This window comes from Pseudomonas sp. Pseu.R1 (assembly GCF_045764065.1).
Classification (GTDB): domain Bacteria; phylum Pseudomonadota; class Gammaproteobacteria; order Pseudomonadales; family Pseudomonadaceae; genus Aquipseudomonas.
This window is the reverse complement of the sequence record NZ_JBJGEE020000001.1, coordinates 2,737,075-2,964,531: the sequence shown is the minus strand read 5'-3', so window position 1 is coordinate 2,964,531 and position 227,457 is coordinate 2,737,075. Positions and strand designations below refer to the sequence as shown.

215 protein-coding genes, 6 tRNA genes, 3 rRNA genes and 2 pseudogenes (2 of these 226 cut by a window edge) are annotated in these 227,457 nt (G+C 59.1%); 128 read left to right on the top strand and 98 right to left on the bottom strand.

The genetic code is table 11. The features are described 5' to 3' along the window. The 3 genes in view from ACI5GA_RS13780 to hemJ are tightly spaced (at most 57 nt apart) and all read right to left on the bottom strand, a layout consistent with a single transcriptional unit that may run on beyond the window. On the bottom strand, positions 1-440 hold the 5' portion of the coding sequence (locus ACI5GA_RS13780) for an SDR family NAD(P)-dependent oxidoreductase (protein ID WP_404640143.1). It extends 346 nt beyond the left edge of the window; 440 of the gene's 786 nt are visible here — the first part of the coding sequence; it begins with the start codon at positions 438-440; its stop codon lies off the left edge, out of view. 57 nt (positions 441-497) lie between these two features. After that, positions 498-1,415 carry a DUF805 domain-containing protein gene (locus tag ACI5GA_RS13775; RefSeq protein WP_421423003.1) on the bottom strand — a complete coding sequence of 306 codons (918 nt, stop codon included), beginning with the start codon at positions 1,413-1,415 and terminating at the stop codon, positions 498-500. 44 nt (positions 1,416-1,459) lie between these two features. Further along, positions 1,460-1,885, bottom strand: a complete 426-nt coding sequence (hemJ, locus tag ACI5GA_RS13770; protein ID WP_421423002.1) for a protoporphyrinogen oxidase HemJ — start codon at positions 1,883-1,885, stop codon at positions 1,460-1,462. A gap of 133 nt (positions 1,886-2,018) precedes the next feature. Here hemJ and argC point away from each other — a divergent pair, with 133 nt between their 5' ends. Together argC and erpA are read left to right on the top strand one after the other, a co-directional pair. Beyond that, the gene (argC, locus tag ACI5GA_RS13765; protein WP_421423001.1) at positions 2,019-3,053 is read left to right on the top strand and encodes an N-acetyl-gamma-glutamyl-phosphate reductase; all 1,035 of its coding nucleotides are present in this window, start codon (positions 2,019-2,021) and stop codon (positions 3,051-3,053) included. A 179-nt stretch (positions 3,054-3,232) separates the two neighbouring features. Next, positions 3,233-3,583 (top strand): iron-sulfur cluster insertion protein ErpA, encoded by a 351-nt coding sequence (gene erpA, locus ACI5GA_RS13760; RefSeq protein WP_074752191.1) that lies wholly within the window; start codon positions 3,233-3,235, stop codon positions 3,581-3,583. A 59-nt stretch (positions 3,584-3,642) separates the two neighbouring features. On the opposite strand, the gene ACI5GA_RS13755 is transcribed toward erpA, so the two are convergent. Next, a complete protein-coding gene (locus tag ACI5GA_RS13755) occupies positions 3,643-4,734 on the bottom strand; it encodes an anhydro-N-acetylmuramic acid kinase (protein WP_404640135.1) in 1,092 nt (363 codons plus the stop codon). A gap of 3 nt (positions 4,735-4,737) precedes the next feature. After that, the gene (locus tag ACI5GA_RS13750) at positions 4,738-6,171 is read right to left on the bottom strand and encodes a peptidoglycan DD-metalloendopeptidase family protein (protein ID WP_421423000.1); all 1,434 of its coding nucleotides are present in this window, start codon (positions 6,169-6,171) and stop codon (positions 4,738-4,740) included. A 212-nt stretch (positions 6,172-6,383) separates the two neighbouring features. On the opposite strand from ACI5GA_RS13750, the gene tyrS reads away from it, so the two are divergent. From tyrS to bfr, 53 genes are all read left to right on the top strand, one after another. After that, on the top strand, positions 6,384-7,577 hold the full coding sequence (gene tyrS / locus ACI5GA_RS13745) for a tyrosine--tRNA ligase (RefSeq protein WP_421422999.1): 1,194 nt from the start codon (positions 6,384-6,386) through the stop codon (positions 7,575-7,577). 610 nt (positions 7,578-8,187) lie between these two features. After that, a 16S ribosomal RNA gene (locus ACI5GA_RS13740) occupies positions 8,188-9,723 on the top strand. A 79-nt stretch (positions 9,724-9,802) separates the two neighbouring features. After that, positions 9,803-9,879 (top strand) — tRNA-Ile (locus ACI5GA_RS13735). Between the two features lie 7 nt (positions 9,880-9,886). Beyond that, positions 9,887-9,962: transfer RNA gene (locus tag ACI5GA_RS13730), tRNA-Ala, on the top strand. Between the two features lie 242 nt (positions 9,963-10,204). Continuing rightward, positions 10,205-13,095 (top strand): 23S ribosomal RNA (locus ACI5GA_RS13725). Between the two features lie 138 nt (positions 13,096-13,233). Continuing rightward, positions 13,234-13,349 (top strand): 5S ribosomal RNA (gene rrf / locus ACI5GA_RS13720). Together the 16S, 23S and 5S rRNA genes with 2 tRNA genes alongside form the textbook arrangement of a ribosomal RNA operon. A 151-nt stretch (positions 13,350-13,500) precedes the next feature. After that, a complete protein-coding gene (gene birA / locus ACI5GA_RS13715) occupies positions 13,501-14,478 on the top strand; it encodes a bifunctional biotin--[acetyl-CoA-carboxylase] ligase/biotin operon repressor BirA (RefSeq protein ID WP_421422998.1) in 978 nt (325 codons plus the stop codon). A 1-nt stretch (position 14,479) separates the two neighbouring features. Next, positions 14,480-14,911, top strand: coding sequence for a hypothetical protein (locus ACI5GA_RS13710; protein ID WP_404640522.1), 432 nt, complete (start codon positions 14,480-14,482; stop codon positions 14,909-14,911). A gap of 141 nt (positions 14,912-15,052) precedes the next feature. Further along, positions 15,053-15,137 (top strand) — tRNA-Tyr (locus ACI5GA_RS13705). 25 nt (positions 15,138-15,162) lie between these two features. Next, positions 15,163-15,236 (top strand) — tRNA-Gly (locus tag ACI5GA_RS13700). Positions 15,237-15,262: 26 nt separating this feature from the next. Next, positions 15,263-15,338: transfer RNA gene (locus ACI5GA_RS13695), tRNA-Thr, on the top strand. 179 nt (positions 15,339-15,517) lie between these two features. Beyond that, positions 15,518-15,593: transfer RNA gene (locus ACI5GA_RS13690), tRNA-Trp, on the top strand. A gap of 45 nt (positions 15,594-15,638) precedes the next feature. After that, positions 15,639-16,007 carry a preprotein translocase subunit SecE gene (secE, locus tag ACI5GA_RS13685; RefSeq protein ID WP_404640524.1) on the top strand — a complete coding sequence of 123 codons (369 nt, stop codon included), beginning with the start codon at positions 15,639-15,641 and terminating at the stop codon, positions 16,005-16,007. A 9-nt stretch (positions 16,008-16,016) separates the two neighbouring features. Continuing rightward, positions 16,017-16,550, top strand: coding sequence for a transcription termination/antitermination protein NusG (gene nusG, locus ACI5GA_RS13680; protein WP_108240418.1), 534 nt, complete (start codon positions 16,017-16,019; stop codon positions 16,548-16,550). A 119-nt stretch (positions 16,551-16,669) separates the two neighbouring features. Further along, the gene (rplK, locus tag ACI5GA_RS13675) at positions 16,670-17,101 is read left to right on the top strand and encodes a 50S ribosomal protein L11 (protein ID WP_108240417.1); all 432 of its coding nucleotides are present in this window, start codon (positions 16,670-16,672) and stop codon (positions 17,099-17,101) included. Further along, positions 17,101-17,796 carry a 50S ribosomal protein L1 gene (gene rplA, locus ACI5GA_RS13670; RefSeq protein ID WP_421422997.1) on the top strand — a complete coding sequence of 232 codons (696 nt, stop codon included), beginning with the start codon at positions 17,101-17,103 and terminating at the stop codon, positions 17,794-17,796. Before rplK ends, rplA begins: the two co-directional genes overlap by 1 nt. Before the next feature lie 198 nt (positions 17,797-17,994). Beyond that, entirely contained in the window at positions 17,995-18,495 is a 501-nt protein-coding gene (gene rplJ, locus ACI5GA_RS13665) for a 50S ribosomal protein L10 (RefSeq protein WP_108240415.1), read from the top strand. Positions 18,496-18,575: 80 nt separating this feature from the next. Continuing rightward, entirely contained in the window at positions 18,576-18,941 is a 366-nt protein-coding gene (gene rplL, locus ACI5GA_RS13660; protein WP_108240414.1) for a 50S ribosomal protein L7/L12, read from the top strand. A gap of 218 nt (positions 18,942-19,159) precedes the next feature. Continuing rightward, positions 19,160-23,233 (top strand): DNA-directed RNA polymerase subunit beta, encoded by a 4,074-nt coding sequence (gene rpoB / locus ACI5GA_RS13655; protein WP_421422996.1) that lies wholly within the window; start codon positions 19,160-19,162, stop codon positions 23,231-23,233. A 62-nt stretch (positions 23,234-23,295) separates the two neighbouring features. After that, positions 23,296-27,495, top strand: a complete 4,200-nt coding sequence (rpoC, locus tag ACI5GA_RS13650; RefSeq protein WP_421422995.1) for a DNA-directed RNA polymerase subunit beta' — start codon at positions 23,296-23,298, stop codon at positions 27,493-27,495. Between the two features lie 203 nt (positions 27,496-27,698). Beyond that, the gene (gene rpsL, locus ACI5GA_RS13645; RefSeq protein WP_003186084.1) at positions 27,699-28,070 is read left to right on the top strand and encodes a 30S ribosomal protein S12; all 372 of its coding nucleotides are present in this window, start codon (positions 27,699-27,701) and stop codon (positions 28,068-28,070) included. A 115-nt stretch (positions 28,071-28,185) separates the two neighbouring features. Continuing rightward, the gene (gene rpsG, locus ACI5GA_RS13640; RefSeq protein WP_007970418.1) at positions 28,186-28,659 is read left to right on the top strand and encodes a 30S ribosomal protein S7; all 474 of its coding nucleotides are present in this window, start codon (positions 28,186-28,188) and stop codon (positions 28,657-28,659) included. A gap of 30 nt (positions 28,660-28,689) precedes the next feature. Further along, on the top strand, positions 28,690-30,819 hold the full coding sequence (gene fusA, locus ACI5GA_RS13635; protein WP_421422994.1) for an elongation factor G: 2,130 nt from the start codon (positions 28,690-28,692) through the stop codon (positions 30,817-30,819). Between the two features lie 31 nt (positions 30,820-30,850). Continuing rightward, positions 30,851-32,044: an elongation factor Tu gene (gene tuf / locus ACI5GA_RS13630; RefSeq protein WP_108240410.1), complete on the top strand. Its 1,194-nt coding sequence runs from the start codon at positions 30,851-30,853 to the stop codon at positions 32,042-32,044. Positions 32,045-32,201: 157 nt separating this feature from the next. Beyond that, a complete protein-coding gene (gene rpsJ / locus ACI5GA_RS13625) occupies positions 32,202-32,513 on the top strand; it encodes a 30S ribosomal protein S10 (RefSeq protein ID WP_003186070.1) in 312 nt (103 codons plus the stop codon). An 81-nt stretch (positions 32,514-32,594) separates the two neighbouring features. Continuing rightward, complete coding sequence (gene rplC, locus ACI5GA_RS13620) at positions 32,595-33,230, top strand: 50S ribosomal protein L3 (RefSeq protein ID WP_108240409.1); 636 nt, start codon at positions 32,595-32,597, stop codon at positions 33,228-33,230. Between the two features lie 12 nt (positions 33,231-33,242). Beyond that, on the top strand, positions 33,243-33,845 hold the full coding sequence (gene rplD / locus ACI5GA_RS13615) for a 50S ribosomal protein L4 (protein ID WP_421422993.1): 603 nt from the start codon (positions 33,243-33,245) through the stop codon (positions 33,843-33,845). Continuing rightward, positions 33,842-34,141: a 50S ribosomal protein L23 gene (gene rplW / locus ACI5GA_RS13610; protein WP_002555488.1), complete on the top strand. Its 300-nt coding sequence runs from the start codon at positions 33,842-33,844 to the stop codon at positions 34,139-34,141. The genes rplD and rplW overlap by 4 nt, the downstream gene beginning before the upstream one ends. 14 nt (positions 34,142-34,155) lie before the next feature. Then, the gene (gene rplB, locus ACI5GA_RS13605) at positions 34,156-34,980 is read left to right on the top strand and encodes a 50S ribosomal protein L2 (RefSeq protein WP_421422992.1); all 825 of its coding nucleotides are present in this window, start codon (positions 34,156-34,158) and stop codon (positions 34,978-34,980) included. A gap of 16 nt (positions 34,981-34,996) precedes the next feature. Then, positions 34,997-35,272, top strand: a complete 276-nt coding sequence (gene rpsS / locus ACI5GA_RS13600; RefSeq protein ID WP_002555486.1) for a 30S ribosomal protein S19 — start codon at positions 34,997-34,999, stop codon at positions 35,270-35,272. Positions 35,273-35,283: 11 nt separating this feature from the next. Beyond that, positions 35,284-35,616 carry a 50S ribosomal protein L22 gene (gene rplV / locus ACI5GA_RS13595; RefSeq protein ID WP_003103908.1) on the top strand — a complete coding sequence of 111 codons (333 nt, stop codon included), beginning with the start codon at positions 35,284-35,286 and terminating at the stop codon, positions 35,614-35,616. Positions 35,617-35,629: 13 nt separating this feature from the next. Then, the gene (rpsC, locus tag ACI5GA_RS13590) at positions 35,630-36,316 is read left to right on the top strand and encodes a 30S ribosomal protein S3 (protein ID WP_007924192.1); all 687 of its coding nucleotides are present in this window, start codon (positions 35,630-35,632) and stop codon (positions 36,314-36,316) included. Positions 36,317-36,328: 12 nt separating this feature from the next. After that, a complete protein-coding gene (gene rplP / locus ACI5GA_RS13585) occupies positions 36,329-36,742 on the top strand; it encodes a 50S ribosomal protein L16 (RefSeq protein WP_003228729.1) in 414 nt (137 codons plus the stop codon). Beyond that, positions 36,742-36,933, top strand: coding sequence for a 50S ribosomal protein L29 (gene rpmC / locus ACI5GA_RS13580; RefSeq protein WP_002555481.1), 192 nt, complete (start codon positions 36,742-36,744; stop codon positions 36,931-36,933). The genes rplP and rpmC overlap by 1 nt, the downstream gene beginning before the upstream one ends. A 2-nt stretch (positions 36,934-36,935) precedes the next feature. Continuing rightward, a complete protein-coding gene (rpsQ, locus tag ACI5GA_RS13575; RefSeq protein WP_108240406.1) occupies positions 36,936-37,202 on the top strand; it encodes a 30S ribosomal protein S17 in 267 nt (88 codons plus the stop codon). Between the two features lie 23 nt (positions 37,203-37,225). Further along, positions 37,226-37,594, top strand: coding sequence for a 50S ribosomal protein L14 (gene rplN / locus ACI5GA_RS13570; RefSeq protein WP_003243907.1), 369 nt, complete (start codon positions 37,226-37,228; stop codon positions 37,592-37,594). 11 nt (positions 37,595-37,605) lie between these two features. Then, positions 37,606-37,920 (top strand): 50S ribosomal protein L24, encoded by a 315-nt coding sequence (rplX, locus tag ACI5GA_RS13565; protein WP_108240405.1) that lies wholly within the window; start codon positions 37,606-37,608, stop codon positions 37,918-37,920. Positions 37,921-37,940: 20 nt separating this feature from the next. Next, entirely contained in the window at positions 37,941-38,480 is a 540-nt protein-coding gene (gene rplE / locus ACI5GA_RS13560) for a 50S ribosomal protein L5 (protein WP_404640511.1), read from the top strand. Positions 38,481-38,493: 13 nt separating this feature from the next. Beyond that, positions 38,494-38,799 carry a 30S ribosomal protein S14 gene (gene rpsN, locus ACI5GA_RS13555; protein WP_108240403.1) on the top strand — a complete coding sequence of 102 codons (306 nt, stop codon included), beginning with the start codon at positions 38,494-38,496 and terminating at the stop codon, positions 38,797-38,799. A gap of 212 nt (positions 38,800-39,011) precedes the next feature. Next, entirely contained in the window at positions 39,012-39,404 is a 393-nt protein-coding gene (gene rpsH, locus ACI5GA_RS13550) for a 30S ribosomal protein S8 (RefSeq protein ID WP_108240402.1), read from the top strand. Positions 39,405-39,416: 12 nt separating this feature from the next. Beyond that, positions 39,417-39,950, top strand: a complete 534-nt coding sequence (rplF, locus tag ACI5GA_RS13545; protein ID WP_108240401.1) for a 50S ribosomal protein L6 — start codon at positions 39,417-39,419, stop codon at positions 39,948-39,950. Between the two features lie 10 nt (positions 39,951-39,960). Then, positions 39,961-40,311 carry a 50S ribosomal protein L18 gene (gene rplR, locus ACI5GA_RS13540; protein ID WP_037017727.1) on the top strand — a complete coding sequence of 117 codons (351 nt, stop codon included), beginning with the start codon at positions 39,961-39,963 and terminating at the stop codon, positions 40,309-40,311. A gap of 3 nt (positions 40,312-40,314) precedes the next feature. Further along, positions 40,315-40,815 (top strand): 30S ribosomal protein S5, encoded by a 501-nt coding sequence (gene rpsE / locus ACI5GA_RS13535; protein WP_108240400.1) that lies wholly within the window; start codon positions 40,315-40,317, stop codon positions 40,813-40,815. A gap of 2 nt (positions 40,816-40,817) precedes the next feature. After that, positions 40,818-40,994, top strand: coding sequence for a 50S ribosomal protein L30 (gene rpmD, locus ACI5GA_RS13530; protein WP_108240399.1), 177 nt, complete (start codon positions 40,818-40,820; stop codon positions 40,992-40,994). 3 nt (positions 40,995-40,997) lie between these two features. After that, positions 40,998-41,429, top strand: coding sequence for a 50S ribosomal protein L15 (gene rplO, locus ACI5GA_RS13525; RefSeq protein WP_404640517.1), 432 nt, complete (start codon positions 40,998-41,000; stop codon positions 41,427-41,429). Then, entirely contained in the window at positions 41,430-42,761 is a 1,332-nt protein-coding gene (secY, locus tag ACI5GA_RS13520; protein WP_062384496.1) for a preprotein translocase subunit SecY, read from the top strand. A 28-nt stretch (positions 42,762-42,789) separates the two neighbouring features. After that, positions 42,790-42,906, top strand: coding sequence for a 50S ribosomal protein L36 (gene rpmJ / locus ACI5GA_RS13515; protein WP_002555468.1), 117 nt, complete (start codon positions 42,790-42,792; stop codon positions 42,904-42,906). A 131-nt stretch (positions 42,907-43,037) separates the two neighbouring features. Then, positions 43,038-43,394 (top strand): 30S ribosomal protein S13, encoded by a 357-nt coding sequence (rpsM, locus tag ACI5GA_RS13510; protein ID WP_003186020.1) that lies wholly within the window; start codon positions 43,038-43,040, stop codon positions 43,392-43,394. Between the two features lie 30 nt (positions 43,395-43,424). Further along, positions 43,425-43,814 carry a 30S ribosomal protein S11 gene (gene rpsK / locus ACI5GA_RS13505; RefSeq protein WP_002555466.1) on the top strand — a complete coding sequence of 130 codons (390 nt, stop codon included), beginning with the start codon at positions 43,425-43,427 and terminating at the stop codon, positions 43,812-43,814. An 18-nt stretch (positions 43,815-43,832) separates the two neighbouring features. After that, a complete protein-coding gene (rpsD, locus tag ACI5GA_RS13500) occupies positions 43,833-44,453 on the top strand; it encodes a 30S ribosomal protein S4 (protein WP_421422990.1) in 621 nt (206 codons plus the stop codon). Between the two features lie 22 nt (positions 44,454-44,475). Continuing rightward, positions 44,476-45,477, top strand: a complete 1,002-nt coding sequence (locus tag ACI5GA_RS13495; protein WP_007970428.1) for a DNA-directed RNA polymerase subunit alpha — start codon at positions 44,476-44,478, stop codon at positions 45,475-45,477. Between the two features lie 42 nt (positions 45,478-45,519). Next, positions 45,520-45,906, top strand: coding sequence for a 50S ribosomal protein L17 (gene rplQ, locus ACI5GA_RS13490; RefSeq protein ID WP_404634332.1), 387 nt, complete (start codon positions 45,520-45,522; stop codon positions 45,904-45,906). Between the two features lie 260 nt (positions 45,907-46,166). After that, positions 46,167-46,631, top strand: coding sequence for a bacterioferritin (gene bfr, locus ACI5GA_RS13485; RefSeq protein ID WP_404634331.1), 465 nt, complete (start codon positions 46,167-46,169; stop codon positions 46,629-46,631). Between the two features lie 75 nt (positions 46,632-46,706). Here the strand turns inward: bfr and uvrA are convergent, their stop codons facing one another. Beyond that, positions 46,707-49,541 (bottom strand): excinuclease ABC subunit UvrA, encoded by a 2,835-nt coding sequence (gene uvrA, locus ACI5GA_RS13480; RefSeq protein WP_421422989.1) that lies wholly within the window; start codon positions 49,539-49,541, stop codon positions 46,707-46,709. Positions 49,542-49,728: 187 nt separating this feature from the next. Between uvrA and ACI5GA_RS13475 the strand changes: the two genes are divergently transcribed. Further along, positions 49,729-51,123, top strand: coding sequence for an MFS transporter (locus ACI5GA_RS13475; protein ID WP_404634329.1), 1,395 nt, complete (start codon positions 49,729-49,731; stop codon positions 51,121-51,123). 9 nt (positions 51,124-51,132) lie between these two features. Then, positions 51,133-51,654: a single-stranded DNA-binding protein gene (locus ACI5GA_RS13470; RefSeq protein WP_421422988.1), complete on the top strand. Its 522-nt coding sequence runs from the start codon at positions 51,133-51,135 to the stop codon at positions 51,652-51,654. A 515-nt stretch (positions 51,655-52,169) separates the two neighbouring features. On the opposite strand, the gene ACI5GA_RS13465 is transcribed toward ACI5GA_RS13470, so the two are convergent. After that, positions 52,170-52,646, bottom strand: coding sequence for a DUF1348 family protein (locus tag ACI5GA_RS13465; protein ID WP_404634327.1), 477 nt, complete (start codon positions 52,644-52,646; stop codon positions 52,170-52,172). Positions 52,647-52,707: 61 nt separating this feature from the next. Next, positions 52,708-53,280, bottom strand: coding sequence for a TetR/AcrR family transcriptional regulator (locus ACI5GA_RS13460; RefSeq protein ID WP_404634375.1), 573 nt, complete (start codon positions 53,278-53,280; stop codon positions 52,708-52,710). A 226-nt stretch (positions 53,281-53,506) separates the two neighbouring features. Here ACI5GA_RS13460 and ACI5GA_RS13455 point away from each other — a divergent pair, with 226 nt between their 5' ends. Continuing rightward, positions 53,507-55,627: a mechanosensitive ion channel family protein gene (locus tag ACI5GA_RS13455; RefSeq protein WP_421425478.1), complete on the top strand. Its 2,121-nt coding sequence runs from the start codon at positions 53,507-53,509 to the stop codon at positions 55,625-55,627. Positions 55,628-55,740: 113 nt separating this feature from the next. Here ACI5GA_RS13455 and ACI5GA_RS13450 read toward each other — a convergent pair whose 3' ends face one another. Then, on the bottom strand, positions 55,741-60,045 hold the full coding sequence (locus ACI5GA_RS13450) for a DNA glycosylase AlkZ-like family protein (RefSeq protein WP_421422987.1): 4,305 nt from the start codon (positions 60,043-60,045) through the stop codon (positions 55,741-55,743). Between the two features lie 158 nt (positions 60,046-60,203). Between ACI5GA_RS13450 and ACI5GA_RS13445 the strand changes: the two genes are divergently transcribed. Next, a complete protein-coding gene (locus ACI5GA_RS13445; protein ID WP_404634323.1) occupies positions 60,204-61,088 on the top strand; it encodes a sugar nucleotide-binding protein in 885 nt (294 codons plus the stop codon). Beyond that, positions 61,081-62,010: an NAD-dependent epimerase/dehydratase family protein gene (locus ACI5GA_RS13440; protein WP_404634321.1), complete on the top strand. Its 930-nt coding sequence runs from the start codon at positions 61,081-61,083 to the stop codon at positions 62,008-62,010. Before ACI5GA_RS13445 ends, ACI5GA_RS13440 begins: the two co-directional genes overlap by 8 nt. A 151-nt stretch (positions 62,011-62,161) precedes the next feature. Here ACI5GA_RS13440 and ACI5GA_RS13435 read toward each other — a convergent pair whose 3' ends face one another. The 5 genes and pseudogenes from ACI5GA_RS13435 to ACI5GA_RS13415 form a co-directional block, all read right to left on the bottom strand. After that, on the bottom strand, positions 62,162-62,848 hold the full coding sequence (locus tag ACI5GA_RS13435; protein WP_404634319.1) for an OmpW family outer membrane protein: 687 nt from the start codon (positions 62,846-62,848) through the stop codon (positions 62,162-62,164). A gap of 225 nt (positions 62,849-63,073) precedes the next feature. Then, positions 63,074-63,595 (bottom strand): DUF3299 domain-containing protein, encoded by a 522-nt coding sequence (locus tag ACI5GA_RS13430; protein ID WP_404634317.1) that lies wholly within the window; start codon positions 63,593-63,595, stop codon positions 63,074-63,076. An 11-nt stretch (positions 63,596-63,606) separates the two neighbouring features. Next, entirely contained in the window at positions 63,607-64,872 is a 1,266-nt protein-coding gene (locus tag ACI5GA_RS13425) for an ABC transporter permease (RefSeq protein ID WP_421422986.1), read from the bottom strand. Positions 64,873-64,874: 2 nt separating this feature from the next. After that, positions 64,875-65,584 (bottom strand): annotated as a pseudogene (locus tag ACI5GA_RS13420) (ABC transporter ATP-binding protein); the annotation flags it as partial. Positions 65,585-65,586: 2 nt separating this feature from the next. Continuing rightward, a complete protein-coding gene (locus ACI5GA_RS13415; protein WP_404634313.1) occupies positions 65,587-66,162 on the bottom strand; it encodes a DUF2796 domain-containing protein in 576 nt (191 codons plus the stop codon). Between the two features lie 149 nt (positions 66,163-66,311). On the opposite strand from ACI5GA_RS13415, the gene ACI5GA_RS13410 reads away from it, so the two are divergent. After that, entirely contained in the window at positions 66,312-66,665 is a 354-nt protein-coding gene (locus ACI5GA_RS13410; protein WP_404634311.1) for a hypothetical protein, read from the top strand. A 144-nt stretch (positions 66,666-66,809) separates the two neighbouring features. Here ACI5GA_RS13410 and trxA read toward each other — a convergent pair whose 3' ends face one another. The 3 genes from trxA to ACI5GA_RS13395 form a co-directional block, all read right to left on the bottom strand. Beyond that, positions 66,810-67,682, bottom strand: coding sequence for a thioredoxin (gene trxA, locus ACI5GA_RS13405; protein WP_421422985.1), 873 nt, complete (start codon positions 67,680-67,682; stop codon positions 66,810-66,812). 112 nt (positions 67,683-67,794) lie between these two features. Continuing rightward, positions 67,795-68,448: a class I SAM-dependent methyltransferase gene (locus ACI5GA_RS13400; RefSeq protein ID WP_421422983.1), complete on the bottom strand. Its 654-nt coding sequence runs from the start codon at positions 68,446-68,448 to the stop codon at positions 67,795-67,797. After that, positions 68,445-68,897, bottom strand: a complete 453-nt coding sequence (locus tag ACI5GA_RS13395) for a YbaY family lipoprotein (protein ID WP_404634305.1) — start codon at positions 68,895-68,897, stop codon at positions 68,445-68,447. The genes ACI5GA_RS13400 and ACI5GA_RS13395 overlap by 4 nt, the downstream gene beginning before the upstream one ends. 160 nt (positions 68,898-69,057) lie before the next feature. On the opposite strand from ACI5GA_RS13395, the gene nrdR reads away from it, so the two are divergent. From nrdR to ACI5GA_RS13335, 12 genes are all read left to right on the top strand, one after another. After that, the gene (gene nrdR / locus ACI5GA_RS13390) at positions 69,058-69,522 is read left to right on the top strand and encodes a transcriptional regulator NrdR (RefSeq protein WP_167362104.1); all 465 of its coding nucleotides are present in this window, start codon (positions 69,058-69,060) and stop codon (positions 69,520-69,522) included. 2 nt (positions 69,523-69,524) lie between these two features. Beyond that, positions 69,525-70,664, top strand: a complete 1,140-nt coding sequence (ribD, locus tag ACI5GA_RS13385) for a bifunctional diaminohydroxyphosphoribosylaminopyrimidine deaminase/5-amino-6-(5-phosphoribosylamino)uracil reductase RibD (RefSeq protein ID WP_404634303.1) — start codon at positions 69,525-69,527, stop codon at positions 70,662-70,664. Positions 70,665-70,710: 46 nt separating this feature from the next. Further along, positions 70,711-71,382 carry a riboflavin synthase gene (locus tag ACI5GA_RS13380; RefSeq protein WP_062384719.1) on the top strand — a complete coding sequence of 224 codons (672 nt, stop codon included), beginning with the start codon at positions 70,711-70,713 and terminating at the stop codon, positions 71,380-71,382. A 17-nt stretch (positions 71,383-71,399) separates the two neighbouring features. Continuing rightward, positions 71,400-72,491 (top strand): bifunctional 3,4-dihydroxy-2-butanone-4-phosphate synthase/GTP cyclohydrolase II, encoded by a 1,092-nt coding sequence (gene ribBA / locus ACI5GA_RS13375; protein WP_404634301.1) that lies wholly within the window; start codon positions 71,400-71,402, stop codon positions 72,489-72,491. 135 nt (positions 72,492-72,626) lie between these two features. Then, positions 72,627-73,103 (top strand): 6,7-dimethyl-8-ribityllumazine synthase, encoded by a 477-nt coding sequence (gene ribE / locus ACI5GA_RS13370; protein ID WP_108239524.1) that lies wholly within the window; start codon positions 72,627-72,629, stop codon positions 73,101-73,103. Next, on the top strand, positions 73,100-73,600 hold the full coding sequence (gene nusB / locus ACI5GA_RS13365) for a transcription antitermination factor NusB (RefSeq protein WP_404634299.1): 501 nt from the start codon (positions 73,100-73,102) through the stop codon (positions 73,598-73,600). Before ribE ends, nusB begins: the two co-directional genes overlap by 4 nt. 37 nt (positions 73,601-73,637) lie before the next feature. Further along, on the top strand, positions 73,638-74,603 hold the full coding sequence (gene thiL / locus ACI5GA_RS13360) for a thiamine-phosphate kinase (RefSeq protein ID WP_421425477.1): 966 nt from the start codon (positions 73,638-73,640) through the stop codon (positions 74,601-74,603). After that, complete coding sequence (locus ACI5GA_RS13355; RefSeq protein WP_404634297.1) at positions 74,600-75,109, top strand: phosphatidylglycerophosphatase A family protein; 510 nt, start codon at positions 74,600-74,602, stop codon at positions 75,107-75,109. Before thiL ends, ACI5GA_RS13355 begins: the two co-directional genes overlap by 4 nt. Positions 75,110-75,134: 25 nt before the next feature. Further along, entirely contained in the window at positions 75,135-75,911 is a 777-nt protein-coding gene (locus ACI5GA_RS13350; RefSeq protein WP_421422982.1) for a substrate-binding periplasmic protein, read from the top strand. A 111-nt stretch (positions 75,912-76,022) separates the two neighbouring features. Next, a complete protein-coding gene (gene ribA / locus ACI5GA_RS13345; RefSeq protein WP_404634293.1) occupies positions 76,023-76,640 on the top strand; it encodes a GTP cyclohydrolase II in 618 nt (205 codons plus the stop codon). Continuing rightward, positions 76,637-77,059 (top strand): MFS transporter, encoded by a 423-nt coding sequence (locus tag ACI5GA_RS13340; protein ID WP_421422981.1) that lies wholly within the window; start codon positions 76,637-76,639, stop codon positions 77,057-77,059. Before ribA ends, ACI5GA_RS13340 begins: the two co-directional genes overlap by 4 nt. Continuing rightward, positions 77,059-77,844, top strand: coding sequence for a cobalamin-binding protein (locus tag ACI5GA_RS13335; RefSeq protein ID WP_421422980.1), 786 nt, complete (start codon positions 77,059-77,061; stop codon positions 77,842-77,844). Before ACI5GA_RS13340 ends, ACI5GA_RS13335 begins: the two co-directional genes overlap by 1 nt. A gap of 146 nt (positions 77,845-77,990) precedes the next feature. On the opposite strand, the gene ACI5GA_RS13330 is transcribed toward ACI5GA_RS13335, so the two are convergent. From ACI5GA_RS13330 to ACI5GA_RS13295, 8 genes are all read right to left on the bottom strand, one after another. Beyond that, the gene (locus tag ACI5GA_RS13330; protein WP_404634287.1) at positions 77,991-79,874 is read right to left on the bottom strand and encodes a TonB-dependent receptor domain-containing protein; all 1,884 of its coding nucleotides are present in this window, start codon (positions 79,872-79,874) and stop codon (positions 77,991-77,993) included. Between the two features lie 54 nt (positions 79,875-79,928). After that, positions 79,929-81,818 (bottom strand): 1-deoxy-D-xylulose-5-phosphate synthase, encoded by a 1,890-nt coding sequence (gene dxs / locus ACI5GA_RS13325; RefSeq protein ID WP_421422979.1) that lies wholly within the window; start codon positions 81,816-81,818, stop codon positions 79,929-79,931. Between the two features lie 196 nt (positions 81,819-82,014). Continuing rightward, positions 82,015-82,902 carry a (2E,6E)-farnesyl diphosphate synthase gene (ispA, locus tag ACI5GA_RS13320; RefSeq protein WP_404634283.1) on the bottom strand — a complete coding sequence of 296 codons (888 nt, stop codon included), beginning with the start codon at positions 82,900-82,902 and terminating at the stop codon, positions 82,015-82,017. Further along, positions 82,899-83,141 carry an exodeoxyribonuclease VII small subunit gene (locus ACI5GA_RS13315; RefSeq protein WP_062384761.1) on the bottom strand — a complete coding sequence of 81 codons (243 nt, stop codon included), beginning with the start codon at positions 83,139-83,141 and terminating at the stop codon, positions 82,899-82,901. The genes ispA and ACI5GA_RS13315 overlap by 4 nt, the downstream gene beginning before the upstream one ends. A gap of 332 nt (positions 83,142-83,473) precedes the next feature. After that, positions 83,474-84,127, bottom strand: coding sequence for an oxygen-insensitive NAD(P)H nitroreductase (nfsB, locus tag ACI5GA_RS13310; RefSeq protein ID WP_421422977.1), 654 nt, complete (start codon positions 84,125-84,127; stop codon positions 83,474-83,476). Positions 84,128-84,223: 96 nt separating this feature from the next. After that, positions 84,224-85,231 (bottom strand): zinc-binding alcohol dehydrogenase family protein, encoded by a 1,008-nt coding sequence (locus ACI5GA_RS13305; protein ID WP_404634279.1) that lies wholly within the window; start codon positions 85,229-85,231, stop codon positions 84,224-84,226. A gap of 159 nt (positions 85,232-85,390) precedes the next feature. Continuing rightward, a complete protein-coding gene (locus ACI5GA_RS13300) occupies positions 85,391-87,175 on the bottom strand; it encodes an IlvD/Edd family dehydratase (protein ID WP_404634277.1) in 1,785 nt (594 codons plus the stop codon). A 91-nt stretch (positions 87,176-87,266) separates the two neighbouring features. Next, positions 87,267-88,451, bottom strand: a complete 1,185-nt coding sequence (locus tag ACI5GA_RS13295; protein ID WP_421422976.1) for a fumarylacetoacetate hydrolase family protein — start codon at positions 88,449-88,451, stop codon at positions 87,267-87,269. A gap of 123 nt (positions 88,452-88,574) precedes the next feature. Between ACI5GA_RS13295 and ACI5GA_RS13290 the strand changes: the two genes are divergently transcribed. The 4 genes from ACI5GA_RS13290 (at position 88,575) to ACI5GA_RS13275 (ending at position 92,899) form a co-directional block, all read left to right on the top strand. Then, positions 88,575-89,516, top strand: a complete 942-nt coding sequence (locus ACI5GA_RS13290) for a LysR family transcriptional regulator (RefSeq protein WP_404634273.1) — start codon at positions 88,575-88,577, stop codon at positions 89,514-89,516. Between the two features lie 131 nt (positions 89,517-89,647). Further along, positions 89,648-91,033: an MFS transporter gene (locus ACI5GA_RS13285; RefSeq protein ID WP_279894261.1), complete on the top strand. Its 1,386-nt coding sequence runs from the start codon at positions 89,648-89,650 to the stop codon at positions 91,031-91,033. A gap of 146 nt (positions 91,034-91,179) precedes the next feature. Next, on the top strand, positions 91,180-91,932 hold the full coding sequence (locus ACI5GA_RS13280; RefSeq protein WP_108239539.1) for a maleate cis-trans isomerase family protein: 753 nt from the start codon (positions 91,180-91,182) through the stop codon (positions 91,930-91,932). 58 nt (positions 91,933-91,990) lie between these two features. Further along, positions 91,991-92,899, top strand: a complete 909-nt coding sequence (locus ACI5GA_RS13275) for a LysR family transcriptional regulator (protein ID WP_421422975.1) — start codon at positions 91,991-91,993, stop codon at positions 92,897-92,899. A 58-nt stretch (positions 92,900-92,957) separates the two neighbouring features. Here ACI5GA_RS13275 and yiaY read toward each other — a convergent pair whose 3' ends face one another. The 7 genes from yiaY to exaC all read right to left on the bottom strand — a co-directional run bounded on the left by yiaY (position 92,958) and on the right by exaC (position 100,424). Further along, a complete protein-coding gene (gene yiaY, locus ACI5GA_RS13270; protein ID WP_404634267.1) occupies positions 92,958-94,106 on the bottom strand; it encodes an L-threonine dehydrogenase in 1,149 nt (382 codons plus the stop codon). 455 nt (positions 94,107-94,561) lie between these two features. Further along, complete coding sequence (locus tag ACI5GA_RS13265) at positions 94,562-95,287, bottom strand: LexA family transcriptional regulator (protein ID WP_404634265.1); 726 nt, start codon at positions 95,285-95,287, stop codon at positions 94,562-94,564. Between the two features lie 401 nt (positions 95,288-95,688). After that, positions 95,689-96,216, bottom strand: coding sequence for an inorganic diphosphatase (gene ppa, locus ACI5GA_RS13260; RefSeq protein ID WP_404634263.1), 528 nt, complete (start codon positions 96,214-96,216; stop codon positions 95,689-95,691). A 101-nt stretch (positions 96,217-96,317) separates the two neighbouring features. Beyond that, on the bottom strand, positions 96,318-97,154 hold the full coding sequence (locus ACI5GA_RS13255) for a zinc-dependent peptidase (protein ID WP_421422974.1): 837 nt from the start codon (positions 97,152-97,154) through the stop codon (positions 96,318-96,320). Positions 97,155-97,157: 3 nt separating this feature from the next. Beyond that, the gene (locus ACI5GA_RS13250; RefSeq protein WP_404634259.1) at positions 97,158-97,805 is read right to left on the bottom strand and encodes a DedA family protein; all 648 of its coding nucleotides are present in this window, start codon (positions 97,803-97,805) and stop codon (positions 97,158-97,160) included. A 258-nt stretch (positions 97,806-98,063) separates the two neighbouring features. After that, positions 98,064-98,516 (bottom strand): GNAT family N-acetyltransferase, encoded by a 453-nt coding sequence (locus tag ACI5GA_RS13245; protein WP_404634257.1) that lies wholly within the window; start codon positions 98,514-98,516, stop codon positions 98,064-98,066. A 387-nt stretch (positions 98,517-98,903) separates the two neighbouring features. Next, a complete protein-coding gene (gene exaC / locus ACI5GA_RS13240; protein WP_421422972.1) occupies positions 98,904-100,424 on the bottom strand; it encodes an acetaldehyde dehydrogenase ExaC in 1,521 nt (506 codons plus the stop codon). A 285-nt stretch (positions 100,425-100,709) separates the two neighbouring features. On the opposite strand from exaC, the gene ACI5GA_RS13235 reads away from it, so the two are divergent. The 4 genes from ACI5GA_RS13235 (at position 100,710) to ACI5GA_RS13220 (ending at position 105,070) form a co-directional block, all read left to right on the top strand. Continuing rightward, a complete protein-coding gene (locus ACI5GA_RS13235) occupies positions 100,710-102,620 on the top strand; it encodes a sigma-54-dependent Fis family transcriptional regulator (RefSeq protein WP_421422971.1) in 1,911 nt (636 codons plus the stop codon). A 191-nt stretch (positions 102,621-102,811) separates the two neighbouring features. Beyond that, entirely contained in the window at positions 102,812-104,161 is a 1,350-nt protein-coding gene (gene mpl / locus ACI5GA_RS13230; RefSeq protein WP_404634251.1) for a UDP-N-acetylmuramate:L-alanyl-gamma-D-glutamyl-meso-diaminopimelate ligase, read from the top strand. After that, on the top strand, positions 104,158-104,787 hold the full coding sequence (gene ubiX / locus ACI5GA_RS13225) for a flavin prenyltransferase UbiX (RefSeq protein WP_404634249.1): 630 nt from the start codon (positions 104,158-104,160) through the stop codon (positions 104,785-104,787). The genes mpl and ubiX overlap by 4 nt, the downstream gene beginning before the upstream one ends. Then, the gene (locus ACI5GA_RS13220; protein ID WP_404634247.1) at positions 104,780-105,070 is read left to right on the top strand and encodes a YceK/YidQ family lipoprotein; all 291 of its coding nucleotides are present in this window, start codon (positions 104,780-104,782) and stop codon (positions 105,068-105,070) included. The genes ubiX and ACI5GA_RS13220 overlap by 8 nt, the downstream gene beginning before the upstream one ends. Positions 105,071-105,222: 152 nt before the next feature. Here ACI5GA_RS13220 and ACI5GA_RS13215 read toward each other — a convergent pair whose 3' ends face one another. From ACI5GA_RS13215 to ACI5GA_RS13205, 3 genes are all read right to left on the bottom strand, one after another. After that, positions 105,223-105,864: an oxidoreductase gene (locus tag ACI5GA_RS13215; RefSeq protein WP_404634245.1), complete on the bottom strand. Its 642-nt coding sequence runs from the start codon at positions 105,862-105,864 to the stop codon at positions 105,223-105,225. Between the two features lie 124 nt (positions 105,865-105,988). Continuing rightward, complete coding sequence (locus tag ACI5GA_RS13210; protein WP_421422970.1) at positions 105,989-107,683, bottom strand: C13 family peptidase; 1,695 nt, start codon at positions 107,681-107,683, stop codon at positions 105,989-105,991. Between the two features lie 140 nt (positions 107,684-107,823). Further along, positions 107,824-108,279 (bottom strand): MaoC family dehydratase, encoded by a 456-nt coding sequence (locus ACI5GA_RS13205; RefSeq protein WP_421422969.1) that lies wholly within the window; start codon positions 108,277-108,279, stop codon positions 107,824-107,826. A gap of 234 nt (positions 108,280-108,513) precedes the next feature. On the opposite strand from ACI5GA_RS13205, the gene ACI5GA_RS13200 reads away from it, so the two are divergent. Genes ACI5GA_RS13200 through ACI5GA_RS13190 form a run of 3 tightly spaced genes read left to right on the top strand, consistent with a single transcriptional unit; the run spans position 108,514 to position 110,204 of the window. Next, the gene (locus ACI5GA_RS13200; protein ID WP_404634239.1) at positions 108,514-108,876 is read left to right on the top strand and encodes a CidA/LrgA family protein; all 363 of its coding nucleotides are present in this window, start codon (positions 108,514-108,516) and stop codon (positions 108,874-108,876) included. After that, positions 108,873-109,589, top strand: a complete 717-nt coding sequence (locus ACI5GA_RS13195) for an LrgB family protein (protein WP_421422968.1) — start codon at positions 108,873-108,875, stop codon at positions 109,587-109,589. Before ACI5GA_RS13200 ends, ACI5GA_RS13195 begins: the two co-directional genes overlap by 4 nt. A gap of 24 nt (positions 109,590-109,613) precedes the next feature. Further along, a complete protein-coding gene (locus ACI5GA_RS13190) occupies positions 109,614-110,204 on the top strand; it encodes an LON peptidase substrate-binding domain-containing protein (RefSeq protein WP_404634235.1) in 591 nt (196 codons plus the stop codon). Positions 110,205-110,305: 101 nt separating this feature from the next. On the opposite strand, the gene ACI5GA_RS13185 is transcribed toward ACI5GA_RS13190, so the two are convergent. Both ACI5GA_RS13185 and ACI5GA_RS13180 read right to left on the bottom strand, forming a co-directional pair. Next, positions 110,306-111,622 carry a bifunctional DedA family/phosphatase PAP2 family protein gene (locus tag ACI5GA_RS13185; RefSeq protein ID WP_421422967.1) on the bottom strand — a complete coding sequence of 439 codons (1,317 nt, stop codon included), beginning with the start codon at positions 111,620-111,622 and terminating at the stop codon, positions 110,306-110,308. 3 nt (positions 111,623-111,625) lie between these two features. Beyond that, entirely contained in the window at positions 111,626-112,309 is a 684-nt protein-coding gene (locus ACI5GA_RS13180) for a DNA-3-methyladenine glycosylase (protein WP_421422966.1), read from the bottom strand. Between the two features lie 263 nt (positions 112,310-112,572). Between ACI5GA_RS13180 and ACI5GA_RS13175 the strand changes: the two genes are divergently transcribed. The 12 genes from ACI5GA_RS13175 (at position 112,573) to lipA (ending at position 124,012) form a co-directional block, all read left to right on the top strand. Continuing rightward, positions 112,573-113,847 (top strand): glutamate-5-semialdehyde dehydrogenase, encoded by a 1,275-nt coding sequence (locus ACI5GA_RS13175; protein ID WP_404634229.1) that lies wholly within the window; start codon positions 112,573-112,575, stop codon positions 113,845-113,847. Continuing rightward, a complete protein-coding gene (nadD, locus tag ACI5GA_RS13170; protein ID WP_421425476.1) occupies positions 113,813-114,556 on the top strand; it encodes a nicotinate-nucleotide adenylyltransferase in 744 nt (247 codons plus the stop codon). The genes ACI5GA_RS13175 and nadD overlap by 35 nt, the downstream gene beginning before the upstream one ends. A 16-nt stretch (positions 114,557-114,572) precedes the next feature. Then, on the top strand, positions 114,573-114,965 hold the full coding sequence (gene rsfS, locus ACI5GA_RS13165; protein ID WP_108239560.1) for a ribosome silencing factor: 393 nt from the start codon (positions 114,573-114,575) through the stop codon (positions 114,963-114,965). Between the two features lie 9 nt (positions 114,966-114,974). Further along, positions 114,975-115,442, top strand: coding sequence for a 23S rRNA (pseudouridine(1915)-N(3))-methyltransferase RlmH (gene rlmH, locus ACI5GA_RS13160; RefSeq protein WP_400597531.1), 468 nt, complete (start codon positions 114,975-114,977; stop codon positions 115,440-115,442). A gap of 31 nt (positions 115,443-115,473) precedes the next feature. Next, entirely contained in the window at positions 115,474-117,375 is a 1,902-nt protein-coding gene (gene mrdA, locus ACI5GA_RS13155) for a penicillin-binding protein 2 (protein ID WP_404634227.1), read from the top strand. Positions 117,376-117,406: 31 nt separating this feature from the next. After that, positions 117,407-118,510, top strand: coding sequence for a rod shape-determining protein RodA (gene rodA, locus ACI5GA_RS13150; protein WP_404634367.1), 1,104 nt, complete (start codon positions 117,407-117,409; stop codon positions 118,508-118,510). A 17-nt stretch (positions 118,511-118,527) separates the two neighbouring features. Then, positions 118,528-119,538 carry a lytic murein transglycosylase B gene (gene mltB, locus ACI5GA_RS13145; RefSeq protein WP_404634225.1) on the top strand — a complete coding sequence of 337 codons (1,011 nt, stop codon included), beginning with the start codon at positions 118,528-118,530 and terminating at the stop codon, positions 119,536-119,538. Then, positions 119,538-120,569, top strand: a complete 1,032-nt coding sequence (locus tag ACI5GA_RS13140) for a septal ring lytic transglycosylase RlpA family protein (protein ID WP_404634223.1) — start codon at positions 119,538-119,540, stop codon at positions 120,567-120,569. Before mltB ends, ACI5GA_RS13140 begins: the two co-directional genes overlap by 1 nt. Positions 120,570-120,777: 208 nt before the next feature. Continuing rightward, positions 120,778-121,938 (top strand): serine hydrolase, encoded by a 1,161-nt coding sequence (locus ACI5GA_RS13135; RefSeq protein ID WP_421422965.1) that lies wholly within the window; start codon positions 120,778-120,780, stop codon positions 121,936-121,938. Between the two features lie 109 nt (positions 121,939-122,047). After that, the gene (locus ACI5GA_RS13130) at positions 122,048-122,323 is read left to right on the top strand and encodes a DUF493 domain-containing protein (RefSeq protein WP_404634219.1); all 276 of its coding nucleotides are present in this window, start codon (positions 122,048-122,050) and stop codon (positions 122,321-122,323) included. Then, entirely contained in the window at positions 122,323-122,970 is a 648-nt protein-coding gene (gene lipB, locus ACI5GA_RS13125; protein WP_404634217.1) for a lipoyl(octanoyl) transferase LipB, read from the top strand. The genes ACI5GA_RS13130 and lipB overlap by 1 nt, the downstream gene beginning before the upstream one ends. Before the next feature lies 1 nt (position 122,971). Next, positions 122,972-124,012 carry a lipoyl synthase gene (lipA, locus tag ACI5GA_RS13120; RefSeq protein ID WP_404634215.1) on the top strand — a complete coding sequence of 347 codons (1,041 nt, stop codon included), beginning with the start codon at positions 122,972-122,974 and terminating at the stop codon, positions 124,010-124,012. Between the two features lie 234 nt (positions 124,013-124,246). On the opposite strand, the pseudogene ACI5GA_RS13115 reads toward lipA, so the two are convergent. The 5 genes and pseudogenes from ACI5GA_RS13115 to leuS all read right to left on the bottom strand — a co-directional run. Further along, a pseudogene (locus tag ACI5GA_RS13115) lies at positions 124,247-125,392 on the bottom strand (lytic murein transglycosylase); the annotation flags it as partial. Positions 125,393-125,669: 277 nt separating this feature from the next. Then, a complete protein-coding gene (gene arfA / locus ACI5GA_RS13110) occupies positions 125,670-125,828 on the bottom strand; it encodes an alternative ribosome rescue factor ArfA (RefSeq protein ID WP_404634213.1) in 159 nt (52 codons plus the stop codon). A 224-nt stretch (positions 125,829-126,052) separates the two neighbouring features. Further along, positions 126,053-127,090, bottom strand: coding sequence for a DNA polymerase III subunit delta (gene holA, locus ACI5GA_RS13105; RefSeq protein ID WP_421422964.1), 1,038 nt, complete (start codon positions 127,088-127,090; stop codon positions 126,053-126,055). A 42-nt stretch (positions 127,091-127,132) separates the two neighbouring features. Continuing rightward, positions 127,133-127,738: an LPS assembly lipoprotein LptE gene (lptE, locus tag ACI5GA_RS13100; RefSeq protein WP_421422963.1), complete on the bottom strand. Its 606-nt coding sequence runs from the start codon at positions 127,736-127,738 to the stop codon at positions 127,133-127,135. A gap of 89 nt (positions 127,739-127,827) precedes the next feature. Then, entirely contained in the window at positions 127,828-130,434 is a 2,607-nt protein-coding gene (leuS, locus tag ACI5GA_RS13095; RefSeq protein WP_404634207.1) for a leucine--tRNA ligase, read from the bottom strand. A gap of 292 nt (positions 130,435-130,726) precedes the next feature. Here leuS and ACI5GA_RS13090 point away from each other — a divergent pair, with 292 nt between their 5' ends. Together ACI5GA_RS13090 and ACI5GA_RS13085 are read left to right on the top strand one after the other, a co-directional pair. Further along, positions 130,727-131,110, top strand: a complete 384-nt coding sequence (locus ACI5GA_RS13090) for a hypothetical protein (protein ID WP_404634205.1) — start codon at positions 130,727-130,729, stop codon at positions 131,108-131,110. 86 nt (positions 131,111-131,196) lie between these two features. Then, positions 131,197-131,958 carry a YdcF family protein gene (locus tag ACI5GA_RS13085; protein ID WP_404634203.1) on the top strand — a complete coding sequence of 254 codons (762 nt, stop codon included), beginning with the start codon at positions 131,197-131,199 and terminating at the stop codon, positions 131,956-131,958. A gap of 236 nt (positions 131,959-132,194) precedes the next feature. Here the strand turns inward: ACI5GA_RS13085 and lnt are convergent, their stop codons facing one another. From lnt to miaB, 5 genes are all read right to left on the bottom strand, one after another. Next, positions 132,195-133,715 (bottom strand): apolipoprotein N-acyltransferase, encoded by a 1,521-nt coding sequence (gene lnt, locus ACI5GA_RS13080; RefSeq protein ID WP_421422962.1) that lies wholly within the window; start codon positions 133,713-133,715, stop codon positions 132,195-132,197. 28 nt (positions 133,716-133,743) lie between these two features. Next, entirely contained in the window at positions 133,744-134,586 is an 843-nt protein-coding gene (locus ACI5GA_RS13075) for an HlyC/CorC family transporter (protein ID WP_421422961.1), read from the bottom strand. Between the two features lie 5 nt (positions 134,587-134,591). Then, a complete protein-coding gene (gene ybeY, locus ACI5GA_RS13070) occupies positions 134,592-135,092 on the bottom strand; it encodes an rRNA maturation RNase YbeY (protein ID WP_404634199.1) in 501 nt (166 codons plus the stop codon). Continuing rightward, positions 135,085-136,092: a PhoH family protein gene (locus tag ACI5GA_RS13065; protein WP_421422960.1), complete on the bottom strand. Its 1,008-nt coding sequence runs from the start codon at positions 136,090-136,092 to the stop codon at positions 135,085-135,087. The genes ybeY and ACI5GA_RS13065 overlap by 8 nt, the downstream gene beginning before the upstream one ends. Before the next feature lie 247 nt (positions 136,093-136,339). After that, positions 136,340-137,668 carry a tRNA (N6-isopentenyl adenosine(37)-C2)-methylthiotransferase MiaB gene (miaB, locus tag ACI5GA_RS13060; RefSeq protein ID WP_421422959.1) on the bottom strand — a complete coding sequence of 443 codons (1,329 nt, stop codon included), beginning with the start codon at positions 137,666-137,668 and terminating at the stop codon, positions 136,340-136,342. Positions 137,669-137,801: 133 nt separating this feature from the next. Here miaB and ACI5GA_RS13055 point away from each other — a divergent pair, with 133 nt between their 5' ends. After that, positions 137,802-138,128: a DUF1820 family protein gene (locus ACI5GA_RS13055; protein ID WP_404634193.1), complete on the top strand. Its 327-nt coding sequence runs from the start codon at positions 137,802-137,804 to the stop codon at positions 138,126-138,128. Positions 138,129-138,137: 9 nt separating this feature from the next. Here the strand turns inward: ACI5GA_RS13055 and ACI5GA_RS13050 are convergent, their stop codons facing one another. The 4 genes from ACI5GA_RS13050 to ACI5GA_RS13035 form a co-directional block, all read right to left on the bottom strand. Further along, on the bottom strand, positions 138,138-138,701 hold the full coding sequence (locus tag ACI5GA_RS13050) for a tetratricopeptide repeat protein (protein ID WP_404634191.1): 564 nt from the start codon (positions 138,699-138,701) through the stop codon (positions 138,138-138,140). Between the two features lie 341 nt (positions 138,702-139,042). Then, complete coding sequence (hemL, locus tag ACI5GA_RS13045) at positions 139,043-140,326, bottom strand: glutamate-1-semialdehyde 2,1-aminomutase (protein ID WP_421422958.1); 1,284 nt, start codon at positions 140,324-140,326, stop codon at positions 139,043-139,045. A gap of 50 nt (positions 140,327-140,376) precedes the next feature. Then, on the bottom strand, positions 140,377-141,003 hold the full coding sequence (gene thiE / locus ACI5GA_RS13040; RefSeq protein WP_404634187.1) for a thiamine phosphate synthase: 627 nt from the start codon (positions 141,001-141,003) through the stop codon (positions 140,377-140,379). Positions 141,004-141,027: 24 nt separating this feature from the next. Beyond that, on the bottom strand, positions 141,028-141,825 hold the full coding sequence (locus ACI5GA_RS13035) for a hydroxymethylpyrimidine/phosphomethylpyrimidine kinase (RefSeq protein ID WP_404634185.1): 798 nt from the start codon (positions 141,823-141,825) through the stop codon (positions 141,028-141,030). 334 nt (positions 141,826-142,159) lie between these two features. Here ACI5GA_RS13035 and ACI5GA_RS13030 point away from each other — a divergent pair, with 334 nt between their 5' ends. The 4 genes from ACI5GA_RS13030 (at position 142,160) to ACI5GA_RS13015 (ending at position 148,120) form a co-directional block, all read left to right on the top strand. After that, a complete protein-coding gene (locus ACI5GA_RS13030; protein WP_404634183.1) occupies positions 142,160-144,127 on the top strand; it encodes a sensor histidine kinase in 1,968 nt (655 codons plus the stop codon). A 75-nt stretch (positions 144,128-144,202) separates the two neighbouring features. After that, positions 144,203-145,855 (top strand): acyl-CoA dehydrogenase family protein, encoded by a 1,653-nt coding sequence (locus ACI5GA_RS13025; protein ID WP_421422957.1) that lies wholly within the window; start codon positions 144,203-144,205, stop codon positions 145,853-145,855. A gap of 70 nt (positions 145,856-145,925) precedes the next feature. After that, positions 145,926-147,422, top strand: coding sequence for an AMP nucleosidase (gene amn, locus ACI5GA_RS13020; protein WP_404634365.1), 1,497 nt, complete (start codon positions 145,926-145,928; stop codon positions 147,420-147,422). Between the two features lie 131 nt (positions 147,423-147,553). Further along, the gene (locus ACI5GA_RS13015; RefSeq protein ID WP_421425475.1) at positions 147,554-148,120 is read left to right on the top strand and encodes a pseudouridine synthase; all 567 of its coding nucleotides are present in this window, start codon (positions 147,554-147,556) and stop codon (positions 148,118-148,120) included. 112 nt (positions 148,121-148,232) lie between these two features. On the opposite strand, the gene ACI5GA_RS13010 is transcribed toward ACI5GA_RS13015, so the two are convergent. Then, the gene (locus tag ACI5GA_RS13010; RefSeq protein WP_404634177.1) at positions 148,233-148,439 is read right to left on the bottom strand and encodes a DUF2788 domain-containing protein; all 207 of its coding nucleotides are present in this window, start codon (positions 148,437-148,439) and stop codon (positions 148,233-148,235) included. Positions 148,440-148,488: 49 nt separating this feature from the next. Further along, complete coding sequence (locus tag ACI5GA_RS13005; protein ID WP_404634175.1) at positions 148,489-148,968, bottom strand: Lrp/AsnC family transcriptional regulator; 480 nt, start codon at positions 148,966-148,968, stop codon at positions 148,489-148,491. 527 nt (positions 148,969-149,495) lie between these two features. Between ACI5GA_RS13005 and ACI5GA_RS13000 the strand changes: the two genes are divergently transcribed. Continuing rightward, positions 149,496-150,662 (top strand): DUF6515 family protein, encoded by a 1,167-nt coding sequence (locus ACI5GA_RS13000; protein WP_404634173.1) that lies wholly within the window; start codon positions 149,496-149,498, stop codon positions 150,660-150,662. 224 nt (positions 150,663-150,886) lie between these two features. Here the strand turns inward: ACI5GA_RS13000 and ACI5GA_RS12995 are convergent, their stop codons facing one another. Together ACI5GA_RS12995 and ACI5GA_RS12990 are read right to left on the bottom strand one after the other, a co-directional pair. Beyond that, positions 150,887-151,792, bottom strand: a complete 906-nt coding sequence (locus tag ACI5GA_RS12995) for a cation diffusion facilitator family transporter (RefSeq protein ID WP_404634171.1) — start codon at positions 151,790-151,792, stop codon at positions 150,887-150,889. A 31-nt stretch (positions 151,793-151,823) separates the two neighbouring features. Continuing rightward, positions 151,824-152,249 (bottom strand): polyribonucleotide nucleotidyltransferase, encoded by a 426-nt coding sequence (locus tag ACI5GA_RS12990; RefSeq protein WP_404634169.1) that lies wholly within the window; start codon positions 152,247-152,249, stop codon positions 151,824-151,826. A gap of 143 nt (positions 152,250-152,392) precedes the next feature. Here ACI5GA_RS12990 and hrpB point away from each other — a divergent pair, with 143 nt between their 5' ends. Then, positions 152,393-154,924, top strand: a complete 2,532-nt coding sequence (gene hrpB, locus ACI5GA_RS12985; RefSeq protein WP_421422956.1) for an ATP-dependent helicase HrpB — start codon at positions 152,393-152,395, stop codon at positions 154,922-154,924. Between the two features lie 166 nt (positions 154,925-155,090). Here the strand turns inward: hrpB and ACI5GA_RS12980 are convergent, their stop codons facing one another. Next, entirely contained in the window at positions 155,091-156,185 is a 1,095-nt protein-coding gene (locus ACI5GA_RS12980) for an endonuclease/exonuclease/phosphatase family protein (RefSeq protein WP_421422955.1), read from the bottom strand. Between the two features lie 9 nt (positions 156,186-156,194). Next, positions 156,195-156,857, bottom strand: coding sequence for a YciC family protein (locus tag ACI5GA_RS12975; RefSeq protein WP_421422954.1), 663 nt, complete (start codon positions 156,855-156,857; stop codon positions 156,195-156,197). A gap of 190 nt (positions 156,858-157,047) precedes the next feature. Between ACI5GA_RS12975 and ACI5GA_RS12970 the strand changes: the two genes are divergently transcribed. Beyond that, positions 157,048-157,848 (top strand): DUF2076 domain-containing protein, encoded by an 801-nt coding sequence (locus ACI5GA_RS12970; RefSeq protein ID WP_404634161.1) that lies wholly within the window; start codon positions 157,048-157,050, stop codon positions 157,846-157,848. Positions 157,849-157,915: 67 nt separating this feature from the next. On the opposite strand, the gene ACI5GA_RS12965 is transcribed toward ACI5GA_RS12970, so the two are convergent. The 24 genes from ACI5GA_RS12965 to ACI5GA_RS12850 form a co-directional block, all read right to left on the bottom strand. Next, entirely contained in the window at positions 157,916-159,049 is a 1,134-nt protein-coding gene (locus ACI5GA_RS12965; protein WP_421422953.1) for a sensor histidine kinase, read from the bottom strand. Positions 159,050-159,251: 202 nt separating this feature from the next. Then, positions 159,252-160,952, bottom strand: coding sequence for an urease subunit alpha (ureC, locus tag ACI5GA_RS12960; RefSeq protein WP_404634157.1), 1,701 nt, complete (start codon positions 160,950-160,952; stop codon positions 159,252-159,254). 143 nt (positions 160,953-161,095) lie between these two features. Continuing rightward, entirely contained in the window at positions 161,096-161,401 is a 306-nt protein-coding gene (locus ACI5GA_RS12955; protein WP_108239485.1) for an urease subunit beta, read from the bottom strand. Further along, positions 161,398-161,934 carry a GNAT family N-acetyltransferase gene (locus ACI5GA_RS12950; RefSeq protein WP_421422952.1) on the bottom strand — a complete coding sequence of 179 codons (537 nt, stop codon included), beginning with the start codon at positions 161,932-161,934 and terminating at the stop codon, positions 161,398-161,400. The genes ACI5GA_RS12955 and ACI5GA_RS12950 overlap by 4 nt, the downstream gene beginning before the upstream one ends. A 48-nt stretch (positions 161,935-161,982) precedes the next feature. Further along, entirely contained in the window at positions 161,983-162,522 is a 540-nt protein-coding gene (locus ACI5GA_RS12945; protein WP_421422951.1) for a GNAT family N-acetyltransferase, read from the bottom strand. A gap of 29 nt (positions 162,523-162,551) precedes the next feature. Further along, on the bottom strand, positions 162,552-162,854 hold the full coding sequence (locus tag ACI5GA_RS12940) for an urease subunit gamma (protein ID WP_404634151.1): 303 nt from the start codon (positions 162,852-162,854) through the stop codon (positions 162,552-162,554). 90 nt (positions 162,855-162,944) lie between these two features. Then, a complete protein-coding gene (locus ACI5GA_RS12935; RefSeq protein WP_404634149.1) occupies positions 162,945-163,790 on the bottom strand; it encodes an urease accessory protein UreD in 846 nt (281 codons plus the stop codon). A 48-nt stretch (positions 163,791-163,838) separates the two neighbouring features. After that, a complete protein-coding gene (gene urtE / locus ACI5GA_RS12930) occupies positions 163,839-164,537 on the bottom strand; it encodes an urea ABC transporter ATP-binding subunit UrtE (RefSeq protein ID WP_404634147.1) in 699 nt (232 codons plus the stop codon). 133 nt (positions 164,538-164,670) lie between these two features. Next, positions 164,671-165,525, bottom strand: coding sequence for an urea ABC transporter ATP-binding protein UrtD (urtD, locus tag ACI5GA_RS12925; RefSeq protein WP_404634146.1), 855 nt, complete (start codon positions 165,523-165,525; stop codon positions 164,671-164,673). After that, a complete protein-coding gene (urtC, locus tag ACI5GA_RS12920; protein ID WP_404634144.1) occupies positions 165,522-166,601 on the bottom strand; it encodes an urea ABC transporter permease subunit UrtC in 1,080 nt (359 codons plus the stop codon). Before urtC ends, urtD begins: the two co-directional genes overlap by 4 nt. Then, positions 166,601-168,193: an urea ABC transporter permease subunit UrtB gene (urtB, locus tag ACI5GA_RS12915; RefSeq protein WP_421422950.1), complete on the bottom strand. Its 1,593-nt coding sequence runs from the start codon at positions 168,191-168,193 to the stop codon at positions 166,601-166,603. The genes urtC and urtB overlap by 1 nt, the downstream gene beginning before the upstream one ends. A gap of 184 nt (positions 168,194-168,377) precedes the next feature. Beyond that, on the bottom strand, positions 168,378-169,643 hold the full coding sequence (gene urtA / locus ACI5GA_RS12910) for an urea ABC transporter substrate-binding protein (protein WP_404634140.1): 1,266 nt from the start codon (positions 169,641-169,643) through the stop codon (positions 168,378-168,380). 481 nt (positions 169,644-170,124) lie between these two features. After that, positions 170,125-171,498: a PepSY-associated TM helix domain-containing protein gene (locus ACI5GA_RS12905; protein WP_421422949.1), complete on the bottom strand. Its 1,374-nt coding sequence runs from the start codon at positions 171,496-171,498 to the stop codon at positions 170,125-170,127. Positions 171,499-171,584: 86 nt separating this feature from the next. After that, the gene (locus tag ACI5GA_RS12900) at positions 171,585-172,043 is read right to left on the bottom strand and encodes a DUF2946 domain-containing protein (protein WP_404634136.1); all 459 of its coding nucleotides are present in this window, start codon (positions 172,041-172,043) and stop codon (positions 171,585-171,587) included. Between the two features lie 39 nt (positions 172,044-172,082). Further along, positions 172,083-172,556, bottom strand: a complete 474-nt coding sequence (locus tag ACI5GA_RS12895; protein ID WP_421422948.1) for a copper chaperone PCu(A)C — start codon at positions 172,554-172,556, stop codon at positions 172,083-172,085. 53 nt (positions 172,557-172,609) lie between these two features. Beyond that, positions 172,610-173,026, bottom strand: a complete 417-nt coding sequence (locus ACI5GA_RS12890) for a DUF2946 domain-containing protein (RefSeq protein ID WP_421422947.1) — start codon at positions 173,024-173,026, stop codon at positions 172,610-172,612. Between the two features lie 286 nt (positions 173,027-173,312). Then, complete coding sequence (locus ACI5GA_RS12885; protein ID WP_404634128.1) at positions 173,313-173,609, bottom strand: addiction module antidote protein; 297 nt, start codon at positions 173,607-173,609, stop codon at positions 173,313-173,315. A gap of 2 nt (positions 173,610-173,611) precedes the next feature. After that, positions 173,612-173,914, bottom strand: coding sequence for a type II toxin-antitoxin system RelE/ParE family toxin (locus ACI5GA_RS12880; protein ID WP_404634126.1), 303 nt, complete (start codon positions 173,912-173,914; stop codon positions 173,612-173,614). A 105-nt stretch (positions 173,915-174,019) separates the two neighbouring features. Further along, positions 174,020-174,745 (bottom strand): cobalt-precorrin-6A reductase, encoded by a 726-nt coding sequence (locus tag ACI5GA_RS12875; RefSeq protein ID WP_421422946.1) that lies wholly within the window; start codon positions 174,743-174,745, stop codon positions 174,020-174,022. Next, entirely contained in the window at positions 174,742-175,839 is a 1,098-nt protein-coding gene (locus ACI5GA_RS12870; RefSeq protein ID WP_421422945.1) for a cobalt-precorrin-5B (C(1))-methyltransferase, read from the bottom strand. The genes ACI5GA_RS12875 and ACI5GA_RS12870 overlap by 4 nt, the downstream gene beginning before the upstream one ends. Next, a complete protein-coding gene (cbiE, locus tag ACI5GA_RS12865) occupies positions 175,839-177,041 on the bottom strand; it encodes a precorrin-6y C5,15-methyltransferase (decarboxylating) subunit CbiE (RefSeq protein ID WP_421422944.1) in 1,203 nt (400 codons plus the stop codon). Before cbiE ends, ACI5GA_RS12870 begins: the two co-directional genes overlap by 1 nt. Positions 177,042-177,184: 143 nt before the next feature. Continuing rightward, positions 177,185-177,748, bottom strand: coding sequence for a hypothetical protein (locus ACI5GA_RS12860; RefSeq protein ID WP_421422943.1), 564 nt, complete (start codon positions 177,746-177,748; stop codon positions 177,185-177,187). Further along, positions 177,748-178,191, bottom strand: a complete 444-nt coding sequence (locus ACI5GA_RS12855) for a DUF2778 domain-containing protein (RefSeq protein WP_421422942.1) — start codon at positions 178,189-178,191, stop codon at positions 177,748-177,750. Before ACI5GA_RS12855 ends, ACI5GA_RS12860 begins: the two co-directional genes overlap by 1 nt. Positions 178,192-178,223: 32 nt before the next feature. Further along, the gene (locus tag ACI5GA_RS12850; protein ID WP_421422941.1) at positions 178,224-178,706 is read right to left on the bottom strand and encodes an Hcp family type VI secretion system effector; all 483 of its coding nucleotides are present in this window, start codon (positions 178,704-178,706) and stop codon (positions 178,224-178,226) included. Between the two features lie 300 nt (positions 178,707-179,006). Here ACI5GA_RS12850 and cobG point away from each other — a divergent pair, with 300 nt between their 5' ends. The 7 genes from cobG to ACI5GA_RS12815 all read left to right on the top strand — a co-directional run bounded on the left by cobG (position 179,007) and on the right by ACI5GA_RS12815 (position 185,922). Further along, positions 179,007-180,359 carry a precorrin-3B synthase gene (cobG, locus tag ACI5GA_RS12845; protein ID WP_421422940.1) on the top strand — a complete coding sequence of 451 codons (1,353 nt, stop codon included), beginning with the start codon at positions 179,007-179,009 and terminating at the stop codon, positions 180,357-180,359. Beyond that, positions 180,352-180,978: a precorrin-8X methylmutase gene (locus ACI5GA_RS12840; RefSeq protein ID WP_404634112.1), complete on the top strand. Its 627-nt coding sequence runs from the start codon at positions 180,352-180,354 to the stop codon at positions 180,976-180,978. Before cobG ends, ACI5GA_RS12840 begins: the two co-directional genes overlap by 8 nt. Continuing rightward, positions 180,975-181,709 (top strand): precorrin-2 C(20)-methyltransferase, encoded by a 735-nt coding sequence (locus ACI5GA_RS12835; protein WP_404634110.1) that lies wholly within the window; start codon positions 180,975-180,977, stop codon positions 181,707-181,709. Before ACI5GA_RS12840 ends, ACI5GA_RS12835 begins: the two co-directional genes overlap by 4 nt. Beyond that, positions 181,709-183,421, top strand: a complete 1,713-nt coding sequence (gene cobJ / locus ACI5GA_RS12830; protein ID WP_421422939.1) for a precorrin-3B C(17)-methyltransferase — start codon at positions 181,709-181,711, stop codon at positions 183,419-183,421. The genes ACI5GA_RS12835 and cobJ overlap by 1 nt, the downstream gene beginning before the upstream one ends. Positions 183,422-183,761: 340 nt before the next feature. Further along, positions 183,762-184,541: a hypothetical protein gene (locus ACI5GA_RS12825; RefSeq protein WP_421422938.1), complete on the top strand. Its 780-nt coding sequence runs from the start codon at positions 183,762-183,764 to the stop codon at positions 184,539-184,541. Between the two features lie 50 nt (positions 184,542-184,591). Beyond that, a complete protein-coding gene (locus ACI5GA_RS12820) occupies positions 184,592-185,278 on the top strand; it encodes a hypothetical protein (protein ID WP_404634104.1) in 687 nt (228 codons plus the stop codon). Beyond that, on the top strand, positions 185,275-185,922 hold the full coding sequence (locus ACI5GA_RS12815; RefSeq protein ID WP_421422937.1) for a hypothetical protein: 648 nt from the start codon (positions 185,275-185,277) through the stop codon (positions 185,920-185,922). Before ACI5GA_RS12820 ends, ACI5GA_RS12815 begins: the two co-directional genes overlap by 4 nt. A gap of 31 nt (positions 185,923-185,953) precedes the next feature. Here ACI5GA_RS12815 and ACI5GA_RS12810 read toward each other — a convergent pair whose 3' ends face one another. From ACI5GA_RS12810 to ACI5GA_RS12750, 13 genes are all read right to left on the bottom strand, one after another. Next, the gene (locus tag ACI5GA_RS12810) at positions 185,954-186,547 is read right to left on the bottom strand and encodes a MarC family protein (RefSeq protein WP_404634363.1); all 594 of its coding nucleotides are present in this window, start codon (positions 186,545-186,547) and stop codon (positions 185,954-185,956) included. A gap of 67 nt (positions 186,548-186,614) precedes the next feature. Next, a complete protein-coding gene (locus ACI5GA_RS12805) occupies positions 186,615-189,410 on the bottom strand; it encodes a response regulator (RefSeq protein ID WP_421422936.1) in 2,796 nt (931 codons plus the stop codon). A 94-nt stretch (positions 189,411-189,504) separates the two neighbouring features. Next, positions 189,505-190,800, bottom strand: coding sequence for a phosphoribosylamine--glycine ligase (gene purD / locus ACI5GA_RS12800; RefSeq protein WP_421422935.1), 1,296 nt, complete (start codon positions 190,798-190,800; stop codon positions 189,505-189,507). 203 nt (positions 190,801-191,003) lie between these two features. Next, a complete protein-coding gene (gene purH / locus ACI5GA_RS12795) occupies positions 191,004-192,605 on the bottom strand; it encodes a bifunctional phosphoribosylaminoimidazolecarboxamide formyltransferase/IMP cyclohydrolase (protein ID WP_404634096.1) in 1,602 nt (533 codons plus the stop codon). A gap of 72 nt (positions 192,606-192,677) precedes the next feature. Beyond that, positions 192,678-192,998: a DNA-binding transcriptional regulator Fis gene (gene fis / locus ACI5GA_RS12790; protein ID WP_007907419.1), complete on the bottom strand. Its 321-nt coding sequence runs from the start codon at positions 192,996-192,998 to the stop codon at positions 192,678-192,680. Then, positions 192,995-194,008 carry a tRNA dihydrouridine synthase DusB gene (dusB, locus tag ACI5GA_RS12785; RefSeq protein ID WP_421422933.1) on the bottom strand — a complete coding sequence of 338 codons (1,014 nt, stop codon included), beginning with the start codon at positions 194,006-194,008 and terminating at the stop codon, positions 192,995-192,997. Before dusB ends, fis begins: the two co-directional genes overlap by 4 nt. A 280-nt stretch (positions 194,009-194,288) precedes the next feature. Next, positions 194,289-195,647 carry a DUF3426 domain-containing protein gene (locus tag ACI5GA_RS12780; RefSeq protein ID WP_421422932.1) on the bottom strand — a complete coding sequence of 453 codons (1,359 nt, stop codon included), beginning with the start codon at positions 195,645-195,647 and terminating at the stop codon, positions 194,289-194,291. Between the two features lie 49 nt (positions 195,648-195,696). Then, positions 195,697-196,575, bottom strand: a complete 879-nt coding sequence (gene prmA, locus ACI5GA_RS12775) for a 50S ribosomal protein L11 methyltransferase (protein WP_404634090.1) — start codon at positions 196,573-196,575, stop codon at positions 195,697-195,699. Positions 196,576-196,958: 383 nt separating this feature from the next. Further along, positions 196,959-198,323 (bottom strand): acetyl-CoA carboxylase biotin carboxylase subunit, encoded by a 1,365-nt coding sequence (gene accC, locus ACI5GA_RS12770; RefSeq protein ID WP_404634088.1) that lies wholly within the window; start codon positions 198,321-198,323, stop codon positions 196,959-196,961. A 17-nt stretch (positions 198,324-198,340) separates the two neighbouring features. After that, entirely contained in the window at positions 198,341-198,805 is a 465-nt protein-coding gene (gene accB, locus ACI5GA_RS12765; RefSeq protein ID WP_404634086.1) for an acetyl-CoA carboxylase biotin carboxyl carrier protein, read from the bottom strand. A gap of 78 nt (positions 198,806-198,883) precedes the next feature. Then, positions 198,884-199,336, bottom strand: coding sequence for a type II 3-dehydroquinate dehydratase (gene aroQ / locus ACI5GA_RS12760; RefSeq protein ID WP_404634084.1), 453 nt, complete (start codon positions 199,334-199,336; stop codon positions 198,884-198,886). 165 nt (positions 199,337-199,501) lie between these two features. Continuing rightward, the gene (locus ACI5GA_RS12755) at positions 199,502-201,295 is read right to left on the bottom strand and encodes a protein-disulfide reductase DsbD (RefSeq protein WP_421422931.1); all 1,794 of its coding nucleotides are present in this window, start codon (positions 201,293-201,295) and stop codon (positions 199,502-199,504) included. Positions 201,296-201,483: 188 nt separating this feature from the next. Further along, positions 201,484-203,142: a diguanylate cyclase gene (locus ACI5GA_RS12750; RefSeq protein WP_404634080.1), complete on the bottom strand. Its 1,659-nt coding sequence runs from the start codon at positions 203,140-203,142 to the stop codon at positions 201,484-201,486. Positions 203,143-203,593: 451 nt separating this feature from the next. On the opposite strand from ACI5GA_RS12750, the gene ACI5GA_RS12745 reads away from it, so the two are divergent. The 5 genes from ACI5GA_RS12745 (at position 203,594) to ACI5GA_RS12725 (ending at position 209,286) form a co-directional block, all read left to right on the top strand. Continuing rightward, on the top strand, positions 203,594-204,688 hold the full coding sequence (locus ACI5GA_RS12745; RefSeq protein ID WP_404634078.1) for a DUF2333 family protein: 1,095 nt from the start codon (positions 203,594-203,596) through the stop codon (positions 204,686-204,688). Between the two features lie 3 nt (positions 204,689-204,691). Next, complete coding sequence (locus ACI5GA_RS12740) at positions 204,692-205,237, top strand: NUDIX hydrolase (protein ID WP_421422930.1); 546 nt, start codon at positions 204,692-204,694, stop codon at positions 205,235-205,237. Positions 205,238-205,400: 163 nt separating this feature from the next. Then, positions 205,401-205,772 carry a translation initiation factor Sui1 gene (locus ACI5GA_RS12735; RefSeq protein WP_404634074.1) on the top strand — a complete coding sequence of 124 codons (372 nt, stop codon included), beginning with the start codon at positions 205,401-205,403 and terminating at the stop codon, positions 205,770-205,772. A 194-nt stretch (positions 205,773-205,966) separates the two neighbouring features. Further along, on the top strand, positions 205,967-207,880 hold the full coding sequence (gene speA, locus ACI5GA_RS12730) for an arginine decarboxylase (protein WP_404634072.1): 1,914 nt from the start codon (positions 205,967-205,969) through the stop codon (positions 207,878-207,880). A gap of 266 nt (positions 207,881-208,146) precedes the next feature. Further along, complete coding sequence (locus tag ACI5GA_RS12725) at positions 208,147-209,286, top strand: contractile injection system protein, VgrG/Pvc8 family (protein WP_421422929.1); 1,140 nt, start codon at positions 208,147-208,149, stop codon at positions 209,284-209,286. 18 nt (positions 209,287-209,304) lie between these two features. Here ACI5GA_RS12725 and ACI5GA_RS12720 read toward each other — a convergent pair whose 3' ends face one another. Next, complete coding sequence (locus ACI5GA_RS12720) at positions 209,305-210,642, bottom strand: MATE family efflux transporter (RefSeq protein WP_421422928.1); 1,338 nt, start codon at positions 210,640-210,642, stop codon at positions 209,305-209,307. A 181-nt stretch (positions 210,643-210,823) separates the two neighbouring features. On the opposite strand from ACI5GA_RS12720, the gene ACI5GA_RS12715 reads away from it, so the two are divergent. Further along, on the top strand, positions 210,824-215,746 hold the full coding sequence (locus ACI5GA_RS12715; protein ID WP_421422927.1) for an alpha-2-macroglobulin family protein: 4,923 nt from the start codon (positions 210,824-210,826) through the stop codon (positions 215,744-215,746). 148 nt (positions 215,747-215,894) lie between these two features. Here the strand turns inward: ACI5GA_RS12715 and ACI5GA_RS12710 are convergent, their stop codons facing one another. After that, positions 215,895-216,188, bottom strand: a complete 294-nt coding sequence (locus ACI5GA_RS12710; protein ID WP_404634064.1) for a hypothetical protein — start codon at positions 216,186-216,188, stop codon at positions 215,895-215,897. Between the two features lie 131 nt (positions 216,189-216,319). On the opposite strand from ACI5GA_RS12710, the gene pbpC reads away from it, so the two are divergent. After that, positions 216,320-218,635 (top strand): peptidoglycan glycosyltransferase PbpC, encoded by a 2,316-nt coding sequence (pbpC, locus tag ACI5GA_RS12705; protein ID WP_421422925.1) that lies wholly within the window; start codon positions 216,320-216,322, stop codon positions 218,633-218,635. Positions 218,636-219,110: 475 nt separating this feature from the next. Here the strand turns inward: pbpC and ACI5GA_RS12700 are convergent, their stop codons facing one another. Together ACI5GA_RS12700 and ACI5GA_RS12695 are read right to left on the bottom strand one after the other, a co-directional pair. Next, complete coding sequence (locus ACI5GA_RS12700; protein ID WP_404634060.1) at positions 219,111-219,521, bottom strand: response regulator; 411 nt, start codon at positions 219,519-219,521, stop codon at positions 219,111-219,113. A gap of 54 nt (positions 219,522-219,575) precedes the next feature. After that, a complete protein-coding gene (locus ACI5GA_RS12695) occupies positions 219,576-219,767 on the bottom strand; it encodes a Flp family type IVb pilin (RefSeq protein ID WP_421422924.1) in 192 nt (63 codons plus the stop codon). Between the two features lie 316 nt (positions 219,768-220,083). On the opposite strand from ACI5GA_RS12695, the gene cpaB reads away from it, so the two are divergent. The 8 genes in view from cpaB to ACI5GA_RS12655 are tightly spaced (at most 55 nt apart) and all read left to right on the top strand, a layout consistent with a single transcriptional unit that may run on beyond the window. Next, positions 220,084-221,031 (top strand): Flp pilus assembly protein CpaB, encoded by a 948-nt coding sequence (cpaB, locus tag ACI5GA_RS12690; RefSeq protein WP_404634056.1) that lies wholly within the window; start codon positions 220,084-220,086, stop codon positions 221,029-221,031. Positions 221,032-221,053: 22 nt separating this feature from the next. Beyond that, entirely contained in the window at positions 221,054-222,307 is a 1,254-nt protein-coding gene (locus tag ACI5GA_RS12685) for a type II and III secretion system protein family protein (protein WP_421422923.1), read from the top strand. After that, positions 222,304-223,503 carry a pilus assembly protein gene (locus tag ACI5GA_RS12680; RefSeq protein ID WP_421422921.1) on the top strand — a complete coding sequence of 400 codons (1,200 nt, stop codon included), beginning with the start codon at positions 222,304-222,306 and terminating at the stop codon, positions 223,501-223,503. Before ACI5GA_RS12685 ends, ACI5GA_RS12680 begins: the two co-directional genes overlap by 4 nt. After that, on the top strand, positions 223,500-224,762 hold the full coding sequence (locus ACI5GA_RS12675) for a CpaF family protein (protein WP_404634050.1): 1,263 nt from the start codon (positions 223,500-223,502) through the stop codon (positions 224,760-224,762). Before ACI5GA_RS12680 ends, ACI5GA_RS12675 begins: the two co-directional genes overlap by 4 nt. A 55-nt stretch (positions 224,763-224,817) precedes the next feature. After that, on the top strand, positions 224,818-225,702 hold the full coding sequence (locus ACI5GA_RS12670; RefSeq protein WP_404634048.1) for a type II secretion system F family protein: 885 nt from the start codon (positions 224,818-224,820) through the stop codon (positions 225,700-225,702). A 1-nt stretch (position 225,703) separates the two neighbouring features. Beyond that, positions 225,704-226,588, top strand: a complete 885-nt coding sequence (locus tag ACI5GA_RS12665; protein WP_421422920.1) for a type II secretion system F family protein — start codon at positions 225,704-225,706, stop codon at positions 226,586-226,588. A gap of 9 nt (positions 226,589-226,597) precedes the next feature. After that, a complete protein-coding gene (locus ACI5GA_RS12660; protein ID WP_404634044.1) occupies positions 226,598-227,326 on the top strand; it encodes a tetratricopeptide repeat protein in 729 nt (242 codons plus the stop codon). Then, positions 227,323-227,457 carry the start of a DUF3613 domain-containing protein gene (locus ACI5GA_RS12655; protein WP_421422919.1) on the top strand. Its footprint extends 141 nt past the window's final position, so only the first 135 of its 276 coding nucleotides appear in the window; its start codon is at positions 227,323-227,325; its stop codon lies off the right edge, out of view. The genes ACI5GA_RS12660 and ACI5GA_RS12655 overlap by 4 nt, the downstream gene beginning before the upstream one ends.

Here is a 227,457-nt window from a genome sequence, read left to right as displayed (position 1 = left end):
GGGCCGGGTTGAAAACCCATGATTGAGGCAACGTTGAGGATTTGTCCGCCACCCTGCACTGCCATCAGGTTGCCGACGGTGTGACACAGACGAGTCAGCGCCAGCACGTTCAAGTCGAGCAAATCCTGTTCTTGCGCCCATTCCTGAGCCAGAAACGGTCCGCTGTTGCCGATGCCTGCGCAGTTCACCAGCAGGTCGATTTGCCGTTCGCCATCCTCCAGCTCCAACAAGAAACCGGACAGCCGCAGCGGCTCCCCCAGATCGCAGGCACGAAACAGCACCTCCACGCCAAAGCGTTGGGTGAATTCGATCGCGATGCTTTCCAGCATGTCCCGGTGGCGGGAAACCAGAATCAAAGGGCGACCACGACGGGCCAAGGCTTCGGCAATGGCCAGGCCAATGCCGCTGGATGCGCCTGTGACCAAGGCGTAACGGGTCATGCAGTTCTCCAATGAGCGTGTTGCGAGTGTCGAAACAGCATCCTTGCTGCCAGGCAGTTATTGATTATCGTCGGTGTCGGATGGGTCGTCGGCCGGGTCTACCGGAACGACCGGCTGTGCAGCGCTGTCGGCGTCATCGTCATACGGCAACGATTGTTCGTATTCGCCGGTGGTGATTTCGACTTCGTCTTTGACTTTCTGTAAGCCGCCTGTCAATCCACCGATAAACACCAGCACCAGGAAGATCAGCCAGAGCGCGGCGAGGCACTTTACGCCTTTATTATTGGGTGGCGGCGGTGGGCCGTAGCGGTTCGGGCCACTATTGCCGGGAATGACCATCATCAGAAACGGAAAGAAGCTGCCCACGAAGGGCACGAGGTTGAGCAAGAGCAGCCACGCCGACCAACCGGCATCGTGCAGCCGTTGTGCGCCCATCTGGATGCTGACGACGATCAGCGCAACGAGCAGCACTGCGCCTAATAGGCCTCCCGCCACCAGTGACAGGCTCATGATGCCGAAGCACAGAGCGGCGAGCAGCAGACCCACGAACGTCAGTACCATGGTCCAGGCCAGGTAGCGTAGCCGACCAATTCGACCCTGAACGGTGAACACCTTGAGTTCACCCTCGGTTGGCCAATCCGGGGTGACAGATGACCGGGGTGGTGCGTAAGGCGATGCGGCAGGTTCGAGGGACGGCTTCACTGGCGCGGGTTCTTCGATTTCTTCAAGGGTCCAGGCGACAGGCTGCTCGGACTCGATCCGCGCGTCCACGCCCGCGTCGTTCAACGCCTTCAGGTAGCGCTGCGCATCATCGTGAGTCAGGCCACGTTTGACAATAATCGGCTTGCCCGTGAACAACCGGTCTACGCCGGAAACGTCGCTTTTGAACAGTTGCGCCAGATTCAGGCGCGCGGTTTCCAAATCGACACCCGTTCGCAGTTGTCCCTCGAAAACGATCTTGAAGTGCTCGGCCATGCTTGGCTTCCTTGTCAGGGGTTAAATGCGTCTCTTGTCTGAGATCAGAACGGCTTGACGACTACCAGAATGACGATCGCCAGCAGAATCAGTACAGGGATTTCATTGAACCAACGGTAAAAAACGTGACTGCGGCCGTTTTCGCCCCGAGCGAAGCGCTTCACTTGGGCGCCGCACATGTGGTGATAGCCGATCAGGATCACCACCAATGTCAGCTTGGCGTGCAGCCAGCCCTGCTGGAGATAGCCGGGGATGAGTGTAATCAGCCAGATACCAAACACCAGCGTGGCGATCATCGCCGGTCCCATGATGCCGCGATACAGCTTGCGCTCCATGGTGCAGAAACGTTCACGGCTGACCGCGTCCTCGCTCATGGCGTGGTAAACGAACAGGCGGGGGAGATAGAAGAGGCCGGCGAACCAGCAGACGATGGAAACGATGTGCAGTGCTTTTATCCACAGATAGAGCATTTTGGTTTTTTCCAGGATCACGGTGGCGCAAATAGTAGTGGCTCGTGTGCCCGTACGTCACGTTCACGGTTGTCCCAAGGGCGTCTGGCTCATATTATCAGCGGCTTTCCAGTGGTTTCGTTGAGGGCAGGTTATGGTCAAGGTCGGTATCGTCGGTGGCACGGGTTACACCGGCGTCGAGTTGCTGCGTCTTCTGGCACAACATCCAGAAGCTGAAGTGGTTGCGATCACTTCGCGCTCCGAAGCAGGTCTGCCAGTGGCCGACATGTATCCAAACCTGCGCGGTCATTACGACGGGCTGGCGTTCAGTGTTCCTGATGTAAAGGTGCTGGGCGCTTGCGACGTGGTGTTCTTCGCCACGCCTCACGGTGTCGCCCACGCGCTGGCGGGCGAACTGCTGGCGGCGGGCACCAAGGTCATCGACCTGTCCGCCGACTTCCGTCTGCAAGATCCGATCGAATGGGCCAAATGGTACAACCAGCCTCACGGCGCGCCAGAGTTGCTGCCTGAGGCGGTGTACGGCCTGCCTGAAGTCAATCGCGAAAAAATCAAGGGTGCTCGCCTGATCGCCGTTCCGGGTTGCTACCCGACGGCGACTCAACTGGGCTTCCTGCCGTTGCTCGAAGCGGGGCTGGCCGATCCGACACGCCTGATCGCTGACTGCAAGTCCGGCATCAGCGGCGCAGGTCGTGGTGCCAGCGTTGGTTCGCTCTATTCCGAGACCAGCGAAAGCTTCAAGGCCTATGCTGTGAAGGGGCATCGCCATCTGCCGGAAATCAGCCAGGGTCTGCGCCGCGCAGCGGGTGGGGATATTGGCCTGACTTTCGTGCCGCACCTGACTCCGATGATTCGTGGTATTCACGCGACACTGTATTCGACCGTGGTCGACAAGTCCGTCGATTTGCAGGCGCTGTTTGAAAAGCGCTATGCCAATGAGCCGTTCGTCGACGTGATGCCTGCGGGCAGCCACCCGGAGACGCGTAGCGTTCGTGGCGCAAACGTCTGCCGTATTGCCGTTCACCGTCCACAGGATGGCGACCTGGTGGTTGTGCTGTCGGTCATCGACAATCTGGTCAAAGGTGCGTCGGGGCAAGCGGTGCAGAACATGAACATCATGTTCGAACTGGATGAGCGCCTGGGCTTGTCTCATGCGGGCATGCTGCCCTGACGGCAGCTTCAAGTCGTAAGCGGCAAGCTTCAGGAGAACGTCAGGTCGTATGCATTTCGCTTGCAGCTTGTCGTTTGAAGCTTCCAGCTGTACTCGGAATAGTTGACCGGTTTTCTAGGACAAGCGGATAATGGCCGTCATTACGCATTATGACGGCTTACCGCCGGGAGATATCGAGCATGAGTGTTGAATCCTTCACACCTACGGCTCTGGAATTCACGCAAGGTGCAGCGCACAAAGTGAAAACCCTGGTCGATGAAGAGGGCAATGACCGCCTCAAGTTGCGTGTATTCGTGACCGGTGGTGGCTGTTCCGGTTTCCAGTACGGCTTCACCTTCGATGAAGATGTGGCCGATGATGACACCATCGTTGAGCGTGAAGGCGTCAGCCTGGTGGTCGACCCGATGAGCTTCCAGTACTTGGCAGGCGCAGAGGTGGATTATCAGGAAGGGCTGGAAGGCTCGCGTTTCGTGATCAAAAACCCAAATGCTGCCACAACCTGTGGTTGCGGGTCGTCGTTCTCGATCTGAATCGTGTCTGCGCAAAAAAAGCCCGCATCGCTGCGGGCTTTTTGCATTTTGCACTGAGGTCAGGCGGGATAGATCGCACCCAGTACCCGCAGGCCTTTGGCGCCAGTCACGCTTGGGCGGTTGGCAGGGACGCTTTCCAGCGCGCAATGCGCCAGCCAGGCGAAGGCCATTGCTTCGACCCAGTCAGGATCAACACCGAACTCGGCAGTGCTGGACACTTTGGTGTTTGGCAGCAGCGCAGCCAGTCGAGCCATCAGTGCCTTGTTGTGAGCGCCGCCACCACAGACCAGCAACTCTTTGGTCTGAGCCTGAGCCGACTGTAGCGACTCGGTGATGCTGAGTGCCGTCACTTCCAACAGCGTGGCCTGCACGTCTTCAGGCTTCAATGTCGGTAACTGGAACATGTGGTGATGAACCCAGCCAAGGTTGAAAACCTCACGACCGGTGCTTTTCGGACCACGGGTCTGGAAGAATTGATCGCTCAGCATCGACTTCAACAGGTCAGCGTTGACCGACCCGCTCGCACCCCAAGCCCCATCCTTGTCATAACTCAATCCGCGTTGGGCCTGAATCCAGGCATCGAGCAACACGTTGCCCGGGCCTGAATCGAAACCGGATACGGGTTTGTCGATCTCGATCAGACTGAGATTGCTGAAACCGCCGACGTTCAGGACCGCACGATAGTCTTTGTTGTCATCGAACAGTGCTTCATGGAACGCGGGCACCAAAGGCGCGCCCTGGCCACCCGCCGCGATGTCACGCTTGCGGAAGTCGCTGACGACGGTAATGCCCGTTAGTTCAGCAAGCAGGGCAGGGTTACCAATCTGAATGGTGAAGCCGCGCGCCGGTTCGTGACGAATAGTCTGACCATGGCTGCCGATGGCGCGAATCTCTCCGGCGGAAACATTCTGTTTGTCCAGTAGCGCAAGCACGCCCTGGGCCGCGAGATGCACCCATTTCTGTTCGGCGATACCCGCGCGGGCCAGTTCGTCCGGGCCACTGGCGCACAACCCGAGCAGTTCGGCGCGCAGATCATCCGGCATGGGAATGTAATGAGTGCCGAGCAAGCGTGGGCGGTCACTCTGTTCTACGAGCGCGAAGTCCAGTCCATCAAGACTGCTTCCGGACATTACACCTACATATAAAGTCATGGGTCAGCGCTTACTCGAGGCCAGCATGGTGGCCTTTTCCTGGTCCATGCGTGCCATCAATGGCTGGCTCTCTTGCATGAACCGCTGTTTTTCGGACTTGGCGATCGGGTCTGCCATGGGCAGCTTCTGACCCAGCGGGTCAACGTGAACGCCGTTTACCTGAAACTCGTAATGTACATGCGGACCTGTCGACAGGCCGGTCGTTCCAATATAGCCGATGACCTGACCTTGCTTGACCACTGAGCCATTCTGAATGCCTTTGGCGAAGCCCTGCATGTGCCCATAAAGGGTGCGATAGGTTTCGCCGTGCTGAATGATCACCGTGTTGCCGTAGCCGCCGCGACGTCCCGCCAGAATGACCTTGCCGTCGCCAGTCGCCTTGATCGGTGTGCCGCGAGGTGCAGCATAGTCGATCCCTTTGTGGGCGCGGATCTTGTTCAGAATCGGGTGTTTGCGGCCCATCGAGAACAGCGAACTGATGCGCGCGTATTCAACCGGCGTGCGGATGAACGCTTTACGCATGCTGTTGCCGTCCGCGGTGTAGTAGTTGGTGTTGCCTTGCTTGTTGGTATAGCGCACGGCGGTGTAGGTCTTGCCGCGGTTAGTGAAGCGGGCGGACAGAATGTTGCCGGTGCCGACAGTCTTGCCGTTGATGACTTTCTGCTCGTAGATCACATCGAATTCGTCACCCTTGCGGATGTCCTGCGCGAAGTCCACGTCATAGCCGAAGATGTTGGCCATATCCATGGTCATGCTGTGACTCAGGCCAGCGCGCTGGGCCGATTGCGACAACGAATTGTTGATCACGCCATGAACGTAGGCTGTGCGCACGTTAGGTTTGCTGACATCGCGAGTAAACGTGTAGCCCTTTTCCGTTCTGGAGAGGCTGATGCTTTCCAGATCATTCAGCTTGCTGTGCAGTTGCTTGAGATTGCCGTCTGGCGTCAGCTCGAACTGCAGGACCTGGCCATTTTTCAACTGGCTAAACTGTTTGGCCTGTTTGTCGCTGGCCATGACTTCATGGACAGCCGCAGGCGGCAAACCCACTTTCTCGAACAGGGTCGAGAGCGTGTCACCTTTGGCGACGACGACTTCCTTATGGTTGGGGCCTTTTGCGGCGGCGACAGCCTTTTTGGCGGGCACAGTTTCAGGTTCCGTCTTGGCTGTGTCGTCAGTCGCGTCGTCGCCATTGTCGATTTGTGCAAATGGAGATTCAGCGGGGAGTTCTGTGGCCTGAGACTGATCTTGAGCGTCTTGTTCTTGCTTCAACTGCTCAATCGGGGTTTCTGGTTCGAGACTGAGGCTGGTTTTCTTGGCTTCGACATCGCTGGATGGGAAAACCAGAAGGGCCAGGCTCAGCAGGGCCGCGATACCGCTGGCTGCGAGCAGGTGGCTCTTCGGATAAAGCGGGGGCGCTTTAGGCGGAGTGTCGTTCATAAGTGATTTTGACTTTGAAAAAAGATGAAATGGAAAAGATGAATGACATGATGAAGATGAAATAACTGTATAAAATATAACCAAATCATGCCTGAGGCAAGCTCGCGTGCGGATCGCTCCCCGATTCGTCGCATGGCTGTTTCCGGAACTTGTATTTGGGCGGTGATCTTGTATGGTTGTTTCCCTTTGAAATAGGGCATTACGGGGCGGTTATGAAGTCGGTTGAAGAGCAGTTGGCGCTGATCAAGCGCGGCGCGGATGAACTCCTGGTCGAGTCCGAACTGGTCGCGAAACTCAAACGTGGTCAGCCTCTGCGCATCAAGGCCGGTTTCGACCCTACGGCGCCGGATTTGCACCTCGGGCATACGGTGCTTATTAATAAGCTGCGCCAGTTCCAGGACCTGGGGCATCAGGTCATCTTTCTGATTGGCGACTTCACCGGCATGATCGGTGACCCAAGCGGCAAGAGCGCGACCCGTCCTCCGCTGACTCGCGAGCAAGTGCTCGACTTCGCCGAAACGTACAAGTCGCAGGTCTTCAAGATTCTCGATCCAGCCAAGACCGAGGTGGCGTTCAACTCCACGTGGATGGATCAAATGAGTCCGGCCGACTTCATTCGCTTGTCCTCCCAATACACCGTTGCGCGCATGCTTGAGCGCGATGACTTCGACAAGCGATACAAGTCGAACCAGTCCATCGCTATCCACGAATTCCTTTACCCATTGGTGCAGGGCTATGACTCTGTTGCCTTGCGCGCTGATGTGGAGCTGGGTGGTACTGATCAGAAGTTCAACCTTCTAATGGGGCGTGAGCTTCAGCGCGCTTACGGTCAGGAAGCGCAGTGCGTATTGACCATGCCGCTGCTCGAAGGTCTGGATGGTGTGAAGAAGATGTCCAAGTCCTTGGGCAACTATGTCGGTATTCAGGAAGCGCCGGGCGTCATGTACAGCAAGCTGGTCTCCATTCCGGATGCGTTGATGTGGCGCTACTTCGAGCTGTTGAGCTTCCGCTCAATGGAAGAGATCAATGCCTTCAAGGCCGATTGCGAGGCGGGTGCGAATCCGCGGGACGTCAAGATCAAGCTGGCGGAAGAGATCGTTGCTCGTTTCCATGGTGAAGAAGCGGCCGCTTCGGCGCATCGCTCGGCGGGCAACCGAATGAAAGATGGTGAGCTGCCGGAAGATTTGCCGGAGATTGCTGTGGAGGCTGCTGAGGATATGCCAATTGCTGCTGTTCTTAATAAGGCCGGGTTGGTGAAGAATTCTGCGATTGCTCGCGATTTGCTAGCGTCTGGCGGTGTGCGTGTCGATGGCGAGGTGGTTGATCGTGGCTTTATCTTCAAAGTGGGTGCGACCCATGTTTGCCAGGCTGGCAAGAAGGCATTCGGGCGCGTCACGTTGAAGTGAGAAAGGCATTGGCTATATAGATGCAAGAAAGGGGCGAGCCGCAAGGCTCGCCCCTTTGCTTTTGGGCTGTTTCCGACCGATATAACAAATAAGTAAAAATAAGGGTTGACGCCCCTGCAGATGTCTCTATAATTCGCCCCACTTCCGGCGCAGTCGGAACCGAAAACTCCTTGTAGATCAACGAGTTAACGGTTTCTAGATAGGGTTGGAAGTGCTTCGGTTTTCCGGCTTGTGGCTCGAATCGAAAGCGGTGAAAAAAGGGTGTTGACAGCAGCGAGTAACGCTGTAGAATTCGCCTCCCGCTAACGTGAGATGCCAAATCGAACGAAGCGCAAGTGGTTGAAGTTGAAAAAGAAATTTTGAAAACTTCTGAAAATAACCGCTTGACAAGATGAGACGCTGCTGTAGAATGCGCGCCTCGGTTGAGACGAAAGATTCTTGACCAACCGCTCTTTAACAACTGAATCAAGCAATTCGTGTGGGTGCTTGCGCTGTAAGACTGAAGTCAACAGATTATCAGCATCGCAAATTACTCCACGAGAAATCATGGTTTAACCAACGATTGCTGAGCCAAGTTTATAGGGTTTTCTCAAAACCCGATTGCAGTATTGAACTGAAGAGTTTGATCATGGCTCAGATTGAACGCTGGCGGCAGGCCTAACACATGCAAGTCGAGCGGATGAAGGGAGCTTGCTCTCTGATTCAGCGGCGGACGGGTGAGTAATGCCTAGGGATCTGCCTGGTAGTGGGGGACAACGTCTCGAAAGGGACGCTAATACCGCATACGTCCTACGGGAGAAAGTGGGGGCTCTTCGGACCTCACGCTATCAGATGAGCCTAGGTCGGATTAGCTAGTTGGTGAGGTAATGGCTCACCAAGGCGACGATCCGTAACTGGTCTGAGAGGATGATCAGTCACACTGGAACTGAGACACGGTCCAGACTCCTACGGGAGGCAGCAGTGGGGAATATTGGACAATGGGCGAAAGCCTGATCCAGCCATGCCGCGTGTGTGAAGAAGGTCTTCGGATTGTAAAGCACTTTAAGTTGGGAGGAAGGGCAGTAAGTTAATACCTTGCTGTTTTGACGTTACCGACAGAATAAGCACCGGCTAACTCTGTGCCAGCAGCCGCGGTAATACAGAGGGTGCAAGCGTTAATCGGAATTACTGGGCGTAAAGCGCGCGTAGGTGGTTTGTTAAGTTGGATGTGAAAGCCCGGGCTCAACCTGGGAACTGCATCCAAAACTGGCAAGCTAGAGTAGGGCAGAGGGTGGTGGAATTTCCTGTGTAGCGGTGAAATGCGTAGATATAGGAAGGAACACCAGTGGCGAAGGCGACCACCTGGGCTCATACTGACACTGAGGTGCGAAAGCGTGGGGAGCAAACAGGATTAGATACCCTGGTAGTCCACGCCGTAAACGATGTCAACTAGCCGTTGGAATCCTTGAGATTTTAGTGGCGCAGCTAACGCATTAAGTTGACCGCCTGGGGAGTACGGCCGCAAGGTTAAAACTCAAATGAATTGACGGGGGCCCGCACAAGCGGTGGAGCATGTGGTTTAATTCGAAGCAACGCGAAGAACCTTACCAGGCCTTGACATCCAGTGAACTTACCAGAGATGGTTTGGTGCCTTCGGGAACACTGAGACAGGTGCTGCATGGCTGTCGTCAGCTCGTGTCGTGAGATGTTGGGTTAAGTCCCGTAACGAGCGCAACCCTTGTCCTTAGTTACCAGCACGTTATGGTGGGCACTCTAAGGAGACTGCCGGTGACAAACCGGAGGAAGGTGGGGATGACGTCAAGTCATCATGGCCCTTACGGCCTGGGCTACACACGTGCTACAATGGTCGGTACAAAGGGTTGCCAAGCCGCGAGGTGGAGCTAATCCCATAAAACCGATCGTAGTCCGGATCGCAGTCTGCAACTCGACTGCGTGAAGTCGGAATCGCTAGTAATCGCGAATCAGAATGTCGCGGTGAATACGTTCCCGGGCCTTGTACACACCGCCCGTCACACCATGGGAGTGGGTTGCACCAGAAGTAGCTAGTCTAACCTTCGGGAGGACGGTTACCACGGTGTGATTCATGACTGGGGTGAAGTCGTAACAAGGTAGCCGTAGGGGAACCTGCGGCTGGATCACCTCCTTAATCGAAGACTCGGCTGCTTCGCAAGTTCCCACACGAATTGCTTGATTCATTGAAGAAGACGATAAGCAGAGCCTTTAATAGGTCTGTAGCTCAGTTGGTTAGAGCGCACCCCTGATAAGGGTGAGGTCGGCAGTTCAAATCTGCCCAGACCTACCAGTTCCCTGGGGCCATAGCTCAGCTGGGAGAGCGCCTGCCTTGCACGCAGGAGGTCAGCGGTTCGATCCCGCTTGGCTCCACCATTTACTGGTTTGCCGCTGCTTGTGTTGCTTAAAGCTTAGAAATGAGCATTCCATCAGGCTGATGATGAATGTTGATTTCTGGTCTTTGATCAGATCGTTCTTTAAAAATTCGGGTATGTGATAGAAAGATAGACTGAAGGCCACTTTCACTGGTGGAACTTCAGGCTAAGGTAAAGTTTGTGAATAGCAAACTTTCGGCGAATGTCGTCTTCACAGTATAACCAGATTGCTTGGGGTTATATGGTCAAGTGAAGAAGCGCATACGGTGGATGCCTTGGCAGTCAGAGGCGATGAAAGACGTGGTAGCCTGCGAAAAGCTTCGGGGAGTCGGCAAACAGACTGTGATCCGGAGATGTCTGAATGGGGGAACCCAGCGGTCACAAGACCGTTATCTTGCACTGAATACATAGGTGCAAGAGGCGAACCAGGGGAACTGAAACATCTAAGTACCCTGAGGAAAAGAAATCAACCGAGATTCCCTTAGTAGTGGCGAGCGAACGGGGACCAGCCCTTAAGTTGATTTGAGGTTAGCGGAACGCTCTGGAAAGTGCGGCCATAGTGGGTGATAGCCCTGTACGCGAAAACCTCTTGTCAATGAAATCGAGTAGGACGGGGCACGAGAAACCTTGTCTGAACATGGGGGGACCATCCTCCAAGGCTAAATACTACTGACTGACCGATAGTGAACCAGTACCGTGAGGGAAAGGCGAAAAGAACCGCGGAGAGCGGAGTGAAATAGATCCTGAAACCGTATGTGTACAAGCAGTGGGAGCCTACTTTGTTAGGTGACTGCGTACCTTTTGTATAATGGGTCAGCGACTTATTTTCAGTGGCGAGCTTAACCGAATAGGGGAGGCGTAGCGAAAGCGAGTCTTAATAGGGCGTCTAGTCGCTGGGAATAGACCCGAAACCGGGCGATCTATCCATGGGCAGGTTGAAGGTTAGGTAACACTGACTGGAGGACCGAACCGACTACCGTTGAAAAGTTAGCGGATGACCTGTGGATCGGAGTGAAAGGCTAATCAAGCTCGGAGATAGCTGGTTCTCCTCGAAAGCTATTTAGGTAGCGCCTCATGTATCACTGTAGGGGGTAGAGCACTGTTTCGGCTAGGGGGTCATCCCGACTTACCAAACCGATGCAAACTCCGAATACCTACAAGTGCCGAGCATGGGAGACACACGGCGGGTGCTAACGTCCGTCGTGAAAAGGGAAACAACCCAGACCGTCAGCTAAGGTCCCAAAGTCATGGTTAAGTGGGAAACGATGTGGGAAGGCTTAGACAGCTAGGAGGTTGGCTTAGAAGCAGCCACCCTTTAAAGAAAGCGTAATAGCTCACTAGTCGAGTCGGCCTGCGCGGAAGATGTAACGGGGCTCAAACCATGCACCGAAGCTACGGGTATCACTTAGGTGATGCGGTAGAGGAGCGTTCTGTAAGCCTGTGAAGGTGAGTTGAGAAGCTTGCTGGAGGTATCAGAAGTGCGAATGCTGACATGAGTAACGACAATGGGTGTGAAAAACACCCACGCCGAAAGACCAAGGTTTCCTGCGCAACGTTAATCGACGCAGGGTTAGTCGGTCCCTAAGGCGAGGCTGAAAAGCGTAGTCGATGGAAAACAGGTTAATATTCCTGTACTTCCGGTTATTGCGATGGAGGGACGGAGAAGGCTAGGCCAGCCTGGCGTTGGTTGTCCAGGTTTAAGGTGGTAGGCTGAAATCTTAGGTAAATCCGGGGTTTCAAGGCCGAGAGCTGATGACGAGTGTTCTTTCGAACACGAAGTGGTTGATGCCATGCTTCCAAGAAAAGCTTCTAAGCTTCAGATAATCGGGAACCGTACCCCAAACCGACACAGGTGGTTAGGTAGAGAATACCAAGGCGCTTGAGAGAACTCGGGTGAAGGAACTAGGCAAAATGGCACCGTAACTTCGGGAGAAGGTGCGCCGGTGAGGGTGAAGGACTTGCTCCGTAAGCCCATGCCGGTCGAAGATACCAGGCCGCTGCGACTGTTTATTAAAAACACAGCACTCTGCAAACACGAAAGTGGACGTATAGGGTGTGACGCCTGCCCGGTGCCGGAAGGTTAATTGATGGGGTTAGCGAAAGCGAAGCTCTTGATCGAAGCCCCGGTAAACGGCGGCCGTAACTATAACGGTCCTAAGGTAGCGAAATTCCTTGTCGGGTAAGTTCCGACCTGCACGAATGGCGTAACGATGGCGGCGCTGTCTCCACCCGAGACTCAGTGAAATTGAAATCGCTGTGAAGATGCAGTGTATCCGCGGCTAGACGGAAAGACCCCGTGAACCTTTACTATAGCTTTGCACTGGACTTTGAATTTGCTTGTGTAGGATAGGTGGGAGGCTTTGAAGCGTGAACGCCAGTTTGCGTGGAGCCATCCTTGAAATACCACCCTGGCAACTTTGAGGTTCTAACTCAGGTCCGTCATCCGGATCGAGGACAGTGTATGGTGGGTAGTTTGACTGGGGCGGTCTCCTCCTAAAGAGTAACGGAGGAGTACGAAGGTGCGCTCAGACCGGTCGGAAATCGGTCGCAGAGTATAAAGGCAAAAGCGCGCTTGACTGCGAGACAGACACGTCGAGCAGGTACGAAAGTAGGTCTTAGTGATCCGGTGGTTCTGTATGGAAGGGCCATCGCTCAACGGATAAAAGGTACTCCGGGGATAACAGGCTGATACCGCCCAAGAGTTCATATCGACGGCGGTGTTTGGCACCTCGATGTCGGCTCATCACATCCTGGGGCTGAAGCCGGTCCCAAGGGTATGGCTGTTCGCCATTTAAAGTGGTACGCGAGCTGGGTTTAGAACGTCGTGAGACAGTTCGGTCCCTATCTGCCGTGGACGTTTGAGATTTGAGAGGGGCTGCTCCTAGTACGAGAGGACCGGAGTGGACGAACCTCTGGTGTTCCGGTTGTCACGCCAGTGGCATTGCCGGGTAGCTATGTTCGGAAAAGATAACCGCTGAAAGCATCTAAGCGGGAAACTTGCCTCAAGATGAGATCTCACTGGAACCTTGAGTTCCCTGAAGGGCCGTCGAAGACTACGACGTTGATAGGTGGGGTGTGTAAGCGCTGTGAGGCGTTGAGCTAACCCATACTAATTGCCCGTGAGGCTTGACCATATAACACCCAAGCAATTTGAGCCAAGGGCCGGATTGCGGTGACTGTGGAGACGACACGAACCGAGAGTTTGCGTCACGAACGGATATCACATACCTGATTTGCTGAAGCGTCGGAAGACGAGTCGGCACACCGAATTTCTTGACGACCATAGAGTGTTGGAACCACCTGATCCCATCCCGAACTCAGAAGTGAAACGATACATCGCCGATGGTAGTGTGGGGTTTCCCCATGTGAGAGTAGGTCATCGTCAAGATTCAATTGCAGAACCCCGTTTGCGAAAGCAGACGGGGTTTTGTGTTATTGGCGAAAAAAGCGGGCTGCTCGCTCAGTCCTTATGCTCCCTCTTCTTTGCATTGGCCTTGTGCGTGGCTATTATGCGTCCCTCATCCGTAGGTGGACTGCTAATGCATTCGTTGTTAAGGCTTTTAAGTGATGGGGCTTTTCACTCCGGTGAGGACCTGGGAAATGCTCTGGGGGTTAGCCGTAGCGCTGTCTGGAAAAAGCTCCAGCAATTGCAGGCCGAAACCGGCATAGAAATACATAAGGTTCGCGGTCGTGGCTATCGGCTGGCCCAGCCTCTTCACCTCCTTGATCGTCCATGGCTTGTGGAGCGTCACAAAGCGCTCGGTTGGGCTGTGCAGGTTCATGACTCGATTGACTCAACAAATGCCGAAGCCATGCGCCTGGCGGTTGTGGGTGAGCACATTCCCGCCTTGATTGTCGCAGAGCAACAACTAGCAGGAAGGGGGCGGCGTGGTCGTCGATGGGTCAGTCCTTTTGCCGAGAACCTTTATTACAGCCTTGTGCTGCGTATAGAGGGTGGCATGCGTCAGCTTGAGGGCTTGAGTCTTCTTGTCGGGCTTGCTGTAGTCAAAACCTTGCGCGCGATGGGCGTCCCGAATGCCGGTCTCAAATGGCCGAATGACATATTGTCGGGGGAGCGAAAGCTCGCGGGTGTCTTGTTGGAGTTGACTGGAGATCCTGCTGACGTATGCCACGTTGTGATTGGTGTTGGCATTAATGTGAATATGCGTGTGGCTCAGGATGTCGATCAGGCGTGGACCTCTATGAGGCTGGAGAGTGGGGGAGATGTTGATCGGAATCAGGTCGCGGCTCTACTGAGCTCTGAATTGGCGCGTCATCTCGCTGCGCATCGCCAAGGGGGGTTCGAGGCGTTCCAAGATGAGTGGGAGCGCCTCCATTTGTGGCAGGGGGAGGAAGTGACCCTCTTGGCGGGTTCGACGGCGCTGGAAGGCGTTGTTGTGGGGGTGGATGCTGTAGGTGCGCTTCGTCTCAGGGTTGGGCGGGAGATTCGTACTTTTAGCGGTGGGGAGCTGAGCTTGAGACTGCGCAAGCGCCTTGATCCAGAATCGCGAGGCTGATATGCGTTGGTTGTTTTTGCTGTTGGTCATGCTGAATGCCTTTTACTACGTATGGCATCAGCAAGATGTGCCGTTGAGGCCAAAAGAGGTGGCCCCGCTGTCCGTCTACAAGGGGGCGCAACAAAACATCCAGCTTTTAAGCGAATCTGGCGATGGGCGCTCTTCAGCTGATCGCGCGGAGGTTCAGTGCTTATACCTTGGAGGAGATATCTCCCAAGGTGTGGCGAAGACGATTGAGCAGCGCTTGGTTAGTCTGGATATACAAGCGCAAGTGGTTGCTCAGGCGGGGGAGTCAAGTGGGGCACTTTGGGTACGAATCGCTCCGGAAAGTCGGCGCCTTGTTGATGATGCATTGGTAGGAAGGTTGCGTCAGGACTTCCCTCAAATAAAAAACAAAATAATGTCATGCGAAAGCATTGCAACTGCCGAATAGTTTGCATAGAATGGCGCCCGCTTCGCAGTGCAAGGCAAATTGAAATGCAAGCAAAGCAAGAGTCAACGTATGTAACCTCAAGATTTTATTGAGAAAAAGGTTGACAGAAGGGTGGCATGAGTTAGACTGTCGCCTCGCTTAGGAGGGGTTCCCGAGCGGCCAAAGGGATCAGACTGTAAATCTGACGTCTACGACTTCGAAGGTTCGAATCCTTCCCCCTCCACCATATTTGAGCGTAAGCAGCGTGCTCTGCGGGTATAGTTTAGTGGTAGAACCTCAGCCTTCCAAGCTGATGATGCGGGTTCGATTCCCGCTACCCGCTCCAAGTTTGCTGGTTGTGCAATGTGTTTTGCTCTTGTAGCTCAGTTGGTAGAGCACACCCTTGGTAAGGGTGAGGTCAGCGGTTCAAATCCGCTCAAGAGCTCCATTACTAAGGCAGATATGAAAGTATCTGCCTTTGTTTTAGGTGTTGCGGGTAGTCCGGCCTGTCGATTTTCGGGTTTGGGTGAGAGTGGTTCCTTGCAGCGTTCGATTGCAGAAGTCTTTCGAATGGCTGTTGAAATCTTTCTGTTGGGTCCGCATAATGGTCGGCCTGATATAGCTTTTAGGTCAGTAGCTCAATTGGCAGAGCGACGGTCTCCAAAACCGTAGGTTGGGGGTTCGATTCCCTCCTGACCTGCCAGATTCGCGTAATGCATCTGGCTTTCTTTTCGCAGGATTTTAGTAGATGAATCCAAAGGCTGAAGCCCCAGACTCCCGTTTTGATCTTTTCAAGTGGCTAGCGGTAGTCCTTCTGATTGTCGTGGGTGTCGTCGGAAATCAATACTACTCGGCGCAGCCAATCCTGTATCGCGTGCTTGCCTTGCTTGTGATTGCGGCAGTTGCAGCCTATGTGTCGCTGCAGACTGGCAAGGGTAAGGCTTTCTTTGTGCTGGCCAAAGAAGCTCGCGCTGAGATTCGCAAGGTCGTATGGCCTACTCGTCAAGAAACCACCCAGACAACCCTCATCGTGGTTGCTGTGGTTTTGGTCATGGCGCTGCTGCTGTGGGGGCTCGATTCCCTGCTCGGCTGGCTTGTTTCCCTGATTGTTGGCTAAGGGTGTCCTGTGGCTAAGCGTTGGTACGTAGTGCATGCCTACTCGGGTTACGAGAAGCATGTCATGCGCTCTCTGATTGAGCGTGTAAAGCTGGCAGGCATGGAAGACGGCTTTGGTGAAATTCTGGTCCCTACCGAAGAAGTGGTAGAAATGCGCAACGGCCAGAAGCGCAAAAGCGAGCGTAAGTTCTTCCCAGGTTACGTGCTTGTTCAGATGGAAATGAACGAAGGGACTTGGCACTTGGTCAAGGATACCCCTCGTGTTATGGGTTTCATTGGTGGTACCGCTGACAAGCCAGCGCCTATCACAGATAAAGAGGCAGAGGCTATTCTGCGTCGCGTTGCCGATGGTAGCGACAAGCCGAAGCCGAAGACGTTGTTCGAGCCTGGTGAAGTGGTTCGCGTTACCGATGGTCCATTTGCGGATTTCAACGGTACGGTTGAAGAGGTTAACTACGAGAAGAGCCGGATTCAGGTCGCAGTGCTCATTTTCGGACGCTCTACTCCGGTAGAGCTTGAGTTCAGTCAGGTCGAAAAGGTCTAGCTGGGCTGAAAATCCCATACCCCACAGTCTAAGGCTGTGGGGTTTTGTCGTCACTGGGATAAACGCGCAAGTAACCGGGGAGCCTCTCGAGGCGTTTGAACCCGTAATTGGAGTGCCTCATGGCCAAGAAGATTACCGCTTACATCAAGCTTCAAGTGAAAGCCGCTCAAGCTAACCCAAGCCCGCCCGTCGGTCCTGCGTTGGGTCAGCACGGCGTCAACATCATGGAGTTCTGCAAGGCTTTCAACGCCCGTACCCAGGGTATGGAGCCAGGTCTGCCGACTCCAGTGATCATCACTGTATACAGTGACCGTAGCTTCACTTTTGAAACCAAAAGTACCCCGGCTTCGGTTCTGCTGAAAAAGGCTGCTGGTCTGACCAGTGGTTCGGCTCGTCCTAACACCGTCAAAGTTGGCACTGTTACCCGTGCTCAGCTGGAAGAAATCGCTAAGACCAAAAAAGCGGATCTTACTGCAGCTGATATGGATGCAGCCGTGCGTACCATCGCCGGTTCTGCTCGTAGCATGGGCCTTAACGTGGAGGGTGTGTAATGGCTAAGCTGACTAAGCGCCAGAAAGCTATCGCTTCGAAAGTTGAAGCAGGCAAGTCTTACAGCTTCAACGATGCAGCTGTGTTGCTGGCTGAACTGTCGACTGTGAAATTCAGCGAGTCGTTTGACGTTGCTGTAAACCTTGGCGTCGACCCGCGTAAATCTGACCAGGTTGTTCGCAGCGCCACTGTGCTGCCGCATGGCACTGGCAAGACTGTTCGCGTTGCTGTGTTCACCCAAGGCCCGGCTGCTGAAGCTGCTCTGGCTGCAGGTGCTGATCGCGTTGGTATGGACGACCTGGCTGCTGAAATGAAAGGCGGCGATCTGAACTATGACGTCGTAATTGCCTCTCCAGATGCAATGCGTGTCGTTGGTCAGTTGGGCCAGGTTCTGGGTCCGCGTGGCCTGATGCCTAACCCGAAGGTTGGTACTGTAACTCCGGACGTGGCGGGCGCGGTTAAAAACGCCAAGGCCGGTCAGGTTCGCTACCGCACTGACAAGAACGGCATCATTCACACCTCCGTAGGTAAAGTCGGCTTCGACGCAGACAAGCTGCGTGAGAACGTTGAAGCCTTGATCGCTGACCTGAAGCGCATCAAGCCAGCTTCTTCGAAAGGTATCTACGTCAAGCGCGTTACCCTGAGCACCACTATGGGCCCAGGTCTGGTCATTGATCAGGGCTCGCTGAACGCGTAAGACACGCTTGGCGCGATTTTTCGTGCCAATGCAAAAATTGGGGTCCCTGCCTGGCGGGGGCTATCCAAGACCGTAGGCGGCGAAAGCCTTAAAACGCAAGCCTACGCAGATGGTGCTCCCGGTTCTTTACCGAATCAGACACCAAAACGACATCAGGCCTTTGGCCAGATGAAACGGTAACAAGCAGGAGTTAAACCCGTGGCAATTAAACTCGAAGACAAGAAGGCCATCGTCGCTGAAGTCAACGAGGCTGCCAAAGTCGCTCTGTCTGCTGTCGTGGCTGATGCCCGTGGCGTGACTGTGGGCGCGATGACCGGACTCCGTAAAGAGGCTCGTGAGGCTGGCGTTTACGTACGTGTCGTACGTAACACCCTGCTCAAGCGTGCAGTTGCTGACACTGAATTCAGTGTTCTCAACGACGCCTTCACTGGCCCGACCTTGATCGCTTTCTCCAACGAACACCCCGGCGCTGCTGCCCGTCTGTTCAAAGAGTTCGCGAAGGGTCAGGACAAGTTCGAGATCAAGGCAGCTGCGTTTGACGGCAAGTTCCTTGCCGCCAACCAGATCGACGTGTTGGCTACCTTGCCAACTCGCGACGAGGCTATTGCGAAGCTGATGAGCGTAATCCAAGGCGCTACCAGCAAGCTGGCTCGCACTTTGGCAGCTATTCGCGACCAGAAAGAAGCTTCGGCTGCCTAAGGCACCACAAGCTCTTTCGAAATCATATGTTTAATTTGATGGTCGCGTAGGCCGTCACCCCCAATACAGGATATATAGTCATGTCTCTGACTAACGAGCAAATCATCGAAGCGATCGGCCAGAAAACCGTTCTGGAAGTTGTTGAGCTGATCAAAGCCATGGAAGAAACCTTCGGCGTAACCGCCGCTGTTGCTGCTGCTGGTCCAGCTGCTGCTGCCGCTGTGGTTGAAGAGCAAACCGAGTTCAACGTTGTTCTGGCCGAAGCTGGCGAGAAGAAAGTCAACGTGATCAAGGCTGTTCGTGAGCTGACCGGTCTGGGCCTGAAAGAAGCCAAAGAGAAAGTCGACGGTGCTCCTCAGGTCATCGCTGAAGGCGTTTCGAAAGAAGCCGCTGAAGACGCTAAGAAGAAGCTGGAAGAAGCTGGCGCCAAAGTCGAAATCAAGTAATTTCGACCTTGCGTCTCCAGCCCAAGCGTTGAGCAGAAGGCTGATGGCTGGTGGCTTTTGCCACCGGCCTTTTTCCGTTATTGGCAGTTGATCAAGTCGACGCCATAACGTGCTTCAACCACCGCGAATGGTGGTGCAAACCAAGGGGTTTGCAAGATTTTCTGGCCGCTCCCGCCGGGGGAGGCCAAACAAGCAGGTGACCAAGCTGGGGAACGCTGATGGCTTACTCATACACTGAGAAAAAACGTATCCGCAAGGACTTTAGCAAGTTGCCGGACGTCATGGATGTGCCTTACCTCCTGGCCATCCAGCTGGATTCGTATCGTGAATTCTTGCAAGCGGGAGCGACTAAAGATCAGTTCCGCGACGTGGGCCTGCATGCGGCCTTCAAATCCGTTTTCCCGATCATCAGCTACTCCGGCAATGCTGCCTTGGAGTACGTCGGTTATCGTCTGGGCGAACCGGCTTTTGATGTCAAGGAATGCGTGCTGCGCGGTGTCACGTACGCCGTACCTTTGCGGGTTAAAGTCCGCCTGATCATTTTCGACAAAGAATCGTCGAACAAAGCGATCAAGGACATCAAAGAGCAAGAAGTCTACATGGGTGAAATCCCCCTGATGACTGAAAACGGTACCTTCGTTATCAACGGTACCGAGCGTGTTATCGTTTCCCAACTGCACCGTTCCCCGGGCGTGTTCTTCGACCATGACCGTGGCAAGACGCACAGCTCCGGCAAATTGCTGTACTCCGCTCGCGTCATTCCTTACCGTGGCTCATGGCTGGACTTCGAATTCGATCCGAAGGACTGTGTATTCGTCCGTATCGACCGTCGTCGCAAGTTGCCTGCGTCGGTACTTTTGCGCGCGCTAGGCTATACCACTGAAGAAGTGCTGGACGCTTTCTACACCACCAACGTTTTCCATGTGCAGGGCGAAACCCTGAGCCTGGAGCTCGTACCTCAACGTCTGCGCGGTGAAGTTGCTGTTCTGGACATTCAGGACGACAAAGGCAAAGTCATCGTAGAGCAGGGCCGTCGTATTACTGCCCGCCACATTAACCAGCTGGAGAAGGCTGGTATCAAGGCGCTCGATGTACCGCTGGACTACGTGATTGGTCGCACAACCGCCAAGGCGATCGTCCATCCTGCCACTGGCGAAATCATTGCTGAATGCAACACTGAGCTGAACACCGAACTGTTGGCGAAAATTGCCAAGGCGCAGGTGGTTCGTATCGAAACGTTGTACACCAACGATATCGATTGCGGCCCGTTCATCTCTGACACGCTGAAGATCGATTCGACCGGCAACCAGTTGGAAGCTTTGGTCGAAATCTATCGCATGATGCGCCCAGGCGAGCCGCCAACCAAGGACGCAGCTGAGACCCTGTTCAATAACCTGTTCTTTAGCCCAGAGCGTTATGATCTGTCGGCTGTAGGTCGAATGAAGTTCAACCGTCGTATCGGTCGTACCGAGATCGAAGGTTCGGGCGTGCTGTGCAAGGAAGATATCGTCGCGGTCCTCAAGACCCTGGTCGACATCCGTAACGGCAAAGGCATCGTCGACGACATCGACCATTTGGGTAACCGCCGCGTGCGTTGCGTCGGCGAGATGGCTGAGAACCAGTTCCGCGTAGGTCTGGTGCGTGTTGAGCGTGCAGTCAAAGAGCGTCTGTCCATGGCGGAAAGTGAAGGCCTGATGCCTCAGGACCTGATCAACGCCAAGCCGGTCGCTGCTGCGGTCAAGGAATTCTTTGGCTCCAGCCAGTTGTCCCAGTTCATGGACCAGAACAACCCGCTGTCGGAGATTACGCACAAGCGCCGCGTTTCCGCACTTGGCCCAGGCGGTCTGACCCGTGAGCGCGCAGGCTTTGAAGTTCGCGACGTACACCCGACGCACTACGGTCGTGTTTGCCCGATCGAAACACCGGAAGGTCCGAACATCGGTCTGATCAACTCGTTGGCGGCCTATGCTCGCACTAACCAGTACGGCTTCCTGGAAAGCCCGTACCGTGTGGTAAAAGAAGGCTTGGTTACCGACGAAATCGTGTTCCTGTCCGCCATTGAAGAAGCTGATCACGTGATCGCTCAGGCTTCGGCGACCATGAACGAAAAAGGTCACCTGATCGATGAGCTGGTCGCGGTACGTCACCTGAACGAATTCACCGTCAAGGCGCCGGAAGACGTCACCTTGATGGATGTTTCGCCGAAGCAGGTCGTTTCTGTTGCAGCGTCGCTGATTCCGTTCCTTGAGCATGACGACGCCAACCGTGCGTTGATGGGTTCCAACATGCAGCGTCAGGCTGTACCAACCCTGCGCGCCGACAAGCCGCTGGTAGGTACCGGCATGGAGCGCAACGTTGCTCGTGACTCGGGTGTTTGTGTCGTGGCACGTCGTGGCGGCGTGATCGATTCCGTTGATGCCAGCCGTATTGTTGTCCGCGTAGCGGATGATGAGGTCGAGCCAGGCGAAGCCGGTGTTGATATCTACAACCTGACCAAGTACACCCGTTCGAACCAGAACACCTGCATCAACCAGCGTCCGCTGGTGAGCAAGGGTGATCGCGTTCAGCGCAGTGACATCATGGCTGACGGCCCGTCCACCGACATGGGTGAACTGGCGCTGGGTCAGAACATGCGCATTGCGTTCATGGCATGGAACGGCTTCAACTTCGAAGACTCCATCTGCCTGTCCGAGCGTGTTGTTCAGGAAGATCGCTTCACCACGATCCACATTCAGGAACTGACCTGTGTGGCCCGTGATACCAAGCTTGGCCCAGAGGAAATCACCGCCGACATCCCTAACGTGGGTGAAGCGGCTCTGAACAAGCTGGACGAGGCCGGCATCGTTTATGTGGGTGCTGAAGTCGGTCCAGGAGACATTCTGGTCGGTAAGGTCACTCCGAAGGGCGAGACCCAGTTGACGCCGGAAGAGAAACTGCTGCGGGCGATCTTCGGTGAAAAGGCGAGCGACGTTAAAGACACCTCCCTGCGCGTACCGACCGGTACCAAAGGTACTGTCATTGACGTACAGGTCTTCACCCGCGACGGCGTTGAGCGTGATTCCCGTGCGCTGTCGATCGAGAAGAGCCAGCTGGACGAGATTCGCAAAGATCTGAACGAAGAGTTCCGTATCGTTGAAGGTGCAACCTTCGAGCGTCTGCGCAGCGCGCTGGTTGGCCAGATCGTTGAAGGTGGTGCTGGCCTCAAAAAAGGTCAGGAAATCACCAGCGAAGTTCTCGACGGCCTTGAGCATGGTCAGTGGTTCAAGCTGCGCATGGTTGAAGATGCGTTGAACGAGCAGCTGGAAAAAGCTCAGGCTTACATCGTTGATCGCCGTCGTCTGCTGGACGACAAATTCGAAGACAAGAAGCGCAAGCTGCAGCAAGGCGATGACCTGGCTCCAGGTGTGCTTAAAATCGTCAAGGTTTACCTTGCCATCCGTCGCCGCATCCAGCCGGGCGACAAAATGGCCGGTCGCCACGGTAACAAGGGTGTGGTCTCCGTGATCATGCCAGTTGAAGACATGCCACACGATGCCAATGGCACCCCTGTGGATATCGTCCTCAACCCGTTGGGTGTACCTTCGCGTATGAACGTTGGTCAGATTCTGGAAACCCACTTGGGCCTCGCGGCCAAAGGTCTGGGCGAGAAGATCAACCGTATGCTCGAAGAGCAGCGTAAAGTCGTTGAGCTGCGTAAGTTCCTCAGCGAGATCTATAACGAGATTGGCGGCCGTCAGGAAAGTCTGGACGACCTGTCTGATCAGGAAGTTCTGGATCTTGCGAAGAACCTGCGTGGTGGCGTTCCAATGGCAACTCCGGTTTTTGACGGTGCCAAGGAAAGTGAAATCAAGGCGATGCTGCGCTTGGCGGACATGCCGGACAGTGGTCAGATGCAACTGTTCGACGGTCGTACCGGTAACAAATTTGAGCGTCCGGTCACTGTTGGCTACATGTACATGCTGAAGCTGAACCACTTGGTGGACGACAAGATGCACGCACGTTCCACTGGTTCTTACAGCCTGGTTACCCAGCAGCCGCTGGGTGGTAAGGCGCAGTTCGGTGGTCAGCGTTTCGGGGAGATGGAGGTCTGGGCACTGGAGGCCTACGGCGCTGCATATACCCTGCAAGAAATGCTCACAGTGAAGTCGGACGACGTGAACGGTCGTACCAAGATGTACAAAAACATCGTGGACGGCGATCACCGTATGGAGCCGGGCATGCCCGAGTCCTTCAACGTGTTGATCAAAGAAATCCGTTCGCTCGGTATCGATATCGATCTGGAAACCGAATAACACGTGACGCGATCGAGAGTGGGTCGGTATGACCACTCTCTGCTCCGCCAGGAGGAAAGGCCTTGAAAGACCTACTGAATTTGCTGAAAAACCAGGGTCAAGTCGAAGAGTTCGACGCCATCCGTATCGGATTGGCCTCGCCTGAGATGATCCGTTCGTGGTCGTTCGGTGAAGTTAAAAAGCCGGAAACCATCAACTACCGTACGTTCAAGCCTGAGCGTGACGGCCTGTTCTGCGCTAAGATCTTTGGCCCGGTCAAGGATTACGAGTGCCTGTGCGGTAAGTACAAGCGCTTGAAACATCGTGGCGTGATCTGCGAGAAGTGCGGCGTTGAAGTTGCACTGGCCAAGGTCCGTCGTGAGCGCATGGCTCACATCGAACTGGCTTCGCCGGTTGCTCACATCTGGTTCCTGAAATCGCTGCCGTCCCGTATCGGCCTGCTGATGGACATGACCCTGCGTGATATCGAGCGCGTTCTCTATTTTGAGAGCTATGTCGTTATCGATCCGGGCATGACCACGCTTGAGAAAGGTCAGCTGCTGAACGACGAGCAGTATTTCGAAGCTCTCGAAGAGTTCGGTGACGACTTTGATGCCCGCATGGGTGCCGAGGCTGTCCGCGAGCTGCTGCACGCTATCGATTTGGAGCACGAGATTGGCCGTCTGCGCGAAGAAATTCCGCAAACCAACTCCGAAACCAAGATCAAGAAGCTGTCCAAACGCCTGAAACTGATGGAAGCGTTCCAGGGTTCTGGCAACCTGCCTGAGTGGATGGTGTTGACCGTTCTGCCGGTTCTGCCGCCAGATCTGCGTCCACTGGTTCCCCTGGATGGTGGCCGTTTCGCGACGTCTGACCTCAACGATCTGTATCGTCGAGTGATCAACCGTAACAACCGTTTGAAGCGCCTGCTGGATCTGTCCGCTCCGGACATCATCGTGCGCAACGAAAAGCGCATGCTGCAGGAAGCTGTGGACGCGCTTCTCGACAACGGTCGTCGTGGTCGCGCCATTACCGGCTCGAACAAGCGCCCTCTGAAATCCTTGGCTGACATGATCAAGGGTAAGCAAGGTCGTTTCCGTCAGAACTTGCTTGGTAAGCGTGTTGACTACTCGGGTCGTTCGGTTATTACCGTAGGTCCCACCCTGCGTCTGCACCAATGCGGTCTGCCGAAGAAAATGGCACTTGAGCTGTTCAAGCCGTTCATTTTTGGCAAGCTGGAAATGCGTGGTCTGGCGACCACCATCAAGGCTGCCAAGAAGATGGTCGAGCGTGAGCTGCCAGAAGTTTGGGACGTTCTCGCTGAAGTGATTCGTGAACACCCGGTACTGCTTAACCGTGCACCGACTCTTCACCGTCTGGGTATTCAGGCGTTTGAACCGGTGTTGATCGAAGGTAAGGCAATCCAGCTGCACCCGCTGGTTTGTGCGGCATACAACGCCGACTTCGACGGTGACCAAATGGCCGTTCACGTACCGCTGACACTGGAAGCCCAGTTGGAAGCGCGTGCGTTGATGATGTCGACCAACAACATTCTGTCGCCAGCCAACGGTGAGCCAATCATCGTTCCTTCGCAGGACGTTGTACTGGGTCTGTACTACATGACTCGTGAGGCGATCAACGCCAAGGGCGAAGGTCGTGTGTTCGCGGACCTGCAGGAAGTCGATCGCGTGTTCCGCGCCGGCGAAGCAGCGCTGCACGCCAAGATCAAGGTTCGTATCAACGAAACCGTGAACGATCGTGATGGCGGTAGCGTGACCAATACCCGCATTGTCGACACCACTGTCGGCCGTGCATTGCTGTTCCAGGTGGTTCCGGCGGGGCTGTCCTTCGACGTGGTCAACACGCCGATGAAGAAGAAAGCGATCTCCAAGCTGATCAACCAGTGCTACCGCGTGGTTGGTCTGAAAGAGACTGTGATCTTTGCTGACCAGTTGATGTACACCGGTTTCGCGTACTCGACGATCTCGGGTGTTTCCATTGGCGTTAACGACTTCGTTATCCCTGATGAGAAAGCTCGCATCATCGATACTGCTACCGAAGAAGTTAAAGAAATTGAAAGCCAGTACGCGTCCGGCCTGGTCACTCAGGGCGAGAAGTACAACAAGGTGATCGACCTTTGGTCGAAGGCGAACGACGAAGTTTCCAAGGCGATGATGGCCAACCTCTCGAAAGAGAAGGTCGTTGACCGTCACGGCGAGACCGTGGACCAGGAATCGTTCAACTCGATGTACATGATGGCTGACTCGGGTGCGCGGGGTTCCGCTGCACAGATTCGTCAGTTGGCGGGTATGCGGGGCCTGATGGCCAAGCCGGACGGCTCAATCATTGAGACGCCGATCACGGCGAACTTCCGTGAAGGTCTGAGCGTACTTCAGTACTTCATCTCGACTCACGGTGCTCGTAAAGGTCTGGCGGATACCGCGTTGAAAACCGCGAACTCCGGTTATCTGACTCGCCGTCTGGTAGACGTGGCGCAAGACCTGGTCGTGACCGAAGTCGACTGCGGCACCGAACAGGGCCTGCTGATGACTCCGCACATCGAAGGCGGTGACGTCGTCGAGCCGCTGGGTGAGCGCGTACTGGGTCGTGTGATCGCACGTGACGTATTCAAGCCGGGCACCGAGGACGTTATCGTTCCTGCAGGCACTCTGGTAGATGAGAAGTGGGTCGAGTTCATCGAGCTGAACAGCATCGACGAAGTCGTCGTGCGCTCGCCGATCAGCTGTGAAACCCGCTACGGCATCTGCGCCAAGTGCTACGGCCGTGATCTGGCTCGTGGTCATCTGGTGAACATTGGTGAAGCGGTTGGCGTTATCGCTGCACAGTCCATCGGTGAGCCGGGTACCCAACTGACCATGCGCACGTTCCACATCGGTGGTGCGGCAAGCCGTACTTCCGCTGCCGACAGTGTTCAGGTCAAGAATGGCGGTGTTGTACGCCTGCACAACCTGAAGCACGTCGAGCGTGCTGACGGCAACTTGGTTGCTGTTTCTCGTTCCGGCGAGTTGGCGATTGCCGATGAATTCGGTCGTGAACGCGAGCGTTACAAGCTGCCATACGGCGCTGTGATTTCGGTTAAAGAAGGTGACAAGGTCGACGCTGGCGCCATCGTGGCCAAGTGGGACCCGCACACCCACCCAATCGTTACCGAGCTGAAAGGTACTGTGACCTACGTGGGCATGGAAGAGGGTATTACGATCAAGCGCCAGACCGACGAATTGACCGGTCTGACCAACATCGAAGTGCTCGATCCGAAGGATCGTCCTGCTGCTGGCAAGGACATTCGTCCAGCGGTCAAGATGGTCGGTGTGGATGGCAAGGATCTGTTGCTGCCTGGTACCGACGTACCGGCGCAATACTTCCTGCCGGCGAACGCGCTGGTTGGTATCGCGGACGGCGCACAAGTGGGTGTGGGTGATGTACTCGCTCGTATTCCGCAAGAAACGTCGAAAACCCGTGACATCACCGGTGGTCTGCCGCGCGTTGCCGACTTGTTCGAAGCGCGTCGTCCGAAAGAAGCGTCGATCCTCGCAGAAGTCAGCGGTACGATCGCCTTCGGTAAAGAGACTAAGGGCAAGCGTCGTCTGGTGATTACGCCGAACGATGGTAGCGATCCGTACGAAGAGCTGATTCCGAAGTGGCGTCACCTGAACGTGTTCGAGGGTGAGCAGGTAAACCGTGGTGAGGTTATCTCCGACGGTCCTAGCGATCCGCATGACATTCTGCGTTTGCTGGGTGTCAGCGCACTGGCGAAATACATCGTCAACGAGATTCAGGACGTTTACCGTCTGCAAGGCGTGAAGATCAACGACAAGCACATCGAAACGATTCTTCGCCAGATGCTGCGCAAGGTCGAGATCAGCGAGTCGGGCGATTCGAGCTTCATCAAGGGCGACCAGATGGAGTTGACGCATGTCTTGGTAGAGAACGAGCGACTGGTACAAGAGGAGAAGTTCATTGCGAAGTTCACCCGCGTACTGCTCGGCATCACCAAAGCATCGTTGTCTACCGAATCGTTCATCTCGGCGGCTTCCTTCCAGGAAACCACTCGCGTTCTGACCGAGGCGGCCGTAACCGGCAAGCGCGATTATCTGCGTGGCCTGAAGGAGAACGTCGTCGTGGGTCGTTTGATCCCGGCGGGCACTGGTCTGGCTTATCACAGCGAACGTAAGCGTCGTCGTGATTCCGAAAAACCGCTGCGCGTTAGCGCGAGCGAAGTGGAAGCAGCGCTGACCGAAGCGCTGAATTCCAGCAACAATTGAGTGTACTGCCCTGTTGTTCTGTGGCCTTCCTGTTCGACAGCTGTCTGTTGCCTCGGGTTGGTTGCGGAGGGCAGGGCATTGCCTTGACTGGGGGCAGGATCCTCTTTAGACTCTTGTACCCCAAAATCTGGCGGGACTTTCGTCCTGCCATTTTGCTTTTCTTGCAAGACAATAGCGTCGCAAGACAACAGTGGAGCTAGTAGATGGCAACTATCAACCAGCTGGTACGTCAGCCGCGCAAGCGTATCGTCGAGAAATCCGACGTTCCTGCGCTGCAGAACTGCCCGCAACGTCGTGGCGTGTGCACCCGTGTGTACACCACTACGCCGAAAAAACCTAACTCGGCACTGCGTAAAGTGTGCCGCGTGCGTCTGACCAACGGTTTCGAGGTTTCCTCGTATATCGGTGGTGAAGGCCACAACCTGCAAGAGCACAGCGTCGTTCTGATTCGTGGCGGCCGTGTAAAAGACTTGCCAGGTGTTCGTTACCACACCGTTCGCGGCTCTCTGGATACCTCCGGCGTCAAAGGTCGTAACCAGGGTCGTTCGAAGTACGGTACCAAGCGTCCGAAGTGATTCGGTCGTTTTGCAGTCGTTTTTTAAATTTATTGAGTCGATAAGAGTAAGGTCGGGCATTGCATTTCAATGTGTGCTGTCCCGAGCGAACCTGAAGACCGTTTGAGGGCTTATCATGCCAAGACGTCGCGTAGCAGCAAAGCGTGAGATTCTTGACGATCCGAAGTACGGATCCCAGATTCTCGCCAAGTTCATGAACCACGTAATGGAGAGCGGCAAGAAAGCCGTTGCCGAGCGTATCGTTTACGGTGCACTGGATACCGTTAAGGCGCGCAAGGCGGGTACTGACCCCCTGGAACTCTTCGAAAAAGCACTCGACGCCATCGCTCCGCTGGTCGAAGTGAAGTCGCGCCGCGTTGGTGGTGCTACTTACCAGGTTCCGGTTGAAGTACGTCCTTCTCGTCGTAATGCTCTGGCAATGCGTTGGTTGGTAGACTTCGCGCGCAAGCGCGGTGAGAAGTCCATGGCTCTGCGCTTGGCTGGCGAACTGCTGGATGCCGCCGAAGGTAAAGGTGCTGCGGTCAAGAAGCGTGAAGACGTGCACCGTATGGCTGAGGCCAACAAGGCTTTCTCGCACTACCGCTTCTAATTTCAGCGTCACTCAATTTGCGAGGGCTTTATGGCTCGTACTACTCCGATTAACCGCTACCGTAACATTGGTATCGTTGCTCACGTGGATGCTGGTAAAACCACCACCACCGAGCGCGTCCTTTTTTACACGGGCGTAAACCACAAAATGGGCGAGGTGCATGATGGCGCCGCGACCATGGACTGGATGGTGCAGGAGCAGGAGCGTGGTATTACCATTACTTCTGCTGCGACCACAGCTTTTTGGCAGGGCTCTGTCAAACAGCATAAAGACCGCTATCGCTTCAACATCATCGATACCCCTGGTCACGTTGACTTCACCATTGAAGTAGAGCGCTCGCTGCGCGTACTCGACGGCGCTGTTGTAGTGTTCTGTGGTACTTCGGGTGTTGAACCTCAGTCGGAAACCGTATGGCGTCAAGCCAACAAATACGGTGTTCCGCGTCTTGTTTATGTAAACAAGATGGATCGTGCTGGTGCGAACTTCCTGCGCGTTGTTGATCAGATCAAAAAGCGCTTGGGGCATACCCCGGTTCCAATTCAGCTGGCAATCGGCTCGGAAGATAACTTCCAAGGCCAGATTGACCTGATGACCATGGAAGCTGTGTACTGGAACGATGCTGACAAAGGCATGGAACCACGTCGCGAAGCCATTCCTGCAGAAATGCAAGAGCTGGCTGAAGAGTGGCGCAGCAACATGGTAGAAGCGGCGGCTGAAGCTAACGAAGAGCTGATGAACAAGTACCTGGAAGGTGAAGAGCTGTCGATCGAAGAGATCAAGGCTGCACTGCGTCAGCGTACTATTGCCGGCGAAATCGTTCTGGCTGTCTGCGGTTCGTCGTTCAAGAACAAGGGTGTGCCTCTCGTTCTTGACGCCGTTATCGACTACCTGCCAGCGCCTGTCGAGATTCCTGCGATCAAGGGTATCAACCCTGATGACAAGGAGCTGGACAAGGACGATCCTGCTGTTCGTCACGACGAGCGTCATGCTGACGACAATGAGCCGTTCTCTGCTCTGGCATTCAAGATCGCGACCGACCCGTTTGTGGGCTCGATCACCTTTGTTCGCGTCTATTCGGGCGCTCTGAACTCGGGTGACTCGGTTCTGAACTCGGTTAAAGGCAAGAAAGAGCGTGTGGGCCGTATGGTTCAGATGCATGCCAACAGCCGCGAAGAAATCAAGGAAGTACTGGCGGGTGACATCGCTGCCCTGATCGGCATGAAGGATGTGACCACTGGTGAAACGCTCTGCGCACTGGATAAGCCAATTATCCTTGAGCGGATGGACTTCCCTGAGCCGGTGATTTCGGTTGCTGTTGAGCCGAAAACCAAAGATGACCAGGAAAAAATGGGTATCGCTCTGAGCAAGCTGGCTCAGGAAGACCCGTCTTTCCGCGTCAAGACCGATGAAGAGACTGGTCAGACGATCATCTCGGGCATGGGCGAATTGCACTTGGACATCCTGGTTGACCGGATGCGCCGTGAGTTCAACGTCGAAGCCAACATCGGTAAGCCGCAAGTTTCTTATCGTGAGAAGATCACCAAGAACTGCGAAATCGAAGGCAAGTTTGTTCGTCAGTCCGGCGGTCGTGGCCAGTTCGGTCATTGCTGGATTCGCTTTGCTCCTGCTGACGAAGGTCAGGAAGGTCTGCAATTCGTGAACGAAGTAGTGGGTGGTGTTGTTCCTAAGGAATACATCCCGGCTATCCAGAAGGGTATTGAAGAGCAGATGAAAAACGGCGTTGTTGCCGGTTATCCGCTCATCGGCCTAAAGGCAACCGTGTTCGATGGCTCTTACCACGACGTCGACTCCAACGAGATGGCGTTCAAGGTGGCTGCTTCCATGGCGACCAAGCAACTCGCGTCGAAAGGCGGTGGTGTTGTGCTTGAGCCGATCATGAAAGTAGAAGTTGTAACACCTGAGGACTACATGGGTGACGTGATGGGTGACCTGAACCGTCGTCGTGGTCTGATCCAGGGTATGGAAGATACGGTCTCTGGCAAGGTTATCCGTGCCGAAGTGCCGTTGGGTGAGATGTTCGGTTATGCGACCGACGTTCGCTCCATGTCTCAGGGTCGCGCGAGCTACTCTATGGAATTCTCCAAATACTCCGAAGCTCCGTCGAACATCGTCGAAGCTCTCGTTAAAAAACAAGGCTGATTCAGCCCTTTTAGGCTAGGAGTTCACTGTCGTGGCTAAAGAAAAATTTGAACGTAACAAACCGCACGTCAACGTTGGCACCATCGGTCACGTCGACCACGGTAAAACCACTCTGACCGCTGCTCTGACTCGCGTTTGCTCCGAAGTTTTCGGTTCGGCTAAAGTCGACTTCGACAAAATCGACAGCGCACCAGAAGAGAAAGCTCGTGGTATCACCATCAACACTGCGCACGTTGAGTACGACTCGTCTGTACGTCACTACGCGCACGTTGACTGCCCAGGTCACGCCGACTACGTCAAGAACATGATCACTGGTGCTGCCCAGATGGACGGCGCGATCCTGGTTTGCTCGGCTGCCGATGGTCCGATGCCACAAACTCGTGAGCACATCCTGCTGTCCCGTCAGGTTGGCGTTCCATACATCGTTGTCTTCCTGAACAAGGCTGACATGGTTGATGACGCTGAGCTGCTGGAACTGGTCGAAATGGAAGTTCGCGACCTGCTGAGCACCTACGACTTCCCGGGTGATGACACTCCGATCATCATCGGTTCGGCTCTGATGGCTCTGAACGGTCAAGACGACAACGAGATGGGCACCAGTGCTGTCAAGAAGCTGGTTGAAACTCTGGACAGCTACATCCCAGAGCCAGAGCGTGCTATCGACAAACCGTTCCTGATGCCAATCGAAGACGTATTCTCGATCTCGGGTCGCGGTACTGTTGTGACTGGTCGTGTTGAGCGTGGCATCGTTCGCATTCAGGAAGAAGTTGAGATCGTTGGTCTGCGTCCAACCACCAAAACTACCTGCACCGGCGTTGAAATGTTCCGCAAGCTGCTGGACGAAGGTCGTGCTGGTGAGAACTGTGGCGTTCTGCTGCGTGGCACCAAGCGTGACGACGTTGAGCGTGGTCAGGTTCTGGCCAAGCCGGGTTCGGTTAAGCCGCACACCAAGTTCACCGCAGAAGTCTACGTTCTGTCGAAGGAAGAAGGCGGTCGTCACACTCCTTTCTTCAAAGGCTACCGTCCACAGTTCTACTTCCGTACTACTGACGTGACTGGTTCTTGCGAACTGCCAGAAGGCGTTGAAATGGTAATGCCAGGTGACAACATCCAGATGGAAGTCACTCTGATCAAGACCATCGCAATGGAAGATGGCCTGCGTTTCGCTATCCGTGAAGGCGGTCGTACCGTCGGCGCTGGCGTCGTAGCCAAAATCATCGAGTAATTCTCTTTTGTAGAATTTGCTTGATGGATGAAAAAGCCCCCGCTTAGCGGGGGCTTTTTTATTGGGTTGACACCTATCAGGGGCGTCTATAGAATTGCGCCTCCTTTTAACGGGCGTATTGCGCTCGGTGGGAATAGCAGCCGGAGTCTGAAATCCAATGCAAAATCAGCAAATCCGTATCAGGTTGAAGGCTTTTGACCATCGCCTGATCGACCAATCCACCCAGGAAATCGTGGAAACCGCGAAACGTACTGGTGCTCAAGTGCGTGGTCCAATTCCACTGCCTACCCGTAAAGAGCGGTTCACCGTTCTGGTCTCTCCGCACGTCAACAAAGATGCGCGCGACCAGTACGAGATCCGTACTCATAAGCGTGTTCTGGACATCGTCCAGCCAACGGATAAAACCGTTGACGCGCTGATGAAGCTTGATCTTGCGGCAGGTGTGGAAGTGCAGATCAGCCTCGGCTAAGACTCGGGTCTTGGTCGTGTAACGCTCTGAAATGGGCGGCCATAGCGGGTGAAAGCCCCGTACACTCATGAGGTTTATAACATGACTATTGGTGTAGTCGGTCGAAAAGCGGGTATGACCCGTATTTTCACCGAAGAAGGTGTCTCCATTCCGGTCACGGTCATTGAGATCGAGCCGAATCGCGTCACCCAGTTCAAAACCGAAGAAAGCGATGGCTATCGTGCAGTTCAGGTTACTGTCGGTGAGCGTCGTGCATCGCGCGTGACTGCAGCTCAAGCAGGTCACTTCGCTAAAGCGAACGTTGCCGCTGGTCGTACCGTCCTGGAATTCCGTCTTGAAGAAGGCGAATACAAGGCTGGTGACCTGATCAACGCAGAAATTTTCGCCGCTGGCCAACTGGTAGATGTTACCGGTCAGTCGAAAGGTAAAGGCTTCGCCGGTACCATCAAGCGCTGGAATTTCCGTGGTCAGGACAACACCCACGGTAACTCCGTTTCCCACCGCGTCCCGGGCTCTATCGGCCAGTGCCAGACTCCTGGTCGTGTATTCAAGGGCAAGAAAATGTCCGGTCATATGGGCGCTGAGCGCGTGACCGTACAGTCCCTGGAAGTAGTGCGCGTGGACGCTGAACGCAATCTGTTGTTGGTCAAGGGCGCTGTTCCTGGCGCTACTGGCGGCAACGTGGTTGTACGTCCAGCAGCCAAGGCTCGCGGTTAAGGGGAAGCTGACATGCAATTAAATGTAAATGGCGCTCAAGCGATCGAAGTTTCCGAACTGACTTTCGGTGGCGAATTCAACGAGACGCTGGTACACCAAGCAGTCGTGGCCTACATGGCCGGCGGCCGTCAGGGCACCAAGCAGCAGAAGACCCGTTCCGACGTGGCTGGTGGCGGTAAGCGCCCATGGCGTCAGAAGGGTACTGGCCGTGCTCGTGCTGGTACTATCCGTAGCCCAATCTGGCGTGGCGGCGGTACCACTTTCGCAGCTCGTCCTCAGGACCACTCGCAAAAGCTCAACAAGAAGATGTATCGCGCAGCTCTGCGTTCCATCCTCGCTGAGCTGGTTCGCAGTGATCGTCTGGTCGTGGTTCAGGATTTCGCTGTTGAAACTCCAAAAACCAAAGATCTGCTGGGCAAACTGAACGGCATGAGCCTGACTGATGTTCTCATCGTGTCGGACGCTGTTGACCAGAACCTGTACCTGGCTGCTCGCAACCTGCCGCACGTCGACGTTCGTGATGTGCAAGGTTCCGATCCGGTCAGTCTGATCGCATACGACAAAGTGTTGATCACTGTGTCGGCCGTGAAGAAATTCGAGGAGCTGCTGGGATGAACCAGGAACGCGTATTTAAAGTTCTGCTTGGCCCGCACGTTTCCGAGAAGGCTACGGTTCTGGCAGACAAAAAAGGTCAGTTCGTTTTCAAGGTTGCTACCGATGCAACCAAGCTTGAAATCAAGAAGGCCGTCGAAAGCCTGTTCAGCGTGAAGGTTGAGCGCGTGACCACCCTGAATGTTCTGGGTAAGTCCAAGCGCACAGCTCGCGGTCTGGGCAAGCGTAATGACTGGAAGAAGGCAGTTATCTCCCTTCAGCCAGGCCAAGATCTCGATTTCAGCAGCAGTGCTGAGTAAGGAAGGGGTGCATCATGGCAATCGTTAAATGCAAACCGACCTCCGCAGGCCGCCGTTTTGTGGTCAAGGTGGTCAACCAGGAGCTGCACAAAGGCGCTCCTCACGCACCGCTGCTCGAGAAAAAATCGAAGTCTGGTGGTCGTAACAACAATGGCCGCATCACTACTCGTCACGTAGGTGGTGGTCATAAGCAGCATTATCGTTTGGTCGACTTCCGTCGCAACGACAAGGATGGCATCGCTGCCACCGTCGAGCGTATTGAATACGATCCGAACCGTACTGCTCACATCGCACTGCTGCTGTACGTAGACGGCGAGCGTCGTTACATCATCGCGCCAAAAGGCGTGAGTGCTGGCGATCAACTGATCTCTGGTGCGTTGGCTCCAATCAAGCCCGGTAACTCGCTGCAACTGCGCAACATTCCAGTGGGTAGCACCGTTCATGGTATCGAACTGAAGCCTGGTAAAGGTGCTCAGATCGCACGTTCCGCTGGCGCTTCGGCTCAGTTGGTCGCTCGTGATGGTGTGTACGTAACTCTGCGTCTTCGCTCCGGTGAAATGCGTAAAGTTCTGGCTGAATGCCGTGCAACGCTGGGTGAAGTCTCGAACTCCGAGCACAGCCTGCGTTCCCTGGGTAAAGCTGGTGCCAAACGCTGGCGTGGCGTTCGCCCAACCGTTCGTGGTGTTGCCATGAACCCGGTTGACCACCCACATGGTGGTGGTGAAGGTCGTACCTCCGGTGGTCGTCATCCGGTATCGCCGTGGGGCTTCCCGACTAAGGGCGCGAAGACTCGTGGTAATAAGCGTACCGACAAAATGATCGTCCGTCGTCGCAAGTAAATAGAGGGATACGACAGTGCCACGTTCTCTGAAAAAAGGTCCTTTTATTGATCTTCACCTACTGAAGAAGATCGAAGTGGCGGCGGAAAAGAACGATCGCAAACCAGTTAAAACCTGGTCGCGCCGTTCGATGATCCTGCCACAGATGGTCGGTCTGACCATCGCTGTGCATAACGGTCGTCAGCATGTTCCTGTTCTCGTGAACGAAGACATGGTCGGCCACAAACTGGGCGAGTTCGCCGGTACCCGCACCTACCGCGGGCACGTGGCTGACAAGAAAGCCAAGCGTTAAGGGGTAAGGAAATGGAAGTAGCCGCTAAGTTGTCGGGCGCTCGAATCTCCGCCCAGAAAGCCCGCTTGGTCGCCGACCAGATCCGCGGGAAGAAGGTGGGCGAAGCGCTCAACCTGCTGGCTTTCAGCAGTAAGAAAGCCGCCGAGATCATGAAAAAAGTGCTGGAGTCGGCCGTAGCCAACGCCGAGCACAACGAAGGCGCAGACGTAGATGACCTGAAAGTCTCTACTGTTTTCGTCAACGAAGGGCGTTCGCTGAAGCGCATCATGCCACGTGCCAAAGGCCGTGCTGATCGCATCGTCAAGCGGTCTTGCCATATCACTGTCAAGGTTGCTGACAAGTAACGGAGTCGAAGAGATGGGTCAGAAAGTACATCCCATTGGCATTCGCCTGGGAATCGTCAAGGAGCACACCTCCGTCTGGTACGCAGACGGTCGGACTTATGCGGACTATTTGCTCGCAGATCTGAATGTGCGTGAGTATCTCCAAGACAAACTAAAAAGCGCGTCCGTTAGCCGTATCGATATCCATCGTCCGGCTCAAACTGCACGCATCACCATCCACACCGCTCGTCCTGGTATTGTTATCGGGAAGAAAGGTGAAGATGTTGAAAAACTGCGTCAGGACCTGACCAAGCAAATGGGTGTGCCTGTGCACATCAATATCGAAGAGATCCGCAAGCCGGAGCTTGACGGTATGCTGGTTGCTCAGAGCGTAGCTCAGCAGCTGGAGCGTCGTGTGATGTTCCGTCGCGCCATGAAGCGCGCAGTACAGAACGCCATGCGCATTGGTGCCAAAGGCATCAAGATCCAAGTGAGCGGTCGTCTCGGCGGTGCTGAAATCGCACGTACTGAATGGTATCGCGAAGGTCGTGTGCCACTGCACACCCTGCGTGCCGATATCGACTATGCCACCTACGAAGCACACACCACCTATGGTGTGATCGGTGTCAAGGTTTGGATCTTCAAGGGCGAAGTAATTGGTGGTCGCCAAGAAGAGCTGAAACCTCAAGCGCCTGCGCCTCGTAAAAAAGCTGCCAAGTAAGGGGTACGCCAAATGTTGCAACCAAAGCGTACGAAGTTCCGCAAGCAGATGACTGGCCACAACCGTGGCTTGGCACTGCGCGGTAGCAAAGTCAGCTTCGGCGAGTTCGCGCTGAAGTCTGTTGCTCGTGGTCGTCTCACCGCTCGTCAGATTGAGTCAGCGCGTCGTGCTCTGACCCGTCACGTAAAACGTGGCGGCAAGATCTGGATCCGTGTATTCCCGGACAAGCCTATTTCCAAAAAGCCACTCGAAGTTCGGATGGGTAAAGGTAAGGGTAACGTCGAGTACTGGGTTGCCCAGATTCAGCCAGGCAAAGTCCTGTATGAAATCGAGGGTGTTTCCGAAGAGCTGGCGCGTGAGGCTTTCGCCCTGGCTGCTGCAAAGCTGCCGCTCGCCACCTCCTTTGTTAAGCGGACGGTGATGTGATGAAAGCGAATGAACTTCGTGAAAAATCAGCACAGCAACTGAACGAGCAACTGCTCGGCTTGCTGCGCGACCAGTTCAATCTGCGTATGCAGAAAGCAACTGGCCAGTTGGGGCAGTCTCACCTGCTCTCGCAAGTTAAGCGTGACATCGCTCGCGTGAAGACTGTGCTCAACCAGCAGGCAGGTAAGTAATCATGGCTGAAGCCGAAAAAACCGTCCGTACGCTGACTGGCCGTGTCGTCAGCGACAAGATGGACAAGACCATCACCGTATTGATCGAGCGTCGCGTTAAGCACCCTATCTACGGTAAATATGTTAAGCGTTCGACTAAGCTGCACGCGCACGACGAAACCAATCAGTGCCACATCGGCGACAAGGTCACTATTCGTGAAACTCGTCCGATGGCCAAGACCAAGTCTTGGGCGCTGGTTGATGTTATCGAACGCGCTGTGGAAGTCTAAGGGCTAGGGGTCGGAGAAATTATATGATTCAGACTCAATCCATGCTCGATGTGGCCGATAACAGCGGCGCTCGCCGCGTTATGTGCATCAAGGTGCTTGGTGGCTCTCATCGTCGTTACGCTGGTATCGGTGACATCATCAAAGTGACCGTCAAGGAAGCGATTCCGCGCGGTAAGGTGAAAAAAGGCCAAGTGATGACTGCTGTTGTAGTCCGCACTCGCCACGGTGTCCGTCGTGCAGACGGTTCCATCATCCGCTTTGACGGCAACGCTGCTGTTCTGTTGAACAACAAGCAAGAGCCGATCGGCACCCGTATCTTTGGGCCAGTGACCCGTGAACTTCGCTCTGAGAAGTTCATGAAGATCGTCTCGCTCGCCCCAGAAGTGCTGTAAGGAGATCCGACATGCAAAAGATTCGTCGTGACGACGAGATCATCGTGATCGCCGGCAAAGACAAAGGTAAGCGCGGTAAGGTGCTCAAGGTTCTCGCTGACGACCGTCTGGTCGTTGGTGGGATCAACCTGGTGAAGCGTCATACCAAGCCTAACCCGATGTCGGGCGTACAGGGCGGTATCGTCGAGAAAGAAGCGCCACTGCACGCTTCCAACGTCGCCATTTTCAACAGCGCAACCAACAAGGCTGATCGCGTTGGTTTCAAAGTTGAAGACGGCAAAAAAATTCGTGTCTTCAAGTCGACCCAAAAAGCGGTTGATGCTTGAACACTGCTAGGTAGAAGACCATGGCACGACTGAAAGAGCTGTACTGGAAGGAAATCGCACCGAAGCTTAAGGAAGAACTTAAGCTGTCGAACGTGATGGAAGTTCCACGCATTACCAAGATCACCCTGAACATGGGTCTGGGCGAAGCGATCGGTGACAAGAAAGTCATCGAGCACGCTGTTGCTGACCTGGAAAAGATCACCGGCCAGAAAGTCGTTGTGACTCACGCTCGCAAATCCATCGCAGGCTTCAAAGTCCGCGAAGGTTGGCCGATCGGTGTCAAAGTGACCCTGCGTCGCGACCGTATGTACGAATTCCTGGATCGTCTGCTGTCGATCTCCCTGCCGCGGGTTCGCGACTTCCGCGGCCTGAATGCCAAGTCCTTCGACGGTCGTGGCAACTACAGCATGGGCGTGAAAGAGCAGATCATTTTCCCGGAAATCGATTACGACAAGATCGATGCCCTGCGCGGTCTGGACATTACCCTGACCACCACTGCTCGTTCGGACGACGAAGGTCGCGCACTGCTGCGTGCTTTCAAGTTCCCGTTCCGCAACTGATTGGAGTAGGACCATGGCCAAGAAGAGCATGAAAAACCGTGAGCTGAAGCGTCAGCTCACCGTTGCCAAGTACGCCACCAAGCGTGCAGCACTGAAAGCAATCATCGTGGATCTGAACGCGAGTCCAGAAGCACGTTGGGAAGCTACCGTTGCGCTGCAGAAGCAACCACGTGACGCCAGCGCTTCGCGCATGCGTAACCGTTGCCGCCTGACCGGCCGTCCGCACGGCGTTTACCGCAAGTTCGGCCTCGCCCGTAACAAGCTGCGTGAAGCTGCCATGCGTGGTGACGTACCAGGTCTGGTTAAAGCCAGCTGGTAATTCGCATTTCTCGTTTCGTGCTGCGAGGGGCTTCGGTTTCCGACCAGCGCGACACTTGAAGCTGATCAAGCCCCTTTTGGGGCTTGATTCGTTTCTGGGGTACGTCTAGAATTGCCGGCTCGCCAGAGCCCGTGTTTTCACGTGCCCGGAACATTAAGGCGATAAGCTGTAGCCGCAAGGCTCATTTTTTTTGTATCAGGAGCGTCTAGCCCATGAGTATGCAGGACCCGTTAGCGGACATGCTAACTCGTATCCGTAATGCCCAGATGGCTGAAAAGTCCGTCGTAAGCATGCCATCCTCCTCGTTGAAGGTGGCTGTGGCCAAAGTCTTGAAAGACGAAGGTTACATTGCGGGTTATCAGATCAGCAGCGAAACCAAGCCACTGCTGTCCATCGAGCTGAAATACTTCGAAGGTCGTCCGGTCATCGAAGAAGTCAAGCGCGTCAGCCGTCCAGGCCTGCGCCAGTACAAGTCCGTCGATGATCTGCCAAAGGTTCGTGGCGGTCTCGGTGTGTCTATCGTCTCCACTAACAAAGGTGTGATGACTGATCGTGCTGCGCGCGCTGCCGGTGTTGGCGGCGAAGTGCTTTGCACTGTGTTCTAAGGGGGGATAAGCATGTCACGCGTAGCTAAGAACCCCGTTAAGTTGCCAGCAGGCGTCGAAGTTAAGCTCGTCGGCCAGCAACTGTCGGTGAAGGGTGCCAAGGGTACTCTCGACCTGAACGTTCATTCGTCCGTCGAAATCGTTGAAGAATCCGGTGAGCTGCGTTTCGCTGCTCGCAATGGCGATCAACAGACTCGCGCAATGGCCGGTACCACTCGTGCATTGGTCAACAACATGGTCCAGGGCGTAAGCCAAGGCTTTGAGCGCAAGCTCCAGCTGGTCGGTGTTGGTTACAAGGCCCAGGCTAAAGGCAAAATCCTGAACCTGGCTCTCGGCTTCTCGCACCCAGTGGATTACGAACTGCCGGAAGGCGTTACCGCTGAGACCCCAAGCCAGACCGATATCCTGATCAAGGGCATCGACAAGCAACTGGTTGGTCAAGTGGCCGCGGAAATCCGCGACTTCCGTCGTCCAGAGCCGTACAAAGGCAAAGGCGTGCGTTACGCGGACGAAGTTGTCCGTCGTAAAGAAGCCAAGAAGAAGTAGGGCATAGCAAATGACCGTCAAAAAAGTTACCCGACTGCGTCGCGCTCGCAAAGCACGCCTGAAAATGCACGAACTCGAAGTCGTGCGTCTCTGCGTGTACCGCTCTTCGCAGCACATCTACGCCCAGGTCATTTCGGCCGACGGCAGCAAAGTCCTGGCAAACGCTTCGACTTTGGACAAAGAACTGCGTGATGGCGCCACTGGCAACATCGACGCGGCCACTAAAGTTGGCCAGCTGATCGCTGAGCGTGCGAAAGCCGCTGGTGTATCTCAAGTGGCTTTTGATCGTTCTGGCTTCAAGTACCACGGTCGCGTCAAGGCGCTGGCTGATGCTGCTCGTGAAGGCGGGCTGGAGTTCTAAGTTATGGCAAATAACGACCAAAAACGCGACGAAGGCTACATCGAGAAGCTGGTTCAGGTTAATCGCGTAGCAAAAACCGTAAAAGGCGGCCGTATCTTCACCTTCACCGCGTTGACCGTGGTTGGTGATGGTAAGGGTCGTGTTGGCTTCGGCCGCGGCAAATCCCGTGAAGTGCCTGCTGCAATCCAGAAGGCCATGGAAGCTGCCCGTCGCAACATGATCCAAGTCGATCTGAACGGTACCACTCTGCAGTACGCCATGAAGTCCGCTCACGGCGCTTCGAAGGTCTACATGCAGCCTGCTTCTGAAGGTACTGGCATCATCGCCGGCGGCGCAATGCGTGCTGTCCTGGAAGTTGCTGGCGTTCAGAACGTTTTGGCTAAGTGCTACGGTTCGACCAACCCTGTCAACGTTGTTCATGCAACGTTCAAGGGTCTGAAGTCGATGCAATCTCCTGAGTCCATCGCTGCCAAGCGTGGCCTGAACGTTGAGGAGATCATCTGATCATGGCTACCGTAAAAGTAACGCTGGTCAAGAGCGTCAGCGGCCGTATCCCTAGCCACAAACTGTGCGTTAAGGGTCTGGGTCTGCGTCGCATCGGTCACACTGTAGAAGTCGCTGACACCCCGGAAAATCGTGGGATGATCAACAAGGCTTACTACATGCTGCGCGTCGAGGGTTAATCGATGAAACTCAATGATCTGAGTCCAGCGCCGGGTTCCCGTCGCGAGAAGCATCGTCCGGGTCGTGGTATCGGTAGCGGTTTGGGTAAGACTGGTGGCCGTGGTCACAAAGGTCAAACTTCCCGTTCCGGTGGCACCATTGCTCCGGGCTTCGAAGGCGGCCAACAGCCGTTGCATCGTCGTCTGCCTAAGTTCGGCTTCGTCTCCTTGAAAGCTATGGATCGTGCAGAAGTACGCACCTCCGAGCTGGCCAAGGTTGAAGGCGTCGTAACTGTGCAGTCCCTGAAGGATGCCAACGTGATCAACCAAAACGTACAGCGCGTGAAAGTCATGCTGTCCGGTGAGGTTACTCGCGCGGTCACCCTTAAAGGTATCGCAGCCACCAAAGGTGCGCGTGCGGCTATCGAAGCAGCTGGCGGCAAGTTCGAGGAATAAATGGCTAAGCAAGGTGCTCTCTCAGCGCTCAGCAAAAGCGGCGGGTTGTCCGAACTCTGGGCTCGTCTGCGTTTCCTGTTCCTGGCGATTATCGTCTATCGGATCGGTGCGCATATCCCAGTTCCAGGTATCAACCCTGACCGGCTGGCGGACCTGTTTCGACAGAATGAGGGGACCATTCTTAGCTTGTTCAACATGTTTTCCGGCGGTGCGCTGGAGCGCATGAGCATTTTTGCATTGGGGATCATGCCGTACATTTCGGCCTCGATCATCATGCAGCTCATGACCGCTGTCAGCCCACAGCTGGAGCAGTTGAAGAAGGAAGGTGAGGCTGGTCGTCGCAAGATCAGCCAATACACCCGCTATGGCACCGTCGTCTTGGCCTTGGTTCAAGCTATTGGCATGTCCATTGGTTTGGCTGGTCAAGGCGTTGCTTTCTCTGCAGATATAGGCTTCCACTTCGTGGCGGTTACCACCTTCGTGGCTGGTGCACTGTTCATGATGTGGCTTGGCGAACAGATCACAGAGCGCGGTGTTGGTAACGGTATCTCGATGTTGATTTTTTCGGGTATCGTCGCCGGTCTTCCGAGAGCGATTGGGCAGTCTTTCGAGTCTGCGCGTCAGGGTGATATCAACATTTTCGCTTTGGTCGCCATCGGTTTGCTGGCAGTAGCGATCATCGGTTTCGTGGTGTTCATTGAGCGTGGTCAGCGTCGTATTGCTGTTCATTACGCCAAGCGTCAGCAAGGCCGCAAGGTCTTCGCTGCGCAGACCAGCCACTTGCCGTTGAAAGTGAACATGGCCGGTGTTATTCCAGCCATTTTTGCGAGCAGCATTTTGCTGTTCCCGGCTTCGCTGGGTGCCTGGTTCGGTCAGTCTGAAGGTATGGGCTGGCTTCAAGACATCTCGCAGTCGATCGCTCCTGGTCAGCCGTTGAATATTCTGCTGTTTAGTGCAGGGATTATTTTCTTCTGCTTCTTCTATACGGCGTTGATGTTCAATCCGAAAGACGTAGCGGAAAACCTGAAGAAGTCCGGTGCCTTTATTCCGGGCATTCGTCCTGGTGAGCAGTCTGCGCGCTATATCGATGGCGTTTTGACTCGTCTGACCATGTTCGGTGCTCTCTATATGATGGCCGTATGCTTGCTGCCCCAGTTCCTGGTCGTGGCTGCAAACGTGCCGTTCTACCTTGGCGGGACCTCGTTGCTGATCGTGGTCGTGGTTGTCATGGACTTTATGTCCCAAGTGCAATCTCACCTCGTTTCGCACCAGTATGAATCCCTGATGAAGAAAGCCAACCTGAAGGGCTACGGCAGCGGCATGCTGCGCTGAAGCACCCATAAGGTTCGAGGAGTTGGTGATGAAAGTTCGTGCATCGGTGAAAAAACTGTGCCGTAACTGCAAGATTATTCGCCGCGAAGGTGTCGTTCGAGTAATTTGCAGCGCGGAACCACGTCACAAGCAGCGCCAAGGCTGAGTGTGATCTGTGCTAAAAGCCCAGCAGCTAGTGCGCTGCTGGGTTGATTATTTGTTATTACAGCGATATTATCTCGCGCCCTATTTCTTGGCTTCCGGGGCGTAGGTAGCTGTCAATTGGAGTCCCACTGAATGGCCCGTATTGCAGGCGTTAACATTCCAGATAACAAGCACACTGTTATCTCGCTGACCTACATCTATGGTGTTGGTCGCACGACTGCACAGAAAATCTGTGCTGTCACCGGGGTAAACCCGGCCGCAAAGATCAAAGATCTGAGCGATGAGCAGATTGAACAGCTGCGTGGCGAAGTCGCGAAGTTCACCACTGAAGGTGACCTGCGTCGCGAAATCAACATGAAAATCAAGCGCTTGATGGACCTCGGTTGCTACCGCGGTCTGCGTCATCGTCGTGGTCTGCCAGTACGCGGTCAGCGTACTAAGACCAACGCGCGTACCCGTAAAGGTCCGCGTAAGCCGATCCGCAAGTAATCGCCCCAGCGAATCGACAGGAATTAAATCATGGCAAAACCTGCTGCTCGTCCTCGTAAAAAAGTTAAAAAGACAGTGGTTGATGGCATCGCCCACATCCATGCATCTTTTAACAACACCATCGTGACCATTACCGACCGTCAAGGTAACGCTCTTTCCTGGGCAACCTCCGGTGGTTCGGGTTTCCGCGGTTCCCGCAAGTCCACCCCGTTCGCTGCTCAGGTAGCTGCTGAGCGTGCTGGTCAAGCTGCGCTGGAATACGGCCTGAAAAACCTCGACGTCAACGTCAAGGGCCCAGGTCCAGGTCGTGAATCCGCTGTCCGTGCTCTGAACGGCTGTGGCTACAAGATCGCCAGCATCACCGACGTGACGCCTATCCCGCACAACGGGTGCCGTCCGCCGAAGAAGCGCCGCGTGTAATCCAGGAGATTGTAAAGAATGGCTCGTTACATTGGTCCAAAATGCAAACTCGCTCGTCGCGAAGGCACCGATCTCTTCCTGAAGAGCGGCGTGCGCGCTATCGAATCGAAGTGCAACATTGAAGCAGCACCTGGTATCCACGGTCAGCGCCGCGGCCGCCAGTCCGACTACGGTACTCAATTGCGTGAAAAGCAAAAGGTCCGTCGTATTTATGGTGTTCTTGAGCGTCAGTTCAGCGGTTACTACAAGCAAGCTGCCAGCAAGAAAGGCGCTACTGGTGAGAACCTGCTGCAATTGCTCGAATGCCGTCTGGACAACGTTGTATACCGCATGGGCTTTGGTTCGACTCGTGCCGAATCGCGCCAGCTGGTATCGCACAAGTCGGTTAGCGTGAACGGCAAAACCGTTAACGTTCCGTCTTACCAGGTTCGTGCTGGTGACGTCGTTGCTATTCGCGAAAAAGCGAAGAACCAACTGCGTATTGTCCAGGCACTCGATCTGTGTGCCCAACGTGGCCGCGTAGAATGGGTAGAAGTAGACACTGAGAAAAAATCTGGCGTGTTCAAAAGCGTTCCAGCTCGCAGTGATCTGTCCGCCGACATCAACGAAAGCCTGATTGTCGAGCTCTACTCCAAGTAAGGGCTAGAAAATAGGTGCATCCATGCAGATTTCGGTAAATGAGTTTCTGACACCTCGTCACATTGATGTGCAGGTAGTCAGTCCAACCCGCGCCAAGATCACTCTCGAGCCTCTCGAGCGTGGTTTTGGCCATACCCTGGGCAACGCGCTGCGCCGCATCCTGTTGTCCTCCATGCCTGGCTGTGCAGTAGTCGAGGCCGAGATTGACGGTGTACTCCATGAGTACAGTGCAATCGAAGGTGTACAGGAAGACGTCATTGAAATCCTGTTGAACCTGAAAGGCCTGGCTATCAAACTGCACGGTCGAGACGAAGTTACGCTGACCTTGTCGAAGAAGGGTTCGGGGGTGGTTACCGCTGCCGATATTCAGCTGGATCATGATGTCGAGATCGTTAACCCCGATCACGTAATCGCTAACCTGGCGTCGAATGGCGCCCTGAACATGAAGCTCGTTGTAGCTCGTGGTCGCGGTTATGAACCAGCAGACTCGCGTCAAAGCGATGAAGATGAAAGCCGCAGCATTGGTCGCTTGCAGCTGGATTCTTCGTTCAGCCCGGTTCGCCGTATCGCCTACGTGGTGGAAAACGCCCGTGTCGAACAGCGTACCAACCTGGACAAACTGGTTATCGATCTGGAAACCAACGGTACTCTGGATCCTGAAGAGGCTATCCGCCGCGCTGCAACCATCCTGCAACAGCAGTTGGCTGCGTTCGTCGACCTCAAAGGTGATAGCGAACCTGTGGTGGTCGAGCAGGAAGACGAGATTGATCCAATCCTGCTTCGTCCGGTTGACGATTTGGAACTGACCGTACGTTCGGCCAACTGCCTTAAGGCGGAGAACATTTACTACATCGGTGATCTGATTCAGCGCACTGAAGTGGAACTGTTGAAGACTCCGAACCTGGGCAAGAAATCCTTGACTGAAATCAAGGACGTTCTGGCTTCTCGTGGTCTCTCCCTCGGCATGCGCCTCGACAACTGGCCGCCTGCAAGTCTTAAGAAGGACGACAAGGCGACTGCCTGATCGTCGTAATCACCGAACGTTGTGTTTGGTAAGGAATGAACCATGCGTCATCGTAAAAGTGGACGTCACCTGAGCCGTACCAGCTCTCACCGTAAGGCCATGTTCCAAAACATGGCGGTGTCGCTGTTCGAGCACGAGCTGATCAAAACTACTCTGCCGAAAGCCAAAGAACTGCGCCGCGTCGCCGAGCCGCTGATCACTCTGGCTAAAAACGACAGCGTTGCTAACCGCCGTCTGGCTTTCGACCGTACTCGTTCGAAAGAAGCCGTTGGTAAGCTGTTCAACGATCTGGGCAAGCGCTATGCAACCCGTGAAGGTGGCTACTTGCGTATCCTTAAGTGCGGTTTCCGCGCTGGCGACAACGCGCCAATGGCGTACGTCGAACTGGTTGATCGTCCAGTCGGTGGCTCGGTAGAAGCTGCTGAATAAGACGTCAGTCTTTACAAAAAACCGGGCCTAGTGCCCGGTTTTTTGTTTTTGGCATTTTGCTGAATACAACACGTTATCAATTGAACTACGTGAACATTGCGCTGATCGCAAGTGATAAACAGAACTCTCCTCATTTAGCAGCATTTTCGATATAAGATGTCAGAAAATAGCGGTTTTTCTTCGTTTTTCTGCCTCTGAGAAGATGACCTCAAGCAGATGTTGGTTCAAACTATTGTCTTTCACGAAGGAGATTCACGGCGATGCAAGGCCACCCGGACGTCATCGATTACCTCAACACGCTGCTGACCGGCGAGCTGGCTGCGCGCGACCAATATTTCATCCACTCTCGGATGTATGAAGATTGGGGTTTCAGCAAACTGTATGAGCGTATCAACCACGAGATGGAAGAAGAGGCGCAGCACGCCGATGCACTGATGCGCCGGATTCTGATGCTTGAGGGCACGCCCCGTATGCGTCCGGACGATCTGGATGTGGGCACAACGGTTCCCGAGATGCTTGCCAGTGATCTTCGCCTTGAATACAAGGTTCGCGCAGCGCTCTGTAAAGGCATCGCGCTTTGCGAGCAGCACAAGGATTACATCAGTCGCGACATTCTGCGCCTGCAGTTGGCCGACACCGAGGAAGATCACACCTATTGGCTCGAAAAGCAGATGGGTCTGATCAAGTCCGTTGGCCTGGAAAACTACCTGCAATCGCAGTTCTGATTTCGACTTAATAAAAAGCCCCTGTCATTTCCGTTATGGCAGGGGCTTTTTATTATCTAAGTCATGATCACGCCATTAGGCTCGATCACGCTTCAGCAGCGGTTTAAGGTAATGCCCAGTGTAGGACTGTTTCATTTCCGCGACCTGCTCTGGCGTCCCAGTGGCGATGATCTGACCGCCCTTTGAGCCGCCTTCCGGCCCTAGGTCTACCAGCCAGTCAGCCGTCTTGATCACGTCTAGATTGTGCTCGATGACGACCACGGTATTGCCGTGATCACGCAAGCGATGCAACACGTCCAGCAATTGCTGAATATCGGCAAAGTGCAAACCGGTGGTGGGTTCATCGAGAATATACAGCGTCTTGCCAGTATCCCGTTTCGAGAGTTCACGGGAGAGTTTTACCCGTTGAGCCTCGCCGCCTGACAGTGTTGTCGCCGATTGCCCCAGCTTGATGTAGGAAAGCCCTACATCCATGAGTGTCTGAAGCTTACGTGCCAAAGCTGGTACTGCATCGAAGAAGGCGCGCGCCTCTTCAATCGTCATCTCCAGCACCTCATGGATGCTCTTGCCTTTGTATTTGATCTCCAGAGTTTCCCGGTTATAGCGTTTGCTCTTGCACACGTCGCAAGGCACGTAAATGTCTGGCAGGAAGTGCATTTCGACCTTGATCAGACCGTCGCCTTGGCATGCTTCGCAGCGCCCGCCCTTTACGTTGAACGAGAACCGACCTGGGCCGTAACCCCGAGATCGCGATTCAGGCACACCTGAGAACAGCTCGCGGATAGGCGTGAACAGTCCGGTATAGGTCGCTGGGTTCGAGCGGGGTGTGCGGCCAATTGGGCTTTGGTCGATATCAACGACTTTGTCCAGGTGCTGCAGGCCGTCGATGCTGTCGTGAGTTGCGGCTTCAAGTGTCGTTGCGCCGTTCAGTGCCGTTGCGCTGAGCGGGAACAACGTGTTGTTGATCAGTGTCGATTTGCCAGAGCCCGAGACGCCTGTAACGCACGTCAACAGGCCAATTGGAATTTCCAAATCTACATTGCGCAGGTTGTTTCCGCGGGCGCCTTTGAGTTTTAGCGAGAGTTTCTTATTGCGTGGAGTGCGTTTGGCAGGCACCTCAATCTTCACGCGACCAGACAGGTATTTGCCCGTCAGTGACTCTGGATGTGCCATGACTTCCTGCGGTGTCCCCTCGGCAACGATGCTGCCCCCATGGACGCCAGCGCCTGGCCCGATGTCGACCACGTAGTCCGCCAGACGAATTGCATCCTCGTCGTGCTCGACCACGATTACCGTGTTGCCGATGTCGCGCAGGTGACGAAGGGTGTCGAGCAGTCGGTCGTTGTCGCGCTGGTGCAGGCCGATGGAGGGTTCGTCGAGAATGTACATCACACCGACCAGACCAGCACCGATCTGGCTGGCCAGGCGGATGCGTTGCGCTTCACCGCCGGACAGCGTGTCCGCGCTGCGATCCAGCGTCAGGTAATCCAGGCCCACATTGACCAGGAACTGCAAGCGCTCGCGGATTTCCTTGAGGATCTTGTCGGCAATCTCACCGCGTCGACCGGTGAGCTTGAGATCACCGAAATAATCCGTGGCATCGCCAATGGGCAGGCTGGTTACGGCGGGTAGCGTCTTGTCGCCGACCCACACGTGGCGTGCCTCGCGCCGCAGGCGAGTGCCGCGGCAATCAGGGCATGGCTGGGTGCTGAGGAATTTGGCCAATTCTTCACGAACGGTCGCTGACTCGGTTTCGCGATAACGGCGCTCCAGATTCGGCACGATGCCTTCGAAGGGGTGAGCCCGCTTCACGATATCGCCACGATCGTTCAGGTAGCGGAAGTCGACGTTCTGATTGCCGCTGCCGTTGAGCAGAATTTTCTGCTGCTCGGCTGGTAGCTCCTTGAACGGTACTTCCAGGCTGAAGCCATAATGCTGGGCCAGCGAGCCCAACATCTGAAAGTAGTACACGTTGCGCCGATCCCAGCCACGTATTGCGCCTTCAGCCAGCGTCAGATCCGCATTGACGAGCCGTTTGGCGTCGAAGAACTGCTTCACACCCAAGCCGTCGCACGTCGGGCAGGCACCTGCCGGGTTGTTGAACGAGAACAGCTTCGGCTCCAACTCACTGATCGCGTGGCCGCAGATCGGGCACGCGAAGCGCGCCGAGAAAATCATCTCTTCGCCCGGTTCGTCGTCCATCGGCGCGACCAGCGCAATGCCATCGGCCAGTTTCAGGGCAGTTTCGAAGGACTCGGCCAGACGCTGCTGCAAATCGCCACGCACCTTGAAACGGTCGACCACAACGTCGATCGAGTGCTTCTTCTGTTTATCGAGTTTTGGCAGCTCGTCCAGTTCGCAGAGTGTCCCGTCGACCCGTGCGCGGACGAAGCCTTGAGCGCGCAGTTCCTCAAACACGGCCAGATGTTCACCTTTGCGTTCGCGCACCACGGGCGCCAGCAGCATCAGTTTGCGACCTTCGGGTTCGGCCAGCACCAGATCGACCATCTGACTGACGGTCTGAGCCTCCAACGGGATGTCATGATCCGGGCAGCGGGGTGTACCCACGCGGGCATACAGCAGACGCAGGTAGTCATAGATTTCAGTGATCGTTCCGACCGTCGAGCGAGGGTTGTGCGATGTCGATTTCTGCTCGATGGAGATAGCAGGCGACAAGCCTTCGATGGTGTCGACGTCCGGCTTTTCCATCATCGACAGAAACTGCCGGGCGTACGCCGAAAGAGATTCGACATAGCGGCGCTGACCTTCGGCGTACAGAGTGTCGAACGCCAGCGAGGATTTGCCGGACCCGGAAAGCCCGGTAATCACGATCAGCTTGTCGCGTGGCAGGGTAAGGTCAATGTTCTTAAGGTTGTGGGTTCGAGCCCCACGAATCAGGATCTTGTCCAAGGTGGCCTCGCACGGCGGGCGTAAAACGCAGGAGTATACGGCCAAATACTGGATGGATGCACACTATTGAGATGTACGATGCCTCACCGGGGAAAAAGAAAATTCCTGCGATACGCGGCAAAGCGTCGTATGTGCTGTACATCGATGGGACTGGTAGAATCGCCGCCGGTTCACATGAGGTTCTTCCATGCACGATTCTCACAGCGAGCGCATGAGTGGCAGCGAAACCCGCGCGGCGGGCGGTCTGGCGCTGGTGTTCGCGTTCCGTATGCTGGGCATGTTCATGGTGCTGCCGGTTCTGGCCACCTACGGCATGGACCTGGCTGGCGCAAGCCCTGCACTGATTGGCCTGGCCATTGGCGCATACGGCCTGACTCAAGCCGTTCTGCAAATTCCGTTCGGCATCATTTCCGATCGTATCGGCCGTCGACCGGTGATTTACCTTGGGCTGGTGATATTCGCTTTGGGCAGTGTGTTGGCCGCGCAGTCGACCTCGATCTGGGGTGTCATAGCGGGGCGCATTCTGCAAGGCGCTGGTGCGATTTCCGCAGCGGTGATGGCGTTGTTGTCTGACTTGACCCGCGAACAGCACCGGACGAAAGCGATGGCCATGATCGGTATGACCATTGGCGTGTCTTTCGCCGTTGCGATGGTTGTCGGTCCAATCCTGACCAGCGCGTTCGGTCTGTCCGGTCTGTTCCTCGCCACCGGTGGCATGGCACTGATCGGCATCCTGATCATCGCGTTCGTCGTGCCCAAATCCACCGTGACGTTGCAGCACCGCGAATCCGGCCTGGCAAAGCAGGCGTTGGGGGCGACGCTTCGTCATCCAGACCTGTTGCGTCTGGATCTGGGCATTTTCGCGTTGCACGCCATGCTCATGTCCAGCTTCGTTGCGTTGCCACTGGCACTGGTCGAAAAGGCTGGCCTGCCAAAAGAACAGCATTGGTGGGTCTATCTGACTGCTTTGCTGATCTCTTTCTTCGCGATGATTCCGTTCATCATTTATGGCGAAAAGAAACGCCAGATGAAGCGTATCCTGCTCGGCGCTGTGCTGGTGTTGATGCTCACCGAGCTGTTTTTCTGGGAGTTCGGTAATACGCTTCGGGCACTCGTTATCGGTACGGTCGTCTTCTTTACGGCCTTCAACCTGCTGGAAGCGTCGTTGCCTTCATTGATCAGCAAGGTGTCCCCGGCGGGCGGCAAGGGCACGGCGATGGGGATCTACTCCACTAGCCAGTTCCTCGGCTCCGCGGCGGGTGGCATCCTCGGCGGCTGGCTGTTTCAGCACGGCGGGCTGGATGTGGTGTTCCTCGGCGGTGCGGCACTGGCCGCCATCTGGCTGGCATTTGCTGTTACCATGCGCGAACCTCCGTACGTGACCAGCCTTCGCCTGCCGTTGTCGCCCGAGGCTCAACGCGACACTGGCCTGGCCGATCGTGTGTTGGCCGTACGTGGAGTAACAGATGCAGTGGTGGTGGCCGATGAGGGCGCCATCTATATCAAATTTGACAAAGAACTGTTGGATCGGGCGTCTTTCGACGAAGTGGTCAATCCAGCGTCGGAAACGTGTGAAGCCTAGGAGAACGTTATGGCCCGTGGGGTTAACAAAGTCATATTGGTCGGTACTTGCGGCCAGGATCCCGAAGTTCGCTACCTGCCTAACGGTAATGCCGTGACCAATCTGAGTCTGGCAACTAGCGAACAGTGGACCGACAAGCAGACGGGCCAGAAGGTCGAGAAGACCGAGTGGCACCGCGTTTCGATGTTCGGCAAGGTCGCTGAGATCGCTGGCGAATACCTGCGTAAAGGCTCGCAAGTCTACATCGAAGGTAAATTGCAGACGCGTGAGTGGGAAAAGGACGGCATCAAGCGTTACACCACCGAGATCGTCGTCGACATGCAAGGCACCATGCAATTGCTGGGCGGCCGTCCACAGGGTGACGCTCAACAAGGTCAAGGTGGTGGCGGTTATCAGAATTCCGCACCTCGCCCACAACAGTCGCGCCCTCAGCCTGCGCCGCAGCCTCAGCGTGATTCGCGTCCGGCTCCGCAACAGGCGCCACAACCGGCTCCTGATTTCGACAGCTTTGATGACGATATCCCGTTCTGATAAGAACCAGGCGTCATAAGTGTTGAACTAAGCCCTCGGCAGCCTGACTGTCGAGGGCTTTCTTGTTTGGGCGAAGCCTTATGCAAAACGATCCGCGCCATCCGCCAGGCGTTTGTCGATGTACGCTTTTTGGATTTTTCCAGCCAACACCTCAAGGCGCAGCCTTCAACTACTCCTCTCCGTCCCGAAGAAAATGCTGTGCTTTCGCGGATTGGCTGTCTGTATTTCCAAGCGTTGGCCGGTTTCCAGTAGAGCGCTTACGCGCTATCGAGGAAGCGACCTATGCACGGTGGGGGCTCAGACTGGAGGAGCCCGGTCAGTCGAGTCACGTGCGGCTGAATCTGGGGGGGCTATGGTGCGCGGATGTAGACTGACGAGTGATTGAGTGAGGGTGTTTGAAAAAACGAATACCTGAATGGGATCTGTAACAGTCCGGCTTTTTTCGGCGGTGGAGATTTCGAGTCAGCCACCGTCGACAGGCCGGATTGTTACAAGGTCAGGTGCGACGGGGACGATTACAACCCCAACTCCGTCAGCCCCGGGTGATCATCAGGACGACGTCCCAGCGGCCAGTGAAATTTGCGCTCCGATTCTTTGATCGGCATGTCGTTGATGCAGGCGAAGCGACGGTGCATCAGGCCGTCTTCGTTGAATTCCCAGTTTTCGTTGCCGTAGGAGCGGAACCAGTTGCCTGAGTCATCGTGCCATTCGTAGGCATAACGCACGGCGATACGGTTGTCGGTGAAGGCCCACAATTCTTTGATCAAGCGGTAATCGAGTTCTTTCTTCCATTTGCGGGTCAGGAAGTCTTTCGCTTCTTCGCGATTAGTGGCGAACTCGGCGCGGTTGCGCCATTTCGTATCGAGGGTGTAGGCCAGCGATACCTTCTCTGCGTCGCGACTGTTCCAGCCATCTTCCGCCAGGCGGACTTTTTCGATGGCCGATTCACGGGTAAACGGGGGAAGTGGCGGGCGAGTCTGAGCGTTGGACATGGCGAGGCCTCCAGGACAATTGGATACGGCAGTGAATAGAGCGTTCTTGAAGCGCAGGCCGTTACGGTGAGGTGGCCTGTTTCAGCAGCAGCTGCGCAACATCCCTTGCGCTGTCGGCGGCACTGTAATCGCCCATGACGCGGGCGGTGGTGATAGCGCCTTCCATGAGAATCAGCAACTGTCTGGCCAACGCCGACGGTTGCTCGATGTTCAGTTGTTCGGTCAATCCCTGCGTGTAGTCGAGCAACTTCTGTTTGTGCAGCTTGGCGATCAAGCGAATTGGGTCATTCGGATCGCCTACTTCCCCGGCGGTGTTGATGAACGCACAGCCGTGAAATCCATCGGATTCGAACCAGCCTTTGAGTACCGAAAACATATTGAGAATGCGCGCTTCGGGCGTTTCTGCCTTGTCGGATTCGGTTCTGAACCAATTCATCCAGCGCACATCGCGAGCGTTAAGCGCGGCGGCGGCCACTTCATCCTTGGTGGCGAAGTAACGGTAGATGCTTTTTCGGGCGACGCCGGAAGTCTTCACCAGAAGGTCCATGCCGGTGGCATGAATTCCGTTCTGATAGATGAGTTGCTCGGCGGTTGCGAGAATTTTCTCGCGTGTATCGGTTGTCGGTATGTTCATGGGATTTAAGGTAGAACGATCGTTCTCCGTAGTCAAGGCGCTTTTCAAAAAAACGTCTTTTCTGGGTTCGGTGCAGGGGGCGCGCTTATGACGTCTGCCGAAAGGGCCGAACTTGCGCGGCAAATTTCGATCAGTTCAGTTGGGCCTTGATTTCGCCGTCCTTCATGACTGAAAGGGAGTGACCTGCGTTTTGTCGAATTTCAAAACCGTCTTGCTGCTGTATCTGATGCTCGGTGTCGGCAGCTTTAACGCTCAGGCAGCCGATGCGCCTGCCGCGAGTACCGCTCAGTCAAGCGCACCTGCCAATTCTGATTCAACAGGAGAGCCCGCCAAGCCAGAGATTCTGGTCAAAGGCGGTTTGCTCGGCGCTATCAGTTCCAGCATCGACAGCGTGCAGGACAAGCTGGATCTGGACGACCACCTGCTCGACTCTTGGCGTTTGCGCGCCGACCGAGCGGCCGATGAGTTGGGGGCGCTGGTCAACAAGCCATCCACTCGTTCGCCTTGGGCGATGGTGGGTGACTTCCTGATTCTGTCGGTGGTGTGGATCGGATCTTTTCTACTGTTGAACCGAATCGGCCGCTTTATCGCCAACCGGATCACACGGCACAGGCTGATGAAAAAGCGCGAACGCGTAGAGGGCGTGCTGAGCTACGTTTTGCCCTTCACCGTTCCCGCGCTGATCTGCCTGCCGCTGACGCTCTACGTCAGCCATTTCATGCCGCTGTCCATTGGCCGGGCGCTGGCGCTGTGTCTGGCGTATTCCACCAGCAGCGGTATCTTTTCGACGTCGGTGCTGATGTCGGTGATCGTGCTGTTCAACTCCGGGCATAAACGCCCGGCGGTTCGGATCATTCGCGAATATGCGCCGCATCCGCTGTTCATCGTCGGTTTTTTTGCGGCCCTGAGCGACGCGTTGACCAGCCCGCAGATTTCCCGACAATTCGGCGGCAACGTGACGACCAGCGTCGCGGCGTTCACCGGGCTGATGGCGTCGGTGATGTTCTGCATTGTGGTGATTCGCATGCGTCGTCCTGTGGCGCACTTGATCCGAAATCGCCCTTTGAACGCGCGCCTTTCGCAACCGGCCTTGCAACAGACGCTGAAGATATTTTCCAGTCTGTGGCATTTGCCCATTCTGTTGATGATTCTGGTTTCGGCGGTCAACCTGATCGGCGCGGGCGAGGACAGCCAGGAAGCGTTGCGCTGTGCCGTGCTGACCACGGTGCTGTTGATCGGGACGGTGTTTCTCAGCACGCTGTTCCAGCACATGTTCAAACCTGCTGAGGCGCGCACAGGCCGGGTCTACAAAGAGCGTTTGTTGAGCCTTTTGCATGCCGTGCTGCGTATCGCATTGGCGGGAGGATTTATCGAGCTGCTGGGGCGGATCTGGGGCTTTTCGTTATTTGAATTCGCCCAGCGCAACGCGCTCGGCAAGGTGATCAGCGATTCGTTGAGCAGCATTGGCCTGATCTTCCTGGTGACCTGGTTACTTTGGGTCGTGATGGACACGGCAATTCAGGAAGCCCTAAAACCGCCTACCAATTCCCGCTCATCCCGCCAGCCCAGTACGCGGGTGAAAACCATCCTGCCGCTGTTGCGCAACGCGATCAAAATCATTCTGGTGGTCATCTGCACGATCACGACGATGGCCAATCTGGGGATCAACGTCGCGCCGTTGCTGGCGGGGGCCGGGGTGGTGGGGCTGGCCATCGGTTTCGGTTCGCAGCAACTGGTGCAGGACGTGATCACTGGCCTGTTCATCATCATCGAAGACACCATTTCCATCGGCGACTGGGTAGTGCTGGATTCTGGCCACGCGGGAACGGTCGAGAGCCTGACCATCCGCACGTTGCGCCTGCGCGACGGCAAGGGGTTTGTGCATTCGGTGCCGTTCGGCCAGATCAAGGCCGTCACCAACCAATCGCGCCAGTTCGCCTATGCGTTCTTCTCGTTCCAGTTCACTTACGACTCGGACGTGGATTCAGCGACCTCGCTGATTCGCGAAGCCGGGCAGGCCATCACCGACGACTTTCTGCTGGCGAGCAAGCTGCAAGGGCCGCTGGAGGTGTTCGGTCTGGATCGCATGGACATGAACGGCATCGTCATCACGGCGCAGTTCCGCACGTCGTCAGGTGGTCAGTACGCGGTAAGCCGTGCGTTCAACGACAAACTCAAGCGACTTGTGGATAAGTCCACGGACGTACGCTTTGCGCAAACTTATCCACAACTGGTGATGAGTCCGCACAGTGGACAGTTTTCGCAGATGGAGGAGGGGGACGAGCAGCATTCGTTGTCGGGCAAGACGACGGTGGTGAACAAGGACGGCTCGGAAAGCCCGGTTTAGGTAATCCCTTTGTAGGAGCGCGCTTGCCCGCGATGACGGCGCATCAGACGCCAACGATGCAGGATGTGCCGACGTATTCGCGGGCAAGCGCGTTCCTACAAATTCGATCAGTGTCATCTGAATAATCGGTCGCGCACCTGCAACATCACACCGGCCTCCAGCTCACCCCAGTACTGCGGTTTTCCCGCAATGATGGCTGCGATGGGCACACCGTCGCGATATACCAACCGATTGCCGACCACTGCCGGGACCTTTGCGCCGGGAAGCAATGTGCCTGCCAGGTTCAGGGGATCGACGCCGCTGACCCCTGTCAGACTCCCGTCCAGCGGCCGTTTGCGAACTTCACGCAGCAACGGGATCGCCTCCGGCAAGGCGAATTGCTCGCCCGCCAACCCTGCAATGAATCTTCCTCCTCGAATGTCCCCACGCGCTTCCAGCCGATGGAACGTTCGCAGCAATTCGCGCCAGTTTGGCAGCCAGTCCGCTTCGCGCTCCAGCAGGCGCCAGAACACTACGCCGTAACGACGCAACAGGGCCATCGCGACATGCTCCAGGGTATCGCTATCGGGTCTTGAAGAGGGATTGGCAGGGGCGCGACGCAGCAAGGCCCAACGTCCCGCATCGTCCATTCCGCCGATGAACGCCCCTCGGTTGCGTCGACTGGTGTGAGCGGCGCGCTTGCTGGCCGGAGTGATCAACGCACGTAATCCCGCAAAACTGTCGGCATTCACCAGACCGGCGCCGACCAGTTCCTGTAGTGCGTTTTCCAGTTCGGTGCGCAACAGGTGCGCTTCGCTGGTCAGTTCATCGAAGAACATCGCGCCCTGAGTCGACAGCACCTCATGCACCCGCTGTGCACGCAACGACAGCTCGGTCGGCGCAGGCTGTTCAGTCAGGCCGCTCCATCTTTTTACCTGCGGACGAGGCAACAGCACGATGGGTGTGCTCTTCAGCGCGGCATTGCTGACTTTGTTGCGGCTGGTCAGGCGCATCCACACGACTTTGCCAGACCGACACAGCTCATCCAGCCAGTGTGAGGAATAGTCCTTCAATCGCGCCGGAAGAATCTCGCTGTCCCACGCGCTCGCAGCCGCGGAGTAGCCTTCCAGTTGATCGACCACTTCGGGCAATGCGGCCTTGCCCTGACTTTGTGTCGACGCAGACAGGTGTTGCCAATCGAACAAGAAGCGCACGAAGTCCTGCAGCGATACCGGCTCGATTTCCCTGCGCAGCCGTTTGACGGTGTAGCGATGAATGCGTGACAGCAAATGTCGTTCGCACCATTGCTCTTCGCTGGCGCCGGGGCTGAAGCGGCCACGGAGCACGTAGCCTTCGCTTTCCAGCTGTGCCAGCGCTTGTGCAATGTCGGTTGGCGACAAGGCCAACGGCTCAGCGACAGCCGAGACCGTCAACGGGCCAAAGCCGCTCAGACGCGCACGCACCAGTTCGACTCGCGCTTCTTCTTCATTCCATTGTTCGTCGAAGCCTGGAAGCGCCGTCAGCGGTGGATGCATTTCCGCGCTGGGATAAATTGCCTGTAGACAGGACAAGCGCTCAAGGGCGATCCAGATTGCCTGATCTGGCGAGACCTGCAACCGCGTGGCGCGGCCCGAGCGGGCCAGGCTTTCCAGCCATTGCATCCAGCCTTTCTGATCGCGCGCTTCAAATCCGCTGACGCAGCCCAGACTCATCAACGCTTCGTGCATTTCGTCCAGGCTCTGTGGTTGCGGCCAGGCCTCTTCGGCGACCGCAAGAATGGCTTCGGCATCCAATGCGCCCAAATCATCGGACGACTCCGGGTCGCTCCAACGACGGTTGAGGACCGCTTGTGTGCGTCGTTCCTCCAAAGGTGCATCGTCTAGAAAACTGTGGGGCTTGGCGTTGAGAATCTCGGCGGCCAGAGGCGAGGGTGCAGGCAAATCGCGGCTGATCAGGCGTACCTCGCCTTTTTCCATGCGCCGCAGCAAGGTCAGCCAACCTTCGGCGTCCATGGCTTCGTGCAGGCAATCGTCAAGGGTCTGCTCGACGAGGGGATGGTCGGGAACTTCTCGCTCGCCGACCAGATTTTCCAGGCACGCGATTTGGTCCGGGAACACCGTGGCGATCAAGTCTTCGCTCTTCATGCGCTGCAATTGGGGCGCGACTTTGCGGCCTCCGGCATAACGCGGCAGGGCAAGCGCCACGCCTGCGTTCCAGCGCCAGCGCACGCCGAACAATGGGGCATCGAGCACCGCCTGAATCAAAATGTGCTCAGCGCTGTTGGCGTGCAGATAACGCCAGACCTCCTCCAGTGCGAAGCTGTGGGTGGTGGACAGCGACAGGACGATGGCATCTTCACTGGCCGCCGCCTGCAATTCGAAGTTAAAGGTACGGCAGAAGCGTTTGCGCAGCGCCAAGCCCCAGGCGCGATTGATACGGCTGCCGAACGGGGTGTGGATGACCAGTTGTGTGCCGCCGGATTCGTCAAAAAAGCGCTCCATGACGAGCGTGTCTTGAGAGGGCAAAGCCCCCAGAGCCGAGTGCGCCCGCGCCAAGTATTCCACCAGCTGTTCCGCGCTATCGGCCCCCAATCCCAGTGTGTCCATCAGCCAATCAATACAGGGCCTGAGCTGGGCGGGGTGCTCGTCTAAACGCTGACTGATGTCAGCCTGCAAGCGCGCCACCGCGAACGACAACTCGTTGCTGCGCCCGGGTGCTTCGCCGAGCCAGAACGGGATATTTGGCGGCGCGCCTTGGGCGTCTTCCACGCGCACGCGGCCGGATTCGATGCGCAGAATTCGATACGACGTATTGCCCAATTGAAAGATATCCCCCGCGATGCTTTCCACCGCAAAGTCTTCGTTCACTGTCCCGATGTTCAGCGCTTGAGGTTCGAGGATCACGCTGTAGTCGGCGTTGTCGGGAATCGTCCCGCCGCTGGTAACCGCTGTGAGCTTGCTGCCTCGTCGCCCGCGCAGGGTGCGCGTGACTGCATCGCGGTGTAGATACGCGGCGCGCACGCCCTGTCGTCCGCTGTAGCCTTCGGCGAGCATGGCCAGCAAGGCGTGATAGTGCTTTTCGTCCACGTCAGCGTAGGGCGAAGCTTTGCGAAACATGTCCAGCAGCGCCTGCTCTTCCCACTCCTGGCAACTGACCTCTGCGATGATCTGCTGGGCGAGTACGTCCAGCGGAGCCTTGGGGATCAGCAACGTGTCAAGTTCGCCCCGGCGCACGCAATCCAGCAGCGCGGCGCACTCGATCAGGTCGTCCCGGGAGGTGGCAAACAACCGGCCTTTCGGGGTGCCGCCCACGTAGTGGCCTGAGCGTCCGACACGTTGCAGAAAAGCGGCGATAGAGCGTGGGGAACTGATCTGACACACCAGGTCGACATCGCCGATATCAATCCCCAGTTCCAGCGACGCAGTGGCAATCAGCACCTGCAATTCGCCCCGCTTGAGCCGTTGCTCGGCGTCCAGTCGCTGTTCCTTGGCCAGACTGCCGTGATGGGCAGCGACCGCCTCTTTGCCCAGTCGCTCACTCAGGTGCCGCGCCATGCGTTCGGCCAAGCGGCGCGTGTTGACAAAAATCAGCGTGGTCCGATGTTCCCGCGCCAGTTCAGCGAGGCGGTCGTAGACCAATTGCCAGACGTCATTGGCCATCACGGCGGTCAGCGGCACGGGCGGCACTTCAATCGTCAGATCGCGAGGGCGAGCATGGCCGATGTCGACGATGGCGCAGGGCCGACTGACCGGATCGCTGCCTGCCAGAAAGCGTGAAACCTGCTCGATGGGTTTCTGCGTTGCCGAAAGGCCAATCCGCAGTAGCGGCTGACCACACAATGCCTGCAGGCGCTCCAGACTCAAGGCCAGATGGCTGCCGCGTTTGCTGGCGGCGATGGCGTGGATTTCATCCACGATGACGGTGTGCGTGCTCGACAGCATGCGTCGGCCTGAGTCAGAACCCAGCAGCACGTACAGCGATTCGGGCGTGGTGACCAGAATATGCGGCGCGGTTTTGCGCATCGCGTTACGGTCTTTCTGCAGGGTGTCGCCGGTGCGCACGGCGGTGGTGATGTGCAGCCCTGGCAGGCCGCGGTTTTCAAGCTGTTCCGTAATCCCGGTCAGCGGGTTTTGAAGGTTGATCTGGATGTCATTGGACAGCGCCTTGAGAGGCGAAACGTAGACCACAAAGGTCTGATCGGGGAGTTGCCCACCCATTTCCAGGCCTTGGTGCACCAAGTCGTCGATCACTGCCAGAAACGCTGTGAGGGTCTTGCCCGAACCGGTGGGGGCAGCGATCAGCGTGGATTGACGCTGCTTGATCAGCGGCCACGCTTGAGCTTGAGCGGTGGTCACAGCCGGGAACGTGGCGTTGAACCAGGCGCTGACGGCTGGGTGAAAGGCGTCAAGCACCGGGTCTGGAGTCTGGGGAAGGTTCATGACTGAATTTATGCGGGCGCTGCGCAGCAGATGCAAGGCCCGGTGATCGGCAAGCCGTACCCGTACACCCCTTGGGGCTTATCCACAGGACGTGTTATGTTTGCGACCGTTTTTCACCTGTTTTTCTAATTGAATCCAAGACCGAGCCTGCTGACTCTATGCGAATGCGCCTTATGCTGTTGGGCGGCGGGAATGCCCTTGGGCAGGCGTTGATCCGTCTGGGTGCCGAGGAGGACATTGGTTTCCTCGCACCGCGTCCACCGCAAGACGGTTGGGATGCGGCAAGCCTGACGCAACTGCTCGATGACACCCGCCCGGATGCTTTGATCAACCTTGCTTATTACTACGACTGGTTTCAGTCGCAGAGCGTGAGCGCAGAGCGGCTGGATGCCCAGGAACGCTCTGTCGAGCGTCTGGCCGAACTGTGCCAGCACCACAACATCATTCTGGTTCAACCTTCCAGCTATCGCGTGTTCGATGGCTCGCGGGCCACTGCGTACAGTGAAAAAGACGAGCCTGTGCCGCTGGGCGTACGTGGTCAGGCGCTGTGGCGCATCGAGCAAAGCGTGCGTGCAACGTGCCCGCAGCATGTGCTGGTGCGCTTCGGCTGGCTGCTCGATGACAGCGCCGATGGCGTGCTCGGGCGTTTCCTCACTCGTGCTGAAACAGCGGGAGAGCTGTTTCTGGCGGATGACCGCCGTGGCAATCCGACGCCGGTCGATGACGCGGCGCGGGTGATCATTTCGGTACTCAAACAGCTCGATTGCGCCGCTCCGCTGTGGGGCACGTATCATTACGCCGGTCACGAAGCCACCACGCCGCTGGCGCTGGGGCAGGCGGTGTTGACCGAAGCACGGCTGATGCGGCAACTGGCGATCGAAGCGCCCACCGCTCAGGCCCATGCCGCGAGCCCTGATGCTGCCGATGAGCCACAGAACGCCGTGCTCACGTGCAAGAAAATCCTTCACACCTTTGGTATCAAGCCCCGCGCATGGCGTGCCGGTTTGCCCAGCTTATTGGACCGCTATTACCGTCATGTCTGATGCTCCTGTCCTCATCACCGGCGGTGCCGGTTTCATCGGCTCGCACCTGGTCGACGCACTGCTCGCCAAGGGTTACGCGGTGCGCGTACTCGATGATCTGTCCGCCGGTAAACGCAGCAACCTGCCTCTGGACAATCCTCGGGTCGAGTTGATCGTGGGTGACGTTGCGGACGCTGCGCTGGTGGCGCATGCGGCAGCGGGATGTCAGGCGGTCGCGCATCTGGCGGCTGTGGCCTCGGTGCAGGCGTCGGTGGACGACCCGGTCAAGACGCATCAGAGCAATTTCATCGGCACGTTGAATGTCTGTGAAGCGATGCGTCAGGCGGGGATCAAACGCGTGGTGTTTGCGTCCAGCGCAGCGGTGTATGGCAATAACGGCGAAGGCCAGGCCATCACCGAAGACACCCCGAAAGCGCCGTTGACCCCCTACGCTTCGGACAAGTTGGCCAGCGAGTACTACCTGGATTTCTACCGCCGTCAGCACGCGCTGGAGCCGGTGATCTTTCGTTTCTTCAATATTTTCGGGCCGCGGCAAGACCCGTCGTCGCCCTACTCAGGCGTGATCAGCATTTTTGCCGAGCGTGCCGAGAAGGGCCTGCCGATTTCGGTGTTTGGCGACGGCGAGCAGACGCGGGACTTCTTCTACGTTGAAGACCTGGTCGACATCGTGGTGCAAGGGCTGGAAAAGCCTGCGGTTGAAGAGGGGGCGATCAACGTGGGCCTCAATGCCACTACATCGTTGAATGAACTGCTGACTGCGTTCGGTCAGGTGGTGGGTAAATTACCGCCTGTGAGTTATTTGCCTGCGCGCTCGGGGGATATCAAACACTCTCGAGCAGACAATCAACGCTTGCTGGCGCGGTTCAACGTGCCGCAACCGACGCCGTTGAATCTTGGGTTGGCGCGTCTGCTGGGGCGCTGATCACTGAAACGCAAAAAGGCCCCGATGATCGGGGCCTTTTCATGCGTGTTGTTTCTGGCGCGGTATTTGTTGCTGGTAACGCTTTCCCTGTGGGAGCCGCCCGCAGCCAGCCGACTCCCACAGTAATCGCGTCCGTTTGGTGGTGAGGCGATCAGAATTTGTAACCGAAACCGACCATGTACACCCACGGATCGACATCGACGTTGACTTTGGTGCGGCCCACGCCCAGTGCTGAAGGGCCGTCCAGTGTGGCTTGGGTATCGATGTCCACGTACCACACGGCGGCGTTGACCATGATCTTGTCGGTCAGCATGTAATCCATACCCACCTGACCGGCCCAGCCCCACGAGTTTTTCAGGCTCAGATTGCTCATACCCTGGCCTTTGCGATTGCTGCTCAGGTCTTCGTCGTAGAACCAGGTGTAGTTGACGCCCAGACCCGCGTACGGCTGGAACTTGGAGTTGGCGTCCATCGGGTAATACTGCAACGACAGCGTCGGCGGCAGTTGCTTGACGTCTGCCAGCTTTCCATCCAGACCGGCGCCCAGGCCCTTCAACGCGACGGTGTGCTGGAACGGGGTCGCAGCCAGCAGTTCGACGCCGACGTGGTCGGTCAGCATGTAGGCGAAGGTCAGGCCCAGTTGGGTGTCACTGTCCAACGTTGCCTTGGTGCCTGGCGCTTTGACGCCGTCGAACTTCAGATTGCCGCTGTCTTCATTCGGAGCGGTGGTCGCGGCCCCGGCGCGAACGATGATGTCACCGGCCTGGTGAGCTTGAGCGGCAACGGGAATGCCAAAGGCGAGTGCAAGGCACGATGCGCCGAGCAGGTACTTGTTCATGGGGGGCTCCGTAAGGGCGTTTAAAAGGGATGCCCCCATGTTACGAACAGTGCAGATGCGGTTATTTGATGCAGCTCAATGAAAAGCTGATCGACGAGTCGAAACGCTGAACTTCTTTGCCTGGAATATCGTCATCGCGAGCAGGCTCACTCCTACAGGGGAATGCGATCACTGTAGGAGTGAGCTTGCTCGCGATGAGGGAGGACGGCTGAGGAACATCTCTAGCTATTGATCGGGAAGCTCATAAATCAGAATTTTGTCCGCCTCCATCTGATACCCGGCGTCGGCCAGGTCCGTGGTGGTGGATTTGACCTGCATCGGCCCTTCGATCCAGTACGGCTGATACAGTTCGTCGACCTTGACGCCCAGCTCGCTGGTGACGTGGACGATTTGGTTCGGCGGGGGCGGTGGGACGTGGATACAGGCGCCGAAATACGGCACCAGCAGGAAGTCGGTCACGCGGCCTTCTTCGCTGACTTCCAGCGGCACGATGTAACCCGGCAGACGCACCATCTGCCCATCCAGCGACTTCACCACCGGGGCATGGGGGGCGAGTTGATGCGCGGCGGGTGCGGACTCCATCGACAAGGTGTCCGCCATTTTCGACAGGTCGTGAATCGGTGCTGTCACCAGCTTCACAGGCGGCGCATCAGGCGGGATCATTTCCTGCCACGTCAGTACGCGCAGGTCCTGCGCCCACGACGCACTTGCGAACAACACCGCCAACACCAGCCACCACCTGCGCATCACCCCACCCCTCACAAACGAATCGACAGGCCATCGGCCAGCGACTGACGGTACGCGCGCCAGGCGGGCACTGTGCCCATCAGCAGCGCGGCGCCGAGAATGCCCCCCAGCAGTGTCCATTCATAAGCGCTCGGCAGCGACAGCGGCAAGTACAGCCCGTAATTGGCCTGCACGTAACCCTGAGCCGACGCGATGCCGATGTACAGCAGCGCCAGACCGGTGACTGCGCCCGCGAACGCCAGGGCGAAGGCTTCGAGGATCAGCAGGCTCGCGACGTGCCAAGGCCGTGCGCCCACCGAGCGCAGAATGGCCATCTCCCGGCGGCGCTCGTTGAGGCTGGTCAGAATCGCCGTCAACATGCCGATCAGGCCGGTCAGGACCACGAACAGCGAAATCACGAACAGCGCTTTTTCCGCCGTACCCATCAGGCTCCACAGTTCCTGCAAGGCCACGCCCGGCAGAATCGCCAGCATCGGCTCGCCGCGGAATTCGTTGATCTCCCGTTGCAGCGCGAAGGTGGAAATCTTGCTGTTAAGGCCCAGCATGAAGGCGGTGATCTGCGTGGGCGTCAGGTCCATGTTGCGTGCCTGATCCGCGCTGATGCGGCCTGCACCTTGCGCCGGAACGCCGTTGTGCCAGTCGATGTGAATCGCTTCCATACCGCCTAGGCTGATGTGCAGCGTGCGGTCCACCGGGGTGCCGGTACGCTTGAGAATACCGACGACGGTGAATGGCTTGTCATCGTGCTTGACCAGGCTCACCGTTGCCACGCCGTGGGCCAGTACCAGCTTGTCGCCGAGTTTGTAATGCAGCGCTTCGGCCACTTCGGCGCCGAGCACCACTTCGAACGGGTCTGTGGCGAACGGACGACCATCGGCGATTTCCAGATGCTGCTGGCGGCCGTACTGGTAATGCTCGAAATACGATTCGTTGGTGCCCATCACCCGATAACCGCGATGGCTGTCGCCCAACGAAATCGGGATCGCCCACTTCACCTGTTTGCTGTTGGCGAAATGTTCGAAGCTGTCCCAGCGAATGTTGTTGGTGGCGTTGCCGATACGGAACACCGAATACAGCAGCAGGTTCACCGAGCCGGAGCGGGCGCCGACGATCAGGTCGGTGCCGCTGATGGTGCTGGCGAAACTGGCGCGCGCTTCGGTGCGCACCCGTTCCACGGCCAGCAACAGGCAGACGGAGAGGGCGATGGCGAAGGCCGTGAGAAACGCGGTGAAGCGGCGGTTGGCGAGGCTGGCCAGCGCCAGGCGAAGAAGATACATCTCAAACCTCGGGGGCGATGGCGGCGCGGTTGAGTTCGGCCAGCGACAGATTGCGGTCGAACAGCGGCGCCAGGCTTTGATCGTGGCTGACGAACAACAAGCTGGCACCGGCCTCGCGGCACTCAGCGAACAGCAGATGGATGAAGGCTTCCCGCGCATCGGCATCCAGCGCCGAGGTCGGTTCGTCAGCGATCACCAGCTCGGGCTGACCAATTAGCGCACGTGCAGCGGCAACCCGTTGTTGCTGGCCGATGGAAAGCGAATCGGCACGGCGTTCCAGCAGTTGCTGGTCTTTCAAACCCAAGTGGGCGAGCAGCGTTACGGCGGCCTGATCGACACTGCCGTGACGTTGTGTGGCCCGTTCAGCACGCAGCTTCGAGAAGTGACAGGGCAGTTCGACGTTTTCCTGCACCGAAAGAAACGGCAGCAAGTTGAACTGCTGGAAGATGTAACCCGTGTGGTCAACGCGAAAGCGATCCCGGGCGCTAGCCGAGAGCTGGGTCAGCTCCTGGCCGAGCAACCGAATGCTGCCGCGATTGGGCTTCTGCACCCCACCCAACAAGCCCAGCAACGTGGTTTTGCCACTCCCGCTGGGGCCTTTGAGAAACAGCGTCTCGCCCGGCTCCAGGCGAAACGCCGGAATATCCAGCAACGGCGCATGACCCGGCCAGGCGAAGCCCAATTCGGAGAGTTCGATCAGAGCGTGAGCCATGTTCAGAACTTGACGACCGGATTGCTAGGACGCACTTCAGCGCCCATCTGGCGCTTCGGCGTCACCAACTGGACCTGGATGGTCTGAGTGGCCGGAAACGTGGTGAACAGTTGGGTCAGGTCCAGTTTGTTCAGGACAGCGGGCGTGGTGCAGTTGAACTGGTAGTGACCGTGGATCTCGCTGTGCTCGTGTTCATGCTCGTCGGCATCGCCGTCGTCGTGGTCATCGTCCTTGTCACCGAACAGCGGGCTTTCCAGCTTGGCTTTGGTGACCGAGCAACCCGCGGCCTCAGGGATGCTGAACAGGCCGTGCGGCTTGAGCAGGCTTTCGCGGGCCAGCGCCAGCTTCATTTTGTCGGCGTCGGTGGTGGCGGCGTGTTCGAAGCCGACGATGTTCATGGCCGGGCTGTCCAGCTCGAACTCCAGCGTACGGCCGTCCAGCGCCATGTCCAGACGCGCAACCCCGTGCACATGCGCACCCAGGCTGCCGTGTTCATGATCGTGATCATGTTCGTCGGCGGCATGGGCGATGGCGAGGGGAAGCAGAGCGAAAGGCAAGGCGAGTAGCAGACGACGCATGGGGGAGCTCCGGGAGGGATTAGAAGTTGTTATGTGATCTTATAACAATGTCTCGCTGCGTTTCTTAAATTTTTGCCACGCACTTCGCTGTAGGAGTGGGCACAGGGGTTGTGGGAGCATGTCACATCGCCAAACAGAGGACAGACATCATGTTGCGAATTCGTGGAACCGTCGGCGATCTGCCGGTGGATCTGACTGTGGAAATGGATGACAGCGACTGGGCGAAGCTGGGTATGCATTTAAACGTTCAGCCACAGAGCAGCCAGCCAGAAACCGGGGCAGTGGCGAAACCAGCCGCCGCTCGCAACGACGCAGCGTGGGATATCGCGCAGGATTTGCTGCGCAAAGCCGGGCACATGAGCGGGCCGGACCTGCTGGGGCAACTGGAAGGGCTGGCAGGGAGTACAGCGGCAGGCAAGCGCCTGATGGTGCGCATGCGCCATAGCGCCAACGTCAGGGTCGAAAGCCATGGCGATGCGCCGGAGTATTACTGGGTGGAGTGATTTTCAGGGCAGAAACGCAATCTTCTGTGGGAGCGAATTCATTCGCGAGGCGGTGGCACATCCGAAATATCTCTATCGGCTGTACGATTTTCGCGAGTGAATTCGCTCCCACAGAGGGATGTGGTTAGGCGTCCAATCGTGGCGTTAGTACAACGCCGCAAACAACTTGCGACGGTACGTCGTCACCAGCGGATGGTCGTTACCCAGCAGGTCAAAAACCTGCAGCAGCGTCTTGTGCGGCTGGCCTTCGTTGTAGCTGCGATTACGGCTGAACAACTTGAGCAAGCCCTCCAGCGCCGCATCATATTGCTGGCGGGACAACTGCTGGATCGCCAGTTGATAGGCCGCTTCATCGTCTTGCGGATTTTGCGCCAGACGGGATTTCAGTTCGGCAGCATCCGGCAAGGCTTTCGCCTCACCGAGGAACGTCAGTTGGGCCTTCGCGCCCGCCAATGCGGCTTTGTGTTCGTCACCTTTGACTGCGTCCAGCACTGTGCGGGCTTCTATCAATTCGCCACGCTCAGCCAGGCAGCGTGCGTACAGAATCAGCGCAGCGGCGTTAGTGTTGTCCTCGCTCAGAATCGTTTGCAGAACGGCTTCGGCTTCGGCGAAGTGGCTCTCGGCGAACATTGCCTGAGCCGTCTTCAACGGATCGGCTTCGGCAGGCGGTGGCATTTGCACATGGGGTTCGAGCAGCTTGCGGATTTCGGACTCGGGCTGAGCACCGGCGAAACCGTCCACTGGCTGGCCATCCTTGAACAGCACTACGGTTGGCAGGCTGCGAATACCGAATCGCCCGACGATTTCCTGCTCGGCATCGCAATCGACCTTGGCCAGCAACAACTCACCCTGGTAGCTCTCGGCGATTTGCTTGAGCAACGGCATCAGCACCTTGCACGGCGCGCACCATTCTGCCCAGAAGTCCACCAGCACGGGTTTGTGAAAGGAATTCTCGATGACCAACTGATCGAAAGTGGCAGTGGTCACATCGAAGATGTACGGCGTTTCCTGGCTCATCACACGTCTCGAAAAAAGGCTCAATGGCGCCAACTATAAAGGGCGGCGGCCATTGCCGGAAGCGGGTGTGGTAATGACCTGTCGCAATACGGCCGGCTGAGAAGTGCGCGTTCTATCGCATCGCGTGATACAGGCTGACTTTGCGAAACTCCCACGGCTCCGCCAGATCCGGCAGGGTGAGCGCTTCGAGAATCCCCAATCGCTGATAATCCGGGTGCTGGAAATCGCGAACCCGGGAGTCAGCCACCAATGCCTCTTTCCCGCGTGTCAGAAACTGATCCAGCAGCGGCAGGTTGGCGCGGTCGTAGAGCACGTCGGCCACCAGAATCAGATCGAAGCGATCATCTTCTGCAAAAAAGTCCGTTGAGTAACTGAGCGTGACACCGTTGAGCTGCGCATTCGCTTTGCACGCCGCAATGGCGACAGGGTCAAGATCACAGGCCACCACCTCCAGTGCTCCGGCCTTCATCGCTGCAATGCCTGCCACGCCGGAGCCTGCGCCAAAATCCAGTACCCGTTTGCCCTCGACCCAATGCGGGTTCTCAGCCAGAAACCGCGCCAGTGCCAGACCACTGGCCCAACAAAAGCTCCAGTAAGGTGGCTCTTCGAGGATGCGCCGGGTCTCTTCAGGGCTGAAAGCGCGATCCATGTTGTCCGCATCGATCAGCCACAGTTTGAGATTGGCACCTGGCAACGGCTCGGCAACCAGCCGGGCATCGCCCAGCAGGTCGCTCAACGCCGATTGCAGATGAAACGGAGGCGTCATGGCATTTTGAAAAGTTGCAGTTGCCCCACCGATTGGGTGTCAGGTCGTGCAATCAACACTGAAGGCAGATGCAGAATCAACTGGCCGGACTGGCTGGCGCGGCCACGCAACTCGACCCGCGCCCCCTCGGGGAAGGCCTCGGGATTAAAGCGCAACTGAAACGGCAGCGACTGGTTGTTGCCCGTCAACTTGGTGCTGCTCAGCAGCTTCTGAGGGCGATTACGCTCGTCGATCACCAGCAGCGCCAACTCGACCTCGGCGCCCGCAGGCACGCCCAACAACTGGCCGCTTATTTCCCGTTGATAAGGCAACAGCGGGCCGGGGCCTTCTGGCAGCTTGATGGCGTTCGGTGCAGGTTTGGCCGGGGCCGTGGCCTTGGGCGGTTCTGGGGTGCTACAGGCGGCAAGCAGGCCGACCAGGCTGAATACGGCAAGCAAACGTAGCGTCATGAACGGCTCCAGCAAAAAACAGAAACGGGGACAGGCGCAGTATCGCTGAGGGCGAGCGCTTTCGCTGCCTGAATGCGCGTCTATATACCTCAAAGGTCGAGGCTTGTCTTGCGAGCGGGATGCGCTACCATGGCCCTCCCTTTTTTTGTTGCCTGCCACCATGCACTGTCCCTTTTGCGGTGCCAACGACACCAAAGTCATCGATTCGCGCCTTGTTGCTGAAGGCGATCAGGTTCGCCGTCGCCGTGAATGCGTGGCCTGTGGCGAGCGTTTCACCACGTTTGAAACCGCCGAACTGGTCCTGCCTCGGCTGATCAAGCAAGACGGCAGCCGCCAGCCCTTCGACGAAGAAAAGCTGCGCGCCGGTATGCAGCGGGCACTGGAAAAGCGCCCGGTCAGCGTCGAGCGTCTGGAAGCGGCACTGGCCCACATCAAGAGCAAGCTGCGGGCGACGGGCGAGCGCGAGGTCAAATCCTTGATCGTCGGTGAACTGGTCATGGCCGAGTTGCAAAAGCTCGACGAAGTGGCCTACATCCGCTTTGCGTCGGTGTACCGGCGGTTTCAGGACCTCAACGAATTCCGCGAAGAAATCGACCGACTGGCCCGCGAGCCGGTTAAAGAGTGAGCATGCCCTCCACAGAGCAAAGTGTGCTCGACGCCTTCTACATGGCGCGAGCGCTGGAACTGGCGCGCAAGGGCGTCTACTCGACGCACCCAAATCCACGGGTGGGCTGCGTCATCGTGCGTGATGGTGAAGTTGTCGGTGAAGGTTGGCACGTGCGGGCGGGCGAGCCTCATGCCGAAGTCCACGCGCTGCGTCAGGCAGGCGACAAGGCAAAAAGTGCCACCGCTTACGTCACTCTTGAACCGTGCAGCCATCACGGCCGCACCCCGCCATGCGCCGATGCGCTGGTGAATGCCGGTGTCGGTCGTGTGGTTGCGGCGATGCAGGACCCCAACCCCGATGTCGCCGGGCGCGGTTTGTTGCGCCTGATGAGCGCCGGGATTGCGGTGCAGAGCGGCGTGCTGGAAAGCGAAGCGCGGGCGCTCAACAAAGGTTTTCTCAAACGCATGGAACATGGCCTGCCTTACGTGCGGGTCAAATTGGCGATGAGCCTCGACGGCCGCACGGCCATGGCCAGCGGCGAGAGCCAGTGGATCACAGGCCCTGAAGCGCGCTCGGCGGTGCAACGTCTGCGGGCGCAGTCGAGTGTGGTGCTGACCGGCGCTGACACCGTGCTGGCCGACGATGCTCGTTTGACCGTGCGCCCTGACGAGTTGGGCCTGAACGCAGAACTCACTGCGCTGGCTGTTACCCGCCCGCCATTGCGCGTGCTGATCGATGGCCGTTTGCGCGTGCCGCTGGATGCGCCGTTTTTCAAGGCGGGCAGCGCGCTGGTCGCCACCTGTGCCGCCGCTTCCGCGCGCGAGCGCTACACCGCCGAAGGCCATGAATTGCTGGCGTTGCCGAGTAGCGGTGGCCATGTCGATCTGCGTAAATTGCTGGTTGAGCTGGCTGCCCGTGGTGTCAACGACGTACTGGTCGAAGCGGGTCCCAAGCTGGCGGGCGCATTCACGCGGTTGGGGCTGGTCGATGAATTTCAGATTTTCGTCGCAGGCAAGTTCATGGGCTCTTCTGCACGTCCATTGCTGGATTTGCCGCTGGCGCAAATGAGCGAGTCGCTGGAGCTGAAAATCGTCGAAATGCGCGCAATCGGTAATGACTGGCGCGTTATTGCAATTCCGACGCCGAGCGCGAGCGTATAATTCCGGCTTTCGCTTTCAGCGCTGGCCCTGTTCTCCTGGAGGACCCATGTTTACCGGCATCATCGAATCCATCGGCAGCATCCGCGCCATCACTCCCAAAGGCGGCGATGTCCGCGTTTATGTAGAGACCGGCAAGCTCGACCTGTCTGACGTCAAACTCGGCGACAGCATCGCGGTCAACGGCGTGTGTCTGACCGCCGTTGAGCTGCCAGGCGACGGTTTCTGGGCTGACGTCAGCCGCGAAACCCTCGACGTGACGGCCTTCGTCGATCTGAAGACCGGCAGCCGCGTCAATCTTGAAAAAGCTCTGACCCCGACCACCCGCCTGGGCGGCCATCTGGTCAGCGGTCACGTCGACGGCGTCGGCGAAGTCCTGTCCCGCGAAGAGAACGCCCGTGCGATCCAGTTCCGCATGCGCGCTCCACGCGAGTTGGCCAAGTACATTTCGCACAAAGGCTCGATCACCGTCGACGGCACCAGCCTGACCGTGAACGCCGTCAATGGCGCCGAGTTCGAGCTGACCATCGTGCCGCACACGCTGGCCGAAACCATCATGGGCGACTACCGCCCGGGCCGTAAGATCAACCTGGAAGTGGACCTGCTGGCACGTTACCTGGAGCGTTTGCTGCTCGGTGACAAGGCCGCCGACCCGACGCCTGCCCAGGGCGGCACCATCACTGAAAGCTTTCTGGCCGCCAACGGCTACCTCAAATCCTGAATTGAAGGGGGTGCCGCGTGGCGCTCAATAGCATCGAAGAACTGGTGGAAGACATTCGCCAAGGCAAGATGGTCATCCTCATGGATGACGAAGATCGCGAGAACGAAGGCGATCTGATCATGGCCTCCGAGTGCGTCAAGGCTGAGCACATCAACTTCATGGCGCGTTATGCCCGCGGCCTGATCTGCATGCCGATGACCCGCGAGCGTTGTGAAACCCTGAAACTGCCACTGATGGCACCACGCAACGGTTCGGGTTTCGGCACCAAATTCACCGTGTCCATCGAGGCCGCCGAAGGTGTGACCACTGGTATTTCCGCTGCCGACCGTGCGCGCACTGTTCAGGCCGCTGCCGCGAAGGATGCGAAAGCTGAAGACATCGTCAGCCCCGGTCACATCTTCCCGCTGATGGCTCAGGCCGGTGGCACGCTGTCCCGCGCCGGCCACACCGAAGCTGCGTGCGATCTGGCGCGCATGGCCGGTTTCGAGCCAACCGGTGTGATCTGTGAAGTCATGAACGACGACGGCACCATGTCCCGTCGCCCTGAACTGGAAGCGTTTGCCGCCGAGCACAACATCAAGATCGGCACCATCGCCGACCTGATTCATTACCGGATGATCCACGAACGTACCGTTCAGCGGATTGCCGAGCAGCCTTTGGATACCGAACAGGGCCAGTTCAACCTGGTGACCTACCGAGATTCCGTCGAAGGCGACGTTCACTTGGCCCTGACCTTGGGCAAGGTGTGTGCGGAAGAACCTACCCTGGTACGCGTCCACAACATGGACCCGCTGCGCGACCTGTTGATGGTCAAGCAACCTGGCCGCTGGAGCCTGCGCGCCGCCATGGCTGCTGTGTCCGAGGCGGGCAGCGGTGTCGTTCTGCTGCTGGGACATCCGCTGGATGGCGATGCGGTGTTGGCCCATGTGCGGGAAACCGCAGGTGCCGCACCGGTCAAAACACCGACCACGTACAGCACGGTCGGCGCCGGTTCGCAGATCCTGCGCGACCTGGGCGTTCGCAAAATGCGCCTCATGAGTTCGCCAATGAAGTTCAACGCGATATCCGGTTTCGATCTGGAAGTTGTAGAATACGTGCCCTCCGAATAAAGACCGGCAGGTCAGCCGCCGTGAAAGCCCCGTGTTTTCCCGGTTTTTGTTCCTGCGGTCGCCGATTCGTGGCCTAAAATCCCTGAAAGCGCGCGCCTGATGCGCGCTTGCTCTTTAATTACGAGACTCAGCCGAATGACCCTGAAGACCATCGAAGGTACCTTCATCGCCCCACAAGGTCGCTACGCCCTGGTGGTTGGCCGTTTCAACAGCTTCGTCGTGGAAAGCCTGGTGAGCGGTGCCGTTGATGCCCTGGTTCGCCATGGCGTGAGCGAAAGCGACATCACCATCATCCGCGCACCAGGCGCGTTCGAAATCCCGCTGGTCGTGCAGAAAGTCGCTCAACGCAGCGAATACGCCGCGATCATCGCTCTGGGCGCCGTGATCCGTGGTGGCACTCCGCACTTCGAATACGTGGCCGGTGAATGCACCAAAGGCCTGGCCCAAGTCTCCATGGAATTCGGCGTGCCGGTCGCCTTCGGCGTCCTGACCGTTGACTCCATCGAACAAGCCATCGAACGTTCCGGCACCAAGGCCGGTAACAAAGGCGCCGAAGCTGCGCTGTCCGCCCTTGAGATGGTCAGCCTGTTGGCGCAGTTGGAGGCCAAGTGATTAACGACGACAGCGATCAGTTCAACCCGCGTGAACCTCGTCCGGCCGATGCCGGCAAGCCATCGAAGAGCGAAAAGCGTCGCGCGGCCCGTGGCCTCGCCACTCAGGCCCTTTACCAATGGCACATGGCAGGTCACTCGCTGAACGAAATCGAAGCGCAATTCCGTGTCGACAACGACTTCACCGACGTTGACGGCGTGTACTTCCGCGAACTGCTGCACGGCGTGGCCGCCAGCAAGACCGAAGTCGACACTGCGCTCAAGCCTTGCCTGGATCTGGCCCTTGAAGAGCTGGACCCGGTTGAGCTGGCGGTTCTGCGCCTCTCGACCTACGAGCTGCTCAAGCGCATCGACGTGCCGTACCGCGTGGTCATCAACGAAGGCATCGAACTGGCGAAAGTCTACGGTTCGACCGACGGCCACAAGTTCGTCAACGGCGTACTCGACAAGCTGGCACCGCGTCTGCGCGATGCTGAAGTCAAGGCCAACAAGCGCTAAGGCGTCTGGCTGTCCAGAACCTTGAGTGCTTGACGCCATGGGCGAGTTCGAACTGATCCGCAACTACTTCGCCGCTGCGCCCTGTGCGCAGCTTGGCGAAGGTGTCGCATTGGGGATCGGCGACGACTGCGCCCTGTTGTCGGTGGCTGCTGGCGAGCAATTGGCGATTTCCACCGACACGCTGGTTGCCGGGGTGCATTTCCCCGACGCCTGCGATCCTTTCCTGCTGGGCCAGCGTGCCCTTGGTGTTTCCGCCAGCGATCTGGCGGCCATGGGCGCCAGCCCCCTCGCATTCACCCTTGCCTTGACCCTGCCTGAAGTTTCCGCCGCCTGGCTGGAAGCGTTCGCCCGTGGCTTGAACGAGATGGCTCAAGGCTGCTCGATGCGCCTGATTGGCGGCGACACCACCCGTGGGCCGCTGAGCCTGACGGTCACGGTGTTCGGCTCGGTCCCCATCGGGCTGGCGATGACGCGTAGCGGTGCGAAACCGGGTGATCTGCTGTGCGTTGGCGGGCCTTTGGGCGATGGTGCCGGTGCGCTGCCGCTGGTGTTGAACCAGCGCAGTGCCGAGGCGTCTACCACTCAGGCCCTGCTGGCGCGCTACTGGTCGCCACAGCCTCAACTTGAACTGGGCATGGCGCTGCGGGGCAAGGCGACCTCGTCGCTGGATATCTCCGACGGGCTGTTGGCCGATTGTGGGCATATTGCAACGGCTTCGGGCGTAGGCTTGCGAATTGAACGCGACAAAGTGCCAATGTCTGACGCGCTGCGAGCGTTTTTCGATGCTGACGAGGCGCTGAATGCGGCACTCAGTGGCGGCGACGACTACAGACTGGCCTTCACGCTCCCGGCATCATGCCTGGCTGAGCTCGTCGAGGCGGGCTGGCCCGTTTTCGTGATCGGCCAGGTGGTCGACGGGCGGGGCGTGGTATTGATCGACGAGCAAGGGCGCGACGTCACGCCTTTGACTCGGGGTTACCAACATTTTCGGGAGACACGGTGACAGATCATCCTAATCAGGTCCCGGCGGAAAACGTTCCGCCATCGGTGTGGACCAACCCCTGGCATTTCCTGGCGTTCGGTTTCGGCTCGGGTACTTTGCCCAAGGCGCCGGGCACTTGGGGGTCAATGGTCGCCGTGCCGTTCATCCCGTTGTGGCAGATGCTGCCGGATTGGGGCTACTGGCTGATGCTGGGCATCACCATGCTGTTCGGTTTCTGGCTGTGCGGCAAAGTGGCGGACGACCTGCGCGTGCATGACCACGAAGGCATCGTCTGGGATGAAATGGTCGGCATGTGGATCACGCTGTGGCTGGTGCCCGAGGGATGGGGCTGGCTGCTGGCAGGCTTTCTGATGTTCCGCTTCTTCGACATCCTCAAACCCTGGCCCATCCACTGGGTCGACAAACACGTCCACGGCGGCGTCGGCATCATGCTCGATGACGTTTTGGCCGGTGTCTTTGCGTGGTTGGCGATGCAGGGTCTAGTCTGGGTGTGGGGCGTCATTTAGGAAACGACCGATGGGGCGCGTGGGGATGAATTGGCTGCTGGGCCTGTCGATGCTGATCGCAGGCTTTTGTGCGGCCGACGATTTGGCACATCCCGAGCCTTCGCCCGAAAAACCGACCGACATCGTCCTCGTCAGCGAGCAATGGAACGCCTATACCGAGGCGGACGGCACGGGGCTGGGGTGGGACCTGATGCGGGAAATCTTCGAGCCTGCCGGTATCAAGGTCGCGTCGCGGATCGAGCCTTACACTCGCGCCGTCGGTCTGGTGCAGCGTGGCGAAGCAGATGCCTGGGTGGGGGCCTATGAGAATGAGGTCGAAGGCACGCTCTACCCGAAATGGCACTACGACACCGACGAGATCTATGCGCTGGGGCCGGCTTCCGATCCTGCACCGACGCTCAAGTCTCTGGGCAGTTATCGGCTGGCCTGGGTGCGCGGTTACGATTTCCAGCAATACCTGCCCAATGTGGTTCACTTCAATGAGGTGGCGCGGCGCGATCATATCCTGACGATGCTCGACCATGGCCGTGCCGACCTGTACATCGACGCCAAGCCGGAAGTGGATTTCATCCTCGCTCAAACCAAAGAGCCTCAGCGCTTTCGCAAGACCTATTTGATGGCGATCCCGCTGTACCTAAGCTTTGCCGACAACGCGCGAGGTCGCTTTCTGCGGGACTTGTTCGATCAGCGCGTGGCGCAATTGGTGCACTCAGGCAAGCTGCGACCCGTCTTCGCTCACTGGAAGCAGCCTTATCCGTTCGATGCAGGCGATGGTCCGAGCAAGACAGGGGTCAGGCAATGATCAAACTTCCTGATCTGAATGGCCGACAATTCAGCCTAAGCGTCTGCCAGAACCTGCTGTTACAATGCGGCCTTGCTAAATTCCAGTCCTCATACTGATCAGGAGCACACGGTGCCCGTCGTATTTGTCGCGGCTTCCAAGCTGCCTACCCCTTTTGCCACTTTCAAAATGAACGGTTTTCTGGAGCAGGAAACCGGTCGTGAACACGTTGTTCTCAGCCTGGGTGATGTCTCGGACGGTGCGCCGGTACTGGGCCGCGTGCATTCCGAATGCCTGACCGGCGATGCATTATTCAGCCAGCGCTGCGATTGCGGCTCTCAGCTCGAAGCCGCCTTGCGCGCCATTGCCGCTGAAGGTCGTGGCGTGCTGTTGTATCTGCGCCAGGAAGGGCGCGGTATTGGCCTGATGAACAAGATCCGCGCCTATGAATTGCAGGACGGCGGTGCAGACACCGTTGAAGCGAACGAGCGTCTGGGCTTTGCCGCCGACCAGCGTGACTACGGGATTTGCCTGCCGATGCTGGAGCATCTGGGCGTCAAATCGCTGCGCCTGATGACCAACAACCCGCGCAAAGTCAAAGCCCTGACCGACATGGGCATCAAGGTCGCCGAGCGGGTGCCGCTGCACACGGGTCAGAACCCGCACAACAAGCTCTACTTGGCGACCAAGGCAGGCAAGCTCGGACACATGATGGGCAACGAACATCAAAGCGAGGTCGATCCCGCGTGACACGGGGCAATGTGCGCCGTCGTCTGGCGCTGGCATGGTGGCGGCAACTGGCCTTGACGCTGGCGCCGCTGCTGGTGGTCTGCATGTTTTTCGGCAGCGACGAAGCGGCCAGCCCGTCGGTGTTCGCCATGCCCCTGTTCATCGCGGGCATCGCCTCAATGTTCGTCAGCCTCAAACCGTTCGGCGTCTACAAGCGCTCACTGCTGGCCACCGGCAAGGCCCTCGATACCCCTGAAGAACCTGCTGCGTGGCTCAAACTGGCCGCTGACCGGCGCATGGCGTTTCTGGCAGCAGGATTGCCCGCCTGGATAGCGGCGCTAGCGGTGCTCGCGAATCTCGAAGCTGTAGCGCTCGCGTTGTTGGCGCTGTCCAGCGTCGTCCTTCTGTACCTGTATCGCATCCCTCGCCAGTTGGCTTGATGCGTCGGCTGATCGCCTGCCTGCTGTCGTTCACCGTCTGGCACGCCAGCGCGGCTGAACGTGTCATCAGCCTTGCGCCTTCCCTGACCGAAATCGTGGTTGAACTGGATGCTGCCGATCTGTTGGTCGGTGTGCTGGATGGCGGCGATCGTCCCTCTGGTGCAGCAGCATTGATGTCAGTGGGGCGTTACGGACAACTGGAAATGGAGCGCCTGCTGAGCTTGCGCCCGGATCTGTTGTTGCTTTGGCCGGGCAGTGTCAGCGCTTCCCAGCGTGACCAGTTGCAGCGTCTGAAAATCCCGACCTTTATCGCCGAGCCGCACTCGCTGGCCCAGTTGGCTGATCAGATTGAGCAGATTGGCGAACGGCTAGGGCGTGCCGAGCGGGGGCGGCAGGTGGCTGGGGTGTTTCGTCAACGCCTGAGCGAATTGCGAAAGCGCTATCACCAGGATGTGCCGATCAGTGTGTTTTATCAGGTCTGGGATCAGCCGCTGTACACCGTGGGTGGCGGGCAGATCATCAGCGATGCTCTGGCCGTGTGTGGGGCCCGCAACGTATTTGCCGACCTGAGTCAGCCTGCGCCGCAGGTCAGCCTTGAATCAGTGTTACAGCGCAATCCTGAAGTGATCGTGGCGGGGGCGACATCTCAACTCGCTGTCTGGAAAGCCTGGCCGTCACTGAAGGCCCGTCTGTTGGTGGTGCCGGATAAAGGCATAGAGCGGCCGAGTGGGCAGATGATCGAGGCGGTGGCCAGACTGTGTGAAACCTTATCCCCTGATCGCTGATGCGCCGCTTTTGATTCTGGCCGAAAGGGCGTGGGAGCCGGCTTGCTGGCGAATATGGCATATCATTCACCGCTGCGGTGTCTGACCCTCTGCATTCGCCAGCAAGCCGGCTCCCACGCCTTCGGCAGAAGCCGCCATATTCGGAGTTACAACTGGGGCGTCCAGGTGATGCCAATCACCCACGTGCGGCCTTCTTCGCGATAACCGTAGTTGCTGCCATCAAAACTGTACAACGTGCGGCTGTAGCGCTTGTCCAGAGCGTTATCCAGTTTGAATTCCAGTCTCACTTCGTCACTGGCCTTCCAACTACTACGCAGCCCTAGCAGCGCGTAACCGCCGATGTTCTGCGTATTGGCTTCGTCGTTGTAACTGCTGCTCACCGCCTGCCAACTCGCGCCCACGCCGAGGCGGTCGAACTGGCGATCGAGGTCCAGATTCAGGGTTCGACGCGCGCGTCGATTCAGCGTGTGGCCGGTATCGCGGTCGCGCGGGTCGATGATCGAAGCGCCCAGCTTGCTGGTCCAGCCAAACAGTTGTTGCTCGAACGAAGCTTCAACACCGTTGATTCGCGCTGAGCCGATGTTCTGTGGGCGGAAGTCACTGTCTAGCGCAATCGCGTCTTCAAGGTCGGTGCGGTACAGCGACGCTTCCAGTTTGCTGGTCTCGCTCAGGCGGCTGCGCCATTGCACTTCGTAACTTTTTGAATGCTCGGGCTTGAGATTCGGGTTGCTGAAGTCCGGGTAATACAGATCGTTGAACGTCGGGGCGCGAAAGCCTTCGCTGTAGGACAGCAGCACATCGTTGGCGTCGTTCAACGGCACGGTCAGCGTCCCGCTCCATGTGTTCTGGCTACCGAATTGCTGGTTCTGGTCATGACGCAGACCCAGTTCAGTGGAAAAGCCGTCACCCTTGAAACGGTGCTGAATGAACGCCGCGCGGTTCCAGCGGCTGTCTTCATCGAATGCCGTGCTGCTATTGACCCGATCCTCGTACCAATCGCCGCCGAGCATCAGGCTGTTGCGCTCATCCAGCGTCAGGTCGTTCTGCCAGTTCACCGAGTCGCGGTAGGTGTTGAATACGTAGTGATCGTCGCTGAGCTTGTCGAAGGTCTTCTCGCGGTTCTCGCTGTGGCCCACCTCCAGCCGCGTTTTCCAATGCTCGTTGATGCGTGCATCGAGGTAGGTGCCGAGGCTGCTCAACTCGAAGTCGCTGTATGGCTGTTGTCCCACGCTGTCGAAGGTTACGGGGTCGAACAGGCCAAACGGGTTGTCGAACTCGGTCTTGCCTTTGTTATTCAGCGCGTTGAAACCGATTTCCACGTCATCGTTCAGCCAATGGCTCAGGTTCAGGCTATACGCCTTGTTGCGGTAGGCGTCGTGATCGGCGTCGCTGGCAAAGGACGGGCCGGTTCGGTCGATACCATCGGTTTCATCGAGGCTGGTACTGAGGTTGAAGTGGGTTTGCGTGTCGCCGCCTGACAGGCCTAGGCTGTTTTGCGTCGTGCCACGATTGCCGAAACCGGTGTGCAGCCGCGCTTGCAGGCCCTGTTCGGCGCCGCGCCGAGTGAAGATCTGAATCACGCCCCCGATGGCGTCTGCACCGTATACCACTGACCGAGAGCCGCGTAGCACTTCGACGCGTTCGACTTGATCGACGTTGAGGTACTGCAACGCGCTGTCAGCGGAGGTGGCGTTGGCAATGCGCTGGCCGTCCACCAGTACAAGGCTCTGCGCAGCTTTGGTGCCACGAATGTAAATCCCCGGCAGGCTGCCACGACCACCGCTCGGCGCTACTTGTACGCCGGGCACGCGGTTGAGCAGGTCGGTGACGCCGGTGGGTTGCAGGCGTTCGATGTCGGCGCGGGTGAAGACGGTGTTGGCGGCGGTGCTCGCGTCCCGCTGTTCGACTTGACGGTTGGCGCTGATCAGGACGTCGGGGAGTTTCAGGGCGTTTTCACGGTCCGGGAGATCGGCGAAGGCTTGGGTGGTTGGCAGTAGGGAGAACGCGAGGGCGAGACGGGATAAGGTCATATGTTCAGCGAGATGATGATCGTTCCCACGCAGTGCATGGGAACGATCATGGCTTTAGATTTTGCTCAGGCGTGCGCTGATCGACGCTTCAATCCCGTCCGCATCCAGCCCGCATTCGGCCAGCATTTGCGCCGGTTTGGCGTGTTCGACGTAAACATCCGGCAAGCCCAGGTGCAGCACGGATTTGAGAATGTTCTCCCGCGCAAGGAACTCGCTGACCGCCGCGCCTGCACCACCCATGATGGCGTTTTCTTCGATGGTCACCAGCAACTCATGGCTGGCAGCCATTTCGCGAACCAGCGCCTCATCCAGCGGTTTGACGAAGCGCATGTCGACCACGGTCGCGTCGATCTTTTCGGCGACTTTCAGTGCATCGGCCAATTGCACACCGAACACCAGCATGGCGACTTTGCTGCCTTGGCGACGCACGATGCCTTTACCGATTTCCAGCGGCTCCAGACCGCCTTCGATCACCGCGTTCGGACCAGTGCCGCGCGGATAGCGCACAGCCGCCGGGCCATTGAACAGGTGGCCGGTGCTGAGCATCTTGCGCAGTTCGTTCTCGTCGCTCGGCGTCATTACCAGCATGCCGGGGATGCAGCGCAGGTACGACAAATCGAAGCTGCCCGCGTGGGTCGGGCCGTCCTCGCCCACCAGGCCTGCGCGGTCGATGGCGAACAGCACGTCCAGATTTTGCACCGCGACGTCGTGGATCAACTGGTCGTAGCCGCGCTGCAGGAAGGTCGAATAGATCGCTACTACCGGTTTGGAGCCTTCGCAGGCCATGCCCGCCGCCAGTGTCACCGCGTGTTGCTCGGCGATGGCAACGTCGAAATAACGCTCCGGGAAACGCTCGCTGAAGGCGACCAGATCCGAACCTTCTTTCATCGCCGGGGTGATCCCGACCAGACGCTCATCAGCAGCGGCCATGTCGCACAGCCACTGGCCGAACACGCCGGAATATTTCGGACCGCTGGCCTTTTTAGGGGCCGCCGGTGCATTGACCGGGTCGAGCTTGGTGATGGCGTGGTAGCCAATCGGGTCAACTTCCGCCGGGGCGAAGCCTTTGCCTTTCTTGGTCACCACGTGCAGGAACTGCGGGCCTTTGAGGTCACGCATGTTACGCAGCGTGGCGATCAGAGTCGGCAGGTCGTGGCCGTCGATCGGGCCGATGTAGTTCCAGCCCAGCTCTTCGAACAGCGTGCCGGGCACCAGCATGCCTTTGGCGTATTCCTCGGTGCGGCGGGCGATTTCCCACGCACCCGGGAGGCGCGAGAGCACTTTCTTGCTGCCTTCTCGCATGCTGGCGTAGGTGCGGCTGGAAAGGATCTTCGCCAGATAGTTCGACAGCCCGCCGACGTTGCGCGAGATCGACATGTCGTTGTCGTTCAGGATCACCAGCATGTCGGCGTTGACTTCCGGCGCGTGGTTCAGCGCCTCGAAGGCCATGCCTGCGGTCAGTGCACCGTCGCCGATGACGGCGATCGCCTTGCGATCCTTGCCGTGCAGGCGATTGGCAATGGCCATGCCCAGTGCGGCGCTGATCGAGGTGCTGGAGTGGCCGACGCCAAAGGTGTCGTACTCGCTCTCGCTGCGGCGCGGGAAGGCGGCCACACCGCCTTTCTGGCGCAGGGTCGACATCTGCTCGCGGCGACCGGTAAGGATCTTGTGCGGATACGCCTGATGGCCGACATCCCAGACCAGCCGGTCGTCGGGGGTATCGAAGACGTAGTGCAGAGCCACGGTCAGCTCGATGACGCCAAGCCCGGCACCGAAATGCCCGCCGGTCTGGCCAACGGTGTAGAGCAGCTCCAGGCGCAGTTCGTCAGCCAGGGCTTCGAGCTCGGCTTCACCTAACCGGCGCAGGCCGTCCGGCGTCGCTGCCTTGTCGAGCAGGGGCGTGGACGGGCGCTCGCGGGGAATCTCTTTGAACGTCGTGGGCATCAGGCGAATCGTTATAAGTAAAAGACGCGGCAGTTTACCTGATGCATCGCGACCTGCCCATGAACAGCAGTCGATGGATGCTCAAATCAGCGTGCCAGAGCGGTGCAATTCGCTATAGCAGCGCGGCTTGCCGGCGGTGGCGGCCGTGAGAGCGCTGCCGCCGGCAAGCCGGACTGCTACATGGGGAGGGTGGCGATCAGTTACGCCGCTCGACGATATAACGCGCCAGCGCTCGCAGAGGTTCGGCCGCCGCGTCGAAAGGTCGCAGGGCCACCAGCGCCTGATCGCGCAGTTCCAGTGCGTAATGTTTGGCTTCTTCCAGCCCCAGCAGGGCGGGGTAGGTCGGTTTGTCTCGTGCGATATCGGCACCCTGGCGCTTGCCGAGGGTGGCGGTATCGCTTTCAACGTCGAGGATGTCGTCCTGAACCTGGAACGCCAGGCCGATGGCCCGGGCGTAAATCTGTAGCGAATCGAGCTGGACCTGGCTGGCACGACCGCTGGCCAGAGCGCCAAGTCTGACGCTGGCCTCGATCAACGCGCCGGTCTTGTGCCGGTGCATGAACTCCAGGGCTTTCTGGTCGAGCTTGAGGCCCACCGAGCCCAGATCGATCGCCTGACCACCGACCATGCCCGCCGGGCCTGCGGCGTGGGCGAGGGTGGTGACCATTTTCAGGCGGGTTTCGGCGTCCTGCGGGGTCAGCTTACTGTCGCTCAAGACGCTGAAGGCCATGGTTTGCAGACCGTCACCGGCCAGGATCGCACAGGCTTCGTCGAACGCTTTGTGAGTGGTCGGCAGGCCGCGACGCAGGTCGTCATCGTCCATCGCAGGCAAGTCGTCATGCACCAGCGAATAGGCGTGGATCAACTCCACCGCGCAGGCCGCACCGTCGGCGTGTTCAGCATTGCCACCCAGCGCTTCGCACGCGGCGTAAACCAGAAGCGGGCGCACGCGCTTGCCGCCGTTGGTGACGCTGTAGCGCATGGCTTGGTAAAGACGGGTCAATTCCGGGGCGGGGGCGTCGAACAGAGTGTCCAGCGCGGCGTTGACCCGCGCCTGGCTGAGGGCCTGATACTCGGCGATCATTCGGGCTGTTCCGCGTCGAAGGGCTCTTCAGCCAGCTCGCCATCACGCTCCAGCAACACCTGCACCTTCTGCTCGGCCTGGGCCAGTGCGCTTTGGCACTCGCGGGTCAGGCGGATACCTTGTTCGAAGGCGGTCAGGGAATCTTCCAGCGACAGCTCGCCGTTCTCCAGACGCTCGACCAGCGTTTGCAAATCCGTGAGGGACTGTTCGAAATCCAGTGCTGCTTTCTTGCGGGCCATGGCGGCTTTCCCGGTAGACGTTAAACCGGCGCGACACTAGCAGAGCGAGGGCATCGGGGCAAATGAGAGGTGCCGGATGGAAGAGGGGAGGAGGGGCGCAGACACCGATTTATCGCCAGGTACCGCACCTGTGGGAGATCTATGTTGACGGGTCAACCGCATTCGCCACCAAGGCGGCTTCCACATTGACCGCGCCAGACCCAAGCCTTTTACTCGACGCCATACCTGTGGGAGCCGGCTTGCTGGCGAAAGCGTCGGGTCAGGCACATCATCGTTGACTGACAGACCGCATTCGCCAGCAAGCCGGCTCCCACAGGGGCATGTGGCGGCTGTTACAGGTGGGTAAATACGGCCTCATTCGACAAACGTGATTTCGGCAGCTTGGCGTTGAAGTCGGTTTCGCTGCGGTAGCCCAAGGAAACCACGACCAGGCTGCTGAAACCCTTCTCGCGCAGGCCCAGTTCGGCATCCAGTTTCTTGAAGTCGAATCCTTCCATCGGCGTGGCATCCAGCTCCAGCGACGCAGCGCCCAGCAGCAGGGTGCCGAGGGCCAGGTAGGTTTGTTTTTCCATCCAGTGCTGCACGTCTTTCAGGTCGTACTTGTGCATATTCACGTAGCCACGGCGAATACCGTCCTGGCCCGCCTTGGCTTCTGGGTTGGCGAAACGGCCATCCAGCTCTTCCTGCGCCAGCACGGCGTTCAGATGCTCGTCTGTCATTTCAGTGCGGGTGCACAGCACGATCACGTGGGAGGCGTTGAGGATTTTCGCTTCGTTGTACGCGAACGCGCCCTCTGCGCCTTTGGCAACGCGGGCTTTGCCTTGCTCGTCGGACGCGACGATGAAATGCCAAGGCTGGGAGTTCACCGACGACGGGCTGTGGCGCAGTTGCTCCAGCAGGGTGTCGATGGTTTCTTGTGGGATCTTGCGGGTCGCGTCGTAAGCTTTGGTGGTGTAGCGGGATTTGGCGATGGCAGTGAGTTGCATGACGTGATTCCTGGATAAAAAAGGGGCCGACATTGCAGGGGATCGGCGCAGAAAGGCGCCGATCTTCACATGCTGTACGCCGGGTGAACAATGGGATCAGAAACTTTCCAGCACAATTTTCCCACGGGCCTTGCCGCTTTCGATCACGGCATGGGCGCGGCGCAGATTTTCAGCATTGATCGCACCGAAATGCTCGCCCAAGGTGGTTTTCAAAACGCCCTGATCGATCAACTGCGCGACGCGATTGAGCAGTTCATGCTGGGCAATCATGTCCGGGGTTTCATAGAGCGAGCGGGTGAACATCAGCTCCCAATGCAGCGACAACGCCTTGCGTTTCATGGGAACCACATCGAGTGTCTTGGGATCGTCGATGAGTGCCAGTTTGCCTTGTGGACGCAGCGCTTCGATCAGTTGCGCAAAGTAGCTGTCGGTGTGGGTCAGGCTCGCGACATGGCTGACCTGGCCGACGCCAATGGCCTCCAGTTGCGCCACTATCGGCTGGCTGTGGTCGATGACGTGATGGGCGCCAAGGCCTTTGACCCACTCTTGAGTTTCCGGGCGCGATGCGGTGCCGATCACCGTCAGCTTGGTCAGTTGGCGGGCCAGTTGAACGAGGATCGAACCCACGCCACCCCCTGCGCCGATGATCAACAGGCTGTCGCCTTCACCTTCGCCTTCTTTTACGCCGAGGCGGTCGAACAGCAGTTCCCACGCAGTAATCGAGGTCAGCGGTAGTGCGGCGGCGTGGGCGTTATCGATGGATTTCGGTTTGCGGCCAACGATGCGCTCGTCCACCAAATGGAATTCGCTGTAGTTGCCAGGGCGAGCGATGGACCCGGCATAGAAGACCTCGTCACCGGCCTTGAACAGCGTCACGTCACTGCCGGTTTCGCGAACCACGCCGACGGCGTCCCAGCCCACGACTTTAGGGGCGGTGGCGGCCGAGCCTGCCCGGACTTTGGTGTCGACCGGGTTCACGGAAATGGCCTGAACTTCGACCAACAGATCCCGAGGGCCGGGCGTCGGTTTGGGCAAGTCCATGTCCTTGAGCGCGTTTGGGTCTTCGATAGGCAGGCCGTGCTGGGTGAAGGCGATGGCTTTCATGGCGATCTCTCTGAAAAGGGAGGCTTGAGTTGCGCCTATCTTGGTCTCCTCCCGCGATGAAGAACACCGGCCTGATGCGGCAACACTTTCATGGCAGCGGTGAAAATGAATCGCATCGGACGGGGGGCAAGCGCCCTGAGCGCCGGCCCCTTGTCATCTTCAGTGCGAATGCCTTGGCTCGCCGTTTCGGGCGATGACCCGAAGGTGCAACGTGGCCGGCTCAAGGCAGCCGCCGGTAGACAACTGCCCCACCAACTGGCGATACAGTTCCTGCCACGGTGTCTGCGAGGCGGGCATCTTCGGCTCGAACCGGGCGCGGCGTTCGGCCATTTCCTCCTCACTGATCAGCACGTTGACGCTGCGGTTGTTGAGGTCCACGCGCAGGCGGTCGTTGGTTTTCAACAGCGCCAACCCACCGCCCACCGCCGCTTCCGGCGACATGTTGAGAATCGAGGGGCTGGCCGAGGTGCCGCTCTGGCGACCATCTCCAAGGCAGGGCAGCGAATCGATTCCTCGCTTGATCAGTTCGGCAGGAGGCGCCATGTTGACCACTTCGGCGCTGCCGGGGTAACCCACGGTGCCTGCGCCGCGAATCACCAGAATGCAGCGTTCGTCGATGTCCAGCGAAGGGTCGTTGATGCGCGCGTGATAGTCCTCTGGGCCTTCGAAGACAATTGCCCGTGCTTCGAAGCTGTTTTCCGCGCCGGGCTCTGACAGGTAGGTCTTGCGGAAAGCCTCGCCGACCACCGACATCTTCATGATCGCGCTGTCGAAGAAGTTGCCGCTGAGAACGATGAAACCGGCGCGGTGCTTGAGCGGGTCTTCGTAGGAGCGAATCACGTCCGCGTCATGGGTGACGGCAGCGGCCACGATCTCGCCCACCGTCTTGCCCGATACCGAATGGCAGGCCTCATGCAGCTTCCCGGCTTTCTGCAGTTCGTGCATCACGGCCGGGACGCCTCCGGCGCGATGGAAGCCTTCGCCCAGGTATTTACCCGCTGGCATACAGTTGACCAGCAGTGGAACGTCTTCACCGACGCGCTGCCAGTCGTCCAGGCTCAGTTCGACACCCATGTGCCGGGCGATGGCGATCAAGTGCGGTGGGCAGTTGCTGGATGCACCCAGGGCAGAGGCAACGGCGATGGCGTTCTCGAAGGCTTCGCGGGTCATGATCTGCGAGGGGCGGACGTCCTCGCGCACCAGGTCGCAAATGCGTTTGCCAGTCATGTAGGCCATCTGGCCACGCTCGCGATACGGCGCCGGGATGCTCGCACAGCCTGGCAACGACATGCCCAGTGCTTCTGCCAGCGCATTCATCGAAAGCGCCGTTCCCATGGTGTTGCAGTGGCCGACCGAGGGCGAAGCCGCGGTGGTCATTTCCATGAAGCCTTCATAGTTGATTTCGCCGGCCGAGAGCAGGTTGCGGGCATGCCACAGCACCGTGCCCGAGCCGATCAGTTCACCCTTGTGGCGACCGTCGAGCATCGGCCCGCCAGAGAGCACGATGGCAGGCAGGTCAGTGGTGGCGGCGGCCATCAGGCAGGCGGGCGTGGTCTTGTCGCAACCGGTGGTCAGCACCACGCCGTCGAGCGGGTAACCATGGAGAATTTCAACCAGCCCCAGATAGGCCAGGTTGCGGTCAAGCGCGGCCGTGGGGCGACGGGTCTGCTCGGCGATAGGGTGGACCGGAAACTCCATCGGAATGCCGCCGGCATCGCGAATCCCGGCCTTGACCCGCTGGGCCAATTCCAGATGGTGACGGTTGCAAGGCGTCAGGTCGCTGCCTGTCTGCGCAATCCCGATGATCGGCCGCCCGGACTGCAACTCTTCGCGGGTCAGGCCGTAGTTCATGTAGCGCTCGACATACAGCGCCGTCATGTCGGCGTGGTCTGGGTCATCAAACCATTGCTGGCTGCGCAGGGGGCGTTTCGGGGCTTCGGACATGGTTCGGGTTTCTCTTGTTATCGGGGTAACGGGCGACGCTCATCGCGCGGCGCACCGGTTATCGGCGAGGAGGGGCGTTGCGTCACAGGACTCACTGCCGCGTCAGCAAACCACGCGCCGTCAGGTTACGGAACAATGCGCCAAGACCGAACGTCCAGGACGTGGCCTGGCTGCTATGCGTCACTTCGTTGTGCAGGCTGCCCAGCAAACGGCTGCTGATGCTGACCTCGTCTCCAAGCTTGTGAGTGAAGCCGCCCCCCACGTGGTCACGGTCTTCAGTGGGCGCGAACAAGGTGCCGAGGTACAGCAGAAAACCGTCGGGATACTGGTGGTTTTCGTTGAGGGTCTGGGCGGCAATGTCTTCCGGGTCCCGGCTGATCTGCGACATGGAGCTTGAACCCTTCAGCACGTAGCCGTCACGGCCCTTGACCTGCAGGTCGACCACGCAATTGCGCACGTCGTCCATCGAAAAGGTTTCGTCGAACAGGCGGATGAACGGGCCGATCGCGCACGACGCGTTGTTGTCCTTGGCCTTGCTCAGCAGCAAGGCGCTGCGGCCTTCGAAGTCGCGCAGATTGACGTCGTTGCCCAGCGTGGCGCCGTGAATTTCCCCGCGACTGTTCACCGCGAGAACCACTTCGGGCTCAGGGTTGTTCCATTCGGATTTGGGGTGGATGCCGATCTGACTGCCGCTACCGACAGCGGCGAGTACCGGGGCCTTGGTGAAGATTTCCGCATCCGGGCCGATGCCGACTTCCAGATACTGCGACCACATTTTCTGTTCGATCAGCAGCGCTTTCAGGGCGCTCGCCTGTTCCGAGCCCGGTCGGATGCTGCGCAGGTTGTCGCCAATGATGTCATGCACGATCGCGCGCACGCTTTCGGCCTTGGTCGGGTTGCCCGCGGCTTGTTCCTCGATGACGCGCTCGATCATGCTCGCCGCAAACGTCACGCCTGCCGCCTTAATGACCTGAAGGTCAGCGGGGGCAAGGAGGAAGGGCGCATTGGCATCTGGGTGGGTGCCGGAGTTGGCCAGCAGCGCTTCGACGCTGCAGATCAGCGCGCCTTGGGTCTCGCGCACGGCCTTGAGCGGCGACGCGGATTCAAGCAATTCGCTCAGGGTGGCAAAGCGCTCGGACAGATCGAACACCCCGTCGCGACGCAGGACAACAGGCGAAGGACCGGCGACCTGACCGGGCACCCATGCGCGGCCAATCAAGGTGCCATCGAGGCCGTCGGCAGGCAGCGTGTTTTCAGGGGTGAGTCGAATTGACATGGGGCGATCCTCGGAAGTTCTTATGCTTTTGCTGCCGACCCTAGCCAGCCAACACGATAAACTCCAATGACATCTGCTCAATTATCGATAACATGGGGTTATCAAGTCCGAAGGCTGCTCACTATGTCCGACATCTCGTTCTCGACGGTCTGTAACTGGCTCAAGTTCAAGCATCTGGTGCTGATCGATACCTTGGCTCGTACGCGCAACATGCACGCGGCCGCGTTGCACATGAACCTGAGTCAGCCCGCCGTCAGCAAGATGCTTCGCGAGATCGAGCGGTTATTGGGGTTCGACCTGTTCGAGCGGCTGCCTCGCAACATGCCCCCCACCGCACTGGGGGAACATGTGGTGCGTTACGCGCAGATTGCGCTGAATGACGCCAACAAGTTTGTCGACCAGATCAGTAGCCTGCGCGAAGGCGGTCATGGCTTTCTCAAGGTCGGAGCGATTTTCGCCGCCACGGCAGTGGTGTTGCCGGATGCCATCGTGCAGTTGAAACGGCGCTGGCCGTTGCTGTCCATCGAGATCGTCGAGCAGACCAGCGATCATCTGATGGAAATGCTCGACGACAAAAAACTCGACCTCGCCGTGGCCCGTTACACCGACGAAAGCCAGCAGCAAGTGTATGACTTTCAGGCGTTGGCGCCTGAGCCGTTCTGCATGGTAGTCAACAGCCGTCACCCGCTCACCGAGCTTGAGGAGACGCCGCTTGAGGAACTGGGCAACTGGCCGTGGATTCTCTACCCGGTTGGCACGCCGATCCGTGCGCGTATGGAGCAAGCGTTCGCCAAGGCCGGCATCCCGCTGCCGCGGAACACCATCGATACCATCTCCATGCAGACGTTTTTGCAGGTGTTGCAGTCCGGCCCGATGATCGCCATGTTGCCCGCGTCGATGGCCCAGCCGCATCTGGAAGGGGGCTTGTTGAAAGTGCTCAACACGCCGCTGAAGCTGGCCCCTCAGGATTATGGAATTCTCACCCGACGCGGCGAGCCGCTGTTAGGTGCCGCCTCGGAATTCGCCAATATTCTGATCGCCAACGCAAAAATGGTCCCCCGCTAGATCAATAACCTTGGGTTATCGATCAATGGAAACATCTCATTATTCTTCATCTGTCGCTTGTCAGTACCATCCGCTCGTGTCTTGACCCCATAAAAACAACACAGGCGCAACCAGTGCCTGGAGGTCCTACCATGGCAACTGCATCTGATCGCCTGCCCGAACACTCGGGCGCCGGGCACGCCAGCTTCGAAGATCGTACCTACCGCAAGGTCATCCTGCGCATTCTCCCTGTCCTGCTGCTGTGCTACATGGCGGCGTACCTGGACCGCGTCAACATTGGTTTCGCCAAGCTGGACATGCTCAACGACCTGCAATTCAGCAACACGGTCTACGCCTTGGGCGCGAGCATTTTCTTCTGGGGCTACTTCATTTTCGAGGTGCCCAGCAACCTGCTGCTGCATCGTTTCGGCGCCCGTTTCTGGATCGCGCGAATCATGCTCAGTTGGGCCATTGTCTCGATGGCTGTGGCCTTCACCGTGCCGTTGGCGAAGTTTTTCCACATCGAGTCGGAAACCATGTTCTATGTGCTGCGCTTCTTGCTCGGCATCTGCGAAGCAGGGTTCTTCCCAGGCGTCATTCTCTACCTCAACTACTGGTTCCCGACGCGCCGTCAGAGTCGCGTGATGTCTGGCTTCCTGATGGCCATGCCGATCAGCCTGACCCTGGGGGGCGTTGTTTCCGGCTGGTTGATGACCAAGATGCAAGGCGTACAAGGCATGGCCGGTTGGCAGTGGCTGCTGATCATCGAAGGCCTTCCTTCCGTGGTCATGGCGTTCGTGGTGCTGGCGTTCATGGCGAACAATATCGATGCCGCGAAATGGCTGTCGCCGGAAGAAAAAGCCATGCTCAAGGCCAACCTGCAGCACGACAGTAAAGGCAAGGCGTCGAGCCTGCGCGAAGTCCTGTTCAATGGCCGGGTGTGGTTGTTGGTGCTGATTCTGTTGACCTTCAACACAGGCTTCTACGGTTTGGCGTTCTGGATGCCGTCGATCATTAAAAGCGCAGGCATTTCCAACCCGCTGGACATCGGCCTGTTGACTGCAATTCCCTACGGAATCGCCGTTATCGCGATGACGCTCAATGCCCGTCACTCCAACAGGACCGGTGAGCGCCGCCTGCATGCGGCGATTCCTGCGGTCATTGGCGGAATCGGCCTGATCCTCAGCGCCTACTTCGCCAACAACGTGGTGTTGTCGATCATCTTCCTCAGCGTATCCGCCTCCGGTGTGCTGAGCCTGATGCCGATCTACTGGACCCTGCCTGGCACCGTTTTGTCCGGCGTCGCCGCTGCGGCGGGGATCGGCATGATCAACGCCATCGGTAACTTGTCGGGGTTCACCGGTTCGATGATCACGGCTGTCGCCGAGAACCTCACCGGGAACATCAATAACGGGACCTACGTGCTGGGCGCGTGCCTGTTCGTCAGCGCGGGCTTGATCCTCTCGATTCCCAAGGCAATGCTCGGCAACCACAAGGTCGAAGCTTCGGAGCCTGCGGGGGCGCTCTCCAACGCCTGATTTCCGCCTGCCCCCACCTGACACCCATTGCCTGCCATCGCCAACCGCGATGGCAGGCTCGCCAATGCTTGATATACGCCCCTTTCCAGCGCTCCTAACATCGGTCCCATGTGACCCCTCGCCCCAAGCGAAATGAAGGAGAGCCCGTGAAAAACTTTCGAATCGGCCAGATCGTCCCCAGCTCCAACACCACCATGGAAACTGAAATCCCGGCGATGCTGACTTCGCGTTATGCGTTGTTTCCCGAGGAGCGTTTCACCTTTCACTCCTCGCGCATGCGCATGATGCACGTCAGCCCCGAAGAGCTGAAAAAGATGGATGTCGACAGCGACCGCTGCGCGCTGGAACTCAGCGACGCGCGGGTGGACGTCATGGCGTATGCCTGTCTGGTGGCGATCATGTGCCAGGGCGCGGGCTATCACACGGTTTCTCAGGAGCGTCTCAGCAAGACCGTTGCCGCGAATACCTCCAGCGCGCCGGTGCTGAGCTCGGCGGGCGCCCTGATCGACAGTCTGCACATGCTCGACTACAAGAAAATCGCGATCATCACCCCTTACATGAAGCCGCTGACCGCCCAGGTGATCGATTACATCGAAGCGGCGGGCATCGAAGTCGTGGACGCCATCAGCCTGGAAGTCTCGGACAACCTCGCCGTGGGGCGGCTCGACCCAATGAACCTGGTGGCGCACGCCGATAGACTGAACATCGGGCAGGCGGACGGGGTGGTGCTGTCCTGCTGCGTGCAGATGCCGTCGCTGCCGGCAATTCAAGTGGTCCAGGACCGCCTCGACAAACCGGTGTTGTCAGCCTCGGTCGCGACCGTTTACCAGATGCTGAAGACCCTTGGCCTGAAAGCCCAGGTGCCGAACGCCGGTCATCTGTTGTCCGGGGCGTTCTGACGCTGTGCCTGACGGGGTACTATGGCGGACATTCTGGCCTGCACGCCCGGTACCCCACATGAAGCTCGACCCCGTTTCGCTGCGCCTGTTCGTCAGCGTCGTTGAAGAAGGCACCATCGCCGCTGCCGCCAAGCGCGAGCACATCGCGGCGGCGGCGGTGAGCAAGCGACTCAGCGAACTGGAAGAGCTGCTAGATTCGCGTTTGCTCACGCGCACCAACAAGGGCATCACGCCGACCGACGCAGGGCTGTCGCTACTGTTCATGGCTCGCAGTGCGTTGAACAACCTCAACGAGATCGTTGTACAGATGCGCGATTACTCCCATGGGCGTCGCGGGTCGGTGCAGGTGCTGGCCAATGTCTCGGCCATTACCCAGTTCATGCCGGGGCTGATTCAGTCGTTCATGGCGCTGTACCCGCTGATCACTGTCAGTCTCGAAGAACAGCAAAGCCTTGCGATCACCAAGGCCGTGGCCGAGAACCGCGCGGATATCGGCATCTTCACGCGCCTGCCCCATGGGGCGGACATCGAAGTCTTCCCATTTCGCGCCGACCGGCTGGTGGTGCTGGTGCCCAACGGTCATCCACTGGCCGGGCGCGAGTCGGTGAGCTTCAGCGAAACCCTCGCTCACGACCACGTCACCCTGCGCAGCGGCACGCACTTGAACTTTCAGTTGATCAAGGCCGCCAACGATTTGGGGCGTTCGCTGAAAATCCGCATGGAAGTGTCCAGTTACGACGCGCTCTGTCTGATGGTTCAGGCGGGAGTGGGGGTCGGCATCATGCCGGAGGGGAGCGTGGCGATTTACAAGCTCAACGGTGCCCGTGCCGTGAACCTGAGTGATGACTGGGCCAGCCGTGAACTGAGCGTTTGCGTAAGATCGCGGCAGGGATTATCCAGCGCTGCGCTGTTGTTCCTCGACCACATCCTGGCGTCGCCTCTGGTCCCGCCGGTAGCGACGGAATGAGGCTTATCGCCGGAAGCGATCAGGAACCGTAAGCGGCTCCTGATCGCGAAGCCCTTCTCTACATCGCAGTGCGGAAGATTTCCTCGATCTGCTCCTGAGTCGCAGGGCGCGGGTTGGTGAAGCCGCAGGCATCTTTCATGGCGTTGGCCGCCAGCGTCGGGATGTCATCGGATTTGGCGCCCAGTTCGGTCAGGCCGGCCGGAATGCCGATGTCGCCAGACAGCTTGCGGATGGCCGCGATGGCCGCGGCCGCGCCCTGGGTGTCGTCCAGGCGCTGGGTGTCGATGCCCATCGCCGCTGCCACGTCTTTCAGGCGTGCTGGACAGACACTGGCGTTGAAACTCTCTACATGGGGCAGCAACACCGCGTTGCACACGCCGTGGGGCAAATCGTAGAAACCGCCCAATTGGTGGGCCATCGCGTGCACATAACCGAGCGAGGCATTGTTGAAGGCCATGCCGGCGAGGAACTGTGCGTATGCCATGTTTTCTCGCGCAGGCATGTCACTGCCATTGGCCACCGCGGTGCGCAGGTTGGCGGAAATCAGCTCTACCGCTTTGAGCGCGCAGGCGTCGGTGATCGGCGTGGCCGCCGTGGAGACGTAGGCCTCAATGGCATGGGTCAGCGCGTCCATGCCGGTGGCAGCGGTCAGCCCTTTGGGCATCGCCGCCATCAAGGAGGGGTCGTTGACGGACAGCAAGGGCGTGACGTTGCGGTCCACGATTGCCATTTTCACATGACGGGTTTCATCGGTGATGATGCAGAAGCGCGTCATTTCGCTGGCCGTGCCGGCAGTGGTATTGATCGCGATCAATGGCAGCTGCGGCCTGGCCGATTGATCCACCCCTTCGTAGTCACTGATTTCCCCGCCGTTCGCCGCCACCAGCGCGATGCCTTTGGCACAGTCATGAGGCGAGCCGCCGCCTAGGGAGATGATGAAATCAGCACCGCTGGCCTTGAGCTGTTTCAGGCCATTTTCCACGTTGCTGACGGTCGGGTTCGGCTTGGCACCGTCGAAAATCGTGGCATTGATGTCCTGCTCGCGCAGCAGACCGGCCACCTTGTCGGCCACCCCTGCCTTGGCCAGCCCTGCGTCGGTGACGATCAGCGCGTGACGAAAACCATATTTGCGAATCGCATCGACCGCCTCACCGAGACTGCCGATACCCATCATGTTCACGGACGGAATGAAGAACGTGCTGCTCATTGACTGATCCTCTTTCTTATCATTGTTGGCTTCGGCCGGGTGGCCGGAGGGGTACTCATCGAGACAGGACCATCCTAGGCGCCACGGGAACGGGGCTAAATGGTTCTTTGGAGGGGGCAAGCGGGGGTCTTTGGTCGTAGTGGCGCGGCGGGGTTGTGATCTCTGGACGAGGCACTGCGCGCAAGGGCGAATAGGCAGCGCTCATTAAAAAGCCGGCTTGTGGCCGGCTTCTCGGTGACAGGTTTGGCGAGTTTTTGGCTCACCGTACCCATCCGCAAAAGTGCGCGCTGCAGGCAGGCGCTTGTGAGGTAGACGTGACGGGCCGAGGGCCGGTGTCAGGTCGGTCACCCTTCGGCGGGTAGCCAACGGGTGGTGAAACGAAGGCGTGCAGGATACGCATGTTCATGGCATCTGCCCAGCCCGGGTGCGCTGCCTTTTGTCCTTTTCCTTGGGGATCAAGGCATTGTTGCGGGATGACGGCGGTTGTTGAGGGTGGACCACCAGAAGATCCAGCCAAGGATGTGGATATGTTGTTCCTGTATCTGTTCTGCGCTGAAGATTTCGTCGGGGTATTCGCCTGCATTGTGGCTGCGCAGGCGCAGGCCCCCGCCGGGCAGGCGGTAAAGGTATTTCACGCGCAGCATGCCGTCGTGTTCCAGCGCATACATTTCGCCGTCGATGACGAGCACGCGTCCGCGGTCGATGCCGATGAGCGAGCCGTCCTGGATTTTGTCGGCCATGCTGTTGCCGACCATGGCCACGCAGATGGCGTTGTGCAATTCGACGTCCATGGCCGCGAGCACGCGCCTGGCCAGACGCACTTTTTGATGGGGCGCTTCACTGACGGCGGTTCGGCCTGGGGTTTGGGTGGGCAGCTCTGTGTAGAGCGGCATCTCCAGCTCTTCGCGATCGGGGAGGCGTTCGCCTCGCGGTTTCGCTGCGCCGTCTGCACTGTGTTTTTCGCGACCTTCTCCGGGGTGTTTGGGGCCATCGCCGCTGCGCAGCCAACGCACGTTGACGCTCAGCAGTTCGGCGACTTCTTCCATGCGTGCCATGGGAATGCCGCGCTTGAACCAGTTGTTCACATGTTGCGGCGTTACCTTTCGGTTGGCGGCGAAGTCTGTTGCGGAGAGATGGCACTCCCGCAGAAGGACGCGTAGTCGATCACCTGATGTATTCATGGGCCGAAGTTTACGTGCCGTTCAACTTCGTTTAAATGAACGAAGTGTTCAAATGCGCGCAACATCAAACTTGCCTTTGGCGATAGGGACTACAGTGTTCGCTCATGGGTGTAGGGTAATTCTTGAGTTATTGATCTTTCGTCAACAATGCCAAAAAGCATTTGCACCACAATGAGTTGGATAAATTTGAGGAGTGTAAGTGAGTTGGCGTAGGTCTCTCGCAACCTGCATTAATGAGTTGTTGCGCAAAGAGCCAAGGCGGTCGACGAGAATAAACAGATTGTTTGGTGTGGCGTAAATTTAAACGCCTGGAGTGCGAAGGGAATGAAAATAAAGAGGGTGTCGCAGAGAAAGGGGAGCGGCCTTCGAAGCGTCAGGCGCTTCGAAGGCTGCGAACCGGATCAGCCTTTGTAGGCAGCAACCGATTTGGTAATGGCTTCGCGAGCGGCGTCCGCGCCAGCCCAGCCTTCGATCTTCACCCATTTGCCTTTTTCGAGGTCTTTGTAGTTCTCGAAGAAGTGCTCGATCTGTTTGATCAGCAGTTCAGGCAGGTCGGTGTATTCCTTCACGTCGACGTACAGTTGGGACAGTTTGTCGTGAGGAACGGCCAGAACTTTGGCATCGCCGCCGCCGTCGTCGGTCATGTTCAGCACGCCCACTGGACGAGCGCGGATGACGGAGCCAGGCGCGACCGGGTAAGGGGTCACGACCAGAACGTCGAGGGGATCACCGTCGTCGGCCAGGGTGTTCGGGATGAAACCGTAGTTGGCCGGGTAGAACATCGGGGTGGCCATGAAACGGTCAACGAACAGGCAGTCGCTATCTTTGTCGATTTCGTACTTGATCGGCGCGTGGTTGGCCGGGATTTCGATTGCGACGTAGATGTCGTTCGGCAGGTCTTTGCCAGCCGGAATCTTGCTGTAGCTCATTGGGCTTTGCCCCCTTGGTTGACCATTCAGAATCTGGCGCGGAACGCCAAAAAGTGGGCCGGATTATAGGCATATTTGGTAAGCGTTACCATGTACGCCGATCAGCCCTGAACGTTGGTAGGAGTCGAATAGACCGGATTATTGGCCTGAAGTGCCGTCAGGCGCGCTAGAGGGTCCTGGCGGTAAAACGCTTTGAGCTGCGCGTACACCTGAGGATAAGCCTCGACCAGCAGATCCGGGGCGCTGAAGAAGTATTCACTGGTGACTGCAAAGAACTCGGCAGGGTTTTCCGCCGCGTAGGGATCGATAGCGGTTTCGGCGTCAGGGTCGGCGTCCAACTGGCGGTTGAGGTCATCGAAGGCGCTTTGCATGGCGCTGGCCCAGTCGGCAATGCGCATGTCGTTGTGCAGAGGCGGCAGTCCGTTGGCGTCGCCATTGAGCATGTCGAGCTTGTGCGCCAACTCATGGATCACCAGGTTGTAGGCTTCCCAGCCGCCGCTCGACAGCACACCGGGCCAGGCGAGGATGACCGGGCCTTGCAACCAGGCCTCGCCGCTGTGTTCGCCGTCCCATTCATGCTCGATCCCGCTGGCGTCACGGTGCCGTTGCGGACTGATGAAGTCATCGCCATAGAGGATGATTTCGTGAAAGCCCTGATACCAGTTCAGATCGCCCAAGGCCAATAGCGGCAATTGGGCCTGTGCCGCGAGGAACAGACGCGACTCGTCATCGAGTTCGACGCCTTCCAGTGCGGTCAGGTGTTTGGACTGCAAAAACAGTACGCAGCTATCGAGCAGGTAGCGATCCTCGTCGGGACTGAGACCGTCGAGGATCGGCAGACGCTCACGCACCCGGTCCCACAGCGCAGGGTCGACCGGGTTGCGTGCCAGCGTACGGCGTTTGAGCCAGCCGCTCAGCGACCACCCCTTCAAGAACATGGCTCAGCGCGCGGTGGCGGAACGGCCCATGCGGCTGCGAACCAGTCCGATGATCATCGGCAGCAGCGACAGCAGAATGATTGCCAGTACCAGCAGGGTGAGGTTTTTCTTGATGAACGGAATGTTGCCGAAGAAGTAGCCAAGGGTGACCAGACCGCCGACCCACAGGATCGAACCCAGTACGCTGAAACCCAGAAAACGCAGGTACGGCATCTTGCCCAGACCCGCCACGAACGGCGCGAAGGTGCGGATGATCGGCAGGAAGCGCGCCAGCGTCACGGTCTTGCCGCCATGACGCTCATAGAACTCGTGGGTCTTGGTCAGGTAATCGCGGCGAAAGATTTTCGAGTTGGGGTTCTTGAACAGCTTGTCGCCAACCGTTCGCCCAATTACGTAGTTGGTGCTGTCGCCGATGATCGCGGCAGCCATCAGCAGGCAGCCCAACAGCACAGGGTCCATGCCGCCGCCTGCGGCTACGGCACCCGCGATGAACAACAGCGAATCACCCGGCAGAAACGGCGTCACTACCAGACCCGTTTCACAGAAAATCACCAGAAACAGGATCGCGTAGACCCAGGTGCCGTAGTTGGTCACCAGCATGTCGAGGTAGACATCGAGGTGAAGAATGAGGTCAAGCGGGTTGAAATCCATGTACGGCACCTGATTGAGAGACCCGGGGCGGGTCACGAGCGGGGTCGGAGAGAACGGCTAATGAGGGCCGCATTATAGAGGGAAGAAACGAGATGTTGCTGGGGGCGGTATCTGAAATGAAACATTTGGTATTGAAGGCATGGAACACCGAGCCTTCGTAGGAGTGAGCTTGCTCGCGAACGGTGCATCAGTGGCAATTGGTCTGACTGACACACCGCTATCGCGAGCAAGCTCACTCCTACAGGTTTGAAGGATGGCTCAATTAATCGGCAAGACGTAGTTCTTGAACTGCGTGTCCTCCTTGAACCCTATCGACTCGTACACTTTTTGCGCCACTTCATTATTGGCGCTAGTGGACACGCGCATGCGCACGGCCTGGGTTTCGCGGGCCATCTTCTTGGCTTTTTGCATCAGGTGATCAGCCACCAGTTGGCGGCGGGCGTCTTCGGCGACGTAGATGTCGTTGAGGATCCACACACGTTTGAGCGAAAGGGACGAATAGCTGGGGTAGAGCTGACAGAAACCCAGCAGTCTGCTGTCGTCATCGTCCGGGAATGCGAGGTAAATGACCGACTCTTCGCGCTTCAGGCGTTTTTCCAGAAAGCCTCGGGAGGAGTCCGGGTAGGGAAGCTCGCCATAGAACTCGCGGTATTTGACGAACAGCGGGGTCAACAGGTCCAGGTGCTCCAGAGTGGCTTGGATGATCCGCATGGTTGGGCCTCAGCTTCATTGTGCAATGCATGAAAGGGGGAGGACGCGACTGGCACGGGGACAGACGATTTCGACTGTGCCTAAGCGGTTTAGAAAGCGCAATCCAAAAGCAGTTTTCAGACGACATGGACCCGCTGTGGGAGATTCTATGGTGGCTGGACAGCCTTTTTGCCACCAAGGCGGCTCCCACAAAGTCGGCGCCAATCGCAAATCCATGGGCAGACACATCACTGTGGGAGCCGCCTTGGTGGCGAAGACGGAGTGTCAGTCGACATCTGTGTGTCTGGTCTATCGCTTTCGCCAGCAAGCCGGCTCCCACAAAACGATGCATACGATCCAATAAAAACGGCCTCCGAAGAGGCCGTCGTTTGACGCGCCAGCGCTGAATCAGAAGAAGCCCAGCGGATTGATGTCGTAGCTCACCAGCAGGTTTTTGGTCTGTTGGTAGTGCTCAAGTGCGACTTTGTGGGTTTCACGGCCGACACCGGACTTCTTGTAACCGCCGAATGCAGCGTGCGCTGGATACAGGTGATAGCAGTTAGTCCACACGCGACCGGCCTTGATGGCACGGCCTACGCGGTAGGCACGGTTGATGTCGCGGGTCCACACGCCCGCGCCCAGGCCGAACTCGGTGTCGTTGGCGATGGCAATGGCTTCGGCTTCATCTTTGAAGGTCGTCACGCTGACCACCGGGCCAAAGATTTCCTCCTGGAACACGCGCATCCTGTTGTTGCCTTTGAGCAGCGTCGGCTGGATGTAATAGCCGGTCGCCAGATCGCCCTGCAGTTTTTCCACCTTGCCACCGGTCAGCAGCTCGGCGCCTTCGCCCTGCGCGATGTCGAGGTAGGAGAGGATCTTGTCGAACTGTTGCTGCGATGCCTGAGCGCCGACCATGGTGTCGGTGTCCAGCGGGTCGCCGCGTTTGATCTTCAGGACCTTCTTCATCACCGCTTCCATGAATTGCGGGTAGATCGATTCCTGAACCAGGCAGCGCGAAGGGCAGGTGCAGACTTCGCCCTGGTTGAAGAACGCCAGCACCACGCCTTCTGCCGCCTTCTCGATGAACTCGGGTTCCGCGCTCATCACGTCTTCGAAGTAGATGTTCGGAGATTTGCCGCCCAACTCAACGGTGGACGGAATGATGCTGTCCGCTGCCAGTTTCATGATGTGCGAACCGACCGGGGTGGAACCGGTGAAGGCGATTTTGGCAATGCGCTTGCTGCTGGCCAGCGCTTCACCGGCTTCGCGGCCGTAACCTTGCACGATGTTGAGCACGCCTTTTGGCAGCAGATCGCCGATCAGTTCCACCAGCACGCTGATGCCCAGCGGTGTTTGCTCGGCGGGTTTGAGTACCACGCAGTTACCGGCTGCCAGTGCAGGGGCGAGTTTCCAGGCGGCCATCAGGATCGGGAAGTTCCACGGGATGATCTGGCCGACCACGCCCAGCGGCTCGTGGATGTGATACGCCACGGTGCCTTCGTTGATTTCAGCGGCGGTGCCTTCCTGAGCACGCAACGCGCCTGCGAAATAGCGGAAGTGATCGACCGCCAACGGGATGTCTGCGTTCAGCGTTTCACGCACGGCCTTGCCGTTGTCCCACGTTTCGGTCACGGCCAGCAGTTCGAGGTTTTGCTCGATGCGGTCAGCAATTTTCAGCAGGGTCAGCGAGCGTTCCTGAACGGAAGTTTTACCCCACGCGTCGGCAGCGGCGTGGGCAGCATCCAGGGCTTTATCGATGTCTTCGGCAGTGGAGCGAGGAAATTCGGCGATCAGCTTGCCGGTGATCGGCGAAGTGTTTTCAAAGTATTGGCCTTTGACCGGAGGCACGAATTCGCCACCGATGTAGTTGCCGTATTTGGCCTTGAAGGTAACGATCGAGCCTTCAGTACCGGGATGGGCATAACGCATGGTGAATATCTCCTTGCTCTTGTGATTGTGTGGGGATAACGCGCTGCTGCGCTTGATGAAAGCGTAGAGCAAAGCGCGGGCCACTGCCGTCCGGTGCCCGGTTTATAAGGGCTTTGTCGATTTTTCAGACGTTTGGCGGATGTCCTTGTGCCAGTGCTGGCGCAGCCTGAGTGACACTTTGTATCGAATGTGGGACAGCGGATCGGATTGCGCCTTTGGAAGCATTGCAATGGCGAAGGGTGAAGAGGATGCTGGTCAGCAACGCAGCAGGGGGAAGAATAAAAAGTGCCCAGCAATCACCTGACTCGACATGCCCAACAGGTCCTGACCGTCGCCCAAGGCAAGGCTCATCATCGTTACGGCCCCGGTGCCGACCCGTCCATCGCTCGGTCGTGGACGCGCTGTCTTGAGGACTACCACCTCGACCCCGCTCAACCCATGGCGCCCACGGTGCTGGAACACGCGCGAGTGCTGGAAAGTCGCGAGCGCCTGCAACAAGTGCTGAGCATCGCGGGCGGGGAAATGAACAGCCTGCATCAACAGCTTTCGGGCGGGCATGCGGTGCTGCTGACCGATGATCGCGGCGTGATCCTCAACTGTGTCACCGAACCCGGCGAGCGGCGGATTTTCGAGCGCGCTGGCCTGTGGCTCGGTGCGGACTGGAGCGAGTCGCGGGAGGGCACCAACGGCATAGGCACCTGCCTGGTGGAGCGGCAGTCGGTGACCATTCATCGCGACGAACACTTTCGCGGGCGGCATACGGGGCTCACGTGCTCGGCCAGCCCGGTCTTCGATCCCCATGGCGATCTGCTGGCAGTGCTCGACGTCTCATCGGCCCGCCATGACGTCTCCCGGCAAAGCCAGTTCCACACCATGGCGCTGGTGAACCTCTCGGCCAAGATGATTGAAAGCAGTTATTTCCTGCGGCATTTCGACGATCAATGGCTGCTGCGTTTTCATTTGCAGGCCGGATCGGTCGGGCTGTTCAGTGAGGGTTTGCTGGCCTTTGATGGCGAGGGGCGAGTCAGTGCGCTGAACCAGAGTGCGCTGAACCTGCTGAGCCTGGGCCGTGCCAACTTGATTGGGCAGCCGGTCGAGGCGTTGTTCGAGTGTTCGCTGGACGACCTGCTGAGCCGGGCGTCTCCCCACCCTGCCGCCAGCTGGCCACTGAGAACGCGCGATGGGCGCGGATTCTTCGCTGTGCTGCGTGGGCAAGCACTGCATGCGCCGAAAGTCTTTTCTACCCCTGTTGGCAGCAAGCCCGTTGCGCCCGCAGCGTTGAACGGCATTTGTCTGGGCGATTCCGCGCTGCAAACCGATTTCCGTCGCGCGCTGAAGGTCTTCGAGCGAGATGTACCGTTGTTGATCAATGGCGAGACCGGGTCCGGCAAGGAAGCATTCGCCAAGGCGGTGCATCAGGCCAGTCAGCGCGCGCGCAAGCCGTTTGTGGCGCTCAACTGCGCGGCGATTCCGGAAAGCCTGATCGAGAGCGAACTGTTCGGTTATCGCGGTGGCAGTTTTACCGGTGCACGCAAGGAGGGCATGCGCGGCAAGTTGCAGCAGGCCGATGGCGGGACACTGTTCCTTGATGAAATCGGCGACATGCCCGTGGCCCTGCAAACCCGATTGCTGCGCGTTTTAGAGGATCGGCTGGTGGTGCCGATTGGCGGTGAACCTCAGTCAGTGGACGTGCGAATCATCAGCGCGACACACCGGAATTTGCTTGGGCGGGTAGAGAACGGCGGTTTCCGCGAAGACCTTTATTACCGGCTCAACGGTCTGGAGGTCGCGTTGCCGCCGTTGCGCGAGCGCAGCGACAAGTCGCAGTTGCTGGACTTTTTATTGGAAGAAGAGGCGGGTGGGCATCCGGTCGTGATCGAGCCGGACGCCAGGCAAACGCTGCTGGACTTCAACTGGCCGGGCAATGTGCGGCAGATGCGCAATGTGTTACGAACGCTGGCTGCGCTGTGTGAGGAAAACCGGATTGGCTTGTCGGATTTGCCCCATGTCATTCGCCAGAAGGCTGCTCCTATAAAAGAAGCAGCGCCCGATTCTCCGTTGGAGTGCGCCGAGCGTTCAGCCTTGATCGAAGTCCTTGAAGCGCAGCGCTGGCACATGACCCATGTGGCGCAGGAACTGGGCGTGAGCCGCAATACGCTCTATAGAAAGCTGCGCAAGCATGGAATCGCCCGGTAGTGCTGCGCACGGGATCTATTTGTGGGAGCCGGCTTGCTGGCGAATGCGGTGGGCCAGAGATGTTAGTGCCGCCTGACACACCGCATTCGCCAGCAAGCCGGCTCCCACAGTAGAAAGCGATCTCGGCAATTGAAACTGTGCGAACCGACCCTCTCTAAGCTAACCTGCGCGAACGTTTTAAGAGGTCGGTCATGCACATTCATATTCTGGGTATCTGCGGCACGTTCATGGGGTCGCTGGCGGTTCTCGCCAAGGATCTGGGCCACAAAGTCACCGGCTCCGATGCCAACGTCTACCCGCCGATGAGCACACAACTCGAAGCGCAGGGCATAGAGTTGATGCAGGGGTATGACCCTTCGCATCTCGAACCGGCACCCGATCTGGTGGTGGTCGGCAATGCCATGTCGCGGGGCAACCCGGCGGTGGAATACGTTCTGAACAAGGGCCTGCCTTACGTCTCCGGCCCACAATGGCTGGCCGATCACGTACTGCGCGGTCGCTGGGTGCTGGCAGTGGCCGGAACCCACGGCAAGACCACCACCAGCAGCATGCTGGCCTGGGTGCTGGAACACGCAGGCATGGCGCCGGGCTTTCTGATCGGTGGTGTGCCGCAGAACTTCGCGGTGTCGGCACGTCTGGGCGACACGCCTTTCTTCGTGGTCGAAGCCGATGAATACGACAGCGCCTTCTTCGACAAACGCTCGAAGTTCGTTCACTACGGCCCGCGTACCGCCATTCTCAACAACCTTGAGTTCGATCACGCTGATATCTTCCCGGATCTGCCCGCCATCGAGCGGCAGTTCCACCATTTGGTACGAACGATCCCGAGCGAAGGTCTGGTCATTCATCCGACCACCGAGCCTGCGCTGGAGCGTGTGATCAAGATGGGTTGCTGGACCCCGGTGCAAACCACCGGAGAAGGTGGTCAATGGCAGGCGAAACTGCTGAGCGAAGATGGCTCTAAATTCGAGGTTCTGTTCGAGGGCGTGGCGCAAGGCGTCGTCGACTGGGGCATGACCGGCCAACACAACGTCGCCAATGCGCTGGCCACGCTGGCGGCAGCGCGCCATGTGGGCGTCGTTCCGCAACAGGGCGTTGAAGCGCTGAGTGCATTCAAGAGCGTCAAGCGCCGAATGGAGAAAGTCGCCGAGGTGCGGGGCATCACCCTTTACGACGACTTCGCCCACCATCCGACCGCCATCGCGACCACGCTGGACGGCCTGCGCAAAAAAGTCGGCGACGCATCGATCATCGCCATCATCGAGCCGCGCTCCAATTCCATGAAGCTCGGCGCTCACCGCGACGGCTTGCCGGAAAGCGTCGATCAGGCCGATCAGGTGGTCTGGTACGCCCCGGCGAATCTGGGGTGGGATCTGGCGGCGACGGCGGCGTTGTGCACGACGCCTTCAGTGGTCTGCGATTCGCTGGAGGCCATCATTGAGCACGTCAAAGGCCTGGCCCAGCCTGGCACCCACGTGGTGATCATGAGCAACGGCGGGTTCGGTGGTCTGCATGGCAAACTGGCCGAGGCGCTGAAATGAGCGGTCCGGAACGCATCACCCTGGCGATGACCGGCGCGTCCGGCGCGCAATACGGTCTGCGCCTGCTGGATTGTCTGGTGCGTGAAGACCGCGAGGTGCATTTCCTGATCTCCAAGGCCGCGCAGTTGGTGATGGCGACGGAAACCGACGTCACCTTGCCACCCAAGCCGCAGATGATGCAGGCGTTTCTGACTGAGTACACCGGCGCCGCCGATGGGCAGATTCGGGTTTATGGCAAGGAGGACTGGATGTCCCCTGTGGCGTCTGGTTCGGGTTCGCCTGCGGCGATGGTGGTGGTGCCGTGTTCGACCGGTACGCTGTCGGCGATTGCGACCGGCGCCTGCAACAACCTGATCGAGCGTGCGGCCGACGTAACCCTGAAGGAGCGTCGTCAGTTGATTCTGGTGCCCCGTGAAGCGCCGTTTTCCAGCATTCATCTGGAGAACATGCTCAAACTTTCGAATCTGGGCGCGGTGATTCTTCCGGCGGCCCCGGGTTTTTATCACCAGCCGCAGACCATCGACGACTTGGTAGATTTCGTCGTGGCGCGCATTCTCAACGTGCTGAACATCCCTCAAGACATGCTCCCGCGTTGGGGCGAGCATCATTACGGCGCCGATGAATAAGAAGCTGTTTGTCCTCACCCTCGGTCTTTTGTTGGCGACCGGTTGCTCGACCGTGCGTACCCTCGATGCCAATCAGCCGGGTGCGCCCGTGATCTATTCAGGTACGCGTCTGGATCTGTATGCGATTCGGGGCGGGTGCTGCGAGAAAGACCGCTTTGGCGCCGAGGCACCGAAATATCCGCTGCTGGATCTGCCGGGCAGTGCGCTGCTGGATACGGTGCTGTTACCGCTTTCGGTGCTGACCGCGCTGGGCGTGGGGTATCAGGCGACGGGTGGGATGTAGACAGCGTCGAACTCGAATCTTGGATGGGGCACATTTTTGTGGGAGCCGGCTTGCTGGCGAATGAGGTGTTTCGGTGTCAGGTATAGCGCCTGACACTCCGCATTCGCCAGCAAGCCGGCTCCCACAGGTTGTGGTGATCCGCAGACCTCGGATTACTTCCCCAACCGTCGCAACTCATCCGACTCCACAATCCGCACTCCGTCCTGTTCCTCCAGCGCCAGGCGCCACAGCGCACGGGCCAGTTGGCAGGCTTCGATGCCGCCATATTTGCCAGGAATCAGCTTGGCAAGCGGCGCCGCCAGTTGTTCGACCAGGCGCTGATCCTGCCGCTCACCAATCAACAGTGACGGACGGGCGATGGTGAGCTGTGGCCAGTTCTGGTCCTTGAGTGCCCGTTCCATCTCGCCCTTGACGCGGCTGTAGAAAATGCTGGATTGCGGATCAGCATTGACCGCGCTGACCACCAGAAGATGCCGTGCCCCCATTTCACGAGCGCGTTTGCCGAAGGCCACAACCATGTCCATGTCGACAGCCCGGAAGGCATCCTGCGAGCCTGCCTGTTTGATCGTGCTGCCCAGGCAGCAGAACGCGATATCCACACGCCCGCCCAGCTTCGCCAGCAGCGAGGTGAAATCACCGACGGGGTTTTCCAGATGAGGGTGATCCGCCAGCGGGCGACGGCTGGGAGCCAGTACGCGGCTGACAGTGGGCTCATTGAGCAGACGGTCGAGCAGATGCTCTCCAGTCAAGCCCGTCGCCCCGGCAAGCAGGATGTGTTGCGGCGTCAAGTACATGGTCTTTCTCCCTTGAAACGACACAAGCTACGACACAAGCATAGGCGCTCTAACGCTACAGACCCTCCGGTGAAGAGGCGGGTTTCACAAATCGTTGCAAATCTTCATCCGGGGCATGACGCAATCAACGTTTGACCGTATTCAACGCGCGCTCTGCCTGGCTTTTACGCAGCTTTTGCCAGTGCGCAATGACGCCTTTCGGGGCCCAGATCTGCGGTTCCGAAGCCTCGAAGCTTTCTTCGATCTCACGTTGCGCCACGATGGCCTTCGCATCATTGAAGGCTTGTTGCAAGTCGTCGGTCTCCACCAGCGCCTTGCCGAACAGTGCCTCGCCGAAATACGTGAAATCCGCTTCTTCCGAGCAGCCAAACGACACCCGGTCTTCCCGCGATGCGGTGATGACCATGGTTTTTTCGTCTTTGATCGCGGGAATGAAACCGCCCGAATAGCAGGCTGAAATCACCACGATCTTGTCGCGATTTTTCAGCGGGGCCAATACCGCAGCCATCTCATCGGCAGGCAGATCCGACAGTTCCAGACGAGGCTGATCAAGGACCAGTTCGTGGTCATGGGTGCCGTGGCTGGTGAGGTAGATGAAAATCAAGTCTTCGGGACCGCTGCGTTGGGCGAGGGTCTGTACGGCGCGGCTGATGTTCTCCCGGGTCGCCAGCGGTCGGTCGGTCATGTGATCGCGATGGTTGACCAGCGTGATCTGGCCTAGCGCGCCGAAGCGGGTCGCCAGCAGTTTGTTGACGTAGTCAGCCTCGCGCAGAAACACGCTCTGTTTGCCATCACCGCCCACTACCAGACTGTACAGCTCGGTAGCTGGGGTCGAAGCCGGGACTGCCGCGAGGGCTTTTTCCAGCAAGGGACCTTGAGCGAGCAAGCCGACTTCCAGAGGGTCGGGCAGCAGTTTGCCCATTGCATCGCGCACGCGCTGGCCGTTGGACCAAGTGCCGCTTTGCACGCTGCCGTCGGCTGACGTCAGCACGCCTGCGCCCTGATAGCTGTCGTTGTCGAACTGGCCGACGTAAACGCTGCCGTCCGGCAGCTTCAGACGGCCTTCGCCTGCGAAGCGCCAGTTGCGGAACTGGCCCTGATAAATGGTGCCATCCGAGCCGATCAACTCGCCTTTGCCCGTGAAGGCGCCCTCCTTGAACTGGCCGGACCAGACATCGCCGTCAGCGTTTTCATAACGCCCGCGTCCGCTCAGTTGATTGTCGTGAAACCCGCCGACGTACTGATCGCCATCGGCGCTGTTGAAATTGCCGGTGCCCTGCAACTGGCCATCGACGAACTTGCCGCTGAACTGATTGCCCGCCGCATCGCTGCGTTGACCCTCGCCGTTGGGCTTGCCGTGAGCAAATTGGCCCTGATACTCGCTGCCGTCTTCCAGCTCCAGATGGCCAAGGCCGTCGTAGAGGTCGGCCTTGAACTCGCCGCGATAGCTCATGCCGTGCTCTTTGAGCGTGCCTTCACCGTCGCGTCGCCCCAGTTTGTAGCCGCCCACGTAAGTTCCGGCGCTGGTGGTCAGGGTGCCCTGACCATGAAACAGGCCGTCCTGGAAGCCGCCTTTATAGACGTCGCCATTGCTGGCGTGCCACTCGCCCTGGCCATTCCATTGACCGTTCCTGAACTCACCGGCATACCAGCTGCCATTGGGGTAGTCGATACGACCCTTGCCTTGCAGCACGCCGTTGACCACGTCGCCACGGTAGCGGCCGCCGTCAGGCAGGCGTGCGTCAGGCGGCAATAGCGATTCGCCGTCACCGCACGCGGTAATCAGAAGGGTCAGGGCCAGAGGGGCAAGCGCGCGCATGGTAAATCCCGAGAATGAGGTATTTCGGCGTGCTCGGATCGCGTTTTTGTATCGCTTCGCTCACACAACCGCAGCGAGTATGCCGCAGCCGGGAAGCGTCATGAAACAGTCAGTTACGACTGTTTCATGTTCTATCGGATTTACACGAAGCAAAGGGACAGTGGTTCAGCGATGAACGCAGGCTTGTCCTGACCCTCGATTTCAAGCGTTGCAGTGGCTTTGAGCAGCCATTGGCCCGGCTTCTTTTCGGTGACTTCGGCGAGGCTGACTTTTAGACGAACGCGCGAGTCGACTTTCACTGGCTGGATAAAGCGCACGCTGTCCAGGCCATAGTTGACCGCCATTTTCATGCCTTCAGGCATCACCAGCAGCGACTCCATCAGTTTCGGAATCAATGACAACGACAGGAAACCGTGAGCGATGGTCGAGCCAAAGGGCGTTTTCGCGGCCCTGACCGGGTCGACGTGAATGAACTGAAAATCGCCAGTGGCTTCGGCAAACAGATTGATACGTGCCTGATCGATCAGCAACCAGTCGGAACTTCCCAGTTCCTTGCCTTCGTAGCGCTTGAGTTCTGCAACAGGTACATAGGGCATCGATACTCTCCTTGTGGATCGGTGTTGTTTTTCAGTCATGCGCCACGGTCGGCGCTTTTATTGCTTCACTCAATTCCTGAGGGCGGCGCCGCTCCTACAGCGTGGGGCGTGCCTGGATTTGAAGATCAGCACGCCACCGATGGTTGGTCAAGAACCCCAAGGCGCGCGAATACCGAACCATAGCTGGGTAAGCCGCGTGCTTATAATGTCGCCGCGAATTGGCTGGAGTTGTCTATGTTGCTTAAAGGCCTGACATGGCTGGTGCTGTTCCAGTTGGTGGGGACGGCGTTGAATCATTTGTTCCTGTCGATATTGCCGGGGCCGATTATCGGCTTGGTCTTGTTGATGATTTACCTGATGGTGCGGGGTGAAGTCAGCGAGCCCATCAGTCTGGCCGCCAGCAGTCTGCTGCGCTACCTGCCGTTGCTCCTGGTGCCGCCTGCGGTGGGCGTCATGGTGTATGCCGGGCAGATTGCCGACGATTTCTGGGCCATTGTAGGGTCCTTGGTGTTGTCGTTAATGATCTCGCTCACATTTGCGGGCTGGCTGATGCAAAAACTCATCGATCGTCAGGCCAATCGCCGGGAGCCATCATGAGTCTGGACTGGCAGGGCGCGTGGCTTTCGGTGATCCACCACCCGTTGTTTGGCATCGCCGTCACATTGGGCGCCTATCAATTGGTGCTCGCAGGGTATGAAAAAACTCGCTGGGTCTTCCTGCAGCCGGTGCTGGTGTCGATGCTGGTGGTGATCGGTGTGTTGGTACTTTGCGGACTGGATTATGCCGAGTACCGCAAGAGCACCGAGATCCTCAGCATTCTGCTAGGCCCGGCAACGGTAGCGCTGGCAGTGCCGCTTTATCTGAATCTGCGCCGAATCCGGCAGTTGTTCTGGCCTGTGTTGACTACGCTGGTGATTGGCGGCGTGTTAGCGACGGCGTTGTGCGTCGCGCTGGGCTGGGGCCTGGGCGCCAATCACATGATCCTGATGACCATGGCGCCGAAGTCCGTGACCTCGCCGATTGCCATGCTGGTCGCTGAACAGATCGGTGGCGTAGCGGCGCTCGCAGCGGTGTTTGTGTTGATCACAGGCGTGATCGGCGGCATATTCGGCCCCGGCTTGCTGACGCTGTCGCGCGTCCACAGCCCTGAAGCCAGAGGCATGGCGCTGGGGCTGACCGCGCATGCGGTGGGTACGTCCGCAGCTTTGCAGGAAGGTGAAGAATGCGGCGCCTTTGCGGCGTTGGCCATGAGTCTGATGGGTGTCGCCACGGCGTTGTTTCTACCGCTGGCGGTCTCGCTGGTTGCTTGACGATGGGTGCTTGAGGATAGGTTTATGTCGCTGCCTTTGTTTCCGCTGAACGCTGTGCTGTTCCCGGGGTGCGTGCTCGATCTGCAAATTTTCGAGGCGCGCTATCTGGACATGATTGGCCGCTGCATGAAACAGGGCGAAGGCTTCGGCGTGGTGTGTATCACCGAAGGCAGCGAAGTGGGCGGTGTCCCCGAAGGCTTCTCGCAGATCGGTTGCGAAGCCTTGATGACCGACTTTCAGCAGCAGGACAACGGCTTGTTGGGTATTCGCGTGACAGGAGGGCGGCGTTTTCGCGTGATCAGCGCCCAAGTGCAGAAGGACAACCTGCTTGTTGCTGACGTGGAATGGCTGGAAGACCCGCAGGAACGTCCGCTGCAGGAAGAGGACGAGGATCTGGTTGCCTTGCTGGCGGCGCTGGCGGAGCACCCGATGGTGGCGGCCCTGAACATGGGGCTGACGGCAGAGGGGCAGCAATCCCTGTCCAACCAGTTGGCGTACCTGCTGCCGTTCACGGAAGAAGACAAGATCGAACTGCTGGAAATCGACGACGCCGAGGAGCGGCTCGACGCCATTCAGGACCTGCTCGATGAAATGCAGGGGGATATGCAGGCGTAGCTGTTTTCCACATCCCCCTGTAGCCGTCCGGCTTGTCGGCGGTAGCGATCTGACGGGTCCCGCCGCCGGCAAGTCGGACTGCTACAGGGGAGTTGCGTGCATCAATACTCGTAACGCACCAGCCCGTGCGTCAGCGAATGCACCGCAAACCCGATCAACACCGCGACCATTGCCGGTATCAGCCAATACCACACTCGCATCGGCAACGCGGGCAGCGACTGTTTGTTCTGCACGAATGCCAGGCTCGCCGAGCAGGTGAAGAACGCCAGCAACATCCCTGCCAGCACGTCAGTTGGCCAATGCACCCCCAGATACACCCGTGACACGCAGATCGATGCAGCGGGAATCGCACCCAACAGCAGCCACGTCAGACGCAATCGCACCGGTTGTCCACGTCCTGCCAGCACCGCCAGCGTCATGAACAACGCGAACGACGCCGACGCATGGCCGCTCGGCATGCTGTAGGTGGCCAAGGGTTCAGCCAGCACTTCAGGGCGGGCGCGGGCGAAGGTGTGTTTCATGGTCTGGTTGAGGATCGCAGCGCCCAGCGTGGTCGAGCAGGCGAAGATCGCATGTCGCCACTGGCGGGCAGCGACCAACACCATCAGCAACACAGCCGCGGCGCAGAATTGAGTTTTGAAGTCACCCAGCCCGGTGACCAGTACCACGAAGTTCTGGGCGGTTTCGCTGCGATGCTCTTGAACCAGCGTCATCACGCCCTGATCCAGATGCGCCAGATACGGCCAGCCCAGAAACACGGCAATCAGCAGGGTCAGACTGGCGCATGCGATCAGCTTCGTGGCATAGGGCTTGCGGCGCACGCTGGTCTGAATCGCAATCCCCAGCAAAATGGCCAGTCCCGCGCCAACAACGGCGGCCTGTGGCCAGAAGCCCTCTGGCAACGGCAGGCGAATGGCGGCCCCGGTCGCCCAGCCCGGCAGAATGTACGCCACCGACCAGCCGGCTGCTGCCACCACGCTGACGACCGCGAAGCGCACGAACGGCATGTCGAACATCCCGGCCACCATGGGCAGCATCGGGCGCAGTGGGCCGATGAACCGGCCCACCAACAGGCTGGCGATGCCGTAGCGCTGGAAATAGGTCTCGGCTCCGGCGATCCATTCCGGATGATGGCGCAGCCCCGGCAGGCGGCGAATGTTCTGGTGGAAGCGTCTGCCCAGAAAGTAGGACACGAAATCGCCCAGCAGCCCGCCGAGCAACCCCAGCAACAGCGCTTCGCTCAGCGGCAGGATTCCGCTGCCGGCCAGCGCCGCAATGGCGAAAAGCGCGACAGTGCCGGGGACGATGATCCCGGCAATGGCCATGCATTCAAGAAATGAAACCAGAAAAACGGCGGCGCCCAGCCAGGACGGGTTGGCGCTCAGCCAAGAGGTGATGCTGTCGAGCCATGAGCCCATGGGTCAGTTTCCTTGCTCGATGATGAAGTAGTCGCGGCCTTCGACTTGGCCGCGCCGTAGAGGGTTCCGTGTGCAAAAGCGCGCATATTCAAGGTCTACGAAGCGGTACATCAATTGTTCGTCTCGTCCGAAGGGGATGCCCAGGCGTGTGGTCTGGATGATGTGCGTGGGTGTCTGGCCTACGTCTTCGACAAAAATCTGTTCGTGATCGAAACGCTTGGCGTCCCACATCGGAACTTTCAGCCCCAGTGCCTTGCATAACAGGGTCTGGCCCGCGCACAAGCGTTCGGGCGAGCGCAGGTTGCCACTGGCGTCGGGGTTGTTCAGTTGCATCTGCGCCAAACTGTTCTCGTCCGAGAACGCGTCGACCCAGGGATAAGCCGATTTGATCAGCACCGCATTGCCAGGACCTTCAGCGCTGAAATTCAACGAATCGCCTCCACGGGCGTAGTACATATAGATGTGGCCGCCATCCAGAAACAAAGCCTTACGCTTTTCTGTATAGCCGAGTGACGCGTGGCTGCCTTTTTCCTTCAGGTAATAGGCTTCTGTCTCTATGATGCGCGCCGACAGCCACAGTGGGCCGACCTTGTGACGCACCACTTTGCCCAGCAGATCGCGGGCGAGGGTCTGGGCGTCGCGGTTGAAGAAGCTGTCTGGCAGGGCGCGTTGAGGGGTGTCGGGCATGGGGCGGCTACGTGATGGCGTGGATGGCGATGATAGCAATGCGGGGCTTAATTGGCGCTGAATGGCAGCCGTTTGCCAACGACTCCGTTATGACGGTTCGGCTTTCTGGCCGACGCCGGTTCCCACAAGGATCGTGAGTGCCAGGATTACGCTTTCACCCAACAAATCCGGCTTATATCGACCATCCGCCTGTCGCCGCTGTCGTTCGTCACGCCCGACAGCTATAATCGGCCGCTTTCCTCTCTGCCAAGACCTCTGAGACCATGACTGAGTCCGTTCTTGACTACATGACCCGCCTGGGTCGCGCCGCCCGCGAAGCTTCGCGCGTGATCGGTCGCGCCAGCACCGCGCAGAAAAACCGCGCCCTGACGGCCACTGCCGCCGCGCTGGATGCTGCCCGTGATGAGCTGACTGCCGCCAACGAACAGGATCTGGCCAAAGGCCGCGCCAATGGTCTTGAACCCGCTCTGCTTGAGCGTCTGGCCCTGACCCCGGCGCGGATCGACAGCATGATCGCCGGTCTGCGTCAGGTCGCCAGCTTGCCAGACCCTATCGGCACTATTCGCGACATGAATTTCCAGCCGTCCGGCATTCAGGTCGGCAAGATGCGCGTGCCCCTGGGTGTGATCGGGATCATCTATGAGTCGCGTCCGAACGTGACCATCGACGCCGCCAGTCTGTGTCTGAAGTCCGGTAACGCCACCATTCTGCGCGGCGGTTCCGAGGCCATCAATTCCAACCGTGCTATCGCCGCTTGCGTTCAACGCGGTCTGGCCGAGGCCGGTCTGCCTGCTGCCGTGGTGCAAGTGGTCGAGACCACTGATCGCGAAGCCGTCGGCGCGCTGATCACCATGCCGGAATACGTGGACGTGATCGTTCCTCGTGGCGGCAAGGGCTTGATCGAGCGCATCAGCCGCGATGCCAAAGTGCCGGTCATCAAGCATCTGGATGGCATCTGCCACATCTACGTCAGCGCCCACGCCGATCTGGCCGCCGCGCAAAAGATCAGCTTCAACGCCAAGACCTATCGCTACGGCATCTGTGGTGCCATGGAAACGCTGCTCGTGGATCAGGCGATTGCCGCGGACTTCCTGCCGCCGATGGCCGCGCAGTTCCGCGAAAAGGGCGTCGAGTTGCGCGGTTGCGAACGCACCCGCGAGCTCATCGAAGCGATTCCGGCGACCGAAGAAGACTGGCACACCGAATACCTGGCAGCGATCCTGTCGATTCGTGTGGTCACCGGTCTGGATCAGGCCATTGAGCATATCAACCACTATGGCTCGCATCACAGTGACGCGATCATTTCCGATTCCCAGGCGCAGACTCGCCGTTTCATGGCGGAAGTCGACTCCAGTTCGGTGATGATCAACGCGCCAACCTGCTTCGCCGATGGCTTTGAATACGGCCTGGGTGCCGAAATCGGCATTTCCACCGACAAGATTCACGCCCGTGGACCGGTCGGCCTGGAAGGCCTGACCTGTGAGAAGTACATCGTGGTCGGTGATGGTCGTCAGTTGCGCGGACAAGGACCTGTCTGAGTTGACTGCCAATCGGCAACAACCAGGTCACGATGCGAAGCCTGACGAAAAAAACGCCACTCGCAGGCCGAAACGCATCGGCATGCTGGGCGGGACGTTCGATCCGGTGCACATCGGCCATTTGCGCGGCGCCCTGGAAGTCGCCGCGTTGCTTGAACTCGATGAGTTGCGTCTGACGCCCAGCGCCAGACCGCCTCATCGCGATACGCCCAGCGTATCGGCGCAGGATCGTCTGGCGATGGTCCGCAGCGCCGTACAGGGCGTGTCGCCATTAACGGTGGATGACCGCGAACTGTTGCGGGACAAGCCGTCGTACACCATCGACACGCTGGAATCGATGCGCGCTGAACTGGCCGTCGATGACCAGCTATTTTTGTTGCTGGGATGGGACGCCTTTTGCGGGCTGCCGACCTGGCATCGATGGGAAGAGTTGCTGGAGCACTGCCATATCGTGGTGCTGCAACGCCCGGACGCCGACAGCGAGTCGCCGGACGCCATGCGTAACCTGCTGGCGGCACGCGCGGTCAGCGATCCGAAAGCCCTCAAAGGGCCTGGCGGACACATTACATTCGTCTGGCAGACGCCGCTTTCGGTGTCTGCCACCCAGATCCGCCAACTGCTGGCCAGCGGTGAGTCGGTACGTTTTCTGGTGCCAGACGCGGTACTGGCCTACATCGAGGCACACGGGCTGTACCGTGCGCCCAATTGAACTGAATGAGTTTTATATGACACAGCAAAAAAACATCGTTACCGGCGAAGAGCTGGTTGAACTGGCCAAGGCTGCTTTGGAAGACGTCAAGGCGCAGGATATCCAGGTCATCGACGTTCGCGACAAGCACAGCCTGACCGACTACATGGTGATCGCCACCGGTACATCGAACCGTCAGATCAACGCCATGCTCGACAAGGTTCGTGAGAACGTTAAAGCCAAGGGCGCGCAGCCACTGGGCGAAGAAGGCAAGGGCGAGAGCGACTGGGTGCTGCTGGACTTGGGCGACGTGATCGTGCACATGATGACCGCCGCCGCACGCCAGTTCTATGACTTGGAGCGTCTGTGGATGGGTGCCGAGCAGAGCCGCGCGGCCAGCGGTGCGCACCACACCCCGGGCAACGAATAAGGGCTCGTCGTGCGTCTGCGTCTGATTGCCGTCGGTTCACGCATGCCCAAATGGGTGGAAGAAGGTTGGCACGAATATGCCAAGCGTCTCCCATCCGAATTGGCCCTTGAACTGGTCGAGATTCCGCTCAACACCCGAGGCAAGAACGCCGACGTGGCGCGCCTGATCCGTCAGGAAGGCGAGGCGATGCTGGCCAAAGTGCAGCCGGGTGAGCGAATCGTCACCCTCGAGGTCCATGGCAAGCCGTGGAGCACCGAGCAACTGGCCGTGGAGCTCGATCGCTGGCGCCTGGATTCGCGCACCGTGAACCTGATGGTGGGTGGCCCGGAAGGGCTCGCGCCTGAGGTGTGTGCCCGTGCCGAGCAGCGTTGGTCATTGTCGCCGCTGACGTTGCCGCACCCTCTGGTGCGCATCCTCATCGGCGAACAGATTTATCGTGCCTGGACGGTATTGTCCGGTCACCCTTATCACAAGTAGCGCCGCTGCCTTCACTGTGAACTCGCCCTAAATGTCTCAGCCGATTCGCCTGAAAGATCACGAAAAGGACGCACGTCTAGTGCGCAACCGGGTCGTGGTCGGTGCCGTGATCGTGATCGTGCTGATCTGCGTGCTGGTGGCGCGCCTGTACTTCCTGCAAGTCATTCAATATGACTACCACTCGACCCTGTCGGAAAACAATCGGGTGCACGTGCAGCCGATTCCGCCCAGCCGAGGGCTGATTTACGACCGCAACGGCGTGGTCATCGCGGACAACCGGCCCAGCTTCAACCTGAGCATGACCCGCGAGCGTTCGGGCGGTGACTGGCCGAAAGTGCTCGATACCATCATCGAAGTGCTGGAATTGACCCCGGATGACCGGATCATCTTCGAAAAGCGCATGAAGCAGGGGCGTCGCCCGTTTGAACCAGTGCCGATCCTGTTTGAGCTGACCGAAGAGCAAATCGCCCGGATCGCGGTCAATCAGTTCCGGCTGCCAGGCGTCGAAGTGGTCGCGCAGTTGATTCGCCACTACCCGCAGGGCGCGCATTTTGCGCACTCGGTCGGCTACATGGGCCGAATCAACGAGAAAGAGCTGAAAAGCCTGGATCCGGTGAACTACAGCGGCACTCATCACATGGGTAAAACCGGCATCGAGCGCTTTTACGAGCCGGAGCTGCACGGCCAGGTTGGCTATGAAGAGGTCGAAACCAATGCCCGAGGCCGGGTGTTGCGTGTCTTGAAGCGGACCGATCCGGTCCCGGGCAAGGACATCGTCCTGAGCCTGGACATCCAGTTGCAGGAAGCCGCCGAAACCGCGCTGGCCGGGCGTCGTGGTGCCGTTGTGGCGCTGGACCCGAGCACGGGTGAAGTGCTGGCGATGGTCAGCCAGCCAAGCTTCGACCCGAACCTGTTTGTCACCGGTATCAGTTTCAAGGCGTATTCCGAACTGCGCGATTCGGTTGACCGGCCGCTGTTCAACCGCATTCTGCGTGGCCTGTACCCGCCGGGTTCGACCATCAAGCCTGCGGTGGCCATCGCAGGACTCGACACCGGTGTTGTGACGGCCAGTACCCGGGTGTTCGACCCCGGTTACTACATGCTGCCGAACTACGACCACAAATACCGCAACTGGAACCGCACAGGTGATGGCTGGGTCGATCTGGACACCGCCATCATGCGTTCCAACGACACCTATTTTTACGATCTCGCTCACAAGGTCGGCATCGATCGCCTGTCCGCTTACCTGAACAAGTTCGGCATCGGGCAGAAGGTTTCGCTGGACATGTTCGAAGAGTCGCCCGGCCTGATGCCGTCCCGTGACTGGAAGCGTATTACCCGTCGTCAGGCCTGGTTCCCTGGCGAAACGTTGATTCTGGGTATCGGTCAGGGCTACATGCAGGCCACGCCGCTGCAACTGGCGCAGGCCACGGCGTTGGTCGCGAACAAGGGCAAGTGGAACCGTCCGCACTTGGCAAAGACCATCGAAGGTCAGAAGCCTGTGGATAACAATCCGATGCCGGATATCGTCCTGCGCGACCCCTCCGACTGGGCCAAGGTCAACCACGGCATGCAACAGGTCATGCACGGTGCTCGTGGTACGGCACGCAAGGCGTCCGTTGGCGCGCAATACCGCATTGCTGGCAAGAGTGGTACGGCGCAGGTCGTTGCCATTCGCCAAGGTGAAAAATACGACCGCTCGAAAGTCCAGGAACGCCATCGCGACCACGCTCTGTTCGTGGGTTTTGCGCCTGCCGACAATCCGAAAATCGTCGTGGCGGTGATGATCGAAAACGGTGAGTCGGGCTCCGGTATTGCGGCGCCTGTTGTCCGTCAGGTCATGGATGCCTGGTTGCTCGGCCCGGATGGCCGTTTGAAACCCGAATACGCTGCCAACACACTGCCTCCGGAGACCGCGGCCCGTGAAGAGTAATTTCGACCGCATCCTCTCCAGCGAAGATGTGATGCGCCGTCGCGCGACGTTTCTGCAGAAGATTCACGTCGACGGCCCACTGCTGATCCTGCTGCTGACCTTGGCAGCGGGCAGCTTGTTCGTGCTGTATTCCGCCAGCGGCAAGAGCTGGGACCTGCTGATCAAGCAAAGCACCTCATTCGGCATCGGCCTGGTGTCGATGTTCGTCATTGCCCAGTTGGAACCGCGCTTCATGGCCCGCTGGGTGCCCGTGGCCTATGTCTTCGGTGTCTTGCTGTTGGTGGCGGTGGACGTCATGGGCCACAACGCGATGGGTGCGACACGCTGGATCAACATTCCGGGGGTCATTCGCTTCCAGCCGTCGGAATTCATGAAGATCATCATGCCCGCCACCATCGCCTGGTATCTGTCCAAGCGCACCCTGCCACCGCATTTGAAGCACGTGGCCGTGAGCCTGGGTTTGATCGGCTTGCCGTTCATTTTGATCGTCCGCCAGCCCGATCTGGGCACCTCGCTGCTGATTCTGGCGTCCGGAACGTTCGTGCTGTTCATGGCCGGCCTGCGCTGGCGCTGGATCATTGGGGTGATCGCGGCGGCGGTGCCAGTGGCGATCGCGATGTGGTTCTTCTTCATGCACGACTACCAGAAACAGCGGATTCTGACGTTCCTCGACCCCGAAAGTGACCCACTGGGCACCGGCTGGAACATCATTCAATCCAAGGCGGCCATCGGTTCGGGCGGTGTCTTTGGCAAAGGCTGGCTGCTAGGCACGCAATCGCACCTGGACTTCCTGCCGGAAAGCCACACTGACTTCATCATCGCGGTGCTGGGTGAAGAGTTCGGTCTGGTGGGTATTTGTGCACTGCTGCTGATTTATCTGGCGCTGATCGGTCGCGGGCTGGTCATCACGGCTCAGGCGCAGACCCTTTACGGCAAGTTGCTCGCAGGCAGCCTGACCATGACGTTTTTTGTATACGTTTTCGTCAACATCGGTATGGTCAGCGGTCTGCTGCCGGTGGTGGGGGTGCCGTTGCCCTTCATTAGTTATGGCGGAACTTCGCTCGTGACGCTGCTGTCAGCGTTTGGGGTTTTGATGTCGGTCCACACCCACCGCAAGTGGATCGCGCAGGTTTGATTAAGGTGAAGAACTCAATGCAAGTAGTGCGTGGCTGGGCTGCTCGATGTGTGCCGCTGGTCGGTCTGATGGGCATCCTCGGCTCAGTGCAGGAGTCGCTTGCCGGTGACTATGAAGGCTCTCCTCAGGTCGCACAGTTCGTCAGTGACATGACCCGGGACTATGGGTTCGCGGGCGAGCAATTGATCGAGGTTTTTCGTAACGTCGAACGCAAACAGTCGATTCTCGACGCCATTTCCAAGCCTGCCGAGCGGGTGAAGCCGTGGAAGGATTATCGCCTGATGTTCCTCACCGATGCGCGTGTGGCGCGGGGTGTAGATTTCTGGCGGCAGCACGAAGCGGCCCTTGCACGGGCCGAGCAGGAATACGGCGTGCCCGCGCAGGTGATCGTCGCGATTATTGGTGTTGAAACGTTTTTTGGGCGCAATACCGGAAATTACCGGGTAATCGATGCGTTATCGACGCTGAGTTTCGACTATCCACCTCGCGCCGAATTCTTCCGCAAAGAGCTTCGCGAGTTTTTGCTGCTGGCCCGCGAAGAGCAGGTCGACCCTCTGACCCTCAAAGGGTCCTATGCTGGCGCGATGGGATTACCACAGTTCATGCCCAGCAGTTTCCGCAATTACGCGGTGGATTTTGACGGCGATGGCCACATCAACATCTGGAACGATCCGGATGATGCCATCGGCAGTGTCGCCAGTTATTTCAAGCGCCACGGTTGGGTTGCGGGCGAACCGGTGGTCAGTCGTGCCAGCGTGCGCGGCGACCGGGTTGATGAGGGATTGAGTCCCGGAATCGAGCCAGTGAAGACCGTTGGGGAGTTGCGAGCCTTGGGGTGGGCGAGTCATGATGCGCTGCGCGATGATTTGCCAGTGACGGCGTTTCGCCTGGAAGGCGACGTTGGCCCTGAATACTGGATGGGTTTGAAGAATTTTTACGCAATCACGCGTTACAACCGCAGCGTGATGTACGCCATGGCCGTGCATCAGCTGTCTGAACTGCTTGTTCAAGCTCGGGGCGTCAAGTAATGCGGTCATTGCCGATCCAAAAACCCTTTCAGTTGATGGCCTTCGCGGCGCTCACATTGCTGGTTGTCAGTTGTTCCACCAGTCGACCGACACAGCAGGGCAATATCATCCGCTCACAGCCGGGGTTGGACATCAACCGTGCGCACAAAGACGGCGCGCCTTGGTGGGATGTCGATGTGTCGCGTATCCCGGATGCCGTTCCTACCCTGCACACCGGCCCCTACAAAGCCAACCCCTATACCGTTCTGGGCAAAACCTATTTCCCGCTCACAGACTCGGCCAGCTATGTGCAGACCGGTACGGCGTCCTGGTACGGCACCAAGTTCCATGGCCAGAACACCGCCAACGGCGAAGTCTATGACTTGTACGGCATGAGCGCGGCACACAAGACACTCCCGCTGCCCAGCTATGTTCGCGTGACCAATCTGGACAACAACCGCACGGTGATCCTGCGGGTCAACGACCGTGGGCCGTTCTATTCGGACCGTATCATCGACTTGTCCTACGCAGCGGCCAAAAAGCTCGGTTACGCCGAAATCGGTACGGCACGGGTGAAGGTCGAAGGAATCGACCCGGCGCAATACTGGGCGCAACGTGGCAAACCGGCGCCGTTGATGCTGGATCAACCGCAAGTGGCACTCAGCGGCCCTGCTGCCAAACCACAACCTGCGGCGCCAGTGATCACCGCCTCGGCAGGCACCATCGAGCAGTGGACACCGCCACCGCAACAGCACGCCGCTCCGGCATCGCCGATACCGATCGACGCAAAAAAAAACGCTTCCGGACAAGCGTCTGGGCTGTTTCTCCAGGTGGGAGCCTTCGCCAATCCGGACGCTGCGGAACTCCTGAGATCGAAACTGAGCGGGATGGTACGAGCGCCGGTGTTCGTGAGTTCGATCGCGCGCAACCAGCAGACGCTCTATCGAGTGCGGCTGGGACCAGTCGACACGCCGGGTGAGGCCCAGCAACTGCAGAACAGCGTTCGCTCGGCCAACCTGGGGTCGCCAAGCGTCGTGACCTCGGACCAGTAAAAAGAAATCTGTGATCCGAACCTTGGTCACAAGGTCGGATCGAAGCTTTCTGGCAGACGACTCGCCGTCAGAGCGAGCGATGTCAGCAGCTTTTCACGGGACCATCTACGGCGCCACCTGTAGAATGTCGCCCCGTCCGCCAGGGGAGCCTGGCATTACCGCTTTGCCCGCGAGGGCATGTTTGCCCATTAGCATTTTCGAGAGACGGATGAACATCACCACCTTTGCAAAACGCCTTTGCCTATTAATCCCGCTTTTCACCGCGCCTGCCGTGTTTGCGGCAGAGCAGATGACGCCATCGGCACCGCAACTGGCTGCCAAGGCGTATGTGCTGATGGATGCCAACAGCGGTAACGTGCTGGTTGAGAATAATGGCGATCAGCGTCTGCCTCCGGCCAGTTTGACCAAGCTGATGTCCGCCTACATTGCGACACTGGAAATCCGTCGTGGCCAGATCGGCGAAAACGACCCGGTGACCATCAGCGAAAACGCGTGGCGCACGGGCGGCTCGCGGATGTTCGTCAAGGTGGGCAGCCAAGTGACGGTCAGCGATTTGCTGCACGGCATCATCATTCAGTCGGGTAACGACGCCACTGTTGCCCTGTCCGAGCACATCGCGGGCAGCGAAGATGCGTTCGCCGACATGATGAACAAGACCGCTGGTGACTTGGGCATGGTCAACAGCCACTTTATGAACCCGACCGGCCTGCCGAACCCGGACCACTTCTCGACTGCGCACGACATGGCAATCCTGGCCCGCGCGATCATCCATGAAGACCCGGCCCACTACGCGATCTACTCGCAGAAGGAGTTCTTTTGGAACGGTATCAAACAGCCGAACCGAAACCTGCTGCTGTGGCGCGACAAGACCGTTGACGGTCTGAAAACCGGCCACACCGAAGAAGCGGGCTACTGCATGGTGTCCTCGGCCGTTCGTGATGGCATGCGTCTGATCGCCGTGGTGTTTGGTACCAACAGCGAGCAGGCCCGTGCTGCCGAAACTCAGAAGCTGCTGACCTACGGTTTCCGTTTCTTCGAAACCCAGACCTTTTACCAGAAGGGCGCCGAACTGGCTCAAGCCCCAGTCTGGAAAGGCACCGAGCGTCAAGTGAGGGCCGGCCTGGCTGAAGACCTGTCCATGACCATGCCCAAAGGCGAGATCAAGAAGCTCACCGCCAGCATGACCATCAACCCGAAACTGGTTGCACCTATCGCCAAGGGCGACGTGATCGGTCAGGTTGAAGTGAAGCTGGAAGACAAGGTCGTGCGCACCGCTAATCTCATCGCGATGGACAGCGTTGAGGAAAGTGGTATCTTCCGCCGCCTGTGGGACAGCATCCGCATGTTCTTCTACAGTCTGTTCAACTGATCTTTGATGGGTTGCTGATTGACCACATATTGACTGTTGTTCCGTACGCCCCTGTCGCTGATCGTGGCAGGGGCCTGTCCGTTTTCCGGCTTACGAGGCCGTTACTGCCATGACAGATACCGAAGCTAAAGCTCCGAAAATCGAATTTCCCTGCAAGGATTACCCGATCAAAGTGATCGGCGACACCATTGTGGACATCAAGCAAAAGATCGTCGACATCGTGAAGAAACACGCCACGATCAATGACGAGCGGGTGGACGAGCGCCAGAGCAGCAACGGCAAGTACACCACTATCCAGCTGCACATCTTCGCCACTGGCCAGGATCAACTGTACGACATCAACAGCGAGCTGCGGGCCACAGGTTTCGTGCACATGGTGCTGTGATGGGCGAGCGTCTGGGCTTTCGCGATCTCGGCTTGATCGATTACGAGCCCACCTGGCAAGCCATGCAACGCTTCACCGACGGTCGCGGTCGCGACACGCCGGATGAAGTGTGGCTGGTCCAGCACCCCCCGGTTTTCACACAAGGACAGTCTGGAAAGCCCGAGCATCTACTACTTCCGGGTGATATTCCGGTGGTACAGGTCGATCGCGGTGGCCAAGTGACTTATCATGGCCCCGGCCAACTGGTAGCGTACTTGCTGCTGGATGTGCGTCGCTTGGGGTTTGGTGTGCGCGAGCTGGTGACCCGGATCGAGCACAGCCTGATCGAGCTGCTGGCCAGTTATGGCGTCACGGCAGCCGCAAAGCCTGAAGCGCCGGGGGTCTATGTGGACGAGGCGAAGATTGCCTCGCTGGGCCTTCGCATTCGCAACGGTTGCTCGTTCCATGGTCTGGCGTTGAACGTCGACATGGATCTGGCCCCGTTTAAACGGATTAATCCCTGCGGGTATGCGGGGCTGGCGATGACCCAGCTGCGCGAACAGGCAGGTCCGATTGAATTTGCCGAGGTCAGTGCCCGGCTGCGTGCGCAGCTCGTCAGACACCTCGACTACGCTGAGCAGACGACCCTAACGGGCGGAATCGATTGATATGACTACTGCGCATGAGACGGCCGACGCCGTGCAAACCCTGATCCCGACAGTGAACGTGCACACTCCCGAGCGGGCGGCGCGTCCAAAAGTAGAGGCGGGCGTGAAGCTGCGTGGCGCGGAAAAAGTGGCGCGCATCCCGGTGAAGATCATCCCGACGGTGGAGTTGCCGAAGAAGCCGGACTGGATTCGCGTCCGCATTCCGGTTTCCCCGGAGGTTGATCGCATCAAGGCCCTGTTGCGCAAACACAAGCTGCACAGCGTTTGCGAGGAGGCGTCCTGCCCGAACCTGGGCGAGTGTTTCTCCGGTGGTACGGCGACCTTCATGATCATGGGCGACATCTGCACCCGTCGCTGCCCGTTTTGCGACGTCGGTCATGGCCGTCCGAAGCCTCTGGATGTCGACGAGCCGAAAAACCTCGCCGTTGCCATCGCTGACCTGAAGCTCAAGTATGTGGTGATCACCTCGGTCGACCGTGACGACCTGCGCGACGGCGGCGCTCAGCACTTTGCTGACTGCATTCGCGAAATCCGTGCGCTGTCACCGAACGTGCAGCTGGAAACTCTGGTACCGGACTACCGTGGCCGCATGGACATCGCGCTGGAAATCACTGCCGCCACGCCGCCAGACGTGTTCAACCACAACCTGGAAACCGTGCCGCGTCTGTACAAAGCCGCTCGTCCGGGTTCGGACTACCAGTGGTCGCTGACCCTGTTGCAACGCTTCAAGGAAATGGTCCCTCACGTACCGACCAAGTCCGGCCTGATGCTGGGGCTGGGCGAGACCGACGACGAAGTGATCGAAGTGATGCACCGCATGCGCGAGCACAACATCGACATGCTGACCCTTGGCCAGTACCTGCAACCGTCGCGCAACCACCTGCCGGTCCAGCGCTTTGTGCACCCTGACACCTTCGCCTGGTTCGCCGAGGAAGGTTACAAGATGGGCTTCAAGAACGTGGCGTCTGGCCCGCTAGTGCGTTCGTCGTACCATGCGGACGAGCAGGCCAAGCTGACCAAGTCGTTGCTGACGGCGGGCTAATGTTTTGGGCGCGGAGCGCCCAGAGCTGCGTTCCCACGCCGAGCGTGGGAACGATCATGAAGGCGTACAAAAAAGGGCCGGATAGCGATATCCGGCCCTTTTTATTTGAAATGCATTCTGACTGTACTACGAACCCTGTGGGAGCCGGCTTGCTGGCGAATGCGGTGTTTCATTCAGCGAGGATGTGCCTGACACGACGCATTCGCCAGCAAGCCGGCTCCCAAAGGGGAGGTGTTACGGCTTACGCAGATTTTCCAGCAGCTCCTGCGTCGGATACCCATCGGCTGGCCAGCCAAATGACTGTTGAGCGCTACGAATGGCTTTGCGCGTGTTGGCGCCGATGATCCCATCTGGCGCGCCCGCATCGTATTGGCGGGCCGAGAGCAGGGTTTGCAGTTCAATACGCTCAGAGCGGCTCAGAGGGCGGTCGCCGCGTGGCCACTGGCCGATAACGTAACCGCCACCGTTAAAGCGTTCTGACAATAGCCCGACGCCCAGTGCGTACGACGACGAGTTGTTGTACTTCAGAATCGCGCGGAAATTGTCCATCACCAGAAAAGCCGGACCTTTGTACCCCGCTGGCAGCAGCAGGGCGGCTTGCTGTTGCAACAGATTGGCAGGCAGTGCAGCGCCGTTCGGCTGTTTCAGACCCAGTTGCTGCCACTCACCGATGCTCTTGCGCGTCGAGGCATCTGCCAGCGCGTAGTCGAAGCCCTGACGCAATTGCACCTCGAAGCCCCATGGCTGGCCTTTCTGCCAGCCGGAGCTTTGCAGGTAATGCGCGGTGGAGGCGAGGGCATCGACGGGCGAGTTCCAGATGTCACGCCGACCATCGCCGTCGAAATCCACGGCGTGTGTGTTGTAGGTCGTGGGAATGAACTGCGTCTGGCCCATTGCTCCGGCCCAAGAACCCAGCATGTTTTGAGCATCGATGTCGCCGTGCTGGATGATCTGCAACGCGGCAATCAATTGATCCTGCGCGAACTGCGGGCGACGGCCTTCATAGGCCAGTGTCGCCAGAGAGCGAATCACCAATTGCGTGCCCTGAAACTGCCCGAAACTGCTTTCCATGCCCCACACGGCGATCAACGCCTGACGGTCCACGCCATAGCGTTGCTCGATGGCGGTCAGCACGTCGGCGTATTGCGTCAGCAGCGCCTGACCTTTGCGCACGCGCACAGGCGAAATCGCGCCGTCGAGGTATTCCCAGACAGGGCGAGTGAATTCTGGCTGGCTGCGGTCAGCCTTGACCACGCTCATGTCCGGGGTGACGCCTGCGAAGGCGCGGTCGAACACGTCCGGGCGGATACCGGCGGCCAATGCCTGAGCGCGAAACATGGACTGCCATTCGGCAAAGCTCATGGCGGGCTGGATTTCGAAATTGGAATCGTCTGGCTGAGCGACGGCGGTGGGGATGCCTGGTGCGGACTTAGCGACCGTCATGGGGGCGGCCTGGAGCGGGGTGGCGACGGCAGCGGTGGGTTGCTCCGCGCAGGCGACCAGCACGAGAAGGCTGGAGGCGGCGATCAGTTGGCGGACATGCCAACAACGGGGAAAGCTAAGGGGCATTCTGGGGTCCACAGGGAAAAACCGTAAGGTGCAGACCTTAACATGTCGGCTCTGCCGGCGGGGCGCCAGTCAGTAACCTGGCATGTTTTCACGCAGCCATAACGGAAGAAGCCTCCCAATCTCTCGACTGGAAGGCTTCGCGGCGGTAGCTGCCTTTGCCCTTGGCGGGTTGTTCCTGGCGGCTGCGGAACAGGGGTTGGGCGATGATGGATTTGGCCTTGTTCGGCCGCTTTTTGGCTTTGCTCATGGCGGTGTTCTCTGAGGTGGTGTATGACGCGGCGGGATGATGGGACAGATTGCGGTTGGGGTCTAATTGATCTGTGCTATAGCAACGGGTTCCAAACGACGGTGATCTGCTGTGGGAGCGAATTCATTCGCGAAACGGGGTGTCAGACAACGATGATGTCAACTGTGCCGACGCCATCGCGAATGAATTCGCTCCTACAGGGGATTTGTGTTGCTCTGTGGACGTTACTCCGACGGCAACGCCAGCCGCTGTCCAGCCATTTGCAGTGACAACAGGCTCAGGCTGTTCCACACCGAACCGGGCGCCTGACCTTTGATCTGCGCGTCAATGTGCTGAGCGTCCATCAGCAACTGGTTCCAGCGGCGTACCGAATGCCGTTGCAGTACCTTGCTCATCAGTGGTTTGCGCTTGTCCCAGATGGGGGGGCGGGCCTGGCTGAAGGCTTTGTCCAGGGGCACGCCCTGGCTGAACTGCAACGCCAGGTTTGCCAGCACTCGGAGTTCGCGGGACAAGGCCCAGAGAATCACCGGCGGTTCGACGCCTTCACCACGCAAGCCTTCAAGCATGCGCAGGGCGTGAGACGCCTCGCCGTTGAGGATGGCATCGGTCAGACCGAAAACGTCGAATCGCGCACTATCGGCCACGGCAGCCTGAACGGTTTCGACGGTGATCTGGCCCTCTTCGGCCGTCAGCTTGAGCTTCTCGACTTCCTGAGCGGCGGCCAGCAGGTTGCCCTCGACGCGCGCGGCAATCAGTTCGATCGCATCAGGGCTGGCGGCCAGACCCGATTGTGACAAACGCTGACGAATCCATTGCGGCAACTGGCTGGCATCCACTGGCCAGATTTGCACGAACTGCGTCTGCGCCCCTTCGACCAGTGCCTTGCCCCACTTGGTTTTCTGCGCCGCGCCGTCGAGTTTCGGCAGGCTGATCAGCAACAGTGTGTCTTCAGCCGGGCGGTTGCAGTATTCCAGCAATGCAGCAGCGCCTTTGTCACCGGGCTTGCCAGAGGGTAGGCGCAGTTCCAGCAGGCGGCGTTCAGCGAACAGCGACATGCTGGCGCCTGCTTGCAGCAGGGTGCCCCAGTCGAAGCTGGAGTCAGCGCTGAACACCTGTCGTTCATCAAAGCCTTGTTGGCGTGCTGCCGTGCGAATGGCGTCGCACGCTTCCTGGCATTGCAACGGGTCATCGCCGCTGACGACATAGACAGGCGAAAGTGCACCTTGCAGGTGCTTGGCGAGTTGGGCGGGGGCGAGTTTCATCGGTCAGAAAAGATCGGGGCCGGCGAACCGGCCCCGATATCGTCACTTGGTCGGGAATTCGGCAGGCGACTGCTGCGGCGTCTCGTCGCGAACGCGTTGAGCGGCCGCTTCAGCATCGGCTTGAGCGCGCGCTGCGGCATCGGCCTTGGCTTGCAGTTCATCCAGACGTTCAGGCGTCAGCAGTTGCAGACGGGCCATCATCTTTTGCACCAGGTCGCTGCGCATTTCCTTGCGGATTTGCTCGGCTTCCTGGTCCGAACCGATCAGGTTGTTGCCGTCATGTACGAAGATTTTCTGTGCCTGCACGTTGTCTTCCAGCAGCAGGACGTTCTTGCTGCCGTGGATTTCGTACTTGAGCACGGTGGTCAGTTCGTATTCGGCCGAGCGGCCCGAACCTACGTAGCTGGCCGTACGTTGGGTTTCATCCTCGCGGGCCAGGAACAGCTTGTACTGCGCACCGGTGTAAACATGCACACCACTGTTGGTCAGCGTTTGACGCAGTTGCGTCACGACTTCGCCATAGGCATCGCGAGCGCTTACGTCCAATTCCTTGATGGAGATGGCGTTCGTGCCAGTGCCACGCAGCTGGAAACCGCAGGCGCTCAGCAATACCGCGAGGCCCATAACCAGCAGATTGCGTTTGATCATCTTGTTGCTCCCCTTGAATCCGTTTGAGCCCGAATCTGCGAGCCCTGGAAGTGTATTCGGCGCCCGGTGATACCAGGCGCCTGATCCAATCAGCTGGCGACGATGTTCACCAGTTTGCCGGGTACCACGATCACTTTGCGGATCGTCAGGCCATCGGTGAAACGCAGCACGTTTTCGTTGGTCCGTGCAGCGGCTTCGACCTCTTCACGGCTGGCGCTGGCAGGCACTTCGATGTGGCCACGCAGCTTGCCATTGACTTGTACCACCAGTTGCAGCGAGTCCTGAACCAGCGCGGCGTCGTCGACCACAGGCCAGCCAGCGTCGATGACCGGATCGGCGTGGCCCAGCGCGCTCCACAATTGGTGGCTGATGTGCGGCGTAATCGGGGCCAGCAAAAGAGCCACGGTTTCCAGGCCTTCCTGGAGCAGCGCGCGATCCTGTTCCGATGCTTGTGGTGCTTTTTCCAGCACGTTCATCAGCGTCATCACCTGAGCGATGGCGGTGTTGAATTTGTGGTGCTGACCGACGTCCTGGCCGGCTTGCTTGATGGCCAGGTGAATCGAACGGCGAATGGCTTTCTGATCGTCCGTCAGCGCCGCTTTGTCCAGTGTGCCCGGCAGGCCAGCCGTCACATGGGCCTGGCCCAGACGCCATACGCGCTTGAGGAAACGGTGCGAGCCTTCGACGCCCGAGTCGGACCATTCCAGGCTCATGTCAGGCGGCGAGGCGAACATCATGAACAGACGGCAAGTGTCAGCGCCGTACTGATCGATCATCGATTGCGGGTCAACGCCGTTGTTTTTCGACTTGGCCATCTTCTCGATGCCGCCGATTTCCACCGGCAGGCCGTCTGCGATCAGCTTGGCGCCGATGATCTTGGCCTTGCTGTCGCGTTCGAATTCGACATCGGCCGGGTTGAACCAGGTTTTGCTGCCGTTGGCCTCCAGACGGTAGAAGGTCTCGGCGACCACCATGCCCTGAGTCAACAGGTTCTTGAACGGCTCGTTGGAGCTGACCAGACCTTCGTCACGCATCAGTTTGTGGAAGAAACGCGCGTACAGCAGGTGCAGAATCGCGTGTTCGATGCCGCCGATGTATTGGTCGACCGGCAGCCAGTGGTTGGCCGCTTTCGGGTCGACCATGCCGCCTTCGTAGTGAGGCGAGGCGTAGCGGGCGAAGTACCAGGACGATTCCACGAAGGTGTCCATGGTGTCTGTTTCGCGTTTGGCGGGTGCACCGCATTTCGGGCACGTGCACTCGTAGAATTCAGGCATGCGCGCCAGTGGCGAGCCTGCACCATCCGGTACGACGTCTTCCGGCAGTTTGACCGGCAGTTGATCTTCAGGGACAGGCACGTCGCCGCACGCGTCGCAGTGAATGATCGGAATCGGGCAGCCCCAGTAGCGCTGACGGCTGATGCCCCAGTCGCGCAGGCGGAATTGAGTGCGGGATTTGCCGAGTTCTTTCTTGATCAGCGCGGCTTCCATGGCGTCGAATGCGCCCGCGAAGTCCAGGCCGTCGAACTCACCGGAATTGATCAACACGCCGTGCTCGCCATAGGCGTCCTGCCATGGGGCAGGGGATGCATCGCCTGCGCTGGTACGCACCACCGATTTGATCGGCAGGTTGTACTTGGTGGCGAATTCGAAGTCGCGCTCGTCGTGGGCCGGAACGGCCATGACCGCGCCATCGCCGTAGTGCATCAATACGTAGTTGGCGACCCAGACCGGCAGCTTCTCGCCAGTCAGCGGGTGCTCGACGAACAGCGAGGTCGGCAAGCCTTTCTTTTCCTGGGTGGCGACGTCAGCTTCCGCGACGCTGCCGCTCTTGCATTCGTTGATGAACGCTTGCAGTTCAGGGTTGTTTTGCGCGGCGAGGGTCGCCAGCGGGTGCTCGGCGGCCACGGCCACGTAAGTCGCGCCCATCAGGGTGTCAGCGCGAGTGGTGAAGACTTTCAGTGCACCTGCTTCGCCGATCGAGGCTTGATCGTACGGGAACTGCACTTCCATCCCACGGGATTTGCCGATCCAGTTGCGCTGCATGGTCTTGACCTGCTCAGGCCAGCCCGGCAGCTCGTCGAGGCTCTCCAGCAGCTCATCGGCGTAGGCCGTGATCTTGAAGTAGTACATCGGGATTTCGCGTTTTTCGATCACCGCGCCCGAGCGCCAGCCGCGCCCGTCGATCACTTGCTCGTTGGCCAGAACGGTCTGGTCGACCGGGTCCCAGTTCACGGTGCCGTTCTTGCGGTAGATCACGCCTTTTTCGAACAGGCGAGTGAACAGCCACTGTTCCCAACGGTAGTAGTCAGGCTTGCAGGTGGTGACTTCGCGCGACCAGTCGATCGCCAGACCCAGGCTCTTGAGCTGGGTTTTCATGTAGGCAATGTTTTCGTAGGTCCATTTGGCTGGTGCGACGTTGTTCTTCATCGCGGCGTTTTCGGCCGGCATGCCGAAAGCGTCCCAGCCCATTGGTTGCAGCACGTTCTTGCCCTGCATGCGCTGATAGCGCGCGATCACGTCACCGATGGTGTAGTTACGCACGTGCCCCATGTGTAGCTTGCCGCTGGGGTAAGGGAACATCGACAGGCAATAGTATGTGTCCTTGCCTGGCTGCTCGCTGACTTCAAACGACTTTTGCTCTTCCCAGAAGGTCTGGGCGGCGGCTTCGATTTCACGGGGCTGATAGAGTTCGTGCATGGCTACTTTTGACTAGAGATTGGTGACCCTTGACCGCTTCGCTGCATTCCCGGACCGGTTGGGCATCGCTGTTCGGGCAAGGCCGTTCGGTGACGCGGTGTATTTGTGTCCGGGTGAGCGGAAGTGGAATGACAAGAAGCGCCGTAGCATACATGAGGGCAGACTGCCTAGGGAAACCCTGATTACATGCCCGCAAGCCCCGCCCGCCGTTGGTCGCGGCATCGCGCCGGTTTTCGCAGTGCCGCTAAGCTCATTGACGAGGGTATGAGTTTATCTTCAGTGAGGTGAACGGATGGCAGAGCTGCGGCACCAAGTAAAGAATCCTGATCTGTATGACCGTTTGATTGATCGTCTGGGGCTGGCCCTGGATATGGCGAAAACAGCAGTCCGGCTTCGTGATGAACATCCTCTTGAACTGGAGTTGCGTGGCTTGAGCCACGCCGAATTTCAGTTGATCGAGGCGTATCTGGATCGCAACGAAAAACATGAGGCCGTCGTAAAAGAGGAAACACCGAACATCGTAAAGAAGGGCAGTTCCAACACTTCACGGGAGCCTTCGGAGCCGTTCCGCGCCCCGCGTCCAGCGGCCAATGTCATCTGGCTGAAGGATCAACGTCGCGCCAAGGTGTCGGCAAAGTTGAGTCGCTACAGTTCCAGCAAACATTTCAAGCGGTAACGATTACGGGTGTCAGTCCCGTCTGATTAAGCATTGTTGCTTAGTGTCATTCCCATTAGGCTTCGGGCATCTTCTGGAGATGCCCGATGCCTGTTCGATATTTCATCAAAAATATTCTTTTGCCGCCGGGCATCTTTCTGCTGCTCTTGCTGTTTGCCTGGTGGCTGAGAAATGCCCGGCCACGTCTGGCCCGCCTGTTGTTTTGTGTGGGGTTGTTGGGGCTGACCGCAATGAGTCTGCCGGTTGTCGTCGAATGGTCGGCTAAAGGTATTGAAAGCGTTCCGCCTCTTTCGCGGAGCGAATGGGCAACCTTGGCGCAGCGCGCTGACGCTATCGTGGTATTGGGTTCGGGGCGTGAGCGCAACGACCCGAGCTGGGGGGCGGATATTCCGACCGGTGTTGCGCTTGAGCGCCTGCGCTATGCCGCTCGTTTGTCGAAGGCATCGGGCCTGCCGATTCTGACTACGGGTGGTTTGCATTATGGCGAGCCTCCGAGCGAAGCCGCTATCATGGCTGACTCGTTGCGAGATGACTTTGGCGTAACGGTGCGCTGGCAAGAGGGTGAAAGCCGGACGACGTGGGAAAACGCGACGATGAGCGCGGCGACTCTGCTGCCGCAGGGCATCAAGCGTGTGGTCGTGGTGACGCAGGCCTGGCACATGCCGCGTTCGGTCTGGAGTTTCGAGAAGGCGGGTTTTGAAGTGGTGCCTGCACCGGTCGGTTTTTTGAGTGTCGACAATGCCCGGCCATTCGGTGGCTGGACGCCTGAGGCTAAAGCTGTCTGGCAGAGTGGGCAGTTGCTGAATGAAGCGGCGGGGCTGGTGGGGTATCGGTTGTTTTATCGCTGATCGAAACTACGCAGATCACCTGTAGCAGTCCGGCTTGCCGGCGAAAGTGCTGGGTCAATCAAAGCAGCATTGACTGACATATCGCAATCGCCACCAAGCCGGCTCCCACAGTTTCTGCGTCGGACACGAGATTTAGGCTCGGCGCGATCCTCGTGGGAGCCAACTGGGTGGCGAAAGCCGTTGATCAGGCAACATGGAATCTCCCACAGGGATTGGTGTTGTAGTCGAGCCTTGTGTCAAACCGTCTTGGCAATCCGGCTCGCCAGCAGCGCCCAGCCAATCAAGAGCACCGACAGAATGATCAGCGGCCACGAACGCCAGTGCAGGTAAGGCGTGAGTTTGTGCATAGGCGTAACCTCGCCATACATCACTGCACGCTGGAACTGCGGGACGGTGGTGGTGATCTGGCCGAACGGATCGATCAACGCGCTGACGCCGTTGTTGGTGGCGCGGATCATCCAGCGGCCGGCTTCCAGCGCGCGCATTTGCGCCATTTGCAGGTGCTGCAAGGGACCAATCGAGGTGCCGAACCAGGTGTCATTGCTCACCGTCAGCAACAAATCGCTCTGGGCAGAGAGTCCGGCGGCAAACTCCGGGTAGACCACCTCGTAGCAAATGAACGGTGCGATCTGATAACCCTTGGCCTGCAACAAGGCCTGATCGGCAGGGCCTCTGGCGAAATCCGACATGGGCAGATCGAAGAACGTGATCAGCCCGCGCAATACATCCTGCAAAGGCACGTATTCACCGAATGGCACCAGCTTCTGCTTCAAGTAGGTGCCATCTCCTTCGCCGGTCACGGTGATGGCGTTGTAGTAACGGTACTCGCCGCGCCCGGTTTTCTGCCGCAGGGGGACGCCTGTGATCAGGGCCGAGTCGCGGTCGGCGGCGAATTTGCCCATCACCGACAAATAGCCTTCAACCGACTCCTTGAGCACCGGCACCGCAGTTTCCGGCCAGATGATCAGGTCGGCTTTCTGCGAGGTGAACGTCATGTCGCGGTACAGGGCCAGTTGTGCATTGAGCGCAGCCGGGTCCCATTTCATGCTTTGTTCGACGTTGCCTTGCATGGCCGCGACTTTCAGCGGCGTGCCGGACGGCTCGGTCCATGCGTGGTTTTTCAGGCTCAGGCCGATGCCCCAAGGCGCCAGCAGCAGAGCGACGCCTGCGGCGAGAAAGCTTTTGCGAGCGCGCAGCCGTGGCAGGTTGCAAAGCAGGGCGGCGGTCAAGGCGAGACTGAAGGAGATCAGCCACATGCCACCCAATGGCGCGAGGCCTTTCAAGGGGCCATCGAGCTGGCTGTAACCGGAATAAAGCCAAGGGAAGCCGGTCAGGAACCAGCCACGAAACATTTCCTGACCAAACCAGAATGCGGCGAAGGCGAGGGCGTCGGCCAACGGCGCTTCGTTACGACGAATCCAGCGCGCCCACAAAAAGGCGGGCAGGGCGAAGAAGAACGCCACCGACGCGCAGAACAGCACCATCAGGAAGCACGCCAGCCACACCGGGGCTTCGCCGTAAGTGTGGATGCTGACGTAGATCCAGCTCGTCCCGCCGCCGAACATGCCGAAGCCGTAGGACCAGCCGCGCCACAACGCCTGCCGTGGTTTCAGGTCGCGCAGCCCAAGGTAGAAGACCACCAGCGCGACAATCGCCAGTGGCCAGATATCGAACGGCGCAAGGGCCAGGGTGGTCAGTGCGCCAGCCGCCACGGCCAGCAGGTTACCGGGCCAGCCGGGGCGAGTGATCCAGCGCATTTTCATTCCTTTTTTACGGGATACGACGTTACGAGCGGGAGATCGGGCTCAGGCGCAGCAGATGAATACGACGGCTGTCAGCATTCAGAATGCGGAAACGATACGCGCCGATTTCGGTGATTTCGTTACGTTTGGGCAAATGCCCGAACGCGTTCATCACCAGACCGCCCACGGTGTCGAATTCGTCATCGGAGAATTCGCTGTCGAAAAACTCGTTGAAGCTCTCGATCGGCGTCAGCGCCTTGATCAGGAAGTCGCCGCTGGGCAGCGGTTTGATGTAGCTGTCTTCCTCGACGTCGTGCTCGTCTTCGATGTCGCCAACGATCTGCTCCAGCACGTCCTCGATGGTCACAAGGCCCGCAACACCACCGTATTCGTCGATGACGATGGCCATGTGGTTATGGTTGGCGCGGAATTCACGCAGCAGCACATTGAGGCGCTTGGATTCCGGCACGAAGGTCGCCGGACGCAGCAGGTTCTTGACGTCGCCTGCGCCGCCGTTGTCCTTGAGGATCAGAGGCAGCAGGTCTTTGGCCAGCAGCACGCCGAGCACGTCGTCGTGACTTTCGCCGATGACCGGGTAGCGCGAGTGCGCCGAATCGATCACGGCAGGCAGGAATTCACGAGGGCTCTGGCTGGCCTTGATGCTGATCATCTGCGAGCGCGGCACCATGATGTCGCGCACCTGCAAGTCAGCGACCTGAATGGCGCCTTCGACAATGGCCAGTGCTTCGCTGTCCAGCAGCTTGTTCTGATGGGCTTCGCGCAGCAGCTCAAGCAGCTCCTGGCGGTTTTTCGGCTCATGGGCAAATGCCTGGGTCAGTTTGCCCAACCATGACTTTTGCCCGTTGCTCGATCGGTCTTCGCTCATAGCCCTTACTCGTGGTCCTTGCCTGGTGTTTCTGTAGATGGTGTGTCGACGAGTTCATCGTCGGCGTAGGGATCGGGATAGCCCAGCTCTGCAAGCAACTCCCGTTCCAGCGCTTCCATTTCCTCGGCTTCATCGTCGTCGACGTGATCGTAGCCGAGCAAATGCAGACAGCCGTGAATCACCAGATGCGCCCAGTGTGCATCCAGCGCCTTGCCTTGCTCGGCCGCTTCACGCGCGACCACCGGGACGCAGATGACCAGATCGCCCAGTAACGGGATGTCGAGGAGTTCATCGGGGACTTCGGCAGGAAAGGACAGCACATTGGTGGCGTAGTCTTTGTGACGCCACGTGTGATTCAGTTCCCGGCCTTCGGGTTCGTCGACCAGCCGGATGGTCATTTCCGAGTCAGCCGTGCGCTGGCGCAGGCCCATTTCACACCAGAGGCGGAACTGAGCTTCGCTGGGGGCGCTGGCTTCACTCGCGACTTGCAGATCCAGCTCAAGCATCGCGGCGGTAATCCCGTGCAGGCTGCTGTTCGGCGTGGCTCGCTTCGAAGCGCTCGTAGGCTTCGACGATGCGTTGCACCAGCGGGTGGCGCACGACGTCCTTGGGTTTGAAGTGGGTGAAGCTGATGCCCGGCACGTCCTTGAGCACTTCGATGACGTGGGTCAGACCGGACTTTGTGCCGCGCGGCAGGTCGATCTGAGTAATGTCACCAGTGATCACAGCGGTGGAGCCGAAGCCAATACGGGTCAGAAACATCTTCATCTGCTCGACGGTAGTGTTCTGACTCTCGTCGAGAATGATGAAGCTGTTATTAAGGGTGCGACCGCGCATGTAGGCCAGCGGTGCGACTTCGATCACCTGCTTCTCGATCAGCTTGGCGACGTATTCGAAGCCGAGCATCTCGTACAGTGCGTCGTAGAGTGGTCGCAGATACGGGTCAATTTTCTGCGCCAGGTCGCCTGGCAGGAAACCGAGCTTTTCGCCTGCCTCGACTGCCGGGCGAACCAGCAGGATGCGGCGAATCTGCTCGCGCTCCAGCGCATCGACCGCAGCCGCCACTGCCAGGTACGTTTTACCCGTACCGGCCGGGCCGATGCCGAAGTTGATGTCGTTGCCGAGGATTTCTTTTACATAGCGCTGCTGGTTCAGGCCGCGTGGGCGAATCATGCCTTTTTTCGTGCGAAGCGCCACGCCAGCGTCGGCGGCAGGGTGATTGTCCAGCTCTTCGACGCCGGACTCTTGTAGAAACAGGTGAACCATGTCCGGGGACAGTTCGGTGCTCTTGGTTTCCCGATACAGCCGACGCAGCAGGTTCTCTGCCGAAGTGGTCTTTTTCGGCTCGCCGATCATTTCGAACTGGCCGCCGCGGTTGCGGATCTCGATGTCCAGACGCTGTTCGATCAGACGCAGGTGTTCGTCGAATTGCCCGCACAAGTTGGCGAAGCGATGGGCCTCAATGGGTTCGAGGCTGAAACGATGAGGTTCGATAGATGCGTTCAAAGTGGTTTTTAGCCGCCCGACGGCAATAAAGGTGAAATGAAGGATAACCCCTGTCGGCAGTGTCCGAAAGGGTTGGCTTACTAATGGTTAGAGAGCCGATGTCATTCGTGCGCGGTGCTGTGTCGAACGCGTCACTCCTGTTGGAGCGAATTCATTCGCGATGGACCGGACATTCGACACATTTCCATCGGCTGTACCATCGCATCGCGAATGAATTCGCTCCCACAGGGGGATCTGCTGTCTGCTCCTATTGCAACAACGACCCGCGCAGCGAGTGCGGCTGTGCGCTGTCGATGTACACATCAACGAACTGCCCGATCACCTTGGGGTTATCGCAGCGGAAGTTGACGATGCGGTTGTTCTCGGTGCGGCCCTGCAACTCGCCGGGGTCCTTCTTCGAGTAGTCGGTGACAAGAATGCGCTGCACCGTGCCTGCCATGCGACGGCTGATTTCGAAGCCCTGACGGTCGATCAGGTGTTGCAGTTGCTTCAGGCGCTCTTTCTTGACTTCTTCCGGGGTATCGTCGGCCAGATCGGCTGCCGGAGTACCGGGACGCTGGCTGTAGACGAAGGAGTAGGAGAAGTCCATGCCGACGTCCTCCACCAGTTTCATCGTCTGCTGGTGGTCTTTTTCGGTCTCGCCAGGGAAGCCGACGATGAAGTCCGAGCTGATGCAGATATCCGGCACGGCGGCGCGAAGTTTGCGCAGGCGAGATTTGTATTCCAGCACGGTGTGGTTGCGTTTCATCGCCGCCAGAATGCGGTCGGAGCCCGATTGCACCGGCAAATGCAGGTGTTTGACCAGCTCCGGCACCTCGGCGTGGGCCTGAATCAGGCTGTCCGAAAACTCCAACGGGTGCGACGTGGTGTAGCGAATGCGGTCGATGCCGTCGATGGCGGCGACCACGCGAATCAGCTCCGCCAGGTCGGCCACGCGCCCGTCGTGGGTGGTGCCGCGATAGCCGTTGACGTTCTGGCCTAACAGGGTCACTTCACGCACGCCATTTTCGGCGAGGTGGAAAACTTCAGTGATCACGTCGTCGAATGGACGGCTGACTTCCTCGCCACGGGTGAAAGGCACCACGCAGAACGTGCAGTACTTGCTGCACCCTTCCATGACCGACACATAAGCGCTCGGGCCGTCGACGCGAGGCTCGGGCAGGTGGTCGAATTTTTCGATTTCAGGGAATGAAATATCGACTTGCGGCAGGCGGGTCACGCGAGCGGCGTCGATCATTTCCGGCAGGCGGTGCAGGGTCTGAGGGCCGAACACCACGTCGACATAAGGCGCGCGATCACGGATCGCCTCGCCTTCCTGGCTGGCAACGCAGCCGCCCACAGCGATCACCATCTCCGGGTTCGCCAGTTTCAATTCACGCCAGCGACCAAGCTGGGAGTACACGCGATCTTGCGCACGTTCGCGAATCGAGCAGGTATTGAGCAGGATCACGTCGGCATCTTCCGCGCGAGCGGTGACTTCCAGTGCTTGATGTTCGCCCAGCAGATCCACCATGCGCGAGCTGTCGTACTCGTTCATCTGGCAACCGTGGGTTTCGATGTAAAGCTTCTTGGCCATGCGGGTTCGGATTCATCAGGTGATTCGAAGAACCGCGCATTATAGTGACCCGCGCCCCGGCTTCCTAGCGTTGGCTAACGAGCGGCGTGCTATAGTTTGCGCCCTTTTTAACACCGATCATTGCCTGCCTGTCATGACCAAACGCGAAGCTCCAATCTACAAGGTGATTTTTCTCAACCAGGGCCAGGTGTACGAGATGTACGCCAAGCAGATCTACCAAAGCGATCTGTGGGGCTTTCTGGAGGTCGAGGAATTTGTCTTCGGTGAGCGGACAACGGTGGTGGTCGATCCCAGCGAAGAGAAATTGAAGGCGCAGTTCGATGGCGTGGTGCGCAGCTTCGTGCCGATGCATTCGATCGTGCGTATCGACGAAGTCGAGCGGATGGGGACGGCGAAGATCAGTGAGGCGCGTCCGGCCGGAAACGTCATGCCGTTTCCTATGCCGATGCCGGAAAAGTAACCGGCTCGATCAGGGCTTGCTGGTGTCCGGGAAGGGTGCGAAAGGCGTGCGCCCTTCTGCGGTCTGCAATTCCAGCAGATATTTGCGGAAAATTTGCCCCAGCACTTGGCTGGCGACGTCCAGGTCTTCCTTCTTCATTTGCGCGGACACTTCGTCGGCCTGATCCAGTGCATCTTCAGAACCGTTGACCGCTGCCATCTTCAGCACGATATACGCCTGGATGTTATTGGCCTGAACCCCTTCGCCCTTAAAGAACATCAGGCCCAATTGATATTGCGCCTGTGCATGGCCTTGCAATGAGGCCTGTTCGAAGTAAGTGAGTGCCTGAGAGAGATCGCGCGGCGCATTCTTGCCGTCGTAATAGAACTGTCCCAACTCGTATTGTGCTTGTGCATCCCCACTCTGCGCCGCCTGCTGGCAGGCCGCCAACGCGGCTGGCAGGTTGTCTGGCTGGGTATTCAGGGTGCAGCGACCCACCGCTGGGATTAACAACGAGTTGCCACCTGCATTTGCCAGCAGGGGATGAAGAAGCAACAGGCAGCCCAATGCAAGGGTGCGGCCGGTGCGATTCATGGAAGTCGACTTACCTCTAAAAAAGGTGCGGGCATGCCCGTCCAGCTAAAACGTGCTGGCTGCGCATTATGAAATAAGCAGGGCCAACCTTACAAAGTCTTTGCTCAAATTCTGCCGCACGGGCTTGATGGGCCTGACTTCAGGCGCTCAATCCGGTGTGCGGATATAACGATTCAACAAAAATAACGCAGAAACAACTCAAATCAACCGTTAATGCGTCAGGCGTTACGCAGCTCTATTGTGGGAGCCGGCTTGCTGGCGAAGGCGTCGTGTCAGCCAAACTTTTAGTGACTGACACTGCGCTTTCGCCAGCAAGCCGGCTCCCACAAGGTCTGGCGGGGTTACTTCAACTGGGCGAACGCCTTCTCGGCCGCATCGAGGGTGAGTTGCAGTTCGGCATCACCATGGGCGATGGAGGTGAAACCGGCCTCGAATGCACTCGGCGCCAGGTACACGCCGCCGTCCAGCATCAGATGGAAGAAGCACTTGAAGCGCTCTGCGTCGCTGCTCATCACGTCCTGGAAGGTCACGATGCTCTTTGCATCAGTGAAATACAGACCAAACATGCCGCCCGCTTGGGTGGTGGTGAACGGAATGCCCGCTGCATCGGCGCGCTGTTGCAGGCCTTCCAGCAGACGGGTGGTGTAGGCGGTCAGTTCGTCGTGGAAACCCGGACGGCTGATTAGACGCAGCGTCGTCAGGCCTGCGGCCATCGCCAGCGGGTTGCCCGACAGCGTGCCAGCCTGGTAAACCGGGCCAAGCGGGGCGATGTGGGACATGATTTCGCGCTTGCCGCCGAAGCAGCCCACCGGCATGCCGCCACCGATGATCTTGCCGAAGGTGCTCAGATCAGGTCTGACGCCGTAGTAAGCCTGCGCACCGCCGAGGGCAACTCGGAAGCCGGTCATCACTTCGTCGAAAATCAACACAACGCCATGTTTGTCGCATTCTTCGCGCAGGCCTTGCAGGAAACCCGGAGCGGGTGGCACGCAGTTCATGTTGCCTGCCACGGGTTCGACGATGATGCACGCCACTTCCTGGCCCACTTCCGCGAGCATCGCCTTGACCGCATCGATGTCGTTGAACGGCAGGGTCAGCGTATGTTTGGCGAACGCGGCAGGTACGCCCGGCGAGCTTGGCACGCCGAGGGTCAGGGCGCCGGAACCGGCCTTGACCAGCAGGCTGTCGGAGTGGCCGTGGTAGCAACCTTCGAACTTGATGATGCTGTCACGGCCAGTGAAACCACGGGCCAGACGGATCGCGCTCATGGTTGCTTCAGTGCCGGAGCTGACCATGCGCACCATTTCCATCGACGGCACGATGGAGCAGACCAGATCGGCCATCTCGGTTTCCATGGCGGTCGGCGCGCCATAGGACAGGCCGTGTTCCAGTTGTTTGCGCACCGCGTCCAGCACGTCCGGATGGCTGTGGCCGAGAATCATCGGACCCCACGAACCTACGTAATCGACATAACGCTTGTCGTCTTCGTCAGTGACGTAGGCGCCAGCGGCGTGTTTGAAGAACAGCGGTGTGCCACCGACGCTCTTGAACGCGCGAACGGGCGAGTTGACGCCACCGGGGATGTGCTTCTGTGCATTGGCGAAGAGGGTTTCAGAACGGGACATTGATGAGGTCTCTGTTTGAATCGAATGAGGTGAACCGGCCCGATGCAGGATCAGGCGGGTTTGAACAGATCGTTGAACGCGCGGGCGCGACGGGTGACTTCCTGGGCGGTGTCTGCGCCGAACAGGCCGTGCACCACCGCCAGCAGGTCGGCGCCCTGAGCCACCAGGGGCGCGGCGTTTTCCAGCGTGACACCGCCAATGACGGCGATGGGCAGCGAAATGCGCTTGCGCGCTTCGGCCAGCATCTCAAGGCTGCACGCCGGTGCGCCGGGCTTGGTGTTGGAATTGAAGAAGCGGCCGAAAGCCACATAAGTCGCGCCATCGGCCTTGGCTTTTTCGGCCAGTTCGAGCTGGGCGTGGCAGGTCGCACCGACGATCGCCTTGTGACCCAGCAGCGCGCGGGCGTCCGGCAGTGAACCGTCGGTCTGACCCAAATGCACCCCGACGCCCAAACGCGCGGCGACTTCGGCGTCATCGTTGATGATCAGACGGGTCTTGTAGCGTTCGCACAGTTTCAGCAGTTCCGAGGCCTCGCGCAGGCGGCGGGTCTCGTCACCGGATTTGTCACGGTATTGCAGCAGGGTCACGCCGCCATCGAGAGCGGCTTCGACGTAAGACAGGAATTTTCCGGCCAACAGTTGGCTGTCGGTAACGGCGTACAAGCCACGCAGTTTCATCAGGGGTGCCTCTTGTTCGTGGCGTTACGAGCAAAAATCCAGCGGCAGACGACGGGGAACGAACTGGCCTTTGCCCAGTTGTTCGGCGTCGCGCAACGTGCGCCAAGTGTAGTCCAGCGCGGTTTCCACGGCGCTGATCACGTCCTGCCCAAGGGCCAGCCGACCCGCCAAGGCGCTGGCCAGTGTGCAACCTGAGCCGTGGTAGCTGCCCGGCAAACGCTGGCAGGTGAAGGTGCGTGACTGGCCGTTGCGGATGTAGAGGCGGTTGTGGACTTCGTGTTCGTCGCCATGCCCGCCGGTGATCAGCAGGTGTTCGCAGAACGGCAGCAGTTTTTCCGCACATTCGTCTGCGGTGCCTTCCGGCAGTTCGGCCAGAATGCGCGCTTCGGGCAGGTTCGGCGTGGCGATGGTCGCCAGCGGCAGCAGGCGTTCGCGCATGGCGTAACCCACTTCATCCTTGCCCAGACGACCGCCGCCACCTGCACGCAGAACCGGGTCGCAGACCAGTGGCAAGTGCGGATGGGCCTGTAGCAGTTCGACAACGGTGTCGACCATTTCCAGCGAACCGAGCATGCCCAGCTTCACGGCTGCAACGCTCGAATCGTTGAGCACGGCGTTGGCTTGCGCCAATACCCACTCGCGGTCCAGCACCCGGAAGTCAGTGACGTTCACGGTGTCTTGCACCGTCAATGCGGTAACCGCAGGCGCGGCATGGCAACCCTGAGCGAGCAGGGCTTCTATATCTGCCTGCAGACCGGCGCCGCCACTGGGGTCGTGGCCGGAGAGACAGAGGACAACGGGGCGGGAGCTATAGATATTCATGGTGCGCGAGCTTACCACTAAAGTTTTTGCCGGACCGCTGGTCGCTGGGGGAAATTTCGCGGATTAGGATGGGACCGCTCTAGCCCGGTGGTTTCAGGTTGGTACATGCCGATCGTCATGAAAGACTCACGAAAGCTTGGAATGTGACGATTTAGATGGTGTCATCTAGCTATCAAAAGCTATGCTTTCGGTCAGATTCTGTTTCCCCTCCATAAGAGTGAATGCAAGTGCGTTGCCCGTTAACCCAGTTGGCCGGGGCTGCCCGGATTGAAATGTCGTCTCCAATGGACTGGGGGATTCACTACGCCGCCCACAATCAAGCGGGCGGTCTCTCATGCGTATATTTCTGACGTTGCTGTTGGTTCTCTTGCCGACGCTGGCCAGCGCGCTGGATTTCGACGAGCACACGCGCACATTGCCATTGGGGCGGGCAACGATGGTGTTCGAGGACCCGACTGGCGAGGCGACCATTGAAGAGGTGTCGTCAGCCTCGGGGCTGGCGAAGTTTCATGCGCTGGACGCCAGTTCCCTGAATGCCGGCTATTCGCGCTCGGCGTACTGGCTGAAAGTGGATTTGACCTATCGGCCGCTCAATCCGGTGGCCTCCGCCGACTGGTTGTTGGAGCTGGCCTACCCGCCGATGGATCACGTGGATCTGTACCTGGCCAGTGATGGTGTCTCGCCAAGCCTGACCTGGCAGACCGGCGACATGCTGCCGTTCTCCAGCCGTCAGATAAAACAGAACAACTACCTTTTCGATCTGAATCTTCAACCCCATGACACCAAGACGGCCTATATCCGGGTGGCCAGTCATGGCTCGGTGCAGGCGCCTCTTAATCTGTGGTCCAGCCACGCCTACATCGAAGAACAACCCGCGAGGCTATACATTCTCGGCATGATCTACGGCGTGCTGGTGGTCATGCTGGTCTACAACCTGTTCATCTATCTGAGCATCCGAGACACCAGTTACTTCTATTACATCCTCTACATCACCTGTTTCGGCCTGTATCAAGTGTCGGTGAATGGCGCGGGGATCGAGTATTTCTGGCCTGACAACCCCTGGTGGGCCAACACCTCCACGACCTTTCTGATTGCGGCGGCGATCCTCTTCGCCAGCCAGTTCGCCCGCAAGTTCCTGCAAACCTCGCGTCTGGGGTGGTGGCTGGATGCGCCACTGTGGCTGATGATGGCCTGCGCGGCGGTGATCATGGTCCTGTCGCTGTGCATGGACTACGGCATCGCGCTGCGGCTGGTCACCGCGTTGGTGCTGGTGTTCACCCCGGTGATTCTGTTGATTGGTGTGGTGGCGTGGCTCAAGGGGCGTCGTGTGGCGCGCTATTTCATCTTTGCCTGGTCCGCCTTTCTGCTGGGCGGGGTGATCAACGCCACCATGTTGCTCGGCCACCTGCCGAACAATTTCTGGACCATGTACGCCAGCCAGATCGGTTCGGTGGTGGAAGTGGCGCTGCTGTCTCTGGCGCTGGCGGATCGCATCAACACCATGCGCGATCGCGAGGCCCAGATTCTGGCTCAGTCGAGTCGCGACCTTGAAAAGCTCAATCAGCAATTGGCGGTCAGCAATCGCCTGAAAGACGAGTTCCTTGCCACATTGACCCATGAACTGCGCACACCGATGAACGGCGTGATCGGCTCTCTTGAGCTGATGCAAATGGACGGCGATGAGGGCGAAATGGAACTGTATCGCCAGACAGCGGCGGAATCTGCGCAAAACATGATGGGCATCGTCAACGGAATTCTGACCTTGACCGAGCTTCAGGCCGGGCGCATTGCGGTACAGAACGCGACGTTCAGCCTGCGTCATCTGCTGTTCCAGGTCCGTAGCACCTTCGAGCCTCTGGCGCGAGCCAAATCGCTTTCGCTGAACATCGATATGGACGCAAGTCTGCCCGACGGCCTGCACGGCGATGCCTTCAGATTGCGTCAGTGTCTGGACTGCCTGATGGATAACGCCATCAAGTTCACCAAGGCCGGGTCGATCCGTATTAGAGTCAGCGGTCATTGCACCGATGATCGACAGGTGCGGCTGCTGGTTGACGTGATCGACACGGGCATTGGCTTCAACCGGCTGGACGAAGAAACCCTCTACGCCAATTTCTATCAGGTGGACGGCTCCATGACCCGGGAATACGGCGGGCTGGGCATCGGGCTGGCAATCTGTCGGCAGTTGATCGAGTTGCAGGGCGGTCGTCTGAGCCATCAGTCCGAACCGGGTAATGGCAGCCAGTTCCGTTTGAGCGTGGAAATGGAGCGCGCTAAAGAGGGCAAAAGCGCCGTGATTTAGTCGTCTATGGCGCTTTTTTCGGGTTCGGGTGCGTGTTTCACTGGCGCTTATCTGCCGAACGGACCGGAGCCCTCCATGAACCTGCATCAGTTCGCCGAGACCCACGAGGTCACCAACCAGCCGCCATCGCTGGACGGCACCAACCTCTACCGCATCGACCTGCCGTTGCAGGAGTGGGCCCGGCGATTTGGCGCTGGCTGGGCCGAGTCGAGAATCGATGCATACGGCGCGCTCGCCGGTGGTCCGTTGATGGAAGCGGGGTTTCTCGCCAATCAGAACAAGCCCGTGTTCGCCAGCCATGATCGCTACGGGCACCGCATCGATCTGGTGGAATTTCACCCGGCTTACCATCAACTGATGCAAACCGCCGTCGAGCACGGCATCCCATCATTGCCCTGGACCGACGCTCGCGAGGGCGCGCACGTGGCCCGGGCGTCTATGAGCTATCTGCATTCCCAGGCCGAAGCGGGCAGCGGTTGCCCGTTGACCATGACCTTCGCCAGCGTGCCTGCGCTCAGGCTGCAACCCGATCTGGCTGAGGTCTGGCTGCCGAAAATTCTCGCCACGCAATACGACCCCCGCAACGTTGGCATCGCCCACAAAGCGGGGGCGACCATCGGCATGGCCATGACCGAAAAACAGGGCGGTACCGACGTGCGCGCCAACACGACACGCGCTTACCCGGTGGGCCAGCCAGGCCCCGGTCAGGCTTACGAATTGGTCGGCCACAAGTGGTTCTGTTCCGCGCCGATGTGCGATGCCTTCCTGACCCTGGCACAGACTGACAAAGGCCTGACCTGTTTCCTGCTGCCGCGCCATCGCCCGGACGACACCCGCAACGAGTTCTACATACAGCGCTTGAAGAACAAACTGGGCAATTGGTCGAACGCCTCCAGTGAAGTCGAGTTTCGCGGCGCGTTGGCCTGGATGGTGAGTGAGGAGGGGCGCGGCGTTCCGACCATTATCGAAATGGTGGCCATGACCCGCTTCGATTGCATGACCGGCTCCAGCGCATTAATGCGTCAGGCGCTGACCCAGGCGGCGCATCATTGCGCACATCGCAGTGTCAGCGGACGTGTATTGAGCGAGCAGCCGTTGATGCAAAACGTGCTGGCGGATCTGGCGCTGGAAAGCGAGGCGGCGCTGGCATTGAGTCTGCGCATGGGGCGTTCGCTGGAGCGTCTGGGCGATGCCCACGAAGCGCGTTTCGCCCGGCTGGTGACGGCGGTGGGTAAATACTGGATCTGCAAACGCGCCCCCGCGATGATCAACGAGGCGGCCGAGTGCATGGGTGGCGCGGGGTATGTCGAAGATACGATTTTGCCGCGCTTGTACCGGGAAGCGCCGGTCAACTCGATATGGGAAGGCTCGGGCAATGTGCAGTGTCTGGACGTGCTGCGGGCGTTGTCCAAGGAGCCGGGCGTGCTGGATGCGCTGTTCGACGAGTTGGGCGATGGCCATGGCGACAAGCGGCTGGCCCGACACATCGAACGGCTGAAAGTGGCGTTTACAGACACGGCGGACATTCAGTACCGCGCCCGCCAGTTGACCGAAGACATCGCCGTTGCACTACAGGCCAAGTTGCTGCTGGAGGCGGGGAATTCGGTGGTCAGTGACGGATTCATCGCCGGGCGCATCGAACAGCCGGGGCGGGTATATGGTGCGCTGCCGCGTGGGGTGGACGTCGAGGCGTTGGTGGCCAGATCTTCACCACATTTGTCTGATTAACGCACGCACCTACAAGGATATGCGGTGCTGGTCGCATCAGTTCGTGCCTTCGCCCGCTGTTGCAGGCAAGATGGAGCCTTGCAAGATCAGAAGGATGCGCATCGTGACTGAAGCTTTTATCGTCGTAAAAACCGCCGAACAAGCCGTGGACCGGCTTGCCGAATTGCACGGTCGTGCGACCACCGCCTTGAGTCAGGCGCTCAAGCGTTATCTGAAAGACCGCATCGAACCCGACGCCGCCGAGCGCCTGCTGTTCCGCTACCCCGAATTACGTCTGACCTATCACTGCCAGGGTGAAGTGCCGCTGACCACTCGCGCCTACGCCAAGGTTCAACTGCCGGGCACTTACAGCGTCACCGTCACCCATCCGGCAGCCTTTCGCAAATACCTGATCGAACAGCTCACACCGCTGATGAACGACTTCACCGTCACGGTCGAAGTGGGCGTCAGCGAGCAGAACATTCCATATCCGTACGTGGTTGAACAGGGCGACGAACTGGCAGGCACTGGCGTGACGGCCGCGACACTGGCCCGAGTCTTCCCGAGCACCGATCTGTCCGCTGCAACCGATGGCATTGCCGACGGCCTGTACGATTGGGCCAACACCGACCCGCTGCCGTTGGCACTGTTCGATGCCGCACGTGTGGATTTCTCGCTGCGTCGCCTGGTGCATTACACCGGCAGCGACTGGCGCCATGTGCAGCCGTGGATTTTGCTGACCAACTACCACCGCTACGTCGACCAGTTCATCGTCCATGGTCTGGAAAAACTGCGTGACGACCCCCGCTTCGTGAAGATGGTGTTGCCGGGCAACGTCGTCGTCGACAAGAGCATGGACCACGGCGAAGCACAGGCCATCGTGTCCAGCGTGGTCTGGCACCGCTATCAGATGCCGGCCTACCATTTGATCGCTGAAGATGGCCATGGCGTGACGTTGGTCAACATTGGCGTCGGCCCGTCCAACGCCAAGAACATCACCGACCACCTGGCGGTGCTGCGTCCGCATTGCTGGCTGATGATTGGTCACTGCGGCGGCCTGCGTCAGTCGCAGACCATTGGCGACTATGTGCTCGCCCACGCCTACATGCGCCGTGACGGAATTCTTGACCGCGTGCTGCCGCCGAACATCCCGATTCCCGCGCTGGCCGAAGTGCAACTGGCTTTGCAGGAGTCGGCTGCGCAAGTCACGGGCGAGCGTGGCGATGACCTGAAAAAACGTCTGCGCACCGGCACCGTGTTGACCTATGACGACCGTAACTGGGAACTGCGCTGGGCGCAGGAGCGGCCATTGATCAACTTGTCCCGTGCCGTGGCCGTGGACATGGAAAGCGGTACCATCGCCGCGCAGGGCTATCGTCTGCGGGTGCCGTACGGGACGCTGCTCTGCGTGTCGGACAAGCCGTTGCACAGCGAAATCAAACTGCCGGGGTCGGCCAACGCGTTCTACGAACGTGCGGTGACCCAGCATTTGAAGATCGGCATCGCTGCCCTTGACCTGATGCGCACCCAGCTCAACTCGCTGCACTCGCGCAAACTGCGCAGCTTCGATGAGCCGCCGTTCCGTTGATTCGTTAGGCATTTTGCGCAAGGGCCACTAAAGTGGCCCTTTCTGTTTATGCGTTTTGAGTCGTCATGCCCCGTCATCAACCTCCCGTTTCCCGCCGACCTGCGTCGAAGACTTCCGGCGCGCCTCGCCGTGTGGCCAAGGCCCTGCCCGCCGAGCCTCGGCTGATTCTGTTCAACAAACCATTCGATGTGCTGACTCAGTTCAGCGATGGAGAAGGGCGCGCGACGCTCAAGGACTTCATCGAGATCCCCGGGATTTATCCCGCAGGTCGGCTGGACCGGGACAGCGAAGGCCTGTTGCTGCTCACCAACGACGGGCAGTTGCAAGCGCGCATTGCCGATCCCAAACACAAGTTGGCCAAGACATATTGGGTGCAGGTCGAGGGCGAGCCTTCCGAGGAGCAATTGCAAACGCTGCGCGATGGCGTTGAGTTGAATGATGGCCCGACATTGCCTGCGCAGGCTCGCCAACTGGATGAGCCGGAGTTGTGGCCACGCAATCCTCCGGTGCGTTTTCGTAAAAGCGTGCCGACGAGTTGGCTGGAGTTGATCATCAAGGAAGGCCGCAACCGCCAGGTGCGCCGGATGACCGCAGCGGTCGGTTTGCCGACGTTGCGGCTGGTGCGAGTGCGGATTGGCGACTGGAGTATCGAGGGGCTGGATCAGGGGCAGTGGCGGGAAGTGCCTGCGAGGCTTTAATTTGTGAGAGCCGGCTTGCTGGCGAAAGCGCCAGACCCTGAACATCAATGTTGCCTGACACACCGCTTTCGCCAGCAAGCCGGCTCCCACAGAAAAGCCGTGTTGAGCTGACCTATTTGTGCTGCTCAAGATAGGCGATGACCACGCTCTTGATCACAAACGCCAACACACCCAAGCCCAACACCCCGAACAGAATGATCGTGCCGAAGCGCCCGGCCTTGGATTTCTTTGCCAGGTCCCAGACGATGAACCCCATGAAACCGATCAGCACGGTCACCAGAATGGTCATCATCCATTCTTCGAACAGTTCGGGTTCCATGATCATCTCCAGTCAGGCGGGGTTGCGAGTATAGAACGCGCCCGGTCAATCAACTGCGCAGATGAACCAGTGGCAATTCGGTACTGGCCAGTACCTGGTTGAGCACGAAGCTTGAGCGCACGCTGGTGACGCCGTCGATGCGGGTCAGGTGGCCGAGCAGGAATTTCTGGTAGTGCTCCATGTCCGGCACCACGACCTTCAACTGGTAATCGGCGTCGACGCCCGTGACCAGACTGCACTCAAGCACTTGAGGCAGATTGCGGATCTGCTGTTCGAAGTTCTCGAAACGGTCCGGGGTATGGCGATCCATACCGATCAGCACGTAAGCGGTCAGGCTCAGGCCCAGCAGCTTGCGGTCCAGCAGGGCCACCTGACGCACGATGTAGCCATCGTCTTCCAGTTGCTTGACCCGTCGCGAGCAGGGGGACGGCGACAGCCCGATGCGCTCGGCCAGTTCCTGGTTGGAAATGCGAGCATCGCGTTGCAGTTCGGCCAAAATACTCAGGTCATATCTGTCGAGCTTGCTCACGACTGGCTCCTTTATTCGATCAATTGCGCCGAATTATTCATCCGAAGGGAAAAATTGCGCAAGTGGTGTTTTCGCCAGCAACATTCGCAATCCTCTGCCTGCGTCCCAAGCCTATTCTTTTTAACAGAATCACTGCCCGGACATAGCGTCCAGCGCGGCCCGCCCAATCAGGCCAGCCGCGGCCTCCAACCCGACAGGGTTGACCAGGCCACCGGGCTACGCACTGTCCAGAAGACGATGTGAGGTGAGCCGACGTCAAAAGCGTCGAGCCAGGACGAAGTATCCAAGAGAGGGCTGACGAGCCCTCTTTTTTTATGCCTGCGATTTAGGCCTGCGCAGGACTGTTTCCTGTAGCGGCACGGTCGGGCGGCGTTCCGCTTGCCAGCGGTGGCGTCCCCGAGATCGCCACCGCTGGCAAGCCGTGCTGCTACAGAGTGCGGATCAGGCCCCTCACTGATAGAGTGCGGCGAACGGCGCACCCAATATGCAGTCCTATCATCAGGTATCCGCGCCGCAGTGAGGAAAGCATGAACACGCGCATCTGGCGTTTGGCAGGTGTCAGTCTTTTGGCCTTGAGTATCAGTGCTCAGGTGTTGGCCGACGATAACAATCAACAGCAACAGCAGCAGCGTAACGAGCAGCGCCAGCAACAGCAGCGGGGCTTTGAGCAGCAGCGTCAGCAACAACAGAATCAGCAACGCACCTTCAATGAAGACCGCCAGCGCGAGCAACGCAGCTTCAATGAGGATCGCCAACGCGAACAACAGCAGCAACAGCAGCAACAACGTCAGCAACAACAACAGCAGTACCAGCAACAGCGCCAGCAGGAGCAGATCAACCAGCAGCGCCAGATTCAGCAACAACAGCAGCAGCGTTTCGATCAGCAACGTCAGCAGCAGGACTTCGAACGCAATCAGCAGCGTCAGGAGCAGCTCCAGCAGCAACAACGCCAGCAGCAACAACAACTGCAACAGCGTCAGTTGCAGGACCGTCAGAGCAACCTGCCGATTCAGAGTCGCCCGGACACCGCCGTTCAAACACAACCACCGCGTCAGGGCTTCTACCGTGATCAGCCTCGCGATAATCCATGGCGCGGCGGCGACAATCGCCCGCCTGTGGCGGGTCGTCCGGGTGGTCATGGCGATGGCTGGGGTTCAGGGCCACGCTATCGCCCTGGCTATGAGATTGACCGGATGCCGGGCGGCTATTCGCGTGTGCCGTATCACGGCAGCGACTATTTCTATTCAGGTGGTTACTGGTATCGCCCACAGGGGCCGCGTTACGTCGTCGTTGCGCCGCCGCGCGGAGTACGGGTGCGTTATCTGCCGGACTACGCGCAACAGGTCTGGCTGGGCAGCGCGCTGTTCTTCCTGGCGGCGGGCACGTATTACACCTATGAGCAAAGCACGCAGGAATACGTCGTAGCCGAACCACCGCAAGGCGTGGAGCCGGTGTACAGCCCTGAGCAGCCCGTTCAGCAGGCCAGCCCCTATGAAGTGACGGCGTACCCGGCCAATGGTCAGTCCGAGCAACAGATCGCCCAGGACCGCTACGACTGCTACCAGTATGCGGTGCAGCAGAGCAATTTCGATCCATCGGCGGCGACCTACCAGCCTGCTCCGGAGGTCATTGGACTGTTCCGGCAGGCGATGGCGGGATGCTATGCGAGTCGGGGGTATAGCGTTCAGCAGTGAAGGTGAAAGATTGTGGGAGCCGGCTTGCTGGCGAAAGCGGTCTGTCAGTCGACTCATCAGTCACTGACCCACTGTATTCGCCAGCAAGCCGGCTCCCACAGATTTAGCGTCGAACATCAGATCTGGATTCGGCGTGATCCTTGTGGGAGCCGCCTTGGTGCGGGCGGCGTTCCGACGAAGGCGGTTGACCATGCAACCTAGAATCTCTCACATGAGTCTGAAGTTCAGTTCAACACCGGACTATTCGCCTGCTTCACCACTTCCTGAGGGTCGGCGTGCACCAGCACTTCGGCCTTCGGGTATTCGGCCATGATCGCCCGTTCCACCTGAACGCACAGGTCATGCGCCACCGACAGGGTCAGCGCGCCGGGCAATTCCAGATGCAGTTGCACAAACCAGTGGTTGCCCGAAACGCGCGTGCGCAGATCATGAGCGCCGAGCACGCCGGGGACGTTCTGCGCCAGTTCCAGCATGCGGGTGCTGACTTGCGGATCAAGCTCCGTGTCCATCAGCACCGACACCGTCTCCCGCGCGATCGAAATCGCGCTCCACAGGATGTAAAACGCGATGGCGAGGCCGAACCACGCGTCCAGTTGGCCATAGCCGAACCAGGCAAGACCCAGCGCCACCATGATGCTGAGATTGAGCAGCAGGTCAGAGCGATAGTGCAGCGAGTCTGCACGGATGGCCGCCGAGCCTGTTTCCTTCACCACCTTGTTCTGCAGCGTCAGCAGCGCCACCGTCAGTGCAATCGACAGCAACATGACTAACACGCCCAAACCTGGCGCGTTCAAGGGTTCGGGATGCTGAATGCGCTCGATGGCCTGAAAACCGATAAGAAATGCACTGACGGCGATGAACAGCGATTGCGCCATGCCAGACAAGGCTTCGGCCTTGCCGTGGCCATAACGGTGGTCGTCATCGGCAGGGCGGAGCGCGTAATGCACCGCCAGCAAATTGAGGAAAGACGCCGCCCCATCAAGCAGCGAGTCCGTCAGGCCTGCCAACAGGCTGACAGAACCGCTGACCCACCAGGCCACCGCTTTGGTGACAACCAGGATGCTGGCGACGACCAGCGAAGCCCGCGTCGCCAGACGCAATAACCGGGCATGTTCAGGACTGCTGCTCATGGCACTTCCTTTCGTCAAAACGGCGAAAACATCAGGCCGACGGCACCAGACCCAGCGAGGCCAGTTGCTCCACGCTGCCCTTGTGCTGAATCAGACGCGGATCGTCCAGCGGCAGGCTACGGCCCAGCTCGGTCTGAAGAATGGCCTGCAATTTGGCGTTGTCCACCGTACCATCGGCGCGCACGGCGGGCTTTAGTGTTTGAGGGTCGATTTGCGCCTGCTTGCCTTCAGGCAGATAAATCGCACCAGTGGCAAAGTCGACGCCGAAGGCGATCACGCCGGGGATGATGTAGAACAGCAAACCGATGGCGTCGAGAACCACGATTGCCGGGTCCATACGACCGCTGCCTTGAATCTGACCGCGACGGTCAGGGTAGAAAATGCTGCCGCACGCGGTCAGTTGAGCCAGCAGGCTGACGACCAGGGCACCGCCAATCAAACGGGAATGAATACGCATGGAGATCTCCTCAGAGGAAGTCGCAACTATACAAGGCAAATGCCTAATCAATAAGACTATCCAACCTGTAAGAGGGTTCTGCATTGAGAGAAACAAAGGCGCGCTGTGGCCCCGTATAATCGGCCATCAGTTTTGGAGCCTCCATGATTTCTCTGCCCATTGATGCCGTCCTGCCTGCGTTGCGCCAGGCGCTTGTCGAACGTGATGAAGCGGTGCTCGAAGCGCCGCCCGGTGCGGGCAAGACCACGCGGGTGCCGCTGGCGTTGTTGCAGGAGCCGTGGCTCGCCGGGCAGACGATTCTGATGCTGGAGCCTCGGCGCCTGGCCGCGCGGGCGGCTGCGGAGCGGCTGGCGTCGGAGTTGGGCGAGAAGGTTGGCGAGACGGTGGGTTACCGGATTCGGCTGGACAGCAAAGTCGGTCCCTCCACCCGTATCGAAGTGGTGACGGAGGGCATCCTGACCCGGCGGTTGCAGGAAGACCCGTCGCTGGAAGGTGTCGGCCTGCTCATCTTCGACGAATACCATGAGCGCAGCCTGGACGCGGATCTGGCACTGGCGTTGAGCCTTAACGGTCGAGCGCTGTTTCGCGACGATCAACCCCTGAAAATCCTGTTGATGTCAGCAACGCTGGAAGGTGAGCGTCTGTCGAGCCTGCTTGACGATGCACCGGTCATCAGTAGCGAAGGGCGCATGTTCCCGGTCGCAATACAGTGGGGACGACCATTTCAGCCGGGTGAGTTCATCGAGCCGCGCGTGGTGCAAACCGTGCTCGATGCGCTGGGTAACGAAACGGGCAGTCTGTTGGTGTTTCTGCCGGGGCAGGCGGAAATCCGTCGGGTCAATCAACAACTGGCCGATGCCTTGGGCGAGCGCAGCGATGTGATGCTCTGCCCGCTGCACGGCGAGCTGGACCTGAACGCTCAGCGCGCGGCCATCGAGCCCGCGCCAGCGGGCAAGCGCAAGGTGGTGCTGGCGACCAACATTGCCGAAACCAGTCTGACCATCGACGGCGTGCGTGTGGTGGTCGATGCCGGGTTGGCGCGGGTGCCGCGTTTCGATCCGGGCAGCGGCATGACCCGGCTCGACACCCAGCGCATCTCACGCGCCAGCGCCACGCAGCGGGCGGGGCGGGCGGGGCGTCTGGAGCCGGGTGTGTGTTATCGGCTGTGGTCCGAGGCACAGCATGAGCAACTGGCCGCGTACGGTGCTGCGGAAATTCTGCAGGCGGACCTTGCCGGGCTGGCTCTGCAACTGGCGCGTTGGGGTGTCGAGCCTGCGCAACTGGTCTGGCTCGATGCGCCTCCAGCTGCTGCTTATGCGCAGGCGCAGGATCTGCTCGGTCGGCTGGGGGCATTGGGTCGTTCACCCGGCGAAGAGTGGAAACTCACGGCTCACGGGCAGGCCATGGCCGAAGTGCCTGCTCACCCCCGAATCGCCCATTTGCTGCTGCGCGGGCAGGAGCTGGGGCTTGGCGCGCTCGCTTGCGATGTGGCGGCGTTGCTGGGCGAGCGCGATATTTTGCGGGGGGCGGGAGCCGATCTTTACAGTCGCCTGACGTTGGTGGCGGGCACCGAACGGGCTGGGCGAGTTGCTCAAGGTGGAGTGCAGCGTGCGAAGCAGCTCGCTCGGCAGTACCGTGGCTATCTCAGGGGCACGCCGAACCAACCGGTCCCTGATCCCGATCATCCTCGCTGGCTCGGCGCGTTGCTGGCGCTGGCGTACCCGGATCGCGTTGCACAACAGCGCAAATCCGGCGGTGCGGAATATCGCTTGGCCAACGGCCGCGCCGCGTTGTTCGCCGAGCCGGATGCGTTGATGAAAGAGCCTTGGCTGGTGATTGCGGACTTGGGCAGCCGCCAGGGCCAGCGTGAAGAGCGCATTTATCTGGCCGCCGAGTTCGATCCGGCTCTGTTCGACTCGATCCTCGCCGAACAGGTGGTGACGTTCGATCACCTGGACTGGGACGAACGCGAAGGCGTGTTCCGCGCAGAGCGACAGCGCAAGGCTGGGGAATTGATCATCAGCCGCGAGCCATTGACCGGGCTGGACGAAGACGCCCGAGGGCATGCGCTGCTGGCGCTGGTACGTCGTAAAGGGCTTGAGCTGCTGCCGTGGACGCCGGAGTTGCGGCAGTGGCAGGCGCGGGTCGGGCTATTGCGCCAGTTGGATCTGGAGAAACAAGACAGCACCGAGTGGCCGGATGTCAGCAATGACGCGCTTCTGGTCAGCCTTGAGCATTGGTTGCTGCCTTATCTGGGCAAAGTCACCCGGCTGAGCCATTTCAGCAACCTGGATTTGTCGTCAATCTTGCACAACTTGCTGCCTTGGCCATTGCCACAACGTCTGGACGAACAGGCGCCTCATCATCTGAGTGTGCCGTCCGGGTCGTCGGTGCGTCTGGATTACAGCGAGTATCCACCGATTCTGGCGGTGCGCTTGCAGGAGTTGTTCGGCCTGTCCGATACGCCGCGTATTGCGGGTGGTCGGCAGATCGTCAAATTACACCTGCTGTCTCCGGCTCGCAGGCCCGTGCAGGTGACGCAGGATCTGGCCAACTTCTGGCGCAGCACCTATGCCGAGGTGAAGAAGGATTTGAAAGGTCGTTACCCCAAGCATTACTGGCCGGATGACCCGTTGATTGCAGAACCGACGGCGAGGGCCAAACCGAGGAAGTGAATGCAGGCGAATGCGTCCGGTCAGGCACATCAAAACTGAATGACACACCGCTTTCGCCACCAAGGCGGCTCCCACAGGTTCATCGTCTAACACAAGATTTGGGTTCGGCGCGACTCTTGTGGGAGCCGGCTTGCTGGCGGGCGCTGCTGACCCGCCAACAGAGTATCTACTGGGCTGATGCGGGAATCAGAAACCGCCCAATCACCGGCAAGTGATCGGAAATCAGCAACGTATCCGCCTGCCTCACTCGCGCATCAATCCGCTTCAGCGCCGGGCTGTAGAACAGGTAATCCTGTGTGCGATCCGGGCCGTTCACGCGAGGGTCGTTGGGAAAACGGGTGTACCACTTGCGACGATCTTCACCGTTGGTGTCGTCGTTACTGGGGATCATCGGGTATTTGTCCCACAGCGCGTGCATCGCGCTATCGGGTGCGTAGCGTTCCTGCTGTTCAACCGGGAGTCGCTGATATTGCCCGCTTGGCAGCACATTGAAATCGCCGCCACTGATCCAGAGCGTCTCTGCTTTTTCAAAGGCATCCAGCTGGGCCGACGTGGCCGCCATTTGGCGCTGCAAGGTGTTGTCGCCCGGTCGAGCATCTCCCAGGTGCGTGTTGACCACGGCCAATTGCCCGCCGTCGTGCAGGGGCAGGTAACTCACCAACAGCGCATGTTTGGGTTCGAACTGGCGGCCGATCAGGTTGCCTTTGGGCGACGGCAGTTGCAGGCGTTCGGCCTTGTCCATGCGATAGCGGCTGAGTGTGGCCAGTTTGGTGCCGACACTGCCGTAGATGTGCGGATTGGGGACGAAATCCGATTTCCAATAAAACGCTTCGGTGCTGCACGGGTAAAGGTCGGTGATCCGCGCCTGCAACAGTGCCAGTTGATTGGTGTAATCGGTGTTTTTGGCGCCATCGTCGACTTCCTGAAGCAGCACGATGTCCGGCTGTTCGTCGCGGATCACTCGCGCCACCTCATCGAGGTTGTAGGCGACGTCCTCTGGCGTCGGACGTTCATCCGGGCCGCTGCCGTCGGCCATGTCGTACCAGAACACGTAGCGCTTGCCTGCCAGGTACTGGATGTTCCAGGTCATGACTTTCAGCGCCTGTCCGGGGACAAGGGTTGGCGGCGTGGCGTCCCTGGCGTTGCAGGTGACGGGCATTTGCTCGCGCCTGGCCGGGTGCCAGGTGATGTCGTAGACAAGGCCCGCCATTAAAACCATCAACAGCGCGACCGCAACGCCAAGACGCACTAAACGTTGCATCGACGCTCCTCAGACCGGCCGTGGTGACTCGTCGATCAGCATGAACAGACGGAACATCACCACGCTGATGAACAGTTGCAGGAAGCTGGAAATACTGTCGACGGTCAGTGACAGCATCGGACTTTGCTGTTCGGGCAGCACGTAGAGGCTCAGCCCTTCAAGCACCGACAGTGGGACGTAGACGAACAATACGCAGATGAGAATCCGCACCAGATGACCTCGGGTCATCTTGAAACTCTCGCGCATGGCATCCAGTGGCCTCAAGCCGCGCAGCACCAACAGGTACTCGGAAAACACCAGCTTGATCATCACCCACACGCCCGGAACGATGAACAACGACAGCCCTGCCATGATCAACAACGTGCTCAGAGCGGTGAGCACCGCGAAGGTCGGCCACAGGCCCAGGGTGGCGGCCAGCAAGTCGCGTTTGGCGGGGGTATCACCTCGGGTTTTCGCGTCGAGGAACAGGATCAGCGCGCCGGTATAGAGCGGGTAGAACAACAGGCCGGTCAACAACTGCCAACTGGCGGAACTGTCCGGCCCGACAGCGGTGGCCAGCAGTTGTTTGCTCAATGCCTCAAGAATCACCAGCGGGAGGCACAGCGTGAGAATACTGGCGAAGTGGCGCCGGAAAAAGTAAAGCGAGTCTTGAATAATGGTCAGCGGGTTCATGAAAGGATCACAGGCCAAAGCAAGCGGACACTGTAACGTAGAGGTTGTGAGCGGGCCAACCGAATGGCAGTGACGGCTATTCTTAAATTTTTCTACACCCTGTTGAAACGCTTTTGAAACGCCCCATTACTGTTTGTGTCTGACACATTCGTCAGTCGCAGAATTCCTACGGCAATCTAACGAGGTCGCCATGAATACCGAAGAGCAAACCCTGATCGATGGCTTGTTTGGCAAACTCAAGCAGGCAGAAACCGATTCGGCCCCCCGAGACGCCCAGGCCGAGGCGCTGATCAAGGAGCACCTGACCCGGCAGCCCGCTGCGCCTTACTACATGGCGCAGGCGATTCTGGTGCAGGACGTCGCGCTCAAGCAGATGGAGGCCCAGAACCGTCAGCGTGACGAACAGATTCAGCAGTTGCAGGCCGAGCTGCAACGCGCCAAAGCCCAGGCCGCGCCGCAACAGAGCGGTGGTTTCCTGTCGAGCATCTTTGGCGGCGGCTCGCGTGATGCGCAGCCGCAACAGCCAGCGTCGTCATTCTCCCGACCGTCCAGCCCTCCGCCGAGTGGCAATGGTTGGCGCGACGGCCCGGCCAGCACGCCGCCGTACAACCCACCACCACAGCAGGGCGGCTCACAAGGTAATTGGGCTCAGCCGCAACAACAGGCACCTGCCGCGCCGTTCGGCAGTGGCTTCCTCGGCGGCGCGCTGAAGACCGCAGCCGGTGTGGCCGGTGGTGTGATGCTGGCTGAAGGCATCAGCAGCCTGTTCCACCACAACAGTCAACCGCAGGAAATCGTCGAAATCATCGAAGAGCAACCTGCACAGCCTGCCAGCAACAACGATTTTGGCAATGGCGGGTGGGGTGACGATCAGCAACGCGTCACCAGTAACGATAACTGGGGCAATGATTCCGGCGGATTCGCGGACACCGATTACAGCAGCGATGATGGCGGCTTTTTCGGCGGTGATGACGACGATACGTACGTTTGATCGCTAGACCTTCGCGGGAGCCGTCTTCATCGGCAAGCCGACTCCCGCAGGCAGTGAATAGCGCGGCTTAGCCTTTTTTCGGCAACACCACGGTGAACGTCGTCCCATCCCCGAAATTCGACGTCACCGTAATACTCCCGCCGTGGGCGTTGACCACTTCCTTGACGATGAATAACCCCAATCCGAGGCTGGTGGACGGATTGTGGGTGCCGGCCTCTTCGTTGATCGAGCGCACCAGCGGATCGAAGATGCTGCCAATGGCTTCTTGAGCGATGGGTTCGCCGTCGTTGTGCACCGCAAGGCTGACATACTGATCACCGCCTGTTAGCGTCACGCTGATTTTGTGCGTCGCAGCCCCGTGTTGCAGGGCATTGCCGATCAGGTTTTGCAACATCTGATCGATGCGCGCACGATCCCATTCGCCTTGGGTATCGCCCGTCGTAATGAACACCGGGTCGCAATCCGGACTTCCGGCGCTGGCGGCTTCAATGGCTTCGCGGCAGGCCAGGGTCATTTCCATCGGCTTGCGTACCACGGGCAGCGTCACACCCAAGCGGCTGCGAACGAACTCCAGCAGGTCGCTGACCATCGTCGCCATGTGCCGACTGCTGCTCTTGATGCGTTTGATGTAGCCGAGATCGGCGTCGCTCATGCCCGCTCTGCGCAGCAGGATTTCGGACGACATGCCGATGGCCTGAATCGGCGCGCGCAGGTCGTGACCCAGGATGGCCAGAAAAATGTCTCGCGAGCGGGTCACCCGTTCGGCATAAGCCGCCGTGGATTCAGCGAGCGCCTCATCAATGGCCTCATTGAAGCGAATCATGTCCGTAAAGTAGGTGATCTCCGGCGATGTCAGGCTTTCGACCCAGAACCGGATCACCGTCGCCCGCAGGTGTCGAAATTCAGAGGTCATCTGCACCAGGTCGAACCCCACCGTGTGTCGCAGCTCGCCATGACTGGCCGCGGCCTGATCCAGAGTAGGTGTCTTGCCGGTTTCCTCGCCTTGGGATTTTGCGATCTGTTCGGCCTTGGTCTGCGCGGTGTTCATGTCCCGCGCGGCGGCCAGCAAAATCGACTTCGCGTGGTCCCGCAGCTCCGCCCTGTTCATCGAATCAGCCGCGGGCGTCAGCGTTGCGGCGAACTTTTCCCATTCGTCGACGATGCGATCAACGTGCTGAACGATGAAGTCGGATAGACGCATGGGGGCACGACCTTGCTGGCATGGCTCGGGAGGAAGTGGGGCCATCTTAGCGCCATGTTGTGGCGGGGAGTACAGGGGATTTATCAGGAGTACCGCAGCCTCTGTAGGAGTGAGCTTGCTCGCGATAGCGGTTGACCTGTGACACCGGAGGTGGCTGACAGAGCACAATCGCGAGCAAGCTCACTCCTACAAGAGTATTGCGTCAGAAGAGGAAATACCGCTGCGCCATCGGCAGTTCTTCCGCTGGCTCGCACCACAACAACACGCCGTCGGCCTTGACCTGGTAGGTCTGCGGATCGACGTCGATTTTCGGCAGATAGTCGTTGTGGATCAGGTCGGCTTTGGTCACGCTGCGGCAGCCCTTGACCACGCCGATCTGTTTCTTCAGCCCCAACTGCTCCGGGACGCCTGCGTCGAACGCCGCCTGGCTGATGAAGGTCAGGCTGCTGGCGTGCAGCGAGCTGCCGTAGCTGGCGAACATCGGGCGGTAGTGCACCGGTTGCGGCGTCGGGATCGAGGCGTTGGCGTCGCCCATCAGGCTGGCGGCGATGGAGCCTCCTTTCAGAATCAGCGTCGGTTTGACGCCGAAGAACGCCGGGCGCCACAGCACCAGATCCGCCCATTTGCCCACTTCGACCGAGCCCACTTCGTGGCTGATGCCGTGGGTGATCGCCGGGTTGATGGTGTATTTGGCGATGTAGCGTTTGGCGCGGAAGTTGTCGTTGCCTTCGCCGTCGCCCGGCAATGGGCCGCGTTGACGCTTCATTTTGTCGGCGGTCTGCCAAGTGCGCATGATCACTTCGCCCACGCGGCCCATGGCCTGACTGTCGGAGCTGAGCATGGAGAATGCGCCCAGGTCGTGAAGGATGTCTTCGGCGGCGATGGTTTCGCGACGGATGCGGCTTTCAGCGAAGGCCACGTCCTCGGCGATGCTCGGGTCCAGGTGATGGCAGACCATCAGCATGTCCAGGTGTTCGTCGATGGTGTTGCGGGTGAAAGGCCGGGTGGGGTTGGTCGAACTCGGCAGCACATTCGGGAAGCCGCAGGCCTTGATGATGTCCGGCGCATGACCGCCACCGGCACCTTCGGTGTGATAGGTGTGAATGGTGCGGTTCTTGAACGCGCCGAGGGTGGTTTCGACGAAGCCGGATTCGTTCAGCGTGTCGGTGTGGATCGCCACCTGCACGTCGTACTGATCGGCTACGCTCAGGCAATTGTCGATAGCCGCAGGCGTGGTGCCCCAGTCTTCGTGCAGTTTCAGGCCGATGGCGCCTGCTTTGACCTGCTCGATCAGCGGCTCTGGCACGCTGACGTTGCCTTTGCCGGTGAAGCCGATGTTCATCGGGAAGGCTTCAGCAGCCTGCAACATGCGCATCATGTGCCATTTGCCGGGAGTGACGGTGGTCGCGTTGGTGCCGGTCGCAGGGCCGGTGCCGCCGCCGATCATGGTGGTCACGCCACTCATGAGGGCTTCTTCGATCTGTTGCGGGCAGATGAAGTGAATGTGGGTGTCGACGCCGCCTGCCGTGAGAATCATGCCCTCGCCCGCGATGATTTCGGTGGCCGCGCCAATGGCGATGGTCACGTCGGGCTGGATGTCCGGGTTGCCTGCTTTGCCGATGGCGGCGATGCGACCGTCCTTGAGGCCCACATCGGCTTTGACGATGCCCCAGTGGTCGATGATCAGGGCGTTGGTGATCAGCGTGTCGACCACTTCATCGGCAGGCAACTGGCCTTGGCCCATGCCGTCTCGGATGACTTTGCCGCCACCGAACTTCACTTCTTCGCCATAGACCGTGTAGTCCTTTTCGACTTCGATCCAGAGGTCAGTGTCGGCCAGACGAACGCGGTCGCCGACAGTGGGGCCGAACATGTCGGCGTAGGCTTGTCTGGAAATTTTCATGCGCATGCCTTGAGATTCAATGATCGTTGATCGTTCCCACGCTTCACGTGGGAATGCATCCCGTGACGCTGTGCGTCACAAAACGGACGCACAGCGTCCAGTCTGGCGTTCCCACGCGGAGCGTGGGAACGATCAAAAGCGGGTTACAGATCGCCCATCACGCGCCCGGCAAACCCGAACACTCGGCGATGTCCCGCCAGATCGACCAATTCAACTTCCCGCGCCTGACCTGGTTCGAACCGCACGGCGGTCCCGGCGGGGATGTTCAAACGCATACCCCGGCTGGCGGCGCGGTCGAAGGTGAGGGCGTCGTTGGTTTCGAAAAAATGGAAATGCGAGCCGACCTGAATCGGACGGTCGCCGCTATTGGCGACACTCAGTGTGATCGTCCGGCGCCCGACATTGAGTTCGATCTCGCCGGGCTGGATCTGGTATTCACCAGGAATCATGCGCTCTTCCTCGACAGTAACTTGTAGTAAATGGCCGTAGCGTGATATTCGCCATCCGGGTTGCAGGCGTAATCCGGCAGTTTGCCGCACAGCTGATAACCCAGAGAGCGATAGAAATCTTCGGCGGGTGAGCCGGAAAGGGTGTCCAGGTACAACAGGCCGCGCTGGTGCTGATAGGCGGCCTGTTCCACCGCGTGCATCAGTTGCGTGGCCAGCCCGTGGCGACGAGCGTGGTGCATCACCAGCAGTTTCTGTACTTCGGCGCGGTTCAGGCCATTGGCTTTCTGACACAGCGCTAACTGCACGGTGGCCAGCACCTGCTCTTCCTGAACCACCACCCACAACAGTGTTTTGCCCTGCTCGACTTCGGCCTTGATGCTTTCCCACCAGCTGTACGCCTGATCAGCGTTCAGATCCGCCATGAACCCCACCGATGCACCGCGATGCACGGCGTCCATCAGCAGCGCCACCAGCCCGTGACGGTAGTGCGCAAAGCTTTCGCCAGTAACACGTCGTATCTGAGCAGCATTCATGAGTCGGCTTCCTTCATCGAGAGAAATCAGGGCACAGGGTTTTGTCTTTTACCGGGCAGGGGCCTGGGACGGCGGCGCGTCGGCGCCGGGTGACAGGTCCAGTTGCATGAAGGTCAGGTCCAGCCACCGGCCGAACTTGGTGCCCACTTGCGGCATCTGCCCGGTGGTCACGAAGCCCTGACGCTCGTGCAGATAAATCGACGCGGCGTTTCCGCTCTCGATGGCCGCCACCATCATGTGTTTGTCGCAGGCTTTTGCGCGTTCGATCAGCACTTTCATCAACATCGGACCGAGGCCGTTGCCGCGTTGATCGGCGCGCACGTACACCGAATGCTCGACGGTGTGGCGAAAACCTTCGAACGGACGCCAGTCGCCGAACGAGGAATAGCCCAGCACCTGGTCGGCGTCATCGACGGCCACCAGAATCGGGTAGGCCTGGGTCTGACGCGCGGCGAACCAGGCTTCACGATTGGCCAGGTCCACGGGTTGTTCATTCCAGATCGCCGTGGTGTTGAGGACGGCGTCGTTGTAAATCTCCAGCACGGCAGGCATGTCAGTCAGGAGTGCGTCACGAATCGTATAGGTCATGTTCGTTTTCACTGGTTCTCAAAGGGTGTTCAGGCAATCGGTTGATGCACGGTGACCAGCTTGGTGCCATCCGGGAAGGTGGCCTCGATCTGGATTTCCGGGATCATTTCCGGGATGCCTTCCATCACTTGTTCGCGGGTCAGCAGGGTGGTGCCGTAGTGCATCAGTTCGGCAACCGTCTGGCCGTCCCGTGCGCCTTCCAACAACGCAGCAGAAATGAAGGCCATGGCTTCCGGGTAGTTGAGCTTCAAACCCCGTGCCAGCCGCCGCTCGGCGACCAGTCCGGCGGTGAAGATCAGCATCTTGTCTTTTTCGCGTGGAGTCAGGTCCATGTGTTTTTCCGTTTCAAATCGGTTGGGCGTTTGCCTGTTAAATCGTTGTTGATTGGGCCGACGATGACGTCAGTCCAGCCAACCCAAAAATCATGTACTCCAAATCCTCGGCGCTACCGCCTCTCTGCCTAATAACGCAGGCCGCAGCAGCTTCCACAATCCAGTCAACCAGGCCCGCGCATGCAGCGCTTCATCGGCCAGGCAGCGGGCAACGATCAGCCCCGGCAATTGGCTCAAGTCGCCACGCACGGGAGAATGCTCCGCCAGTTCGCGGCAACGCTCCATCAATTCGGCATCGATTTCCCCGGTCACGATCAGCGTCGCGAACACCGGCTTGCCATTCAGCCCTACCGGCGAATCCAGCAAACCGTCATTACCCGTGATGCGCTGGCGTTCATGCCACAGCAACTTGCCGTCGCGGCGAATGTCCAGATGCGCCTGAAAATGCCCCTGATCGAAACGCTCGCCACTGGCTGGACGCCCCAGCGCCACAACGTCCCAATAGAGCAGCCGTGCGTTGCCTTCAAGCTCGATGCGCGTGGTCAGTTCAGCCTTGGCCTCGCTGAAAACTATCGTTTCCTGCGGCAGCCATTCCAGCGTAGCGCCAGCCGCCACTTTCAAATCGAGCTGTTGATAGGCAGGCCCCGCTGCGCGATACCACTTGGCGGCGCCCGGGCTGGTCAACTGCGCCCAGGCATCGGGACCAACGCTGGCGCTGATGTCGAGGCGATCACCCCCGGCGATCCCGCCCGGTGGATGAACGATGATGTGCTGACAGACTTCAGGGCCTTCGGCGTACAGGTGTTTCTGCACCCGCAACGGGCCTTTGTGGCGACGTTGGGTCGGGCGCGTGGTGTCGTTGAAGCGTCCATAGCCCAAGTCCAGCTCGGCGTGCCAGCTGGGCGTGAACAGGGCGGTGGGGGCAGGAAGATTCATAGAGTCGTTATCGTTTTTCGAAGGCGTCTACCTTAGCCGATCGGCGCGTCAAATGGTCACCAGACCACGCACGCCCTCGGCTTCCATGTGTTCGCCGCGGCCCTGTTGAATGATTTCGCCACGGGACATGACGATGTACTGATCGGCCAGCTCAGCGGCAAAGTCGTAGAACTGCTCGACCAGCAAAATCGCCATGTCGCCACGGGCCGCGAGCTTCTTGATCACCGCACCGATTTCCTTGATCACCGACGGCTGAATGCCCTCGGTCGGCTCATCGAGAATCAGCAGGCGAGGGCGGCTGGCCAATGCGCGGCCAATCGCCAATTGCTGCTGCTGACCACCGGACAAGTCGCCACCTCGGCGATGCTTCATTTGCAGCAGCACTGGAAACAGTTCGTAGATGAAGGCGGGGACTTCCTTGGCCTCGGAACCGGGGAAACGGGACAGGCCCATCAACAGGTTTTCTTCCACCGTCAGGCGCCCGAAAATCTCACGGCCTTGAGGCACGTAAGCGATCCCGGACTGCACGCGTTGGTGAGGCTTGAAACCGGTGATCGGTTTGCCCTCCCACTGCACCACGCCTTCTTTGGCGGGCAGCAGGCCCATCAGCACTTTCAATAATGTGGTCTTGCCCACGCCGTTACGACCCAGCAGGCAGGTAACTTCGCCGATCTTCACGTCGAAGGACAGGCCGCGCAGGATGTGGCTGCCGCCGTAGTATTGGTGAAGCTTTTCAACTTGCAACATGTGCGAACTCTCCCGGTGATCGTTCCCTCGCTCTGCGTGGGAATGCCGCTATGGACGCTTTGCGTCCCCTGCCTGACGCGGAGCGTCGGCGGATGCATTCCCACGCGGAGCGTGGGAACGATCAAAATCTGAATCAGCGTCCCAAATACACTTCGATCACCCGCTCATCCGCCTGCACTTCTTCCAGCGACCCTTCCGCCAGCACACTGCCTTGGTGCAATACCGTCACGTGGTCGGCGATGGTGCCGACGAAGCCCATATCATGCTCGACCACCATCAGCGAATGCTTGCCCGCCAGGCCCTTGAACAGCTCGGCGGTGAATTCGGTTTCGGCGTCGGTCATGCCCGCTACCGGCTCGTCGAGCAGCAGCAATTGCGGGTCCTGAACCAGTAACATGCCTATCTCCAGAAACTGCTTCTGACCATGTGAAAGCAAACCTGCAGGGCGCGACATCGACGAGGTCAGGCGAATGGTTTCCAGCACCTCGTCGATGCGATCGCGCTGTTCGCCATTGAGCCTGGCCCGCAAGCTGGCCCACACCGATTTGTCGGTTTTTTGCGCCAACTCCAGATTCTCGAACACGCTCAAGGCTTCGAACACGGTAGGTTTCTGGAATTTGCGACCGATCCCGGCCTGGGCGATTTGCACTTCGCTCATCTTGGTCAGGTCCAGCGTCTCGCCGAACCAGGCCGTGCCATGGCTGGGGCGGGTCTTGCCGGTGATCACGTCCATCAGCGTGGTCTTGCCCGCGCCGTTGGGGCCGATGATGCAGCGCAGCTCACCGACACCGATGTACAGATTCAGATCGTTAAGCGCTTTGAAACCGTCGAAACTGACGCTGATGTTTTCCAGGGTGAGGATGGTCCCGTGCAGGGTGTTCAGGCCTTTGCCTGCGACCTGGCCCAAGCCGATGGCGTCGCGGCTGGTGCCTGCGTCGCTGTTAGGGTCCAGCACCGGATCGAACGCGGGAGTGGGTGTGCTTTTCATTGCTCGCCCCTTTTTTTGATCAGGCCAATCACGCCTTTGGGCAGGTACAGCGTCACCACAATGAATAGCGCGCCAAGGAAGAACAGCCAGTATTCAGGGAAGGCCACGGTGAACCAGCTCTTCATGCCGTTGACCAGGCCTGCGCCCAGCAGCGGCCCGATCAGTGTGCCGCGACCGCCCAGAGCGACCCAGACCGCAGCTTCGATGGAGTTGGTCGGCGACATTTCGCTGGGGTTGATAATCCCCACTTGAGGCACGTACAGCGCCCCGGCGAGGCCGCACAACACCGCGCTCAATACCCAGACAAACAGTTTGAAACCGCGCGGGTCATAGCCGCAGAACATCAGGCGGTTTTCCGCATCGCGCACGGCGGTCAGTACACGACCGAACTTGCTGCGCGCCAGACGCCAGCCCACGTAAAGGCTGCCCACCAACAATGCCACCGTCAGCAGAAACAACACGGCGCGGGTGCCCTGAGACGTGATGCCAAAGCCCAGAATGCTGCGGAAGTTGGTGAAGCCGTTGTTGCCGCCAAAGCCTGTTTCGTTGCGGAAGAACAGCAGCATTCCGGCGAAGGTCAGGGCCTGGGTCATGATCGAGAAGTACACGCCCTTGATCCGCGAACGGAAGGCGAAGAAGCCGAACACCAGCGCCAGCAAGCCCGGCGCCAGCACCACCAGGCACATGGCCCAGAGGAAGTGCTGAGTGCCGACCCAATACCACGGCAGCTCGGTCCAGGACAGGAAGGTCATGAACGCAGGCAGGCCATCCCCCGACGCTTCGCGCATCAGGTACATGCCCATGGCATAACCGCCCAGGGCGAAGAACAGCCCATGGCCCAGTGACAACAGACCCGCGTAGCCCCAGACCAGATCCAGCGCCAGGGCGACAATGGCATAACAGAGAATCTTGCCCACCAGCGTTAGCGTGTAAGCCGACACTTGCAGCCCGTTGCCGTCGGGCAACAGCGACAGCAGCGGCAGGGCAATCAGGATCGCGAGAATCACTGCGCCCACGGTGAGTGTGACTTTAGTGCCAGCGCGTTGCGCGGCGGTAACCATCAATGGCTGGTTCATCAGTCGATCACCCGTCCTTTGAGTGCGAACAGACCTTGCGGACGTTTCTGGATAAACAGAATGATCAGCGCCAGGATCAGAATCTTGCCCAGCACTGCGCCGATTTGCGGTTCAAGCAGCTTGTTGGCGATGCCCAGCCCGAAGGCCGCCATCACGCTACCGGCCAGTTGGCCGACGCCGCCGAGTACCACCACAAGGAAGGAGTCGATGATGTAGCTCTGGCCCAGATCAGGGCCGACGTTGCCAATCTGACTCAACGCCACGCCGCCCAGCCCCGCGATGCCCGAACCCAGCCCGAAGGCCATCATGTCGATGCGCCCGGTCGGCACCCCACAGCACGCGGCCATGTTGCGGTTCTGAGTGACGGCGCGCACGTTCAGGCCCAGACGGGTCTTGTTCAGCAGCAGCCAGGTCAGCACGACCACGAACAGGGCGAAGGCAATGATGATGATTCGGTTGTACGGCAGCACCAGATTCGGCAGCACTTGAATGCCACCGGACAGCCATTCGGGGTTGGCCACTTCGACGTTCTGCGCACCGAACACCACACGAATCAGTTGAATCAGCATCAGGCTGATGCCCCAGGTTGCGAGCAGGGTTTCCAATGGGCGGCCATACAGATGACGAATCACCGTGCGCTCCAGCGCCATGCCGATGCAGGCCGTGACGAAGAACGCCACGGGCAGCGCCACCAGCGGATAGAACTCGATAGCGCCCGGTGCGTAGCGCTGAAACATCAACTGCACGACGTAAGTGGCGTAGGCGCCGAGCATCAGCATCTCGCCATGGGCCATGTTGATCACGCCCAGCAAGCCGAAGGTGATCGCCAGACCCAGTGCCGCGAGCAGCAGAATCGAGCCGAGGGAAATGCCACTGAACACCTGACCAATGACTTCGCCAATCATCAGCTTGCGTTTGACTTGCGCCAGGCTGGTCTCGGCGGCGAGGCGCACGGTCGCGTCCGTTTCGACGTTGGGTTCGAGCAGGTTCTCCAGACGAGTGCGGGCGAGTGGGTCGCCGGTTTCACCCAGCAAGCGCACTGCTGCCAGACGCACGGTCGGGCTGGTGTCCACCAATTGCAGGTTGGCGAGGGCCAGATTCAGAGCGGCGTGAACAGTGTCGTCTTTTTCACTGGCCACTTGTTGCATCAGCAATTGGAGCTGCGCGGGTCGGGCGCTCTTTTGCAGGGTCAGGGCCGCCGCCAGACGCAATTTCGCATCAGGGTCGAGCAGGCGATGACTGGCCAGCGCGGTTTCCACCAGACCGCGCAAGCGGTTGTTCAGGCTGATGCTTTGCGGTTCGTCGGGATTGGGCGCGTCGGCCAATGCCGGGGCATTCGGATCGACGGGGGTGAAGCTGTCGTCGCTGTTCTGGATGAAGGCGCGGTTGCTGCTGTCGGCAGCGACTCGGCCATCTTGCAGCGCAAGGAGCAGGGGAACGCGGGCCGGATCGGGCTTGGCTGCCCAGTTTTCCAGCAATTCAGCGCGTTCGGAAGAGTCGGCCGCAACAAAGTCACCGGCGTCGCTGGCGTGGGCTGCGAAGGGCAGCAACAGGCTCAGGGCAAGAAAAAGGCGGTAGAGCAATCTGGGCATATCGGGGTCCTGGAAGCACCCGCATGACTCGCGCCATACGAGGAAACCTGCTGATCGTTCCCATGCTCTGCGTGGGAATGCATCCCCTGACGCTCTGCGTCATCCGGTGTCGCACGCGGAGCGTCCAAGGCGCGGTTCCCACGGGGACCGTGGGAACCATCAGGGGCTGTGTGCCTGTGTTCGCTTAGTTGCTCTTCACCGCATAGTCAGGCTTCTTGTCGTTGCCCGGAATGAACGGACTCCACGGCTGGGCGCGGATCGGCTCCTTGGTTTTCCAGACCACGTTGAACTGACCGTCGGCCTTGATCTCGCCGATCATCACCGGCTTGTGCAGGTGGTGGTTGGTCTTGTCCATTTCCAGGGTGAAGCCCGACGGCGCAGCGAAGGTCTGACCGGCCATGGCCTCGCGGACTTTATCCACATCGGTAGACTTGGCTTTCTCGACCGCCTGCGCCCACATGTGGATACCCACGTAGGTGGCTTCCATCGGGTCGTTGGTCACCGCCTTGTCAGCGTTCGGCAGGTTGTGCGCCTTGGCGTAGGCTTTCCAGTCATTGACGAACTTGGTGTTGACCGGGTTCTTCACCGACTCGAAGTAGTTCCAGGCGGCCAGGTTGCCCACCAGCGGCTTGGTGTCGACGCCGCGCAGTTCTTCTTCGCCCACCGAGAAAGCCACGACCGGAACGTCGGTGGCTTTCAGGCCCTGGTTGCCCAGTTCCTTGTAGAACGGCACGTTGGAGTCGCCGTTGACGGTGGAGATCACAGCCGTCTTGCCGCCAGCGGAGAACTTCTTGATGTTGGCCACGATGGTTTGGTAGTCGCTGTGGCCGAACGGGGTGTACACCTCTTCGATATCGCTGTCCTTCACGCCTTTGGAGTGCAGGAACGAGCGCAGAATCTTGTTGGTGGTGCGCGGGTAGACGTAGTCGGTGCCCAGCAGGAAGAAGCGCTTGGCCGCGCCGCCGTCTTCGCTCATCAGGTATTCGACCGCAGGAATCGCCTGCTGGTTAGGCGCCGCGCCGGTGTAGAACACGTTCGGCGACATCTCTTCGCCTTCATACTGAACGGGATAGAACAGCAGGCCGTTCAGCTCTTCGAAGACTGGCAATACCGATTTACGCGATACCGACGTCCAGCAGCCGAACACCACAGACACCTTGTCCTGGGTCAGCAGTTGGCGCGCCTTCTCGGCGAACAGCGGCCAGTTGGAGGCAGGGTCGACAACCACGGCTTCCAGCTTTTTGCCATTGACGCCACCCTTGGCGTTGATTTCGTCGATGGTCATCAACGCCATGTCCTTGAGCGAGGTCTCGGAGATGGCCATGGTGCCGGACAAAGAATGCAGAATGCCGACCTTGATGGTCTCGGCGGCCTGGACGGTCCAGGTCAAACCCATAGCGGCGATCGATGCGGACAAGGTGAACGCTTTAATCAAACTGCGACGCTTCATTGGCTAGCTCCATTCTTTGATTTTTTTGAGACGACTGCGGTTGGCGATGCAGAAGTTGAGGCTACTCAGGCTTTAGCAAAGGCTGGGCCAAGGCGGCAGGGGTCGCAAAATCGAATGAAAGCGTCGCGCTACGAAGAGGGCGTGCACCAATATGGGGTGGGGTGGGTTGAGTGGTGCGCGCTGCGCGCTGATCTGGTGCGGAAAGCTGACGTGCCCGACAGGTTTTCACATGAAAGGGCGTATGCATGACATCTGTGGGAGCCGCCTTGGTGCGGGCGGCGTTCCGACGAAAGCGGCGGGACAGTCAGCTCATTCGTCGCAGGCAGCTCGCATTCGCCAGCAAGCTGGCTCCCACAAGGAAGAGTGTCGTCGGGAAAGCTGTATTTTCAGAAAAAGGAAAGAACGGGGCCTGAAACCGGAAATGAGGAGGAATTCATCACTAAACCACTCAAAAATGATTTCAGGCCCCGCAGGACGCAATCTAAGCTGTCGCCGCCGATTTGGCAAAGCGCGAAAGGGCTATCCGATCGAGCAACCATACTGCCAGCATGGAAATCCCGACGAGCGGAAAGGCAACGCCCAGTGCCAGCATCACAACTGTCGCGATTTTCCAGCGGGGAAGGTCATGACGCAGCGGTGGAACGCCCCAGCCACTTTGTGGGCGACGCTTCCACCAGATCACGATGCCGCTCACAGAACTGAGCAGCACCATCAGGCAGATGAACAGGATGATCAACTGGTTCAGCCAGCCGAACATCTTGCCCTCATGCAGCATCACGCCCAGCTCGGTTGCCTTGGAAACAGCGCTGTAATCGGTGTAGCGCACGTCTGCCAGCACCTTGCCGCTGTATTGATCGACGTGCAGCGTCGCGTCGTCGCGCGGATCGTCAGCAAACACTGAAACCGTGAACACGCCATCGGCCGTTTTCGGTTGCGTGATGCTGTAGCCAGGTTCGATGTTGCGCTCTCTGGCGATATCCACCACTCGCTGCAACGTGACAGTCGGTGCGGCAGGCGCACTGGACATCGCGCCATGGTTCATGTGTTCGGCGTGATCGCCGGACGACACCGGCATCGGTGTGTTTTCCATTGCCCAAGGCACGGTTTGCACGGCAGCCGTGTTCAGTTCGCTGGCCTGTTTGTCGGACTTGGGCACGTCATTCCACATCGCCGCCGGAAAGGTGTTCCAGACATCGGCGTAGACCTTGCCCCACATGCCCGTCCAGGTCATGCCACTGAGCAGCATGAACAGCAGCGCCACCGAACCCCAGAAACCGGTCACGGCATGCAGATCACGCCACAGCACGCGGCCTTTCGCCGAGATTCTTGGAAAAAGCACCCCTGCCGAGGAACGTCCCCGTGGCCACCAGAGATAAAGACCTGACACCACCAGCACGACGCCCCAGCCCGCCGCCAGTTCGACCAGCCGGTCGCCCACGGTGCCAATCATCAACTCGCCGTGCAGGGCGCGGGCCATGGCTTGCAAATTGTTCTTGGCGTCCTGGGTGCCGAGGATTTTGCCGCTGTACGGATCGATGAACAGGTTCACATCACGCCCGTCTTGTTTCACTACGAATTGCGCGCTGCTCTCGGCATTCACGGGCGGCAAGTATTTGCTGATCAAGACCTTCGGATACGCCTCCAGCACCCGTTGCTGTTGTTCATCGGCGCTGAGCAGGTGGTGGGCGGGTTTGACGGTCAGCAGATCGCGGTACATCAGCGAATCGAGCTGGGGTTTGAACAGGTAAACGATCCCGGTCAGCGACAACAGGATCATGAAGGGCGCCACGAACAGCCCGGCATAGAAATGCCAGCGCCACGCCAGGTTGTAGAACGACACGTTGGTTTTGGACATAGTGAAACGCTCCCGTCAGGGAATAAGCACGGCGCAAAACGCTGACGACGAAAGGGCATCAGCGGGTACGAATCTTTATTGAGGTATCAAGCGACGGAGGCGAAAGGCGGGGCGCGACTGCGGGCGTTGGGGAAGACGTTGCGTTGCGCGTGGCCCTGTTGCGGGGCTGCGTTGTAGAAGTCTGCGGGCTTCGGCGGGACGGGGGCAATGACCGCTAGCGTCTGCGTCAGCGCGGGGCAACTGAACAGCAGGGTGCAATAGCCGCACTTGGCCCAGATCACATGATCGATGCCGCCTGCGTCGCTGCTCGCTTGGTTCGATGCGGCGTGGTGGTTGCTGTGATCTGCTGCCGACATGTCCATGGGCGCGGACATGTCCATTTCGCTCGACATAGGCGCAGACATCGACATGCCTGCGTGATGTTCCATCGGCATCGACTGGGAAACCAGCGGGCCGATGAAAATCATCACCATGGCGAACAGGCTCAACCACGCACCCGACGATGTACGAGGTGCGTTGGCAGAATGAGCGTGTACCGCAGGCATGCGCTTCACGTGGGGTCAGCTTCGACGGTCAGAGGCCAGTCAATGAGCGTGTACGGGGGCTGCGTCCGGTGCCTGTTTCTGCACCATGACCTGGACCGTCACGTCGCCGGTTTTCTCGAAGTGCAGGGTCAGCGGGAACATCTGGCCGTTCGTCAGCTTCGAGCGGTCTTTCAGATCCAGCAGCATGACGTGGTAAGCCATCGGCGCGAACGTCACTGCGCCGCCAGCCGGAATGTCCACCGTCTGCACCTGCTGCATCTTCATCAGGCCGTCTCTGTTCACGTGCTCGTGCAATTGAGCGGTGCCTGCAATGGGGCTGTCGACACCGGTCAGACGATCGGCATCAGGGCCTGCATTGCTGATCACGAAATACGCCGCAACCGTGGGCGCATTCGGCGGCAACTCCATCGACCAAGGGTGGGCGATTGCTAGATGGCCTTTTGCATACTCATGAGCTTCAACATAGCAGGCAGGCAGCAGCAGTGCTGCCAGCAACAGAACTTTTTTCAACATCGACGGGGGTCTCCAATCCATTCAGATACGCGGCGTGCAGCGTGAACGAACGATCAGACCCGTGGGGAGGCGCGGGGGTTGAGATTGGGCCACAGCACCCTTGGTGGCGCGTGGAACAGCAGGTCGGCGTCCAGTAGATGGACGGGCTGAATGAAGACCAGGAAACCGAGCTGATTGCCCGATGGCACGGCGACCATCGACAGCGCCCCGGAACAGCACGGGCAGTGTTGCATCAACGCATGGTCGTTGCGCTCAGGTGTGCCTTGATCGGCAGGCGCGATGGACGTCGCCACCCACTGCGTGCCTTGGCCGGTACAAAAACTTCCCCACACCAGTTGCTCCCCCTGCGTGCGCGGCATCGTCGGCGTCATGGGCATTGCCAGCATGCCGAACAGCAGCGCAAAGCAGGCAATCCAGGCGAAGGCCCGGCGCCGCTTGTGACTGATGAGGGAGGATTGTTGTGGTTTCATGTCGGCCATTTAGCCTGAATGGCCGTGAGATGTAAAAAGTGTTGGTGCGGCGTTATGTTGCGGGTGTGATTTCGTCGATGCTCGTCCGCTTTGCGTTGAACAGGTCCCGGAGGATGATTTTTGCAGCTTCGGATTCACCGCTTTGAGATAACAATGCCGCTTCGCTCAGCAAACCCCGCACAAACTCAGGGTCTTTTTGAGCTCTCTCTTTTATCGTTTTTTGCAGCAGCGTGTGGCGGCCATTTACACCTCACAGGGCACAAGTACGTAGGCTGGCGAGAGTTGATTAGTCTGTAGAGGCGTGCAGCTTGAGGCCTAGCGCCTTGATCACTTTCATTATCGTCGCGAATTCCGGGTTTCCGTTGGCACCTAGAGCTTTGTATAGGCTTTCTCTTCCCAGCCCTGTTTCGTTAGCGATCTGGGTCATGCCGTAGGCGCGGGCGATATTTCCCAGCGCTTTGCTGACGAGAACGCCGTCGCCCTGATCTTCTTCAAGGCAGGCGTTCAGGTAACCCACCATGTCCTCAGGGGTTTCCAGATACTCAGCTACGTCGTAGGGTTTGAATTCTTCATTGACTTTCATGCTTATGTCCTCTTGCCGAGGTTTTTCGCCATTTCCTTGGCCTGATCGATGTCCCGTGCCTGAGTCGACTTGTCGCCGCCAATGAGCAGTAGATAGGTGACGTCGCCACGTCGGGTGAAATAGATTCGATATCCCGGCCCATAGTGTATGCGCATCTCGAAAACGCTGCCGCCAACAGGTTGGCAATCTCCAAAATGACCTTCTTGGGCAGCGTCAAGGCGCGCAAAGATTCGTTGTTGTCCGGTCTTGTCTTTCAGGGACTTCAGCCATCTTGAGAATGAAATGGAGCGTTCGAGAAAAATCATACGGAGAATGTATCTCGTAGGATACTTTTCCGAAGTCGGACGGCCTAAGCCAATGTGGTCAGAACTTTCTGCAGGGCGGTGGCGACTTAGCCTGATGTGGCAGCGCTATGAGAAAGAATCCTGCAATGCACCAAGAATGTCTCTCATAGCGAAAAACTCCCGATCCACCCCCGCCAGCACCGGCCGCTTCAACACCAACACCGGCACCCCCCGCTCCCGAGCCACCTCCAGCTTGGGTTCAGTCGCCCCACTGCCGCTGTTCTTGCTGATCAGCACATCAATGTTTTTGCGTTCGAACAAAGCCCGTTCATCCTCAAGCTGAAACGGCCCCCTGGCGCCGATGACTTCACATCGTTCGTTTCCGGGATAGCTGTCGAGGGCGCGCAGCGTCCAGAACTGGTGTTCGGGGATTTCGTGCAGGTGTTGCAAAGGTTCGCGACCCAAGGTGAACAGCGGTCGTTTGAACGGTGCCAGGGCGGTGATGAGTTCGGCCCAGTCCGACACTTCGCGCCAATCGTCTTCAGGGGTGGCTTGCCACGCAGGACGACGCAAGGCCCAGCAGGGGATGCCTGCGAGTTTGGCGGCAGTGGCGGCGTTCTGGCTGATCTGTGCGGCGTAGGGGTGAGTCGCGTCAAGGATTAGATCAACGCCTTCATCTCGCACGAATTGCGCCAGCCCCTCAGTCCCACCGTAACCACCGACGCGCACTTGGCAACGCAAGTCAGTGGGCACCCGACCCACGCCCGCGAGGCTGTATATGTGCTCAGGCCCAAGTGTGCGCGCGATGGCCAGCGCTTCGTTAACACCGCCCAGCAACAAAATCCGCTTCATTCGAATGCTCCGGCGTGGCCAACGATTCCGCCTTGGCGGTCAATGGCGAAGACCTCGACCTGCACCTGAGCAGGCACCACGCTGCGGGCGAAATCCAGGGCGTGCTGACAGACCGCATCGCCCAACGCCACGCCGACTGCCGACGCCATCGCAAGAGCTTGCTGGCTGGTGTTGGCGCCGCGAATCTTCTCTTGCAGGTCAGCATCGGCGCCGACATCTGCGGCCCATTGCGCCAGTTGTTCCAGATTGATGCTGGAGTGGCGGCTGTGCAGGTCCATATGCCCGGCGGCGAGTTTGCTGATCTTGCCGAAGCCACCGCACAGGCTGAGTTTATCCACAGGCACTTTGCGCAGGTGCTTGAGGACGGCGCCGACAAAATCCCCCATCTCGATCAACGCGATGTCGGGCAGGTTGTAGACCCTGCGCATGGTGTCTTCGCTGGCGTTGCCGGTGCAGGCAGCAATGTGGGTGTAGCCGTTGGTTTTCGCGACATCGATGCCCTGATGAATCGAGGCAATGTATGCGGCGCAAGAGAAGGGCCGGACGATGCCGCTGGTCCCCAGAATCGACAGACCGCCGAGAATCCCCAGACGCGGGTTCATGGTCTTGAGCGCCAGCTCGCTGCCGTTCTCTACGCACACTTTCACTTCGAAGCCGCCCGCGTAGCCGCATTCGGCAGCCAATTGCGTAAGGTGCTCGGTCATCATGCGTCGTGGCACGGGGTTGATCGCAGGCTCCCCGACGCCTAATACCAGTCCCGGTCGGGTGACGGTGCCTACTCCCGTTCCAGCAACGAACTGCACGCCGGGTTCGACAATCAAAGCCACCTGTGAATACAGCAGCGCGCCGTGGGTGACGTCCGGGTCATCCCCAGCATCTTTGATCGTCCCCGCCTCTGCACCGCCTTCGACCAAGCGACAAAACTCCAGCCGCATCTGCACCTGTTTGCCCTTGGGCAGCGTGATGTGAATGGCATCGTTCACCTCGCCTCGCAACAACAGGCGTGCGGCGGCAAGCGATGTCGCGGTGGCGCAACTGCCTGTGGTCAGGCCGCTGCGCAGGGGGGCGGGTTGCTCGGCGGTTTCTTCGCGCATCAGGGCTTGATCGCTTCGAGCAGGGTGATGGGCAGGGCCTGACGCCAGGTGTCGAATTTGCCCAAGGGTTTGGAGTGCGCGATGTGAATGCGTGTCAGCTCTCCGCCATGCTGCTCGCGCCAGTTCACCAACATGGCCTCGCTTTGCAGCGTCACGGCATTGGCCACCAGTCGGCCGCCCGAGCGTAGTTGCTCCCAGCAACGATCCAGCACGCCACTGCGCGTCACGCCGCCGCCAATGAAAATCGCATCGGGCGGCTCCAGCCCTTCAAGCGCATCCGGGGCTCGGCCACGCACCAGTTGCAGGCCCGGTACGCCCAGCGCATCGCGGTTAAATTCGATCATTTGTTGGCGCTCTTCGTTGGCTTCGATGGCCAGCGCGCGACAAGTCGGATGGGCGCGCATCCATTCGATGCCGATTGAGCCGCAACCGGCGCCGACGTCCCACAGTAACTCGCCAGGCACGGGGGCAAGGCGGGCGAGGGTGATGGCGCGTACATCACGTTTGGTCAGTTGGCCGTCGTGGCGAAACGCATCATCGGGCAGACCGCCGAGGGGCGACAGACGCAACGTGTCTGGCTCGGCGCGGCAGTCGATGGCCACCAGATTCAGGGCTGCAATTTCTGGATTCGACCATTCGCTGGCAACGCCATCCACGCGACGCTCGGAGGGGCCACCGAGGTGCTCCAGCACGGTCATATGGCTGGGCCCAAATCCACGCTCGCGCAGCAAGGAAGCGATGGCCGCTGGACTGCTGCCATCGTTGCTCAGCACCAACAACCGCAGGCCGTGATGCAGCTGCGCATTCAGTGCTGCCAAGGGCCGCGCGACCACCGACAGCGTCACCACATCCTGCAACGCCCAGCCCAGTCGAGCGGCGGCCAAGGAATAGGAAGAGGGGGCGGGAATCACGCGCATCTGCTCGACCGGCACTTGGCGCGAGAGGCTGACCCCGACGCCGAACAGCATCGGATCGCCACTGGCAATCACACAAATGGACTCGCCGCGCTGCTCAAGCACCGAATGCAGGGAAAACGGACTCGGCCATTGCCGACGTTCGGCGCGAATGCACGGCGGCAAAAGATCCAGTTGGCGCGAACTGCCGAACACCTGACGCGCCTGCAACAGCGCATGCCGCGCATTGCGACCCAGCCCCTTGAAGCCGTCCTCACCGATTCCCACGACTGTCAGCCACGGCGACATGTATTGCCCTCAGACCCAATGCTTGCGACAGGCCTGTTTGGGTGGCCTGTGTATAAGGTGGGCATGATAGCGCGAGAGTGATGGCTCGTCGTCCGCGTGGTTAACCTTACGACAGTTTCGAGGGCGACTAACGGCGCGTGTCTCTATAGTTTAACCTGCTGGCTTGACGCACGCCGCCTGTTGAGCAGGCTTAGACTGAAATAGACAAAAAGGGTATTCGCTAGCAGAGCGAGTACTGCGATAAAACCTTCATATAAATAGTCCCATAGAGGATCTTTTATGAAGTCGTAAGTGTTTAAGGTTAACTCCCATATCCACCATTCGGGGAAGAGTGACAAAATGATTATGAAAAAAACAACGTAGGGCATGAGGTATAGCAGCCATAGTGTGATAAATCTTGAACGTGATAGTGTTTTTTTGTCTGGCTTGCTCCCGTTTGAGGGAAGTGGCGCGGTTTTGTTATGAGGCATTTTTCTGTTGGGTGTTAATATGATCCGCATAAAAATAATATTGAAAGCTACGCCGATACAAAGCGCGGTCAGGCTGTAGATCATGTCCTTGGTTTTTTCTTCGGCTAACATGAATGGTAAGCTTGCTAATGATTCCCATAGGAAGGTGTCAGAGAGGAAGCCAAAGGTTAAAGCCGCGAACACTAGAAAGGATAATAGAAAAAGCGCCCAAGTGAGCGCGAAATTTAAAGGTTTCATTAGTACACCTGTACCGTTCCGTATGCTGTTAGTGTTGGCCTTATATTCATTGGAGTAGTGGCAAGTAGTGCGTTTCGCAATGTGGCGTAGTTACAGTGGTCAGGAAGGGTTATGCACCCCATAGAGATTCCACGGTATCCAGCAGGGTGGAGTCGAAATTCACCACGTCGGACGCTGTCAACAAAGGTTTGGTCATCAAGTTGAGAATCATCTTTGAAGAGGCCGAACCATAGATCACGATCTGATCCACTCCAGATGGAGTCGCGATAGTCCCGGAACCAGCCTAGCGTTCCACCTTTTGGCCTATCTACAATGTAATACCTCCCCGTGGGTAACGGTCCAATCTCTTGAATCGCCATATCATCCGGATTATTCCTCGTAGAACCCGCCTGCCCCGAATACGCAGGAAAAAATCCCACCCCAGGACACACCAGCGTCGACATCCCTTCGCCGTTCAACCGAAACAAACACCGGATCATCGTTCATTCCAGGCATCAGAATAAATAATGTTCCCGTCGCAGTGCTTCCAGGTGATTTTTTCATAGCATAGGGAAATAGCTTCAAGATGGTTATGCTTTTCGGTCGCAGGGTTTTTACAGTCATGCATCATCGGTGCAACCGCGGTGACCTTTACGCCTTCGAGCAGCATGTTGAAGTACTCAACCTCCTGGCCCGCATCGTCGATGTTGTACCACTTGATCTCAGCCGATTTTAATGTCTGGCCCGTCGAAACGGCCTTGTAGAGATAGGGGCTGGAAATGTCGAACTCTTTCTCAAAGGTGAGTGCCGAGTGCTTGCGCTTACCCATGACTTTTCCGGTGGCGGGATCCGTTGGCAGGAATACGCCATGGCCGAAGCCCAGAATTTCAATGCTGCCTTCTCTTTGGTTGATATCCACTGAACCTTTGATTTCTGCTCCGCCATCGTCCTTGAGCCAGAGGTATGCAGGAATAGCCATAAAAATCCTTTTGTTTCAGGGGGGATTAAAAACGGGCGTGTCAGCCGTAGCGGCAATTTAAGGTTCAAGGCCGCGCCAATCGATCAGATAGAGGAAGTAAGGGGCGCCGGTTGAGTCCGACGAGGGTGTGGGATATCTGCCACGGTAGGGGGTAGGCGTTAAACCGTGCGGGGTGTTTGCGCAGTCATTGCGAGCACATCCGACCAACCGCCTTTTCCCGCCCCCGGCCAAAGCAGGCATAATACCGGCCTCGCAGAACCCGCCTTCTGCCCCTTCATTCCGCTCACATCAGGTGACCCTTTGGCCGAGCCGCTGTCCGCTCGAATCCCTGCTGCGCCCATACGTCCCTCGGCTTGTCCGGGGTTGTTGCGTATCGTCCCGGCGCTGGATGGCGGGATTTGCCGGATCAAGCTGCCGGGCGGGGTGATTACGGCGCAGCAGGCGCTGGCGGTCGCGGACGCGGCCGAGCAATTCGCGGGCGGTGTGATCGAGGCGACCAACCGCGGCAATCTGCAGATTCGAGGGATCGGTCAGGATCATCAGGGCCTGATCGCGACCCTGCTTGATGCAGGGCTAGGCCCGAGGAATCCGGCCAGCGACGACGTGCGCAATCTGATGCTCAGCCCCACAGCGGGCATCGATCCGCAGCAGTTGTTCGATGCTCGCCCGCTGGCGGCCCGGATGCTCGACACGCTGGAAAACCACCCTCGCTTCCATGAGTTGTCGCCCAAATTCGCACTGTCGCTGGACGCCGGTGAAGGTTTGGCGATGCTCGATCATCCCCATGATCTATGGCTGTCAGCCCTCGATATCGAGGGCCAGACATGGCTGGGTTTCGGTCTGGCGGGATGTCCTGGCACTGATTCGCCACTGGCGGCGGTGCCGGTGGAGGCAGGCCACGATCTCATGGTCGCGGTCTTGGAGCTGTTCCTTGACCACGCCCGGCCTGATCAGGCGCGCATGCGTCATCTGCTGCAAAACCTGCCTTTGGAAGCACTGCTTGATCTCCTGGCCCAGCGCCTGCCGCACACGCTGCGAATCGGTCGAACCATCACCACTTCACGACGCAAGCCGACGAAGCCAAGCGCCCACATCGGCACTTATCCACAACGTCAGCCCGCGCTGATTTCAATCGGCGGTGTCGTGCCTTTGGGGCGTTTGACGCCGTCCATGTTGCGCAACGCGGCGAGGCTTGCCGTTGAGCGGGGTGACGGCACATTGGTAATGACGCCATGGCAAAGCCTGATGCTGCGCAACGTGAGCCGTGAAAATGCCTCGCTCGTCCTCGACAGTCTGCAAGCGGCCGGGCTGTTGTGCGATGCCGATCAGGCGCTATCGCACATCATAGCCTGCACCGGCTCGGCGGCCTGTGGCAAAGGGCTGGCCGACACCAAGGCCGACGCGCTGCAACTGGCGGAGTACCTGCAACAACAGGGTGTAACCCAAGCTGTGCACCTGTCGGGCTGTAATCGGTCCTGCGCAGCCGCCCACGCTGCGCCGATCACCTTGCTGGCGGTGAGCGCTGGCCAGTACGACCTGTATTTTCGCCGCGTAGACCAGCCGGGTTTCGGCGAGTTGCGTGAGCGTGACCTCACTATTGAAGCAGTCGGTGCGTTGTTGACCGCCGACTCACGGAGCAACACCGATGATTGATTACATCCGCGACGGCCAGGAAATCTATCGCAACTCCTTCGCGATCATTCGCGCCGAAGCGCGGCTCGACACCATTCCTGCCGATCTGGAAAAACTGGCTGTACGGGTGATTCACGCCTGCGGCATGGTCGATGCGGTCGAGGGGCTGCGTTTCTCGCCGGGCGCCGGGACTGCCGGGCGTCAGGCGCTGGCCAAGGGGGCTCCGATCCTGTGTGACGCGCACATGGTGGCTGAAGGCGTGACCCGCGCCCGTTTGCCTGCCAACAATCAGGTTATTTGCACCCTGAAAAACGAAAGCGTGCCGGACCTCGCGCGTGAGTTGGGCAACACCCGCTCTGCGGCCGCGCTGGAGCTGTGGCGACCCCATCTGGAAGGCGCTGTGGTGGTGATCGGCAATGCGCCGACCGCGTTGTTCTATCTCTTGGAAATGCTCGACGCGGGTGCACCCAAACCTGCGCTGATTCTCGGCTTCCCGGTGGGATTTGTCGGCGCCGCTGAATCCAAGGACATGCTCGCGGCTGACAGCCGTGGCGTGCCGTACGTGATCATGCAGGGCCGTCGTGGCGGCAGTGCCATGGCTGCGGCAGCGGTCAATGCTCTCGCCACGGAGATCGAATGATGCAGGTTCGCGGTCGTCTCATTGGTCTTGGTGTCGGTCCCGGTGATCCCGAACTGATTACGGTCAAAGCCTTGCGCCTGCTGCGCGAGTCCCCTGTGGTGGCGTATTTCGTCGCCAAGGGCAAAAAGGGCAACGCCTTCGGCATCATCGAGGCGCACCTGCAAGATGCTCAAACGCTGATGCCGTTGGTGTACCCGGTCACCACCGAGGTGCTGCCCGAGCCGATGTCCTACGAGCAGATCATCAGCGATTTCTATGACACCGCCAGCCTGGATGTCGCGGCACATCTGGACGCAGGCCGCGATGTGGCAGTCATCTGCGAAGGGGACCCGTTCTTCTACGGCTCCTACATGTACCTGCACGACCGCCTCGCCGAACGTTACGAGGCCGAAGTGGTGCCGGGCGTTTGCTCGATGTTGGGCGGTGCCTCGGTGCTGGGCGCGCCGCTGGTGTATCGCAATCAGAGCCTGTCGGTGCTGTCGGGTGTGCTGTCGGCGGACGAACTCAAGCGCAAGCTGGAGGATGCCGATGCGGCCGTCATCATGAAGCTGGGGCGCAACCTGCCGAAAGTGCGTCAGGTGCTGGTGGAAACGGGCCTTGCCGAGCGCGCGCTGTACGTCGAGCGGGCGACCATGGCCAATCAGAAGATCGTGCCGCTGGCGGAGGTCGATCCGATGTCTTCGCCGTACTTCTCTCTGATCATCGTTCCAGGCGAAAGGTGGCAAGGCTGATGGGCGCTTCGAACTTCAAAACGCCCGCCATCGTTATCCTCGGCAAAGGCGCACTGAGTACCGCTCGCCGAATTCAGCACCTGTACCCGGATGCGCTGATTCATGGGCTGGCCGAGCGTGTTGAGGGGGCGGATCGCAGCTATTCCGAATTCGGCGCGACACTGCGTCAGCTTTATCAACAGGACACCCCGATCATTGCTCTTTGTGCAGCGGGTATCGTCATTCGCACGCTGGCACCTGTGCTGCTCGAAAAAGGTGCCGAACCGCCTGTGCTCGCGGTCGCTGAAGACGGCAGCGCGGTCGTGCCGCTGTTGGGGGGGCTGGGTGGCGTGAATATCATGGCCCGAGAGATCGCTGCCGGTTTGAACACCGCAGCGGCGATCACGACCAGTGGTGAGCTGCGTTTTGGCACCTGCCTGCTCAATCCGCCCAGCGGTTATGCGTTGGGCGACCTGGAGCTGGGCAAGCGCTTCGTATCCGATCTGCTTTCAGGCGAGCCTGTACGTATCGAGGGGGCTGCGCCTTGGCTCGCTCAGGCGCAATTGCTTGAGGACGATCAAGCGCAACTGGCGATTCATGTGGGTTACGCCGAACGCGAACCCTCTGCCAATGAGTTGCTGATTTACCCGCGCAACGTGTTGGTTGCAGTGGATGCATCGCTGGAAAATCTGGCCGATGTCGTGCGTGCCACGCTGCATGATTCACGCATCGCCCTACAGGCGCTTGCCTGCTTGCTGGCCAGTGAGCGCGACATGGCCAGCCCTGCGCTGCAGGCCGCCGCTGAGGCGCTGGGCGTGCCAGTGCGTTTCACGACGCACGCTGTACCCAGCGAAATGGCGCAACAGGTCCTGCCGCAGTCGTTGCCCCCAATCACGCCTGTCGAGGGAATCGCCATCGCTGTGGCGCCTCAGCCGCTGGATATCGAGCGGGTAGGACGAGGGCGCGGGCGTCTGGCCGTGATCGGTCTAGGGCCGGGCGCTATCGAATTCATGATCCCTGCCGTGAAAGCCGAACTGGCGCGGGCCAACGATGTGCTGGGTTATGAAACCTACGTGCGCATGGCCGGGCCTTTCAGGTCGGATCAAGTGCTGCACTGCACTGACAACCGCGAAGAAATGCAGCGTGCCCGTCATGCTTTTGAACTGGCCGCTCAAGGGCGTTCGGTCGTCGTCGTTTCGTCGGGCGATCCAGGCGTCTTCGCCATGGCGGCTGCGGTGCTCGAAGCGCTGCACGAGTCGGACAATCCGCAGTGGCATGCGGTGGATCTTGAAATCCTGCCGGGGGTTTCCGCTTCGCTGGCGACAGCGGCGCAGGCGGGCGCTCCGCTGGGTCATGACTTTTGCGTGATGTCGCTTTCCGACAATCTCAAGCCTTGGGACATCATTGAAAAGCGTCTGGACCTGGCCTGCCAGGCCGATCTGGCGCTGGCGTTCTACAACCCGATTTCTCGCTCTCGTCCTTGGCAGTTGGGGCGCGCGCTGAAAATCGTCCGCCAGCATCGAACACCTGAAACTCCGGTCACGCTGGGCCGGGATATCGGGCGTCCGGGGCAGACCTTGCAGGTCATCACCCTGGGCGAACTGGCTCCAGAACAGGTGGACATGCGCACCATGGTGCTGATTGGTTCGTCGCTGACCACGATCTTTCCTCGCGCCGAGGGAGGGCAGTGGGTGTACACCCCGCGTTGGTATGGCGCCAAACCCGCGCGGTGATCGCCATGTAGGCTCGTTGGGAACTCGTTGTCCGAGTTTCCATCGTTCCGGGTAGGAAGGTTCTTCAGAAACTCCGGAAATGTCCACTCTCGCAAAGCGATACATCCCCCTCGGCACATCGAACATCGCGCGACCGTTACCTCGAGTTGTAGGCAAAGTCCCGAGTGCCGGTCAAAGCCTCGTTTGCTCTGCTCTGCCGTAACCGCGATTGAATGGCGCGTCCTATTTTCATTAGCAAACGTAACGGCCTCGGCCCCCGAATGACCGCCAAACGTGCCTGCCGATGTGCGTTAAGGTGTTCCTCGTCCAGTGAGGACATTTACCCCAAAAGGATTTGGAAATGAAAAACGATGCATTTATTCAGCATGTGATGAACGTGCCGCCGCTGGAATCGATCCGCGACGCTCGCTCGGTCGACCTGCCTGCGTCCGAGGCCATCGTCCCAGCAGGCGCCGCAGTGTCCGGTGCGGGCATCATTGGTTTCGTGGAGGGCATGAGCCAGCAAGCGAAGGACGATGTACTCGACAGCTACTCGTACGCCACCCTTGCCGCAGACCGGCGTCACAGCTCTACCGAGGAGCCTGGCAAGTGGTATCAGGTCTTTCGCGAGGTCATGACCCGCGTCATGCATTGGACGTCGCAAGACGCGGCCTACAGCAGTTACTCCCGTCGCGAACGTGTACTGACGTTGGACCAGATCGTCATGCAAATCCTGGCGAAGTCGCTGTATGCCGCCGGTGTCGGTGCGGTGGGAGCACCTCAGTTGCTGGAAATTGCAGATGCTGCGGTCGAAAAACTCAGCGAAAAAGACGAGCCGCTACAACTGTTCAACTACAACTCCACCAAGCCTCTGGGCGGCGGTCGGGCCATGGTCGGAGGCTGCCGAGAGAGTGCCGATGGCGTGATTGTGCTCGCGGTTGGCGCAGTGGAACTGAAGACTGACCTGACCGTTGGCAATGTCCTGTTCTTCAACTGGAACTCGGTGTCGCTGGACGTGCAGCGTAACTCGGACGTTTTCGTCTTCAATCAGTCCCTGTATGCCCGAAGTCGCCGTCAGAAAGTGCGCGATGCGCTGGAAAGGTCTGCCGATGCAGTGGTAGAGCTGTATCCGATCGATTGATTTCAAGGGCCGCAGTGCGTACTGCGGCCCTTTTTTACAGGAGTTGACCTATGGCGAAGGAATTGCTCGAGGTGCGTGTCAATGGCTCTGAGTTGCTGGTGTTGCGGGGGTGTCCCGATCAAGCGATGAGAGACGACATGATGGCCTCGACGTTGTATACGCAGTTGGCTGCCGATCATCAATTCAGCAAGTTTGACGACTTCAACAAGTGGCAAGACATCCTGCTCAACGCGTCGAGCAAGTTTGGCTGGCTGCGGCTCGATGTGGCCAACACCCAGGAGCGCGTGGCAACCTCCGAGACACTGACACCGGCCGAAGCCATTGGCGCCTTACTGCCCGCTTCACTGGCGCATTGGCAAGGCGCCCCTCTTCGCTCGTTGTTTACCCAGCTCTGCACGGCGCCTGCCAACGGCGAAGCGTTTTGCCTGCTTAAACAGGGCATGCTGCGCACGTCCTCGTCCGGCGACCTCTGCGCCGTGGTCATGCGGCTCGGCTTCGTGGGGCCGACAGGCAAACGGGTGGCGCTCTCTTTGGCCTTCGCGACGCGTGAGGCGCTGGCCGACAACCCGTTCAATCAGGTTTTCTCGCGCCATCAGTTGACCGGGAACGTCATGTGTTCACGCGTGATCACTCAATTCGACGGCATTCGATACGCTCCGCTAAAAACGCCGGTCATCAAAGCCCTCAAGACCAAACAACCCGGCTTGGTGCTTCCGGTGACAACGGTGGGCCTATGAGTGCGGTCTCAGGCATGGTTATCGGCAACGCAGTGATCGCGCTGCACGAGGAAATCGCCGCCGGCTCTGATCGTGACGATGTGCTGAGCTGCCTGGCTCACGCTGACGGCTTCGCGAGTCGGTACTTTGATCCGAGGACGGAATATCAGAACTGGCTGTTTCGGTATCACTCGCGATTGCAACAGCGCGGCTGGACGCTGATCAATCCGATACAGCACACCCCGCAGGTCATCTTCGACGCTTCGGAGCTTGAAACCGTGACCTATACGATCTTCGATTCGGTGAAATCCCGGCGTCTGGCCAGGTTTGCGCAGGCAGCGTGGTCTTCCTTGAAGACCAACCGGGTGGCGCAAGATTTTTTCAGCGGTGGTGATCGCAACGGAGAGCTGGGGCGAATACAGTTGATACCCTGCGTGCTGGACGTCAATGGCGACATTACATTGCTGACGTGCTGCATTCGGCTAACCGGTGAGGTCGACACCCGAGACTTCGATTTCTGGAGCGTAACTCAGCGTGAAATGCTATTGCGCATCAGCGGAGGAGTGTACCGCTTCGACCGCGCCATTTACGCCCGATACCGCGAGGAGATCCTGCAGCAACTGGACGCCTGTGCCGACCGGTTCATGCAGAAATACCCCGTCTGACCCACGACGTGGGCTGGCCGCGCAGGCTTTTTCACGGCACCAGATAGCCCTTGATGCCGGTGAAAATGATCTGAGCCGCCAGCGCACAAACGAACAGCCCCATCAAGCGGCTAACAATCTGCAAGCCTTGCTCGCCCAGAATCCGCTCGATGCTGTTGGACAGGTAAAGCACCACGCCAACGGTGAAACTGGCGAGCGCAATGCTGACAATGGCGGTCAGCTTGTCGTCCCAATGGGGTTGGCTGACGCCCATCACCAACAGGGCGCCGATGGTGCCGGGGCCGACGGTGATGGGAATGGTCAGCGGGACGATGGTTACGTCCTGCTGCACATTGTCGGTCTGAACGCCTGATTTGCCTTGCGCCATGCCCAGCGCCGAAATGAACAGCACGCTGCCCGCGCCGATTCTGAAGGCGTCGGCGGTGATGCCGAACACGCTGAAAATCACTCGTCCGAACAGATACAACAGCACGCTGGCGATCAGCGTCGCGAAGGCCACTTTCCACGCCAGATGACGGCGTTCCTTGCGTGAATAGCCTCGGCTCAGGCTGATGAAGCAGGAGAGGACGAAGAACGGGCTATAGAGCACCAGCATCTTCAGATAAACGCTGAACAGCACATGCAGCATGGTGAGGACTCGCAGCGGCAGACTCGACGCGGGAAGTCTATCAGGCGCCGCACCGCAGAGCGGGTCAGTTTTGCAGGTAGCGATCCTGATCATCAGGTTCGTCGCTATCCAGGCCGCGCGTCCGCTGCTCGACCCAGTATTCGACCAGTTCACGCAACTGCGACAGTTCGACCGGTTTGGACATGTGGCCGTCCATACCGGACTGTCGAGCGCGGTCCTTGTGTTCAGCCAGGATGTGCGCAGTCAGGGCAACCACAGGGGTGCGAGTGCGCTGATTGCCGACTTCCCAGGCGCGCAGTTGCTGCGTGGCCGAGAATCCGTCGAGAATCGGCATTTCACAGTCCATCAGCACTAGGTCATAACGCTGGGCTTTCATCGCCTGCAATGCTTCTTCGCCGTTGCTGGCAGTGTCCGGTTGCAGGTTGAGTTTGCCCAACATGCCGCGGATGACCTTGGTCGAAATGCTGTTGTCCTCGGCCACCAGAATCCGGAAATCGCTGGGCACGTCGACTTCGGTGATTGGCGTCGGGGCAGGCAGATAAGAGGCCTGCCCTTTGTTGCGCTGATTCAGCTCGTCGGCCAGCGTGGTTTTCAGCGTATAGCCTGCGACCGGTTTGGCGAGGATGCGTTTGACACCGGCATTGCGTGCGATGACCTTACTTGGGGCGTTGCTGATGCCAGTGAGCATGATCAGCAGAATGTCGTGGTTGAGGCTTGGGTCTTCCTTGATCTTGGCGGCCAGTTGCATGCCGGTCATGCCGGGCATGTTCTGGTCAAGCAGCACAATATCGAAGTAGTCGCGCAGGTGCGCCTTGGTGCGCAGCAGGGCAAGCGCTTCCTTGCCCGATGGCACGGCGCTGACGTTCAGACCCCACGCGCTGCATTGCTGAACCAGCACTTTGCGACAGGTGTCGTTATCGTCCACCACCAGCACCCGCGCCCCCTTCAGCGGGCTGTCCAGATCGGCTGGTGGCTGTTCCAGCCGATCCGCATCCAGCGGAAGGCTGAGCCACAGGGTGCTGCCCTGATTGCTGCCGCTCTGAATGCCGAATTCGCCATTCATCAACAGGATCAACTGGCGCGCGATGACCAGGCCCAGGTGGCCACCCACTTTACTGGCCGCGAGGAAGTTCTTGCTGTGCAGTTCGGCGTGGAGCAGGGCATCGCGCTCTTTGGCGGTCAGTGGTGTACCGCTGTCCTGAACGGCGATGCGCAGACGCGGTTTGCCACCACGGGAGTCGAGGGCGACCACCAACAGGATTTCGCCTTCGTCGGTCTTTTTCAGGGCGTTTTCCAGCAGGCTGAGCAGAGTCTGGCGCAGTCGGGTCGGGTCGCCGCTGATCACCCTGGGTACTTGCGGCTGAATGAAACTGATCAGTTCGACACGCTGTTGCTCGGCCTTTGCCCGGAAGATACTCAGGCAGTCTTCGATCATCGCGTTGAGGTCGAATTGCACATCGTCCAGCTCGATTTGCCCGGATTCGAGTTTGGTGATGTCGAGAATCTCGTTGATCAGCGTCAGCAGCTCATTACCTGCGCTGTGAATCGTCTGCACGTAGTCGCGCTGTTTGACTGACAAAGGCGTGCCCAGCAGCAATTCGGTCATGCCCAGCACACCGTTCATGGGGGTGCGGATTTCGTGGCTGATCTTGGCCAGAAATTCAGCCTTGGCGTTGATTTCGGCGGTGCTGGCGGCCAGTTCGCGGCTGATGCTGAAGTTGTTTTCAGTGATGCTGCGATGACGCTCGCTCAAGGCGATGCTCATCAGCAGGCCGCAAACGCAGAACATGCCCATCACAGCGATGATCAGGGTCTGTGCCGCGATGGTGGTCAGCCACAGCATGGCAGGCAGGATCACCAGATTGCCGAGGTTGAAGGCTATCATCGCGATCACGAATGGGCGTGCCGGGGTGTAGCCTTTTTGCAGGTGATAAATCGACACCAGCGTGATGGTCAGCGTGGTGAGCGCGACCAGCAGGAAGGTCATGACGTTCAGTGGCAGGTTGTCGACGAACAGCACCAGCAAGCCGCCGAAGCCGACGACCAACAGTGCGCTCATCAGCAGCCGGTTGAGCACTTCGGCGCCGCGCTGGACGAAGAAGCAATGGGTGTACATCAAGCCGGTGGCCGCCGCCATCAGCAACGCCAGGTGAGCGCTCGGGGTCTGAGCCAGGTGCCAGTTCGGCAGCCACGACGCTTGAAGGTTCAGCAGCAAAAGCGCGCTGAGGCCCAGAAATGCCTCGCAGGCCGCGAGCCACAGGCTGCTGACCGAGCGGGACTGGGCATAGCGGGTGATGTTCTGCACGATCAGCATGATCAACGAGCCAAAGAACAGGCCCAGCAGCAAGGGGCGACGTTCATCGGCGGCGCTGGAAACGGCGGACTCCAGCGAAATGTTCGGTCGCAGTTCCTGCTCGGATTTCAGGCGCAGGTAGAGGTCCAGCGGGGTGCCGCTTTGCGGGACTGGCAGCAGGAAGTCGACGGAAGGCAGTGGTTGCTGCGCCCGAGGGACTTTATTGCCCGAGCGCGAATGATCGATCAGCGTTTCGCCGTTGAGGACGTACATGTCCACGGTGGCCAGGTCCGGGGCGAAGATGCGCACCAGTTGTTCGTGATCGGTCGGGGGAAGACGATAATGCAGCCAGAGCGCGGAATCGCGGCTGATGGCGCGGACCTGGTCAAGTTCGACCGGGCTGAACTGGGAGTCGTAGTGAGGGGAGCGAACGTCGCTGAGCTGCAGATTGGCCTGATCGTCGACAAGGGTCGACCATCCTGCACTGACCTCCGCGAATGTCGGGGGCATGCAGAGCAGGGTCATCATGGCGATGATCGAACAAGTGGCAATCCTGAGCCAGCGCACGGCGAAATCCCTTCGTGAATGAAGCCAGTTACTCTGGTGCGGCTCTGGATGATCGGACGGTCGCTTGACTTCAAGCGACCGTCCACTCCCAGACTTACTCCAGATGTTCGCCGCGTTCACGGGCAATGGCGCGGTAGCCAATGTCCTTGCGGTAGAAACAGCCTTCCCAGTCAATCTTTGCAGCCAGTGCGTACGCCTGCTTCTGCGCGTCACCAACGCTGTCGCCCAGCGCGGTGGCACACAGAACACGGCCACCCGATGTCACGACCTGACCATCCTTCAATGCAGTACCGGCATGAAACACTTTACCCGGCAATGCCGCAGCAGCGTCCAGACCCTTGATTGCAGCGCCCTTGGCGTAATCGCCAGGGTAACCGCCTGCGGCCAGCACGATGCCCAGGCTTGGACGCGGATCCCACTGGGCTTCCACTTTGTCCAGAGCTTGCGCCAAAGCAGCCTCGACCAGCAAGACCAGGCTCGATTGCAGACGCAGCATGACCGGCTGGGTTTCCGGGTCGCCGAAGCGGCAGTTGAACTCGATGACCTTCGGGTTACCGGCCTTGTCGATCATGAGACCAGCATAGAGGAAGCCGGTGTAAACGTTACCTTCCTCGGCCATGCCTCGGACGGTCGGCCAGATCACCTGGTCCATGACGCGCTGATGCACGTCAGCGGTCACCACTGGCGCCGGGGAGTAGGCACCCATGCCGCCAGTGTTCGGGCCGCTGTCGCCATCGGCAACGCGTTTGTGGTCCTGGCTGGTGGCCATTGGCAGTACGTTCTTGCCGTCGACCATGACGATGAAGCTGGCTTCTTCGCCATCCAGGAACTCTTCGATCACAACGCGAGAACCGGCGTCACCGAAGGCGTTGCCTGCGAGCATGTCACGTACGGCTTCTTCGGCCTCGGTCAGCGTCATCGCGACGATCACGCCCTTGCCAGCGGCCAGGCCGTCGGCCTTGATCACGATCGGTGCGCCTTTTTCGCGCAGATAAGCCAGCGCAGGCTCGATCTCGGTAAAGTTCTGGTAGTCGGCTGTCGGAATCTTGTGACGGGCCAGGAAATCCTTGGTGAACGCTTTCGAGCCTTCCAGTTGCGCAGCGCCCTTGGTTGGGCCGAAGCAGTCCAGACCACGGGAGCGGAACAGGTCGACGACACCGGCCACCAGCGGGACTTCCGGGCCGACGATGGTCAGGGAGACGTTCTTCTCGGCGAAATCCGCCAGTTGCTCAAGTGCCAGCACGTCGATGGCGACGTTCTCGCACTTGGCTTCGATGGCGGTCCCGGCGTTGCCTGGTGCAACGAAAACCTTCTGCACGCGGGCGTCCTGCGCGACCTTCCAGGCCAGTGCGTGTTCGCGGCCACCGCTGCCGATGATGAGTACGTTCATTTCAAAACCTCGATGACGCTAATTCTGTGGGTGTTGCTCGTAACGCTTTTGATCTTCTCAAAACTGCGTTACGAGGTCGCAATGGAGTAGGTGTATGCAAGGCGGATGGGGCTTCGCTGAGTCGGAGTTGCCTCCTGGCAATGAGCATCAGCGGAGCCCCATCCAACGCAGCAGACGCCTGCTACAGTGCGGCCGTTGTCATGTTAGTGACGGAAGTGGCGCATGCCGGTGAACACCATCGCGATACCGGCTTCGTCCGCCGCCGCAATCACTTCCGCATCACGCATCGAGCCACCTGGCTGGATCACAGCCGTGATACCAACCTTGGCCGCGTTGTCCAGACCGTCGCGGAACGGGAAGAACGCATCCGATGCCATCACGGAACCGGCGACCTGCAGGCCTGCGTGTTCGGCTTTAATGGCAGCGATACGTGCGGAGTTCACGCGGCTCATCTGGCCTGCGCCGACGCCGATGGTCTGGCGGTTCTTGGCGTAGACGATGGCGTTGGATTTGACGTATTTGGCCACTTTCCAGGCGAAGATCAGGTCGTTGACTTCCTGCTCGGTCGGGGCGCGTTTGGTCACGACTTTCAGGTCGTCAGCGCTGATCATGCCGTTGTCACGGCTCTGGACCAGCAGGCCGCCATTGACGCGCTTGTAGTCCCAGGCCGGGACGCGGTCAGCTGCCCACTGGCCGCTGGTCAGCAGGCGCACGTTGGCTTTGCTGGCGACGATGGCCTGGGCTTCGGCGCTCACGCTCGGGGCGATGATCACTTCAACGAACTGACGCTCGACGATGGCTTTGGCGGTCTCGGCGTCCAGTTCACGGTTGAAGGCGATGATGCCGCCGAACGCCGACTCGCTGTCGGTGGCGTAAGCCAGTTCGTAGGCCTGACGAATGCCGCCTTCCGGGCTGACCGCAACGCCGCACGGGTTGGCGTGCTTGACGATCACGCAGGCCGGTTTGACGAAGCTCTTCACGCATTCCAGCGCAGCGTCGGTGTCGGCCACGTTGTTGTACGACAGTTCTTTGCCTTGCAGTTGGGTCGCGGTGGCGATACCGACTTCAGCCGGTTTGGCTTCCACGTAGAACGCCGCGCTCTGGTGCGGGTTCTCGCCGTAGCGCATTTCCTGGGCTTTGATGAACTGAGTGTTGAAGGTGCGCGGAAATTCGCTGCGGCCTTCGGTCGACAGGGTTTCGGCGCTCTGATCGACGCTGCCCAGGTAGTTGGCGATCATGCCGTCGTAGGCGGCGGTGTGTTCGAACGCCTTGAGCATCAGGTCGAAGCGCTGAGCGTAGGTCAGGCCACCGGCTTTCAGGCTTTCCAGCACTTGGCCGTAGTCGCTGGCATTGACCACGATGGCCACGTCTTTGTGGTTTTTCGCGGCAGAGCGGACCATGGTCGGGCCGCCGATGTCGATGTTTTCGATGGCGGTCGGCAGGTCGCAGCCTGGCTTGGAAACGGTGGCTTCGAACGGGTACAGGTTCACGGCCACCAGGTCGATCGGCTTGATGCCATGCTCGGCCATGATGGCGTCGTCAGTACCGCGACGGCCCAGAATGCCACCGTGGATTTTCGGGTGCAGGGTCTTGACCCGGCCGTCCATCATTTCTGCGAAGCCGGTGTAATCCGCGACTTCGACCGCTGCAACGCCATTGTCCTTGAGCAGTTTGAACGTGCCGCCAGTGGACAGGATCTCGACGCCCAGGGCTTCGAGTTCACGGGCGAATTCAAGGATTCCGGTTTTGTCGGAAACGCTGATCAAGGCGCGGCGGATCGGCAGGCGGGTAGTCTGGTCGGTCATCTCAACTTCCATTATCAATTCAGCAAAAAAAACGACCGCAGGGGATGAGGTCGCTTTTTGTGTTTTGGATGCTTACAGCAGATCGTACTGCTTGAGTTTCTTGCGCAGGGTGCCACGGTTCAGGCCCAGCAGCTCGGAGGCTTTGGTCTGGTTGCCCTTGACGTAGTTCATCACGCACTCAAGCAACGGCGCCTCGACTTCCGAGAGCACCAGGTTGTAGACATCAGTGACGGCAGCACCTTCCAGGTGGGCGAAATAATTGTGCAGCGCCTTTTCGACGCTTCCGCGCAGGGTCTGACCCTCTTCGCTTGGCGTGTTGAGGTGCTGTTTCAAATTGACGTTGTCGCTCACGGGTGTTGTTCCACTCACTAAAGTCTCTGTCATCATCGTCATGCGGCCACCTCTTGTTCGTTCCCTGCTTTCGGGCTTTTTTGGCGTTCGGCAAAAAAGTCCCGAACGTTGGCGCACTGTGCTTCCGTATCTTCCAAACGATTGAAAAGGGCGCGAAACTCCCTGGCGCCCGGCAAGGTTGCGAGATACCAGCCGACGTGTTTTCGGGCAATCCGCACGCCCATCACGTCGCCATAGAACGTGTGAAGCGCGGCCAGATGCTCTAGCAGAATGCGTTCCACTTCGTTCAACCCCAGCGCCGGGAGTTTCTCCCCGGTGCGCAGGTAGTGCTCTATCTCGCGAAAAATCCATGGGCGCCCTTGGGCGGCCCGGCCTATCAGCAGTCCATCGGCACCGGTCGCGTACAGCACGTGCCGGGCTTTCTCCGGTGAATCGATGTCGCCATTGGCAAACACCGGAATCGACACCGCCTGCTTGATCGCGGCAATGGTGTCGTACTCGGCTTCGCCGGTGTAGAGATCCGCACGGGTGCGTCCATGTACCGCCAACGCCTGAATGCCTGCTTGTTCGGCGATTCTGGCAACCGTCAGACCATTCTTGTTCGCCCGGTCCCAGCCGGTGCGAATCTTCAGGGTGACCGGTACCTCGACTGCCGCGACCACCGCGTGCAGGATTTCGGTCACCAACTGTTCATCTTTCAACAACGCGGAACCCGCGGCCTTGTTGCAGACCTTCTTGGCAGGACAGCCCATGTTGATGTCGATGATCTGTGCGCCAAGTTCGACGTTGGCGCGTGCCGCATCCGCAAGCATCTGCGGATCACCACCAGCGATCTGGACCGAGCGGGGCTCGGGATCGCCTTCATGAATCATGCGAAGCCGCGACTTGCGGCTGTTCCACAGGCTCATGTCACTGGTGACCATTTCCGAGACCACCAGCCCCGCGCCAAGTTGGCGGCAGAGCTGACGGAACGGTTGGTCGGTGACGCCCGCCATGGGGGCGAGGATCAAGCCGTTCTGCAATGTATAGGGGCCGATGCGTACCGCCGACATAGGGTGACCTGTTGTGGGGCCGTATCACGAAGCCTGGTCCGAAAAGTGCTTTGGCAGCTATTCAGACGGGACCCAGAGTATGAAAAAGGGTGGGCATGATACCCGCTCTCGATGACCGGATAAAGGCTGAATTGGATAAAATCTGAACAGTTGCATTCTTATCGCGAACGGTTAGGAAGGCGTTCGCATTGTCATAAAACTGTCGTCAGCATCCTGATGGCTCTGTGCCGCATTTTAGAGCGCTCAGGCGGCGTGAAATCCGCTCGGCCAGAGGGGAAGTTTACTCCGGCGAGCGAAAACTCAAACTGTAATTCACAGCCTTCGGACCTGGGTCAAGAATGTCCAAAGCGATGTGGATAGGCGTCTGGGGCGGCATTTCGTCCTTTCCGGCCAGCTCACCGCTCAGGTATTCGCCGGGTTTGAACCGACGACTGGCAATCAACTGACCATTGGTATCGGCGAAGCGCAGTTCCAGCAGCGGGAACGGTTGAGCGAACGAGGCGCGGTTATAGATGATCGCATCGACGACCAGCGCGCCCTGAAATTCGGGATGGCTGCGCACCACCAGGTTGCTGCTCTTGAGCAGCTTGATGTCGACCCTGGAGGGCACTTTGCAGCCGACTTGGGGGCAGATGTCCTGAAACCATGAGCGATATTGGTCCTGACGTGCCAGTTCGTCGAAGTGGTACCACACGTATTGCCCTGCCAGCGCCCCCAGTGCGATCAGTGAGAGCAACAGCCAAAGCAGGCGGCGCCCCCAGCGTGGCTTGGGTTTTTGCCACGACAGTTGCAAGGGGTCGTCCATCAGGTCGAGCAAGGCCTGATCCCGTAGCCCCGGCTCATGACGTCCTCGTTTGCCGTTAGGGAGCGGCTCGTCGTCCTCGGCGTTGTCGTGAGAGGCGTAGCGTTCGTCGTCGCCGTCCAGTGCCGAGAAACGCTCGGAGGGCTGTGTGCCGTGAGGCTCTTCGTCGATGTGGATTCGATCCGACTGACGAGGCTCGTCGTCCAGGTCGTCGGGTGCCATCGACAGTGAAGGCTCGGTGCGTGCGTCGTCATGGTCGAGATCGCTGTCAGTCAGCGGCTCGTCCAGCGCGTCAGGCTCATGGTGGTCTTTATGGTCATCGATCACTTCAGCCCGCAATTCCGGCAAATGGCTGACATCATCATGGCTAAGGCCTTGATTCCACGGGTCAGTGGCGACATCCGGTTCATCACGTCGAGCACTGAAGGATTCGACCTCATCGTGCTCACGTGACGGATGTGCGCGCCCGAACGATTCCGGCAACTGGATTTCCCGTTGTTCGAGGCGGGCGAGTTCGACGTCGAGGTCATCGAGGTCGAGGCTGTCCATGTCGACTGTCCGGTCTTCGTGTTTGACAGGAACAGGTGCGGGTTGGGCGAGGGTGACCGATTGCGGTGCAATGACTTCGGGGCGCGGTTCGACTGCAGCGGGCTCGGAGAGTGGGGTGGTGGTCGATGCCCGCGCCTGGGCGCTTTTTTCCAACAGTTGTTTCGCGGCATTGAACACTTGCAGGCAGGAACCGCAGCGCACCATGCCTCGGGCCACGCTCAACTGGGCGTGGCTGACGCGGAAACTGGTCTGGCAGTGAGGACACTGGGTGACGAAACTGTCGGTCATGCGGGTATCCGGGCTTAACGAGCGCCTAAAAGGTTGCAGTCAGTGGGTATCAGCGACGACGTCCGGAGATTCTTACCCAGCCGTCGCGGTTGGCGATCGGGTCCAGGTCGAATGCGTCGGCGTAGGCTGCTGCCACTTCATCGCCTTGTTCGGCCAGAATGCCGGACAACGCCAGGCGTCCACCGGGTTTGACCAGGCTGGCCAACTGAGGTGCCAGAGAAACCAGAGGGCCGGCCAGAATATTTGCCACCAGCACGTCGGCAGGCTCTTTGGGCAGGTCTTCCGGCAGGTACAGCGGGAATTTCTCGGCAGGCACGTTGTTGCGCCCGGCATTGTCGCGAGAGGCCTCAAGGGCCTGCACGTCGATGTCGGTTCCCACTGCATGTTTCGCGCCCAACAGCAATGCGGCGATGGCGAGGATGCCCGACCCGCAGCCGAAATCCAGCACGTTGGCGTCGCTCAGGTCCTGACCGTCCAGCCATTCCAGGCACAGTGCGGTGGTCGGATGGGTGCCGGTGCCGAAGGCCAGGCCCGGGTCCAGCAGCAAGTTGACGGCATCGGGCTCGGGCGCTGAGTGCCAGCTTGGCACGATCCACAGACGCTGGCCGAAACGCATGGGCTGGAAGTTGTCCATCCAGCTGCGCTCCCAATCCTGATCTTCGATGACTTCGTGGGTGTGCTCGGGCAGTTCGGCGTCGGTGAGCAATTTCAGGTGCGCGAGCGCCAGTTCGGCGTCGGTATCGGCTTCGAACAGGGCCAGCAGGTGGGTGTGTGCCCACAGCGGCGTGGTGTTGAGTTCCGGTTCAAAGATCGGCTGGTCTTCAGCATCCATGAAGGTCACGGACACGGCACCGACTTCAAGCAGCGCGTCTTCGTAGGTTTCGGCTTGTTCTGGGCTGATGGCGAGACGGACTTGCAGCCAAGGCATGGCGGATTACCTTCGAATTGAAAAAATGACAGGCGGCACAACGCCGCGAAAGACCGGCAAGTTTACGGGGTTCGGGGGGAAACAACAAAGAGGGTGATGCCGGGATTGGGTTTTGATTTTGTGGGAGCCGGCTTGCTGGTGAATGCGTCAGGTCCGACGCCACAATGTTGAATGGTCCACCGCGTTCGCCAGCAAGCCGGCTCCCACAAGGTTCGGTGTTGGTCACAAGATCCGGATTCGGCGCGATTTCTGTGGGAGCTGCCTTGGTGGCGAATGCTGTTGACCAGGCAGCATGGAATCTCCCACAGAAAAGCGCGTAAGGCGCCAGAAACAACAAAGCCGCTCGAAAGCGGCTCTGTTGTTTTGTAACACTTACTGGCGGATCAGTGTTTCTCACCGGCCAGTTTGTGTTCCAGGTAGTGAATGTTGACGCCGCCTTTGCAGAAGCCTTCATCGCGGGTCAGATCACGGTGCAGCGGGATGTTGGTCTTGATGCCATCCACGATGATTTCGTCCAGGGCGTTGCGCATGCGGGCCATGGCCTCGTCGCGGGTCGCGCCCCAGGTGATCAGCTTGCCGATCAGGGAATCGTAGTTCGGCGGCACCGCATAACCGCTGTACAGGTGCGAATCGACGCGAACGCCGTTGCCGCCTGGTGCGTGGAAATGCTTGACCGTGCCAGGGCTCGGCATGAAGGTGCGCGGATCTTCTGCGTTGATCCGGCATTCCAGGGCGTGGCCGTGGATCTTCACGTCGTCCTGGGTGTACGACAGCTTGTTGCCCGCGGCGATGCTCAGCATCTCCTTGACGATGTCGATACCGGTGACCATTTCGGACACCGGGTGCTCGACCTGAACGCGGGTGTTCATTTCGATGAAATAGAACGCGCCGTTTTCGTACAGGAATTCGAACGTACCGGCACCGCGGTAACCGATGTCGATGCACGCCTTGACGCAGCGGGCCAGCACTTCAGCGCGGGCCTTTTCGTCGATGCCTGGCGCCGGTGCTTCTTCCAGCACCTTCTGGTGACGGCGTTGCAGCGAGCAGTCGCGGTCGCCCAGGTGAATCGCATGACCCTGCCCGTCGGACAGCACCTGAACTTCCACGTGGCGTGGGTTGGTCAGGAACTTCTCCAGATAGACCATCGGGTTGCCGAACGCCGCGCCTGCTTCGGAGCGGGTCAGTTTGGCCGAGGCGATCAGGTCTTCTTCCTTGTGCACCACGCGCATACCGCGACCACCGCCGCCGCCAGCGGCCTTGATGATCACCGGGTAGCCGACCTGACGGCCGATGCGCAGGGCTTCTTCTTCGTCTTCCGGCAGCGGGCCGTCGGAACCGGGAACGGTCGGAACACCGGCCTTGATCATGGCGTCCTTCGCCGAGACCTTGTCGCCCATCAGGCGAATCACGTCAGCGTTCGGGCCGATGAAGGCAAAACCGGATTTTTCGACCTGCTCGGCGAAGTCGGCGTTTTCCGCGAGGAAGCCGTAACCGGGGTGAATCGCCGTGGCGCCGGTGACTTCGGCCGCCGCGATGATCGCCGGAATGTGCAGGTAGGATTGAGCAGCCGATGCCGGACCGATGCACACGGACTCGTCCGCCAGACCCAGGTGCATCAGCTCCTTGTCGGCCTTGGAGTACACGGCGACGGTCTTGATGCCCAGCTCTTTGCAGGCACGCAGGATCCGCAGGGCGATTTCACCGCGGTTGGCGATCAGTACTTTTTCCAACTTCGCAGGATTCGTCATCACAGACACTCCGCGGTTCAAACGATGGTGAACAGCGGCTGGTCAAACTCAACCGGCTGGCCGTCTTCGACGAGGATGGACTCGATCACGCCGCTGGTTTCGGCTTCGATGTGGTTCATCATTTTCATCGCTTCGACGATGCACAGGGTGTCGCCTTTCTTCACGGTCTGGCCGACTTCAACGAAAGCTGGCGAGGTTGGCGAAGCCTTGCGGTAGAAGGTGCCGACCATTGGCGAGCGGGCAATGGTGCCGTTCAGTTTTGGAGCGGCGGCTGGCGCGTCGGCGGCAGCGGCAACAGGAGCAGCGGCGGGTGCAGGCGCTGCGACCGGAGCGGCAGCCGGGGCAGGCGCGTAGAACTGCTGCGCTGGAGCCTTGCTGTGGCGGCTGATACGGACGGACTCCTCGCCTTCCTTGATCTCCAGCTCGTCGATGCCAGATTCTTCCAGCAGTTCGATCAGTTTCTTGACTTTACGGATATCCATTAATCAACTCCCAGGGGACGGTCAGGGGTAATTCAGTAGCCGGTTCGGGCCGTGTGGCTCAGTGCGAAACGTCGCCGTTCACGCCTTCGAACGGGTGGCCAATTGTTCCAGGGCGGCCTCCAGGGCCAGTCGGTAACCGCTGGCGCCAAGGCCGCAGATCACGCCTACAGCAACATCTGAAAAGTAGGAGTGATGGCGGAAAGGTTCTCGTTTGTGCACGTTCGAGAGGTGCACTTCGATGAATGGGATGCTCACTCCCAGCAACGCGTCACGTATTGCGACACTTGTGTGAGTAAAAGCAGCCGGATTGATCAGAATGAAGTCCACGCCTTCATCCCGTGCCGCGTGAATGCGATCGATCAATTCGTACTCGGCGTTGCTTTGCAGGTACATCAGATGGTGGCCGGCTTCGCGCGCGCGCTTTTCCAGATCCTGATTGATGTCGGCCAACGTGATCGAGCCATAGATTCCCGGTTCGCGGCTGCCCAGCAAGTTCAGGTTAGGTCCGTGCAGAACCAGAAAAGTCGCCATCGTGTGTTCCTTGTTGTGGGCGTTGTCGACGCTCATACATAGGTATGAGCCGTTGATGCGCAGCGACTATGCCGGAAAGCGCAATGGACTGTCCAGTTACCGACCCAGATATCGACAATGTTCAGCACGATGTCCGATGTTCGCGCAAAGTTTGTGACTATAGGGCTAAATTTGGTCATTTGCTCTAGAAAGGCGCTCAGAGAACCCTTCCACGTCGATTTCGCCGACGACACGCACATTTTTCAGCTCGTTCCCGTCTTTTCCGAAAAACAGCAAGGCAGGAGGGCCAAATAATTTGTACTGATCCAGCAGCGCGCGCTGATCGGCACTGCTCTCGGTCATGTCGAAGCGAATCAGCCGAAACCCCTTGAGCTGGCTAACAATGTTCGGGTCGGGCAGGACTTCATGCTCAATCACCTTGCAACTGATGCACCAGTCGGCGTACCAGTCCACCAATACGGGTTTTTCGCTATTTTTCGAATCGGCGAGGATCTGTTTCAGCTCGCTCACCTGTTTCACTGTCTGCCATTGGTAAGACGATGTTTCCGCGCTAACCGGTGCCATCGATATGCGGCCGAGTGGGCGAAGTGGATCGGTCTGCCCATTGAACGCGCCGTACCAGCAGGACAGAGCGTAGACCAGTAAAAACAGACCGACTAATTGAGCAAGACGGCCCCGCGTGGTTTTTTCCGTGAACTCCAGCGCGCCGAGAAACACCGCCACACCGGCCCACAGCAAGCCGATCAGCAGCAATGTGGCCTGGCCTGGAATGACTCGACTGAGCAGCCCGATGGCCAGTGCCAGCAGCAGAACGCCAATGGCGTTTTTAACCGTCACCAGCCACGGGCCGCTTTTCGGCAGCCATGCCGCGCCGCCCGTGGCGACCAGTACCAGCGGCGCGCCCATGCCCAAACCGAGCGCGAACAGTTTCAGCGCCCCGCCCCATGCGTCGCCACTGGCGCTTATATAAAGAAGAGCGCCCGCCAACGGGGCCGAAACGCAGGGAGAAACCAGCAGGCTCGACACCACCCCCAGCACTGCGGCGCCCCACAAAGAGCCACCTTGGGTGTTGCCGGCGATGCGATCCAGCCGGTCATTCAGGGCGCGGGGCAGGCGCAGTTCGAAAGCACCGAACATGGCGATGGCAAACACCACGAAAAACAGTGAAAACGGCACCAGGACCCAGGCCGATTGCAACCGAGCCTGAAGATTGAGACTCGCACCGAACAGCCCCATCAGCGCCCCGAGAATCGCAAAGCAGATCGCCATGGGCAGCACGTATGCGAGGGACAGCGAGAAGCCGCGCACACCGCCAATCTGTCCGCGCAGCACCACGCCCGACAGGATTGGCAGCATGGGCAGGACGCATGGCGTGAAGGTCAGACCGATGCCCGCGAGAAAGAACAATGCCAACTGTTTCCAACTGAACGGTGCTTTGCTTTCGCTGAGCGCAGGCGTGTAATCGAGCGAAGGTGCGGCACCGCCGATGCTCAGCCGTTCGGTCTCTGGCGGGTAGCACAAACCTTTGTCGGCGCAGCCCTGATACGTGACCACCAGCGTGAACGGTCGGTTATCCCCGGCTTTGCGCGGCAGATTGACGTCGAGGATGCCGTGATACACCTCAACATCGCCGAAGTATTCGTCGTGCTTTTTCTCGCCGTCGGGCAACTGCGCAGCGCCCAGGCCGATGTCCGCGGGCTCGGTGCGGAACTGGAAGCGGTGGCGGTAGAGGTAGTAGCCCTCGGTGGCGACGAATTGCAGCTTGATCGCTTCGGGCGTCGTGTCGATCAGGTTCAGTTGGAAGGCCTGACGAACCGGCAAAAAGTCCTTGCTGTTGTCGATGGCCGAGCCACCCAGTGCAGGGCTTCCCAAGCCGGACGCTGGCCGACTGTCCAGCAGGCTCGCGCCTAAGGCGGGGAGGGCAAGGGTCAGCAAAATCAGACAAAGCAGGCGGCGCATGGCGGTCTCGCATCACGAAGATGCGCGCATGATAACGGATCTTTGTCGATGTGCAGGTGGGAGGTGTGTTCCGGACACCTCCCTGTAGCAGTCCGGCTTGTCGACGGGTTGCGTCCTCGAGATCGCTGCCGTCGGCAAGCCGGACTGCTAGAAGGATGGCGGGGAACTCGCGAAGCGAGACGCAGCGACTAAACGATGTCCACCGGGTAATGCTTGCCGGACTGCACGAAATCATCTTGCAACGTAAACACCTGATTACGCCCTGCCTTTTTCGCGCGATACAACGCTTCGTCAGCATGAGATGCCATCATCAACGAGTCGTCGTATTCGCCTAGCTCCACAACCCCGGCACTGAAGGTGCAGAACAGATCCGCAGGCTGCGCCGGGTAATGGATTTCGGCAAAGCGGCGACGGATTTCGTCGAGTACGCCATAGGCGGACTTCAGGTCAGTGTCAGGCATGACCACCGCGAACTCTTCGCCACCGTAGCGGCCGATGTAGTCGGTCTTGCGTAACCGCTGCTTGAGAAACAGCGCCAGGCTCTTGATCACGCGGTCGCCCATCGGGTGACCGTGGGTGTCGTTCACCTTCTTGAAGTGGTCGATGTCGAGCATCGCAAAGCTCAGCGGTTTGCTCTCGCGGCGCGCACGGAAGCTGCAATCTTCGAGCAGTTGCAGAATGTGTGTGTGGTTATACAGGCCGGTCAGGCTGTCGCGGACCATTCGCGCCTTGAGGTTACGAGCGCGGGCGGCGCGGTTGCGCACGGTCGTGATCAAGTGCCGTGGTTTGATCGGCTTGGTGAGGAAGTCGTCGCCGCCTTCACTCATCGCATCCAGTTGCTTGTCGAGATCGTCCTCGGCGGACAGGTAAATGATCGGCACGCTGACGTAACGGTCGTTATGACGAATCACTTTGGCCAGCTCGGTGCCGGTACAGCCGGGCATGTACATGTCGAGGATGATCAGGTCCGGCTGGAATTCGGCCAGCTCGGACATGGTTTTGATCGGATCGAACAGCGTGCGCGTGACAATTCCGGCGTTGTTCAGCAAGCGCTCGGTGTGCGTGGCCTGTGCGCGGGAATCATCGATGATCAGCACTTTATAGGGTTCGTATTGAGCGACCCGCGTGAGGATCTCGATTTTCTCCAGCAGGCTCGACGCTTCCAGCGTCCCCGTCAGGAACTCCTCGCCTCCTGCGCGCACAGCCGCCAACCGCGTCGGGGTATCGGTTTCGTGATGACTGAAGAACAGCAACGGCAATTTCTGCTCCAGGCCTTCCTGCATTTTGGCGGCCAGTTTCAGGCCTTCGCCCACACCTCCAAAATCCACGTCCATGACCACCGCCGCAGGCAGACGCTCCGCCAGCGACGCATGGAATGCGTGAACGCTGTCGAGGGACTGGGCGCTCAAACCGAAGAATTCCAGTTGCTTGGCCAGCCGCTCCGCCCGTTCGTCATCTTGCAGCATCACGTAAATAGGCTTGCGAAGCGGTGGCAGCGATGTGTGCTCAAGCTTGTCGCCGTGGCGCAGGCCGGTGCGCGAGAGGCGTTGCATGAGTCGATTAAGATCGGTGATCAGCGTGCTGCTCAGGCGACCACGGTTGGCTTCCACGTCCAGAAGTGACTGACTGATTGCACGCGCCAGTTGAGCATGCTCGACCTGATCGAAACGCTCGGCGAAGCGCAGCAGGCGCTGGTTGGCGTCGCTGAGTTCTTCGAGGTCGGCAGGCGACCATTCGCTTTGCTGCAAGCGCTGCCAGACCTCAAGAATCTGACGTGCCTGATGAATGACGCGCTGAGCGAAATGGTGCTTGAGACGGTCACGGCTCGGATCTTCTGGTTCGGTCATATCCTGACTACTTATAGGGGAAACCCTGATACAAATGCTGGCGCTATGCTAGCACCACTTTTCATCGGCAAGTGCGCCGTAAGTCATTTTGTTGTCATTTTTTATCGACTTTTCGCGTCAATTTTTTATCTTCCTGAGCCATAAGCGTGCCAGATCCGACAGAAAAGCGACCGATGGATTCCCTTGTTGTATCGGGAAATGCCTGAGAGGCTCTGTTTCCATGTGCGAATGTATTCGCAAGAGGCCCCTACACTCTGCGCAGGTGTAACGACATGCTCACGTCATCGCGAATGAATTCGCTCAAACAGGTTGTCTGCGTTTCCCGGTCAGCGATGACGCCCACGGACCTGCGGATTACGCATTTGAGCCATCGCTCGCGTTCCTGACGAACGCACCTTGCTGTAAGGTTGCGGTCAGAAGCACTGAATTCCGTGATTGAAAGGACAAGGCCATGCTGGATTGGAAGAAACGCTCGGAAACCTCGGGCGCAGGTGAGCGTGTTGAAGAGAAGCCGATAGGCAAGGCACCCCGTGGTTATTGGGGTGGTCTGTTCTTCAGTCGCGCTGTCGGTGCGGTGGTGGGCATCTATCTGGTGATCACTGTCGCGCTCGGCATCTGGTGGAGCAGCGAGCCTGCGATGTTTCCGGTCCAGCAAAACGCTCAGGCGGCCGCCGAGCGTGAAGGCAAGCAGATGGTGATTGGCTACACCACCGTCGAAACCCTCAAGACCGTCGTGTCGACCTTGCTCGACAAGCCGGGCGGTTACATTTCCAACGACCGTTTCCCGCCCGGCCTGTGGCTGGACAACATGCCAAGTTGGGAATACGGCGTGCTGGTTCAAGTCCGCGACCTGACACGCGCTCTGCGTAAAGACTTCGCCCGCTCGCAATCGCAATCCGCTGAAGACAGCGATCTGGCTCGCGCCGAGCCGCTGTTCAACTTCGACAACCGCAGTTGGATCCTGCCATCGAGCGAATCGCAGTACCGTGATGGCATCGCTGCGCTGAGCCGCTATCAGGCGCGCCTGTCTGACCCGAATCAGAAAAATGCCCTCTTCTATACCCGCGCCGACAACCTGAACAACTGGCTGGGCGACGTGGGAACGCGTCTGGGTTCGCTGTCGCAGCGTCTGTCGGCCAGCGTCGGCCGCGTGAAACTCAACACCAGCCTGAAAACCGAAGCTCAGTCCGAGGTGTCGGTGAAACCGGGTGAAGTGCCGCAGGTTGACGAAGAAATCGTCGAGACCCCGTGGATGCAGATCGACAACGTATTCTATGAGGCGCGTGGTCAGGCTTGGGCCTTGTCGCACCTGCTGCGTGCCATTGAAGTGGACTTCGCTGACGTATTGGCGAAGAAAAACGCCACCGTGAGCGTGCGTCAGATCATTCGTGAACTGGAAGCTTCTCAAGAGCCGATGTGGAGTCCGGTCATCCTCAACGGCAGCCCGTTCGGCGTGTTCGCCAACCACTCGCTGGTCATGGCCAACTACCTGTCCCGCGCCAACGCAGCCGTCATCGACCTGCGCCAACTGCTGTCGCAGGGTTGATCGATGTCGGTCTCTGAAAACGAAGTCGCGCATCGCGCGGCTTCCGACGCCGAGCTGATTGCCTGGGTCGATCGTCAGGACCAGTTGCTGGGTTCATTGCCTCGCGCCGAATTGCGTGAGCGTGGGCTGATCGGTCGGGGCACCTACATTCTGCTGTTCAATTCTGCGGGCGAGCTGTGCGTGCATCGTCGCACTCTGAGCAAAGCCATCTATCCGGGGTACTGGGATGTGGCGGCGGGCGGGATGGTGCAGGCAGACGAAAATTATGCACAGTCTGCTGCCCGTGAGCTGGAGGAGGAGCTGGGTGTGGCCGGTGTCGAGTTGACGGCACATGAGCGGTTTTTCTTCGATCAACCGGACAACCGCTTATGGTGCGCCGTGTTTTCGGCAGTCTGGGATGGGCCGTTGAAATTGCAGCCTGAGGAAGTGCTGGAAGCCCGCTTCATCGGCATCGATCAGGTGCTGCGTGAAACCGCTGAAAAGCCTTATTGCCCGGACTCTCTGGCTGCGTTGAAGCGCTATTTGGGCGACGTCGCAAAAGTCCCGTAAATTGGCGCATATTTGCACTTAGCATCAGGGCGGTTTGCCGTTACACTGCGCGCCTTTTCACGCCGGACTGTCTCCACGGTCCGGTTGCGCTGCCCCTGCCTGAGTGGGGCTTCGCGGTCGGCTGTCGCCGTCCAGACTTTGGTCCTCAAGAAGAGGATTGCCCGTGGCCAAAAAAGCCGCCTCCTTCGCCGCCCTTGGTGGCCTGGTATTTTCCACTGACGCCGGACGGCATTGTCCCGAATGCCGCCAGCCTGTCGACGCCTGCATCTGCAAGAAATCCGTGATCCCCGAAGGGGACGGTATCGCTCGCGTGCGCCGCGAAAGCAAGGGCCGTGGCGGCAAGACCGTGACCACCATCACAGGTGTTCCGCTGCCTGAAGAGGCGCTCAAGGAACTGGCGTCTACGCTCAAACGACGTTGTGGAACCGGCGGTGCGCTCAAGGACGGCGTGATCGAGATTCAAGGCGATCACGTCGAGACGCTGTTGGCCGAACTGGTCAAACAGGGTTTCAAGGCGAAAAAGTCGGGCGGTTGAGCCTTTCGTTCCACCTGTCCAGGTTTCGCTGTCGGTCGAGCGCGGGTTTCAGAGCAAACTCTGGTGCGTGTCATGGGTCTACTGAGCCATTCGGGAGACGCATGCGCATCGGCGCCAAACCGTCATTTCCACTCTATACACTGCGCCCAGCCGGTCAGGCCGGGGCTTCATGACTTTTTATATAGGGGACTTCGATGTCCGTACGACGCACACGCAAAGACGATGGCAGCCAATGGACCGTGGCAGACAGCCGCAGTGTCTATGGCATTCGCCATTGGGGGGCTGGTTATTTTGCAATCAACGAAGCCGGGCGTGTTGAAGTTCGCCCCAACGGCCCGGGCAGTTCGCCCATCGACCTTTACGAGCAGGTAGAGGAGCTGCGCAAGAGCGGCCTGTCCCTGCCGCTGCTGGTGCGTTTTCCCGACATCCTGCAAGACCGCGTGCGTCAGTTGACCGGTGCGTTCGACGAGAACATCGCGCGCCTGGAATACCAGAGCAAGTACACCGCGCTGTACCCGATCAAGGTCAACCAGCAGGAAGCGGTGGTGGAAAACATCATCGCCACCCAGAACGTTTCCATCGGCCTTGAAGCAGGCTCCAAGCCTGAGCTCATGGCTGTGCTGGCATTGGCGCCGAAGGGCGGCACCATCGTCTGTAACGGGTACAAAGACCGCGAATTCATTCGTCTGGCATTGATGGGCCAGAAGCTGGGCCACAACGTCTTCATCGTCATCGAGAAAGAATCCGAAGTCGAACTGGTCATCGAAGAAGCTGCCGAGCTGAAAGTCGCCCCTCAAGTGGGCCTGCGCGTGCGCCTGTCGTCGCTGGCGTCGAGCAAATGGGCGGATACCGGGGGTGAGAAGTCCAAGTTCGGTCTGTCCGCTGCGCAACTGCTGTCGGTGGTCGAGCGCTTCACCAAAGCCGGTCTGGATCAGGGCATTCGCCTGCTGCACTTCCACATGGGCTCGCAGATCGCCAACCTGGCCGACTATCAGCATGGCTTCAAAGAGGCCATTCGTTACTACGGCGAGCTGCGCAACCTGGGGCTGCCGGTCGATCACATCGACGTCGGCGGCGGCCTGGGTGTTGACTACGATGGCACCCATTCGCGCAACGCCAGTTCGATCAACTACGACATGGACGATTACGCCGGTGTCGTGGTCGGCATGCTCAAGGAGTTCTGTGACGCGCAAGGCCTGCCGCACCCGCACATCTTCTCGGAAAGCGGTCGTTCATTGACCGCCCACCACGCGATGCTGGTGATTCAGGTCACTGACGTTGAGCGTCACAACGACGAAGTGCCGGTGATCGAAGACAAGGAAAGCCTGCCGGAAACCCTGCAATGGCTGATCGATCTGCTGGGGCCGACCGACATCGAAATGGTCACCGAAACCTACTGGCGCGCCACGCACTACATGAGCGACATCGCTGCCCAGTATTCGGACGGCAAGATCACGCTGGCGCAAAAGGCCCTCGGTGAGCAGTGCTACTTCGCCGTCTGCCGTCGTCTGCACAACTCGTTGAAGGCACGTCAGCGTTCCCATCGCCAAGTGCTGGATGAACTGAACGACAAACTGGCTGACAAGTACATCTGCAACTTCTCGGTGTTCCAGAGCTTGCCGGATACGTGGGCCATCGATCAGGTGCTGCCGATCATCCCGTTGCACCGCTTGAACGAGGAGCCGGACCGTCGTGCCGTGCTGCAAGACCTGACCTGCGACTCCGACGGCAAGATCAACCAGTACGTCGACGAGCAGAGCATTGAAACCAGCCTGCCCGTTCATGCGCTGAACGACGGCGAAGACTACTTGCTCGGCGTGTTCCTGGTCGGTGCGTACCAGGAAATCCTGGGAGACATGCACAACCTGTTCGGTGACACCGACTCGGTGAACATCTACCAGAATCAGGACGGCAGCGCGTATTCGGCTGGTATCGAAACCCACGACACCATCGAAGACATGCTGCGTTACGTGCACCTGTCGCCGGAAGAGTTGATGACCCACTACCGCGACAAAGTGGCCAGTGCGCGCATCAGCCCGCGGGAGCGGACTCAGTATCTGGACGCGTTGCGTCTGGGCCTGACGCGTTCTTCGTACCTGTCGTCGTAACGGAGCCGGACGCTGTACCCGTAGGTGTGTACTCTGGGCGTCCAGCCCACGATAGCGGTGTGTCAAAAAAGCCAATGGTCTGACACGCTGCTGTCGTGAGTACGCTCACTCCTACAGGATTTTTGTAGGCGTGCTATCCAGCGTTGTAGGGCCTTTCCTGTTCTGCGTTTACCCTCTCTACTTCGCAGACGTTCTGTTACAGAATCCTCGACCGCCTGAAATTGTCTGTCGAGGTCATTCTCTCCATGTCACCGCTCGCCCAAGCCATGCCACTGCGTCTGGAGATCAATCGCTCCAGGCATTCCTTTGAGGTCGTGGCCTGCGAAAGCAGCGAAGAGCCGAACCAGCCTTATGTGTTCACGCTCGATATCACTCACCCTGAAAGCACGTTGGATACCCATGAATTGCTCTTTAGCGCAGCCTGGTTGCATGACCTGGGCGCGCGTACCGGCATTCACGGGTATATCCAGAGCATCGTTCGCGTTCCGACCGGTGTCGTATCCGGCAATCTGATACCTGTCGCCCCCTCCCGCTACCGTCTGACGCTGGGGCCTCGATTGGGGCTGATGGCTTATCGGTACAACCAAAGAGTCTTCCAGGACATGACCGCCGAAGAGATCATCAAGCTGGTGCTGGACGAACACGGTATCGGCCCGCGCGCTTGTCTCTGGCAGCGCAAGCGGCCCTGTCAGGCGCGTGATTATTGTGGGCAGTACCACGAAAGTGATCTGCAACTGGTCCAGCGGCTTTGTGCGGAGGAGGGGATGTACTATCACTTCCTGCATGCACGCCATCGGCATGTGGTGGTATTCACTGATGAGAAGCCCGCGCGTTTCGACGAGGACGCCGAGCAACGTCGAATGAGCGAAATGGAAACGTCCACACCTCGCATGGGCATGCAGCGGGCCTGTGTGGTCGGTCGGCTGTTCGAACCCGTCGCGCCGAATGCGGAGGGGCGGCTCAAGGTGCGTTTTGACTGGAGCAATCAGGGGGATCGTGCGCGTTTCAATGAATGCTGGGTTGCGCTCGACACCGTTCTCGCCCACGCGCGCCAGCCGTGGTGGGGCGGAATGGAGGTCGTTGTCCGGTTTCGCAATGGTGACCCCGGCAAGCCGTATATCAGCGACCGGCTGTGGGACCCGGACATCAATCCGGAGACCGAACCCAACGTTGACTCGCCTGCGCGCCGGGTGATCACGACGCGTATCGACAGATCCATGTTTCTTGATGAGTCGCAGAGCTTCTCGATCGACGATCAGTTCATCGTGCGGATGGCCCAGCACAATGAAATGCATTTCAGGGTGGGCAACAGCATGGTGACCATTGATTCCAGATCCATTTCGCTCAGCGGCTTGCGCATCATGCTGTCGTCCATCGCCGAAGCCGAGGAGGCCGGGTTGGCATGAGCCTGATCAGCCGCTGGGTCAGGCGAACCAGCCTCCGTTGCGATTCAAGCCGCGGGCGAGGTAGCCCAGTGTCAGTGCTCGCAGCGCCATGAACAGCAGAAATACGATCCACAGCCCGTGGTTCCCCAAGGTGCTGGCCATCCAGGCGAAGGGCGCAGCAATGAGTGCGCTCACCACCATCGCATTGCGCATCTCCCGCGCGCGAGTCGCGCCGATGAACAGGCCGTCGAGCAGGTAACTCCAGACGGCCACCAGGGGCAATAGGGCCAGATAGGGCAAATAGACGAAGGCAATTTCGCGCACGGCGGTGATGTCGGTCTGCATCTCGATGAACAGATGCCCGGCGAACAGGAACAACAGCGCGAAGGCGATGCTGCAAATGAGTGACCACCCGCCCGCTACGTTGAGTGCGCGACGCAAGGCGTCTCGGTCACGCGCACCGATGGCGTGGCCGCAGAGTGCTTCAACCGCGTGGGCGAGGCCATCCAGTGCGTTGGCGGTCAGCAGCAGGCCATTGAGCAGCAGGGCATTGGCTGCCACGGTGGCGTCGCCCAGCCGTGCGCCCTGCACCGTGATCAGAAAGAACACCGATTGCAGCACCAGGCTGCGGATGAAAATGTCGCGGTTCACGACCAGCAAGGGTCGCCAGCTCGCCCAGCGTTTGAGCACTGAGAGCGCCAGATGGCCCGGATAGTCGCGCAGGCCTCGTTGAGTCAACGCCAGGCCCAGCAACGCTCCGATCCATTCCGCAACCACCGAGGCTCGGGCGCTGCCGACCACACCCCAATCCAGTCCAAGGACGAACCACAGATTGAGCGCGATGTTGACCAGATTGGTCGTCAGCAGAATCGCCAGCGGCGCCCGGGCGTTTTGCAGACCAAGGAACCAGCCCACCAACGCGTAGCTCGCCAGTGCAGCAGGCAAACCGAACAGCCGGGTGTGAAAGAAGTCGCGAGTCAGATCATTGAGATCGGCAGAGGGCTGCATCATTTGCAGCGCGAGGTGCTGAAACGGCAGGCCGATCAAACCGAGCAGGAAGGAAAAGCCCAAGGCCAGCAACAGGCCCTGCAGCAACACCTGGCGCAGCGCGACCCCGTCTGCGCGCCCGGCAGCCTGAGCGGAAAACCCTGTAGTGCCCATGCGCAGAAAGCTCATCGCCCAGGCGAGAAAACTGTACAGCGTGCCGCCGACAGCCACCGCGCCCAATTGATGAGCGTGGGGCAGATGGCCGATGACAGTGCTGTCGACCAGTGAGACCAGCGGCACCGAAATGTTCGACAGAATCATCGGCGCCGCCAGCGCCCACACCTGCCGATGGGTGGTGCGCTGGCGCCAGTCAGAGAGAAAGTTGGACATGAGGGCTCCCGTGCAAGCGCGGGATTGTAACGCAAGCGAAGACATTGCCGATGTGCGGGTAGAAGCGGCCCCTGCGAACAAACGCACAAACCCACGGTCTATGTCCGCGCCGCGCTTTACGATCCCGATTGCGGTGCTATAACTGCTGCTCCTCATCACAACTGCCGCCAATGAGTGCCTCATGCTTAACAAAGGATTGTTCCTGGCCTGTGCGCTGGTACTGCTCAGTGCCTGCGATTCCTCCACTTCCGACAAACCCGCTTCTGCCCCCGCGCAGCCTGCCGCGCCTCAAGCCGCAGCCGTAGAAACGGCCAAACCCAAGCCCGCTTTGGACATCCCGGCGCTGAGCAAGCGTTACGCCGGGCGTGAGCTGACAATGGTGGACGTCTCGGAAATCCAGCTCGACGGCGCCAGTACGCTGTCGCTGAGTTTTTCCGTGCCGCTGAATCCCGACCAGAAGTTCGCTGAAAAAGTGCACTTGGTGGACAGCGTCAACGGCAAGGTCGATGGCGCCTGGGAGCTGTCGGACAACCTCATGGAACTGCGTCTGCGTCATCTGGAACCCAAGCGCAAACTGGTCCTCACCATCGATCCCGGTCTGGCGGCCGTGAACAACAACACCCTGGCGGCCGAGTATTCAGCGCGCCTGGAAACCTCTGACCTGCAAGCGACGGTTGGCTTCGCCAGTCGTGGCAGCCTGTTGCCGACCCGCCTGGCCGAAGGCTTGCCGGTGATCGCGTTGAACGTCGACAAGGTCGATGTCGAGTTCTTCCGCATCAAGCCGGACTCACTGCCTGCGTTTCTCAGTTCATGGGAAGGCTCGTCCAGCCTGCAAAGCTATGAATCCAAAGAACTGCTGCCGATGGCCGATCTGGTTTACGGCGGTCGTTTCGACCTGAACCCTGCGCGCAACACTCGGGAAACCGTGCTGCTGCCGATTGCCGGACTCAAGCCGTTGCAACAGCCGGGTGTGTATCTGGCGGTCATGCGCGCTTCAGGCACCTACAACTATTCCCAGCCTGCAACGCTGTTCACCCTCAGTGACATCGGCCTGTCGGCGCATCGTTACGCCAATCGCCTCGATGTTTTCACTCAAGCGCTGGAAGGTGGAAAGGCGCTGAATGGCGTTGATCTTGAGCTGTATGACAACAAGGGGCGCGTGGTCGGTCAGGCCAAGACCGACAATGCCGGTCACGCCGAGCTGCCGTTGCCCGCCAAGGCCGAAGTGCTGCTGGCCAAGCAGGCCGAGCAAACCAGCCTGTTGCGTCTGAACAGCGCAGCGCTGGATCTGGCCGAGTTCGACATCACCGGCCCGCAAGCGCACCCGCTGCAATTCTTTATTTTTGGCCCGCGCGACCTGTATCGCCCCGGCGAAACCGTGCTGCTCAACGGCCTGTTGCGCGACAACGACGGCAAGGGCGTGAAACCTCAGCCGATCACCGTCGAAGTGCGACGCCCCGACGAGCAGGTCAGTCGCAAATTCGTGTGGGAAGCTGACGCCACCGGGCTGTATCAATACCAACTGCAACTGTCGGACGAAGCCCCGACAGGACGCTGGCAATTGGTCTTCGACCTGGGCGATGGCAAGCCGCAGTTGTATGAATTTCAGGTCGAGGATTTCCTGCCGGAGCGCATGGCCCTCGAACTCAAGGGTAGCGACACCCCGCTGGCCCCTGACGCGCCATTCGATGTGTCCATCAATGGCCGTTACCTCTATGGCGCGCCTGCCTCGGGCAATCGCCTGACCGGTCAACTGTACGTGCGCCCACTGCGTGAAGCGGTGCCGGGATTGCCGGGCTATCAATTCGGTTCGATCACCGAAGAAGACCTCAAGCAGGATCTGGAGATTGAAGACAGCACGCTGGATGCCAACGGCCAACTGGACCTGAGCATCGACAGTCAATGGGCCAAGGCCCGCTCGCCGCTGCAACTGGTGCTGCAAGCCAGTTTGCAGGAGTCGGGCGGACGGCCGATCACTCGGCGTCTGGAACAACCGGTCTGGCCTGCCGACACAATGCCGGGCCTGCGTGGCCTGTTCGACGGCGAAGCCACTGATGGCGATGGCCCGGTGGAATTCGAAGTGCTGATGGCCGATGCCGAAGGCCACAAACTGGCGGCCGACAACCTCAAAGTTCGCCTGATTCGTGAGCGTCGTGACTATTACTGGAATTACTCGGAGAGCGATGGCTGGAGCTATCACTACAACGAGAAATTCCTCAACCTGTCCGAAGAAACGGTCAGCGTGAAGAAGGATTCCACCGTCAAAGTCAGCTTCCCGGTGGAGTGGGGTCCTTACCGCGTCGAGGTCGAAGACCCGGCCACTGGCATCGTCAGCAGCGTGCGCTTCTGGGCCGGTTATCGCTGGCAGGACAACGCCGAAGGCGGCGCCGTGCGTCCTGATCAGGTCAAGCTGGCGCTGGATAAACCGGCCTACGCCGATGGCGACACCGCAAAAGTCACCGTCACACCGCCGTCTGCGGGCAAGGGCTATCTGCTGGTGGAGTCGAGCGAGGGGCCTCTCTGGTGGCAAGAGATCGACGTGCCCGCAGAGGGCAAGACCTTCGACGTGCCGGTGGACAAGAAATGGGCACGCCACGACCTGTACGTCAGCGCGCTGGTGATTCGTCCGGGTGAACGCAAGGCCAATGTCACGCCCAAGCGTGCCGTCGGCGTGCTGCACCTGCCGCTGGATCGCTCGCAACGCAAGCTGGCGCTGACCGTGACGGCGCCCGAGAAGATGCGTCCCAAGCAGCCGCTCAAACTCAAGGTCAACGCGAAGAACGCCGATGGCTCGATTCCAAAAGACGTGCACGTGCTGGTGGCAGCGGTGGACGTCGGGATTCTCAACATCACCGAGTACGCTACGCCCGATCCATTCGCCAGCCTGTTCGGGCGCAAGGAATACGGTGCCGATCAGCTCGACATCTATGGCCAGTTGATCGAAGCCGGGCGCAATCGTCTCGCCAGTCTGGCCTTCGGTGGTGATGCCGCACTGGCCAAGGGCGGCAAGCGCCCGGAAACCAGCGTGACCATCGTTGCTCTGCAAAGCGCTCCAGTGACCTTGAACGAGCAGGGCGATGCGGAAGTCAGCGTCGACATTCCTGATTTCAACGGCGAACTGCGGATCATGGCGCAGGCCTGGACCGACGAACGCTATGGCATGGCCGAAGCGAAAACCGTTGTGGCCGCGCCGCTGATTGCCGAACTGTCGGCCCCGCGTTTTCTGGCGGGAGGCGACCAGACCAAAGTGGCGCTGGACCTGTCGAACCTGTCCGGCAAAGCGCAGAAACTCAATGTGCAGGTCACAGCAGAAGGGCAGTTGAGCCTGGGTGAAGGCGACGGCGCGAAAGCGGTCAGCCTGAATCAAGGCCAGCGCACGACGTTGCAGATCCCGGTGAAAGCGCAGGGCGGTTTTGGTCAAGGCGTGATCAAAGTGACCGTCAATGGCCTGGACCTGCCGGGCGAAAACCTGCCAGCGTTCAGCCGCGAGTGGACCATTGGCGTGCGTCCGGCTTATCCGGCGATGCTGCGTCAGTACCGTGCCGTGCTCAAGGATCAGGCCTGGAGCCTGCCGGACGGTGCGCTGGACGCATTCGAACCTGCCGGGCGTGAGGCGCTGCTGTCGGTGTCCAGCCGTCCACCGCTGAACCTTGGCGAACAGATTCGTGCGCTGAAGGCTTACCCCTACGGCTGTCTGGAGCAGACCACCAGCGGCCTGTATCCGTCGTTGTATGCCGATGCCGCCACCCTCAAGCGACTGGGGCTTGAGGGTGAGTCCGATGAGGTGCGCAAACACAAGATCGAGATCGGCATCGAGCGCCTGTTGGGCATGCAGCGTTACAACGGCAGCTTCGGCCTGTGGGGTTCGGATGGCGAAGAGGAATACTGGCTGACCGCGTATGTCACCGACTTCCTGCTGCGCGCTCGCGATCAGGGCTTCGCGGTGCCGCCCGAGGCGCTGAAAAAGGCCAATGAACGGCTGCTGCGTTACCTGCAAGAGCGCAATCAGATCGAAGTCAACTACAGCGAAAACGCCGACCACACCCGCTTTGCCGTTCAGGCCTACGCCGGTCTGGTGTTGTCGCGCAGTCAACAGGCGCCGTTGGGTGCACTGCGCAGTCTGTTCGATCGCCGCAGCGATGCGCGTTCAGGCTTGCCATTGGTGCAGTTGTCTATCGCGCTGGAAAAAATGGGCGACAAACCGCGTGCCGATCAGGCGCTGTTGGCGGGGCTGGCAGCGGGTCGAAAGGCCAACGACTGGCTGGCGGATTACGGCAGTCCGCTGCGTGATCAGGCGTTGATTCTGTCGCTGCTCGAAGAAAACAAACTGGCGTCGGACAAGGTCGAGGAGCGGCTGTTTGCGTTGGCGGATCAGGTCGCGGCCAGTCGTTATTTGTCGACTCAGGAGCGTAACTCGCTGTTCCTCGCTGGGCGTGATCTGCTGGGCAAGCCTGAGGCGAAATGGGCCGCGACGTTGAACAGCGGCAGCAACAACCGCGAACTGAGCAACGATCAGCCGGGCGTGAAACTGGACAGCTCGGTACTGGCCTCTCCGCTGACGGTGCAGAACACCGGCAGCGAGACGCTGTATCAGCAGATGACCATTTCTGGCTACCCCTCGCAGCCGCCTGCGGCTGGTGGTGAGAATCTGGCGATTCGTCGCGAGTACCTGGGCATGGATGGCGAGGCACTGAACCTCAATGCCTTGAAGAGCGGCGAGTTGGTGCTGGTGCACCTGGAATTGAAATCCAAAGAGCGTGTGCCGGACGCGTTGGTGGTTGACCTGCTGCCTGCCGGTCTTGAAATAGAAAACCAGAATCTGGCGCAAAGCGCGGCCAGCCTGGAAGACGCCAGCGAGTCGGTAAAACAGTGGCGGGAGTCGATGGAAAACGCCGGGTTGAAGCACCAGGAATTCCGCGGCGACCGCTATGTGGCGGCGGTGGATTTGCAGGGCTTCAACACGGTGCACCTGCTGTATCTGGCGCGGGCCGTGACACCGGGTACTTATCGCGTGCCGCCGCCGCAAGTGGAGTCGATGTACCGGCCGAACTGGCAGGCACTGGGTGATGCGCCAGCGCAGTTGGTGGTGAAAGGGAAGAGGTGATGGGTAGGGGCTGGAATCATTGAACTTCTGTGGGAGTGAGCTTGCTCACGAAGAGGCCAGTACATCCTTTAAAGATGTGTTGGCTGGATGTCAGCATTCGTGAGCAAGCTCACTCCCAGATAGGGTTACGAACCTGGCAAATCGCTGCTCAATGAATAATCCAGCTCAACAGCCACAGCCCCAGAAACAACCAGATGATCCCCATGATGATCGAGGCGCGCATGAAGGCGCGGATCGCCGAGTAGAGCAGCATCAGGCCGATGATCAGGGCCACGATGCTGATCAGCGAGGTGTCCATGCCCAGCGTGCGCGCCAGGCCGTCGACGAAGTTGCCACCTGCATGAGTGAACAGGTTGAACAACCAGCTCAAACCATCGACCACGAAGCGGATCACGGCCCCGATGACCTGGCCCAGCCACTCGAAAATGCTTTCTACCTGCATGTCTGTTTCCTGATGAAAAAAATGAAACGCGAAAGGGAATGTTCGCTTTGGCTGTCGATGGGCTGGGCGAGTTCCCTAGAGCATAAAGGCTGTTTGGCATGACGCATGGAGTTTTTTATAGGCGTACACGTGTGCTACGACGCATCGGCGTTGTACTCATTGGCGTCTGCCTGCTGCTCTGGCTCGTTGACCGTATCTGGCCGTTACCGTTACCCAAAGACGACTTGGCTCGCGTCGTCTTGGCCGAAGACGGCACGCCTTTGTGGCGCTTCGCTGATGCCAACGGCGTGTGGCGTTATCCGGTGACGGTCGAGCAGGTCTCGCCCTATTACCTTGAAGCACTGCTGACCTACGAGGATCGCTGGTTCTATCAACATCCCGGCGTGAACCCGATGGCGCTGGTCCGGGCGACGTGGCAGAACCTCAGCGGCGGCCACGTAGTGTCGGGGGGCAGCACGTTGTCGATGCAGGTGGCGCGTTTGCTCGATCCGCATTCGCGCACCTTGCCTGGTAAACTTCGACAGCTGTGGCGCACGCTGCAACTGGAATGGCACCTGTCGAAACAGGAAATCCTCGACCTGTACCTCAATCGCGCGCCGTTCGGGGGCACCTTGCAAGGCGTGGCGGCAGCCAGTTGGGCCTACCTGGGAAAATCCCCCCAACAACTGACCCGTGCCGACGCCGCGTTGCTGGCCGTGCTGCCTCAAGCGCCCAGCCGGTTGCGCCCGGACCGCCATCCGCAACGTGCGCAAGCCGCGCGGGACAAAGTGCTCAAGCGGCTGGCCGAGTTTGGCCAATGGCCGCAAGAGGCCGTCAACGAAGCGCTGGAAGAACCGCTGCTGTTGGCGCCGCGTCAGGAGCCGAGCCTGGCGCCGTTGCTGGCACGCCGCCTGAATCGCCCCAACAGCCCGCCATTGATTCGCACCACGCTGGACGCCAGTTTGCAGCGGCGTCTCGAAGACTTGTTACTGGGCTGGCGCGCGCGTCTGCCCGAGCGCACGTCAGCGGCGATTCTGGTGGTGGAGGCCGAGAACATGGCCGTGCGCGCTTACGTCGGCTCCGTGGACATTGGCGACGACAAGCGCTTTGGGCACGTCGACATGGTCAATGCGCTGCGCTCGCCGGGTTCAACACTCAAGCCCTTTCTCTACGGCAAGGCCATGGACGCGGGGCTGATTCATTCCGAATCGCTGATGCAGGACGTGCCGCGACGTTATGGCGATTACCGACCGGGCAATTTCTCGTCTGGTTTCAACGGTGCGGTGGCCGCCAGCTCCGCATTGTCGATGTCGCTCAACTTGCCCGCCGTGCAGTTACTGGAAGCCTATGGCCCGAAGCGCTTTGCGGCAGAGTTGCGCAATGGTGGTGTACCCCTGACGTTACCTCCGCTCGCCGAACCCAATCTGGCGCTGATCCTGGGTGGCGCGGGGAGTCGTCTGGAAGATTTGGTCGGTGGCTACGCCGCGTTCGCGAGGGGAGGGCGCAGTGCCGACATTCGCTTGCAGCCTGAAGACAGATTGCGTGACCGACCGATGATGTCGCCGGGGGCCGCGTGGATCATTCGGCGCATCCTCAGTGGCCAGTCGCGACCGGATCTGGACCCCCACGCCGAGTTGGTGCAGCGCCCACAACTGGCGTGGAAAACCGGCACCAGCTACGGCTTTCGCGATGCCTGGTCGATTGGCGTCGGGCCTCGCTTCCTGATTGGCGTGTGGATTGGCAGACCTGATGGCACGCCGGTTCCAGGGCAGTTTGGCCTGGCGTCTGCGGCGCCGTTGATGTTGCAAGTGCACGATCTGCTGGTCAACCGCGATGCTCAGCGCAACATCCTGCCGCCGGTTCAGCCGGTGCCGTTGAGCGTCGGTGTCGCCGCGATCTGCTGGCCGTTGGGGCAGCCAATGAGCAAAAGTGACCCCAACTGCCGACGCCAGCGTTTCGCCTGGACGCTGGATGGCACCACGCCGCCGACGCTGCAAGCCACCGATCAGCCGTTGGGTTTAGGTTTGCTGGAGAAAGTCTGGATCAACGACAAAGGCCTGCGCGTCGGTGCGAGTTGTCCACAGGCCGAGGCCCGCGACATCGCGCTCTGGCCTGCGCCGCTGGAGCCTTGGTTGCCGAAAAGCGAGCGACGGGAAGCGCGACTGCCTGTCATTGACCCTTCTTGCCCGCCTCAGGGTTTGAGCCTTGCCGCACCCATCTCGATTGTGGGTGTGCGTGAAGGTGACCAATTGCGGCTGCCTGCGGGAAGTCAGCAAGAGCTTCGTCTGAAACTGTCGGCGCTGGGGGGCAATGGCCGACGCTGGTGGTTCATCGATGGTGCGCCGGTGGGGGATACCGCGAATCAGGACAGCTACACCCACACGTTCACCCGATTGGGGCGTTATCAACTGAGTGTGCTGGATGAAAGCGGACAGACTGCGCGAGTGGAGTTCAGTGTGGTGGATTGAAGTCGCCAAGCCGGCTCCCACAATGACCGCGTCGGACTCGGGTCTTTTTGTTCGGTGCTTAACCTGTGGGAGCCGGCTTGCTGGCGAATGCAGTTGGCCAGCCATCGAATGTCCTCGTCGTACCTAACGGATTAATACCAAGTTACGAATTGCACGAATGCCTGCAAAACGCTGATATATAGCCACAGGCCACTGTCCTCGTTAGGTGGCCTTCAGTGTGTGACAGGCGTTGTCGGCGGTGGTTTGAGTGGGGTGTGGCTGAGCGTCAGGCCGTAGTGCCGGGCAGTGTGAGAACGTTCGCGAGTCTGATGTCCGCGATGCAGTGTTCTTTCTTCGGCGGTCGACTATGAAGGCACGTTCGCTCAACGCTCGCGTCTGTTTCGGACAGGGGAGTCGGATGATCCCCTGTCTTTTTTTCGTCCACACAAAACAACGCCGGGGCATGCCCGGCGTGTTCGAAGGCGATGTCAGCGCATCACGGTCCGACTTGGTAAACCTTGGGTTCCGGAAACAGGTTGTTGAGGGTTTCCAGCAGGCGGACGTGGTAGATGGGCTTGCGGAACAGGTCCAGCACCTGAAGGCGAAGCAAATCGCTGACATCCTCCATGTCGGCGTGGCCCGAGGTGACGATCACCGGCAGGTGCTGGCGTGACGTGTGCTCGCGCAGGCGCTTGATCAGCGAGATGCCGCTTTCTTCCGGCATGCGCAGATCGGTGATCACCAACGCGATATCAGGGTGTTCGGTCAACAGCTTCAGCGCGACCCGCACAGAGGGGGCGGTGAAGCAGCAAAACCCTTCACCCTCCAGCAGTTCGGCGAGCTCTTCGTTGGCGTCCTCTTCGTCGTCAACGAGTAGTAATTGTTGGCGTGTGGGATGAGAGGGCATCTTGGTTTCCTTGCCGAGACGTGGTTGAAACACGTGTGACGCCTTGATCCATCGCTAAATGGCGGTGCCACCCAGGTTCGTGAGGATCAAGTTGAACTTGGCCTTGACTGCGTTCCCCAGCGGCGTGACAAAAGCAATCACGACAATGGCGACCATGGTCGCAATGACCGCGTATTCGATGGCAGACGCCGCTTCCTCGTCTTTCACGAAACGTCGAATCATGGCTGATACGAAAGTCAGGAACATCTGATTACTCCTCAGCGCACAAGGCGCTATCGCACGCATGACGCGTTAAACAATCCTTCGTGCCCACAGCATTGACCCCATTGGGCCACTCTTCAATCACAAGAAAGCATTAATCCGAAAGTGATAGAGGACCGCGTACCGTTGCCTTGCCCCGTCCCTCCGAATGAAGAGATCGCCGTGAAATTTCCCACGGTTGATGGCGTTTTGAAGCACCTCGACTACCTTTCATAGCGAAATGGATGAATGTTCACAGCCAACTGACTGACAGGTTGTCTTTAAACGTTTTCAGGTTGTAGTCAGGCACGGGAGGGCCGTCATGAACAGTCGCGTCACAATGGGGCTGGCTGTGTTGTTTTTGCTGGGCGCGCTGTTTGCCGGATATTGGGGATTGGTCCTGAGCCGCCAGCCCGCGCCTGCGCCACAGGCCCCCGTGACCGATAGCGCTGCCCCTGCCGTGGCGCCTGTCGCTGTCGAAAAACCTGCCGAAGACCCCACCCGTCAGCCGGTATTGGTGCTGGTCAGAGACGTGCCCGCTTATCAGCCGATCACCCCAGACGATTTGGTCGTCGAGCGCTTGAAGGTCGCGCCTGCCGGAAGTTTCAGCAAGCCTGAGGATGCCATCGGGCGCTCATCGTGGCGCCCGCTCGCGGCGGGCACCTGGCTGAACGACAACAGCTTCGAAGCCGGTGGCACGCTGGCGCGGATGATTCGTCCCGGCGAGCGCGCCATGGCCCTGGCGATCGATGAAATCATCGGTGCAGGCGGCCAGTTGAGCCCCGGCGATTACGTCGATGTTTTGCTTTATCTGCCGCCTGATCAGATGAGCACCGACCGCAGTGCGCAGACGGTCGTGCCTGCGTTGCGCGTGCTCAGCGTCGGGGCGTTCATGGGGCCGGTGAATCAGGGGCAGGATGATCAGGGCCTCAGCCGCGATGACCGCGCGCAACAGCAGAAACTCAAATCCGGTGCGCGAAGCGTCGTCGTCGCCGTTCCGGAAAAACTTCTCAGCCGCTTGATGCTCGCCTCGCAGGCCGGTCCTTTGCGGCTGGCGGTGCGCAGTGCCGAAGAAAAGAACCTGGCGCGCTACTGGGCGGGGGACACCGACATTGCCACGCAATTGGAGGGTTCCAGCCGCAACGTCATTCATTACGAGCAATTGAATTTGGGCGCTGCCCGCGCTACGCCGGTCGGCAATGGCACGGGCCAGAAATCACGCGGTATCGAAGTGATTCGTGGCAATCAGGTCACGCAGCAAACCCCCTGAGTCGAGCAAGGACTGCGCATTCATGAGCAAGCGTTTCATAGTGGCATTGAACCCTGTGGTGTTGGCGTTCATCTTATCCGCGCCGGTTCAGGGGACGGCGGCTGCGGCAACGGCAAACTGTGCCGGACTGACATCGATGCCCGCAGTGATGGAGATCGGCCAGGGTGTGCAACAGGACATTCGCTCACCGGTCGCGATCACGCGGCTGGCCGTGGGGGACCCGAAGATTGCGGACGTCCATGTCACTGAAGGCGACAACAATGGCTACCTGCTGACGGGCGTCGGGCCGGGCACCACCAGCCTCATGGTCTGGACGTCCTGTTCTGCCTCGCCCCGGCAGAGCATGGTGTTCGTGCGCGGCACGGCGAGCACCGCGATGACCGACAAGGCGCTGCCACCTTCCGAAGACCCCTCTTTGCCCAGCCAGGTGCAGACGGACATTCGGTTCATCGAGGTCAGCCGCACCAAACTGAAAGAGGCCAGTACCTCGATCTTCGGCAGGGGGTCGAACAACTTCCTGTTTGGCTCACCCGGCACGGTTCCGGGGGTTACGGTGACACCGGGCACTGTTGGCGCCACGCGCCCGGCGATTCCGCTGAACAACAGTAACTTCAATATCGTCTGGGGCGGTGGCAGCAGCAAAGTGCTGGGCATGCTCAACGCGATGGAAAGCAGTGGTTTCGCCTACACTCTCGCGCGGCCCAGTCTGGTGGCGTTGAGCGGCCAGAGCGCGAGCTTTCTGGCGGGAGGCGAGTTCCCTGTGCCAGTGCCCAATGGCGAAGGCAATGGCATTTCCATCGAATACAAAGAATACGGCGTGCGCCTGACGCTCACGCCCACGGTAGTGGGCCGTGATCGCATTGCCTTGAAAGTTGCGCCGGAGGTCAGCGAACTGGACTTCACCAACGGCGTCACTATCGCGGGCACCACAGTGCCTGCCCTCAACGTGCGTCGGACCGACACCAGCGTGTCGCTGGCCGATGGCGAAAGCTTCGTCATCAGTGGCCTGATCAACACCAGCAACATTGCCACCATCGACAAGTTTCCGGGGCTGGGTGACATCCCGATTATCGGCGCGCTATTCCGCAACTCGCAGATCAATCGGGAAGAGCGCGAGCTGCTGATGGTGGTCACGCCCCATCTGGTTCAGCCGCTGGCGGTCAACGCGCCGATGCCGACGTTGCCGGGCGAAGGGCTGCGCAACTACGACCCGAATTTCTTCAAGATGTATTTCCTCGAAAACGGCAAGTTCGACCGTGGCGGGTTATCGCAATGAGTCAGGGACCGAGTCTGAGCCAGACGTTTCTGGCCATTACCCGCAACACCACCGACCTTGAATGGTTGCAGGGCGCGTTGGCGCCGCTGGGGCAAGTGGTCAGCGCCGGAACGGGCAGCCTCGACGAGCTGTTGGCGCTGGTGGACGTCACGTTCGCCAGCGTGGTGTTCGTCGGGCTTGACCGTGAGCATCTGGTGAACCAGAGCGCATTGATCGAAGGCGCGTTGGAGGCCAAACCGATGTTGGCCATCGTTGCGTTGGGCGACGGCATGGACAACCAACTGGTGCTCAACGCCATGCGTGCAGGGGCGCGGGATTTTGTGGCTTATGGCTCGCGTTCCAGTGAGGTGGCGGGGCTGGTCCGGCGGCTCAGCAAGCGCCTGCCCGCCGTGGCGGCGAACCCGAACATGGGCGGTCTGACCGTGCTCTACGGCGCCCAGTGTGACGGCGACGGCGCCTTGGTGTCGGCCCATCTCGCGTTGGTGGCGCAACAGAAAGGTCAGCGCACGTTGCTGCTGGATCTGGGCATGCCGCGCGGCGACAGCCTGGCGATGTTGAGCCTTGAGTCTTCGTTCACCTTCGGCGATGCGGTGCGCCATTTGCGGCGACTCGACTCGACCCTGATCGACAGTGCCTTCAGCGTTCACCCCAGTCAGTTGCGGATTCTGGCCTATGGCGACGATGACATGGCGCTGGAGCACACCAGCGCGGCCGAGTTGTACATGCTGCTCAGCGCGCTGCGCCAGCATTTTCAGCATGTGGTGGTGAATCTGGTGGGGCAGCAGGACAGCGAGTCGCTGCGCACGTTTGTCACTCACTGCGACCAATTGCTTTGGTACGCCGACCAGAACGTCATCGAGTGTCGACGCAATCTGGCGATTCTCAATCTTTGGCGCGAGAAAGGCTTGAAGCTGCAACAGGCCGGGTTGCTGGTGGACAAGTACCTGCGCCAGGTCACGCCCAATTCCGATGCCTTGGAGAAAACGTTCGGACTGCCCGCGATGGCCGTGTTGCCGCTCAGTCCGGAGTTCCGACTCAACGCCAAGAATCAGGGGCTGTCGCTGTTCGAGCTGTCGTCTCGGGAGTCGCTGAGCACCGGTTTGCGGCACCTTGGCGAGCGGTTGGCGAGCCAGTCGCAGACGACCGACAAACCCCGTGACGGCTGGTTGGGCCGTCTGTTGAGGGCCAACAAATGAAAGGTGAAAAACTTTTTGGCGTGTCCGCGCGCCCCGCCGATGGTGGCGGCGACGGGCAGGGCCTGAAACTGGTGTTGCACCGCTACATCATCGACGCCATCGAAGAAAGCGGACGCAACCTGCTGGAAGGCACGCGTCCGGCGCTGGCGCAGTTCGTCACGGACAAGGTGGCCGAATACGTCGCGCGTCTGCGGTTGGCGATTTCCCGCTACGAAATGGAGCGGCTGGCCGAAGAGCTGGTGGATGAACTCACCGGCTTCGGCCCGCTGGAAGTGCTGCTGCGGGACAAGAGCGTCACGGAAATTCTGGTCAACGGTCCGAACAAAGTGTTTATCGAGCGCGAAGGGGTGCTGCATCACTCGGACCTGCGCTTCATCGATTCGCATCACGTCGAACGGGTCATTCAGCGGATTCTCGCGCCATTGGGCAGACGTCTGGACGAGTCCTCGCCGATGGTCGATGCGCGCTTGCCGGATGGCAGCCGGGTCAACGCGATCATCCCGCCGATTGCGCTGGACGGGCCGTGCGTGTCGATCCGGAAGTTCCGCAAGGACATGCTCAAAAGTTCTGATCTGGTGGCCATGCAGACCATCGATCAGTCGATTTACGACTTTCTGGAAAACGCGGTCAGCAAGCGTTGCAACGTGCTGATCAGCGGCGGTACGGGCACCGGCAAGACCACCATGCTTAACGTTCTGAGCCAAATGATTCACACCCAGCAGCGTCTGGTGACCATCGAAGACGTCGCCGAATTGCAGCTCGGCCACCCCCATGTGGTACGCCTGGAAACCCGCCCGCCCAACGCCGAAGGCCATGGCGAAGTACGCGCCAGTGACCTGATCCGCAATGCCCTGCGGATGCGCCCTGACCGCATCATCCTCGGCGAGATTCGTGGCGTCGAAGTTCTCGACGTGTTGACCGCGATGAACACCGGCCACGACGGTTCGATGAGCACCGTGCACGCCAACAACGCCCAGGATGCCCTGTTGCGTCTGGAAACGCTGGTGGGGCTGACCGGGCGGCAGATCGCTGAGAAAACCCTGCGCCAGATGATCTGCGCGGCGCTGGACGTGATCATTCAGCTCACTCGCATGCCGGACGGCCGACGTTGCGTCAGCGAGGTGGTGGAAGTGGTGGGCACTCGCGACGACGTGTACGTCACCAACACGCTTTTCCGCCTGGATCGACGCAGCGGATTCGGCTTCATGCGCGAGGCGATGAACCCGGCAGGCGACAAGTTGCGGCAACTGGATTACTAGGTTCCGCGATGCTTGGTTTTCGTACCGAACCTGGGCCGGGAATAGGAGGTTCAAGATGAAGGGCGCCATCGTTTTCGGCGTGATGTTCATGCTGCTCGCCGGCCTGTCGGTGTACCTGTTTTATCGCGGCCTGAACAAAGGCGTGAACGAGCGGGTCATGGCGCGTCTGCTGATCGGGCGCCCTGAGCCTGTGGCCGCCAAACCGGGCCTGGCCCGGCTCGAACGTGCGTTTCTGCGCGCCGGGCTGGGGCGCCCGGCTGAGCGTTTGCCACTGGCGCTGGCTGTCTGGGCGATGGTGATGTTGCTGGGGTTCTTGCTGTACGACGGCCTCGGGCTGCTGCTGGGCATGCTGTTGCCGGTCATTGTGTTGCGCTTTTACGTCAGCTTTCGCTACCAGCGCCGAGTGCGACGGATGATCAGCCAGTTGCCGCAATTGCTCGATCACACCATCCGCAGCCTCAAGTCCGGACGGACGCTGGGGGACGCGGTGTTGCAGGGCATCGACGCCTCGGGCTACCCGCTGAACGAGGCGATGTCGCGGATCAAGCGCAACGTGCAATTGGGCATCACCTTGCCGGATGCCGTTCAGGATTTTGCCGAACTCTATGAACGTGAGGAGTTTCGTCTGTTCGCGCTGGGGCTGCGCGTCAACCATCGTTATGGCGGCAACGCCAGTGAGTTGCTGGAAAACCTGATCCGCCTGATTCGTGACCGGGAGCAGGCTGCCCGGCAATTGCGCGCGATGACGGGCGAGACCCGCTTGAGCGCGGTCGTTCTGGCGCTGTTGCCAGTGGCGATGGTGGGTTACTTCATGGTGGTCAACCCCAGTTACCTGCTGCATATGTGGAATGACGCTGCAGGGCAGAAAATGCTGATGGTCGCCTTCACCATGCAGACCCTGGGTTGTCTGTCGCTGTGGCGCATGTTGCGGAGTATCTGACATGGCATTGCTGCTGAGTGCACTGATGTTCGCGGCTGCCGGGTTCTTTCTGATGATCACGGTCGCCCGCCAGCGCCGCAGCGAGCGCCTGATCATGTCACGCCTGCAAGGTGAGGTCGCACGGGACAGCCGCGTCAGTACGCTGTTGCGACTGCTCGGCGACAGCCGCTTCGGGCAACGCTCGGTGAGCATGGACAGCGAAACGCAGATTCTCCTTAACCGCATCGGCTGGCGCAAAGCGAGCCAGCGCTCGCTGTTCGCGGCGTTCCAGGTGGGCGTTCCACTGGTGCTCTTGTGTGTCGTGCTGCTGATTCAGAGCCTGTTCTTCGAAGACGTGACCTACCCGCTGCTGGCGCCGATCTTTGCCATGGGGCTGGGCTATCTGGCGCCCAAGCGCACGCTCGCCGCAGCGGCTCAGCGACGACAAAAGGAGGCACTGGCCGAGGTCGGCACGTTCATTCCGCTGCTGCGCATTCTTTTTGAATCCGGCATGGCGGTTGAGCAAGCGCTGCGTGTGCTGAGTAACGAGGGCCGTCGGTTACTGCCGGTGCTGTCGTCCGAGCTGCGAGTGATGCTGGTGCGGGTCGACTCCGGCCTTGAGCTGGGGGACGAGCTGAACAAGATCGCTGCGCAGTTGGCGGTCGATGAGTTCAGCGACACCTGCGTGATTCTCAACCAATTGATCCATCAGGGCGGCGGGGCGATGAAATCGCTGCTCGCGCTCAAGCAATTGATCGACGACCGCCGCATGACCCGCTTGCAGGAGTACATCTCCAAGCTCTCGGGAAAGATGTCGGTGGTCATGATGGTATTTCTGTTTCCGGCGCTGCTGATCGTGATCGCAGGGCCGGGCTTCACAGCCATAGGCAAGGCGCTGAGTTCTTAGGGAGATCGCATGAAAGCAGTCATCGCAGTCATCGGACTGGCTCTGCTCAGTGGCTGTGCCAGTGACGGCAGCGCGCCGTGGCTGGCACACACCACGGGGGCCAGTTGTACCAAGCCGACGTCCGATCAGGAACTGGCCCTGAACATGGCCCAGGACATGGCCGATGAAGGGCGTCTGCACGCCAGCCTGGCGCATCTGGAAAGCCTGCCGCCGAACCTGGCGGAAGTCCGGCTGCGCAAGGCGCGCGTGCTGCGCTTGCTGGGCAGCAACGAGGCGGAGCCGTTGTACCGAAGCCTTTTAGGCACCTGCCGTGCCGCCGAAGGTGAGCACGGCTTGGGCCAGCTCGCTGCGGCGCGCGGGGACAACAATCAGGCCCTGATGCATTTGCAGGCGGCGGTAAAACTGTCGCCCACCGATGAAAGAATTCGCAACGATTTGGGGGTCGTTTATCTCAACCAGTTGAAGCTGGACAAGGCGAAGTTCCAGTTCCTGACGGCCATCGAACTCAAGCAGTCCGACACGCTGGCGGCGTCGAACATGGTGACGCTGCTGATCTATCAGGACAACTGGACACAGGCCGCCGAACTGGTCTCACGGGCAGGGTTGACGCCGGATCAGGTCAGTGATGCACAGGCCCGCGCGGAAAAACTCAAGACATCGCCCGCCAGCGTGCGGGTCAAGCCTGAGAGGGTTGCGGCGGTGGCGGCGACAACAACGGATGGAGGGAGCCAGCCGTGAAATCCAGCGTCTTTATCGGGCTTTGTATGGCGGCTTTTGGCGGCATTGCGCTGGCGGACGACGCCTCGTCTTCCAACACACCCACCGAGCAATGGCTGCAACTGCAAGCCAGCGGCAAGGCCGCCTCGACC

Bases quoted from the DNA above. Each gene is read 5' to 3' on its own strand.
- ACI5GA_RS13775 (WP_421423003.1), bottom strand. From the start codon at position 1,415: ATGGCCGAGCACTTCAAGATCGTTTTCGAGGGACAACTGCGAACGGGT.
- hemJ (WP_421423002.1), bottom strand. From the start codon at position 1,885: ATGCTCTATCTGTGGATAAAAGCACTGCACATCGTTTCCATCGTCTGC.
- argC (WP_421423001.1), top strand. From the start codon at position 2,019: ATGGTCAAGGTCGGTATCGTCGGTGGCACGGGTTACACCGGCGTCGAG.
- erpA (WP_074752191.1), top strand. From the start codon at position 3,233: ATGAGTGTTGAATCCTTCACACCTACGGCTCTGGAATTCACGCAAGGT.
- ACI5GA_RS13755 (WP_404640135.1), bottom strand. From the start codon at position 4,734: ATGACTTTATATGTAGGTGTAATGTCCGGAAGCAGTCTTGATGGACTG.
- ACI5GA_RS13750 (WP_421423000.1), bottom strand. From the start codon at position 6,171: ATGAACGACACTCCGCCTAAAGCGCCCCCGCTTTATCCGAAGAGCCAC.
- tyrS (WP_421422999.1), top strand. From the start codon at position 6,384: ATGAAGTCGGTTGAAGAGCAGTTGGCGCTGATCAAGCGCGGCGCGGAT.
- birA (WP_421422998.1), top strand. From the start codon at position 13,501: ATGCATTCGTTGTTAAGGCTTTTAAGTGATGGGGCTTTTCACTCCGGT.
- ACI5GA_RS13710 (WP_404640522.1), top strand. From the start codon at position 14,480: ATGCGTTGGTTGTTTTTGCTGTTGGTCATGCTGAATGCCTTTTACTAC.
- secE (WP_404640524.1), top strand. From the start codon at position 15,639: ATGAATCCAAAGGCTGAAGCCCCAGACTCCCGTTTTGATCTTTTCAAG.
- rplK (WP_108240417.1), top strand. From the start codon at position 16,670: ATGGCCAAGAAGATTACCGCTTACATCAAGCTTCAAGTGAAAGCCGCT.
- rplA (WP_421422997.1), top strand. From the start codon at position 17,101: ATGGCTAAGCTGACTAAGCGCCAGAAAGCTATCGCTTCGAAAGTTGAA.
- rplL (WP_108240414.1), top strand. From the start codon at position 18,576: ATGTCTCTGACTAACGAGCAAATCATCGAAGCGATCGGCCAGAAAACC.
- rpoB (WP_421422996.1), top strand. From the start codon at position 19,160: ATGGCTTACTCATACACTGAGAAAAAACGTATCCGCAAGGACTTTAGC.
- rpsL (WP_003186084.1), top strand. From the start codon at position 27,699: ATGGCAACTATCAACCAGCTGGTACGTCAGCCGCGCAAGCGTATCGTC.
- rpsG (WP_007970418.1), top strand. From the start codon at position 28,186: ATGCCAAGACGTCGCGTAGCAGCAAAGCGTGAGATTCTTGACGATCCG.
- fusA (WP_421422994.1), top strand. From the start codon at position 28,690: ATGGCTCGTACTACTCCGATTAACCGCTACCGTAACATTGGTATCGTT.
- rpsJ (WP_003186070.1), top strand. From the start codon at position 32,202: ATGCAAAATCAGCAAATCCGTATCAGGTTGAAGGCTTTTGACCATCGC.
- rplC (WP_108240409.1), top strand. From the start codon at position 32,595: ATGACTATTGGTGTAGTCGGTCGAAAAGCGGGTATGACCCGTATTTTC.
- rplD (WP_421422993.1), top strand. From the start codon at position 33,243: ATGCAATTAAATGTAAATGGCGCTCAAGCGATCGAAGTTTCCGAACTG.
- rplW (WP_002555488.1), top strand. From the start codon at position 33,842: ATGAACCAGGAACGCGTATTTAAAGTTCTGCTTGGCCCGCACGTTTCC.
- rplB (WP_421422992.1), top strand. From the start codon at position 34,156: ATGGCAATCGTTAAATGCAAACCGACCTCCGCAGGCCGCCGTTTTGTG.
- rplV (WP_003103908.1), top strand. From the start codon at position 35,284: ATGGAAGTAGCCGCTAAGTTGTCGGGCGCTCGAATCTCCGCCCAGAAA.
- rpsC (WP_007924192.1), top strand. From the start codon at position 35,630: ATGGGTCAGAAAGTACATCCCATTGGCATTCGCCTGGGAATCGTCAAG.
- rplP (WP_003228729.1), top strand. From the start codon at position 36,329: ATGTTGCAACCAAAGCGTACGAAGTTCCGCAAGCAGATGACTGGCCAC.
- rpmC (WP_002555481.1), top strand. From the start codon at position 36,742: ATGAAAGCGAATGAACTTCGTGAAAAATCAGCACAGCAACTGAACGAG.
- rpsQ (WP_108240406.1), top strand. From the start codon at position 36,936: ATGGCTGAAGCCGAAAAAACCGTCCGTACGCTGACTGGCCGTGTCGTC.
- rplN (WP_003243907.1), top strand. From the start codon at position 37,226: ATGATTCAGACTCAATCCATGCTCGATGTGGCCGATAACAGCGGCGCT.
- rplX (WP_108240405.1), top strand. From the start codon at position 37,606: ATGCAAAAGATTCGTCGTGACGACGAGATCATCGTGATCGCCGGCAAA.
- rplE (WP_404640511.1), top strand. From the start codon at position 37,941: ATGGCACGACTGAAAGAGCTGTACTGGAAGGAAATCGCACCGAAGCTT.
- rpsN (WP_108240403.1), top strand. From the start codon at position 38,494: ATGGCCAAGAAGAGCATGAAAAACCGTGAGCTGAAGCGTCAGCTCACC.
- rpsH (WP_108240402.1), top strand. From the start codon at position 39,012: ATGAGTATGCAGGACCCGTTAGCGGACATGCTAACTCGTATCCGTAAT.
- rplF (WP_108240401.1), top strand. From the start codon at position 39,417: ATGTCACGCGTAGCTAAGAACCCCGTTAAGTTGCCAGCAGGCGTCGAA.
- rplR (WP_037017727.1), top strand. From the start codon at position 39,961: ATGACCGTCAAAAAAGTTACCCGACTGCGTCGCGCTCGCAAAGCACGC.
- rpsE (WP_108240400.1), top strand. From the start codon at position 40,315: ATGGCAAATAACGACCAAAAACGCGACGAAGGCTACATCGAGAAGCTG.
- rpmD (WP_108240399.1), top strand. From the start codon at position 40,818: ATGGCTACCGTAAAAGTAACGCTGGTCAAGAGCGTCAGCGGCCGTATC.
- rplO (WP_404640517.1), top strand. From the start codon at position 40,998: ATGAAACTCAATGATCTGAGTCCAGCGCCGGGTTCCCGTCGCGAGAAG.
- secY (WP_062384496.1), top strand. From the start codon at position 41,430: ATGGCTAAGCAAGGTGCTCTCTCAGCGCTCAGCAAAAGCGGCGGGTTG.
- rpmJ (WP_002555468.1), top strand. From the start codon at position 42,790: ATGAAAGTTCGTGCATCGGTGAAAAAACTGTGCCGTAACTGCAAGATT.
- rpsM (WP_003186020.1), top strand. From the start codon at position 43,038: ATGGCCCGTATTGCAGGCGTTAACATTCCAGATAACAAGCACACTGTT.
- rpsK (WP_002555466.1), top strand. From the start codon at position 43,425: ATGGCAAAACCTGCTGCTCGTCCTCGTAAAAAAGTTAAAAAGACAGTG.
- rpsD (WP_421422990.1), top strand. From the start codon at position 43,833: ATGGCTCGTTACATTGGTCCAAAATGCAAACTCGCTCGTCGCGAAGGC.
- ACI5GA_RS13495 (WP_007970428.1), top strand. From the start codon at position 44,476: ATGCAGATTTCGGTAAATGAGTTTCTGACACCTCGTCACATTGATGTG.
- rplQ (WP_404634332.1), top strand. From the start codon at position 45,520: ATGCGTCATCGTAAAAGTGGACGTCACCTGAGCCGTACCAGCTCTCAC.
- bfr (WP_404634331.1), top strand. From the start codon at position 46,167: ATGCAAGGCCACCCGGACGTCATCGATTACCTCAACACGCTGCTGACC.
- ACI5GA_RS13475 (WP_404634329.1), top strand. From the start codon at position 49,729: ATGCACGATTCTCACAGCGAGCGCATGAGTGGCAGCGAAACCCGCGCG.
- ACI5GA_RS13470 (WP_421422988.1), top strand. From the start codon at position 51,133: ATGGCCCGTGGGGTTAACAAAGTCATATTGGTCGGTACTTGCGGCCAG.
- ACI5GA_RS13465 (WP_404634327.1), bottom strand. From the start codon at position 52,646: ATGTCCAACGCTCAGACTCGCCCGCCACTTCCCCCGTTTACCCGTGAA.
- ACI5GA_RS13460 (WP_404634375.1), bottom strand. From the start codon at position 53,280: ATGAACATACCGACAACCGATACACGCGAGAAAATTCTCGCAACCGCC.
- ACI5GA_RS13455 (WP_421425478.1), top strand. From the start codon at position 53,507: ATGCTCGGTGTCGGCAGCTTTAACGCTCAGGCAGCCGATGCGCCTGCC.
- ACI5GA_RS13450 (WP_421422987.1), bottom strand. From the start codon at position 60,045: ATGAACCTTCCCCAGACTCCAGACCCGGTGCTTGACGCCTTTCACCCA.
- ACI5GA_RS13445 (WP_404634323.1), top strand. From the start codon at position 60,204: ATGCGAATGCGCCTTATGCTGTTGGGCGGCGGGAATGCCCTTGGGCAG.
- ACI5GA_RS13440 (WP_404634321.1), top strand. From the start codon at position 61,081: ATGTCTGATGCTCCTGTCCTCATCACCGGCGGTGCCGGTTTCATCGGC.
- ACI5GA_RS13435 (WP_404634319.1), bottom strand. From the start codon at position 62,848: ATGAACAAGTACCTGCTCGGCGCATCGTGCCTTGCACTCGCCTTTGGC.
- ACI5GA_RS13430 (WP_404634317.1), bottom strand. From the start codon at position 63,595: ATGCGCAGGTGGTGGCTGGTGTTGGCGGTGTTGTTCGCAAGTGCGTCG.
- ACI5GA_RS13425 (WP_421422986.1), bottom strand. From the start codon at position 64,872: ATGTATCTTCTTCGCCTGGCGCTGGCCAGCCTCGCCAACCGCCGCTTC.
- ACI5GA_RS13415 (WP_404634313.1), bottom strand. From the start codon at position 66,162: ATGCGTCGTCTGCTACTCGCCTTGCCTTTCGCTCTGCTTCCCCTCGCC.
- ACI5GA_RS13410 (WP_404634311.1), top strand. From the start codon at position 66,312: ATGTTGCGAATTCGTGGAACCGTCGGCGATCTGCCGGTGGATCTGACT.
- trxA (WP_421422985.1), bottom strand. From the start codon at position 67,682: ATGAGCCAGGAAACGCCGTACATCTTCGATGTGACCACTGCCACTTTC.
- ACI5GA_RS13400 (WP_421422983.1), bottom strand. From the start codon at position 68,448: ATGACGCCTCCGTTTCATCTGCAATCGGCGTTGAGCGACCTGCTGGGC.
- ACI5GA_RS13395 (WP_404634305.1), bottom strand. From the start codon at position 68,897: ATGACGCTACGTTTGCTTGCCGTATTCAGCCTGGTCGGCCTGCTTGCC.
- nrdR (WP_167362104.1), top strand. From the start codon at position 69,058: ATGCACTGTCCCTTTTGCGGTGCCAACGACACCAAAGTCATCGATTCG.
- ribD (WP_404634303.1), top strand. From the start codon at position 69,525: ATGCCCTCCACAGAGCAAAGTGTGCTCGACGCCTTCTACATGGCGCGA.
- ACI5GA_RS13380 (WP_062384719.1), top strand. From the start codon at position 70,711: ATGTTTACCGGCATCATCGAATCCATCGGCAGCATCCGCGCCATCACT.
- ribE (WP_108239524.1), top strand. From the start codon at position 72,627: ATGACCCTGAAGACCATCGAAGGTACCTTCATCGCCCCACAAGGTCGC.
- thiL (WP_421425477.1), top strand. From the start codon at position 73,638: ATGGGCGAGTTCGAACTGATCCGCAACTACTTCGCCGCTGCGCCCTGT.
- ACI5GA_RS13350 (WP_421422982.1), top strand. From the start codon at position 75,135: ATGAATTGGCTGCTGGGCCTGTCGATGCTGATCGCAGGCTTTTGTGCG.
- ACI5GA_RS13335 (WP_421422980.1), top strand. From the start codon at position 77,059: ATGCGTCGGCTGATCGCCTGCCTGCTGTCGTTCACCGTCTGGCACGCC.
- ACI5GA_RS13330 (WP_404634287.1), bottom strand. From the start codon at position 79,874: ATGACCTTATCCCGTCTCGCCCTCGCGTTCTCCCTACTGCCAACCACC.
- dxs (WP_421422979.1), bottom strand. From the start codon at position 81,818: ATGCCCACGACGTTCAAAGAGATTCCCCGCGAGCGCCCGTCCACGCCC.
- ispA (WP_404634283.1), bottom strand. From the start codon at position 82,902: ATGATCGCCGAGTATCAGGCCCTCAGCCAGGCGCGGGTCAACGCCGCG.
- ACI5GA_RS13315 (WP_062384761.1), bottom strand. From the start codon at position 83,141: ATGGCCCGCAAGAAAGCAGCACTGGATTTCGAACAGTCCCTCACGGAT.
- nfsB (WP_421422977.1), bottom strand. From the start codon at position 84,127: ATGCAACTCACTGCCATCGCCAAATCCCGCTACACCACCAAAGCTTAC.
- ACI5GA_RS13305 (WP_404634279.1), bottom strand. From the start codon at position 85,231: ATGAAAGCCATCGCCTTCACCCAGCACGGCCTGCCTATCGAAGACCCA.
- ACI5GA_RS13300 (WP_404634277.1), bottom strand. From the start codon at position 87,175: ATGTCCGAAGCCCCGAAACGCCCCCTGCGCAGCCAGCAATGGTTTGAT.
- ACI5GA_RS13295 (WP_421422976.1), bottom strand. From the start codon at position 88,451: ATGTCAATTCGACTCACCCCTGAAAACACGCTGCCTGCCGACGGCCTC.
- ACI5GA_RS13290 (WP_404634273.1), top strand. From the start codon at position 88,575: ATGTCCGACATCTCGTTCTCGACGGTCTGTAACTGGCTCAAGTTCAAG.
- ACI5GA_RS13285 (WP_279894261.1), top strand. From the start codon at position 89,648: ATGGCAACTGCATCTGATCGCCTGCCCGAACACTCGGGCGCCGGGCAC.
- ACI5GA_RS13275 (WP_421422975.1), top strand. From the start codon at position 91,991: ATGAAGCTCGACCCCGTTTCGCTGCGCCTGTTCGTCAGCGTCGTTGAA.
- yiaY (WP_404634267.1), bottom strand. From the start codon at position 94,106: ATGAGCAGCACGTTCTTCATTCCGTCCGTGAACATGATGGGTATCGGC.
- ACI5GA_RS13265 (WP_404634265.1), bottom strand. From the start codon at position 95,287: ATGAATACATCAGGTGATCGACTACGCGTCCTTCTGCGGGAGTGCCAT.
- ppa (WP_404634263.1), bottom strand. From the start codon at position 96,216: ATGAGCTACAGCAAGATTCCGGCTGGCAAAGACCTGCCGAACGACATC.
- ACI5GA_RS13255 (WP_421422974.1), bottom strand. From the start codon at position 97,154: ATGTTCTTGAAGGGGTGGTCGCTGAGCGGCTGGCTCAAACGCCGTACG.
- ACI5GA_RS13250 (WP_404634259.1), bottom strand. From the start codon at position 97,805: ATGGATTTCAACCCGCTTGACCTCATTCTTCACCTCGATGTCTACCTC.
- ACI5GA_RS13245 (WP_404634257.1), bottom strand. From the start codon at position 98,516: ATGCGGATCATCCAAGCCACTCTGGAGCACCTGGACCTGTTGACCCCG.
- exaC (WP_421422972.1), bottom strand. From the start codon at position 100,424: ATGCGTTATGCCCATCCCGGTACTGAAGGCTCGATCGTTACCTTCAAG.
- mpl (WP_404634251.1), top strand. From the start codon at position 102,812: ATGCACATTCATATTCTGGGTATCTGCGGCACGTTCATGGGGTCGCTG.
- ubiX (WP_404634249.1), top strand. From the start codon at position 104,158: ATGAGCGGTCCGGAACGCATCACCCTGGCGATGACCGGCGCGTCCGGC.
- ACI5GA_RS13220 (WP_404634247.1), top strand. From the start codon at position 104,780: ATGAATAAGAAGCTGTTTGTCCTCACCCTCGGTCTTTTGTTGGCGACC.
- ACI5GA_RS13215 (WP_404634245.1), bottom strand. From the start codon at position 105,864: ATGTACTTGACGCCGCAACACATCCTGCTTGCCGGGGCGACGGGCTTG.
- ACI5GA_RS13210 (WP_421422970.1), bottom strand. From the start codon at position 107,683: ATGCGCGCGCTTGCCCCTCTGGCCCTGACCCTTCTGATTACCGCGTGC.
- ACI5GA_RS13205 (WP_421422969.1), bottom strand. From the start codon at position 108,279: ATGCCCTATGTACCTGTTGCAGAACTCAAGCGCTACGAAGGCAAGGAA.
- ACI5GA_RS13200 (WP_404634239.1), top strand. From the start codon at position 108,514: ATGTTGCTTAAAGGCCTGACATGGCTGGTGCTGTTCCAGTTGGTGGGG.
- ACI5GA_RS13195 (WP_421422968.1), top strand. From the start codon at position 108,873: ATGAGTCTGGACTGGCAGGGCGCGTGGCTTTCGGTGATCCACCACCCG.
- ACI5GA_RS13190 (WP_404634235.1), top strand. From the start codon at position 109,614: ATGTCGCTGCCTTTGTTTCCGCTGAACGCTGTGCTGTTCCCGGGGTGC.
- ACI5GA_RS13185 (WP_421422967.1), bottom strand. From the start codon at position 111,622: ATGGGCTCATGGCTCGACAGCATCACCTCTTGGCTGAGCGCCAACCCG.
- ACI5GA_RS13180 (WP_421422966.1), bottom strand. From the start codon at position 112,309: ATGCCCGACACCCCTCAACGCGCCCTGCCAGACAGCTTCTTCAACCGC.
- ACI5GA_RS13175 (WP_404634229.1), top strand. From the start codon at position 112,573: ATGACTGAGTCCGTTCTTGACTACATGACCCGCCTGGGTCGCGCCGCC.
- nadD (WP_421425476.1), top strand. From the start codon at position 113,813: ATGGTCGTCAGTTGCGCGGACAAGGACCTGTCTGAGTTGACTGCCAAT.
- rsfS (WP_108239560.1), top strand. From the start codon at position 114,573: ATGACACAGCAAAAAAACATCGTTACCGGCGAAGAGCTGGTTGAACTG.
- mrdA (WP_404634227.1), top strand. From the start codon at position 115,474: ATGTCTCAGCCGATTCGCCTGAAAGATCACGAAAAGGACGCACGTCTA.
- rodA (WP_404634367.1), top strand. From the start codon at position 117,407: ATGCGCCGTCGCGCGACGTTTCTGCAGAAGATTCACGTCGACGGCCCA.
- mltB (WP_404634225.1), top strand. From the start codon at position 118,528: ATGCAAGTAGTGCGTGGCTGGGCTGCTCGATGTGTGCCGCTGGTCGGT.
- ACI5GA_RS13140 (WP_404634223.1), top strand. From the start codon at position 119,538: ATGCGGTCATTGCCGATCCAAAAACCCTTTCAGTTGATGGCCTTCGCG.
- ACI5GA_RS13135 (WP_421422965.1), top strand. From the start codon at position 120,778: ATGAACATCACCACCTTTGCAAAACGCCTTTGCCTATTAATCCCGCTT.
- ACI5GA_RS13130 (WP_404634219.1), top strand. From the start codon at position 122,048: ATGACAGATACCGAAGCTAAAGCTCCGAAAATCGAATTTCCCTGCAAG.
- lipB (WP_404634217.1), top strand. From the start codon at position 122,323: ATGGGCGAGCGTCTGGGCTTTCGCGATCTCGGCTTGATCGATTACGAG.
- lipA (WP_404634215.1), top strand. From the start codon at position 122,972: ATGACTACTGCGCATGAGACGGCCGACGCCGTGCAAACCCTGATCCCG.
- arfA (WP_404634213.1), bottom strand. From the start codon at position 125,828: ATGAGCAAAGCCAAAAAGCGGCCGAACAAGGCCAAATCCATCATCGCC.
- holA (WP_421422964.1), bottom strand. From the start codon at position 127,090: ATGAAACTCGCCCCCGCCCAACTCGCCAAGCACCTGCAAGGTGCACTT.
- lptE (WP_421422963.1), bottom strand. From the start codon at position 127,738: ATGATCAAACGCAATCTGCTGGTTATGGGCCTCGCGGTATTGCTGAGC.
- leuS (WP_404634207.1), bottom strand. From the start codon at position 130,434: ATGCACGAACTCTATCAGCCCCGTGAAATCGAAGCCGCCGCCCAGACC.
- ACI5GA_RS13090 (WP_404634205.1), top strand. From the start codon at position 130,727: ATGGCAGAGCTGCGGCACCAAGTAAAGAATCCTGATCTGTATGACCGT.
- ACI5GA_RS13085 (WP_404634203.1), top strand. From the start codon at position 131,197: ATGCCTGTTCGATATTTCATCAAAAATATTCTTTTGCCGCCGGGCATC.
- lnt (WP_421422962.1), bottom strand. From the start codon at position 133,715: ATGCGCTGGATCACTCGCCCCGGCTGGCCCGGTAACCTGCTGGCCGTG.
- ACI5GA_RS13075 (WP_421422961.1), bottom strand. From the start codon at position 134,586: ATGAGCGAAGACCGATCGAGCAACGGGCAAAAGTCATGGTTGGGCAAA.
- ybeY (WP_404634199.1), bottom strand. From the start codon at position 135,092: ATGCTTGAGCTGGATCTGCAAGTCGCGAGTGAAGCCAGCGCCCCCAGC.
- miaB (WP_421422959.1), bottom strand. From the start codon at position 137,668: ATGGCCAAGAAGCTTTACATCGAAACCCACGGTTGCCAGATGAACGAG.
- ACI5GA_RS13055 (WP_404634193.1), top strand. From the start codon at position 137,802: ATGACCAAACGCGAAGCTCCAATCTACAAGGTGATTTTTCTCAACCAG.
- ACI5GA_RS13050 (WP_404634191.1), bottom strand. From the start codon at position 138,701: ATGAATCGCACCGGCCGCACCCTTGCATTGGGCTGCCTGTTGCTTCTT.
- hemL (WP_421422958.1), bottom strand. From the start codon at position 140,326: ATGTCCCGTTCTGAAACCCTCTTCGCCAATGCACAGAAGCACATCCCC.
- thiE (WP_404634187.1), bottom strand. From the start codon at position 141,003: ATGAAACTGCGTGGCTTGTACGCCGTTACCGACAGCCAACTGTTGGCC.
- ACI5GA_RS13035 (WP_404634185.1), bottom strand. From the start codon at position 141,825: ATGAATATCTATAGCTCCCGCCCCGTTGTCCTCTGTCTCTCCGGCCAC.
- ACI5GA_RS13030 (WP_404634183.1), top strand. From the start codon at position 142,160: ATGCGTATATTTCTGACGTTGCTGTTGGTTCTCTTGCCGACGCTGGCC.
- ACI5GA_RS13025 (WP_421422957.1), top strand. From the start codon at position 144,203: ATGAACCTGCATCAGTTCGCCGAGACCCACGAGGTCACCAACCAGCCG.
- amn (WP_404634365.1), top strand. From the start codon at position 145,926: ATGGAGCCTTGCAAGATCAGAAGGATGCGCATCGTGACTGAAGCTTTT.
- ACI5GA_RS13010 (WP_404634177.1), bottom strand. From the start codon at position 148,439: ATGGAACCCGAACTGTTCGAAGAATGGATGATGACCATTCTGGTGACC.
- ACI5GA_RS13000 (WP_404634173.1), top strand. From the start codon at position 149,496: ATGAACACGCGCATCTGGCGTTTGGCAGGTGTCAGTCTTTTGGCCTTG.
- ACI5GA_RS12995 (WP_404634171.1), bottom strand. From the start codon at position 151,792: ATGAGCAGCAGTCCTGAACATGCCCGGTTATTGCGTCTGGCGACGCGG.
- ACI5GA_RS12990 (WP_404634169.1), bottom strand. From the start codon at position 152,249: ATGCGTATTCATTCCCGTTTGATTGGCGGTGCCCTGGTCGTCAGCCTG.
- hrpB (WP_421422956.1), top strand. From the start codon at position 152,393: ATGATTTCTCTGCCCATTGATGCCGTCCTGCCTGCGTTGCGCCAGGCG.
- ACI5GA_RS12980 (WP_421422955.1), bottom strand. From the start codon at position 156,185: ATGCAACGTTTAGTGCGTCTTGGCGTTGCGGTCGCGCTGTTGATGGTT.
- ACI5GA_RS12975 (WP_421422954.1), bottom strand. From the start codon at position 156,857: ATGAACCCGCTGACCATTATTCAAGACTCGCTTTACTTTTTCCGGCGC.
- ACI5GA_RS12970 (WP_404634161.1), top strand. From the start codon at position 157,048: ATGAATACCGAAGAGCAAACCCTGATCGATGGCTTGTTTGGCAAACTC.
- ACI5GA_RS12965 (WP_421422953.1), bottom strand. From the start codon at position 159,049: ATGCGTCTATCCGACTTCATCGTTCAGCACGTTGATCGCATCGTCGAC.
- ureC (WP_404634157.1), bottom strand. From the start codon at position 160,952: ATGAAAATTTCCAGACAAGCCTACGCCGACATGTTCGGCCCCACTGTC.
- ACI5GA_RS12955 (WP_108239485.1), bottom strand. From the start codon at position 161,401: ATGATTCCTGGTGAATACCAGATCCAGCCCGGCGAGATCGAACTCAAT.
- ACI5GA_RS12950 (WP_421422952.1), bottom strand. From the start codon at position 161,934: ATGAATGCTGCTCAGATACGACGTGTTACTGGCGAAAGCTTTGCGCAC.
- ACI5GA_RS12945 (WP_421422951.1), bottom strand. From the start codon at position 162,522: ATGACCTATACGATTCGTGACGCACTCCTGACTGACATGCCTGCCGTG.
- ACI5GA_RS12940 (WP_404634151.1), bottom strand. From the start codon at position 162,854: ATGGACCTGACTCCACGCGAAAAAGACAAGATGCTGATCTTCACCGCC.
- ACI5GA_RS12935 (WP_404634149.1), bottom strand. From the start codon at position 163,790: ATGAATCTTCCTGCCCCCACCGCCCTGTTCACGCCCAGCTGGCACGCC.
- urtE (WP_404634147.1), bottom strand. From the start codon at position 164,537: ATGTTGCAAGTTGAAAAGCTTCACCAATACTACGGCGGCAGCCACATC.
- urtD (WP_404634146.1), bottom strand. From the start codon at position 165,525: ATGAAAAGCACACCCACTCCCGCGTTCGATCCGGTGCTGGACCCTAAC.
- urtC (WP_404634144.1), bottom strand. From the start codon at position 166,601: ATGAACCAGCCATTGATGGTTACCGCCGCGCAACGCGCTGGCACTAAA.
- urtB (WP_421422950.1), bottom strand. From the start codon at position 168,193: ATGCCCAGATTGCTCTACCGCCTTTTTCTTGCCCTGAGCCTGTTGCTG.
- urtA (WP_404634140.1), bottom strand. From the start codon at position 169,643: ATGAAGCGTCGCAGTTTGATTAAAGCGTTCACCTTGTCCGCATCGATC.
- ACI5GA_RS12905 (WP_421422949.1), bottom strand. From the start codon at position 171,498: ATGTCCAAAACCAACGTGTCGTTCTACAACCTGGCGTGGCGCTGGCAT.
- ACI5GA_RS12900 (WP_404634136.1), bottom strand. From the start codon at position 172,043: ATGCCTGCGGTACACGCTCATTCTGCCAACGCACCTCGTACATCGTCG.
- ACI5GA_RS12895 (WP_421422948.1), bottom strand. From the start codon at position 172,556: ATGTTGAAAAAAGTTCTGTTGCTGGCAGCACTGCTGCTGCCTGCCTGC.
- ACI5GA_RS12890 (WP_421422947.1), bottom strand. From the start codon at position 173,026: ATGAAACCACAACAATCCTCCCTCATCAGTCACAAGCGGCGCCGGGCC.
- ACI5GA_RS12885 (WP_404634128.1), bottom strand. From the start codon at position 173,609: ATGAAAGTCAATGAAGAATTCAAACCCTACGACGTAGCTGAGTATCTG.
- ACI5GA_RS12880 (WP_404634126.1), bottom strand. From the start codon at position 173,914: ATGATTTTTCTCGAACGCTCCATTTCATTCTCAAGATGGCTGAAGTCC.
- ACI5GA_RS12875 (WP_421422946.1), bottom strand. From the start codon at position 174,745: ATGAAGCGGATTTTGTTGCTGGGCGGTGTTAACGAAGCGCTGGCCATC.
- ACI5GA_RS12870 (WP_421422945.1), bottom strand. From the start codon at position 175,839: ATGCGCGAAGAAACCGCCGAGCAACCCGCCCCCCTGCGCAGCGGCCTG.
- cbiE (WP_421422944.1), bottom strand. From the start codon at position 177,041: ATGTCGCCGTGGCTGACAGTCGTGGGAATCGGTGAGGACGGCTTCAAG.
- ACI5GA_RS12860 (WP_421422943.1), bottom strand. From the start codon at position 177,748: ATGAAACCTTTAAATTTCGCGCTCACTTGGGCGCTTTTTCTATTATCC.
- ACI5GA_RS12855 (WP_421422942.1), bottom strand. From the start codon at position 178,191: ATGTCGACGCTGGTGTGTCCTGGGGTGGGATTTTTTCCTGCGTATTCG.
- ACI5GA_RS12850 (WP_421422941.1), bottom strand. From the start codon at position 178,706: ATGGCTATTCCTGCATACCTCTGGCTCAAGGACGATGGCGGAGCAGAA.
- ACI5GA_RS12840 (WP_404634112.1), top strand. From the start codon at position 180,352: ATGATTGATTACATCCGCGACGGCCAGGAAATCTATCGCAACTCCTTC.
- ACI5GA_RS12835 (WP_404634110.1), top strand. From the start codon at position 180,975: ATGATGCAGGTTCGCGGTCGTCTCATTGGTCTTGGTGTCGGTCCCGGT.
- cobJ (WP_421422939.1), top strand. From the start codon at position 181,709: ATGGGCGCTTCGAACTTCAAAACGCCCGCCATCGTTATCCTCGGCAAA.
- ACI5GA_RS12825 (WP_421422938.1), top strand. From the start codon at position 183,762: ATGAAAAACGATGCATTTATTCAGCATGTGATGAACGTGCCGCCGCTG.
- ACI5GA_RS12820 (WP_404634104.1), top strand. From the start codon at position 184,592: ATGGCGAAGGAATTGCTCGAGGTGCGTGTCAATGGCTCTGAGTTGCTG.
- ACI5GA_RS12815 (WP_421422937.1), top strand. From the start codon at position 185,275: ATGAGTGCGGTCTCAGGCATGGTTATCGGCAACGCAGTGATCGCGCTG.
- purD (WP_421422935.1), bottom strand. From the start codon at position 190,800: ATGAACGTACTCATCATCGGCAGCGGTGGCCGCGAACACGCACTGGCC.
- purH (WP_404634096.1), bottom strand. From the start codon at position 192,605: ATGACCGACCAGACTACCCGCCTGCCGATCCGCCGCGCCTTGATCAGC.
- fis (WP_007907419.1), bottom strand. From the start codon at position 192,998: ATGACGATGATGACAGAGACTTTAGTGAGTGGAACAACACCCGTGAGC.
- dusB (WP_421422933.1), bottom strand. From the start codon at position 194,008: ATGTCGGCGGTACGCATCGGCCCCTATACATTGCAGAACGGCTTGATC.
- ACI5GA_RS12780 (WP_421422932.1), bottom strand. From the start codon at position 195,647: ATGACCGACAGTTTCGTCACCCAGTGTCCTCACTGCCAGACCAGTTTC.
- prmA (WP_404634090.1), bottom strand. From the start codon at position 196,575: ATGCCTTGGCTGCAAGTCCGTCTCGCCATCAGCCCAGAACAAGCCGAA.
- accC (WP_404634088.1), bottom strand. From the start codon at position 198,323: ATGACGAATCCTGCGAAGTTGGAAAAAGTACTGATCGCCAACCGCGGT.
- accB (WP_404634086.1), bottom strand. From the start codon at position 198,805: ATGGATATCCGTAAAGTCAAGAAACTGATCGAACTGCTGGAAGAATCT.
- aroQ (WP_404634084.1), bottom strand. From the start codon at position 199,336: ATGGCGACTTTTCTGGTTCTGCACGGACCTAACCTGAACTTGCTGGGC.
- ACI5GA_RS12755 (WP_421422931.1), bottom strand. From the start codon at position 201,295: ATGCGCCGCCTGCTTTGTCTGATTTTGCTGACCCTTGCCCTCCCCGCC.
- ACI5GA_RS12750 (WP_404634080.1), bottom strand. From the start codon at position 203,142: ATGACCGAACCAGAAGATCCGAGCCGTGACCGTCTCAAGCACCATTTC.
- ACI5GA_RS12745 (WP_404634078.1), top strand. From the start codon at position 203,594: ATGCTGGATTGGAAGAAACGCTCGGAAACCTCGGGCGCAGGTGAGCGT.
- ACI5GA_RS12740 (WP_421422930.1), top strand. From the start codon at position 204,692: ATGTCGGTCTCTGAAAACGAAGTCGCGCATCGCGCGGCTTCCGACGCC.
- speA (WP_404634072.1), top strand. From the start codon at position 205,967: ATGTCCGTACGACGCACACGCAAAGACGATGGCAGCCAATGGACCGTG.
- ACI5GA_RS12725 (WP_421422929.1), top strand. From the start codon at position 208,147: ATGCCACTGCGTCTGGAGATCAATCGCTCCAGGCATTCCTTTGAGGTC.
- ACI5GA_RS12720 (WP_421422928.1), bottom strand. From the start codon at position 210,642: ATGTCCAACTTTCTCTCTGACTGGCGCCAGCGCACCACCCATCGGCAG.
- ACI5GA_RS12715 (WP_421422927.1), top strand. From the start codon at position 210,824: ATGCTTAACAAAGGATTGTTCCTGGCCTGTGCGCTGGTACTGCTCAGT.
- ACI5GA_RS12710 (WP_404634064.1), bottom strand. From the start codon at position 216,188: ATGCAGGTAGAAAGCATTTTCGAGTGGCTGGGCCAGGTCATCGGGGCC.
- ACI5GA_RS12700 (WP_404634060.1), bottom strand. From the start codon at position 219,521: ATGCCCTCTCATCCCACACGCCAACAATTACTACTCGTTGACGACGAA.
- ACI5GA_RS12695 (WP_421422924.1), bottom strand. From the start codon at position 219,767: ATGTTCCTGACTTTCGTATCAGCCATGATTCGACGTTTCGTGAAAGAC.
- cpaB (WP_404634056.1), top strand. From the start codon at position 220,084: ATGAACAGTCGCGTCACAATGGGGCTGGCTGTGTTGTTTTTGCTGGGC.
- ACI5GA_RS12685 (WP_421422923.1), top strand. From the start codon at position 221,054: ATGAGCAAGCGTTTCATAGTGGCATTGAACCCTGTGGTGTTGGCGTTC.
- ACI5GA_RS12680 (WP_421422921.1), top strand. From the start codon at position 222,304: ATGAGTCAGGGACCGAGTCTGAGCCAGACGTTTCTGGCCATTACCCGC.
- ACI5GA_RS12675 (WP_404634050.1), top strand. From the start codon at position 223,500: ATGAAAGGTGAAAAACTTTTTGGCGTGTCCGCGCGCCCCGCCGATGGT.
- ACI5GA_RS12670 (WP_404634048.1), top strand. From the start codon at position 224,818: ATGAAGGGCGCCATCGTTTTCGGCGTGATGTTCATGCTGCTCGCCGGC.
- ACI5GA_RS12665 (WP_421422920.1), top strand. From the start codon at position 225,704: ATGGCATTGCTGCTGAGTGCACTGATGTTCGCGGCTGCCGGGTTCTTT.
- ACI5GA_RS12660 (WP_404634044.1), top strand. From the start codon at position 226,598: ATGAAAGCAGTCATCGCAGTCATCGGACTGGCTCTGCTCAGTGGCTGT.